This is a genomic window from Bacteroidota bacterium (assembly GCA_016699695.1).
Taxonomy (GTDB): domain Bacteria; phylum Bacteroidota; class Bacteroidia; order Bacteroidales; family UBA10428; genus UBA10428.
Genome location: CP065006.1, coordinates 3,460,283 through 3,690,968, shown reverse-complemented (window position 1 = coordinate 3,690,968; position 230,686 = coordinate 3,460,283). Strand labels below are relative to the sequence as shown.

Here is a 230,686-nt window from a genome sequence, read left to right as displayed (position 1 = left end):
TTAATCTTCCTGGCGGCTGCCATGGCTTTCTTTTTGCGTTTCGGATGAGTTCGAAAACGTTGATCTATCATTAATTGCTTAACTGTGCGTTTATAGGTTTGCCTAAGTGGTATGTCGGCAGTTTTAGCGATTGTATTGCACTTATCTATGATTTTCTTATGCAACTTGGTATCGGTCGGAAAGGTGATATTTTTTTCCTGTACAGTAGTATCAATCAGCACTTCTTTTTCTTTGGCTTCTTTGCCAAATATGTCAATGGATAACTTCAATAATCTTTCGGCTCCTTTTTCACCTATCCGCTTTCTGAAATGCACAAACTCACTGGGATCGAATGGTTTATCAGTCTGAAAATTAGTTTCTCCGGTAAAATATTGCCAATAAGGATTTTCAACCCATCTATCCACAATATTCTCATCACTAAGGTTATAGATGTACTTGAGAAGGACAAGCCCAATCATTCTTCGTAAAGGAACTGAGGGTCGTCCAAATTCCGTGTAATACCCTTTAAAATCATTCGTCACTGATTCCCAATCAATTCTGTCTGCCAAAACGCAGATTTCATGATCCAAATTAATAAACTGTTTCAACGGGGTTCTGAAGATGCTCAATTGAGGATGCCTTTCTGTTTTTGCCACCATTTTGCAAAGCTTTTCAGCAAATTATCAAATTTCTTGCAAATTATATCGCCTTTCTAGGGAAAATTATCAACATAACATGTTAATATACAATAACATAATGTCATTTTAAGGGGTGACTATTTAGTCGTCCCTTAAAAAGTCACTTTTTACGCTAAAGGATATTTTGAGATCAAAATAATATCAAAAGTTCTTTGAAAAATTGTTTCAATATATTGGCATAAAATATTCTTTAGATCTGCTTTAATTCTTAAGAGCATTTTCTTCAGATTAAAAGCAGTTCCTGCCATTATTGTGTTGACTTTGTCACCTAATTCACCCTTAAGGTAGTTGCGGATCATACGATGATCATGTTTCAAGTGGCCTATTACGGGTTCTATTCCGGCTCTGCTTCTAAAACGTTTTCTGGCCTGTTGTTTCTGATATTTTGTGGCAGAAGAAGGTAAATGTTTTGGAGTATGTATTTGTGTGTCTGCAACATATTTCCTTCCCCGATAACCCCTGTCAACAATGGCTACTTTTGGGCTATAAGCAGCAACCCGTTGAATTTGTGCTAATTGTGGATCCAGGGTATCTCCATCGTAAATGTTTTCATTAAATGCCAGGGCTCCAACTATTATCCCACTCTTACGGGTTTTTACAATACTACTTTTATTTCCGAATTCGTAAGGTTTTGCTTCCTTTCCTTTTGCTATGCATTTTACATGAGGTTCATGGATGCTGTATATCTTGTTCTTTGTATCTCTTTGTTGTTGTAGTATTTGTTGAAATAGTTCGAGCCTTGGACCATAAAAATTAAGTTGATCATCAGTCATTTTTCTTTGCAAATCTCGTACAAGCCGACCGGCTATGGTTTTAATCTTCCTGGCGGCTGCCATGGCTTTCTTTTTGCGTTTCGGATGAGTTCGAAAACGTTGATCTATCATTAATTGCTTAACTGTGCGTTTATAGGTTTGCCTAAGTGGTATGTCGGCAGTTTTAGCGATTGTATTGCACTTATCTATGATTTTCTTATGCAACTTGGTATCGGTCGGAAAGGTGATATTTTTTTCCTGTACAGTAGTATCAATCAGCACTTCTTTTTCTTTGGCTTCTTTGCCAAATATGTCAATGGATAACTTCAATAATCTTTCGGCTCCTTTTTCACCTATCCGCTTTCTGAAATGCACAAACTCACTGGGATCGAATGGTTTATCAGTCTGAAAATTAGTTTCTCCGGTAAAATATTGCCAATAAGGATTTTCAACCCATCTATCCACAATATTCTCATCACTAAGGTTATAGATGTACTTGAGAAGGACAAGCCCAATCATTCTTCGTAAAGGAACTGAGGGTCGTCCAAATTCCGTGTAATACCCTTTAAAATCATTCGTCACTGATTCCCAATCAATTCTGTCTGCCAAAACGCAGATTTCATGATCCAAATTAATAAACTGTTTCAACGGGGTTCTGAAGATGCTCAATTGAGGATGCCTTTCTGTTTTTGCCACCATTTTGCAAAGCTTTTCAGCAAATTATCAAATTTCTTGCAAATTATATCGCCTTTCTAGGGAAAATTATCAACATAACATGTTAATATACAATAACATAATGTCATTTTAAGGGGTGACTATTTAATAGAATTATAACCTTCTCAATGATTTTGTTGACAGCAAATTCATTTGGTCAACAATACTTTGATATTAAGAATCCTGGAAATGACTACTATAAAAAGTGTCAGGATTGTTTAGACCTAATAAACAATAAACCTAAAGAAATTCAATTTGGGATTCAAAGAGACGAATACGACAATCTATATTTTGTTGTAACCCGAAAAGAATGGTATGAGATGATGATAAAAAAGAGTGGTGATGGTATAGCTATCGACATAGTAAGTAAAGATAGTTATGATTGCTCTAAAGAAAAGATTGAACATAAACTACTTATAAAAGGAGATTTGCAGAATCCATTATATAAAAAAGAACTTGAACAAAATATGCTGCCTTCAAAAAACGGAGAAGTATCAATAAAGATGGGAAAAGTGCCTGATAAGTATTTAGATAAAGATGTAGAGTTTAACATAATCTTTCTTAAAAATAAATACCTATGCTATTACAATAGCTTCTTTGATTTAAAGACTTATCGCTGGGATTTATTAGATATGGGTTTCTATTTTGATACTCTCACCTACAAATCTACATTTGATACATCGCTTTCAGAGCAAGAAAAATATGTTTTACAAAATAAGGTATTAAAATTTGAAATTCCCTTTGAAAAGAATAAATCTGAATATTCAAGCTTAGATATCAAGCCATTATATGATTCATTAAATCTCACTGATTATAATATCAAGAAAATCACTATCCGCACTTATTCATCCATAGAAGGCAATGAAGTAAGGAACAACCAATTACAACAAGAGAGAGCGCAAAGTATTGTTTCTGCTTTACAATCATATCAAAAGCCATCAATTGTAACAGAAATTTTAGTTTCCGAAAATTGGGTTGATTTTTTGAAGGATATTTCCCTTACACAATATTCTTATTTAGCCGAATTAAGCAAAGATGAGATAAAGGAAAAGCTTAAAGACAAAAACCTTGTTTTGCAATTGGAGCCATATTTACAAAAGCATAGAAAAGCAATAATAATTCTGGATTTACAGAAAAAAGACAAATATAAAAGTATACCTGTAATCGAGTTAGTCGAATTATTTTCAAAATCTATTTCGGAGAAGAACCTTGTGCAGGCTATTGATATTCAAAACTCAATATTTGAAAAAGTTAGAAATCATGAAATCCCAACTAATTTCATCGATAAACTTGAAATTCCACAAAAATCAGAATTCAGCTTACTATTGAATAAAAATTCTATATTCAAATATCTAATGAATGAACTTGATGTATATAGTACCTATAAAGAACTAACAGAATTACAAGACTTAATCCCTAAAGATGGGCATATTAAATACAATATTTGTGCTCTTAAATTCAAGGTTTGGCTTCTAGGTGCTAGTGCTGTAAATCCGATTGATTTTAAAAAAGAAATTAGCGAATTAAAGAAGTTTGGTATTCCTGACAATTTGGTAAAACGAATGCTTATAAATTATGAGATAATCATGTGCGAATATTACATGATGCAAGGCGATTTTATTAATAAGGATAAATCATTGAAATATATTTATTCAAATTACAAATACATCACATTATCAGACAATGATTATTTAATTCTACTTTAACAGATTTACAATTTTGAATATGAGTAATTTATATCACGCTGTCGTTTTAAATGCCGGTCATAAATTCTATCAATCATTTGTTCTTCGGTCATCTGTTTATAAAGTTTAAAAGTGATAAATTCTTTAATATCACGAGCCGATAGTAAAGGTAAATCATCAAAGCAATGCAATTTTTCTTTTAAAATAAATGACGAGACCAAAAAGTTTAATGCAACCTGGTGTTGCCATGCAAGCCATTTTCGTGTCTGAAACTGGTCTAGCCCGAGTATCTGTTTTGATTCTTTTATGCAATGTTCTACAAAGTACCGTTGTGCTTGCATATAGGCTATAGCTTTCTTAGTGTATTGTTCAAGATTAGCATTGGTAAAAGAATATTTTATTTCGTCCTTGCCTTCTTTGGTTTTCGTTTTACGGATAACCAGTAACCTTTGCTCTACTTGCATTTTACTGTTATTGATTATCCAAAGCTTTATAAAATGATAGTCAGCTACAAGAACTCCTTTGGCTGTATTACGAACACTAATACGCTGCCAATTTTCGTCATTTAAAGTCTGTAAATATTTTGATACACTTAATTCGTCTGTAGTTGCTTTTAATTTCTTGGGTTCACGACCCTTATTGCTTTTTCGCTCGGGAATAGCCAAGTCAGGACGTTCCAAATATATTTTTGGTCTTTATGGATATCCAGCATGTACAGATAACCAAGCAAATCTATGCTGCTGGCAAAATCCACATCGTTACCATAATAACCATCGCCTCCAATAAAATCGAAGATGATGCCATTGGTTACTTGCTGGCGAATAATTTCTAATGCCAGTTCGAGCTTAGTTTTAAATGTTCGGTGCTTTACAGGAACGCCTGCTTTTTCGCATCTTGTCTTGTCGTCACACCAAGCCTTGGGAAGGTATAGTCGGGCATCAACCATTGATGCAAAATCCCCATTACTTAAACAAGCAAATACCGCAACCTGACTATTTGATAGTTTCCCTACATTCCCACAATATTGATGTCCAACGCCTACGCTATGGTCGCCTTTTTTTACCCAACCACTTTCATCAATAATCAATCCTGTAAGTTTTCTTTTGGGTAAAACCTGGCTTACTTCCTGGGCTACTTGATTTATCAAAACTCGATGATCCCAGTTAGACTCAGTTATAAAGTGCTGCATTTGATGGTAGTTAGCTCCCAAATCTTCGCTTATTCTTTCAATATTGCGCATCTGACTTTGTATTATTCCTAATGAATATTGCTGTGCTTTGTCAAAGAACTTCTTTGTTGAATTACAAAATACATGCTGATAATCATTAAGGTGAACACTAACTCGCTCTATTACAGAGGTCAGTGTTTTTCCATATCGATTATTATTTTTACGTTGTATTAAACATTTTTCGGAACGATAAGCCTGTTTTTCTGTGCATTGAAGATACTGAATTTCCTTGAAATATCAATGTTTACAAGGGTTTTGTTTAATCTGTTAAAGTAGAATTAAGTTTGGCCCAATACTTTGCTTCATATACCAAGTATGATTGGGCTACCAAACTTTTAGAGACAAAGGTTAAAAGTGTTGATGTTGACGAGGACTTATTGTTTTACTATCTAAACCTGACAATAATTGATGAGAAAATGACGAAGCGTGCTGACTATAGGACAATTCTACTAAATGCGTATAATATTAATTCTTCAAGATTTTGTGAGATATTTGATCCATTTGGTCAAGGTGGGGTAACTTTTCAATTATTAGAAAACGAATATTTAAGAAAAACATATTGCGAAAACTGTAATTAACTTAATCTAATCGCTACTATGCCCAACAAGCATTATACGCAATACGGGTTGTTTTGCTATATTTGAGCCATGTACAAACAATTAACATTCAGTAGTGCTGGCAGTCGGGCGTTCCAAATTCCCCGCACTGCGCATACTGCTGGGCGTTGCGTGCAATGGCATCAAAACCGTGACACCTGGAAATCGGATGAAAGTAAAGTACACCGATAGGTATCCTTCGGGATTGTATGAACCGATTCTAATCTGACTTTGTAGCCCGGCATAAGTTTCTACACTGTAGTTAACGTTCTGCATCAGGATTCCTATCGCTGCACTTTTATTTTGATTTGACCTGCAAGAAATCAATGATGCTGATACCATTTGAACTCAACGCTCGATAGGATTTGAGAAGTTTGTTATGATTTGCTATTGGATATGTATTTAACGTATGAAAACTCTATGATTTAATGATTTAAGAGTTATTGGGAGAGCCAATTCTGACAAGCCTCGCTACTACTCGTATTGTGATTTCCAGTGCAAGTAGATAAGTCAGACACAAATTGATTTCTGACTGCAAGTAGATTTTAATACACGGATTACAAAAAGCCTCTCTCCTACTTATATTATGACTTCCAGTGCAAGTAAATAAGTCAAACACAAATTGACTTCTGGCTGCAAGTAGATTTTTATGTGCTGATTTATAAAGGCTATCGTAAACGTGAGATTTCTAAAAATTAAGCTACAACGGGATTTTAAAATCCAATTGCGCTAAACTGTTTGGATATTTCGCTTTAGCTGTTTATTGGGATTGATAGAACAAAGAAATAAAACAAAAACCCATTGCACGCAACAAGCAGTATACGCAATACGGGTTGTTTTGCTATATTTGAGCCATGTACAAGCAATTAACATTCAGTAGTTCTGACAGTCGGGCTTTCCAAAACTCCCGCACTGCGCATACTGCTGGGCGTTGCCAACAATACTGACAAAAACTTGCAAATGATTCATATTTGGTGTAATTTTACATCAAAAAATTAAACTATGTCAAGACAAAGTATATCTTTCTCGAAACCAAATGATGAATGGTTGAAAGCTCAAATAGACAGTGAAGAATATTCTAGCAAAAGTGAGCTTGTCAACGATTTGATTAGACAGGCTCGGAAACAGCAGGCTCATATTGACTGGATTAGAGCAAAATTGGAAAATTCCGAAAGGAGTGGATTTACAAGTGATACCAAAGAGCAAATTTTAAAACAGTCAAAATCTCTGCTTAATGGCTGAGTATAGACTAAGCTATGCAGCCAAAGAGGACTTGATTCGCATTCATCATTTTGGAGTCAAAAAATTTGGTATTTCTCAAGCTGACAAATACTTTGATACTTTTTTTGACTATTTTGAAATTATTGCCGAGAGTCCATTTGCATTTGAATCTGTGGATTACATAAAAGCAGGATATAGAAGATGTCCTTGTGGCTCTGACACCATATATTACAGGATCAATGATAATATGGTTGAGATAATGGCAATTGTTGGAATGCAAGATTTGAAAAATATACTTTAAACTTTAAGGATTTGGATTATTCTGAGATGAAAACGTACTGTTGGCAACACATGGTAGAGTTCATGCGGGTTTCAGAGGTTTGCGAGCGGGATTGGCTCGTAAACAAAGCAGGTAGTAAACTGATAGGAAATTGCCTCGAAATCCCGCACGAAACCCTACTGAAAGCTTCCCCCAAAACAGTAGCGATTAAAAATATAGTTTAATCGTTAACTTTGGTAGAATGAAAACAACAAAATTTACAGAGAGTCAAATCATCAAGATTCTGAAAGAGCAGGACCAAGGCAAGAGTGTTTCGGATATCTGCCGGGAGCATGGTATAAGCCAACCAACTTTTTATCAGTGGAAATCAAAGTATTCAGGGATGGAGGTAACCCAGTTGAAAAGACTTAAGGAACTGGAACGAGAACTTTCGCAATACAAGAAGATTGTAGCTGAACAGGCGTTGCATATCACGGTTTTAAAAGATGTAATTGAAAAAAAAGCTCTAAGGCCTGCAGAGAAACGGGAATTGGTAACCTATGCTCAACAAAGGCACACGTTGAGCATTCGGCAGGCCTGTGTGCTATTTAATATATACCAGAGTGTATATTATTATCAACCCATTGCGGGGAATGATCAGGAAATTAAGGACAAGCTGGCAGAACTAGCAGAGGTTCATCGCCGGTGGGGATTTTGGATGATGCACTATCACCTGCGGCAATTAAATCATTTCTGGAACCATAAAAGAGTTTATCGGGTTTATACCGAGATGAAGCTTAACTTGAGAAGAAAATGTAAAAGAAGGCTGCCATTGCGCCCGCAGGAGTCCTTGTTACAGCCGCTATTACCTAACTTAACCTGGAGCATGGATTTTATGCATGATGTGCTTAATAACGGAGTTAAATTCAGGACATTTAATGTAATCGATGATTTTAACCGGGAAGCTTTGACTATCACCTTAGGTACAAGTATTACAAGTCTGCGGGTAATCAGGGAACTGGAACGATTAATCGACTGGAGAGGCAAACCCGAACACATAAGGGTTGATAATGGGCCGGAATTTATCGCCCAGGCTATGGAAGACTGGGCAAACGATAAGAATATAAAACTCAAGTTTATTCCCAAAGGAAAACCGCATAGAAATGGTTATGTAGAGCGATTCAACAGAAGCTATCGTGAAGAAGTTCTGGATAGTTACCTATTTGAAAACATCCGACAGGCACAACTAATCTCAAATGCATGGCTATGGTCTTACAATAATGAGCGACCCCATAGTTCGCTGATGTACCACACTCCGGTATCATTCCTATTGAAATATGGAAAACTTCACCGCCCACAAGGCCCAACAAAGTTTCCCACATTTCAACAGGACATAAACATTAATTTAAAAAGTTTAATTTTAAATGCTACTAATTAGGGGAAGCTTTCAACACAACGTCCGCTAACACGCGGTATAAAAAATTGCCAGTTTAGTAGGTTATTCAAGGGCTGTAGCCCGCTTCAACTTTTGTGTAAATTGATAGGAAATCGCCCGCAATTGGCAACTTTACATACCCCCACCGTTAGTGTTCATCAAAAGCAACCTTTTCTTTAACTTACTCATCATTCTTAAATATCTAACAAATCATGAAAGCAAAAAAGCTATTTGGACTAATAATTGGAATTATCAGTCTAATTCAAGTAAATGGCCAAGAATATTTTCCAATAATGGGTGGAACAACTCAATGGAATATTGTAACGCAAGTATTTGAAGGAGTGGGAACCTATAAATATTATGCTAATAGAGACACGTCCATTAATGAAATAAATTATAAAATACTTGAGGAATACGATACAGATCAAGGTGGCATCTATTTATATGATACATTGATTCATGGTTTTTTACGAGAAGATTCTTTGAACAAAAGAGTATTTATTCGGACAAACTTTGAAAAAACTGGAATAGATAAAGAATACGTTTATTTAGATTTTTCAATGAATGTTGGCGATAGCATAAAATTATTCAATGTCAATTGGACTGGAGTTGATTCTTTGGGTTTTTACAAATTGGATAGTATTAAAATTATTAATACAATTATTGGAGAAAGAAAAGCATTTTATTTATCAGGTCCTGAACATCAACAATATGAAGGTTTTCCTGAGCAATATTTCTTTAGTAATCCTATCTGGATTGAGGGAGTAGGTAGTTTAAGTAACCCAATATTACCGTATACTGAGCCATCTGCTGATTATGAACAATGTAAATTTTCAAATAATATACTATCTTGTTTTTGGAAAAATAGCGAGAAGGTTTATCAATCAGATTTTTCTCTCGAATGTGGGTGCGATATAAGTGATGGGTGGGGTGCCCTTGATGACAATAGTCTTTTAGGCAATATCTTGTTATATCCAGTTCCTTCAAACAATACTATTCAAGTATGTAATAATAACCCTAATAAGATTAATGTTAATATATTTGATGTCAATGGGAACCTAATATTTTCAACTTATTTAGAAATACTTGAAACAAAATATATAGACCTATCAAATTTTCCTAGTGGTATTTATTCTTTGCAATTCATTGGTGATAATCAAATGATTGGAATAAAGAAAACAATAAAATACTAGTTAACGAACACTAACAAATGGTCTGCGAGCATGCGGGCCTTGGTGGGTGGGCAAAGTAGGTGGCTCGTAAATGTAACTCATTGTACACTGATATATATGGTTAAAACTTGATCTGACAGTCGGACATTTTAAACACTTAGAATTTAGCTTGTCATAAAATGCTTTCCAAGAAGCATTGAATCTCAGAGTGTAATTTTTCTTACAATGGGGTTAAATGCTTTGGTAAAAACCATCACTTGATCGCCAATACTGAGGTTTTCCATGTCGCTGTCGAAGGCAATCACTTTAATTATTTGATTACTTCCCGATATTACAGTAAGAATGCTGATTGTATCCTGTTTATCGATACGTGCAAGCTGTCCGGTAATTTGGACTTTCCCGCTTATGCTACTGTCGCAAAAAACTTCGTCGGGCTTACCGCTACGCCCGATTAAACCATTATCAATGCAAAGTACATGACTTGATAAACGAAATACCTCGTTTAAATCGTGGCTCACCATAATGGTAGTAACGCCCAGCATTTGGTGCGCACGAGAAATTTCGTGCTGCAAAGCAATCCGCATGGTGGCATCGAGAGCCGATAGCGGTTCATCCAAAAGCATCAATTGTGGTTTGCGGGCCAATGCACGAGCGAGCGCAACGCGTTGCCTTTGTCCACCCGAAAGCCCGGTGGTTTTCCGTTTTCGGAATTCGGCCAAGCCAAAAATCGTAAGTAAATCATCAATGTCTTTGGGGTTTTGTTCGGGTTGGGCAAATTGAATGTTTTGTTCCACTGTCATGTTAGGAAAAAGTGCATAGTCCTGAAACATAAAGCTTATGTTGCGATACTGAGGGGCAATATTAAGGCGTTTCTCGGAATCGAACCAAACCGTATCGCCAAATTTTATAAGGCCCCTGTCAGGCTTTACAAGACCGGCCAAAATGCGCAAAAGCGTAGTTTTGCCTGCTCCCGAAGTACCAAACAAAGCCACCAATTCGCCTGACTTTATATCGGTTTTAACTGCAAGGTTCATTTTGCCATTGGCAGTATGCATCATTTTCTCTATATCGATTGATATTAGATTGTTTTCCATGGATCATGCTTTTTGTTTACGCTATAAATAATAGTCAACAAAATGAGCGAAATAGTGAAAAGAATTAAGGCGTATTTATTTGCTGTCGAGAAATTGAGTGCCTGAACCTCATCATAAATTGCAATGGAAGCCACACGGGTTATGCCTGGCATGTTGCCCCCAACCATTAGCACAATGCCAAACTCTCCAATACTGTGGGCAAAGGTAAGGGCCAGTGCCGTGATGATTGATGGTTTAATGTTGGGCATGAGTACCTTAAAAAAGGTTAACAATTTAGTTTTACCGAGGGTATACGATGCTTCGCGCAAACTATCGGGCAACGAACGCAATCCATTGTGCAGGGGTTGCACCATAAACGGCAAACTGAAAATAACCGATGCTATCAGCACCCCTTCGAAGGTAAAAGCCAGGCGTAGATCAAATGTTTGAACCAGCCATCCCCCAAACCAATTGCGTGGGCTGTATGCTACCAACATATAATAGCCAATTACCGATGGCGGCAACACCATAGGCATGCTCACCAATGCCTCAACAAATGGTTTGATCCAAAATTTGGAATAAGTGAACCAGTACGCAATAGGTAGGCCAATTGCTATTAATATAATTGTGGTTAAAAAGGCAAGTTTAAATGTTAACCAGAGGGTTTGTGCAAAAGCAGGATCCATATTTTAATGTGTTAATGTGTTAATAGTTTTATATGATAAAGTGATAAAGTGCTTATGGGAGTTTAATTAGCACATTAGCATATTATTAAATTAGCACATTAGTGATATTTCGTTTGATTTTACCAAGGCTTCAATGGCATCGCCTGCCTTTATTTTCAGCGAATCGACTGCCCGTGTAGTAATGGCTGAAACAAGGATGTGTTGCTGAAATTTCAGGCTTACCTTGCTCAACAATTCGCCACGCTCAACCTCTAACACCTCGCAATCCATGCGGTTACGCAGGCTTATTAAACCATTACGATTCTTAGCCAATGTCACTTCTGTTTCTTTAAAAACCAGCTCAACGGCTTTACCTTTTTGCATCCAATGTGGATTTAAAGCTGACTCGATTAGCAGGGCCGAAAAGACCTGCCCATTTACATCGACATCAACCAACAAAATGGCTCCGGCTTGTTGTATTTGGCTTATGATACCCGTTAGTTTGTTCATATAATTAATTTACCAATTTGTGAATGTGCTAATTTGCTGATTGAAAGATGAATTATTTAAAATTAACACATTAGCACATCAATTATTTCATATTCTCAAATTGTCTCATTGATTTATTGGCAAATTATTCAGGAACCGTAAAACCATGCTTTTCAAAAATAGGCATGCACTCAGCACTCAACACAAAGGCCATAAATTTTGCTGCCTCGGGGTTATTTTCCCAGGTTTTTAAAAGCACCATAGCCTGCTCCACAGGACTGTAGCTTTTAGGATCCACTTCGATGTAAGTTCCTTTCATATCGGGAGCCAGTGCCAAAGCCAAGGCTATAAATCCAATTTCGGCATTGCCAGTTTGGGCAAATTGAGCGGCCTGTGCGATGTTGTCGGCATACACTATTTTGTCCTTCACTTTATCAAACAGTTTGTAATAGTTTAAGGCTTCAACTGCACGTGACCCATAAGGTGCCACATCGGGTTTTGCAATAGCAATGCGATTTACCGAAATATCTGTTACCATGTTGATGCCCTTTGATACATCAATGGTGTTGCTCCAAATAACCAACTTCCCATAGGCATAGGTTTTAATTTCGCCTTTGGTAATTCCCTGGGCTTTAAGTTTTTCAGGATAGATTTTATCAGCAGCCATAAATACATCAAAGTTGGCACCATTGGTAATTTGCTGTGCCAATGCACCCGATGAACCCAGGGTCACTTCTAATTTTACATGAGGGTTCGCCACCGCATATTTTGCTTTGATCTCCTCTAGTATAAACCGAAGGTTTCCAGCAGCAGCCAATCTTACCGTTTGAGCTTGAAGGCTAATACTTATAAGTATTAAAAGAATAATAATTACTTTTTTCATCTTACCAATTTTAAAATTTGAACTCCTTTGTTTTACTTTTCTTCAACTACAGCTGGGGTTTTATAAAACTGTGGTTTTACGCTTACCATCATATATGCCCATTGCTGAGATCGGGTTTCAACGCCATCGTTTTTAAAATACTTTTTAGTTATGCCCGAATTAAAATATTTGCTGTACCCACCTTGCACTTGAAAAACCTTTGATACAACATATTTTAAGGTTAAATCCATTTCTGCACCTAAATATTTATTTTGTTCCATATTCTCATAATAAAATGCTTTGTCGAAATAAAACAGATGCCCTGTTATTTCGCATAAAACTTTCGAAATTGGTTTATAATTCTACTTTAACAGATTAAACAAAACCCTTGTAAACATTGATATTTCAAGGAAATTCAGTATCTTCAATGCACAGAAAAACAGGCTTATCGTTCCGAAAAATGTTTAATACAACGTAAAAATAATAATCGATATGGAAAAACACTGACCTCTGTAATAGAGCGAGTTAGTGTTCACCTTAATGATTATCAGCATGTATTTTGTAATTCAACAAAGAAGTTCTTTGACAAAGCACAGCAATATTCATTAGGAATAATACAAAGTCAGATGCGCAATATTGAAAGAATAAGCGAAGATTTGGGAGCTAACTACCATCAAATGCAGCACTTTATAACTGAGTCTAACTGGGATCATCGAGTTTTGATAAATCAAGTAGCCCAGGAAGTAAGCCAGGTTTTACCCAAAAGAAAACTTACAGGATTGATTATTGATGAAAGTGGTTGGGTAAAAAAAGGCGACCATAGCGTAGGCGTTGGACATCAATATTGTGGGAATGTAGGGAAACTATCAAATAGTCAGGTTGCGGTATTTGCTTGTTTAAGTAATGGGGATTTTGCATCAATGGTTGATGCCCGACTATACCTTCCCAAGGCTTGGTGTGACGACAAGACAAGATGCGAAAAAGCAGGCGTTCCTGTAAAGCACCGAACATTTAAAACTAAGCTCGAACTGGCATTAGAAATTATTCGCCAGCAAGTAACCAATGGCATCATCTTCGATTTTATTGGAGGCGATGGTTATTATGGTAACGATGTGGATTTTGCCAGCAGCATAGATTTGCTTGGTTATCTGTACATGCTGGATATCCATAAAGACCAAAAAATATATTTGGAACGTCCTGACTTGGCTATTCCCGAGCGAAAAAGCAATAAGGGTCGTGAACCCAAGAAATTAAAAGCAACTACAGACGAATTAAGTGTATCAAAATATTTACAGACTTTAAATGACGAAAATTGGCAGCGTATTAGTGTTCGTAATACAGCCAAAGGAGTTCTTGTAGCTGACTATCATTTTATAAAGCTTTGGATAATCAATAACAGTAAAATGCAAGTAGAGCAAAGGTTACTGGTTATCCGTAAAACGAAAACCAAAGAAGGCAAGGACGAAATAAAATATTCTTTTACCAATGCTAATCTTGAACAATACACTAAGAAAGCTATAGCCTATATGCAAGCACAACGGTACTTTGTAGAACATTGCATAAAAGAATCAAAACAGATACTCGGGCTAGACCAGTTTCAGACACGAAAATGGCTTGCATGGCAACACCAGGTTGCATTAAACTTTTTGGTCTCGTCATTTATTTTAAAAGAAAAATTGCATTGCTTTGATGATTTACCTTTACTATCGGCTCGTGATATTAAAGAATTTATCACTTTTAAACTTTATAAACAGATGACCGAAGAACAAATGATTGATAGAATTTATGACCGGCATTTAAAACGACAGCGTGATATAAATTACTCATATTCAAAATTGTAAATCTGTTAAAGTAGAAATAATTAAAGCTTCCATAATAGTTGACCAAACCCTGCGCGGGTAATTTTGTATAATATTCCATGTAACCGTTATAATTGTGCAAGGCACCATATAATCGGTTGTAAGTGTTCGATTTATTGGCATCGATGGTGGTTGCAGAACCTGAATAAAAATCGATGCCCAGCGTTGCCGTATACTTATATGCAAATTCGTATGATGCTTTTGATGCATAAAAATGAGCAATAAGTTTTGCATAGCCTCCTGATGAAACAGTTTTTATCATATCGTTGCCTTGTTGAAAATGGGCGGTGATCGAACCCGACAATGGAAATAAATCAGACTCATAATTCAAATAAGTCCCAAGCGTAAATCGACCATAATTAGTTTCATAGTTCGTGGGGTTCTCAAAACCCTCGGCGAGCAGCATAGTCGAAAAACTTGTATTTTTAAATGGCTGAACAGAAACCCATCCAAAGGCCATATATTTATATGTATTTATGTTGGCATAAGAATAGGCTATATCGACAAGGGTATCTTTCGCATTATTGTAGGCAAAACCAGAATGAACCTGAAGAAGGGTAGTTTTGTATTGAAGCAGAAGTAAATCGTGCACAATGCCCGTGGAACTCCAGTTGGGGGAGGCAAAAATACGGTTATCGTCGTATCTTAAAGGCTGGCGGCCAGCCTTTACCGATACACCAGAAGTTATCAAATACTCGAACCAAGCTTCATACAACGAAAGAAGCGATGCGTTGGTTTTTGTGTTACTGTTGCCCCACACATGGGCATCTTGTATGGACAGGCGTGCGTTTAAAAGGGCACTGCTGTATTCAAAGTTTAACCGGGTACGCTGCACGGTAACAAGCATAGGACTTAATGTATCGACCAATGGTTTTCGGAACCCTTCGCGATACTCCAATCGTGGCCTAAACTCGGCATCAATCAGCGTGGTTTGCCCAAAGACATCGAAAAAGGGAATCAGGGTTAAAAAAGACAGGCAAGAAATGAGGTAGTGTTTTCTCATTTTATTCAATTAAAGGTCAAAAATTCACCATTAATCACCCGGAACTTCCAAATCATTCGCACCTATTTAGTTTCGGGTTTTGCTGTATCGAACCTTCCGTCCGATTTCATTTTTGAAATTTCAATGTTACCCTTTTCCTCCAACCAGCCCCCTGATGCATTGTTCAGGCTATCGTATTTTGGAAAATAAGGTTTAATATCAATAAGTGGAGTGTCGTTGAGCATGTCGGCACCTTCGAAATAAACCTGGTTGTCCTCTACCTTTTTAAGTTTTACTATAGATATGCCAATGCTGTTGGAACGAACAGGCGCACGGGTGGCAAAAATGCCATGGGGCTTGTTGTCCATAAAAGGCACTACCGAAAGATTATACCCTTTAACCATATGGAAATGGTATAGTAAAATAATGTGCGAAAAGCCTTCAAGGTCTATAAGCCCTGGTGTAAACTCTTCTATAAGCTCCACAATTCCCTCTATGCCCTGTGCCCCTTTTGGTTGAATGGGCATATCGGCAATTCTTTTATAAGGTGTTTTTATTACACCTATGGATCGGTAAATAATCTCGGTTTGCATCTTTTCTATTTTTTCGATATACACAATAATAGATAACGAAGGGCAAAAAAAATCAAAGGTTTATTTCTGCATTAATCTGGCTTACCATTTTCATTATCATTGCTTCAATCTGTTTATATTCTTTGAGTATTCTTTGGCCATAAGCCGAAATTTCGGTACCACCACCTTTTAACCCACCACGATGCTTTATAATCATTGGCTCGGGGGCCACACGATTCATTTCATCAATCATATTCCAGGCATGTTGATATGAAATTTTAAGTTGAATGGCTGCAGCCCTCAAACTACCCGATTTTATAATTTCCTGAAGTAATTCTGTTTTAACAGGGTCTAAAAAACAACTACCGCTTTTATTGATGGATATTTGGCAATCGACTTCAATCATTGCTAATGGCAATTACAGTTATCGTTCTTGCAGTCGCAAGGCGTGCCAATTATCACCTCAGTCGATTTAATTACTGCAAAGGCTGTTTTTCCTGGTTTCAAATCCAGGTCGGCAATGGCATCTTTTGAAATAATAGCCGATATAATATTGTCGTTTCCCAAATCGAGTACCACCTTGGCTGTAATCAAACCCTCTTCTACTTTTAAAATTTTACCTTTTAGTTGATTGCGTGCGCTTAATTTCATTTTAAACAAAATTGAAGTGAATATTCTTTTTTTGGCAACCAAGCATTGTGCCACTGTTGTAACGTGCTGTATATAAGTAAATAGTGAAATATTTTATATTTCACTATTTACATTTTTGTAAAACCAAATATTTTACTTTACATAGATGTAAAATAAAATTAAAATATTTTAAGCTTAAGCAATTAAACTGGAGGTTATTTATTCTTCTTTCGGCATAATTTCACGAATTGTTTCCAAAGGGTTTTGCCTGTGTACGCGATCTTTTATTGCTAATGCCGTAACGGGCGATGCTGACTTGCTGTTAAACACCATGTCGTGCCCCACGCAGAGACCCATCGATAAATTCATTTCTGTTCCTGCTTCTTTCAGGTATTCAGCCTGGCCAGCTGGGTTACACATAATCCCACTGCCTTCTTTCCCTAAAATTTCTTCTTTGGTGTGACGTCCGTATTTGCAATCCACCTTTACAACCTTAAACTCGTCAGACAGAAACTGGCTAACAGCCTCGGCCTCTTTCGAAAACGATACACAATGGGCAATGCCAATGCATTTCATATTCGCCTTACGGGCAAAACTCTTTATTTCTTCCAGCCGGTTCTGGCCTTTTACGATGGTCTCTTCAGCAGTATGCATGATCGAGAGCGAATGGCTATCGTATAGCTTTTTTATATCCTTATTCTCCATGGATTAATGCTTGCATTCATGCCCCTCTTCATGATGATGGTGATGACCACAACCGGTTCCTGAATCCTTAATCTGATTGCTTAGAAAATCTTCTACTAACATGTTAACATCGCCAGAACAACCACGATAAACCTGAATGCCCTGGTTGTTAAGCACATTGAGCGCACCATTGCCCATATTTCCGGCCAGCATAATTTTCACTCCCTGCTCTCGCAACACTGTGGCAATATTACTCTTACAACCACAACCTTGTGGTGAGGGTAAAATTTCCGATTTTTCAACCTTGTTTTGTTCGTTAAGGGTGAATACGGTATAAGCTTCGCAATGACCAAAATGGTCGTCAACCAGATTTCCTCTGGTGGGTACTGCAATTTTCATTATCTGTTATTTTAATTGTTGAATAAAATTATTAATTGTTACAGGCTTATCAATAACAACCTGTTGTATGTTTTTGCTGCGAAAAATGCTGGTAACCTTCGATCCGAAACGCCCGGCCACGACCATCTCCACTCCCATCTCCATCAAAACTTCTGCAGCATCGCACCCTGCCCTGTCTGTTTGCAGATGACTTGTATTTTCTATAAATTGACCTGTCTGGTTGATAGTGTCGTACACATAAAACCATTTGCACCGTCCAAAATGCTGGTCAATTAATGAATTGATACGATTCTCTGCCGCAGCAATTACCACTTTCATGCTTTCAGGTGTTTAAAATAATTTGTTGGTTTTCGCACAGCGGACATTGTTTTTCAGACGGCACCCGAAGCGTAAACCTTATTTGACAATGGGAGCAGGTATACCATACAGCAAGCTCTACATTCCCTCCTTCGAAAGTAATCGGACAAGCCTCAATAAAAGCCTGGGCAATTTTTCGACGTACACGTTCGTAAATTCGCGTAAAAGTTGGGCGAGAGATCTTCATCAACTCGGCAGCCTCGGCCTGCGTAAGCAATTCATAGTCGCAGAGATTCAAAGCTTCGTATTCTTCAAAACTAATACGAACCTCATTTCCACTTTTTCGTTTTACATCAACAGGTTTGAACCCACTAAAACTTGGTGAGGCCTGTATGATTCTGTTTTTTGGAGTGCGCGACATTCAATAAAAAAAGATGAACGCAAAGATAATGAACATAAGTTCATATTTACAAATTTATTATGAACATATGTTAAGAATAATAGCAAAATAAGCAGAAAACAAATCGAGTGTTTTAATTGCCCATGGGGTAAAAAAGGGCAGAAATAACTACTGACTTTTAAAAATAAGCCCAAAAATTATAACTTTGAAACAAAAAAATGCTTCTTCTATTTTTCTATCTATCTCTTGCTCTTGTTATTTCCTTTTTGTGTTCAATTATGGAAGCTGTATTGCTTTCTACCCCCCACCCTTTTTTGGTTGTAAAACACGAAAAGGGACATACATGGGCAGGACAACTTATTAATCTGAAGAAAACCATCGATAAACCTCTGTCGGCCATCTTAACCCTGAATACCGTTGCCCATACGGTAGGTGCAGCGGGGGTAGGTGCCCAGGCTGTAAAAGTATTTGGCGAAGCCTATTTCGGTTTAATTTCTGCTATGCTAACCATATTGATTCTTGTTTTTACAGAAATAATTCCAAAGACAATAGGAGCACAATACTGGCGTGGGCTTGCACCGGCAGCTACCTATGCCATACGTATTATGATTTTTGTTGCCTATCCACTGGTAATGCTTTCGGCGATCATAACCAGAATGTTTTCGAAAAACAATAATGAACAATCGACCAGCCGGGAAGAGATATCAGCCCTGGCGAGCATTGGAGCCGACGAGGGAATTTTTACCGAAAAAGAACATAAAATAATACAAAACCTTCTTAAGCTGAAAAACCTGAAAGTATCGGAGATTATGACCCCCAGGGTGGTGGTGGCCATGGCCAACGAGGAAATGCTTTTACCCGATTTTCTCAAAAGCAAAGAATACCTGAAATACTCCCGTATCCCTATTTTTGCTGAAAATGATGAAAACATTACCGGATATGTGTTCCGTCAGACCGTATTTGAGAAGCTTGCCGAAGACCAGCACCAACTAAGACTAAAAGACATTAAGCGCGAAATTGTGGTGGTTCCCGATTCAATCGTACTGTTTAGTTTATGGGAGAAGCTGTTGGCCAAAAAAGAACACATCTCCCTGGTAGTTGATGAGTATGGAGGAATGGATGGAATCGTAACCATGGAAGACATTATCGAAACCTTGCTGGGACTTGAAATTATTGACGAAAAAGATACCATTACCGACATGCAAAAATATGCCCGCGAAAGGTGGAAAACCCGTCAGGCAAAATATGATATCCTCGACCAGATAAGTCAGAAAACAGAAACAAATAAAGCCGTTAGAAACATTGAAGACTGATATTAAGCCATTCGTATAGAGTTTTTTTTTCAAGAACAAGTCGTCGATTTGGCGAATATTAAGCTAAAACAGAAAAATACATTATTGACTAAGAATTAAATTAGCATATATTTTAAAGTTAGAGGTAATTCTATAGTTCATACTTTCAGCCAAATTTCAATTTAAAAAGCAAAATTACCACCAGTCATTATTATTGAATTACACTACTTCGCAAACCAAAATTCTTTTCTAGGGTACACTCATTCATACTAACCCATTTTTTTTTAATCAAGTACAAATTGATTTCAATTAATTCGTTTAAACCATTTTTTATGAAAATTAGTTAATTCTACTTTAACAGATTAAACAAAACCCTTGTAAACATTGATATTTCAAGGAAATTCAGTATCTTCAATGCACAGAAAAACAGGCTTATCGTTCCGAAAAATGTTTAATACAACGTAAAAATAATAATCGATATGGAAAAACACTGACCTCTGTAATAGAGCGAGTTAGTGTTCACCTTAATGATTATCAGCATGTATTTTGTAATTCAACAAAGAAGTTCTTTGACAAAGCACAGCAATATTCATTAGGAATAATACAAAGTCAGATGCGCAATATTGAAAGAATAAGCGAAGATTTGGGAGCTAACTACCATCAAATGCAGCACTTTATAACTGAGTCTAACTGGGATCATCGAGTTTTGATAAATCAAGTAGCCCAGGAAGTAAGCCAGGTTTTACCCAAAAGAAAACTTACAGGATTGATTATTGATGAAAGTGGTTGGGTAAAAAAAGGCGACCATAGCGTAGGCGTTGGACATCAATATTGTGGGAATGTAGGGAAACTATCAAATAGTCAGGTTGCGGTATTTGCTTGTTTAAGTAATGGGGATTTTGCATCAATGGTTGATGCCCGACTATACCTTCCCAAGGCTTGGTGTGACGACAAGACAAGATGCGAAAAAGCAGGCGTTCCTGTAAAGCACCGAACATTTAAAACTAAGCTCGAACTGGCATTAGAAATTATTCGCCAGCAAGTAACCAATGGCATCATCTTCGATTTTATTGGAGGCGATGGTTATTATGGTAACGATGTGGATTTTGCCAGCAGCATAGATTTGCTTGGTTATCTGTACATGCTGGATATCCATAAAGACCAAAAAATATATTTGGAACGTCCTGACTTGGCTATTCCCGAGCGAAAAAGCAATAAGGGTCGTGAACCCAAGAAATTAAAAGCAACTACAGACGAATTAAGTGTATCAAAATATTTACAGACTTTAAATGACGAAAATTGGCAGCGTATTAGTGTTCGTAATACAGCCAAAGGAGTTCTTGTAGCTGACTATCATTTTATAAAGCTTTGGATAATCAATAACAGTAAAATGCAAGTAGAGCAAAGGTTACTGGTTATCCGTAAAACGAAAACCAAAGAAGGCAAGGACGAAATAAAATATTCTTTTACCAATGCTAATCTTGAACAATACACTAAGAAAGCTATAGCCTATATGCAAGCACAACGGTACTTTGTAGAACATTGCATAAAAGAATCAAAACAGATACTCGGGCTAGACCAGTTTCAGACACGAAAATGGCTTGCATGGCAACACCAGGTTGCATTAAACTTTTTGGTCTCGTCATTTATTTTAAAAGAAAAATTGCATTGCTTTGATGATTTACCTTTACTATCGGCTCGTGATATTAAAGAATTTATCACTTTTAAACTTTATAAACAGATGACCGAAGAACAAATGATTGATAGAATTTATGACCGGCATTTAAAACGACAGCGTGATATAAATTACTCATATTCAAAATTGTAAATCTGTTAAAGTAGAATTAACTTGAACCTTTGGATTGAGAAAAAATAAGAAATTGAACACGGATGAGATCTCTTTTAAAACAAATAAAGTTTGAATACAAAATCCCGATAATATACCTTCTTTTAGGAGCCTCCTGGATTTTATTCTCTGACACTTTGGTTGATCAGATTGGATTAAGTAAGGAATTATTAGTAAAAGTGAACGTATCAAAAGGATTCTTCTATGTATTAATAACCACTATGCTGTTGTATTATCTATTGAAAATACATCAAAGAAAAAACCTCGTTGCAGAAAATATTATCAAACAGCGGAATGAATTACTCGAAGACCAGAACAGCGAACTAAAAAATCTCAAACAGAAGGCTGAAGAAAGCGAATTGCAATTTCGTTTATTAGTTGATAATGCCCCTGAAGCAATTCTTATACAAGTCGATTGGAAATTTGTCTATGTGAACAAAGCTGCCATAAAACTATATGGAGCTAAGAACGAACAAGAGCTAATAGGTAAAATGGTGTTTGACCGTATTCACCCCGATTTTAGAGAATCCGTTTCAGAAAAAATTGTTCAATTGAACCAAAAGCAAATGTCGGTTGAAAGTTCAGAATATAAACATCTGAGATTAGATGGCTTAGCAATAGATGTCGATGTATCAGCGGTACCAATAAAATTTGAAAACAAAAGCGGAGCATTAGTTTTTGTTCGTAATATTTCTGATCGGAAACAAATTGAAAAAGATCTGAACAAAAGTTTCAACCTGTTAAACAACCTTGCCAGACAAGTACCGGGTGTTATTTACCAATATCAATTATTTCCCAATGGTCGCTCTGCATTTCCTTTTTCAAGCCCTGGAATGTATAATATTTATGAGGTGACTTCCGATGAAGTAAGGGAAGATGCATCGCCTGTTTTTACCAGGATACACCCCGAAGATTTTAACTATATTGTAGAAACCATTAATGAATCGGCTAAAAATCAAACCGAATATCACTCCGAATTTCGTGTTATTTTGCCCAAACAAGGCGAAAGATGGAGACTTTGCAATGCCAAACCTGAACTTTTAGAAGATGGAAGTACACTTTGGCATGGAATAATTATGGATATTACCGACCGTAAAAATGCCGAAGAATTATACAAGCAAAAAAATGAAGAGGTAAATACTTTTTTTGAGTGCGCCATTGATTTGTTATGCATCTCGGACACGAATGGAGTTTTTGTACGTTTAAACAAAGAATGGGAAAATGTATTAAACTATACTCTTGAAGAATTAATCGGTCAAGAATTTATCAAATTTGTTCATCCCGACGACATTGAATCTACCCTTAATGCATCCAATCAGCTAGCCAACCAAGTTGAGATATACAACTTTACGAATCGTTACCGCTGTAAAGATGGCAGCTACAAATGGATCGAATGGAAAGCTTATCCTAAGGATAAATTTATCTATGCAGCTGCACGAGACATTACCGAAAGGGTAAACCAAAAGCAGGAACTAATTACAGCTAAAGAAAAAGCTGAAGAAAGCGATCGTCTAAAAACGGCCTTTCTTCAGAACATGAGCCACGAGATTCGCACTCCCATGAATGCCATCATGGGTTTTTCAGAATTTTTGGTTCCCAGTTTCCATGACAAAGCTAAACTCGAATACTTTACTAATATTATTACCCAGCGTTGCAACGACCTATTGGTAATTATTGATGATATTCTGGATATTTCGAAAATTGAATCCGGGCAGGTAAAAATAAATGCCGATAGCTGTAATTTAAGTTCACTATTCGAAGAATTAAAAGCATTCTTTACTGAACTGCAAAAAAAACAGAAAAAAAACCACATCAAATTTTTTCTGGAATTGAACAGAGATACCGAAAATCTGATTTTTTTAACCGACGCAATCAAACTCAAGCAAATCTTCATAAACCTTATTGGTAATGCCTTCAAATTTACCAACGAAGGATTAATCGAATGTGGGTGCAAATTTTTTAACTCTGATACCTTGTTGTTTTATGTTTTGGATACAGGGGTTGGAATTCCGCAGGAAAAGCAGGAATTAATTTTTGAGAGGTTTGTTCAAATTAATCCTTCCAATAGTCGGCTATATGGAGGTACTGGATTAGGACTTTCAATAGTGAAAGGGCTTGTAAATCTGCTTGGCGGAAAAATTTGGCTTGAATCGGAACCCGAAAAAGGGTCAGTTTTTTACTTTACCATTCCTTACAAAGCCCTCCCCCATATAGAATCGCAAAAAAAAATAATTAAAGAGCAAGCAAATTTTGGTTATTTCGCCGAAAACAAAACTTTATTAGTGGTCGAAGACGATACATACAATACAGCCTATTTAAAAGAGATTCTATCTAAAACTAAACTAAATGTAATGTATGTCCAAAATGGGAAAGATGCCATTGAGGTTGCCCGGGAGCAAAACATCGATTTGATACTAATGGATATTAGCCTACCTGATATTTCCGGTTATGATGCCATCGCACAAATTTTAAAATTTAAGCCTACAATAAAGATTGTTGCACAAACAGCTTATTCAATGCCTGCAGACAAACAAAAAGCCATCAATGCCGGTTGCATCGATTACATAAGCAAGCCACTTAAGGCTAATTTTCTTTTAGATATGGTATCTAAGCATTTAAACGACTAATATCCTTAGCTGAATATTTTATCAATTTGTAGTGATGGAAATGCAAAAAAATCTTTTAAACTACACAACTCTTTAAATTCTTCGTGCTCATAATCTGCGAAAGCAAGACACTTCTTTTTAGGATACCAAACTAAGAAGCCTCCATGGCTATAATTATCGACTTCACTTAACAAATCTAAAAACTTGTGCTTTTTCCAGTCAACCTCTTTTAAGTCTAACAAAGAATGGAAGATAATATACTTCACATAAGAATTTTCGGGTATTTCTATTCTTCGATTATTGCTACGCATAATAGCCAGCAATTCCATGGGAATTTTATATTTTTTTAAATCGTAGATTTTCTGTTCTTCATTGTGCCACTTTTCGGGCTCTAATGACTTAATAAAGGCCATCAACGCTTCATTTTTGTTCTCCACTGCGCAATTATACGGGCGTTCTCCATAGTTATCTTTTCGGGTAACATCGGCACCATGCTGCACTAATAGTTTGACAGTTTCTAAATCATTGTTCTTTGCTGCCACGTGTACAGGTGAAGAATTGTAAGGAAAAACCATATCGGGTTCACAGTAATTCACATCCACTCCATAATTCAGAAACATTTTAACAGCCTGGTGCTGTCTGCTATCAACCGCCTGTCGAAACGAAACCCCATCCTTTTTAATATCATAGCCATTTTCAATTAAAATTGAAATTGCCTCGAAATTATTTCCATACAAAGCTTCGTTCATTGCAGATTTTCCAATTTTATGTCTGGCGTTTACATCAGCACCCCGCCTGATTAATTCTTTAATAGTTTCTGCATTGCAGTTGGAACAAGCCATTAAGATAGCCGGATAATCTTTGTCGTTTAAGTCAACCTTTTTTGAGAGTAACCAGTCAACTACCTTCATTTTATTTTCGCAAAGTGCTATTATCAGCGGGGTTACTTCGGTATGGTCTGTGATTTTAACTTTTGCGTTTAGGTCTAAACCCATGGAAACTTTGTTTTCCAAAGCATCAATGTTTTCTGACATAATCAACTTGCCTATTTCTGTTAGTTCGGTTGTGGGTCCAAAAAATTTCATACGCTTGATGAATAAACAATTAAAACCTTAAATTTAAAAATATTAAACTGATCTCCAATTCAATGCAGAGTGCAGCAAATGGCCTCTACTATAAGCGATAAGCCATATATAGAATAGGCATGGAATACATTATCGAAACCTTTCGGGGACTTGAAATAATCGACGAAAAAGATACCAATACCGACATGCAAAAATTTGCCACCAAAAGGTGGAAAACCCGTCAGGCAAAATACGATATCCCCGACCAGATAAGTCAGAAAACAGGCGAAAGCAAACCTTTTAAAAACATCGAAAACTGATTGACTTAAAAGCCTTTTTGCGACTTGTCTCTTAGAAACTATATCTGTAACCCAAAGAAAAATAAAGTGGAGCTATTTCAAAATAATCGATGGTAATAAGCGTGAGGGTTTCGGATGAGTATTGCTGCTTATAGTCTTGCTTGCCATATTGATAAGCGCTACATACAAACAGACAATGTTTGTTCGCTTTTCCTAAAAACCGGTTATATCTCAGGCCAAAACTATAAACTGTAGTGAGAGCTTTGTAATAGTCATTGTTGGGTATGTAAAAACCAAGGCCTATATTGAAGCTTATCAGGTTTTTCTCGTTTGAAAATGCATTGTAGCCAATTCTTAGTCCTGATAAGAAATCATCGAAACGGGAGTTGACATCTCTGTTACCAAGCCCAACATACGCCTCACCCCAGAGAGAAGGAGAAATTAAAGAATGCTGATAGGCCAGTTCGAACTGGTTTACAGAAGATAGCAAAGAGAGTTGATTTTTGTTTTGTGCCTTTAAACTGCAATTAACCAATAGCAAAATCGCCAAACTTAAAATTGATTTCCTCATAAGTCTTTACTTCAATGTTACTTTAATACTACTTACAATGGATGTGGCACTGGTCAATACTTCAAAATTGGTTTCCAGAGTCCCACTGCTTCCATCGGGACTGCTATAACCAATCATTTCCAGCTCCGATTTGCTGGTTTCGGGATAGATAGTAGTGGCATAAACAATAGCCGGCTGTCCGCTTCCTTCTTTTCCGCCCGAATAATTATCTGCTCCTTCGAGTGCATTTTCAGGAAAGAAATCGTTAAAATCGACCGAGTGATTGAATTCAGCTTTTATTACAAACGGCTTTTGAAGGCTGATTGGCCTCACAAGAATCGTTTTGTCTTCTTTAGGTGTTGCTCCGGTTATTCCATCGGTAAGTGGTTGATCTTTTGTCGGCAATAAAAGGCCATCTTCATAAATCACACCTCGCTGATAGGACCAGTGCGGAAGGGATTCTTTTCGCCGGTTGCCTTTGTTTGCCTGCCATCCTTCGGTAGCAGTTTTATAGGTAACAAAAACGGTCGACAGGTAGTTTCCCCTTGTATCTTCAATCCAAATGGCAAACTGCGGAGCATTTTTTTTATTAAATCCAAAAAACAAAGGGAAGTCGTGCAACCAATATTCACCGGTTTCAATTTTTAGTTCAATATCCCCATTTATATAGATTAATTCTTCCTTTTCGCATGAATTAAAGCAACATACGCAGATGAATATCCAGAAGTGCAAGGCAATCATTTTCATTGAGTTTTACATTAGTACTTTCAGGCAAAGTACCTCAATCTGAAAATGATTTCGTTTGACAATTATCAAAAAAATCAGCTGAGACTTTTTCGCATCCGGCTTAAGGTTTCTTTTGTAATACCCAGGTAGGAGGCAATGTATTGCAAGGGGATAGTATTGACATATTGCGGGTATCTTTCCAGGAGTCGTTTGTACCGCGTTTCTGCTGTTTGATTCAATAGCAAAAACAAGTGTTCTTCGGAATTTATGGCAATGGATTCGGCTATTAATCTCCCCAGGCGTTCAATTTTTGGATATCGGTTATAGAGGTCCAGCAGGTCGTTTTTCGAAAACTCAAGCACCTCCATATCTTCCATTGCCTGCACATTTACAAAAGAAGGGCTTGCGGTAATAAAACTTGTGTAGGAGGTAATAAACGTAGGGGCAAAATAAAAATCACTGGTAATTTCGTTGCCGTTTGTATCGAAATGGTAAAAACGAAAATAGCCCTTGTCGATAAAAATAACCTTCGTGCACACCTTATTGATTTCGATAAAATGCTCTTTCTTACAAATTTTTCTTGAAGTCAAAATACTTTCAAGTGCACCAAATTCCTCTTCAGACAAATGGATAAACTTGTTAATATATTGATTCAAAGAAAAATAATTCGACATTGTGATAAAAGAATTAGTTTGAATTCCTCGATTGTAGTTAGGAAATCCGAAGATAACATTAAATCCGCTTGAGTATAATTATAATTCTATTAGTATAATTGCAGATCAATTATTGTACACTCATCTCCTATTCAATTAAAAATTCTAAAAAAATCAAAATAAGTCATCCATTCTGTAACGTAGTTTAAAAAAAATTTATACTTTTATTTCGTATTTAGACGAAATACTAAACAATGGAAATTATAAAAGAAAAGTATTACACCGACCAGCAGGAGAAAGTGTCCCGGTATGCAAAAGCCTTGTCGCACCCTGTGCGGGTTTTTATACTCGATTACCTCGCAAAAAACACCAATAAATGTTGCTATAGTGGCGATATGGCCGAAGAATTGCCCATTGCACGTTCGACACTCTCTGAACATTTAAAAGAATTAAAAAAAGCCGGGCTTATTCAGGGTGAAATAAACCCTCCCTACATTAAATACTGTATCAACCGCGAGAATTGGGAAGAAGCTAGAAGAATATTTGGTGAGTTTTTTAAATCTTAGAAACTATTTGAAAATGAATCAATTTGAAAATTTGAAAATTGAAAATAGAATGAATATTAAAATTCTGGGTACTGGTTGCCCTAAGTGCAAAACACTTGAAAAGTTGACCCGTGAGGTGGTAGAAGCGAATGGTATAAATGCTACGATTACCAAGGTAGAAGACATTGTAGACATTATGAAGTACAATATTATGAGCACTCCGGCTCTGGTAGTAAACGAAAAAGTAGAGATAAAAGGCCGTGTCCCTTCGACTGAGGAAATAAAACAGGTACTAATGAAATCAATTTGAAAATGTGACAATTTGAAAATGTGACAATTTGAAAATTTAAAATAGTCTTCAATATTTTCTAAATAACTAATCAATAAAATATTATGAAACAATTAATAAAAATTAGTTTTGCCCTCGCATTGATAATTGGCAGTTGGTCTTGCAACGCACAAACAACTAAAAACGAAACCAAAACCAATACTTCTGATAAAGTCGAAGCCTATTATTTCCATTTTACTTCAAGATGTGTTACCTGCAAAACAGTTGAAGCAGAAGCCAAAGCCGATATCGAAAGCCTTTACGGCGGAAAAGTAAGCTTTCAGGTAGTAAACCTTGATGATGCATCAAGTAAAACCCTTGCAGATAAACTGAAAGTTTCAGGACAGACATTGTTAATTGTAAAAGGTAATACCAAAATCGATATTACCAACGAAGGATTCCTTTATGCCCGTTCAAATCCAGAGAAATTCAAGGCAATTATTAAGGAAAAAGTTGACCCCTTAATGCAATAATTTTATAATGTGATAATGTGATAATGTGATAATGATAATAGAATGAGAACCTGATTTGTAAGGATATGGTATTAAAAGTTATTAAAGACTTTTTCAAAGCATATAATTTGGCATCATTAGCACCTTAAATAATTAAAACGAAAATACTTCGACTATTTCACTCATTAACCTATTAGCATATTATCACATTAGCACAATAAATTCTAATAATGAACGACTTTTTCCCATCTATTCTTGAAAGCAGCAACACTCCCTGGCTTTCAGCCCTGGTACTGGGTTTAATGACAGCTATCAGCCCATGTCCGCTGGCTACGAATATCACTGCGATTGGTTTTATCAGCAAGGATATTGAAAACCGTCACAGGGTTTTTATAAATGGTCTACTTTATACATTAGGCAGGGCAATTACCTATACTATTATACCCCTAATCATTTATCTGGGAGCCGACCAGTTCCAGTTCTCCGGTTTCTTTCAGCGATATGGCGAAAAATTCCTTGGGCCTCTGCTCATCATCATTGGCATTTTCATGTTGGGTATTATCAAAATCAATTTCCCCAGTATGGGTAAATTAACCTCACGCATGGAAAATAAAAGCTCATGGAACTATATCGATGCTATTTTATTGGGAATTGTTTTTGCACTGGCGTTTTGCCCGTATAGTGGTGTCTTATACTTCGGTATGCTTGTTCCGATGACAGTTGCCAGTGCTTCGGGTTTGTACCTTCCAGTGATTTTTGCGATAGCAACAGGTATTCCGGTAATCATTTTTGCCTGGGTGCTTGCTTATACAGTATCGGGCATTGGTCATGTTTACCATAAGGTAAAAACATTCGAAAAATGGTTCCGTCGTATGATAGCGGTGTTATTCGTTTTAGTAGGTATTTATTATATCATCAGAGTTTACTTTTAAAAAAATTTAATAAAACGTTTCGGGTTTAGACGAAATGAAAATCTTATTTATTATGAAATGGAATAAAAAAATTGTAATCCCTTTACTACTATTACCGGTTTGGTATTTAATTTATCACTATTTGCAACCACTTACCGATCGGATTATTGATACGGCGTTAGGCCTGGAAAAAGGGAAACACCTTACTGAAGCCTTGCGTTTCTTCGTTTTTGAATTCCCAAAAGTGATGCTTTTGATCACACTTATTATCTTTTTTGTAGGAATTATTCGCACCTATTTTACTCCCGAACGCACCCGAAAAGCACTGGAGGGTAAAAAAACATTTACAGGTAATGTAATGGCTGCCATGCTGGGAATTGTAACTCCCTTTTGTTCATGTTCAGCCATTCCATTGTTTTTAGGTTTTATTGAATCGGGCGTTCCATTGGGAGTAACTTTTTCTTTCCTGATAGCTGCACCCATGATTAACGAAGTTGCCATCATTCTTTTATATGGTATGTTTGGTTGGCAGGTTGCCGCTATTTATGTAGGAACCGGCTTAGCCATTGCTATTCTGGCGGGTTGGGTAATTGGCTTACTTAAACTTGAAAAATGGGTTGAACCATGGGTATATCAAACCCAGATGGGCGAGAGTGTGTCCGAAGAAGAAAAACTTAGTTTTAATAATCGAGTTAAACTCGGCTATGATGCTGTGAGAGAAATTGTTGGTAAAGTTTGGATTTATGTAGCATTGGGAATACTTGTAGGTGCTGGTGCCCACGGCTATGTTCCCGAAGATTTTATGGCATCGTTAATGGGAAAATCGGCTTGGTATTCTATTCCACTTTCCATTGTTATTGGCATTCCCTTGTATTCCAATGCTGCCGGTATTGTACCCATTGTTGCGGTGTTTATTGAAAAAGGCGCTTCACTCGGAACCGCACTGGCATTTATGATGTCGGTAATTGGACTCTCATTGCCTGAAATGGTTATCCTTCGCAAAGTGTTAAAACTCCCGTTAATATTCACTTTCATTGCGATTGTTGGTGCAGGAATAATGATGGTAGGTTATTTGTTCAACTTTATATTTTAACTTTTAATTACTTATTAAAATGGAAACAAAAGAAAATCAAAAGACTTGCCATTGTGGCAATGGTGAATATGTCGTAATAGCCTGTTCGGGAGCATGCGATTTAGGCCAACTATCTGATTTGGTTGCCCGTAAATTGCGCGATAACAAAATTCGCAAAATGAATTGCCTGGCTGCAGTTGCTGCCGATGTAAAACCCACCATTGAAATGTTTAAAGAAGCAAACCTGTTGCTTATTGATGGTTGTGCTGTTGACTGCGGTAAGAAAATACTCGACAAGGCCGGAATAGACAATTACAAATACCTTCGTATGACTGATCTGGGATATGTGAAAGGTCAGACCCCTGTTACCAGCAAGGTAATAGAGGCTGTTTATGAAAAAACTGCGGTTGATTTCTAATTCAAAGTAATGTTTGTAGGCCTTTAAATCATTATTTTCTGCGCTGATATTCTTTCAAAAGGATGACTATTCAATTCCTTTAAATCAAATTGCGTAATTGGAAATTCAAAATAGATTAAGCGTTTGTAATAAATTCTTTAAAACGGAATTGATTACAAACGCTAAATGGTAATTAAACCAACTCGTAAAGACAATTCGGCGAATCCTTCGCCTTAAGTAGATTATTTTGGGTTAAACACCCGCTTAAGACGCAACGATACATTCACCAAGGCAATCATCACCGGCACTTCCACCAGTGGACCAATTACTGCTGCAAAGGCCTCGCCTGAATTAATGCCAAACACCGCAATGGCCACTGCAATAGCTAGCTCAAAATTGTTGCTGGCAGCAGTAAAAGACAAGGTGGCTGTTTGCTCGTAATTGGCACCGAGTTTCTTACTCAAATAAAACGATGAAAGAAACATCAGCACAAAATAAATGACCAGCGGAATGGCAATTCGCACCACATCCAAAGGAAGACGCACAATGTATTCGCCCTTAAGCGAGAACATCACCACAATGGTAAATAACAGTGCAACAAGCGTAAGCGGACTTATTTTAGGAATAAACTTTCTATGATACCAGTCTTTGTTCTTAAGTCGAATGAGAAAAAATCGTGTAAGAAAACCTGCAATAAAAGGAATGCCCAGGTATATGAACACGCTCTTGGCGATTTCGCCAATGGTAATCTGACCAACCGAATCGTTTACAGGCAATCCAAACCAGCCGGGTAGCACTGCAATAAAAAAGTAGGCATAAAACGAAAAAAGTAAGACCTGAAAAATGGAATTAAAAGCAACCAAACCCGCAGCGTATTGCGTATCGCCTTTGGCCAGATCGTTCCAAACGATAACCATAGCAATGCAGCGTGCAAGGCCAATGAGAATTACCCCATACATATAATCGATGTTGAATTGCAGAAATACAATGGCCAGTATAAACATCAAAATGGGACCAATAATCCAGTTCTGTATCAACGAAAGTCCAAGAATTTTTGTGTTTTTAAATACATCGCCCAACTCTTCGTATTTCACTTTTGCCAATGGAGGATACATCATTACAATCAATCCAATGGCAATGGGTATATTGGTGGTTCCCGACGAAAGACTATCCCAGAAATTAACTATTCCCGGACTTATCCAGCCCATAAAAACACCAGCCAGCATGGCCAGAAAAATCCACAAAGTGAGGTAGCGGTCGAGAATTTTTAAACGTGCCTTCATTTTTAAAGATTTAGGAGTTAATTACATTTTTCGAATATTTTGCAAGAATGCCTTGGGTAATCTCCACTGCGTCCTGTACAAAAAATGGGCATTTGGTTTCAAAGGAGCCATCTTTTTCTGCCTTTTCCCATTCACTGGCGGTAGTATTGTTGAGCTGAAGAAGATTTCGGCAATTGATGCTCCCGTGCTTTTCAGAGAACTTCTTATTTAGTTCGTTGATGAGCATATAAGTCAAATCGCGTGCATCGGTGTCCTGTGCCTCCGTTCTTCCGGAAAATAGCCCTATGGCCATCATGCAACCTGTAATTGTGCCGCAAGTTTCGCCCCTGTAAACCATACCTGCACCAAACCCGGTTGCAAGGCTAAGAGCTGTTTCACGTTTCATTCCATTTCTCAATGCAAAGGGGAGCAGGCTCGATTGGGCACAATTAAAGCCACTGTCAAATAGTTTTTTCGCATATGCCGACAATAGATTTATTGTCATGCAGGTAGCCGATGCCGGACATAATTTCGAAAATTCCAATGAGTCTTTCACCTTATCAGGAATTTTTTCGCGATTAATCTCCTGCCAGCCTTTTCTCTCAAAATACTTGATTGCAGTCTGTGTCAATAGAAAGAGATGTTCAATTTTCTCATAAAAACAATACTCAACTAATTCATCATAAAGTGCACTGGCAATTTGATTACTCCGAAAAGAGTGATCGACAACCAGGGATCGAAGCAAGCCCGATTTTCCATATTTTTCAACACCTATGGCACCAATTAATTGCTTGTCGTTCAAAGCTCCAAAAAATGTTTGGTGTTCAGCACCCACATCGCTAAACGGCAAGTTATTCGATTCGAGTATAGCCTTTAGGGCTTTATAATCAGTGCTTTTCAGGGTGATGATAGAATAATTCATTTTTAATATGCTTACTTAAACGCCGAAACAGTAATACTGAAAATTCCGGTTTTTCCTATTTTGAAATCTTCCATTTCTTTGGCTGAAAGGTAGTTGATAAGAATTTCAGCTGGAATATCAATCCGTTTTTGCTTATGTAACGTAATATTGTTGAATTTGCTTTTCAAAATAATACCAAGGTATTCTTCGATATCGATAGCGCCCGATACACAACCGGCGTACATTTCAGCATCCTTCTGCAATTTTTCGGGAAGTGTTCCTTTAATAACCACGTCGGATATACAGAAATGACCGCCGGGTTTCAGCACACGCAGCATTTGTGCAAAAGCCTTATTCTTATCTGGTACTAGGTTCAATACACAATTTGAAACAATTACATCAAACGTGTTATCGGGCAAAGGCATTTCTTCAATATCGCCCTTCACGAATTCAACATTTTTAAACCCAAGTTTTTTGTTGTTTTCGATTGCTTTTACGAGCATGGCATCGGTGAAATCCAAGCCGGTTACCTTGCCCGTTTCTCCCACAATGGCACGGGCAACAAAGCAATCGTTTCCGGCCCCTGAACCTAAATCCAGAACTGCGTGCCCTTCTTTTATACCTGCAAATTCAGTGGGTATGCCACATCCAAGTCCTAGGTCAGCATCGGGATTATAGCCCTTGAGTGTATCGTAGTTTTCGCTGAACACAGCATAATCAACTGTGGAACAACAACCCGTTGCCCCGCAACATGACGATTCGTTCTGAGTTTTCGATTGTGTGGCTATTTCGCTGTACTTTTCCTGTACGATGATTTTTAGTTCTTCTGGTTTCATATTATTTAATGTGGTAATGGGATAATGTGGTAATGATGTGAAGCTCCTTTAGCCTTTTTTCGAGGATGAAATAATGCTCGACAATAATTTTTGTATCTCTTGAAGCATCAGTATCAATCGATCGTTCTTAGGGTAAGTATTGGATTTCTGACATAAAAGCAACCAATACTCTGTTTCTGAAGCCTCCTTGGCAGAAATTTTTAATTTATGAATAAAATCAGCACGACTTTCGCTATTCTGAGCCTCTCTTATGTTTGCTCCTATTGATGTTCCGGACCTTAAAAGTTGTTTTGCGATTACATACTTTTTATCGCCTTCCAGTTTTTCGCAATAGTCTATTATTTCTAATGCAAACACAAAACTCTTTTCCAGAATAACATTCTTTTTTTCCATAAAAATTTGTCCAATTAAGAATTAAATATTTCATACTTAACCTTCTCTCGCCAGTAAAATATACAATTAGCATATTGACTAATTAGCACATTAGCACATTAGCAAATCAACTAATCTTAATATTCTGATTATAAAACTTCCAAAACCCTTCTTTAATCTCATCCCTTACCCTGTGAAATTCGCTCCAGATATACTCATCGGTTCCGGTGGCATGCGAAGGGTCGTCGAACCCAATGTGGAGACGATGTTTTACCTTCCCCAGGAAAGCAGGGCACGATTCGTTAGCGCCACCACATACGGTAATTACATAGTCCCACTCATCATGCAGGTATTTTTCTACCGAATCGGAAGTATGGTGACTGATGTCGATGCCGATTTCTTTCATCACGGCAACCGCCTTTTCGTTTAGCCTGCCCGAAGCTTCTGTACCGGCTGAACATACCTGAATGTTTTTATCGAACGACTGGAGAAAACCATGTGCCATTTGACTCCGGCAACTATTGCCTGTGCAAAGAATAAGTACTTTCATTTTTTTAACAATTATTTGTATGACAACAATTTATTTGAATAAGAAAGCTGTTGAGCGTGTCTCTTAAATGCTGAATCCTTTCCGGGTTGAGACAGTAATTCTTTTTTACACCTTCTATTTCGCCCACAATCAATCCAGCTTTTTTTAATTCCTCCAGATGCTGATGTACGGTAGTGCGACTCAGTGGTAATTCGTCTGAAATGTCTCCTGAGATGCACACTTTGGCCTCTGCCAGGTATTTCAGTATGGCCAGCCTGGCTGGGTGCGACAAGGATTTAAACATACTTCCGGCTTCCTGCAACTCTTTATCGAATAATTCTACTTTTGCCATGGTGTAAATTTTATGTCGTAAATATACGACATTATTTATATTGACGTATTTTTACGACATATTTTTAACTTAAATTTATCAGGTGCGATAAATAGAGTAGAATTAATGGAGGCTAGCACTTATATACAAAACTTAGTAATGTATTAGAAAATAGTTATTTAGCCAATTGATCAATTGTAATATCTATCACACAAAAAAAAATGAAGCATTGAATGAATAGTGCAGTCAATATTGCAGCTTAATTATACTATATTTGAGATTATAACCATTTTTATTGAATGAATTTCGACCTACCCATTGCCGACCCGGTTATCAAGTTTCTGATTATTCTGCTCATAATACTGGTAGTACCGCTGGTATCGGAGCGGATTAAGATTCCTCACCTTTTGGGGATGATACTTGCCGGAGTGCTAATTGGTCCTTATGGTTTTAACCTTTTGGAACGCGATAGCGGCATTATTCTTTCCGGAACTGCTGGCCTGCTTTACATCATGTTTCTCGCCGGCCTCGAGATTGACCTCAATGACTTTAAGAAGAATGCCGGAAAAAGCACTCTACTAGGATTGTATGGCTTTATCATTCCCATGGTATTAGGAACCGTTACCGGAATGTATCTATTGCACTATTCGCTAATTACCTCGCTACTGCTGGCCAGTATGTTTGCTTCACACACCCTCATTACCTACCCGATTGCAAGAAAATTGGGCATAGTAAAAAACAGGGCGGTAAATATTTCAGTGGGAAGCACGCTTATTACCAATACCCTGGCTCTTTTAGTGCTAGCTGTAATAGTGGGCATGACCTCCGGAAAGCTAAGCAATAATTTCTGGCTCGAATTATCCATTTCGTTTCTGGTTTTTACACTAATTATAACCGTACTTTTTCCGATCGTTGCCCGTTGGTTTTTTAAGCGTTTCAGCGACAATATTTCGCAATACATTTTTGTGCTGGTCATGGTATTTTTAGGTGCCGTGCTATCTCAGGTAGCTGGCATAGAAGCCATTATTGGAGCCTTCCTGGCCGGCCTTGCACTCAACCGTTTAATACCAAGTACATCGGCGCTCATGAACCGCATCGATTTTGTTGGTAATGCCATCTTCATTCCCTTTTTCCTGATTGGAGTTGGGATGCTCATCGACTACCGGGTTTTTAGTCATTTCGATACTATTTTGGTGGCTGTAACGATGTCGGTTATTGCAACTTTAGGTAAACTGGCTGCAGCATGGCTCACCCAAAAAAATCTCAGATTTAGCAGAGATGAAAGGTTAATAATTTTTGGATTGACCAATTCGCAGGCTGCAGCAACCCTCGCAGCCGTTTTAGTCGGATACAATATTATTCTTGGTTACCAGAGCAATGGCGACCCGATCAGGTTGCTGGACGATAACATTCTGAACGGCACCATTATCATGATTCTTGTTACCTGCACCATTGCTTCCTTTGCCACGCAAAAAAGTGCCCGGAACATTGCATTCTCAGAGCAATCGGGAGACGAACCCCAAAACAATACCGAAAAAATACTGATACCACTGAGTAACCCGGGCCATATCGAAGAACTTGTAACCCTGAGTGCTATCATAAAATCTAAGCATAACAAAGACGGACTCTTTGCCCTTAATATCATCAATAGCGAAGAAGATTCGGCTGAAGCCGAAAAAAAAGCCGGAATGCTTTTGGAAAAAGCCAAAATCTCAGCTTCAGCTACCGATATCGATATTAAAACACTCTTGCGTTATGATTTCAACCTTGTAAATGGGATTACCAATGTAATTCGGGAGAATAGTATTACAGAGCTTATTTTAGGATTACATATTAATAAAAGTTTCACAGGCAGTTTTTTAGGCAAACTGGCCGAAGGACTGTTGTCGAAAGTTTCTGTCACAACATTTATTTATCACCCCTTTCAGCCAATTGCCACCATTAAGAGGCATCTTGTGATTGTGCCTGCCAACGCCGAGTATGAAATCGGCTTTTCGTTCTGGCTGGCCAAAGTGTGGAACATCGCTCTCAATACAGGGGCAAAGATTGTCTTTTATGGTTCGGTGCACAACCTGAAAATTATACGTGATATTTATGCTAAACACCCAATCGAAGCCGAATTTCATGCCTTTACCGAATGGGACGATTTTTTAGTTCTCACCAGAGAGATTAAAAGCAACGATAACCTTATTATAGTGCTCAGCAGGCAAGATGGGCTTTCATACCATCAGGGTATGCAAAAAGTACCTGTGTATATCAGCAGGTATTTCTCAGAGAACAACTTTCTGCTTATTTATCCTATTCAAAATAATTCCGATAAGCTGACCGACTTAAATGTGACCAATTCTTCCTTATTGGAAGCCATGAGCCGCATCGATATTATAGGTAAAACAGTCTCCCATATTTTTAGAAAAAAAACACCGCCAGAATTGCCTACCGGGCCATAGACACCAATTGAAAAATGGAAAGTGTTTTCCAAAAACAACCTATTCCCTTCGGAAATTTTTAATACTCAATCCTTTTTGTGTCGACCATCCTGTTATATCGGTGAGAGAATGGTAAAGGTTGAATGGTAAATGTATAGGACAATAACATTTTTTTAGACATTTTTTTGCAATAGCAATTATTTCAGGGAATAACCCTCGCCATCATCAGGCAGAACCATCAAAACAATTTCAACCCGGCAATAATGCTAGATGTTTCAGCAACAGATACTTCGAAATGATAGTTATAATATGATTGATGTTTTTATGTTTTTGCCTAACTTTAATGGAATTCAACAAAAACCACCATGAAAACCAAACTTAACCTGGCCGATTTTGTAAACGAGGTGCGCACCGGAACCGACGACCTTACCATTGCCCGCGCCTTTCTCGATAACCTCTATTACAATCAGGGTTGCACCCTGATGAATGCCAGTAAAAACGACCTGTACATGGCTCTTTCGTATACGGTGCGCGATCGTTTGTTTACCTCCTGGAACAGGCAGATTCAACAAATCATTAAATCGAAAATAAAGAAAGACTTTCGCATGGTGGGTTATCTTTCGGCGGAGTTTCTGCCGGGCCCTCACCTTGCAAACAATCTGGTTTGCCTCGGTATTATGGAGCAAACCAGGCAAGCCTTAAATCATTTAGCTATTGACCTGGACGAGCTGGTAGCTTTCGAAGAAGAACCAGGATTGGGCAATGGCGGCTTGGGCCGGCTGGCCTCCTGCTACCTCGATTCGATGGCTACCTTAGACATCAACGCCATGGGCTATGGTATCCGCTATGAGTTTGGCATTTTCGACCAGGAAATTCATCAGGGCTGGCAGGTAGAAATGACCGACAAATGGCTTAAAAATGGGAATCCCTGGGAACTATCGAAACCCGACCTGGCACAGGATGTTTCTTTTGGCGGTTATACCGAAGGATATTTCGATGAAAACAAAAGATACCACGAGATATGGATACCCTCGCGGGTAGTGCGCGGGGTGCCTTACGACACCCCTATTATCGGCTATGGCAACCATAAATGCATTATGATGCGGCTTTGGAAAGCCGAAGCCGTTGAGTCGTTCGACTTTCATGATTTTAACCTGGGCGATTATTATGCCGCAGTGGATGAAAAGGTAGCCTCCGAAACCATTTCGAAAGTGCTGTACCCAAACGACGAAAAAGATGTAGGGAAAAGATTGCGCTTAATGCAACAATATTTTTTTGTAAGCTGTTCGCTCAAAGACATGATTCGTATTCACTTCTTTCAGAACGAAGAACTTGAAAGCTTTCACAAGCGATTTGCAATTCAGCTCAACGATACCCATCCAGCCATAGCAGTAGCCGAACTTATGCGTCTGTTACTCGACGATTATCGCATGGAATGGGACAATGCCTGGGCAATTACTTCCCGAACCTTTGCCTATACCAACCATACTCTGCTTCCCGAAGCCCTCGAAAAATGGAGACTCGATTTGTTCCAAAGCCTATTGCCCCGGCACCTTGAAATCATTTATGAAATCAATAAGCGTTTCTTAAACTATGTAAGCGAGAAATTCCCCTATGACGATGGGAAGCTTTCGCGCATGTCGATCATCGACGAAAGTGGACCACGGTTTATCCGAATGGCTAACCTGGCATGTGTCGGCAGCAGCCGCATCAACGGGGTTGCACAGCTGCACTCCGATCTGCTCAAAAAGCATGTGCTGTTTGACTTTTACGAACTCTGGCCCGAAAAATTTACCAATGTTACCAACGGTGTAACACCCAGGCGATGGGTAGCAGTGAGTAATCCGAGCCTTACCAGTCTTGTCAGCAAACACATCGGAACTGACTGGGTAAAAAATTACACCTCTGAAATAGGTAAAATTGAAAAGCTGATAGACGATAAGCAATTTAGGATGGACTGGCAGCAAGTGAAAACAGATAATAAAAAAGTATTGGCCCAATGGGTGAAGAAAAACACTGGCATCGACATCGATTCAGCGGCACTTTTCGATATACAAGTTAAGCGAATTCACGAATACAAGCGGCAGCATTTGAACGTGCTCAACATTATCCATCAGTATAACCAACTCAAAGACAACCCATCGATTGCCATGCCTTCGAGGGTATTTCTATTTGGTGGAAAAGCGGCCCCAGGATATTTTATGGCCAAGCTGATTATCAAACTTATCAATTCGGTGGGCGATGTGGTAAATAACGATATAGAAATAAAAAACCGTTTAAAAGTAGTGTATTTGCCCAATTTCAATGTTCAAACCGGTCACCTCACCTACCCTGCAGCCGACCTGTCGGAACAAATTTCACTGGCAGGAAAAGAGGCCTCAGGAACGGGTAATATGAAATTTACCATGAACGGTGCACTCACCATCGGAACCCTCGATGGAGCTAATTTAGAGATACGCCAGGAAGTTGGCGCCGATAATTTTTTCCTGTTCGGTCTTACGGTAGATGAAGTACTGGCCCAAAAGTCGGGAGGGTATTACCCTTACCGCATTTATGAAGAAAACCAAGCTCTTAAACGAATATTAGACCAAATTTCGTCGGGTTATTTTTCCAATGGCGACAACCAGATATTCAAACCCCTGATCGACAATTTGCTCGGATGGGATGAATACATGCTGCTGGCCGATTTCCAGTCGTACATTTCTTGTCAGAACCGTGTTGGCCAGGCTTACCTTGATACAACGAACTGGACTCGCATGAGTATTAAGAATGTGTCCCGTTCCGGAAAATTTTCTTCAGACCGGTCGATAGGGGAATATGCCCGTAACATTTGGGAGGTTTAGACGATAAAAACTAAAGCGTTTCAATTATTCCCAACACCTGGTCTTTGGTAACCGGTTTGGTGAGGTAGTTATCGCAACCGGCTTCCATTGCTGCCAGTTTCTCTGCGCGATAAGCTTAGACCAATAAGAAAATCATAGGTTACAATTGACACATGGACTTTTTAAATCCTGCTTCTGCATTAGTATACTGTTTATAAAATATTTTAAAAGGCAAAATCAGGTTGATACTAGCCAACAGGGTATAAAGCCATTTAAAGAGTTTACGGTAAAATTGGCCATTGTCGATAAAATCGATATAGAGTTTAAAGAACGAAAAGAATTTTTGTTCCATGGCATGTTTGGGTTTACAAGATTTGCTGCCAATGATATTTTTTTTTCGAATCATTTACAAAACTTTCGGTGCGAAGACTTAAAAGTGAATCAGCTAGTCATCCGCTACAGAAAACTGCAAAAAAGGGAAGCTTTTGTGCTGCTTCCCTTTGTAAGAAATATCCAAAAGCTGATCATTTAATTTCGATGGTGCGCGCCGGTTTTGGTTTGGCTTCCTCTTTTTTGGGAATAATTACATTCAGAAGCCCGTTTTCGTAGCGCGCAGCAATCTTCTCGCTATCGGCGGTATTAGGCAGAGTAAAAGAACGACTAAACGATTGATAACTGAATTCCCGACGCGAAAATTGCTGACCATCCTTGGTTTCGTTTTCATTCTTTTTTTCAGAAGAAATGGTCAGTAGGTCATGGTTTAATTCGATTTTGAAATCGTCTTTTTTAAAACCTGGTGCGGCCATTTCTACTTCAAACGCATCGTTGCTTTCTTTGATATTCACCGATGGTAGTGTAGTATTAGTGTTAGAGAAGTTACGGTTCGACCAGTCGAATAAATCGCTATCCAGAAAACGGTCGAACAAAGACGGATAATTGGAAAGTTTAGCAAGTGTCATGGCTTGATCCTCCTATTAGTTTAGTGAAACATCTTTATTTGACATTGAGCTTTTTTCAAATCAAATACCAAAAATTGGAAATAATCTTTAAAATTATTATAAACACCTTTATATCTGATACTTAAAGTTTGTATCGTTGTTGTGTTTAGCTGTCATTTTTTCGAAACTACCGACATTTTTTACTGTCAGTTTGACAATAATTACGGTTTCGTTAAACAAAGCTTAAAGATTTTTTTAGTTCGAAAACAGCCAATTGGCAAGGAATTTAAAAAATATTTTTTCCGTTCGTCACCAAAAAACAACCTTTCGTGGAAAAGCCCGTATGATACATTGTAATTTAAGCAGTAACTTGCAGCGGATCCTTACCAAATCCGTTTTATCAAAGAATAAAAAAACACAAAATGAAAACTAACTTTTGGGCTTTAACCACAGCACTTTCTTTTCTTTTTGCTTCATTTGCCTATAGCCAGCAAATTCCTGCTGGTTATGAAGTAGCGACCTGGCTAGACTTTACCGAAGCTGCCATAACTTATACCTTCGACGATGGTACAAGTGGGCATACCGATGTAGCGGTACCTATGTTCAACGAATATGGTTATAAACTTACCCTCAATACCGTTACGGGTGAGGTTTCGGACTGGGATGCCTTAAGGAGTGCGGCAGCCGATGGACATGAAGTAGCCAGCCATTCGGTGACACATTCGAACTTTAACGACCTGAGCGATTCAGAAATCAGATGGGAGTTAAGCCAATCGCAAACTACCATCGAAGAAAATATTCCTGGCTACAAGTGTGAAACGCATGCCTATCCCTATTGCATTGCCAAAGACGAATCGATTTGCGAAGAGTTTTATATTGCAGGTAGAAGCTGCCAGGGTTACATCGAGAAAAAAGTACCCGATTCGTATTACTATATTAATTCAGTAAGTTGTGGAACCGATGGCGATATAAACGACCAGACCAGTTTTAGAAACTATGCCAACAATGCGGCTACACAAAACGGTTGGCTTGTTATGCTGATACACGGTGTAGACAACGACGGCGGTGGTTCTCAAGTTACATCGGCATGGATGCGGGGTACGCTTGACTTTTTAGATGCCAGAAGGGCAAAGTTTTGGGTGGGCACATTTGGACAGGTAGTAAAATATATACGCGAACGCGAAGCTGCAAGTATTTACGAAATTGCCTCCACAGATACTTCACGTGTAATACAAGTAACCGATGGTTTACCCGATGAGATGTACAACATGCCCATCACAATAAGCTATAAACTGCCCAGTGGCTGGGATACGCTCAATGTGTTTCAGGCGGGCAATTCGATTGACAACAGTATTGTGAGTGAAACAGATGGAGATTATCTCCATTTCAATGCTGTACCCGATGCAGGCAATGTTTACATATATAACTCCAGTAATGGAACCCCTCCTATTGATACAACACCTACCGATACTGTGCCAATTGATACCATACCCATCGATACAATTCCTATTGATACAATTCCTATTGATACTGTGCCTATTGATACAGTTCCAATTGATACAATTCCCATTGATACTGTGCCTATTGATACAGTTCCAATTGATACTGTGCCTATCGATACGATACCTATCGATACCGTTCCAATCGATACAATTCCCATTGATACCGTTCCTATCGATAGCAATGAAACATCGGTTAACTCACCTTCATTTTCCAACGACGATTTAAAGGCATATTCCGATGAGAGTTACCTCTATATTTTATTTAACCCGCTGGAAAACCAGGCTATACTTATGAGTCTGTTCGACACTTATGGCAGAAAAATCACCGAACAAAGGATTCTTTTCGACTTTGAAGGGAGAGCCTCCTGCGACATTAACAGGTATGGACTAAAACCGGGTATCTACATTGTACAGATTCGAGGCACACCTGGAACCTTTTCAAAAGTATTTCTATTGTAACCTCCAAATTACCCCTTTGACTTAATTTTTTTCAGGCAGGTAATACCAGTGATTACCTGCCTGAATTGTTATTGAATATCAACGAAAATAGGGATACACTCAATATTGTCCTTAGGTTGCGATTTAAATTTGCCCTAAATAGTTTATATTTAAGTAAGAAACGACCAGATATATTTTGGGTTCATGTTTTACGTTTCAGAAAACACAACAAAAAACCAAAGTTCCATGTCAAAAGGCAATATCAGGATCATTCACTGGAAGAGTTTTATTGTTGTATTTCTCCTGGTGCTGCTTGTTCTTGTTTCACTTTTACTTTTTCTAAATACAAGTCTTAAAACTCAGGCCCTCGAAGAATCGAGAAACAAAGCTCAACTGGTATCGTCACAGGCTGTGCACACCATCGAATTGTATTATAGAGATGCTTACACCATTAACCGGTTGTTTGCAGAAAGTTTTGTTCAATATAAAAAGAATAAAATTTCGCGCTATAAGGTTTATAACCTGATGAAAGAAGCTATAAAGGAGAACTCCAACTTTCTGGCTATCTGGACCATGTGGGAACCCAATGCCTATGATGCCATGGATAATGTGTATGCGGGCGATAGTTTACACGATCAAAAAGGCAATTTTGCCTTTGCCTATTATTTCGACGACCATATTTTGAAAAGCGAAATCAACGATACCCTCGATTACCTCGAAGATTTTTATACCATTCCGGCCCGAGTGAAAAAGCCAATCATTCTCGAGCCCTTTTATTATCAATACCACGGAAACGAGAAGATATACTTCGAAACTTCGCTGGTAAGTCCTATTATAGAAAACGAGCTTTTTCTGGGAGTAATTGGCATCGACATAGACCTTCATGCTCTTCAAGATAAGTTTGACAGGCTTAAGGTATATGAAAGCGGTTTTGTAAGCATTCTATCTAATTCTGGCCATGTAGTTACAGGTTACCATTCACTTGAGCGCAATTACGATTCAGATGGTTTTCAATATATCGAGGACAAGTCTATTGTTGATTCTTTTAAGACAGGCAGGGCATTTGTTTACAAGGGCATTTCGGAATTCAGTAAAACAAAGGTGCTTCGCTTTTTTTATCCTATCAACATCGAGTACATGGTATCGCCCTGGTACATTATGGTAGAAATACCCGAACAGGAAGTATACCAAAGTGTAAAAAGCATAAAAGCAACTATTGGGGTGGTAATGTTCCTAATACTGCTTATTGGCATTCTGGCAATGAATTACCTTCTTAACCGCCGTAGGCAGCAGAGTTTGAATCGCATACTTTTTCAGGACTCACGCACTCCACTAGTTGTAATGGATCCTGAAAACAGCCAGTTTATCGATTGTAACCCTGCGGCCGTAAAAATTTATGGGTATACAAACAAAGAAGAACTTTTAGGAAAAACCCCATTTGATGTTTTAGCACCAGAACAAGAAAATGGTGACACAAAAATGAGTGTAAACCAATTCATTAAAACAGCCCTCGAAAAAGAGTCGGTATTGTTCGAATGCATCAATTCGCGCCCCGATGGTACAATATGGTTTGCTGAAGTTCATCTTATGGCATTTAATTTTTGGGGTAAAAAGCTTTTGCAATTCAATATAATGGACATTACCGACAGGAGAAAAGCCTATCACGAATTGCTCCGGTACCAAAATCAACTTGAATTGATGGTGAAGGAGCGTACCGACGAACTCCAAACCGTAAATGAAGAATTGCAATCGACCAACGAAGATTTGTATGAAAAAAACGAGATTCTTTTTCAGCAAAAAGAACAGCTAAGCCAAACCCTCGAAACGCTTAAAAATACCCAGTCGCAACTTATTCAGGCCGAAAAAATGGCTTCCCTTAGTGTGCTTACCGCCGGGGTTGCCCACGAGATAAACAACCCGCTCAATTTTATTATGGGCTCCCTTGTTGGATTTGAAAATTACTTTGCCAAACACAAACCCGAAGATGAACAAAAAATTGAAGTGCTGCTAAGAGGCATGAAAACTGGCGTTGAACGTGCCACTTCTATTGTGAAAGGACTCAATCAGTTTAGCAGGGACACAGACAGCTATTCCGAAGAATATGAGATAAGGACTATTGTCGAAAACTGCCTGATAATTCTGCAAAACCAGATCAAAGACCGCATTGAAATTCAGAAAGATTACTTTTCCGAAACTATTGTAATGAAGGGCAGTGTAGGAAAGCTTCACCAGGTAGTAATCAACCTGCTTACCAATTCCATTCAGGCTATCGAAGGGAAGGGCACAATCTGGTTAAAAACACAGCAAGACACTAAGAATATAACACTCATTGTAAGCGATACGGGTTGTGGAATAAGTGCGGAAATATTGCCAAAAATTACCGATCCCTTTTTCACCACCAAAGCTCCCAACGAAGGGGTAGGTTTAGGGCTTTCCATTTCATATTCAATTGTGAAGGATCATAGAGGCAGTTTAACCTTCGAATCGGAACCAGGTAAAGGCACTAAAGCCATGCTTACACTAACAAGATAACTTTAGCAAATCCGAAATAGCTCCAGTACAAAACATACTTTTTACTTAATGCACTAAAAACAATTGCTTTAATGCTGCTTTAAACCCGCTGAAAAACATATCCTCTTTCTTATGACATTCCATTTTGAATTAAAAACAATACTTATCTTTAAGTTAAAATTAATTTAGAATTTTATTTCCAATCGAAATGACTGGTAACCAGAAGCCGAAAATTTTATATGTGGATGATGAAGCCATAAACCTCGAATTGTTTCAACTTGCTTTTGAAGATTTATTTGAGATAATTGTCGCTGAATCGGGAATGGAAGGACTGGATATGGTTTCACAAAGCGACGACATTGATTTGATAATAAGCGACATGAAAATGCCTGGAATAAGCGGCATGGAATTTATTTCCAGAACCAAACAACTTAAGCCTGAAATACCATGCATTATTTTATCGGGTTATGATAAATCGAAAGAAATTGACGAAGCCCTCGAAAAAAAACTCATTCTGGACTACATGATGAAGCCCTTTAATAGAAATAAGATACAGAAAACATTAAACGAAATCTTACTGACCAAACGGTCAAGTTGAGAAAGTATCATTGCCGCATGCAGCTGGTATGAAAAAAGTATTAATCATTAGCTATTATTGGCCACCCAGTGGTGGTAGCGGCGTACAACGCTGGTTAAAATTTGTAAAATACCTGCCTGCATTTGGTTTCGAACCACACGTTTTGATCCCTTCCAATCCCACCTACCCACAAGTGGATCCAAGCCTTCAAAAAGATATCCCGGCAAGTCTGAAACTTCTAAAAGTACCCATTATAGAGCCCTACGAATGGTTTGCACGCCTCACCGGCATTGAGAAAAAACAGGCAACCCAGGCCTCGGCCATACAAAATATCCGAAACAACACATGGAAATCGAAACTGGCACTCTGGATTCGCAGCAACCTGTTTATTCCCGATGCCCGTATGTTATGGATTCGTCCGGCTACCAGGGCACTGAAGAAGTATTTGCAAAAGAACAAGATCGATCGAATCATTTCCAGCGGCCCTCCCCACTCCACCCATCTGATTGCTTTGCGTGTAAAAAGAGTCATGCCGCATATTCAATGGTTTGCCGATTTCCGCGATCCCTGGACCAACATCGATTTCTACAGCGACTTGTCACTTACCCGCTTAGCCGATCGCCGACATAAAAAGTTAGAGAAAACCGTATTGCAAACGGCAGATCGGGTTATTGCCGTAGGAAATCAAATGGCTGCTGAAATGGCAGCTATTTCAGGAAGAAAAATTGATGTAATTACAAATGGATTTGATCCCGACGATTTTCCCAAAAACTCATTACCTGTTGATGAACAAATTTCGCTTACCCATTTAGGCTCATTGGGCAAATCGCGCAATCCGCAAGTATTATGGAAGGCCTTATCGAAACTGAAAATTGAAAATCCTGACAAGTTCTCACACATCAGAGTAAGGCTCATTGGCAATGTCGATGCGTCGGTTTTCGAAGCTGCTTCGAAGGAAGGAATACTTGATTGTGTAGAGCACCTTCCTTATGTCGATCACCATGAAATTGCCAGTTATTTAGGCCGTTCGAACCTGTTGCTGCTTATGGTGAATGATGCCCCCAATGCGAAAGGAATTGTAACAGGAAAGGCATTTGAATACCTGGCCTCTGGAAGGCCTATTATATGCCTTGGCCCAAAGGAAGGCGACCTTTCCAATATCCTGCAAACAGCGGGACAGACTGAGCCATTCGATGCCAACGATTCAGAAGCCTTGTACCGCTATCTTTTACACTACCAAACTCAATCTACCAGCATTTCGTCTGCCAGCCTGCAATACAGCAGGAAGGAATTAACCGGAAAATTGGTTGAAATCATCCAGGATAAAATCTAATTCTCCAACAAAGCATCGACTTTACCAAGCCAGCGCTGATTGAGCCAAGCCGCTAAGGTTAATACCAAAATCACTCCCATGGCTATATACACTCCATTGGGCACAGGCATTGGATCTCCGGCAGCATAAGAATGCAAGCCCGAAAGAAAATAATTCACCCCAAAATAGGTCATCATTACCGAAGCATAGGCTACCAAGCTTGAAAAGTTGAAAAGAAGAACACCTTTCGTAGCGGGTATCAGGCGTAAATGAAGTACCACTGCATAAACCAGCACGGTAATCAGTGCCCAGGTTTCTTTAGGGTCCCAGGCCCAGTAGCGGCCCCATGACACATTGGCCCAAATAGCACCTAAAAATGTACCAACAGTTAACAGGTACAAACCTATGGTTAAAGAAAGCTCAATAATGCGTGTGAGTTCATCGATATTCTTGTCGATACGCTCACGTGTTTGGCGACCTCGTATGGAAAGAAGTAAAATATTAATAAAAGCCATGATACTGCCCACACCCAAAAATCCATAGCTCGAAGTAATTACTGCTACGTGTATCACCAACCATTTCGATTTTAACACAGGAACAAGGTTGGTTATTTGTGGATCCATCCAGCTCATGTGGCCGGCAAATAAATAAACCCATGCCAACAGGGCAGCAACAGCCAGTATACCAGAATTTTTCCGGGCAAAGATAATTCCGGCAAACACCCCCGACCAGGCAATGAATACCATCGATTCGTAGGCATTGCTCCAGGGAGCATGACCCGAAATAGCCCATCGAAGAGCCAATCCGGCTGTATGTGCAAACAAGACTAAACCAATAAGAATAGTGATTCCTTTTTGAAGCCAGGTTGATCTGAAAGCCTGGATAAAAACTTTTATAAGTCCGACAATCAACAGCATCAATCCCAGCCATAGGTATAGACTTGCTATGCGTTTAAAAAGATAAGTCTTGTAATACCATTTTTCAAGTTGCACCAACCGGGCAGAAGGCAAATTTTTTCCCTTTGTAAGCTGAAACGTATTCAAGGAGCTTATCAGCTCATCGGCCAATTGCCAGTTGCCGGTTTGCATTGCGGTTCTTACTTCGGAAAAATAGAGCGGTAATAGTTTATGCAAATAAGCTGTATCTGATCCATAATCCGATTGATCGAGGTTAATCGGGTTATACCAAACCGAACTGCTATCGCTGTTGGAAGGAAAAACATTGAGCATTTGACCACCAAACCAGTAGTAAAGTATATTCAATCGCTCATCGAAGCGAATGAGGTCGTTTTGTGCCTTGCTTCGCTGTGCAGGTGGCAGCTGATAGGCTTTTAAAGCCTCCATGCTGGAAATGAAAAAACCATTTCCTGCATAGCACTCCGAAAGGGAAGCATATTTACCTTCCAATCCAATAAGGGAGGGTACATTTTTACCGGCATAAACCAGTTTGGCATGTTGCCATTGTTCGGGATATACATACATACCCAACAACACCTGCAAGGCACTCTGCCCCTGGTAGTTGGTTTTACGGTACACTTTTCTGAACACATCTTCGGCAAGGGTATTGACTGATTTGGTTCGACCCTGTTCATCACGCACCAGCAAATCGCCGAATTTTGAAGCATGCTCAGCAGGTATTACCGGAATGGAATCGACGTTGGCCCATACAGGGGAGCTTACTGCTAAAAATAGTATACAAGTCAGAGTAATTGTTTTCTTCTGAAATAAAAGCTGCAGAAAACGGCTCTGGCGGTTCAACAAACTCCAGGCCATGCCAAGAGCCAACAAAAAGTAACCCATATAGCTTATGGTTGAACCTATCGGATCGCGGCTCACCGACAACACAGTACCTTTAAAATCGGTATGGTACGACGACTGATAAAAACGATAACCACGGTGCTTTAAAATATGGTTCATATAAACTTCACGAGGCTCTTCAATTCCCTTCTCGGCATCCACCAACACAACTTTCGATTTGAATCCCGATGGATTTTGTGAGCCAGGATAGTAATCGATCACAAAATCATCGAGATAGAGGTAAAAAGGCAGTCGCAGGGTTTCTGATTTGCCTACCTGCAGTAAATCGGATTGCTGACCTTCGCGTATCTGGATTGTACCCTCAAGACCGGTATAGCGTGTAACTCCTGCACCCAGAATAATTACCACAAATGAAATATGAAATAAAAAGATACTGAATTTCGAAAGCCGGTAAAGTTTACGGGTAAACACCGAGAAACTCAGGTTCACAGCACCTAAAAGCATAATCAGCTCGAACCATTTGGCATTGTAAACCAGTTTCCAGGCAACTTCGGTGCTTTGCCGGCTCTCCACAAAAGTGGCTACGCCCATGGCAATTCCAAAAAACAACAACAATGTTACCATGAGTACCGGCGAAGCCAGCACAGTGATGAGTCTTTTCATTTTGTTCAAGCTTAGGCTGAAGGTAATAAAACAAAGAAATTATTTTAAATAAGCGCTAAATACCTTTTTAAACTTTTCTACCTTGGGGCGAACCACTACCGCACAATATTGCTGATTCGGATTGTTTTTAAAATAGTTAAAATGGTAATCCTCTGCAGGATAAAAAACCTCGAAATCTTCAATTACGGTCACCACAGGCTTATCCCACACTTTTTCGTCTTCCAACTTCTCTTTTATGGATTCGGCCAAATGTTTCTGTTCTGCATTATGGCAGAAGATAACCGAACGGTATTGTGTGCCAATATCACCCCCCTGGCGATTTAATGTTGTAGGATCGTGTACCTTCCAGAAAACTTCCAATAGTTTTTCGAAACCGATTGTTTCGGAATCGAATTCAATATGGCATACCTCGGCATGGTTAGTATTCCCGGTACACACTTCCTCGTAGGTCGGATTTACGGTATCGCCACCGCAATACCCGGGTTCAACCTTAATCACGCCTTTGAGCGATGCAAATACTGCCTCTACGCACCAGAAACAGCCTGCGCCAAATGTGGCATATTCTATCTTCATAACAATCTGTTGTTTTATTGTAATAATAGCTCTCTATTAAACAAAAACCGGAACAATTGTTCCGGCTTATGTTGATCTTTTTTATTTACTTCTTCATACTTTCCGGGTAAAGTACCACTTGCAGGTAGTTATCTGCTTTAATGTAAGTGTTGGCAACACGCTGCAATTCTTCACTGGTTATTAACTCCATGGGTTCAAAGGAGGGTATCTGATCGAAAGATTGATTGAATTGATAGCAATTTCGAATTGCACCAAGCCAAAAAGAATTCTCCTGTAAATTCCGCTCTTTTTCGCGTTTGTAAAGCTCGCGTGCTTTCTCAATATCTTTCTGCTCTACTCCCTGTGCCTGAATCTTTTTCAGTTCACCCAGTGCTGCATTGACAAGGCTATCGACGTTGTTTGGCGAACAAGGTATGGTAATGCTGAATGAGGCATATTCATATGGCACCTTGTTCAAGGAGGCATTGGTTCCAACACCATACACCCCACTCATTTCCTCGCGCAATATTTCGTAATAGCGGCGATTTAGCAACTGCGCCAACTGGTTCAGCAAAAAGGCATCTTTTTCGTTGTAGGCAATTTCTGAATGGAAAGAAAGTATGGTCATCGACTTCTGGTCGGCACCCTTGTAAACATTTTCTACCAGTTTATCTGCCGGAGGACGAATACCCAGATCGCGGTAGGTTTTCTTTCCGGATTGTACAGGCAATGCTCCCAGGTACTGTGCCAGAAGAGGTTTGAGGCTATCGGCGTTAAAAGCACCTACAAAGATAAAAGTGAACTCGGCTGCATTGCCAAACATATTCTTATAGAGGTCCATTGATGTCTTGTAGTCAATTTTATCCCAATCGCCTTCTTCGGGCAGATAATTGCCACGAGGGTGATTCTGCGCCCGTAAACGGTTAAACTGATCGTAGAAATAGTTAGTAGGTTCCTGTCCGAGGTTTTTGAACAAATCGCGGTTTTTGTTAATAAAAGCCTGGTAACCATTCTCGTCGTATCGAGGCGAGGTAAAATATAGGTAAATGAGCTGTAGCATGGTTTCAGCATCTTTCGGACTGCAATTTGCAGAAAGGTTCTGGCTATAGGTTCCCAGGCTGGTTCCGGCATATACATTTTTACCGGCAAGCAGTTTGGACAAATCTGTTTTCGAAAAATCGGAAAGACCCGTTTCGCTTACAATCGATGCAGCATGCATGGCCGAATAATGGTCTTTGTCTTCTGCCAGCGACTGTCCACCCCAGGCGAAAGCAGTTACCTGAATTTCGTCGTTTTTATACTGAGTTGGTTTAAGTAATACCACGGCCCCGTTGGATAGTGTGAGTTCGAGGGCACCAATTGATTCAATTTTCTTTTCGCTCACAATGGAACCTGCTTTTGGCAATTCCTTCATCAGGCTACTGCTTGCAAGCTTGTCGGTATAGGCAGGTAAATCGGACTTGTCTGCTGCGGCAGCAATGGCAAGAATTTGTGCATCGGTAAGCAGTGCAAGCGATTCTTTTTCAGGCCCATTCAACACAATTACGCGGTTTTGGGAATTGATAATTTCCGAAGCCAGTTGGTTGATATCAGCAAGGTTGATATTACCGATGTGCTGTTGCACAAACTGAAATTCGAACTCAATGCCGGGAATAGGTTCACTTTCGAGGTAGTTACGGATGTATTCATCCGCAAGTACCGATGATTCGGTTTTATCGCGCTCATTGAACGCCGTCTCCATTTGCTTCAGGTATTCGAGCTTATAACGATCAAATTCGCTCTGAGTAAATCCATGAAGAGCTACGCGGTTATTTTCTTCGAGCATCACTTTCAGCCCATTTTCAAGACCAGTTTCACCCACAAGTCCATAAGCCTGCAGGGCATTTTTATTACGCGACCATAAGCTTCCGTAATAATAGCCCACGTTAATAAAAGGTGGCGTTGCTTGTTCGTTAATTTCCATTAACCGACGGTTTAGCATTCCTGCCAGAAAGGATTCTTTAACCCTGTTCAGATAATCCTGGCCGGTTTTGTAGGGAGCCACATTTGTTTTATAGAGTACCCGAAATAAACTCACCGGAGCCTCGGCATCGGTAGCAATGCTCACCAGAGTCTGGTTTTGGTCGGGAACAGAAAACTCAACCCGTTCTTTGGGGTTCACAGCCTTGGTGTGTGATTCGAAATGCTGTTTGATCTTGCTTTCCATTTCGTCAACATCGATATCGCCAACCACAATCAGTGCCATCAGATCCGGACGGTACCAATCGGCATAAAAGTTTCTTAATTCCTGGTGATCAAAACTTTCGATTACTTCCTTTTTACCAATTGGAAGTCGCTCGGCATAGCGCGAATCTTTAAAAATTACCGGAAGATTTTTGTCGAGCATACGTTTCCAGGGGCCTTGTCCAAGCCTCCATTCTTCGATTATTACACCTCTCTCCTTGTCAATTTCTATTGGATCGAGGGTTAAATAAAAAGCCCAATCTTCCATCACCATAAAACCTTTGTCGACCAGGTTGGCCGAATCGGAAGGAATGGTGAGCATGTACACCGTCTCGTCGAAAGAAGTGTAGGCATTTAAGTCGGGTCCAAACTCCACACCAATGGATTGAAGGTATTGTATCAGGTCGTTTTTTGCAAAGTTTCGGGTACCGTTAAAAGCCATGTGCTCCAGAAAGTGAGCAAGGCCAAGCTGCGACTCAGTTTCGAGAATTGAACCTGCATTTACAACTAAACGCATTTCCAATCTGTTTTCCGGTTTGCTATTCTCGCGGATGTAATAGCTAAAGCCATTGTCAAACTTTCCAATACGCACTTTAGAGTCAACCGGAAGCGTTTGTTCGGTTAGACTTGTTTGTGCAAGCAGAAGTACTGAAAAGAAATAAAAAACCAAGGTTAAGGTGAAGGCAATCTTTTTCATGTAGGAGTAATTAACGTGTTATTATAAAATAGGCTTCATTTTTATCTTTTCCATGTGTTTCCAATTAATGGTGCACATGCATATCTTTTGTTCATTGGAAAGAGACATGCAAGGTAATTAATTCGTAACAAAAATCCTGAACCCTTTCTGGTGAAATTAAAATGTTGATAAGAGCTTTTGGCAATGGTTGTCAACAAGACAGGTTAATGGTATTTTTAAGCTAAATTAGTGTATTGGTTCTGGTTAACGGGCTAGAAATATAAAGTATCTGAATTTAAAAATATTATGCCATGAGCTATTTTGCCGGAGTTGTAACACAAGACGAACTGAAAAGCACTTATAGGAAACTGGTGAAGAAATACCATCCGGATAAGGGCGGAAGCAATGAAATCATGAAAATGATTAACTACGAATATGCACGCTACCTCAAAGCCTTTAATTATAAACCCGAAAACCTTCAGAAGGTTAAAGTAGGTTGTTTTGTGTATGTCAATAAAAGTAAGTGCATCGTAACAGGGGTTGAAGAAAAATGCTTCAGGGCGCGTTCGCTAAAAACTTTTCGCGAAGCATATTTTAGCAAGGAAACAGGCTTTGCCCTTTTAAACTTTAAATTTCAGGCCACCCTGTCGGAGGTTTAAAAAAGTGTACAAAACAATTCTACCCACCCTGGCAGGCCTATGAGCCAACTTTATTGGCCTATCATTTATACTGTGCTAAAAACTTATTAATAGCAGTCCAATATTCTGTATTTTCCGGAAAATCGCTCCACAAAGCCTTTGATCCATGTTTGCCCGTAGCATTGGGCACAAAACTTACTTTCGTAGCAACCGGAATGGCATCGTAAATACCCTGCCACTCGGCCACCTCTGTTTTGCTCGAAGTTATAAAAACCGGACATTTTACACGACTAGCCGACATTTTAACAATATCGCGACTCCAGCCATAGGCAGCAAAATATTCGCCGGGCGAAAAAGCTACCACTGCCGAAATTCCTGTGGGGTAATCGGCAGCCATTTTAATAGCCAGCGAGGCTGAATAGGAACTGCCCCAGATAATTACCTTCGCATTAGGGTATTTGCTTCGCACATAAGATACCGAAGCACGCATATCGTCGTATGCATCGATGTAACGGGTTTTCATTTGCAAGCTGTCGGCATAGGCAAAAGTTTCGTTTCGTACGTTATTTATGGCTTCGCCGCTCCGAAGATCCACTGCCAGACAGTTAAATCCCTGCTTGTTTAATTTAGGGGCAATTTCGAGGTATTCGCCTCTGCTGTACTTAGCCTGATGGAAGAGTATAATGAAAGTAGCCATTGGTGCGTTAGGAGCATACAAATCGGCAGTTATCGGTACTTTGTCAGGTGCCTTGTAAACTACCTTTTCCTGGGCCTGCATCAGGGTAGAAAGAAATGCAAGGGCTATTACCACCAAAAAAATACGTGCTGCTGTATACATGGCAATTCGATTTATTATTCAAGCCTTAAGTTAGTAAAAAAATACAAACAGAATATGCCTGAGTTTAATAAAAACCAATTGACAGCTCACAAGAAATGCAATCGATGATTTACAAAGCTTGGCTGCACTTAAGCAGCGCCCCTTTGCTGATGTAATTTGTAATGGAATACAATCCGCTCCAGCTTTTCCTCGAATAGCTGCCCGGTCTCGAGGTGCTCTTCATCGTCTTCTTCGTAATACCAATTCACCACAACTGAGCTTATGTTTGCATCGGCATCAAGTTTGCGGAGCAAAGAAAAAAGCTGCATCGATGCACTTGTGTTAATGTACTCCAGGTCAATGTTGAATTCGACATAAGGATTGTGAAAATCGCTAAGCCAGATGAAAATTGGTTCAAAGGTTACCATGGCATTTTCAGTAATTATTTTCCCTTCGATTCTGAGTTTTCCATCGCCTTGCAACACTATTTCAGGCGATACTTTGGTGGCGTGAATAATTAAGTTTTCCATAACCTACCTCCTCTTTCATTTTCTGGTTGAATACTCTCATTTACGCTTCAAAATAAAGGGACTTCTAAGCTATTGATTAATGCCCCTTTTTTGTTTATAAAAAGACATTTTGCAGTTAGAAGATTTTTTTAAGAAAGAGATAGTTATTTCAAGGACGGATCTACAAGAATTTTACCAGCCTGCAGAAACCTGCTGTCGGATTGTATTTGATAAAAGTAGAGTCCAACGGGAATATCGCCAAGTCCTATTTCAGTGGAACTTCCGGATGCGAGTGCCTGAGAAAGGACTAATTGACCACCAATACTGAATAGCCGGAACAAGGATTGTTTTTCAACAGGTGAAACTACTATTTTATTTAGTAGCGCATTGTAATGCACAACAAGGAAATCTTCGGTTTCATTGACAGAGGTGGAATAATCGAGTTGCCCGCGAAAGTCCTCTAAAAGTATTTTTACCCATTCGGTGTACATCGTGCCCGATGGATGAAGTCCATCGGAAGCCACGTATTCAGGTATTTGGAGGCCCAACCGGCTAATGGGGGTAATATCGTAATAGGCGATTCCATAGGCCTGGGTAATACTTTTGTTTACTGCATTAAAATTATCGATGTCTGCACTGATGGAAGCCTGACGGCTTTGTCCAAAGGGCGTGTATCCATAATCTGGAATAGACAACACGAAAACCGAAGATTTCTGCCATTGAACAAGATCGAGGGCTGCTCGAATTGCTTTGTCGAATTCAAGGCTGTAGCTCTGTGCACTAAGGCCTTGGTATTGGTCGTTGACGCCAATAAGCAGCGATACGAGGTTTAAGTCGTTGGATAAATTGGAATTTTTCATCTCAGCCAGCAGGTTGTCGGTGCGCCAACCGGTTCTGGCAATGACACGGAACGAATCAATTTCGACGCCATACTTTTCGAGTGAATCGACCAGCTGCCTGGGCCATCGTTCCAACGACGATACACTCTGGCCAATAGTATATGAATCGCCCAAAGCCAGGTAACGCAAGGGTTGTTTAATAATTACCTCCTGGGCGAACAAGGCTGGAACAAAAAACAGTAATATAAGCATGATTCTTACCATAGCCAATTAACAACTAGAATTGGCTATTGTTAAGGCAAAAAGGAGCCTAGAGGGGCTCTTTTTTGTTAATTCGTTGTTAAGGTTTTTTGCTAACCCTCTCTAAAATACTTTAGCTCTTTTTATGCCGGCATTACAAATGCCTTACTCATCGCTTTTTATCCTGCCCATCCGCGCATCAAACCCAGACGAGGCGTAGTTTTTTCAAGCCGATTTTAAAACCTATAATTACTAGTTGGTCCGAGCTTCAAGCTCGAACCAGCCTGCTACAAGCTTATACTAGCGAGGAAAGAAAGTAATTGCAAATTTGTAACTTATAAGTTAACTTTGACGAAAAATGGATTGAATGGAACGAATTCGGTCAGTCATTGCTTATAAGGGTTATTTCAAGGAATTTCTTATTGAACAGCCGCAAAAAGTTCAAGACAAAATTTTCAAAATCATTGAAATAATTGAATTTCAGCAACGAATTCCAGAAAAGTATCTCAAGCATATTGAAGGAACAAAAGGACTTTACGAAGCAAGAATAAATCTTGGTTCTGATATTTGGCGAGTCTTTTGCTTTTTTGACAAAGGAAAATTAGTGATTCTACTGAATGGATTTCAGAAAAAATCGCAAAAGACACCAAAATCTGAAATTGATAGGGCGGAAAAGTTAATGAATGAGTATTACAAAGAAAAAGGAGAATGAATATGAAAAATGCAAACACAACAACCTGGACAGACTTGAAAGACCAAGTATATGGAAAACAAGGAACCGAGCGAAGAGATCGTTTAGAGCGGGAATTTAAGTCTTTAAGGGTCGGATTAATGCTCAGAGAAGCAAGAGAAAAAAAACAAATGACCCAAGACCAATTAGGACAGGTTATAGATAAAAAACGGAGTTTTATATCAAGGATTGAAAATGACGCAAGTAATATGACTTTAAAAACTCTATATGATATAGTTGAGAAAGGACTTGGCGGAAAAATAAAAATACAGATTGAATTTTAAATCAAATAATGGTTAGGACTTGATCTGACAGTCGGCTCTCGCCACTGCCGCAAGTCTGTGACTTGTGGCCAATTCAATAAAACAACAACAATAAAAATGCCTGGCACTTATTCCAGGTAAAATTGTTATACGGTTATATGTTATTGTTTATAGCCACAAGTCTCAGACTTGCGGCAGTGAAGACCTTTTAGAATAAGTATATGACGAAAAAAAACAACGAACCCTTAGCACCACAAACCCAAACGATAAGCCAAAAACCTTTCTATTTCGAATTCGATTCATTAATTTAGAGAGATAAAAGCTAACTATATGCAAAGAATTCTATTTTACCTGACTTTATTAGGGCCTGCCTGTACCATGCTGAATGCCCAGATGCCCGATTTTACCTATGAGGTGATAGGAGAAACCGATAGCCCCATGCTCTGCCAATCGTCACTTGCAGATCTGGACAAGGATGGTGACCTTGATGTGGTGGTGGGGTCGAACGATGGCCAGATCTGGTATTTCGAAAATACCAGTGGGCAGGAATGGCCGCGCCATACTATTGGTTCAAATGCCCTCACAGACAAAGCCGGCCTTGTGGTTGATATCGATGGCGATGGATGGTCCGACCAGGTATCGGGTGGTACCTGGTACAAAAACCCCGGCACGAAGGGAGCAGAATGGACCAGGTACGAAAACGGTGCTATCATTGCGTATGACATGCAGGCTGCCGATATGAACAGAGATGGTAAACCCGAAATAATAGCTGTGAGTCAGCTCGAAGGAACCTACATTTATTTTCCGGGCAACACCCCCGAAAAGAAGTGGAAAAAAATAAGGATTGGTGATGGAGTGCCAGGAGGTATTGCACCCCTGGGCATTGCCGACATCGAAAATGATGGTGACCCTGATATTATAAGATCGAACATCTGGTTTGACAACCTCGAGGGCGATGCCACCAAATGGAGCGAACACAAAACACTCAGGTTTGTACATTACCAGGGAAAGTTTGCCCTGTCGTCGAGGGTTTATGCTGTGGATATGGATGGCGATGGCGATGCAGATATAGTACAAAGCGAAGCCAATAACCCCAGTGGCAGCATTGCCTGGCACGAAAACAAAGATGGAAAGGGAATTAACTGGTACCAGCACCCGGTAGCCACTGCCACCAACCAGGATTTACACTCTTTGTGTGTAGCCGATTTCGACAAGGATGGCGACCTTGATTTCTTTTCCGGTGGTGGTCCCATGACCAAAGACCTTTACAAAAGATGCTTTATTTGGGAAAATACCGATGGCACAGGCAATGCCTGGACTCAAAAAGAAATACTCTTTAAAACAGAGTGCATCGATGCCATGGCTGGTGATATCGATGGCGATGGTGATATCGACATTGTTGGAAAACCATGGAATGGCAAAACGGTGTATCTTTTAAGAAACAAACTCAAGTAGACAATCATATTAAAGAAAATGCCCGGTAGAGAATTTGAATTTTCTTTACCGGGCATTTATTGATAGACCATCCCTCTCTGGTTGTAGTTTGCAACTACAACCCTATATTTCATCTATTTCGATTAAACCTGTCATCTCAGAAAAATTCCTGGCACTACTATACAAGTAATCTTCTGGATTTTCAACCCAGCCTGCTCTTACTGGATTTTCATGAATATAATTAATTCTCGATTCAATCATCTCCCCCAACTGGCGCAAGCATCCGCTTGTGCCTTCAAAATTGCTCAACAGATTAATTCAATATCTATCAACCCTTTGATACCACAATAATCTCTGGCACTGCTATAAACATAATCTTCCGGATTATTAACTATCCCATCAACTACAGGATTATTATGCAGATAATCCAGTTTTTGATCCATTATTTTATTGTCTGACAGCTCTATTGGTTTATTATGTTGCTGCCAGAACTGAAAATTATTATTGTTGCTATTTTTCCTGCCAGCACGTTCCATCATCCATAACATCCATTCCCGCCTGCTTTCCTGTTTATTTTCTTTTATTGCGTCCTTTAATTTTCGTGATGTAAAACTTTTCATATCCCTTACAACATCTTCCAATTTATTGGTTTTACTTCCAATTATCATATGCACATGGCTTGTCATAATTATCCATGCATAAATATTCAAGCCTTTTTCTTTTTGGCAATATTTCCAGCTTTCAATAACTATCTCTTTGTATTCGTTACGAATAAACACATCTATCCAGTAAACTGTAGCAAAACTAATAAAATAAATACCTTCTGGGTTTTTAAATTTATATTTTCTGCTCATTGATGTTGGGAAAGATTGTATCAGTAAATTTAGAAAATAAGTTGAAAAGCACAAGCGGATGCTTGCGCCAGTGCCTTTTTCTTATTTACAAGCTTGCGCCAGTTGGGGGACCTTTACAAAAGATGCTTTATTTGGGAAAATTCCGATGGCACAGGCAATGCCTGGACTCAAAAAGAAATACTCTTTAAAACAGAGTGCATCGATGCCATGGCCGGCGATATCGATGGCGATGGTGATATCGACATTGTCGGAAAACCCTGGAATGGAAAAACGGTGTATCTTTTAAGAAACAAACTCAAGTAGACAATCATATTAAAGAAAATGCCCGGTAGAGAATTTGAATTTTCTTTACCGGGCATTTATTGATAGACCATCCCTCTCTGGTTGTAGTTTGCAACTACAACCCTATATTTCATCTATTTCGATTAAACCTGTCATCTCAGAAAAATTTCTGGCACTACTATACAAGTAATCTTCTGGATTTTCAACCCAGCCTGCTCTTACTGGATTTTCATGAATATAATTAATTCTGGTGCCTAAGTGTAGTTTTGATAACTACACTTAACTATTTGTTTTCAATACCCAAAAAAGATAAAAGGGCGTAGTTGCTGAAAACTACGCCCAGCGCTCTAATTAAGCTTAGTGCTATTTTTCTTGCATTCTACGCCCAGAAGGGTGTGTTAGACAGGGGTCGGATTAATAATGCAAATATTTATTTCAATTCCTTTTTCTCTATAAAATTGGAAATAGCGTTTCAAAATCGTGTATTTTTCTTTTGTTTCTATTAAAAAATTAGTGTTAATGCTAGTTTTATCTTTTTTTATAATTTGTATTTTATTGTTAGCACCATCGTTGAACCCAAAGATACCAATACCGAAGCCAGCTAAAGGATACATATCCCCTTTGACTCCAGAGTAGTATACAGTGATTCTTTCTATATCACTTAAAGCGATATTTTTATTATTTATTATTGTCTTTGTCTCTTCAATATTTAAAGAACCGGTAATTCTATATCTTTTGACAAATGCCTGAAATAATATGTTAAGCAAAACCATACCAAAAAACAACAAAAGAAATAGAATAAGTAGCTCTTTTGATTCATGTGGTTTAAAAAAATACCCAAGAACTGGAAAAACAAATAAAGATAAGATAAGTATTTTTCTTTGCCTTATGATATTTTGTCTGATTTCTAATGTATTAAATGATATCCTATTTGGTAGCTTCATCAACAATAATATTAAAAAGTATTAAGTCTCCTTCCTCTCTGGTTGTAGTTTGCAACTACAACCCTATATTTCATCTATTTCGATTAAACCTGTCATCTCAGAAAAATTCCTGGCACTGCTATACAAGTAATCTTCTGGATTTTCAACCCAGCCTGCTCTTACTGGATTTTCATGAATATAATTAATTCTCGATTCAATCATCTCACTGGTACTAAGCTCCACAGCATGATTCTCGTGTGTCCATAATTGCCTTTCACCAGCACGCTTATTGAATTTAGCGTGGTATTTAAAAATCATATCTAATCACTCACGTCTGCTTTCATTGTTTGTATTTACTGCCTCAAGTATTTGCTTTGATGTGTGTTTTTTAAAATCTCTAACTATATCAGACAATTGTCCCTCTTTGCTACGCAATATAGCGTGAACATGATTTGTCATGATAACATATGCAAATATTTCCAATCCTTTGTTTCGTCTACAATATTCAAAACTTTCAATTATGATATCGCGATATACTTTCCTGCAAAAGATATCTGCCCAACCTACAACTTGAAATGTCAAATAATATGTTGCTTCCTGGTCTTTTATCTGATATGCATTACCCATAAAACAAATATATTGAATTCTACATTTTTCTTTAATACGTAACAGCCAATCAACTACAAATATTATTTAGCACTTATGCTGGCAATGCTGCCTAAGTGTAGTTTTGATAACTACACTTAACTATTTGTTTTCAATACCTAAAAAAGATAAAAGGGATATCGATGGCGATGGTGATATCGACATAGTAGGAAAACCTTGGAATGGAAAAACGGTGTATCTTTTAAGAAACAAGCTCAAGTAGACAATCATTTTAAAAAAAATACCCGGTAGAGAATTTGAATTTTCTTTACCGGGCATTTATTGTTAGACCATCTTTTAACCGAAAGAACCTTATGATTTTTAAATCAGTTTTTGTTTAATTGTTGAGTTGAAAACTACTTTCCCGACAAGGTTTTTTGGTTCATTTTTTGAATTTCCAGGCTTGTTTTGTAATATTCCTTTAAAAGCTTATCCCGCTCTTTCTGCTGCTTTTTAATTTCTTTCTGGTTGGCTTTGAAGGTTTCGTAACTGCTGTCTAATTCCTTCATTTGCTTTTTGTACGATTCTATTTCCCTGCGGGCAATCATTTCCTGGTTGGTGGCATAAATCTCTGCCGAAAGTTTGAGTTCTTCCTCAGCCAGCTGTTCGTATTCTTTTTGCTGAGCCTTAAGAACTTTCTGGTTTTCCGTTTCTATCGCTTCACTCTGATTTTCTAATTCTTTCTGACGGATAAGCAGGTTCTTTTGCTGTTCTTTTAAAATATCCTCGTTCTGCTTACGCAGTTCTAGGCTGGCCTTATCTTCGCCATTGGCTGCGGCTTCCTGCATTGCAAGCTGGTAGGCCAGTAAACGTTGGTTTTCCTTGTCTATTTCGGCACTGATCTTTTCCGCCTCTTTTTGCTGAAGTTCTTTTTCGCGTGCCTGTTCACCAAGTATGGCTTCATTTTGTTTTTGTAAGTTGGCACTAGCCTTTTCCTTTTCGCGGCGTTTTAGTTCTTCATCGGCCTGTTGTTGTGCTAAAATTTTATCATTTTCCTTTTGCAGGCGAAGTCTTTCTGTCTCGGCCTCTTTCACCTGTTGAGCATAGGCACCCAATTCGTAGTTTAATACTTTCTCGTTATGGGCTGCCACTTCGCGGCTTATCTTTTCCTGTTCCTTCTGCATGGTGGCTATTTGCTTCTGGCGGTTGGCAGCCTCTTTTTCATTCTGCTTGCGCAGCTCTTCGCTGGCTTGCTCCTGCTCTGCCCTTATCTGCTGCTGCGCCTTGTCGAGCGAAGCTATTGTCTGCTGGTTTTCTTTTTTCAGTTCCTGTTGTGCCCTCTCCTGCTCTTTCAATTGCTGGGCATATAGACCCGTTTCGAGTGCCAATACCTTTTGATTGTAGGCATCTATTTTCTGACTGAGCTTTTGTTCTTCCTGTGCGATTTTTTCTTTTTGTTTTGCCTGACTAGCAAGGGCCTTATCGTTTTCCTTTTTAAGCTCACTGCTTAAAACCTGATTTTCTTTCTGGGCAGCCTCCATTCTTTTTTGTTGCGAAGAAAGAATTTGCTCGTTTTCTTTTTTAAGCTGATCGCTTTCAGCCTGCGTTATTTTTAACTGGTCGGCATAGACACCTTGTTCGTAGGACAATACTGCCAGGTTGTATTTTTCCAGCTCGCGACTTTCCTTTTCCCATTCTGCCCGCTGTACCTCCATCTTGTGGCGCTGCTCAGCCAGTTTTTTCTCATTCTCTTTGTTAATCTCGGCACTTATGCGCTGATTTTCTTTGAGTCGTTGTTCCTGCAGCGATTGTTGAGAAGCCAAGATTTCCTTATTCTCTCTTTGCAAAGCCTCCGATTCTGCTTCGGCTGCCTTCATCTGATCGGCATACATGCCGGTTTCGAAGGCCAGTACCGATTGGTTATATTTGTCGATTTCAGCACTAAGCGCTTCCTGTTCTTTCTTCAGCTTCTCCTCTTCCTTTAAACGTTTTTCTTTCGCCTTATCGTTTTCGCTACTTATCATGGCCTGATCCTTTTCCCGCTCGCGTTGCAGCTGAGAAGCATTTTTTTGTTGCTGTGCGATTATTTTTTCGTTTTCGCTTTGAGTTTCTTTGCTCAGCTGCTCCTGCTCCTTAAGCCTTACTGCATAATCGCCCTCTTCAAAGGCCAGCACTTTTTGATTATAGGCTGCCAATTCAGCACTTAACTTTTGTTGCTCTTTTTGCATTTTTGCCTGCTGTTTGGCAATTTCATCCATTCGTTTTTGGTTCTCGCGCTGAACCTGCTTGCTCTGCTCTGCATTTTCCTTTTGAGCCAGGGCCATTGCATTTTGCTGATCTTTGAGTATTTGTTCATTCTCTTTTTTCAGCGCTAGTTGCTCGGTTTCCGCTCTTTTCATGGCCTCGGCATAGGTCCCTTTCTCCAACGAAAGTACTTGAAGATTATGCTTGTCGATTTCTGCACTTTGCGCTGCAGCCTCTTTTTGTTGAAGTTCTTTTGCTTTTTGTTGTTCACGGAGCAAAGCCTCGTTTTCGCGACTTATCACTTCGCTTTGTTCCTGGCTTTCTCTCAATTGCTTCTCTTTCAACTTTTGCTGTTCACTAAGAATAGCCTCGTTTTCTTTTTTTACAAGTTCACTTTCGTCTTTGGTTTGTTCGGCTCTGGCTTGTTGTTCGGCAAGAATGCGCTCGTTTTCGCGTGCGATGGCTTCAGATTCCTGTGCAGTTTTGTTTTGCTTTTCCTGAACTTTTTGATCTTGCTGACGGGTAATTTTTTGATTCTCGGCTTGGGTGGCACGACTATCTTTACTGGCCGATTTGGCTAATAATTTTTGTTGTTTTTCCTTGGTTTTGGCTTCTTTCTTCTGAAGCTTCTTTGCAGCTGCCTGACTTTTTTTATTTGCCGATTTGCTTGAATGAGGCGCCTTGTAATTGTCGATACTATAATTCTGAGGCTTTTCTTTTTTCGCCTGATAGTCTTTTTTTGACTCCGTTTCGGGTTCCTGAGCTAACAAAGGGTTGATAAGGGCAATACTTACACAAATAAATAGAGTCAACAGGCGATTCATTCAGTGCTTATTAAATTTCAGGTGGTTTTACGGCGTAGTTGCAATTAGGTTTAAAAAGATACGAATTTTTTTTACTTATTCTTTAACTCTATTACTGCAATTTCTGGTCGAATACCCACCCTGCCAGGAAAGCCTATGTAACCTATCCCTACATTCACATACAAAAGCTGCTCCTTATGCTTGTACATTCCGCTCCAGCGAGGGTACTTAAATTTTACCATGCTCCACTTCCACCCCCCTAAGTCTATGCCGAATTGCATGCCATGCGTATGACCTGCAAGTGTAAGATCGATATCGGTTTGGTTTATCACCTCAGCATCCCAATGAGAGGGATCGTGTGAAAGCAATATTTTATAAGCATTTGTATCGATTCCCTGCATTGCTTCTGCAAGATTTCCATATTGCGGAAAAGGAGGCAATCCCCAGTTTTCTATACCAATAAGGTTTATTCTTTCCTTTTCTTTTTCAAGAAAAACAGAGGTATTGTTGAGCAATTTAAAATTTATTTTTTTATGAATTTCTTTCAGCTCTTCGAGGTTCTTCTCGGCTGCTTCGGGACTTGGCCAACGCACATAATCGCCATAATCGTGGTTTCCCAGAATGGAGTAAATCCCATAAGGTGCATGAAGTTGCGATAACTGTTCAATGAATTCTTCAGCTTCTCCGGCCACATTGTTAACCAAATCGCCGGTAAAAAGGATCAAATCGGGTTTAAGCGCATTGATGCGGTCTACAGCCTCCTGAACACGGTGAGGTTTTCCATAAAAGCTTCCAATATGCCAATCGGAAATTTGTACGATTCTAAACCCTTCAAATGCTTTTGGAATGCGGCTGCTTTCAACAAGCAGTTTATTTACCTTGTAATGATAGCGACCATGCACAATGCCAAAAAAAGTAAAGAAAAAAACCAGACCTGCCAATACCGCACCTGAATACCTAAACACTTGCAAGTTTGCAAATGAATCGCCGGGTTTTATCTTGTTCACTATAAAAACAACCATGTTCGAAAGGTCGTTACCTAATTCAAATACTGAAAAAATAAGCTTGGGCACATAAAACAAAACCATTACTCCCATGAAGGTATAGAAGGTTCGGTAATAGAGTTTACCCGAACTCAATTCCGGCATTTTCTGTATAATAATGATTGTCATCAACACAATAAATACAGGGATCAACCAATACGAAATATTGACAATAATTTTAGCGGTGGTACTCCATCCAGAGGTAAAAAACCGGAGTCCTCTGAAAGCGTAGAGGTCAATTAACAAGAGTATAAATAAAATGATGAAAACAAATTTGAGCGATCCTCCGTGCATAGTTTTAGATTAAATTAGTGTTATAAGAACATCAGATTCGGTTAGATGGTTTTAAAAAGCCAACATTTTTTTGTTGCTCGAAATTATCATGTGCCATTCGAAAATTAACTATAACTATAGGTAAACCACCATGCTCAATCGATAAAGGCTGTGTTTTTCACGCCGAATGGCCTTTAGAATTAGCGACTGGATTGAATTACAAAAAGATTATTCGTGTGTAACCCATTTTAAACATTCGCAGTATACAAACCAGAAAATCGATGAAATATTTACCCTGAAAAAGTAATCACATATGAAAAAAATCTTTCTCCTTGGAATTAGTGCAATTTTCAGTCATTTTTTGCTTGCCCAGACAGCAGGTTTAATGCTTCCTGCCCCTCAGGAGCGAGAACAGCTCATCCATCACAATGGTTTTTCTATGTCTTATAGTTCGGCTTATGTATTCAGCTCTTGGGTGGCTTACAATGTTACTCAATCCGAGGTAGATGAAGCTGCAAAGGTAAATCCTAAATATGTTCCGGATCCGGCCGTTCAGACACGCTCTGCCGAAAAAAAAGATTATAAAGACAGTGGCTATGAATTTGCCCAACTGTGCAATTACCTCGACGTAATGCACCTCGAAGGGGCCACGGCACAAAGCTTTTACATGAGCAACATTGTTCCCATGAAGTTTGCCTTCTATACACATATGTGGTTAAAAACCGAAGACCTGATTCGCATGTGGCTTGGCGACAAGCAGGTATTTCATATTGTAGCAGGCCCCATTGCCAAAGATGCTCCATTTACCACACTGGGAGAGAATAAAGTAGCTGTACCTAAGAATTATTATAAAGTGGTGTATGACCCACAAAGTCAGCAGGCCATTGCCTTCAAATTTAAGAACGGGGTTTCGTCGGGTTCGTTGAAATCGTACACCCTTAGCGTGGATAAGCTGGAAGAAGAAACAGGCATTGACTTTTTTCCTGAGTTGGAAGATGAACTGGAAAACAAAATAGAATCGACGGTGAATTATGATTTCTGGGATTTTGAACTCGAAAAAGAGTTAAAATAACATTACTGTCCGGTAAATAATAAAGATTTGGCTAAAGCCCAATAATGGAGCAGTTTAATAGCCCCTGGCTTAAGCCAGGGGTAATAGAATAGCAAAAAAAGAATTGGCATTAGACAGAAGTTTAATTCATTGAATTATAGAACTATTTTTATGACAATTAAGCATATTTAATGATTTTAATTCTTAACCGTACAGTAGTGTTAATTTAAATAAAACCCAAATTAACCAAAAGGAGATCAAATTGGTCCCCTTTTTTTATTCCATCACTTCCCTTATCAAAATATACCGGGTGCATGTTGAATGGAAGGAATTTTTCTATTTTAGCTCGAATAGGCAAAAGATATTTTTCTATGACTGAATGGATAAAGCATTCTATTATTTATCATGTGCTCATCGATCGTTTTGCAGGTTTTTCTGAAGAAGCCAATGCAGGAAAAGACACTTTTTGTGGCGGAAACCTCCAAGCCATTGAACAAAAACTCGATCACATCCAAAACCTGGGTGCCGGCACCTTGTGGTTATCGCCTTTTTATTCTACTACATCATACCACGGTTACCATATTACCGATTATTCGCAGGTAGAACCACAATTTGGCACCTTGGCCGACCTAAAAAACCTGATTGCTGCCTGCAAACTCAGAAACATGCGAATTATCGCTGATGTAGTGCCAAACCATTGCTCTGTGCAACATCCATGGTTTCAGCAAGCACAAGCATCAAAACAAAGCGAGTATTTTTCATGGTTCACTTTTAACGAATGGCCTTGTCGGTATCTTACATTTCTTGATTTTCCGGAGCTTGCCAAGTTCAATTTACAAAATCCTGCTACAGCAGAGTGGTTTATTGAAAATATGGTGCAATGGGCCCGCCTGGGCTTTGATGGTTTCAGAATCGACCATGTGGTTGGTCTTCCAGATGCATTTATCCAAAAACTTAGTGAAGCGCTCAAAGCCATCAATCCGGCCTTTGTGCTCATCGGCGAAGCCTGGACAGAAGGCATGCACTACAAACACCTGAAAACATTGCGATTGAGGGGACGTTACAATTATTGGAAACAGGGATTTAAGCAGACCGACATTCAGAAACATTACATAGGCCTGCTCGATGGAGTACTTGATTTTGGATGGCGACAGCTGGTGTTGGACCACATTCAGCTTGCAAACACAAATCCGGCAAAACTCGAAAAACTGATCGATTCGTATAATCATCTCTACCCTGCCGGATTTCTATTGCCAAGGTTTTTAGACAACCACGACACATCGCGCTTGATGTATGCTTGCAAACAGGATGAAACGCTATACCGCAAAATCCTGGCCTTGCTTTTCAAACAAAATCAGCCGGTAATTATTTACTATGGCACCGAGGCAGGCCTTACGCACCAAAAGCCAGTGAGAGCCGGTGAAGCCTTCTCAGACCTTCGTGCACGGTCCCTGATTAACTGGAATATCCCCACTCAACCCCACACTGAGTTTATCAAAAAAGTTGCATCGGAGCGAAAAATGGGCAAAAAACAATAACCCGTGCATATTTGATAAACTTGCTAAAAATTACCTTTTACCGATGATGTAATCTTCGAGCTGGCTAATGGTATTGTTTTGTGCCATTATTACTTTGTTTACCACATCGCCAATGGAGATAATACCCACAAGTTTCTGGTCTTTATCGACTACAGGAAGATGGCGCACACGGTTGTCGGTCATCAGCTTCATGCATTCGTTGATGGTGGTTTCCGGTTTCACTCCAAAAACCCGGTCGGTCATAAGGCTTTTTACCAGCGATTCGTGGGAAGTTTTGCCCATGAGTACCAGTTTGCGGGCATAATCGCGTTCAGAAAAGATGCCCATCACTTTTTGGTCTTTCACTACCGGCAGTGCGCCTACATTTTTACCGGCCATTTTCTTGAGTGCCTCATACACGGTCGCTTCCGGATCGATGGTGACACATTCATAGCCTTTGGTTTCGAGAATGTCTTTTACAGTGTACATAATTGCAAAGTTTAGGTGGAAAACAAACTATACCAAGGGTATAAGTTACCGAATAGTTGCTACTTTTCAAAGTATTGATCAAAACAATCTGTTTTAACTTCCGGTTTAGTCAATTAATAAAAGCTTCTATGATAAGACTATATTATACCCGTTACAACCTTATTTTATATTTTGCCCACGCTCACCCCTCTTTCCCATAAAGGGGATGAGCCACGCTCGAAGCATAATGTGAGAGTTGGCAATCATAGAATAAACGTTTTATTTTATGATTAATACAAACCAATATTTTATTTCCTGGTTCGATAACGAATATTCATAAAGCTTTTAAGCAGTTCAAATATTTTTGACACTGTATAAGATGAATACATGATCGAATGGCTTCAGAAAAATAAAAAGTCTATTTTTACACCCTAAACCAATGCATCAGGCAGCAATAACCAACGAATGAAAAATTACACCCACTTCGAAACCAACGCCATTCGCAACCAGCTTTCGCGCTCACAAAAGAAAGAACACAGTGTGCCTATCTTTGCCACCTCAAGTTTTGTGTTTGACAGTGCCGAAGAGGCCCGGGCTGTTTTTGCCGATGAAATTGAAGGTTATTATTATTCGCGCATTGCCAATCCGAACTCCGACGAGTTTGCACAGAAACTCTGTATGCTCGAAGGCACCGAAGATGGCATTGCTACAGCTACCGGAATGTCTGCAATTTTTTTAGCCATTGTAGCCAACCTACGCGCGGGCGATCACATTGTTTCGTCGCGCAGCCTGTTTGGTTCTTCGCACCAGATTATTACCCAATTGCTGCCCCGTTGGGGAATAACCCATACTTATGTCGATTATGATGACCCGGAAGGATGGGAAGAGGCCATTATGCCCAATACGCGCCTGCTATTTATCGAAACACCCTCGAACCCTGGCCTTGATTTGCTCGATATGGATTACCTTGGAAAGTTGGCTCACGAAAATCAATGTCTTTTTGTAGTGGACAATTGCTTTGCCACGCCCTACCTGCAAAATCCTGCCAAATACGGTTGCGACCTGATATGCCATTCGGCCACCAAGTACATCGATGGACAGGGTCGTGCCATGGGTGGTGCGGTGTTGGGTACCAAAGCAGCCATGGAACAAGTGCATCTTTTTGCCCGTCAGACAGGGCCCTCCCTTTCGCCCTTTAATGCCTGGATTTTATCGAAAAGCCTCGAGACATTGGCCGTGCGGATGGACAGGCATTGCAGCAATGCACTCAAGCTGGCAAATCATTTGTCGGGTAAAAAGGGAATAAAAACGGTAAAATATCCTTTTCTCCCCTCTCACCCACAATACGAACTTGCCAAAAAACAAATGCGCATGGGTGGCGGACTTGTTACTTTCGAATTAGAAGGGGGCTATGAACGCTGCATACGATTTATAGACCACATCGAAATGCTGTCGATAACCCCTAACCTGGGTGACACCCGCACCACCATCACACACCCAGCTTCCACCACCCACTCGAAATTGAGTACCGAAGAACAGGAAAGTGTGGGGATTTCGAAAGCCATGGTACGCTTGTCTGTTGGGCTTGAACACATCGACGATATTGTCGACGATCTGGAAAAAGCACTGGACAAATCGAAATAGGAAAAATCAATTTCTATAAAGCATATTGAATTGAAAGTCGCGAAGATTGGTTCATTTTCATTTGTTAATGTCTATTAGCAAATTATTGATTTAAGTTTATTGGGTGTAATAAGAAACTCGCAGTTGTCTATTTATAAGTTGCAGTGGCTTACTTGATAGTCGCAGTTGCCTACTTAAAAGTCGCAGTGACTTACTTGAATGTCGCAGTTGACAGTTTGAAAGTCGCAGTTGTCTATTTATAAGTTGCAGTGGCTTACTTGATAGTCGCAGTGGCCTATTTGAAAGTCGCAGTGACTTACTTGAAAGTCGCAGTTGACAGATTGAAAGTCGCAGTTGACAGTTTGAAAGTCGCAGTAGCTTACTTGAATGTCGCAGTTGTCTATTTGAAAATTGCAGTGACTTGTCCTAAAATAACTTGACGGATTATTATTAAAAAACTATTTCTTCTTATTTGCTTAATTCTTGTGCTTATCATTAAAGATATTCCCTATGCATTTCATCGGACCAAATATCGATTTTTCCTTTTAAAAACTCAAAGACTTTAAGCCGAACTTGATATGAATGAGCTTTTCAATTGAGAGTTTTTACATTTAAGCCAAGGGTAATTTAATAATTGCTGTTGTTCCTTCACCTAGTTGCGATTCATATTCCAGTGTTCCATTGTGCTCCAGAATAATTTTATAGGAAATCGACAAACCTAAACCAGTTCCTTTCCCTGGCTCTTTGGTTGTAAAGAAGGGTTCAAAAATTTTTCCCAAATTTTCCTTTTCAATACCACAACCTGTATCTGATATATAAGTAATAAAATAAATTGAATCAACTTCAGTTTTTATTCTTATCGAGCCTGTAATTGCAATAGCTTGTTCGGCATTTGACAATACATTTAAAAAAGCCTGATGTAATTTCCCTTCGTTACCCTCTATTGAATAATCTCCCTTGTAGTAATCTTTTTCAACTTCAACCCTATACTTTAAGCGATTATTCAACATAATAAGGCAATTATCGATAATTGAATGAACGTTGCAATTGGTTCTCAACAACTCATCTTTACGACTATAAGCACTTAAACTACTTACAATACTCGTAGCACGAACAATTCCAGTATCAATACTTTTTAAATATTGAGAAAAATTTTCTGCATGTTCAGGAAGATTTTCATTGATATATTCTTCAATACCAAAAAGACCGCCTTGGATAAAATTTAAAGGATTGTTTATTTCATGAGCTATACCAGCCGAAAGTATACCCAGAGAAGCCATTTTTTCTGATTGAATGATTTGATCCTGGGCAATCTTTAGGTTTTTCAGGGTGGCTTCCAATTCTTTGTGCTGTTTGTATAATTTTTCATTAGCAAAACCCAAGTCTTTATTGGTTATACACAATTCTTTATTAAGTAAGTTCTGTTCTTCATTTAGAGTTTTTAGTTCTTCGTTTTGATTAGAAATTTCGATTGTCTTCTCCCTTACAATTTGCTCAAGTTGTTGTTTTTGATTGGATAGTGCAGAAATCCTCCATTTGTATAGTCCAATAAATAATATAAGAATTAAAATAAAAGACAAAAGTCTAAACCAAACTGTTTCCCACCAGGGAGGGCGAATAGTAAAAGAATAAGAATACTCTCTGCTCCAAAAACCTTCGCCGTTCATAGCTTTTACTTTAAAGGTATATGAACCATGGGGAAGATTGCCATAAGGAGCTAAAGTTCTATTTGTGATAGCACTCCAGTTTTCGTCAATGCCTTCGAGTTTATATTGGTATTTTACATTTTTACTTTGCTTCAGTGTGATACCGGTATAATTGAAAGTAATGTAGTTATTCTGATAAGCTAAACTCAAATCTATAGGAAGGCCGTAATATGGAGTAATATCGCTAAACCTAAAATTATTCAACTTAACTCCATTACCGAGGACAATGCTTGTGTCTTTCGCAGAGCCAAAACTACCTTCTTGATTTTTACCGATCTTTTTATTCGACAGTTTTGACCAATGGATTAGCTCATTAAATACTTCAATGCTTGTCATCAGAATAGTTGGAGGTATGGTATCCGGGTTTTTGTTCTTTGGGTGATAAACTGTAAGCCTATCGCTAGCGCCAATCCATATACTACCATCTTTGGTTTCGCAAATCGTTTTACCCTCATTAACACCTATGCCTAAAAATCCATCGTCGTAGCCATAATTTTCAAATATTGGGGTTGAAGGGTCAATGGATTTTTTTATTAGTAAATCATTGTCTTTAAGTTTATCTGCATTTATTATGCTTAATCCGATTCCTGTACCGATAAAAAAGTTTCCGCTTTTATCAAAAAATATACTGAATACATTACTGCCCAATAAGCCTTGTTGCTCAGTTAATGAAAGAATTCTATAACCATCAAATTCAGTTTCCTGACTGTTACCTTGAGTTACCTTCTTGCTTAAAATAGTAATTCCTCCAAAAGTGCCAAACCAAATATTTCCATCTGGATCTTCCAATGAAGACCAAACAATATTGTTTATTAAACCTTCATTTTGGGTAAAATGCACAAAAGATTTTCCGTCGAATTTACTCACTCCACCTTCGGTTCCAAACCAAATATTTCCATCCCGATCCTCTAAAATCGACCATACAAAGTTGTTTGTCAGACCCTCTTTTACCGTAAATTGTGTAAAACTTATACCATTGTATCTATAGGCGCCGTCACCCCAAGTTCCAAACCAAAGGTTACCTTTGCGATCTTCAATGATTGATAAGAAACTGCTTTTCGATGTTCCATCTTTTAAGGTAAAATGCGTAAAATTCTTTCCATCGAACTTATTCAGACCGTTATTCGTACCAACCCAGAGATTTCCTTTATTGTCTTCGAAAATTGATCTGATATTATTATCCGATAAACCCTCATTCGTGGTATAATGTGTAAAACTTTTCCCATTGTATTTGCTTAAGCCTCTGAAGGTGCCTAACCATAAATTACCTTTTCGATCTTCGTAAATTGATCTGATAATACTATTGGGCAAGCCTTCTTTTTCGGTAAAATGAGTGAAGGTTTTACCATTGTATTTGGCTATTCCTGCACCATACATACCAAACCATAGGTTACCATTTCTATCCTCAAGTATTGATTTGATTGTTATCAGCAACAGACCCTCATTTTCAGAAAAACTGGTAAAATTTTCACCATCGAATTTGCAAATAGACAAATCTGTTCCAAACCAGATTTCTCTATTCTGGTCTTCAATAATTGCCCAAATGTTGTTATTTGTAAGACCTTCTTTTTCAGAATAAAGCATAAAATTATTGCCATCGTATTTCAATACACCTCCGCCAGAAGTCCCAAACCAAATGTTTCCATAAAAATCTTCTTCAATGACCCTAATTGTACTATTTGGAAATCCATATTCAGGAGTAAAATGCGTGAAGGATTTTCTGTCTGCATTAAGTCTGGAAATGCCACCTCCATAAGATCCTATCCATAAATTACCATTATGATCTTCAAAAATTGAACCTACCTGATTATCTAATAATCCTTGCTCTTTAGTATAATTTGTAAAAATTTTTCCGTCGAATTTGCTTAATCCTCCATCTGTAGCAAACCAAATATTACCATTGTGGTCTTCGATTATTGTTCTTACTTTATCATTCAACAATCCTTCTTGAACAGTAATATGGGTGAAAAATTTGCCATCGAATCTTGTAACACCGCCGCCATATGTACCGAACCATAAATTTCCACTTTGATCTTCAATGATTGATCTAATTGGGAAACCATTTAAACCTTCCTTAGCTGTATAAAAAGTAAACGTTATTCCATTAAATTTTGTCACACCAGAATACGAAGAAAACCAAAGGTTACCGCTTCGATCTTGCAACATCGACAATATAAAAGCATCGTTTAAACCTTGCTGTTTACCGAAGATGTTAAAATTTTGCGGATTCTGATCACGACTGACGGGATCTTTGGCTAATACAATCTCAGGAATACCAGCCAAAACTGGGTTTAAATTCGCATGTACTTGTTCTGGCAATTGAAATGAATCCTGACCAATAAAATAAATATGGCTTATATCTGCCAAAATAATCTTTGGCCTACCCGCCTTAACAATATTTGAATTTGTTTCTGTTATTTTTGGTGTTCCTGATTTAATAACTTTCGGATAAGGAACTCCATTTTTACCTGGAATAATGTTTATTAATGAATCTGGATTCAATTTGATAATTGTAAGGCTATCGGAATTTGCCTGTGAAGAATTATCAAATTCCACATCCTGGCTATTTTGCAAGCATGCACTAAGCAGAATAGAAGTTACAGCAATTATAAGAAGAAATGAATTTGTTGTGATATATCTGATAATGCTCATCCAGTGCCATTTTTTACTAAAACAAATATAACCATTTGAAATATTCATATGTGTTTAAGAGAATGTTATAAAAGAATTAAACTAGCGTTCGCCCCAACTACCGCAAGTCTTTGACTTGTGGCCATAAATAGCATGTAACATACAACAAAAAATTTCATTATTTCAATGGCGCGCGTTTAGCTTGCGTAACGCGTGCTAACAAATAGGTTGCTGTTTTAATATATAAGCAATTCGCAATTATGCCGGGCACGATGGTTTAATTACAGTTGAGATATTAGAATGAACACGCGTTACGCAAATGCTAAATGCGCGCTAGTGGACCCTGCATGGGCCGAACAAGCCGGATTTCGTGCGAGCCGTGGACGCCCGGCACACGGGGCTAAAATGAGGGTGTTATAAACCCACTGGGCTAACTTCAAACTATAAAAATCATATGACTGCCACATTGGGGGCATATTTCCAATTTATCGTCGCCCACACAACCTTCCACCGGTTCATAATCCAGTTTGTGCTCGTCGCCTTTCCAGCCACAGTCTTTGCATTCCCATTCCGTTGTCATGCTTTTCTTTTTATTGCAAATGTATTCATCGGTTTTTAAATATTAAGATTCACAACTTCAATTAAGGCCGAATTTCCAGTACACTTTGTAATTTCATTTTTCTGAAGCCAAGCATGAACCAACAGCACAATCTGTATATTTGTGACTCATTAAGCAACCATGCCACGAAAAGAGATTCAGGAAGAAATTACCCGTTTGCTCAACCTGCTGCGTCGCGAAAAAGAAGAGGACCTGAAGCATTACCTGCGAAAGATGAGCAGCAACTCCCTCACAGAACGCCGCAAGGAAGGGGTATGCTGGTACCCGGTGCGTATTGAAAAAACCAGTTATAGCCAGGCGGAATATCCAATCTTACGCCTGTCGAGAAATCCAAGTCATGGCGAGTCGCATTCGTTTCAGCCCGGAAAGCCGGTGCAGTTATTTTCGGCCCAGGCACAACAAGACGACGAGGAAGCCCAGGTGAAAGGGGTGGTTAACATGGCTGGCGATCATGAAATGGTAGTTACCCTGCACGCCAATGAGATTCCTGATTGGGCTTACGATGGAAAATTGGGCATTCAGCTGCTCTTCGACGAAACCAGCTATCGCGAAATGGAAGCAGGGCTGAAGAATCTGCTTACCACCACCGACAAGCGTATCGAAAGCCTTAAACAGATATTGCTTGGTGAACAAGAGGCTTACTTTTCAAACGAATCGGCCGCAAAAGTAAAAGAGTTGAACGAAAGCCAAAACCAGGCCCTTCAATTGGTACTCACTGCCTGCGATGTAGCCATAATCCATGGTCCGCCCGGCACCGGTAAAACAACCACACTGGTGCAAGCTATCCGTCAAACTCTTCAAAAAGAAACCCAAGTGCTGGTTTGCGCCCCCAGCAATGCAGCGGTGGATTTGCTGTGCGAAAAACTTCTTCAGGAAAATATATCTGTCGTGCGTGTAGGAAACCCCGCCCGCATCACCGACCAGATTATGAACTCCACGCTCGATGCCCAGATTACGCTTCATCCGCAATACAAGCAACTAAAAACACTGCGTCGCCAGGCTGAGGAATACAAAAACCTGGGCCACAAATACAAACGAACCTTCGGACCCGAAGAACGTGAACAAAGAAAATTGTTGTTGGCCGAGGCCAGACAGTTTAAAGCCGAAGCCGAAATGCTTTCGGGCTATATAAAAAATGATATTATCGAAAAAACAAGGGTGGTGGCCTGTACCCTTGTTGGCTCCACCAGTGCGGCATTGAAAGGAAAATATTTCGGTACGGTATTCATCGATGAAGCTGCCCAGGCCCTCGAACCTGCCTGCTGGTTGCCTATTCTAAAATCGCAGAGGGTAATCTTTGCCGGCGACCATTGTCAACTGCCTCCCACCATTAAATCGCTTTCGGCGGCCAAAGAAGGATTAGAAGTGACACTTTTCGAAAAAGCCATTGAGCGCAACAAGGCAGATACCATGCTCACCGAACAATACCGCATGCACGAAAGCATCATGCGCTTTTCCGGAAGGCACTTTTACAACGATAAGCTGGTGGCAAACAGGCAGGTTGCCAATTGGCTGATATTTCCCGACGACCAACCGCTGGAATTTATCGATACGGCCGGCTGTGGCTTTGCTGAACAAACAAACCCGGAAACTAAAAGTGCTTTCAACCCCGAAGAAATGGATCTGCTTTTTAGGCACCTATCGGGCTACCTTACCGATCTGGCACATCTGAGAATAGCCCCTCACATATATGGTGTCGGAATTATTTCTCCCTATAAAGCCCAGGTAAACCTGATGCAGGAAAGTTTTTCTGAACAGGTGAACCTGAGTCCGGAGCTGTGCAAACAAATCAGCATCAATACCATCGACTCGTTTCAGGGACAGGAGCGCGATGTCATCTACATCAGCCTGGTGCGTTCGAACGAAAAGAGCGAAATTGGGTTTCTGGCCGACATCAGGCGCATGAATGTAGCCATGACCCGTGCCCGGAAAAAGCTGGTAATTGTAGGCGACAGTGCTACCATCGGCAATCACCCTTTTTACAGCCAGTTAATTGATTATGTGAACGAAACAGGTGCGTATAAAAGCGCCTTTGAATACCTTTATCCATAGCAGAAATGCACTAACAGGTGTCAATGAAAACTCAGAGATAATAGAATTTATGTCTTCTATCAAAAAAGTGCATCAAACAATTAGTAGCTAAGCAGCCTAAATCAACTCATTGAGGTATGATTTTTGTAGCAACAGGCGCCAAAAAAGGATAAAATTGATATGTTTCTGAAAAGCCTTCAGCACCAACAAGCCCAAAATATTGAAAAGTCGAGCCTGCCAAAGATCCGTTGGTTTTTTGTGCTATTTCTGCTTGTATTTTCCTGTTTTCAAGTTTATTCACAACTATTTGTGGTTACAGATGCCGAAAGTAACGAGCCCCTCGAATTGGTAACGGTTACCAGTACACAACCACGGGCCACAACCCTTACCAATGCCAAGGGACAGGCAAATATCGCTGCCTTTAAGGGTGCTGAAATTATCGAAATACGTGTGATTGGATACCATACCCAAATACGCAGTTACCAGCAATTGCAGGAATCTTCGTTTAAGGTGCAGTTAACTCCCTCGCTGGTGAGCATTGACGAAGTGGTGGTGTCGGCCTCACGGTGGAACCAGAAAACCTCGGAGTTGCCTCAAAAAATAAGCTCTATCTCAACCCGTTCGGTAATCATACACAATCCACAAACTGCTGCAGACATGCTTGCGCTTTCAGGGAAAGTATTTATTCAGAAGAGCCAGCAGGGAGGCGGTAGCCCCATGATAAGGGGTTTTGCTACCAGCAGACTGTTGTATTCGGTAGATGGGGTACGCATGAATACCGCCATTTTTCGAAGTGGAAATATCCAGAATGTAATCTCGCTCGACCCTTTTGCTATGGAAAATACCGAAGTGCTTTTCGGTCCGGGATCGGTCATTTACGGCAGCGATGCCATTGGCGGAGTTATGAGCTTTCAGACCCTGACACCCCAATTCTCGTTGGAAGAAAAAACGCATGTAAAAGGCAACATTACAGCCCGGTATGCTACGGCCAACCAGGAAAAAACCGGTCACTTCGACATCAATTTAGGAGGAAAAAAATGGGCAGGACTTACCAGCATAAGTAGCAATTCTTTCGACCACCTGCGTATGGGTAGCTATGGCCCTGAAGAATACCTAAGGCCATTTTATGTAGAAAGACAAGACAGCATGGATGTGGTAAAGCAAAATTCCGACAACCGGATCCAGAATCCAACAGGCTATACCCAATTTAACCTGATGCAGAAGATTTCTTACAAGCCTTCGGATCAATGGCAGTTTCACTATGGGTTTCATTATTCGCAAACCTCGGATTATGGCCGCTACGACAGACATATACGTTACAAAAACGGCCAACCACGCTATGGAGAATGGAACTACGGTCCACAGATCTGGATGATGAACAACCTGAACGCTATACACCACGCCAACCGGGGCATTTACGACCAGTTATCGGTGCACCTGGCTCAGCAGTTTTTCGAAGAAAGCCGCATAAGCCGGAATATAAACGATCCTCTACGCGAAATACGCACCGAAAAAGTCGATGCTCTTTCGGCCAACTTCGATTTTACCAAATCCGCAGGCGGGCAACACCGGATTATATACGGAGCAGAATCCATTTACAACAAAGTGCGCTCAACAGGTGTGGATGAAGATATAGAGGAAGGTACTTCTGAAGAAGGCCCCTCACGCTACCCTCAATCGACCTGGGAGTCGTATGCCCTCTACCTGACAGATCAATACAAAATAAACAGCAAAGTTACCTTACACTTTGGAATCCGTTATACGCATTATCTTTTGAATGCCAAGTTTGATACCAGCTTTTATTCCTTTCCTTTTACAGAAGCCCATTTGAACAAAGGTTCGCTTAGTGGCAGTTTCGGAGTAGTTTACAGACCCAATAAAAACTGGGTATTAAATACGAATGCTTCTACCGCCTTCCGAGCCCCGAATGTAGACGACATGGGAAAAGTTTTTGATTCTGAGCAGGGTACCGTTACAGTTCCAAATCCATCTTTAGAGGCTGAATATGCCTATAACTTAGATGCAGGAATTGCCAGGATTATCAATGACTGGTTAAAAATTGACCTTACAATCTATGGCACATACTTGAACAATGCCATGGTAAGGCGCGATTATACCCTCAATGGTCAGGACAGTATAATGTATAGTGGCGTGATGAGTCAGGTACAGGCCATTCAAAATGCAGCTTTCGCCATTGTTTATGGACTTCAGGCCGGACTCGAAGTTAAACTACCGGCAGGATTTGGTATCTCATCTGATTTCAATTTGCAGAAAGGCGAAGAAGAACTTGACAACGGTGAAACCAGCCCCACGAGGCATGCTCCTCCCTGGTTCGGAAATACAAAACTCACCTTCGTGGCTGGCCGTTTTAATGTAAAGCTTTATGCTACTTACAGCGGAGAAAAAACCTTTGCCGAAATGCCCGAGGAAGAAATAGGAAAGCCTGAGATCTATGCCATTGACCCTGAAGGAAATCCCTGGTCGCCCGGTTGGTATACCCTCAACCTTAAAATGCGCTACCAGTTGAACAATTTGGTTACCCTCTCGGCCGGGGTCGAAAACATTACCGACCAGCGCTATAAACCCTATAGCTCGGGCATTGCTGCATCAGGATTAAACTTTATAGGGGCAGTAAGAGCCAATTTTTAAGCAATTGCAGTATACAATAGAACGGTTTACTTCACGTTAAAATAGTTAAACTGCCAAATTATTCATATGACTAGATGGATTAAACGTATTGTCCTAATTGGTTTGATCTTAAGTATTGGGTATTCATTAATCGGAGAATATTTTTTCAGAAAAGCCACCGAAACCAAATCGCTCCAAAAAACCAGCCGGCTTGACATAGAAATAGCTGCAGAAAGAATTGATACCAGCTGGTACAATCATCAGAAAAAAGAAAGGTTTACCATCTCTTCAGAATTTGGATATAAGCTTCAGGCTATACTCTTATATGCTTCCGATTCGAGCCAGAAAACCATTGTGGTGCACCACGGACTCGGAGCCGACAAGTACATCATGCACAAATTGGCTCCGATGTACCTGAATATGGGTTTTAATGTTCTTCTGTTCGACAGCAGGGCACACGGAGAAAGTGGCGGCGAAAGCTATAGTTATGGCTATTATGAAAAATTTGACCTCGACCGTGTATTGACCTATGTAAATAAGCGTTTTGCAAATGGCATTATTGGCGTGCATGGCGAGTCGATGGGGGCTGCTACCTGCCTATTGCATGCAGGAATGAAAGATAAACAGGCAGAGGCAGATTTCTACATTTCCGACTGCGGCTATTCCGACCTGAAGACCTTGTTTCGGCATCGACTAAAAGAGGATTTTAAATTACCCAACCTTTTTATTATTGAGGCAGCCAGCATGGCCACCAAATTGCACGAAGGATATTGGTTTTCGCAAGTAAGCCCGATCGAAAACCTGGATCAAGTCTCCACTCCAATCCTGTTTATTCATGGTACACAAGACGATTATGTCCCTACCTTTATGGCTCGCCAAATGTTTCAGAAAAAGGCAGGCACAAAAGACCTTTATCTTTCAGAAGAATCGGTGCATGCCACCTCTTTTGGCGATCATCCTGTAGAATATCAGAAAGCAGTGGAAGATTTTCTCCTATCCATTGCCTATATTTGGTAATGAAAAAATCTATATTGCTTATTTCATTACTCCTCATCAATTTAGCAGGCCTGCAGGCACAATACCAACCAATATACATCGAATCCTTTCAGCTGGGAACAGATTTGTCGCTGGTAAAGGCTATACTGGACAACAATGGCGTTTACAAATATGAGAATGCACCAGGCGATGTATTTTCTATTTTCAAAGAGGGTGGTTACAATTATGTGCGGTTGAGACTCTTTCATACACCCAACATGGATGAATCATACGGAACAGTCAACAGCCTGGAATATACCCTTGCACTGGCTGCACAGGTAAAAGCATCAGGTTTTAAACTTTTGCTCGATTTTCATTACAGCGATACCTGGGCCGATCCGGGAAACCAGGAAATACCTGCTGCCTGGAATGGACTAACCTTCAACACACTGCAAGATAGTCTGTATCAATATACCAAAAGGGTGCTGAATATCTTTGCTGCTGCGGGTTTAAGGCCCGACATGGTGCAAACAGGCAATGAAATTAACAACGGAATGTTATGGCCACATGGACAGGCATGGATCAATGGGAAACCAAACTACATTTCCCTAGCAAGCCTTTTAAAATCTGCATCAAAAGGCGTAAGGGAATCCTCGGGAGGTAATACAATTCCGATTATGATTCATGCAGCCACCGGAGGATCGAAGAACGATTCAAGAAATTTCTACGACAGCCTGCTCAAGTACGACCTTGAATTCGATGTCATTGGCCTTAGCTTTTATCCATGCTGGCATGGCACGCTGGTTGACCTTGAAGAAAATATCCAATTTCTGAATCAGCAATACAGTCAATCGATTATGGTAGTAGAAACCAGTTACCAGGCTGAAGGTACACCGCCTGACTATTGTGTGCTTTCAGAAGAAGAACTTCCATTTCCCTTTACCCAGCAGGGGCAAACAGATTATTTGCAGGCGATTTACAATTTACTTCAACCCTATGATAATGTAAAAGGCTTATACTATTGGGGAGGCGAATACATCTGGGCAGGAGACATCGGAGGATCGTGGTCGTCACTTTTTCATTGGCAGGGAAATGCCTATCAGGCCATTACTGCGTTAAAAGGTTTTATGCCTACTTCTGTAAACGAGCCATTTAACCAAAAGCATATTCAATTAAGTGTGATTGATCAAAGTGTCTATGTCAACCTAAACCCGACTATCAATGGGCAGGTGATAGCTGAATTATTTAACCTATCCGGCGTACTTTTGCAGCAGGAAAAAATGGGTAGAGGCCATTATTTACTGGAGATACCTAATGTGCCGAAAGGCTTGTATGTGATGCGGTTTACTTTTCAGCAGGGATTTACAGAGTCCCATCTGCTGGCTGTGCCCTGATTGATTCATCTGGTTTTATGCGAATGGTGAATGTTCGAAGATCTTAATTCCATGCCATCTCTGAAAAGCATTTCTTGAAAAGGGTCCTTTTTTCATTTAACCCGAATTGCGAATTAGAGCAATCGATATCAATCGAATTTATTTAGAAGCAATTTGGAATGAAAAGCCTCGGTCAGTTTCGAACAATTTTGTAACTTCTGCGACTAAACCATTCAAAAAACCCTTCATTATGAAAGCATTAAAAATTATAGGCATAGTGCTTCTGGTGCTGCTTGCCATTGTTTTGATTCCACCTGCGTTTGTAGATGGCAATTATGCTGTAGAACGTGAGGTTACCATAGAACAGCCAGTTGAGGTGGCATTTGATTATTTCAAACTATTAAAAAACCAGGAAGATTACAGCGTGTGGTCGAAAATGGACCCCGCCATGGAGAAAAGCTACTCAGGCACCGATGGAACTGTTGGTGCGGTCTACTATTGGTCGGGAAATAAAGATGTGGGAAAAGGCGAACAGGAGATAATTGCTGTGAAAGATGGCGAACGTATTGATTACGTGCTACGTTTTATGGAGCCATTCGAATCTACCGACTTTGCCTACATTACCACCGAAAGTAAAAGCGACAGTGTATGTGTGGTAAAATGGGGATTTACGGGCAAAATGACTTACCCCATGAAAGGCATGCTGCTGTTTATGGATATGGAAAATATGCTGGGCCAGCAACTGGGAGAAGGTCTTGAAAATGCTAAAAAAGTACTCGAATCGATTTAAGCTGCTAACTTGATTGACAAAACAGGGCATTTCTTAATTAAGATTGCCCTGTTCTTTTTAATAGCAATTTATGATTAGCCACTATTATGCCCTTTACAACTTTATTTTAACTCTTGCCCACGCTCACCCCTCTTTCCCCTAAAGGGATGACTCCCGCGCACGTAGCATAATATGGGTTTTGCCAAGAAAGGAACAAATGCTTGAAATTAATACTAATACACGCTTTATCTATCCTACTGGTCTGATAATGTCTATTCCATTGCAATTTTATCATAGAAGCTTTTCACTTTAAGAATCATCTTTCATTGTATTGATCAGAAAAACCAATATGCGCATACATTTCGAGTAGTTGTGCCTCGCTAAGAAAGGTTTTAGATCCTTGTGCCAGGCTTTTAATTTTTTGCAGCATAAGCAATGCTTCCTCTTCGTTTACAGACATACCTTGTGAAGAAAAGTAGTGCATAAGCCCTTTTTTCCCGGAGTGCTTTCCGAATACAAACCGGGTGCACCCCGCGCCATATTCCAGAGGATTAATTGCCTGGTAGGCTCCGGGGTTTTCGGCCATAGCTGCAGTATGTATGCCCGATTCGTGCCAGAAAGTTTTTTCGCCGGTAATGGGCTTGCTTTCTGAGTTGCGACGCCTTGATATTTGTGCCACATACCTGCTTAGATTCTGCACCATACGCGTATTAAAACCTTGCTGACCTTTGACCGTGCTAAGATAGGCCACAATTTCTTCCAGCACCGAGTTACCAGCCCGCTCACCCAGGCCGTTTACTGTAGCGCTTACGCACCTGGCACCCGATTGCAGCGCAGTAATGGCATTGGCCGTGGCCATGCCAAAATCGTTGTGACCATGAAATTCGAATTCAGTTTGACAAAACTGTCCGACAAGTCTTTCAAAAAGTGCCCGGGTAGCAAGCGGATCGAGAATGCCCACCGTATCGGTAATACGCAGCCGGTGAGCCCCCCAATTAACAGCCTGATGAATGTATTCCTCTAAAAAAATAAACTCTGCCCTCGAAGCATCCTGAGCACCTATAGTAACAAAATTAAAATGTTGCATGGCAAAATTCAGCACCCTTTTAAGCTCGGCAATAACCCAATCGCGGTTTTTGCCAATGGCGGCAATCTGGATATCGCTTACAGGAAGGGAAATATTCACTGCATCGGTGCCAAGCCTGGAGGCCACTTTTAATTCCGGAAGGTTTGCCCTACACCAGCACGATGTTTTAAAGCTGAAACCTGCCGATGCAACGGCAGCAATCGCTTTTTGTTCCTCTTTACCTATAGCCGGACTGCCCGCTTCTAACTCATGCACTCCCAGCTGATCGAGCAAAGAAGCCACTTTCAATTTTTCGATGATGTTGAACACAACCCCAGGGGCTTGTTCACCATCGCGCAATGTGGAATCGATAAGGTATGCATCCATAGTTACTGAGTTTAGAAATTCTGCGGATAATATTTATCCCGGCATGAACATCTCTGTAAAGAGACTAAGCAGTTAAAAATCTTTACAGTAATAAGCTTAATTGGCGATAATATATTTTTCAGCCGCTTCACCGTTTTCGAGAGCATCGAGAATTTCATCGATAGCCTCTTCGCTGTTCACTCCACCATACCAAAAATTACTTGGTTGAATTACCATCACAGGTCCCTGGGCGCATACATTGAGGCAGGCCGTTGTGGATACAGCCACATCTAAACCACGGTCAGCGGCCTCTTCCGAAACATACTGAAGTAAACTTGTAGCGCCTTTCTTGTTGCAGGCACCTTGTGCATCTCCGGCAACCCGGTATGAGTTGCACAGCAAAATCAAATAGTCTGGCTTTTTCATGTTGTATTATGTATTTTGAATTAAAGTTCGATTTTTTCACATTGGTGATTCTTTGTTGAAATCACCTGTTCTACTGCACAATAACAAAGTTTTACCTCTATACCCAGATTTTTAAGCCTGATTTTTGGCACCTCGCCAATTTGCTGCGTAATAAGCACCTGGCAATCCTTAATCAGGTCATAGGCAATGGCAAACTTTTCGGCCACAAAAGTGTGGTCAGAGGTGCTTTTAATACCTTCCTGCCGGCAATATGGTATTACACCACGTTTTTCGATGGTACGCAGGGCACCGTCAACTACCTCGTACACAAAAAATGTAGAGGCCTTACCAAAATGTGTATCGACATAATTGCCGTCGCTTGTTGTAATTGCTATTTTCATGTGCGTATTATTGATTTTCAAGCATTAGTGGGCACTTAAAACCCACTGATTTTTAATTGTTTAACTTGAAGTTCTTTGACATATTTGTAATCGCATTTTGTAAGTATCTCTCTTACAGGCGTTTTATCGAGTAGAGAAATGCTGAATATTTGTAATATTTCGTAGATTGGACGGTCAACTTTCAGTTTGTTTCCAATTATGGCGACTAAACAGTAAGCAATGATCCCACAATATATTTGGATCTTAACAGCATTCATTGAATTTCCCCAAAAGGATTTAATCTTTAAGTGTTGTTTCATCCATTTGAAAAATAGTTCAACTTCCCAGCGTTTCTTATACAACATGGCGATCTCTTTGGCTTCTAACTCGGTATTATTGGTTAAGAAAACAAGTTCATTTTTACTTTCCTGATCATAATACTTTATTCTGCGAAGTTTATCGGGATATTCCTTTTTCGAATAGTGTGTTTCTAGCTTTCCAACCTGATCATATTGTACTCCTTTTGTTTTGTCAACAACTCTGGAATATAGTCGCCTAAAACGCATATTTTCTTTGGCTCTTGTTACAAAATATGCGCCTTGAGAATGCAATCTATGCAAACGACGGAAGTCAATATATGCTTTATCAACCACATAAAAACTTCCAGCTTCAAATTGGATGAGATCAAGTATATTGACATCATGGACACTTGCTTTGGTGATATGTAAAAAGCTTGGGATGGATGTCTTCACATCATATAAGGTGTGAAGTTTTATGCCTCCCTTTGCCTTTCGGAACTCAGCCCACCAAAAACACTCAAACATAGATCAATAGTTGTGGAATCTAATGCATAAACGTTACCGTCTACCTTGACTTCGAAATCGGTTTTGTAGCAACTCCTTCTGGCCTGCTCAATTAAAACGTAAGCAAACTCTTCAAATATTCTATAACTGCGTTTTGCATTTGAAGTGCCTAGATTTCGTCGGGATACTGAAGGCCCAAATCCAAGGTGATAATATTTGGGTTGATGTGCTTCCAAACTAAGCATTAGATCACGCATACTGTCTCTTGAAGTTAGCTGTCCAAAGACCATGCAAAGCATCTGATTCCAACAAGTGAATGTTCTAACATACTTATTCCCTTCATGATTTTGAACAATCCGATCAAAAACCCTGCGGGGTAAAAAATCTGTAAGTTGTGCGAAGATAAATTACCTTGATTCATAGAATTTGCTTGTTTTGAAGCAAATATCTAACTATTCAATTCAAATCGTCACGCTATCAAAAAACGCTACAACTGCGATGTACAAAGAATTTCAAAGAACGTAACTTAATTTATAATGCCCACTAGTGATTTTCAAGTAGACATTATCCACACCCCTGGCCGTTTCCGCCGCAGCTATCGCCACATTTGCCTATATTGGTTTTCAGCACAGTTTTAAGTTTGGTGCCCTTGTACACTGCATCGAGTCCATTGTCAATGAGACCCGACATTTCCACAACGGCAATGCCAACTCTTTGCAATACCTCTACCGGTCTGGCTCCTACTCCATTTACCAGAATGTAAGAGCAGTCGTGCAGGGTTTTGGCCAGATGAATCCAGCGCAGGTCGCCATTGCCCTTGGCCGGGGTTTTGCGCTTTTCCACTAGAGTATACCCTGACACCTCTTGCGAATAGATAAGCATTTCGTCGGCCTCGCCTAAGTGTCGGTTTATAAGCAGGCCTTCGTAGCTTGCCACAGCCACATAAGGTTTCTTATCGGGCATAGCCACTGGCATGGCGGCACATTCGCTGATGAGTTTATAGGCTTCTGTATCGTCCTGGCCAAGCAATCCGGCCGCATCGGCCCTACAACGGGCGCAATGGGTCATAGGTTTGATGTAGGCGCTGATTTTTTTGGTAATCTCGTTCATAGCCTCGCGGGTGGGCGCAGGGAAGCCTTCCATGGCGCTGCCTTTAGCGGGAATCAGAGGAATACAGTTCATGGTAGAGGCTCCCAATTCGCCCAACTTTTCTGCTACTTCTTCTATTTCATGGTCATTCACACCCGGCACTACAATCGTATTCACCTTTACGGCAATACCTGCCTTTACCAGGGCAATTAATGCTTCAACTTGCTGCTCGAGCATAATAGCCGCAGCGGCTTCGCCACGGTACACTTTTTTCTTAAACTGTACCCATTGGTATATCTGAGTCAGGGTTTCTAACCTGAAACTGTTTATGGTGAGGGTTACATGAGTAACTCCCAGATCGGCAAGTTGATCGATATAAGGCAAAATATTAAGCCCGTTAGAGGAGAGACAGAAAATTTTATCAGGAAATTCCTTCCGTATCAGCTGAATGGCTTCGATGGTTCTTTCCGGCTCGGCAAATGCATCACCTGGACCGGCAATGCCAATGGTGGAGATATTGTTGATACGTGCCGATATCGAACGCAGGTAGTTCACCGATTGGTAGGGTGTAAGCACAGCACTGGTCACTCCAGGGCGGCTTTCGTTCACACAATCGTACTTGCGGTTACAATAGTTGCATTGCACATTGCATTTGGGCGCCACAGGAATATGTACACGTGCGTATTTGAGTTTGGCATCTTTGTTAAAGCAAGGATGCTTGGCGGTATTGCTTGTTTTAGTGTCCATGCTGTTCTGATTTTATCGGCATTGCTGCCTGTTTCGTTATCCCTTACATATATTTATATCCTACAGGAGAATGTGCCTGTGTATAATCAATTAAAGCATTGGCAATTGAATCGAAAAGCTGTTGTGTGCCTTCGTAACCCACATGCAAAAGTCGCTGACCTCCTACCCTGTCGTGAATGGGAAAACCAACCCTTACCAGAGGGATTTCCAACTCACGGGCTATGTAATAGGCTTTGCTGTTTCCAATCAGCAGGTCGGGACGAAGTTCCGCACATGCCGATTTAATATCTTCGAAGTCGTAATTCTCGTGCACATTTATTTCGTTGCGCAGCAGTATATTCTCAAGAAGCACTTTTTTTAAAATGCCGCTGTTGCCCCCGGTAGCACAAAGTACCGTTTCGATTCCTATTTCTTCGAGAAACGATACCATGGCCGCCACAAAGTCTTCTTCGCCATACACTACTGCCCGCTTTCCGAAGAGGTATTTGTGCCCATCGACATAGGCATCTACCAGACGGGCACGCTGCTTCTTGTATTTCTCAGGTGTTTTGCAGCCCGACAGATTCTCAAGAGCACTAAAAAAATAATCGGTTTCGTTTATGCCAATTGGTATTCCAAGATTCACCCTGGGTACAGAAAACTTCTGCTCGAGGTATTCTCCGGCTGAAACCGCCTTAAGATTGGTTTTATTCAAAATATACCCAAACTCTATTGTAGCCCTTGCTGAAGCAGTATTTCGAATCGATTCCAAGGGAGTACCACCCTTCGGAATTCGTTCGTACTCTCCTGTGTATCCATTGTCGAGTATTTCTGAATAATCGGAAAGCAGGTTCGTTTCAAAACCGAAAGAATCTGTAATTTCTTTGAGATGACGGATATCTGCCGGAGAAAGAAATCCTGGGAATAGGTTAATTCTGCTGTTTGTTTCGCTGCTGCAGGCAAAAGTTCTTACCAGGGCAAGAATGGCATTGTGAAAACCATCGGCATGAGTACCTGAATAGCTAGGTGTATTCACATACACTAGGCTGGGTAAATCCTTTGATGAGCTGTTTTCCAGTTTATACTTACCGATGAGTTTCTGCATGTCGTCGCCAATAGTTTCACTCAGGCAGGTTGTGGCTATGCCAATTATATCTGGTTTGTACTGACTTGTAATGTTTTTTAGGGCAGTAAACAAGTTATTTTCACCTCCAAAAATGGCCGACTCCTCAGTAAAATTTGTGGAGGCAATGTCAACCGGTTCTTTGTAATGGCTTATCAGGTAGCGGCGTATATAGGTAGAACAGCCTTGCGATCCGTGAATCAAGGGCACACAACCTTCGATTCCCTTAAAAGCAATGCTTGCACCAAGCGGGGTGCAAAGCTTGCATGCGTTGCGGGTGGCTGTATATGTTTTTTCTTTTACTTCGTTCATAACCTGGTTTTTTAGAGTGATTTGGTAGGGCGTGTAAATCTGAAAACAGGACTCATGGCCGTGGCATGTATTTCTTTGGCAAAATTCAGCATGCCTTCATAGCCTGCCAGAGCCAGTTTACGTTCGTGGTTGTGGTCGCAGAAGCCAAGGCCAAGTTTATAAGCAATGGGGCGTTCTTTTACGCCACCTATCAGGATATCTGCACCGGTTTGTTTTACCAATTGAGTTAATTCCAGCGGATTGGTATCATCGACGAGAATAGTCCCTTCGTCGCTTAATTCTTTCATTATTTTGTAATCTTCCTTGTTACCGGTTTGCGAACCTACCACTACGGTCTGCACCCCAATCATGCGTAAGGCCTTAATTAGCGAGATGGCCTTAAAGGCACCACCCACATATATAGCTGCCTTTTTGCCCTCCAGCTTTTTTCGGTATACTTCCAGCTGAGGAAGCAGATCGCCCACTTCGGAGCGTACAATTGAAGCCGCTTTTTCGAGCATGCTGTTGCTATTAAAGAAACGTGCAACTTCGTAAAGTGCATCCGACATATCTTCGATTCCGAAATACGAAACTTTGAGAGAGGGTATGCCATAGCGTTCTTTCATCTGAAGAGCCAGGTTACTCATCGAACCTGAACACTGCACCACATTAAGAGCCGCCTTATGAGCCTGACGTATATCGTCTACCCTTCCATCGCCGGTAATGCTGGCCACAATCTTAACACCCATGCGCTCGTAATAATCTTTCAATAAGTATAGCTCGCCGGCCAGGTTAAAATCGCCTATTATGTTGATACTTTCTGGCAATGTGCTTTCGTTGCCTTTGGTGCCAACGAGTTTCATTAGGGCATCGCAGGCCACCTTGTAGCCATCCTTTTTTGTTCCGGCAAAACCTGGTGCCTGCACGGGAATTACATCGATGCTTTTTTCCTGACTTACACGCCTGCAAATGGCTTCCACATCGTCACCAATAAGGCCTACAATGCAAGTGGAATAGACAAAAGCAGCCTTGGGTTGATAGGTATCAATTAACTCGACAAGCGACTTGTACAATACCTTTTCACCTCCAAAAATGACCTGATTCTCTTTCAGGTCGGTCGAAAAACTCATACGATGCAACTCAGGGCCCGAAGAGAGGGCACCACGAATATCCCAGGTGTAGGCTGCACAGCCCACTGGACCATGAATTAAGTGAAGTGCATCGGCAATGGGGTACAATACCACCCTCGAACCACAAAATACGCATGCCCTCTGACTTACCGATCCAGCCACACTGGCTTTGTTACAAGCAAGCTCCTTGTCATCCTTTCCCTTGGTTATAACCTGATCTTCGCGTGCTTTAAGTATTGCTTTCATGGCCTTCTGATTAAGTTTGCCTCTATATTATCTTTTCCATTTCTTCTCTTTAAAAATCTGCCCGGCAACTCGTGCCGGGCAGGGCACAGCTTGTGTGCATCTGGTCAATCAACCTAGATTGTTTCCCAGAATCTATCAGAGAACAGGGGGATTGCAATTGTTACATCGTAAGCTCAAAGGATGATTCCACTGATTCAGCATCCTGCTTATCCATAAAGAGACTCAGCATTTTTTCCACTATTCGCATACCGCCCAGATAACCAACAGTAGGAAAGTATGAATGACCTACCCTGTCCATTATCGGGAATCCCATACGCAAAAAGGGTAAATTCTCATCGCGTGCAATGTACTTTCCATAAGTGTTGCCGATCAGTAAATCAACCGGTTCGTTCTTTATCCACTGGTGCAGAAGAAAAGTATCAGCTACCTCACCATTTTTGAATTTAGCTTCTGGTAATTTTACAGAAAGTAGATTTTCAAGGCGCTGCGCCATCTTTTTTCCTGGAGTTCCGGATACAATATAAACCGGTTTCATGTCCATATCGAGCAAAAACTCAGTCAATGGAATCAATTGATCAGGATCGCCAAAAAGGGCAACACGTTTTCCGGCAAGATACTGATGCATGTCGGCAATCATATCTACCAGTCGACCGCGTTCTGCAGTAATACTGTCAGGTATGGTTACTTCAGCCAATTTCGAAAGCGTTGAAATAAAACGATCGGTAGCCCGTATTCCAATAGGCAGATCGGTTAGCTCGAAAGGCACTTTGCATTTATTTTCCATTTTAATGGCTGCAGCTTTGGTAGCAAACTCGCCAAAGGCTAAGGTAGCCTTGCTACTACCAGAGGCAATTAAATCGGTGATGCTGGTGCCTCCCTTGGGGTACATGTTAAACTTACCGGTCATGGGTGCATCCACCACATCCGATGTATCCGGGAAAAGAATGTATTTGGCTTTCATTGCTTCTGCAATCCTTTTCACCTCGCGCATATCAGAGGGTTCAACCCAACCAGAGATGAGGTTGATGCGATCGGCCTTTTTACCATTCGATTCGGCAAAATAATCCACCATTCCGGCCACCATATTGGAATATCCTGTTACATGCGAACCCACATAGCTGGGGGTATTACAATGAATTACATGTTTACCAAGGGGTACTTTCCCTTCATCTTTTGCTTTCTCAATAATCTGCTTCAGGTCGTCGCCAATGGTTTCGCTCAAACAGGTAGAATGAACAGCAATGACCTGTGGGTCGTAGATGCTAAAGATGTTATCGATAGCTTGTATCAGGTTTGCCTGGCCGCCAAACACCGACGATCCTTCGGTAAAGGAACTGGTAGCAGCCATTATTGGCTCTTTATAATGGCGGGTAAGTGCAGTTCGGTGGTAAGAGCAACAGCCTTGCGAACCATGACTATGCGGAAGACATCCGTGAATGCCAAGCGCCGCATACATGGCCCCTACCGGCTGGCAGGTCTTTGCCGGGTTGATGGTTAGAGCGCTACGCTCTATCATTTCAGCAGGTGTATGTCTGAGTAACATATTTTTAATTTTTAAGTGATGATTATGAAGGTGTGAATAGGGGCAGGAGCTTTTATTGCTTAACCTGCCCGAATCTGACCCTAATCTGTTTAATATTCCACATCAGCCATAGTGGCAACAATCTCGGGCTGGTTAATCCATGGTGGAAGGGCTAGTTTCCAAATGGTTTGATTTACCATGCGGTCTATCTCCTTGTAAAAATTCATGGCTCCTTTAAACCCGGCATAAGGTCCGCCATAATCGTAGCTGTGCAATTGCTTAAGCGGAATACCGTATTTTTGCACCACATATTTTTCTTTAATGCCGGCACCAACAATGTCGGGTTTATAGAACTCGATCAGCTTTTCGGTTTCGTAGTGCGAGATATCATCGATAATCAGGCTGTTTTTTTCCATATCGGTCATCATACCTTCGTAGTTTTCGAACTGATAGCCTTTGCTCATCAGCAACACTTTTTTGTTGGCGAGATCCTGACGCCATTTCTTGTCGTCTTTCACCACATCAAGTTCTTCGATGTTGCGGCTGTCGGCATCGACCTTGATGTCGGGGAGAACCTTACGGCCCTCATAGTCGTCGCGGTGTCCGAACTCATAACCAGCCGATACGGTGCGCATTCCAATTTCGTTGAATAACTCCTGGTAGTGATGAGCCCGCGAACCGCCCACAAACATCATGGCCAGTTTTCCTTCTGTGCGCGGTTTCACGTCGGCAATAATTTTTTTCACCTCTTTCATTTCGCGCTTGATGATCATTTCAGCTTTTTCCATCAGCTCCGGATCTTCGAAATATTCGGCTAATTTGCGCAGCGATTTGGCTGTGGCCTCTGCGCCAATGAAATTAACCTTCATCCAGGGTATACCGTATTTCTTTTCCATCATCTCGGCAATGTAGTTGATAGAGCGGTGGCACATTACCATGTTCAGGTCGGCAGTGTGGCTATTCTCGAATTGGTGTATCGAAGAGTTTCCGCTATAAGTTGAAACAAGCGTGATGCCCATTTCTTCGAAATACTTCTCGATGACAAAAGAATCGCCGCCAATGTTGTACTCGCCTAAAAGGTTCACTTTGTATTTGCCACCTTTATCCTCGTCGTTGAGGCCCACCACATGTTTAAATATTCCGTTGTTGGCAATGTGGTGTCCGGCCGATTGGCTTACTCCTTTATAGCCTTCGCAACTGAATCCAAACACATTGATACCTAATTCTTCTTTCATGGCCCGTGCTACCTGGTGCACGTCGTCACCGATGAGTCCCACAGGACAAGTAGAGAAAATGGCAATGGCGTGAGGCTTAAACAAGGCATAAGCCTCGCGAATAGCTTGTTCCAGTTTCTTTTCGCCACCGAACACAATGTTAGAGTCCTGCATATCGGTAGAAAAGCAGTAATTCATGTAGTTTTCGCCCTCGGGTCCCGGATCGGTTTGGTTGCGCCTGGTAAGCCATGCATAGAATGAACATCCTATTGGACCGTGCACAATGTTTACAATATCGCGGGTAGGGCCCAGTACCACACCCTTGCATCCTGCATAACAACAACCCCTTTGGGTAATAATACCGGGAATGGTTCGGATATTCGACTGAATTTCCTGCTCTTCCATAGGGTCGTTGATAACAATGGACTTGGATCTTTTCTTAGCCACCTTGTTCGGGTAGTGCGCCAGCATTTCGGCTTTTAGTTCCGAAGGATCTGGCAATGCTGTTTTATTGATAGTTTTCGACATAACAATTCGTTTTTAGTTAATCCAGAACACTGTCGCCACCTACACCTGTTCGCACACTGTATGCTTCGTTGGCAGGCATTACAAATATTTTTCCGTCTCCCGGCTGACCGGTACGATTGGAACTGATAATGGTATTGACCACCGTTTTTACTTTGGCATCGGGTACCACAATGGTTAGCAGACGCTGAGGACGCAGCCTGGGCTCGGGCCCCAGCAGAGCCAAAGCTTCGGGCTGATCTTTACGGGCACCCTCCATCACCTTGGCATCCCATTTTCCCTTACCCCGGCCAAAAACCCTTCCGGTAGCAGTAAAAGAGGGCACTCCGGCATCGGACAATGCCTGCTTGGTTTCGTTCATCGTGTCGATGCGCAAAATGGCTATAATGGTTTTCATAATTGTTTGTTTTTAAAGTGGTACATTATAGCTCCTTGGCAGCACGGCTAATGGTATAAGCCTCCTCTACCGGTGATACGAATATTTTTCCATCGCCAAAAGCACCCTTTTCACCGGTGCGGGCCGATTCTATGATGGTATTCACGGCAAAATCCTTGTCATCGTCATTAATTACCAGCATAAGCAGGTCTTTGGGAAGCTCGTCATAGGTAATATCGCCTACTTTAATTCCGCGTTGTTTTCCACGACCTACTACAGGAATCTTTGTTACCGCTACGTAACCTGCCTCGAAAAGGGCTTTCATTACTTTAGCTGACCTTTCCGGCCTTACAATGGCTCTAATCAATTGCATAGTTTATGTTTTTAAGTTGATTGATTGAATGAGTGAATGAGTGAATGAATGAATGAATGAATGAATGGTTTTGCACATTAGTTCAGAATACCAAAATCAAGTAACAACTTCTCCAGCTCATTAATCTCGAGCGGTTTGGGTATTACAAACATTTTATTTTCATCGATCTTCTTAGCCAGAGCCCTGTATTCATCAGCTTGTTTATGCGCCGGATCGTAATCGATCACAGTTTTACGGTTTATTTCTGCACGCTGTACCATGTTGTCGCGCGGAACAAAGTGTATCATCTGGGTGCCCAGTTTTTTAGCAAGCTCCTCAATCATAGCCTGTTCGTTATCGACCAAACGGCTATTGCAGATTAATCCTCCAAGACGCACACCTCCTGCTTCAGCGAATTTTACAATACCTTTGCAAATGTTGTTAGCCGCATACATGGCCATCATTTCGCCCGATACAACTATGTAAATTTCCTGTGCCTTGCCATCGCGAATGGGCATAGCGAAACCACCACAAACCACATCACCTAGTACATCGTAAAAAGCATAGTCGAGCTTTTTATCTGCTTCGTATGCACCCAATTGTTCAAGTAAGTTAATGGAGGTGATAATACCACGACCCGCGCAGCCTACTCCCGGTTCAGGACCACCTGATTCGGTACAACTTACATTTCCATAGCCTATCTTCATAATATCATCCAGCTCAACGTCTTCCCCTTCTTCTCGTAAAGTATCGAGTACCGTTTTTTGGGCCAGACCACCCAGCAGCAACCGGGTTGAATCGGCTTTCGGATCGCATCCTACAACCATTACTTTTTTTCCCATCTCGGCTAATCCTGCCACAGTATTTTGAGTGGTGGTCGACTTACCGATTCCTCCTTTTCCGTAAATAGCAATTTTTCTCATGACTTTATATTTATTGGTTACCTGACCTGCCACATTCAGTTATTATGCCACAACGCAAGCTGGCTATTATAATACAATCAGAAGATTCATTCTATACTTCTGATATTTAAACACTTGATAAATTATGTCTGAATCATTCAACTTTGGCACACCCAAAATTTGGTTTACATAAATGTAAAAATCAGGCAGTTTGCTTACAAAAGGGTAAAAAACTAAAAATGGAGCCAATGCATATTATTTGTAAAGACATAATCTATTCTATTTCTGCATGTTAATAAGAATTGACTTTTCTATATAACAATAATATTTTCAATTTGAAAGATTTTTTTATGTTTTTAGGGGTATTTTTACATTTTTTATTCTCTTTAATGTACAATTAACATTTTGTAAGGGGGTATTTGCATTTTTTTAATATTTTTGTGAAGTATTTTATACTTTTTAAAGGGGGATACCATTATGATTGGTCATTTTTGCGAGAGAACTGGAAAACCTTGTTACAGCGATTCGGAATTGCCTCTGCTTTTTGAGATTAGCCAGCTCATGAACAAAAGTCAATTCCTGAAAGATGCCATGAACCCCATTATGGAACTGATTGCCCGCTACCTGGGCGCTGAGCGTTCGCTCCTGTCGATTTTAAACCGTGAGGTTTCCAATATATTTATAGAGGCAGCTCATGGCATTACTCCTGAAGAAAAGAAAATGGGCCGCTACCTGATAGGCGAAGGAATTACAGGCGAAGTAGTGAAGACGGGAAAAGCGGTTTACATTGAAAAGATTACCGAAGCACGAGGATTTGTAAATAAAACAGGTATTAAACTTAAAACAAACAAAAAAGAGGATATCTCTTTTGTCTGCGTGCCCATCTGTGCCGACAACGAAATATTAGGTACCTTAAGCATTACCAGGGTTTATGACGACCGCATTTTAAAGGAAGAATTGATCCGTACGCTGAGCGTAATTGGTTCTATGATTGCACAGGCAGTGCAAACCCGTCAGGATCGAATGGAAGAAATTGAACGACTCAGGAACGAAAACAGGGAACTGCAGGATCAGCTTAAAAATCAATTTCTGGACGAAAACATTGTGGGCAATTCTTCCAAAATGCGTGAGTTGTTTCTGCAAATCCAACAAGTGGCAAAAACTCAAGCTACCGTGATGGTAAGGGGCGAAAGTGGAGTAGGAAAAGAACTTATTGCCCAGGCCATTCATTTTGGAAGCGAACGTAAACACAAACCCTTAATAAAAGTAAACTGTTCGGCACTGCCCGAAAGCCTAATCGAAAGCGAATTGTTTGGCTATGAGAAAGGAGCATTTACAGGAGCCGACAGCCAAAAAAAAGGACGTTTTGAACTGGCCGAAGGCGGATCGATTTTTCTTGACGAAATAGGAGAACTGCCCCAACAAATACAGGTAAAACTTTTACGGGTAATACAAGAAAGAGAATTTGAGCGACTTGGAGGTACGAAAACAATATCCAGTAATGTTCGGGTAATTGCAGCCACCAACCGCAACCTCGAAGAAGCCATCAAAGACGGAAGTTTCCGCGAAGACCTTTATTATCGTTTGAATGTTTTTCCTATTTATGTACCTGCACTGCGCGAGCGCTTAAATGATATACCATTATTGGTCGATCATTTTATTGCCAAAGCAAACAAAAAGAATGGAACCGATATTATCCGTATTTCCTCTTCAGCTATTGAAATGCTTATGATTTATCACTGGCCGGGCAATATACGTGAGCTGGAGAACTGCATCGAACGGGCTGCCATTCTTAGCACCGATAGAGTTATCCGCCCCATTAACCTTCCTCCAACCCTGCAAACTGCCCAATCGTCAGGCACACCCTATAGGGGTACTCTGCAAGCGATCGTAGAAAAAGTAGAAAAACAACTTATTATCGACACCCTTACCAACCTGCGGGGAAACGTATTTCAATCGGCCCAGGATTTGGGAATTTCTAACCGTAAACTTGGTCTGCGGATTGAAAAATACGGTATTGAAGTCGGTAAGTATAAGTTTAAGTAAGACGGTAAACATTTCAGACTTCCTTTTTTTTTGAGATTGATTCTATGCTTGTGGTATCAAGTATTAAACTTTTATGCTTACCGTATGTTTAATACTCAGTTTCATTTTTAAATCCATTAAAAAAACCACATTCTAAACCTTCAAAACATGAAACAAAAAATTCTAATGGTTCTATCCATTCTCTTTGGACTAATGTTTATAAATGCTGGATTAAACAAGTTTTTTAATTACAGTCCTATGCCGGAAACTATGCCGGAAGAGTTGATGAATCTAATGTCTGCTTTTATGACCATCGGATGGCTCATGCCGCTTGTGGCAGTAGCAGAAATTTCAGGCGGTATTCTTTTTATGTTCAGAAAATTCAGAGCTCTGGGAGCCGTAATTATTTTGCCGGTAACAATTGGAATACTTTTAACACATCTTCTTCAGGAACCATCGGGTTTGCCTATTGCCATTGTATTAATGGCCATTAACCTTTGGGTAATTTTTGAAAACTGGCAGAAGTATTTGCCAATGATAAAATAGAAACGGGCTGTAAATTTTGGGTACAATTCTTCCGTTCTAAAAGGCTTCCTATAATGATTTATTTTATTGCCAAGGTTGCTTCTTCTAGTTGCGCAAAATACAAATCCCAGAAAACAGGTACACTCTCAGAAGATAAGCGGTTGGGGGAGTTTTGCATAAAAACAATTCCTGTATTCAGTTCGGGACAAAACGATATTTCGGCCCTGTAACCTTTTACATACCCTCCGTGGTAAATAATATTGTATCCCTTGTATTTATAAATACGCCAGCCAAGGCTGTAATATTTTGCTTCAATGCCTTTCCATCTGGCAGTGTAATGGCGTTTTAAGGGGGTTTCGATGGCTGGGGTAGAAATTGCACGCTGTACATTTGAATCGATTACCGAAGGGTAGCACCCAAGCAGGGCTTTCAGCCAGATAGACATGTCGGAGATGCTGGCATTTACTCCTGCAGCCGGAACAGTATTGTAATAGCGGTTGTTTGGTTCCAGAGTTTTTACTGCCTTTCCTTCGCCCGAATGAGGCATGGCAAAATTTCCGCAATTGATCATGGTTTCAAAATCGGTAGAAGCATTGACCATTCCCAAAGGTTCAAATATTTTTTGGTCGAGCATTTCGGCATAAGTCTGATCGTAATTTACCCGCAAAATGGTATCGATCAGGCTGTAAATAGCATTTTGGTAACTATAGGTCTCACCGGGTTTTCCTGCTACTTCAACCTCACTGAACCTGCTGATAATTTCGTGCATGGAAGCGTCGGTTTCAATCAGATTATCGAAAGCATGCGAAGCAAGTCCGGTAGATTGATTCAATGTATGTTTAATTGTAAGCACGTTTGTAAAAGATGCTTGTCTGAAACGCAATCCAGGCAGGTAATTAGTTAACTTGGAGTCGAGGTCTATCATATGTTCATTTTCGAGCTTTGCAGCCAGTACCCCTGCAAAACCCTTTGATACAGATGCCAGCCTGAAAACAGTGTGAATATCCACCGAGTCGGTTGTTCCGGCTTGCTTCACTCCGTAGGTTTTCATAAAATCAACCTTGTCGCCAATCACAATGGCCAGGGCAGCACCCACATTGTTGGTGGTATCCATTTCAGCCTCGATAAAAGACAAATATTGTTCGAAAAGATTACTATGTGCTTCAGGAATCTCAAAGGGTGATGGTGGATCAATGATGTCTTCAGGTATCGGTTCTTTCCTAAATGAACCCGAAATCAGGGTAAGTGAAATAACAACCAGCACAAAAGTGAGTGTATATTTTAATGGCTTCATGAATATCCCTAAATCAGTGTACTTTTCGCAAAAATAATAAGCTTTTACTCTTATTACAGGAATTGGTTTCAAAGTTATTCACTATTTCTGCTCTGTTATAATTGATTTTTGAACACAGAATAACCTTAAATATTTGAATTTAAATTATTTACATGCTTTTCAATTGGGTAAGATTGAATAATAAAAAAACAAGTTTCCTGGCTTTTATTGTAAAATCACCATTTTGAATATTTTTCTTTGAAAGGTTCAACGAGAACACGAAGCATTATCTTTGCCGAAAATTATTGAATGAGTGCAACAAGAATTACATTGATACGTCATGGCGAAACAGAATGGAACCGGGCCATGCAATTGCAGGGGCATCAGGATAGCCCGCTAACCGAAAACGGTATCCGGCAGGCCGAACTCCTGGCCGAGACCCTAAAGGGTAAATCTTTCGATGCGCTTTTATCAAGCGACCTGGAAAGAGCCAGACGCACAGCACAAATAATCAATAAACACCTGCAATTAACTCATTCGGAAAATAAAAGTCTGCGCGAACGTTCATTTGGCAAGGTAGAAAGCCTTACCCTCGATGAAATAATGCTGAAGTACCCCGAAGTATTTCAGGCTTACTTAGACCGTAACCTTTATTTTGAAATACCGGGGGGAGAGAGTTTGTTTCAGTTTAATCAGCGGGTAATTGAAGGGATCCAGGAGCTTGCAAAGCAATTTCGGGGAAAGCATTTGCTGGTAGTGGCCCACGGCGGTGTGCTGGACTGTGTAATTCGTAAAATATTCCGGTTTCCGGTCGACAGCGAACGGTGCTTTTCGGTGTACAACACCTCTGTAAATACAATTTCTGTAAATGATGATCTCTGGAAACTCGAAGAATGGGGCAACACCTGCCATTTGAACCATACCCCTGTTTTAAACGAAATTCGATAGACAAAATTACTTTTCGGAGAAGCTGGATTCATTTATCCCGATACGCTCTGCTAACAGGATTAGTTCAACTTACAAATTCCAAGTTTTGCAGGCAAAACATGGAATTTGAGTTTCACTAAAAAAAAACAGCGGGCCTGTAAGCCGGATTCTGTATCCCGATAAATCGGGATTTCTGCCATTTATCTGCGCGATCTACCCCTCCCGGAGAATCCATCGCGGGCCGCAATGGTTCAGGAAACCTGAAACCGGGATATACATGATCTTGCAACCCATAAGGCGGACAGCTTGCAGTGTTGCCACCACAACTGGTGGGCTCTTACCCCACCTTCTCACCCTCACCGGCCTTTTTGCAGGTATCGGCTCGCGATCCCGTAAAAATATAGCCGGCAGTTATTTTCTTCTCCGCTTCTGTACCCTCACGAACACCTCTTTTTCAAGAGTATGGTGCCCTTTGTTGTCCGGACTTTCCTCCCCGGCATAACCATAGCCATGCCGAAGCGGCAGAACGGCCTGCTGCGGCTTCAAAGTTACGAGAATTCATGAATATACAAGAGAATGAAAACAGAAGAATGCAGAGTTTAAACTGAAGGCCGGTTACTGTTCAATTATATGTTTTCTTTGATTTTATTTACCAGACGAACTTGTCCAATCTCGATTTCTTTGTCGACTGCTTTACACATGTCATAAATGGTTAACAAGGCTATGTTTACTGCTACAAGTGCTTCCATTTCCACTCCGGTTTGACCCTTGCACACGACCATTGCATTAGCTTGCACACCATCTTTTTCCACCTTCAGGTTTACTTCAATATGGCTCAACAAAAGAGGATGACACAGAGGAATTAAAGCCGAAGTCTGCTTGGCAGCTTGTATGCCGGCTATTTGGGCAACAGTAAGCACATCGCCCTTTTTGATGGAATTTTCTGCAATCAGGCTAAGGGTTTCAGATTTTAAATTAATTTTTCCCTCGGCCCAGGCAGTGCGTTTCTGAACGTCTTTTTCCCCTACATCCACCATGTTGGCTTTTCCGGATGCATCGACATGACTTAGATTTTTATTCATACTCCTATAAGTAAATTCAGATTAAAAGCACAGATGTATAAGCACCAGGTTCAATCATTTCCTGTCCAATTGCAAAGGTTCCAAAGCCATCGGCATGAGCCAGGGCTACAATGTGTGCCGATCCATGAAATTCGAGCACTTGTGCCATACCCTCTGACAAACGAACCGGAAAAAACTGCAGACGCTCGGCTTTCTTTCTGCTTACAGCGGTATCCAACGTCATTTTTACCCAGGGCAACTCGTAGGCATGACCCATTAAACGATAAAGCAAAGGTTTTGCAAGTAGTTCGAATTGCAGAAATGATGAAACCGGGTTACCCGATAAACCAAAACAATATTTATGGTCTTTTTGTGCAAATACAATAGGTTTACCAGGTTGAATGGCGATTTTATTTACTAGAATACGAAAACCTAACTTTTCGAGAACCTGCGGCACATAGTCTTTATCGCCCATGGATACCCCTCCAGTTAAAAGAAGCACATCGCAAGTATTAAGTGCTTTAGAAATGGCCAACTCCAATGCCGTTTCCGTATCTCTCACAATACCTAAATACTCAGCCTGTATTTCAATTTTGAGCACTTGCGCCTGAATATTATAGGCATTGCTATTGCGAATCTGAGCCTTATCAGGCTGTTGATGCGCCTCCACCAACTCATCGCCAGTGGCAAGTATGGCTACGCGCGGCCTTTTTGCTACTTTAAGTGAAGTTAAACCCACAGAAGCAGCTGCTGCCAGCGATGCAGGATTCAGCCGATGACCACTTTCAAGTATTTTCTCTCCCGCTTTGATGTCTTCGCCCCGGTAACAGATATTCGATTTGGTATTTTTACCAGTAAATTCTATGGTTTGTGCATCAAGATTCCGGGTGTGTTCGACCATGAGTACACAATCGGCTCCGGCAGGCACAGGGGCACCTGTCATAATACGCACACATTGCCCTTTTTGAACCATGCTGGCATAAACCGTACCTGCAGGTACATAATCAATCACTTTCAGTGGCATGTGTATATCCTCGAGCCGACAGGCATAACCATCCATAGCCGATTTATCAAAAGCTGGCATATCGGCATCTGCATACACATCCTGTAGAAGAATACGGCCTAAAGCCTGATGAAGTCTTACCTTGTCAGTTGTGTCCAATGGAGGAAGCACATCTATTATCTTAAGCGCCTCTTCGAGTGATATCATAGAATCTTATCCAAAAAAATCTTCACTGTTTCATTTTACCATCGACCATTTACCTTCTTGGACCTGTAATTCATCCATGGACATGTCGAAACCATTGGTTGTAAAAGTAACAATTCTGTCAGCAAGAGCGAACATTTTCTCGTCGTCGAGCGAACAAATTCTGCAGCTAAGCTGACGAAGTACCAGAAATAAGCCCGGTTTTACGAATTCGCGCACCCCGGCCGATTCGCAAACTACCAAAGCCCCGGGTTCAATTCTCCCGAGGAAAGAATTTAGGCCTTTATGGAAACCGTTCTTTTGTGCTTGCAGGAAGAAAGCCTCGCTGGCACCTGCCATCAACATGCGGGCGGTATCTTTATTGCTGGCCGTTTCTGTTTCGCGAAACAACTGAAAACCAATTCCCTCTTCCAATAACTTGGCAGAACCAGTGTTGGTATGCATATGCGGACTGACTTTTAAAGCTACAAGCGAATGCCGACGGCTAAAACCGGAAATAATTTTACAGGCCAGGGTGGTTTTACCTACATTCTGTTGCTGCCCTGCCAGCATAAGAAAATTGGGCAAAGAAAACAACTCATTCGACATCGTCGGGTGTATTTACATTTTTAAAAAGGTACAATGGATTGGCATTCCAATTTTCGGGAACATTGAAATAATAGGTATTGCATGTTTTCAACAAATCCTGGAGTTTGTAATTTCCTTGTTCTATTTGCCTTACGAGACTGGGCAATACACTCCTCGAATACAGACCAAACAAGGGTTCGCAGCGATTTTGTGAATGAACAGGCACTATGATTTCAGCATTGTCTTGATGGAGAAGAATCTCCTTCGCAAGTGCCGAAGGCAGATGAGGCACATCGCACGAAAGAAAAAAATATCTTTTGGCAGGTAGGCTGTGCATCACAGAAAACATCCCTCCCATCGGGCCACAGGAAGGAACCAGGTCGGCAATTGTTTGGTAACCAAACTGGAGGTAATCAACATTAGTAGTGCTAATGACTATCTCTTCGCATAAGGGATGTAACAAATCAATAGCATATTTCACCAAAGGTTTCCCCCTGAATTCAACGAGTCCCTTGTCGGTGCCCATGCGTGAACTCTTGCCGCCGGCCAGTATTACACCCAAAATTTCCATAGCATGAAGTTAAGGTTTTTTGTGTGAAGTGGGCAGCCCCGGAAAAAGTGATAAAAAGACTGAAAAAGAAGAGTTGCTTCCTAGTTTTTTTGTACTTAGGTGCATTTCCATTATCTTTAGTTGCATGAGGTTTCACCTATCCATCGGACTACTACTTTTATTTTGCATTGCACCAAACCTGCAGGGCCAGATTATTCCATTTAAAAACTACACCGTGCGCGAGGGATTGCCCTCGAATTACCTGCGTGACATGGTAGAGGACCACAAAGGCTATATCTGGCTGGCAACAGCCAACGGACTGGCAAAATTCGATGGCTACCAATTTGTTAATTATACTACAGAAGATGGATTAATAGATAATTTTCCCCGATGCCTGGCAGTGGACCAACAAGGCAAAATTTGGGCAGGAAACAATAGCGGAGGTTTATCGATTATTAATGATTTTGGAATAAAAACAATCGATGAATCAGATGGCTTGGTTCCTGGTGCTATAGACCTGATTTTTGTGGACAACCAAAACCGAGTGTGGGCCTGTGGCTTTAATGGAGGCATATCGGTTATTCAGAATGATACCCTGGTAATAAATCCATTTGAAAGTCTGGTACAGACTGAAATAGTAATTTCTTATCTGATCGATAAGAAAGGAAATATATGGCTGGGTACCCGCTCCGGTGTTATTGTATTCGATAGAAATTTACATGCTAGTTTTCCATTTGGCCTAGAAAAAATGTTTGTACAAGATATTTATGCCGATAGTCAAGATCGTATCTGGATAGCCACAGAAGGCAAAGGAGTTTCTATGCTTGACAAGGAACATCTGGTACATTACAACACCTCCAACGGACTCACCAGCAACATTGCCCTTTGCCTTATGGAAACAGACTCAGGTGAAATGCTGGTCGGTACCTATGATGGCGGAATTAATGTCATTAAAAACAACAAAGTATATCCACGTTATGTCAGCCAAACCAAAAATTACCAGATCTGGCAGATGCTGAAAGATTCGCAGGGGAATATCTGGGCGAGAACGCTTGAAAACGGAGTAGTTAAGATCAGCCAAACCTTTCAAAATTACTCAATAGAGAACAATCTTGTAAACCCTTATGTATTTAAAATTAGCGAAGACAGCTATGGCAATATCTGGATTTTAACTGAAGGAGGCATTTCGAAATATTCCGAAGCATTTTTCGAAGTATTCCGAGATGATTTTGTTTACGACGATAAATACATACTCGCCCTGCATATCGCACCCGATGAATCAATTCTGGCAGGAACCGGCAGTGGTCTTACCCTGTTCCGCAATGCAGAATTAAGCCAGCAATTCTCTGACGAAAACGGACTTCCGGAAAAACCGGCAGTTCAATCCATCATCAGCCATCAGGACAAAGTCTATCTTGGAACCAATAATTTTCTTAGTCTGAAAAAAAGCCCATCCGGCTATTTCCCTGAAGAAGCAATCGATAAAACCAAAGCAAGAGATATATACGACCTTAAGGTTTACAAAGATTATGTGTATGGCGCAAGCACCGATGGTTTGCTGGCATACCATATACCTTCGGGCAAGCTAACCTACCTTAATTCCAACGATGGCCTGATATCGAACGACATGTACTCGGTCGAAATCGACAGTGCTGGTCGCATCTGGTGCGGTACCGCCTATGGCTTGTCGGTTTACAGCGGTTCTGTATTTTACAACTTCACTACCTTTCATGGACTACCGAATAACTTCTGTAACGACATTACTTTCGATCGCAAAGGGGTTGCCTGGATAGCCACCGACAAGGGAGTCTGTTCGGCCGTATTGAGCGAAAAACATGTGTTTTCTACACGGAATTATTCTACAAAGCACGGTTTAAAATCCAACTCAACCGTATCAATTATTTCTGATAAGGAGGGGAAAATATGGATAGGCCATAACCAAGGGGTAGACCGCCTCGATCCGGTTACCAAAGAAATTAAACACTTTGGCCTTAAAGAAGGCTTTCTTTCCATCGAAAACAACCTGGGAGCCATTGCTCGCGACAAACAGGGGAACATCTGGTTTGGCACCGCCGATGGCATCATCAAATATTCGCACGAACACGACCTAAAGAACGAAACACCGCCCAAGGTGTACATTCGAAGCATACAATTATACAACGACACTTCATCCATTGACCCCTACTATTCGCAAATAGACTCTGTTACACTTTTACCCGCTGACCTGCGCCTGCATCACCGAAAGAAAAATTTGTATTTCGAATATGTGGGTCTGCACTATACCCTTGTGGAGAAAAACAGCTATCGTTACAGACTCCTGGGCTACGACGAACAATGGTCGGAACCTACCACAGCCATTCAATCCATTCCTTACCAAAAGTTGCCTCATGGAAAATACACCTTTCAGGTGATGGCAGCCAATTGCGACGGAGTGTGGAACGAGACCCCTGCTGAGATCAGTTTCGAGATATTGGCACCCTTCTGGAAGAAGTGGTGGTTCCGGATCATAGAATTTAGCAGCCTTTTATCGCTTCTTTTTTTGATTATCTTCTTACGCGAAAGAAAGCTTCGCATCGACAAAAAAATACTTCAACAAAAAGTAAAGGAACGTACCCTCGAAATTGAAAAACAAAAGGACCAGATACAGGAGCAGCACAATAAAATTTCGCAGCAGAAGAAAGAAATTACCGATAGCATACATTATGCACAACATATACAATCGGCCATTCTGCCAAAGGATGAAACCATTGGACCCTTGCTGAAAGATTATTTTATTTTGTACAAACCACGCGACATTGTAAGTGGCGATTTTTACTGGATACAAGAAAAAGAACACAAAGCCATTGTAATTGCGGCAGATTGTACCGGACATGGGGTACCAGGGGCATTTATGAGTATGTTGGGGGTTTCTACCCTCAACGAAATTGCTACCCGGCAGGAAACCCTAAAAGCCGGAGAAATTCTCGACCAACTTCGAAACCACATCATCAGCACCCTGTCGCACACCCGCAAGGACGAAGAGGCGCGCGATGGAATGGATGTGGCTATGTGTATCATCGATTTTGAGAACAAAAAACTACAATATTCGGGTGCCTACAACCCGCTTATAATCGTGCGAAAGGGTGAAGCGGAAGTAGTAAAAGCCGATAAAATGCCCGTCGGGCTTCATTCAGGTGAAATGACTTCCTTTAGCACCACCATCCTCGATGTAGTTTCGGGCGATTGCCTTTACTTGTTCTCCGATGGCTATGCCGACCAGTTTGGAGGGCCCGAAGGAAAAAAATTTAAATCAGGGGCATTCCGCGATTTACTGGTTGAGATTAGTACCCATCCCATGGCAGAACAAAAACAAATACTGGAAGAAAAAATACAGGAATGGATGGGGGAATACGAACAAGTAGACGATATGCTTGTAATCGGTATTCGAATACCATAAGCTTACTCTAAACCTTACCATTTAAGTAGTATATTCAATAGGCAATCAGCAGAGTATGTGGAGCATAATCAATCTTAATAATATTTTAACGGTTATAAGTCGGAACCTTTTTATAACTGCAGGAGCTTTAACGAGCTGCATTGCTGTTGCCATTTGGCAGAAAGAAAGTCCTAGCCCATTTATTTATTCAACCTTAATTACTTCTTTGCTGGGATTGATATTATGGATTATTACAAAAAGAAAAATCAATGCCCATACTACCAGCCGAAAAGACGCATACCTAACAGTAGCAATCTCTTGGATTAGTATTTGTCTTTCTGGTACCCTGCCCTATTTGTTTTCACAATCTATACCCTCCTTTACGAATGCCTTTTTTGAGTCAGTTTCGGGTTTTACCACTACCGGATCATCTATACTTGCAGACATCGAAATAATTCCCAAATCTATCTTGTTCTGGCGAAGCCTTACCCATTGGATTGGAGGTATCGGAATCATTGTGCTGGTCATTGTTATCATGCCTACCTTGCGAATAGGAAGTTATCAGCTATTTACCATTGAATCTTCGCTGCAAGAGAAAATTCAACCTAAAATCAGGTCAGTAGGAATTCGACTATTTTTTATCTATTTAATCTTAACACTGACAGAGATCTTTCTTTTATTGTTTGGCGGAATGGATATTTTCGATAGCATTTGTCATGCTTTTGGTACCATCTCTACAGGTGGTTTTTCACCAAAAAACACAAGTATCGCAGGGTATTCGAATTACATACAGTATGTAATCATGATTTTTATGTTTCTTTCGGGAATAAACTTTGTAATGCATTATTATTTGTTAAGTCGAAACTTTCAAAAAGTAAAAGTGAACGAAGAGTTGCGCTTATACATTCTTGTAATAATACTGGTGGGTGGTATCATTACCCTGGGTTTGTTTTTTCAGATGCAGAAACCTTTTGAACTAGCTTTCCGGGAAAGTTTCTTCCAGGTAATTTCCATTATTACATGTACCGGGTTTGCAACAGCCGATTACCTGCTATGGCCGCAATATGCATGGGTAATTATATTTTTTTCTATGTTTCTGGGAGGGTGCATGGGATCAACTTCCGGAGGCATAAAAATTACACGTCATTTGATATTGCTTAAGAATCTCTATAGAATTTTCAAGCTACTTAGGTTTCCCAATGCCATAATACCTATAAAAGTCAATAACAAACCTATCTCTGATGAAAGTAATGCCTCGGTTTTATCATTCATAGCCCTTTATGTTATCCTATTTACATTTGGAGGTGTTATTTTAGTAACCCTGGGCATTGATATTAAAACATCTTTTAGCTCAGTTGCAACATGCATGGCAGGCATAGGCCCTGGTATTGGAACTATTGGCCCAGCAAGTAATTTTGCCCATTTACCTCAAAGTGCTAAGCTTATTTTATCTTTTTTTATGTTACTTGGAAGACTCGAGATTTATGCTTTTCTGATATTGTTTTCGAAAGATTTCTGGAGGAAATAGCTATATTACAAAATTGTTTTTGGCCATTTTCTTGAATTCCTTTTGTAACTTTAAATTGTTTACCACAAACCTTATCAACTATGAAAAATAATTTTACAATAGGTCTTGTTTTGATATTAGGGATTTTCTTTGCTCCTATTCAGGCCCAAATGCAGTACAAGTTTATTTACACTGGTTCGCCAGCTGAACTAAGCCTGAACCTTACCGATAGCGCAGGTTTCTCTTATTCAGCCGGCACTTTCATTTCCAGCAATTTCAGTTATTTCGACAAAGCAGTAAATGGTCCTGTACCTTCGGGTGGCTATGGAAATAGTTATTTTGTAATGAAAACCATGTCCAATGGTAAACCTGTGTGGTTGAATTCCATACGCAGCAACACCGACAGCACTTATATCAATTTTGCTTCAAGTTGTATCAACAACAAAGGGGAGATGGCCTTTGCCTTTACAGCCAGTTATGGGCAGAGTATTACCATCGATGCGATTAGTCTTCCGCTCGAGAAGCCCTATGATAACTGGTATATTGCGAAGATCAGTAAAACCGGATTCCTAATGTGGTTAAAGCCAGTCTATTTCGATGGCGTTTCGTCTTATGGAAGCATAAAAGACATGGCTATGGATGAGGATGGCAATGTTTACCTTGCAGGCGATTTTACGGGCGACATAGCCCGTTTTGACAACAGGGCGGTAGTAGGTGCTGTAACCGACGCACAGCTGTTTCTGGCAGCATATAACAGCAAAGGAGAAGCACTTTGGGCCTCCACCAACAAATACATTCCCGACCAGGACAATGGAAATATTAACCTTAGCAGCATGTGCCTTAGCCCTGAGGGTAACCTGCTCCTTTGCGGAAACACCGATGGATACAAGCATTTTCTTTTTAATACCGATACGCTTTTTCAATCAGGCACTTCCGACGGATTTCTTGCACAATATTCTGCCTCCGGCATTGCGCAATGGGCCATTCATTTCAGGGGCAACTATGCGGATGCGGTGAATGAAATTGTTTGCGATAACGATGGAAACATCAGTGTTTTGGGTTATTCGAGCAGTGAAGGAATGCTTGTTGGAGAGCAAAGTTTTTCTACTTCCGGACCTGGCAGCTACGATGCCTTTGTTGCCAGTTTCAACAGCCAAAAGGCATTCAGGTGGCTGCGTTCGATCGAAACTCAATACAACGAATCGATTCCTCAGCACAGAAAAAACAACCAAAAAATAGGGGCTGACTCCGAAGGAAATATTTATTTTATCGATGAGTTCACCGCTTCCATCGCCCTTGGCCAGGAAGTAAACCGAGGAACCAATGGAAGCAGCGACCTGCTTATGGCCAGTTTTAGCCCTGAAAGTGGAAATACCCGTTGGAGTTTTTCAGCCGGAGGGATAGCCAGCGATCAGTTTTCAATCTCCAACATCGGGAGTGATGGCAGCATACTATTTGGCGGATATTATTACGATCCTTTTGTCATTGGCGATTTCTACATGGGAACATCAAACAATAACAACAGCTATTACTTCTCCCGCCTTACACACGAGGGTATTCCCGAGTTCTCGCAAGCCATACAGGGTAACAATTCCGATTACATCTATTTAAACGACATCAGCCAGGATCTTTTTGGCAATGTAATGGTAGCTGGCACTTTTTATGGAGCCAACAACGAAATAGACGGTATTAGCCTAAGCAACGAATTCAACCAGGGAATTTATCTTGGCCGTTATACCCGCTATGCCAGCATAGCAGGAATGGTGACCGATGAAGATGGCGTACCTGCAGCCGGAGGATATGTGGTGGCTTATGGCAATACACAAAATAGCCGTTCTCCCATAATCGATAGCATACCCATTCAAGCCGATGGTAGCTTCGAAAGCACAGTTATTCCTTTTGGCAGCTATATATTAATGGCTCTGGCCACCGACAATGCAGGTACTGCATACCTTCCGGCATATTATCCTTCGCCCATACACTGGGATTATTGTGAACGAATCCTAATCAATGAACCCATTCGCTATGCGCCTAAAAACATTGTAGTTTCCTCCTATATTCCCTTGACCGGAGAAGGTGGTTTTCAGGGCCTGGTAACAGAAGCAGACGAATCCGACCTCTTCAAAGCAATAAATGCAAAACCAGCTAAGGGTGGACGAGCTTCGCTTGCATCTACAAGAACCACGAAAAGCACAGATTACGAAATTATCGAGGTAACAACTACCGACGAGAATGGCTATTTTAGTTTTAACAATGTACCAGATGGTACTTATACCATTTTTATCGAAATTGCCGGCATTCCGGTGGAACAATTGTATGACCTCGAAATAACCGGCAACCAGTTTATCAGCAATGTGGATTATTTTGTGGGCGAAGAAACAATCACACCCACTAACCCCGAAATACCTGTGATAACAGGCACCAGGCAGCCTTTAGAAAGCCTGACGAAGGTTTATCCTGTACCATCCAATGAGGGAGTGTGGGTTGAAACTAATGACAATTTGCTCATTCAAAGCGTCATGGTTACCGACCTGCAGGGCAGAACAATGCTCACCCTCAAACCGGAACAAACTTCAATCTATATTGATGAGCTTCCGGCCGGAGTCTATTTTGCCCGTGTGCGCACACAACAATCCTCCGAAACAATTCGATTTATCATCACACCTTCTGGAAAATAAGGAGAAATAAATATGACAGAGAATTTATCAATAGCCCCTGGGTTAAAATGGCCGTAGACAAATTGTACTAGTTTGAACCAGGCAACAAGATAAAAATATTAGAAACTAATAAACAAACATGAACATTTCACAAAACCTGCTGTTAATTGAGTGTTCGTTAAAAAACAGTTAAAAAAGTATCACTATTCTATGGCTACATTTGATATTGTAATGCCCAAAATGGGAGAAAGCATTCAGGAAGCTACCATCACCAAGTGGTTTAAAAAAGCGGGCGATAAAGTGGAAGAAGAAGACGTACTTCTTGAAATTGCCACCGACAAGGTCGATTCCGAAATACCCTCCCCGGTGGATGGTGTAATTGTTAAAATATTGTTCGAAGAAGGAGCACTGGTTCCGGTAGGTAAAGTAATTGCAGTGATTGACCTCGATGGCACTGCCTCTGTTACTGCTGAAGCTTCTACCGTAAAAGCTGAAAAAGCTCCTGAACCAGCCGCCAAAGCGAAAGCTGAACCCCTTGCTGTAAAAGGCGACTTTAGTAAAAACGACAAATTTTACTCACCACTTGTAAAAAGCATAGCCAGCAAAGAGAACATTCCGATAAACGAACTAGATCAGATACAAGGCTCAGGGCACCACGGAAGAGTGAAAAAAGAAGATGTGCTTCACTACATTAAAAATCGTGGTAATGAACCTGTGAAAGCCACAGCAACTGCTTCAACTTCAGGAACCGCTCCGGCAATAAAAGCTCCGGCAGTATCAGCAGGTCCCGGCGACACCATCGTACAAATGGACCGCATGCGTAAGCTTATTGCCGATCATATGGTGATGTCGAAACAGGTATCGCCTCATGTCACCAATTTTATTGAGGTGGATGTAACCCCGCTAGTTTTCTGGCGCAACCAGGTAAAAGACAGCTTTAAAAAACGAGAAGGGCAAAATATTACCTACATGCCGGTGTTTATTGAGGCTGTAGCCAAAGCCCTCAAGCAATATCCGGGTGTCAATGCCTCGGTAAGTGGCGACTCAGTGATCCTGCGTAAAAACATCAACATAGGTATTGCAGTTTCTTTGCCTTCCGGTAACCTAATTGTACCGGTAATTAAAAATGCCGACCAGAAAAGCCTTTTGGGTGTTACCATTGATATGAACTCATTAGCAGATAAGGCCCGCACCAACAGCCTGTCGCCCGACGATATTGCCGGCGGTACCTTTACCATTTCCAATTTTGGGTCTTTCCGTAACCTCACTGGCACACCCATCATAAATCAACCCCAGGTTGCCATTCTGGCTACAGGAAATATCGAAAAGAAACCAGCAGTACTTGAAACACCTACCGGCGATGTAATTGCCATCAGGCATAAGATGATTCTGGCCCTTACCTACGACCACCGTGTTATCGATGGGGCTCTGGCAGGAGGTTATCTGCGATACCTGGCCGATTTGCTTGAACAGTTTGATACCGCACGAACCATTTAAGTTTATAAACAAAATCCGGAGCCATGAACCGGAAAACATTTTTTTAATTAAGTTTAGAGCGATTCTAAATAAACAACAAAGCATGCATTATGGCATTTACCGAATTACCTGTTAAACAGAAATATACTATAAAAAATACCCCAAAGGAAATTCTCGAAAAGTGGTATTATCTTCTGGCCCTTGGCCGTGCCCTAGACGACAGGGCCCCTAATTACCTGAAACAAGCCATTGGCTGGTCTTATCATGCTGCGGCAGCCGGACACGATGCAATTCAGCTGGCCATTGGACAAGTATTCGATAAAAATACTGATCATTTGTTTCCATATTACCGCGACCTTGTGACCAATGTATCAGCCGGGCTTACTGCCGAAGAAATTATCTTCAATGGAATATCGAAAGATACGGATGTGGCTGGCGGAGGTCGGCATATGTCGAATCACTTTGCCAAACCCGAATGGAATATTCATAATGTTTCGTCCTGCACAGGCAACCATACCCTTCATGCTGCGGGTGTAGGAAGGGGCCTAAAAAAATACAAGAAAAAGGGCGTTGCTATCAGTTCACAGGGCGAATCATCTGTCTCTGAAGGCTATGTGTACGAAGCCATCAACGGCGCTTCGAACGAACAGCTACCAGTAATCTTTGTCTTCCAGGATAACGGTTATGGAATTTCGGTACCAAAAAAAGACCAGACAGCCAACAGAAAAGTAGCCAACAATTTCTCAGGACTTAAACACCTTCGTATCATTCATTGCAATGGAAAAGACGTATTCGATTCGATGAATGCCATGGTTGAAGCCAAGGAATGGGCTATTTCAAATCAAAATCCTGTAATCGTGCAAGCCAACTGCGTGCGCATTCATTCACACTCCAACAGCGACCGCCACGAGTTGTACCGCGATGATAACGAACTAAATTATGTGCGCGAATACGACCCACTTGGAAAATTTGCACGCCTGTTGGTGCGTTACAATCGTCTCACGACCGAAGAATTGGCTCAGATAGATGCCCGTATCAAAGAGGAAGTTAAAGCTGCCCATAAAAAAGCCCTTGCTGCTCCAGACCCTGATCCAGCTTCCATCTTCGATTTTGTAATCGGTAAAGAATATGTATCGGAAAAATATCCCGAAGGTCTCCACGATTATAAAGGTCCTGAGAAAAAACTTATTGAAGGTATTAACGAAACCCTTAAAGCCGAATTCAGGCATAACCCCGACACCTTTATCTGGGGGCAGGACATAGCCCATAAAGAAAAAGGCGGTATTTTTAATGTATCCAAAGGTATGCAGCAGGAGTTTGGCATCGAACGGGTTTTTAACGCCCCTATTGCCGAAGATTTTATCATGGGTACCGCCAATGGACTTTCCCGCTTCGATAAAAAAATACGCATCGTGGTTGAAGGTGCTGAGTTTGCCGACTATTTCTGGCCAGCCATGGAACAGTTTGTAGAAACAACGCACGAATACTGGAGGTCGAAAGGCCAGTTTTCTCCTAACATTGTAGTGCGTCTGGCCTCTGGTGGATACATTGGAGGCGGTTTGTACCACTCACAAAACATCGAAGGTTCACTCACTACCTTCCCGGGTACAAGGGTAGTTTATCCCTCCTATGCCGATGATGCCGCAGGATTGCTCCGTACCGCCATGCGCTCGGAAGGTATGACCGTTTTCATGGAACCGAAATTCTTATACAATGCCCCGGTGGCTTCAGCTCCGGTTCCGGACGATTTTGAGGTTCCTTTTGGAAAAGCCCGAGTACGCCTGGTAGGTTCTGATCTAAGTGTATTTACATACGGAAATACAACCCACATGTGTGTGCAGGCAGCCGAAAAAATTGCCAAAGATACAGGTGCGAGTATTGAGGTAATCGATTTACGTTCGCTCCTTCCCCTCGATGAGGAAGCCATTCTGGCATCGGTTCGTAAAACTGGCAAAGCCCTTGTTGTACACGAGGACAAAGTGTTTGGAGGTTTTGGTGGCGAAATTGCGGCACAAATCACCGAAAAAGCCTTTGAATACCTCGATGGCCCAGTACGCCGGATAGGCTCCACATTTACACCCGTAGGTTTTAACCGCATACTGGAAAAATCCATACTCCCCAGCATGGAAAAAATAGAAAAAGGAATGCTTGATATTTTGAAATACTAAATACACAGGCAGAACAAGAAGAAAGTTTAAAATATAACTACTTCTGCCTAAATTGATTAATGTAAGTATTATGAAGAAAATAGGTTTGATATATAGTTACAATACCAACAAAACAGCATTGGTAGCAAAAAAGATACTTGAGAATTTCGAAGACAAGGAAATTGAAGCGGTGAATGCCGAAGAAATTACCGGAAAGGTATTTGCCTCTTTCGATAACTTAATTCTTGGCTGTCCAACATGGTTCGATGGAGAACTTCCAAATTACTGGGATGAATTTGTTCCCGAACTCGAAGAGTTAAAATTAAAAGGAAAGAAGATTGCTATTTATGGCAACGGCGATCAAAAAGGCTATCCAGAAAACTTCTGCGACGCAGTAGGCATAATGGCAAATTTGGTAGAAAACTTAGGTGCCACTTTAGTCGGCTTCACTTCGCGCGAAGGCTATTCCTACGAGAGCTCAAAAGCCGAACGGGGTGAACATTTTAGTGGATTGGCCATTGATTTCGAAAACCAGGCTAAACTCAACAACCAGCGCATTACTAAGTGGTGCGAACAGTTAAAGAAAGAATTTCAGTAGAAAATTGTTACACCACACAATATAAGCTTTTCTAATTAATGCCCTAAAGCCTGTTATAAGCCATATGGTTTAAAACAGGTTTTTTTGCATAACCTTACCGGACAGATCCGAACCGGAATCATCAACCCGTTCTGCAAACAGTAAATCATCTTTAAGCGGCACTAAAAGTGAAAGGGCCCTCTCGGTGCTCAAATCCGGATCGATCCAGATCTTCTCAGTTTCTTTCGTAAAAATTACAGGCATGCGTTTTTTGGAATTGTGTATTTTCTCCATCAAAGCATTGGCCGCTGTAGTAACAATAGTAAAGCTTTCGACCACCTCGCCGGTATTGTTGTTGGTCCAGTAATCGTAAAGTCCGGCCATGGGCATGGCAATATCATCCTTTAAACTTATAAAATAGGGAATTTTTATTTTGCCCAAATGCTGCCATTCGTAAAATCCATTGGTCAATAAAAGGCATCGTTGACTTTTGAGTGTATGTCGGAAAGAGGGTTTTTCAAGCAGTGTTTCAGCCTTGGCATTCAGTGTTTTGGTGCGAATATCGGCAGCTTGCTGTGAATTTTTCACCCAAAAGGGAATTAAACCCCAGCTGATGGCATCGATGCTTTCGGGCGATTCAAGCTTGATCACGGGCACTTCGGGAAGGGAAAAACCCGACACCCTCTTGCCGGGCGAATAAGGCCTGTTATGCTTAAAAGCTGCTCCGAATCGCAGTTCCAGCTGCTCGCGGGTAAGATTTTTTTCGATGGTATAACACACCTTGTTTAAAATGAAGGTTCACTAAAAATTAAATTTCGAAAAAATCAGGCACAATTCAAGAATAAATCCTTACTCGTTCTATATTTCATGGTGCAACCAGAGCAACGAGCTGTCGCCATAGCTTAAAAACCTAAAATTGTGTGCAAGGGCATACCGGTATACTTCTTTCCATCGTTCACCAATAAATGCAGCAATTAACAAAAGTAAGGTACTTTTTGGCTGATGAAAATTTGTAATCAGCGCATCGGCCATTCTAAATCTGTATCCGGGCACCACCATAATTTGGGTAGTAGAAGTAAGGAAATCCTGTTTTTCTCTTTCAAGATATTCACTAATTGCCCGAATACTTTCCTGACGGCTAATATCAAACGAATTTTCGCGCCAGTACCATTGTTCGAGCGAAGCCGGATTTTGATTTTTTATAATTTTCACACCAAGCCAATATATGCTTTCGAGGCTGCGAAGGCTGGTGGTTCCGGTGGCAATAACCGGTCCGGAATGCCCTGCCAGGGAGTCCAGTATTTTTTTCGATACAATAATCTGTTCGCCGTGCATGGCATGGTCCAATGCATTGGTGGTTTTTACCGGCTGAAAGGTACCTGCTCCCACATGCAGAGTGAGCTCAGCCAAAGTAACCCCTTTGCGACTCAATTCATCAAGAATATCCTTTGTAAAATGCAATCCGGCGGTAGGTGCTGCAACCGACCCGCTGGCTTTACCATAGACTGTCTGATAGCGGATATGGTCGATTGTTTCTGTGTCGCGGCACAAATAGGGAGGTATTGGCATTTTTCCTGCCACTTCCAGAATTTCGCCAAATGTGATGTCTTTGTCCCAGCTAAATTGAACTATAGGGTTTCCCTGGTTATCAATGCCCTTTTGAAAGGCTACCAGCTTCACCGATAAATTAGATACTATCACACTTTGCTCCAGGCATCCTTCTTTCCATTTTTTCAAGTTACCAACCAGACAGCTCCAAATGCAGCATTTACGGGCACTAAAAGTCAACTGGTAATCGTCCGGGTCAACGGGACTCAGGCAAAATATTTCTATGGCAGCACCAGTTGGTTTGGTAAATGCAAGCCTGGCATGAATAACACGTGTATTATTGGTCACAACCAAACTACCTGGCGGAATTTCGGAAGAAATATCAGCAAAACCTTTCTCCTCCAGAACCAATCCAGGCTTAACGATTATTAACCTCGAACCCTCTCTGTTTTCCAAAGGATACCTAGCTATCCTATGTTCAAGCAGTTCGTAGTCGTATTCCGAAATAGCTAAAGGCTTCACACTAAGTTTTAATTTATGATGCGGCAAAAATAGTTAATTTTATACGCTACAAGTTCTCGGCACAAAAACCTTTGTTGCAAATTGGCAATTCAGATGGCTCGCTATAACTCAATACCTGCAATAGACTATTGAAAAAAAAACTTAGAACTTGCAATAAATTGTGTTTAGAGAAAAGAAATATAAAACATTAAAAAAATGGCACTAACAATTGGCAGCAAAGTTCGGTTTCTGAACGACATAGGTGGAGGAACGATCATATCGATGATCGATAGCCATACGGCAGAAGTTCAAACCGACGATGGTTTTGAAATTCCAGTTCCTTTGACCGAACTACTACCCGACCAGAATTCAACTTACGATGGAGTAGGAAGTGCAGAGGTTCGTCCCATTGAAACTCCAACGCCTGCAAACTTAAAACCGCAAATAAAACCTGAAGCCTATCGGCATCAAAGTTTCGATGGTCAGGCTTTTTTGGCAATCATTCCCGAAAATGAGCGTTTGCTGCATGTAAGTGACTTTTTACTGTACCTGGTGAACAACAGCACCTATAGTTTGCAATTTCAGGTAGCCCAAACCGAAGGCAGTGTTTTCGAGTTGATAAAAACCGGACGCATCGAAGCAGACAGCAAAGCACTGATTAAAAAATACAGTCAGACTGCCATTGGAAAAATAAAAAAACTACGCATCCAGGGCCATTTTTATAAAGAAGGCCTTTACAATCCACAACCTGCGCTGGATGCCACCCATTCGCTTGAGTCATTGAGTTTCTACAAAGCAGCAGAGTTCTCGGAGAACGACTATTTCAATGAAAAAGCAGTGCTTTTCATGAAAGAAAACCTCGATATGGCCGAGGCTGTTAAAAATCTGAGCAAAAATGACCTGCTCAAAGTAAAACAAGTGAAAGACCCTAAACCGGTGCCTGTCGAAAAGCCTTTACAATCAGAATTAATCGAAGTCGATTTACACATCGAAGAAATAACAGAAAGCCATGCCGGCCTTTCGAACAGTGAGATAATAGAAATTCAGCTTGCACGCTTTGAAACAGCCCTCGAAACTGCCGTGCGCTCGAATTCAAAACGTATTGTATTTATACACGGAGTAGGCAATGGAATACTCAAACTTGAACTTCGCAAAAAGCTCGACCGTAAATACCCTCAATTGAAATACCAGGATGCCTCCTTCAAAGAATATGGATATGGTGCCACGATGGTTAGTTTAAAATAAATATTTTATGTTATTGCTTATCAATTACTTAACACAAAAAACAATTTCAGGTGTTTGCCTGTAATTTATACTAATTCTATATAACAAATCTTTCTATCTGATTTACTGAATTTTAGAACTGGTTTTATTTCATATAACAATCTTCAAAAAGTATTTATTGTATTGATAATGTACTAGATAGTTACTATCTTCCTTTCTGACAAAAACCCATAACAAGCATTAATTCAAATACGTATATTTGACTAATTGTATATAGATATCTATATACTTCACTACAAAAATATTTTTACATGGCATCCAGGAGAGATTTTATAAGGATTTCCGGCCTCGGTCTAGGCGGTGTGGTGCTTGGCAGTAATGCAGCCTACCAGGCATTTTCTCAAACCTTTCTGAACAACGATCGTCTGGATCTGGGGAGCTTAAGACGCACACCTACCTATTGCGAAGTATGTTTCTGGAAATGTGCCGGCTGGGTATACAAAAATGATCAAGGGCAAATACAAAAAATAATAGGCAACGACGACGACCTGCATTGCAACGGAAGATTATGCCCCCGTGGAACCGGTGGAGTAGGAATGTATTACGATACCGACCGTTTAAAGAAACCATTATTACGAGTGGGTGAGCGGGGTCAGCAAACCTTCAAAGAAGTGAGTTGGGACGAGGCATTGCAATACATTGCCGATAAAATGCAGGCAATAGCCAAAGAGCATGGACCAGAATGCGTAGCACTTTTTAACCACGGATCGGGAGGCGCCTATTTTTCGCGTTTGCTGAAAGCCTTCGGATCACCAAACATCACAGCGCCTTCGTATGCACAATGCCGTGGACCCAGAGAGGTAGCCTTTTTAGCAACCTTTGGCGAAGGGGTGGAATCACCTGAACGTACTGATATCCGCGATACCCGCTGCCTGGTACTTATTGGTTCGCACATTGGCGAGAACATGCACAACGGGCAGGTTCAGGAAATGTCTGACGCCATTGATAAAGGCGCTTCGATTATTACTGTCGACCCGCGTTTTTCAACTGCTGCAAGTAAATCGAAATTCTGGTTACCCATTAAACCAGCTACCGACCTGGCTCTCCTACTTGCCTGGATTCATGTAATAATCGAAGAAGGTTGGTACGACAAAGCCTATGTCGAGAAATATACCTATGGTTTTGAACAGCTTCGCGAACACGTAAAAACCATGACACCCGAATGGGCACATGGCATTACCACCATTGAACCTGCCGTGATACGTGAAACCGCGAGGGAAATGGCCAATGCCTCACCGGCAGTTATCATTCATCCCGGCCGGCACGTTACCTGGTATGGCGACGACTCTCAGCGATTAAGAGCGGTGGCCATTTTAAATGCCATTCTGGGAAGTTGGGGCCGTCGTGGAGGCTTTTACAGGCCTGCAGAAAAAAAGTTACCCTCATACCCTTTCCCACCCTATCCAAAACCCACCAGAACATGGCAGGATGCTTACCCCGGTTTGTTTCCGCTGGCAGGTCTGGCACTTGCTTCGGGTATCTGCGATGCCACCATCCCGGCCCACGGACGCAGTTGTTCCTTTAAGGCCTGGATTGTGCTTGGCACCAACCTGATTGAAACCCTACCGAACCAGGCGAATACCATTCAAGCCATACAAAACCTCGACCTGCTGGTAGCCATCGATACCATGCCCATGGAAATTACAGGATGGGCCGATGTGGTGCTACCGGAATGCACATACCTCGAACGCTACGACTCCATCCGCGAAAACCCGCACCGGAAAGGACAATTGGCCTTGCGCATGCCCGCCATGGAACCACAATACGATTCGAAACCAGCCTATTGGATGGCACGCGAACTGGCCATTAAGCTGAACCTGGCTGCATGGTTTCCGTTCGAGAAAATGGAAGATGAACTCGATTGGCAACTCAAACAAGTAGGACTTTCGCTGGCCGAAATGCAGAAAGAAGGAATAAAAACATTTGAGCGAGAGTACGACGACCTCTATTTTGCCCCTGATGAAGAGATAGAATTTCCGACCAATACAGGAAAAATTGAGTTATACAGCACCGAATTCGAAAATGCAGGTTTTGATCCAATACCAAAATATACCCCACATCCCGAACCTCCTGAAGGTTATTACAGGTTAAATTATGGCAGGGGGCCGGCGCATACATTCAGCCGCACGGCCAACAACCCAAACCTCACCGATTTAATGGACGAAAACATGCTTTGGGTAAATCCCAGAGTAGCGCGGGAATGGGGCCTTTCGAACGAACAACCTGTATGGCTGCGAAACCAGGATGGGGCAACCTCCAGGTTTCCGATAAAAGTGAGAATTACCGAACGCATACGATGGGACTCAGTTTACATGGTGCATGGTTTCGGCCACGAAGACAAGCGACTTACACGCTGCTTTGGAAAAGGGGCCAGCGATTCGAAACTGATTACCCGTGTGCATGTCGATCCGGTAATGGGGGGCACCGGCATGAGAGGAAACTTTGTTACTTTTTTAACCAGCGAACCTAAAGCAGAGGAGGTACAACGATGAGGTATGCCATGGCCGTCGATACCAAAAAATGTGTAGGCTGCAGCGATTGCGTAGTGGCCTGCCAAACCGAAAACAATGTACCCATAGGATTTTGCCGCGACTGGGTGGTGGAGGTTACCGACGGTACCTATCCACAACTCGAAATTGAAATCAGAAGCGAACGGTGCAACCACTGCAACAATTCGCCCTGCGTGCGCTGTTGCCCAACAGGTGCAAGTCACTACAGCGATGGAGGTATTGTACTGGTCAATTCCGAAAAATGTATAGGCTGTGGAGCCTGTATTGCCTCATGTCCCTACGATGCACGCTATTCGCACCCCGATGGTTATGTCGATAAGTGTACTTTCTGCATACACCGTGTAAAAAAGGGCCAGGATCCGGCATGCGTAGCCGTGTGCCCCACTAAATGCATGTATTTTGGCGATCTGGATGATCCTAAAAGCCCGGTATCGGTAGTTCTGAAAAAAAGAAAATATAAAACACTGATTCCTGAGGCAGGAACGCAACCCGAACTGTATTTTCTGATTTAAAAGTATTGTAAGAAAGAAAGTAATGACAGATCAAAACTTTATCAGCCTATAAGCAATTACTATCATGAGAGAAGAATTAATCATAAGCGGCCGTAACAATTACCTGATCGATCCGGTGTTGCATATTTGGCATTGGCAAATACCCCTGTACCTCTTTCTTGGCGGATTGGCAGCAGGTGTGCTATTCTTTGCCGCACTCTTCAAAATTCTTGGTAAAGAAAACGAGTACCCAAGTGCTGTAAAAATAGCCCCCATGATAGTGCCTTTCCTGCTCATTCTTGGATTATTCGCGCTTTTTCTGGACCTGAAACACAAATTGTATTTCTGGCGATTGTATACCACCATCAAACTGCAATCGCCTATGTCCTGGGGAGCATGGACGCTGATGGCAGTGACCCCTCTTTCTTTTATTTGGGCAGCCTTGCATGTAAAGGAAGTGTTTCCGAAATGGAAATGGCCCCATAAAATGTTTGATGATCTGGAATCCATTCTGAAAAAATACATACTGGAAATTGCCTGGTTTATACTGGTGTTCTCAGTGATTTTAGGTGTATACACCGGTATCTTATTTTCTGCTTTTAATGCCAGGCCGCTATGGAATACTTCCATTCTCGGGCCACTCTTTCTGGCATCTGGATTATCCACAGGTGCTGCAGCCATTATGCTCCTTAGTAAAAGTGAAACAGAAAGAAAAAGATTTGCCAAAATTGACTTGATGCTAATTGCCGTGGAGCTCTTTTTAATTGTACACATGTTTATGGGTTTTCTGGCAAGCACACAAGTTCAGATCGATGCAGCCAGCCTTTTCCTTGGGGGTGAGTATACCGCTCCCTTCTGGATTTTTGTAGTAGGTTTTGGTTTGGTAATACCTGCTATTCTTGAAATATTGGAACTTAGAAAATACCATATACCTGTCTACATCTCCGGGTCGCTGGTACTTTTTGGTGGTATTATGCTCCGGTTTATAATTGCCAATGCCGGCCAAGCTAGTCGATGGTTGTATTAATAAATTGAATAAAACAGATAAAAACAGATATATTATGACAACAAAAACCAAGTACCTCAACCCCTATATCGGCGGTGTTTTGCTGGGGCTTATTCTGCTCGCGGCCAATTTCATTGCCGGGCGCGGACTGGGTGCCAGCGGTGCCATTAAAAGTACAGTGGTGGCTGCTGTTAAAGAAACTGCCCCAACACATTATGCAAATAGCACCTATTACCAGGAGTTTGAAGCCAGTCACGAAAAAGGAAAAAGCCCATTGAACAACTGGCTTGTTTTTGAAATGATGGGAGTAATAGTTGGAGGATTCTTCTCTGGCGCACTGGCCGGAAGGTTGAAATTAAAAACCGAACATTCTCCACGCATCACCTCTAAAAGAAGGCTGATTTTTGCTCTGGCCGGAGGCATTTTATTTGGTTTTGGTTCGCAGCTGGGAAGAGGATGCACCAGCGGCTCGGCATTGAGCGGCATGGCAGTGCTATCCATGGGCGGCATAATTACTATGGCGGGTATCTTTGGTACAGCCTTTCTGTTTGCCTATTTCTTCCGCAAAAACTGGATTCAATAATTAATAGGCTAGAAAACTTTAAGTAAACAAATAAAAAAATAAAAAAATGGGACCATTAGCACCATACGAAATAATTTCTGCCAATACCAACATGCTGCTTGCATTTGTAATCGGAATTGGATTTGGGTTTGTACTGGAAAGTTCCGGCTTTTCATCGAGCCGTAAACTTGCCGGTGTTTTTTACGGATACGATACCGTTGTGTTGAAAGTGTTTTTTACCGGAGCCATCACGGCTGCCTCCGGGCTTCTTTTCTTTAGCCTTTTCGGTTGGGTCGATTTAGCGATGGTGTATGTAAACCCTACCTACATGCATTCGGCCATATTAGGCGGTGTTGTAATGGGCCTTGGATTTATCATGGGGGGCTTTTGCCCGGGAACCAGCTTTTGCGGTGCTTCCATTGGAAAAATTGATGCCATGGTATTTATTGCCGGGCTGTTTATTGGGGTTTTTGTCTTTGGCGAAGGTTACCCTATGTGGGAAAAACTCTTTATGGATGGCTTTCAGGGATATCCAAAACTAAGCACCGTAATGGGTATATCCGATGGAGTGTTTACCCTGCTTATGATTGCAGCAGCACTCGGAATGTTTTACGTGGGCGAATGGGCAGAAAAAAAATTCCCTCAGCCGGAGTATTAGTACTGATAAAATCAAAATTTTATTGAAATAGAAGCTATTCATAATCTTGAAAAAAAATGAAAACACGCATCATAATATCCATCGTATTTTTGGGCTTAGGTTTTATATTGGCTGCTATACCACAAAATACAACCCTGAAATACAAACTCACCGCCGAGGAGTTATTAACTGAAGCCAACAACAGCGTAATGTTTTATTCGCCCGACGAGGTAGCACAACTGCTCATTCAGAAGGATCCGAACATTCGGTTAATTGATGTGCGCACACCTGACGATTATGACAAATATGCCTTGCCCAATGCCATCAACATACCTCTTAGCGATTTGCTATCGGAAACCTATCGCGATTTCCTCGACCAGGATGTCTATCAAAATATACTTTATTCCAATGGTACCACCGATGCAGTAAAAGCCTGGATGATACTTCGTCAGTTGGGTTGGGAAAATAATTTTGTTCTTCAGGGTGGGTTAAACTACTGGGCAGAAACCATCCTGAATCCTCAGGCTCCGCCAAGCACAGTGGCAAGTGATGAAATTGCCCGGTACGATTTCAGAAAAGGAGCCAGTCAATCGCTAGGAGGCGGATCGCTGGAATCGACAGAAGCTTCAGTTTCGTCGGCTGCTCCTAAACCAATGGTAAAAAGCACTCCGAAAAAGAAGAAAGCACAGGGAGGTTGCTAATTCACCTGAAAAAATAAATCGGGAAAGAAATTATTCTATTCGCACAAAAAAAAATGAACGAATTTGATAAGGTGTCGGAGAATAAATTACTTTTGAGCCGCCTTTTCAAGCTATAAATATGCAAACCAACAGACCATTCTTTGGGTCGAAAGTAGGTTCAAAATATGTTCTTCGGGTTGCCCGACCTATTCTTAATAGCCTTATGTTTATTCTGCTGGGCTTTCTCATCACAGCGGTAATTAATAAAATTGGCTATAACATCCAGTCGAACAAAATAATAATTTTTGCCCAGAATCAGTACCGCGTTTTGTTTACCCTCATTGGTATTATTTACCTTTTGAGGGTTTTAATGTGTATAGGATTTAAAAGTTATACAGTAGACCTGGTAACCTTTTTGTCTCTTGCACTTATTATTTTTATTACCATAACCCTCAATCTCGACAGAAATATCGTATGGTTGAACAATTTCTACTATTATGCTTTAATCGTATTCTTACTGTTTTTATTTGAACTCTCGCGTTATGATATCAAAAGCCTAAGCCTGGTGTTAAACCCTGCCCAGTTGCTTATGTTTAGTTTTGCCTTTATCATTTTACTCGGTTCTGCTCTTCTTATGCTTCCAAAAGCCACTATCCAACCCATAAGTTATGTCGATGCCTTGTTTACTTCTACCAGTGCCGTTTGTGTTACCGGACTGAATGTGTTGGATACTCCCCAGACTTTCACACTGCTTGGGAAAAGTGTAATTCTCTTACTTATTCAGGTTGGTGGAATTGGTATCATGACCTTCACCTTTTTCTTCGGTTACTTTTTTAAAGGCACAACCTCGTCATTCTCTGAGAAGTTTGTGTTAAGCGACTTTTTAAGCGATGAGAACGTATCGGATATTGCCAAAACCCTGCTGAAGGTGGTAGTGATGACAATGTCTATAGAATTAATCGGAAGTATCATTTTGTTTTTTAGTTTCGACCCAACATACTTTCCCACCATTGATAAACGTATACACCTTTCCGTTTTTCATTCCATTTCGGCTTTTTGTAATGCAGGTTTCTCTACGATCGAGGGTGGCTTTTACCACATTAGCACAAGAAACTCAGCCTTTCTACTTTACACGATTTCGGGTTTAATTGTTCTGGGGGGAATTGGATTTCCCATTTTGCTGAATGTGTATACTTTTCTGAAAATAAAAATCAACCGCATTAGTCTTTTCTTTGGTCGTAAAAGTAACGCAGTGATAGTACCTCAAATAATTAACCTTAACACACGGATTGTAGTTCTAACTACTATCTTTTTAATCTTAGTTGGGGCTGTTTTATTCTATTTATTCGAACAAAATAACAGCCTTGCAGATTATAGTATTCCATTAAAAATAGCGCATTCGGTATTTGGAAGCGTAACTCCCCGTACTGCCGGTTTTAATGCGATCGATTATGGTGGAATTACCAGTGTCACCATAGCCCTCACCATATTTTTAATGTGGGTGGGTGCTTCACCGGTATCAACCGGAGGTGGTATAAAAACAACCACTTTTGCAATAGCGATAATGAATACATTTCGAATTGCACGCATGAAAAACCATATCGAAATGCATCAGCGCGAAATACATGAGCGTTCGGTAGACCGCTCGTTTGCTATAGTTATCTTATCGATTATAATTTTAGGCTGTTCATCGGTGGTTATGGTTTTTCTGGAACCCCATCTTGGTGTTCGCCAAATACTTTTTGAGTGCGTATCGGCTTTTGGAACTGTTGGTTTATCGATGGGCATTACACCAATTTTAAGCGATGCCTCGAAATTACTATTGGTCGGATTAATGTATGGCGGAAGGATGGGGATTTTGACATTGCTCTTTGCAGTATTCCGCAGAAAAAGCACTTCGGTGTATCGCTATCCGAAGGAGAACGTTGTTATTATTTAAAATAATTCACATGAACTTTGTAATCATTGGTCTTGGAAATTTTGGTGCTTCGCTGGGTAAAAAACTTACCTCTTTAGGGCACGATGTAATTGGTGTGGATAAAGATATGGCTAAGGTTGACTATTTTAAAACCACCATCAAAAACACCATTTCTATGGATATTACCGATATCCACGCACTAAAAACCCTGCCTCTGAAAGATGCAGACATGGTAGTAGTGTGCATTGGCGATGACTTTGGTTCGTCCGTAATGACAACTGCATTGTTAAAAAAGCTTGGGGTAAATAACATCTATAGCCGCGAAAGTTCGCTGGTGCACAAAACAGTGTTAAATTCTCTGGGCGTTTCCAACACAATCAACCCCGAATACGAAACTGCCAGTGTATTTGCCGAGCAGCTTACCATGAAAGGGGTTTACAGCATCTACAACGTATCGGACGATATTAAAATTGCAGAAGTAGGAATCCCTATGGAATACATTGGACAAACCATTATGGACATTGATTTTAAGAATCACCATAAAATTATCCTGTTGGCATTGAAACAACTCGACAAAAAATTATCGACCCCTACCCTTGTGAAATGGAATGCCATCGAAAAGAAAAACCTCGAAACAGATGTAGTGCTTGAGAGCGATATGCGTTTTATTGTAAAAGGAAAGAAGAAAGATATTATGGACTTTATCAATTTATAAGGAACTTGTTTAACGGAAGAGCCCCTGCTAAAAGTGAAAATCATTTAAGCAGGGGCTTTTTTCTTTTAAAGCACTAGGCTTTGTCGTATTTATGGAGGTCTTTCTCGTCGTATTCCAGGGTAATTTTTGTACCATAGGCCTTATCTTCCAGTTTTTTCGACTCCGTGATAATGCTTTTATCTCCTCCTCGCTCGATAAACTGAATGGCAGCCTTGATTTTCGGTGCCATGCTTCCTTCGCCAAAGGCTCCTGCTTCTAATAATTCGCGGGTATCGGCCAGGTTTAAAAACTCGAGTACTTCCTGGTTAGGCTGACCAAAGTTTTTATACACAAAAGGCACATCGGTAAGAATGTAAAACTCATTGGCACCAATCTGGTTTGCCAGCATAGAAGAGGCAAGGTCTTTATCGATTACGGCTTCCGATGGGCGCACATTTTGTTCTTCGTCTATATACACAGGCACTCCACCACCGCCTACGGCAATAATAATGGTACCTTCCTTGGCATTGCGAGCTATCACTTCCCAGTTCATAATGTGCTTGGGCATTGGCGAAGGTACTACCCTTCTGTATCCGGCTGTTTGTTTCTTTTCTTCCTTGTAAACCCAGCCTTTCACCTCGGTCATTTTGTTGGCTTCTTCCAGACTGATGGCTTTACCAATACGCTTGGAGGGGTTTTTAAATGCTTCGTCATTGGGGTCTACTTCCACCATGGTCATTAGGGTGAGTACGTTTCTTTTAATTCCATGGCGGGTAAGTACATTTTTTAAAGCTCTCTCTATCATATACCCGATACCACCCTGCGAATCGGCTACACACACATCCAGCGGCATTTGTGGTATATTATACATGTGCTCTCCTGCATCGTTCCGCATCACTATATTACCTACCTGTGGTCCGTTGCCGTGGGTAATAACAAGGTTGTATCCTTGTTTTAGAAGAAAAACAATGTTCTCGAGGGTATCCGTTGTATTTTGCTCTTGCTGGTCGATGGTTCCATCCTGGTTGTCGCGCAAAAGGGCATTACCACCCAATGCAATCACTGCCAATTTACTCATAGCTTTTTGAATTAAACATATTGCGATTTATCAAATTCTCATCCGACAGCAAATGATACTTATCGTACTTTCTGTATACCTTGGTTAGTGTCTGAATCCTTAATTGCTCTGTAGAAAAAATCATTTCACCTGCCACTTTTTGTGATAAATAGCAAGTAAATCATTATCTTAAAAATGATATCTTTGAGAACCTAACTAAAAGCCCAGTATATGATATTATTTGGGAACCTCGATTTAAGCTTTCCATTGACAGACCCGGTGCTCAAATTTCTGGTAATTCTCGCAATAATACTTGCTTCTCCCATCATTCTGAATAGAATAAAAATACCTCATATTCTCGGTTTAATCATTGCAGGGGCATTTATTGGGCCCAATGGGTTTAACCTCCTGCAGCGCGATAGCGGTATAATACTTTCCGGCACAGCGGGATTGCTTTATATTATGTTTCTGGCCGGCCTTGAAATCGACCGCAACGAATTCAAAAAAAACAGCGGAAAAAGCTTACTTTTTGGAATGTACACCTTTATCATCCCAATGGTTCTTGGCACCTTGCTGGGTTTGTATGTATTACACTTCAGCATATATACTTCTGTGCTGCTGGCGAGTATGTTTGCCTCACACACCCTAATTGCTTACCCAATACTCAGCAATCTTGGGGTAACAAAAACCAGATCGGTGAACATAGCCGTCGGGGGTACCATGATTACAGACACATTGGCTCTTCTGGTTCTGGCAATTATTGTGGGCATGGTGCATGGTGAAGTGAACACCCGTTTTTGGGTTGAAATGTCAGTGTCGATTCTGGTTTTTGGGCTTTTTGTGATGATTTTCTTCCCCATTATTGGCCGTTGGTTTTTTAAAACCTTCAGCGATAAAATAATGCAATACATATTTGTGCTGGCAATGGTCTTTCTATCGGCATCATTAGCACTTGCTGCCGGTATTGAGTCCATCATTGGTGCCTTTTTAGCCGGATTAGCCCTAAACAAGCTTATACCATCGACCTCGCCACTGATGAACCGTATTGAGTTCGTGGGAAACGCTGTATTTATTCCATTCTTTCTCATTAGTGTAGGCATGTTGGTTGACTACAAAGTGTTTTTTACTAACCTCGAAACAATTAAAGTAGCCATTTGGATGACCGTGCTGGCTACAGTGGCAAAGTACCTTGCAGCCTGGGCCACTCAAAAATCATTAGGGTACAACTTCGACGAAAGAAGAATTATTTTTGGCTTAAGCAATGCCCAAGCTGCTGCTACCCTGGCAGCGGTGTTAGTGGGCTATAACATTATATTAGGCGAAACTGCAACTGGTGAACCCATTCGATTATTGAACGATAGCGTGTTAAACGGAACAATTGTTATGATACTGGTAACGTGCACCATTGCAACCTTTGCTGCCCAAAAGGGGGGGAAAAATCTTTCATTGGCAAGTTCAGTTCCAAACGAAGGTGACGATTCTGAGTTTCCGGAGAACATACTTATTCCCATTAATAATCCGGAAAATATTGAAGAACTGATTGGTTTGAGTACAATTATAAAATCGAAAAACAAAAACAGTAACCTTTATGCGCTGAACATCATAAACCACAACACCTCTGATCCGGATGCCGAAATCAAGGCACGAAAATTTCTTGAAAAAGCTACCATTACTGCCTCGGCAAGCGACACACATTTGCATAGCCTGTTGCGCTACGACATAGACACGATAAATGGCATTACCAGCATTATTAAGGAACAAAACATTACCGACCTGGTCTTGGGACTACATAAAAAGAAAGCCCTTACCGAATCATTTCTGGGTAAACTCACCGAAGGAGTATTGTCGCAAAGCAATGCTACAACACTGGTTTACAAACCGGCTCAACCCATTTCAACTATTAAAAGACACGTTGTTGTTATTCCTGCCCATGCCGAACGCGAACCAGGTTTCCCCTTCTGGATAGCAAAAATTTACAATATTTCGAAAAACACAGGGGCAAAATTCGTATTTTATGGCAACGCCAGAACCAACAGAACTATCAAAGATATTTTTGATAAATATAAAATTGAAGCTAGTTTTGTTTTGTTTGATAATTGGGATGATTTTCTAATTCTTTCGCGCAATGTGCGGCAAGATGATAACCTGATTTTAATACTCAGCCGTGCCCATAAGCTTTCGTACCACGAAAGCATGCGTAAAATTCCACACTACCTGAATAAGTATTTTAATAAGTATAATTTTATTCTGATCTATCCTAGGCAATATGGTGTTTCAGAAAACAATGAACTGGATTTAAACAATCCATCACTGATGGAACCCGTAGAACGCCTGGATGAATTAGGTAAAACCATTGCCCGGTTGTTCAAGGCTAAATAAACCTAAGGCCACGTTTTATTACCACCAGCCTGGCACGCCAGACTGCTGATAAGGATTCCGCACGGGACTATACGAATCGGAAAATCCGGGTTGTTCCATTCTAATTTGTGCACTGAAACTTACCGATGGTGTAATCTTGTAATTAAACCCCATGGATATGCCATGAGAATTATACTGACTTTGAGTTTGTCCGGGAGTTCGGTTGGGAACATACTGTACTTGCTGATATACTCCGCCATTCACATCCAGTCTTTCGTTCACTTTATAATTTCCGGAAGCATAGAGGAACATGCGGGTCATGGGTAGCATGGCCGATTCTCCTGGTGCGGCATAGTGGGGGTAATAAAACTGACTATACTCCATCGAAACCCCGGCCCTTAAACTGAGGCGGTTGTTGATGGGATAACTGGCATAAGGCGAAAGCAAAAATGATGGGCCACTGTAACCTGCAGAAGAAACCGTATAAGCCATTCCGGCATCGGCACCAAATTTTATTTTTTTTGCAGGAACTACTGAAACCGGTGTTGGTTGTTCCGTAACTTCTATGATCGCTTCATCGGTAAAATCGACTACCTGATCTGTTTCCTGTGCTCGTATAAAAGTCATTGGAAGGAGAAGCAAAAGGAATAGAAATGACTTTTTCATAATCTGCTGGTTTCTGTAAAGATAAAACTAAAATGTTTTTTTTCAGGCATTACTTTCCAACCTGTTCACAGAATAAACACCTTTGATAGCTGTAAGTTTTTGTAAAAGACTGTCGAGATGAGTCAGGTCGCGCACTGCCAGACCAATTATGCCATGAAACGCCCCTTCGACCGTATTGATATTGATCGAACGAACGGTAACAGCATTGTCTTTTGCAAATACCTCTGATATGCTGTGCAGAATCCCTTTCTGATCTTCGCCTTTTACATGAATGTTCACAGGGAATACCGAATCGGGGCTCTTACGTGTCCATTTGGCTGGCACCACACGGTAACCATACTTGCCTATTAGCTGGGCCGCATTGGGGCAGTTTGTACGATGAATTTTAATACCCTCGCTAATGGCTACAAATCCAAAAATACTATCGCCCATAATGGGGTTACAGCATTTGGCCAGTTTGTAATCGATATTGGCCAGTTGCTCGGCGATGATAAGCATTTGATTGGTGCTTTTCTCAGGGGAACTGCTTTTTGGTTCCTGTGCAATGTCATCAAGGCCCTTTAATATTGCTTCTTCTTTTTCTTCTTCGTTGATAAAGTCTTTCAGATCGGACAAATCAATCTTTTGGGTACTCACCTGGTAATAAAACTCCTGGGCATTTGGCAATTTGTAGCGCTTCATAATACGCCGGATAATCTCATCGTTGTATTCGATTTTCCAGTTTTTGAAGCGCCTTTTCACCATTTCCTTTCCTTCAGCTGCCCCTTTGGCCTGTTCCTCGTTTAATGCTTGTCGAATTTTCTTTTGGGCCCTGGTTGTGGTCACAATGTTGAGCCAGTCGATTTTGGGCTTCTGTAATTTGGAAGTAAGAATCTCTACTTTGTCACCATTTTGCAGTTTGTGCCTGATGGGAACCACTTTACCGTTAATTTTACCCCCTGTGCAGGTACCACCAACGCCCGTGTGTATGTCATAGGCAAAATCGAGCACGGTAGCGCCCTCAGGAAACTTGCGCAAGTCGCCCTTAGGGGTGAAAACAAATATCTCCTTGCTGTATAAACTTAATTTAAAATCGTCGATAAAATTATCGGCATCAGGCTCCGGAGTTTCAAGAATTTCGCGGATCTTGGCCAACCAATTATCAACACCACCCTGTGTGTCACCACTTTTGTATTTCCAGTGGGCAGCAACCCCTTTTTCTGCAATCTCATTCATGCGCGAGGTGCGAATTTGTACCTCTACCCACTTCCCATCGGGACCGATAACCGTAGTATGCAATGATTCGTAGCCATTCGATTTAGGCACCGAAATCCAGTCGCGCATACGCAATGGATTGGGCTGATAAATGTCGGTTACAGCCGAGTACACCTGCCAGCAATCTGACTTTTCATTTTTAAGTTCTGTATTCAGTATAATGCGGATGGCAAACAGGTCGTAAATATCTTCGAAGCTTACTTCCTTTTTGCGCATCTTGTTCCAGATTGAAAAAATTGACTTGGGACGGCCTTTTACTTCAAAATCAAAACCTTGTTTCTTTAATTCTGATTCGATGGGCGTAATAAATTTTTCAATAAACTCCTGACGCTCACGCATGGTTTCGTCGAGCTTGTGCGCAATCATGTTATAAGTCTTGCGGTCGGTATATTTCAGGGAGATATCTTCCATCTCGGTTTTTACAAGGTACAAACCAAGCCTATGGGCAAGGGGGGCATACAAATATGCTGCTTCACTCGCCGCTCTGATCTGTTCTTCCTGGCTCATGTGCTTCAGTTCGCGCATGTATTCAAGCCTTTCAGCAAGAATAATGAGTATTACCCGCACATCCTTTGCAAGATTGAGAAGCAAGCGTCTAAAGTTTTCTGCCTGCGACGAAACCGTTATCTCTTCAATGCTCATTACCTTCGAAAGACCATCGACAATGAGTGCTACCGCTTCGCCATATTTTTTTTCAATGGCCGTAATATCGATTTGCTTTTTTTCAATGGCATGGTAAACAAAAAGACTAATAAGCGAAGTGCGGCCCAGACCAATATCATTCACTCCGATGCGTGCCGCTTCCACCATGCTAAGCACATAATCTTTCCCTCCCGATCGCTTTTCATTTTGGCGCGTTTGCACGAGATCAAGAAAAGCCTGCTCAAGGTTTTCGGTACTATCTACCTCCTTGCGCTTTTTAATATCGGCAAGCAATACCTTAAAGGCTTTCTTGTATTTTTCTTCGATATGGCTTAATTCATCGATCATATCAGTAGTTCTGGCAACAAAGGTAGTAAATTGAAGGCTGAGGTTTTGCTATTCTATTTTGAAATTCGCATCCAGCAAACGGATAATTTCTTTAGGTGGGCGTATGGGTTTACGGGTGCTTCGGTCGACAAAGACAAGAGGTGTAATGCCTTCGGCCAGTAATTCATTGGCCGAATTATAAAGAAAATATTTGAACACAAGACGCACTCCTGCAGGTGGTTCAAGCTTGGTGACCAGAATAAGTTCATCGTCATACAAAGCTGGTTTGTAATAGTTTACACTGAATTCAGAGAGCGGAAGTATGATGCCCTGATCTTCCAACTCTTTGTAAACCACCCCGGCCTTTCGCATCAGTTCGGTGCGCCCCATTTCAAAATAAGCCGCATAATTGCCATGGTGTGCATAACCCATACGGTCGACTTCGGCATAACGAACGCGAAAAGTAATTTTATCTTCGGGCATTATTTGATGGGTGAATTCGGTTCATTTTTAAACTTTTTGTAAATCGTAACATCAACCAGACGGGGAATAATCCGCTGAAGAAAAACCATAAGTTGCCCTTCGGTGGTCATAATACGGTTACGCTTACGCTTGCGTATGGAGCGCATCACATTTTCCGCCACTTTTTCAGGTGGAGTCAAGCGCTCTTCGGGGCGTGGTGTTTCACCCTGCGGATTCCCATGTGCATCGAGGGCACTTTTACGAATATTTGAAGCCGTAAATCCGGCGGCAAGAATTAATACCTGAATTCCCGCCTTTAAGTTTTCGATGCGTACGCTCTCTAAAAAGCCATGCATAGCAGCCTTCGAAGCAGAATAAGCGGTACGGCCAGGCAGTCCGTGAAATCCGGCAATACTGGATATTCCGACAATGCTGCCTTTCGTTTGGACAATATGCGGCAAAGCATATTTGGTGCAATACACCGTTCCCCAGAAATTCACATCCATTACCTTGCGCAACACATCCATTTCTACCTCTTCGAATAAGGCCCGCATGGAAATACCCGCATTGTTGATCAGAATATCGATTTTCCCAAATTTCTCAAGGGTTTTTTCTACCATATTCATGCAGTCGTCCTCCACAGTCACATCAGTTTTTATGGCCAGGCATGATTGACCGTTGCAGGATAATTCTGCCGAAACCTCTTGCAGTTTTTCATGAGAGCGGGCAGCAAGCACTACTTTGGCACCTGCCTGTGAAAAAGCCCGGGCGCAGGCCAGACCAATTCCAGAGGAGGCCCCTGTTATTATTACAACTTTATCTTTAAAAGTCATTGCTGGATTTTTTAGGTGGAACAAATATAGTTTAATTCATGGGCATACCGAAAAGCACATTGTTCATTTTAAGCTTTTTTAAGAAGGCAGAATAAACCGTTTTCTTAGCGATATTTTTAATAAATTGCCAGCCACAAAGAACAGCAATGACAGCAGACATAGCAAGCAATCAACCCCTGGCCGACCGCATGCGCCCCATGACACTGGACGATTACATCGGGCAGCAGCACCTGGCTGGTCCGGGAGCCATGTTGCGTAAAAGCATCGAATCGGGCAACATACCCTCTTTTATTCTATGGGGTCCTCCAGGGGTGGGTAAAACCACCCTTGCACGGATCATTGCCAATACCTTAAAACGTCCGTTTTATGCATTAAATGCCGTGCATGCCGGAGTTAAAGATGTGCGCGAATTGCTCGAAAAAGCTAAAAAACAGCAATTCTTCCATTCTCCCAACCCGGTTTTGTTTATCGACGAAATTCACCGCTTTAACAAAGCCCAGCAAGATTCTCTGCTGGGTGCTGTAGAGGCAGGAACCATAACCCTCATTGGTGCCACCACCGAAAACCCCTCGTTCGAAGTTATCTCTCCTCTGCTCTCCCGCTGCCAGGTGTATATCTTAAAAAACCTCGAAAAAGAGGATTTACTTACCATACTGAACAGGGCCATTGAAAAGGATGTACTTCTTAAAAAACTACCCATCAGGGTAGATGAATACGAAGCCCTTTTTCGCTATTCGGGGGGCGATGCACGAAAACTGTTAAACCTGCTCGAGATAATTGTGAATGCCTTGCTACAGGAAGATCCGGATGAACTGGCTATCGACAACGATACCGTAAAAAAGCACCTGCAGGCCAACATGGCCGTGTACGACAAAAATGGCGAACAGCATTACGACATTATTTCTGCCTTTATCAAATCAATGCGCGGCAGCGATCCGAATGCCGCGATATATTGGCTGGCCCGCATGATTGAAGGGGGAGAAGACGTGCGTTTTATAGCCCGCCGTATGCTGATACTGGCAGCCGAAGATGTCGGGCTTGCCAATCCCAATGCCCTGCTCATAGCCAAAACCTGTTTCGAAGCAGTGAACATGATTGGTTGGCCCGAGTCGCGCATTATACTTTCTCAAACAGCCATCTACCTGGCTACCTCGCCCAAAAGCAATTCGGCCTACCAGGCCATTAACGATGCGCAAGCCCTGGTGAGCAAGACCGGCGACTTGTCGGTTCCCTTGCACCTTCGCAACGCCCCCACCAAACTCATGAAAGACCTCGGATATGGTAAAGAATACCAATATGCCCACGAATACGAAGGAAATTTTGTGAAAGAAAACTACTTGCCCGACGAAGTAAAAGGCACCATTTTTTATAAACCCCAGGCAAATGCCCGTGAGAATGAACTCACAGAAAAGTTCAGGAAACAGTGGGGTGATATTTATAATTATTAAGATGGTGGCGATCTTTGCAACATGACAAAATATAACATAGTCAGACATTATAATAAGCCGAATAAATGAGCAAAATGCTAATTACTATATGCAAGGTTTTGGCAAGTGTAAAAAAACCGCACAGCAGACAGATACGTGCATAATTGACAAGATTGAAATATCAAAAGGCTGAATTGTTGGATGATGAAATTAAAAGTATCTAAAAATAATTGGATATGAATTATAATCCTGAAATCCACAAACGACAATCAATACGTTTGAAAGGATATGATTATTCACAAGAAGGGGTGTATTTTATTACCATCTGTGTGAAAGACAGGAAATGTTTATTTGGCAATATTGAAAATGGAAAAATGGAATTAAATCCATTGGGTACCATTACAAATAAATATTGGATGGAAATCCCACACCATTACCCACAGGTTAAATTACATGAACATATTGTAATGCCCAATCATTTGCATGGTATCATTGAAATTGTAGGGATTTGCCATGGCAAATCCCTACATCATGGCAAATCCCTACATCATGGCAAATCCCTGCATCATGGCAAATCCCTACATCATGGCATGTCCCAACAATCACAACCACACGAACGACATTTTGCCAAACCCATTTCCGGTTCTGTTTCAACCATCATAAACCAATTCAAATCTTCGTTAAAACGGTGGTGTAACAAAAACAATTACGAATATTTTCAATGGCAATCGCGTTTTCACGACCACATTATCCGTAACGAACAATCTTTTGAAACCATATCAGATTATATATTGAATAACCCAACCAAATGGCAGGAGGATAAATTTTATAACACACAAGCGAACCACAAATGATGGATATAGCCAAAATCGTGTTAGAAGACACTATTGATATTGAAAACCAAACCACGCCATTTGGAAAACGATATGGCATAACCCTTATTGGCCTTTAATAATGAAAGAAGAAAAGGGGTGTGAGGATGTTAATTTTAAGCATGCAAAATGAGTGTGATGTTATAAATCAGTCATTCATAAATAAATACAGCAAATTTTATTTTCCATTTTAAAATATTTTTGTATTTTCCCCTCTGTAACACAACGTTACACCTCTATTCCTTAATCAAAATTCTTAATTATCATGGCAAAAAACCGCAATTACAATTGTAAAGATGTCGACATGCTTATGGCATCTAAAACCATCGCCGAAAGTTTCAAAACTAACATTTCAGAACTTTCAACAACTCGCACCGATTGGTCAGAGCAGTATGCAAACAGCCTCATTGCCCGCATCGACCAGGCTATCGAAACCCATTTGGGTGTAGATGCAAAAAAAGACCTGCGAAATGCATCAGCTACCCTTGCTACCATTCAGCTTCCTGCCAAACGAGATGTATCCTATTTCAAAACACAAATCGACGAAGACTTTAAAAAGGAAACAACAAAACGCGATGAGATTTTGAAAAACCTTGGCTTTGCAAAACATCTTCGTGGTGCACAAAAAGGCAACCAGGAATCATTGGTACAGTTGCTTTATCAGTTCAAAACCAACATGAACGAAACCTTACACCAGGAAATTACTGCCAAAGGTTTAAACCCCACTCTCATCGACAACATCATCGGCTATGCCGATACATTCCGGCAAGCCAATGTTACCCAGGAGGCTTTTAAAGGTTCTACCAAAGAAATCACCCAGGAGGTAACCGAGGTTTTCAACGCAATTTATGATTTGATAATCGGTATCTGCAAAATAGCATCGAATTATTATCAGTACGAACCTTTAAAGAAAGAACAATTCACCTTTGCTAAAGCACTTTCCAATCTGGGAACAGCATCGAAGATATCCGGTAAAATGCCAGCAATGGCTTAAACCCTGTTCCACAGGGTTGGAACTTAATTCTCGGAGCAGGTAGTAATCCCAACAAACATGGGAAGCAATCTGACAGACATAGAAGCCCGCTTGACAAAGATGATAGCCGACCTGATAAAGTGGGGACTTAATTCTCAGAGAAGGAAATAAGTCCTACATAGATGAGACACATTCTGTCAGACATAGAATCCTGCTTGACAGAGATAGGAGCCAACCCGACAGAGAAGGGACACAATTCTCAAAGTAGGGAGTAAGCCCGACAAAAAAAGGAAGCCCATCATGCAAAGTGGGGAGTCTATCAAACCTCTCTAAGTGATCATACCATGCCCAGGTACCAGGTATTTTTACCCTTACCTTTTCTCCCCGCATTTATCATCTGCCTTAAAAAGTAAAACCCGACTCTTAAGCCGGGTTTTGCTTTTTAGGTGTCAATCAATCAAACAACCTATATTTGGATAAAGGCCTAAAAACTCTCAAAATCATTATCCTTGCCCGACGAATGCAATTGAATGTTTGTACCCTTCCAGTTTGTTGCACTCGCTTTAATTTGGGGAGCAGCTACTTTTTTTGAACCAGCTCTTTTATCCTGCTTGAAGCTGTCTTCATCGCCGGTTTGAAAGAATGAGATAATCTGGTTCAGGTTGTCGGCCTGGCCCGATAGTTCTTCGGCATTGGTAGCCAGTTCTTCGCTCGATGCAGCATTCTGCTGGGTTACGGTATTCAACTGTTGAATGGCATTGTTCACCTGACTGGCCCCGTTATTTTGCTCGAGGCTGGCAGCTGTAATTTCCTGCACCAGTTTGGTGGTGTTTTGTATTTTAGGCAATACCTCCTCCATAACCTTTCCGGCACCCTGCGATAAGTCGAGTCCTTTTTGGGCCAGAGTAACAATTTCATCGGCAGCCAGTTTGCTTCTTTCAGCCAGTTTGCGGACCTCCGCCGCTACCACGGCAAAACCTTTTCCATGTTCACCTGCCCGGGCAGCCTCAACGGCAGCATTCAGCGCTAAAATATTGGTTTGAAAAGCAATGTCGGTAATTATTGATATTTTATTGGCAATATCCTTGTTGGCATCTACAGCCAGCACGGTGCGCTCCGCAACCTGCTTGATTCCCTGGTTGGCTTCTGTGGATATTTTTTCGGTTTGCTGCGAATTCTCTGTATTTTGTTGAATATTCGAAGCAATCTCTTCCATAGTCGAAGAAACCTCTTCTACCGACGATGCCTGCTCGCTGGCACCCTGCGAAAGGTGCTGCGAAGTATCGGTTAGTTGCTTACCTGCTATAGAAAGCTCGTACGAACTATGTCTCACCTGGCCAATTACCGATTTTAATTTTTCAATCATCAAGGAAAAAGAAGAAGCCAATTGCCCAATCTCATCCTGTCTTTTAATATTGATTTGGTGCACAAGGTTGCCGGCAGCTATTTGCTCAGCTACTTTCGAAAGGTTTCTGAGTGGGTTTAGGGATTGCCCGATTAGCACAAAAAGCAAAATAACAATAAGCACCAGCATCACTATACCAATTACCAATTGCCTTATCAACTGCGCTTTTGTGCTGGCATTAATTACCTTCAGTGGTACCTCTGCCCTCACCTGCCAGAAGGTACTGGTACCCTCGAACTGCATGGGTACCACGCTGCAATAATCGTCACGGAAATTAAAGTTAGTTTCAGCTCCGCTCTCAATCATTTGCATAAAATTGTCTGCCTCCTCAGGTTCCAAATCCTTAATTTTCTTTCCAATGTTTTCAGGATTACGGGTGTCGGCTGCAACGGAACCATCTTGCGAATAGATGATTACACGGCTATTTCCTTCAAAGAGTTTAGCCTGCGCCTTCAGGGCTTCGGTTTGCATAAAATCGCTTATAAAATCGACGCAGATAACCCCTACAAAACTGTTGTTTCGTTTCAATGGTTTAGCCACTGAAAGCATTAAAACAAATACCTCATTTATTTTATACAAATCCATGTACACGTAATTCTGCATGCTTGTTTTAGGGATCTCCCACCAGTCAGAACCACTTTCTTCCAGATCCTGCTCGAAAGGAATGGTAAGGTCGGAGCGTAAAATTTCTCCTTCTTCCCGGTACCAATACTCCGAAAACCTGCCATCGGCATAATATCCCGGGTATCCAATGTAGCTGGCTTCTTTTCCGTCGAATTTACCCGGCTCCACCGATACTGTATACCCAATCATATTCGGATCTTCTTGCATCATGTTCCGGTAGACATCCTGCAGATCGGTACGCACAAAGCTGGGTTTCTCCGAAAGCACCAGTAAATCCTTCCAATGCATATCAAGCTCCGACAAGGTAATGTTTATCTGCGACTCAATGGCCTGGCTGGTACTTTGAAGTATGGCATTCATTTCGTTTTGAGCATTCTTCCTGGCAAGGCGCGAGGCATTGATGGTATTCACCAGCGTAAGCACTGAAATGGCCAATAAAATAACTAAGCCAAGAATTACCGACAAACGGGTACTGATTGATGATGTTTTCATTTTAAAAAATTTAAAAACTTATTTTAAACACAGTGTAAACATTTTCCAGTTCAGGATTCACGGTGAGTGCAAAAGATATAGGCAGGCTAAAAAGCTCAGTAAATTTAATTTCTTTGGAAACTGCTATTCCCAGGTTAATAAGGGCAGCCCCTTCGGTCATGTAAAAAGCGCTTTCCTGAAGCACTCCGCCAGCAACCAGGCTAAGCTCAGTCTCGCCCACAGAAAAAGGGTACATCATTTCGAGGTAAGTAGAATAGTTGTTTTGGCTTGAAAAGGTAGTATCTGTATCGAGTTTCTTGTCGGCACCATAAAACAAGGTACCCAGCGTAAAAGTAAGCGGAATATTTTCGCTGATAGTATAACTTGCAATCAGCTCACCCACATGCCCGGTCTGGTCGTGTATGAAATTAAAATAGTCCTCCCAGCCAATAAAATAATCGGTGACAGACAAAGTGAAATTTCCTATGCCATAGCCGGCATAAAGGTCAGTCTCCTGGTAAGTACCTGTAAAATTCACCGAAGCCCATGCCCCGGCGAAGAAACCACCCAGTCCAATTTCGCCAGAACCTTGTATGTTGGCGGCATTGTCCAATGCCAGGCCCCTCCACACATAACTACTCACAAGGTCAGCACCCAGGTCGGCCGAAAAAGCCGAAGCAGTACCTTCTTCTTCTGTCTGGCCGGCAAGAGGCAAAAAGAGGAGAGCAAGCAACGCCACAAGGAAAATTTTGGAAGTTCTCATAATTTGATTTTTTTAATGCAATAATTGAAAGCACTTCTATTTCAATTTAATTAGATACTTCTTGTGAAGAAATTCCTTCAAATGAATTCCTATCTTCAAGTTAAGACTAATAGTTTATTTTTCCATCACAATCCTCTTTTTTTTGGGAAAGGACTCCGTAAACAAATCGGAGATTCATTGAATCAATTGAAATCATCTATTTTGTGGCTTTGCATTGCCATTTACCTCTTTACAATTTGATGAAATGCTTTCCAATCAATTTCATTAACTTTAGCAGCTCGTAAAGAAAATGTATGATACAAGAAAACATTTATTCCCGGCTTCAACAATCAGAGAATTTTTTCCTGTTGGCCGGCCCTTGTGTAGTTGAAAGTAAAGACCTCTGCTTTGAAGTAGCCGAAAGGGTTAAAGAAATTACAACACGCCTCCACATTCCTTATGTATTTAAAGCTTCGTACCGTAAGGCAAACCGATCGAAAATCGATTCTTTTTCAGGTATTGGTGACGAAAAGGCCCTTCAGATTTTAAAAGAGGTAAAAGAAAAATACCAGCTCCCCATCGTGACCGACATTCATTCCGCCGAAGAAGCTGCCCTGGCAGCCACGGTGGCTGATGTATTGCAGATTCCGGCCTTTTTGTGCCGCCAAACCGACTTGTTGATAGCAGCCGCGCAAACAGGCAAAATTGTAAACATAAAAAAAGGTCAGTTTTTGGCACCTTCGTCCATGAAGCATGTGGCACAAAAAGTAGTTGATTCGAACAATTCGCAGGTAATGCTTACCGACCGCGGTACCATGTTTGGATATGGTGATCTGATTGTAGATTACCGAGGTATACCCGAAATGAAACAATTCGGGTTCCCTGTCATTCTCGACATTACCCATTCGCTCCAGCAACCCAATCAGGAATCGGGTGTATCGGGCGGAAGGCCAGACATGATTGAGACCATTGCCAAAGCAGGAATTGCAGTTGGAGTCGACGGGCTCTTTATCGAAACGCATCCAAATCCGGGTTTGGCGAAATCAGATGGTGCAAACATGCTCCGGCTCGACCTTTTAGAAGACTTATTGCAAAAGTTGACAAAAATCAGAAGCACAGTTAATTCTCTGTAAATCTGAATAATGGATCACTTTTAAAAGAATCGTTTCCCAAGTATTTTAAATTTTTTTATGAAATAGCTTGGAATTTTAAGTATTCTTAGTACTTTAGTTCCGTTAGCCCTAACGATTTGACCCATATTAGCAGAAAGCTTGCATTCGACCCAATGCAGGCTTTCTTGTTTTAGGTCTTCTCTATATCGAAACGCAAACCATAATAAATTCTGAATTTGCCAAAAGAATAAGTTAACTCTGTTTCGTTTGGGTTTTTCAGCAGAAAAGAATCGGAAAAGAAACTTAAGCCATAGTAACTACCAGGCTTATTCACACCCAATGAAAAGCGAAAAGTAGCATGGCTCGAAACTGAGGACGCACTGCCTAGAGGCTCGTCGTCCAGATCATAGGCAGCCAGACTTTGTAAATTCAACCCAATCATCAGTAAACCATTTACAAAAAAATAGTTGCCCCACACAAAAGTATGGGTGTAGCCAAACGACCCACCCATACTTAGCGAGCCAAGACCACCCATTTTCGATAAATTGGGATAAAATCCATAAAGCGGCTCCGGAACGATGGAAGAATCTGCCACCATGCTGTAAACCGAAAAGCGCCATCCGGCAAGCCAGCTACCGCAGCTCTTAAGCTGTCGTTCGGTGAATTGATAGGGGGCTCGTATAGAAAATTTATCGTGCTTAAACACATAAATGCCATTGAACCCTAAAGATAAAGTTGTGATATCAGGCCTTACCAGCAGCGAATCCTGCTTATTCCATTCGGGATAAAATACTTCCGGGTTGTACCAATAAAAACCCTTATAAGCCTGCAAATTGGCATTCATTAAAAAGCGCCGCGTAAAAATGTCGAGCTGTAGGTCCAAACTCGATGTTTTACCTTTTAAACTATTATCATTATTAATAAAGCCCAGGTTAAAGGCCAGACTAAATCCCATCCATTTGTAACTAAACCCGGCCCCCAGGTTAAAATTGCTGTTCGGTCTGTATTTAATTATAGAGTCGTTTGGTTGTCCCGCTTCGCGAAGTTCGAAATTGCTGTATTTCGAAATTCCATAAAGGTAAATTCCCAGTTGATCTGAATAAGATATCTTGTAGACTGGCGCTTGTACAGCCAATACCGAATCTTTCTCCCGGGCGGGGATAGTATCATTGCTAAAAAGAGGCAATGATAATACACAAAAAGATGCCGCAAGCCATACTATTCTTTGCTGCGAAAATGGTTTCAAAATTTGTAGGTTATAGTATTTCTGAAATTGGCAATATCTGTTTCTTCTGGCGAACATTTAATTCAATGTTTGGTTATAAGTAGAAAGTAAAAAATAGTAAGAAAATGGCAACAATTACATTAAAAGGAAATCCGGTGCAAACCCTTGGCAATTTACCCAAGACAGGCGAGAAAGCAAAAGATTTTAACCTGATAAAAAACGATTTGTCGGTTTCAAGTCTGAAAGATTTTAAAGGAAACAGACTTGTGCTGAATATTTTTCCAAGCCTCGATACCGGCACTTGTGCAGCCTCGGTACGCCAATTTAACAAACTGGCCTCGGAATTGCCTAATACCAAAGTATTGTGCATTTCGCGCGACCTGCCTTTTGCTCAGGCTCGTTTTTGTGGTGCCGAAGGCCTGACCAATGTAATAACCCTTTCGGACTTTGCAACTGGTGAATTTGGTAAAAACTATGGATTGGAAATAATCGATGGACCACTCAAACATTTACATTCGAGGGTTGTGATTGTACTCAACGAAGAGGCCAAGGTGGTATATACCGAACAGGTGCCTGAAATTGTAAACGAACCCAATTACGACGAGGCGATTAAACATTTGAAATAGTTTTGATTAGCCTCTATTATGCCAGTTACAAGCTTATTTAATATCATGCCCACGCTCACCCCTCTTTCCCCTAAAGGGGCTGACCCCCGCGCTGTTTCCACTAAGGAAGTAGAAAGAGTCTGTTAGCAAAAAGGAACAAATGCTTGAACATTAATATTAATACAAGCATTATCTATCTTTCTGGTATAATAATGCATATTCAAAAATAGTTTTAAGCAAAATACATAAAATGCACCCCTAAGTATAATTTAAGGGTGCATTTTTAGTTTTTACGCTTTTCGAATTGCTCGTTTTGCTTTTCCTCTATTCTTCGCACAATTAATACAATTAGCAAAACCAGAAAAGCGAAAAGAGCCAGTGTATATAGAATTAAACCCAGCATCATTATTTTAATTTTACAGCCGTGCCATAAGCCAGAATTTCAGCGGCACCCTGCATCACTGCCGAAGTGGTTAACCGCACGTTGATAACGGCATCAGCTCCCATTTTTACTGCATCAAACCACATACGTTGCAAGGCTTCTTCGCGCGAATCGGCAAGTAGCTGGGTGTATTCTGAAATTTCGCCGCCCACAATGTTTTTTAATCCCGCAAAAATGTCTCGGCCAATGTTTCTGGCGCGCACAGTGCTGCCCCTGGCAATACCAAGTATTTGGGTAATTTCACGGCCCGGATAATCGGGTGTACTGGTTAAGTTCATACTTAATTGTTTTTTGTGTTATATAAATTATTTCGCTTCAAGAACAGGGTCAAAAATGGCAGCCATCGATCCACGGAAAAAGAAATATGCGCTAACTGTCATCAGGCAGTGACTGATGTCGAAATGGTTAAACCACTGGTGCAGGCCCCATTCGTTCATAAAAATAAGTGCAGAGAGGGCCGAGATACCCACAGCAATAATATAGTTTCGGCTACCTACACTGCGGGTACGATAAAACACATAGGTATTGAAACTGGCTACCACCACCAGCAAACCATAAGCCGAATGCACCTCTACAAAGAAAAAGTTGAGGGTAGAAAATGTGATTACAATAAAGGTAATCAGCTCTATGATATTGAGCCAGGCAAAGAAAGTCCCTACCCTGGGCTTTATTAATTTACGTGCATACTCAATCGAGGCCCTTTCGACCATGGCAATAGAAATCATACTGGTAAGCCAGCCCGGAAGTTTCCAGGGCGAAACCGGTAATTCCAGGTTGTAACTGAACAAGTATAAAAACCCATGCCCCACCAGTCCGCCAATGGTAGTAGCAATGCCCATGCTCATAAAATACACCTTCAGGTAGGTGTGCATTTTGTTTCGGGTGGGTATAGAGCTAAGCCGGTAAAAAGCATAAAAGCACATGGCCGACACAAACAAATCGGTGAGGGTTGTAACCGGCTCGTCAATGCGTATTCCCAGCAGCTCTACAGAGGGTTGTGGCAGGTACATGATCTTCTTGTTTGATTGAGTTAGTCAATGTACTTAGGCCATCAAAGTTAGTACTTTTTCCTTAAAAATATTTTTGATTTTTATGAATATGTATTATATTATAATCGAATATTTGATTGTATTATAATCATTTCATAAGATGAAAACACGAATCTTTATTTCGAAAGCAAACCGGGGTTGGGAAGAGGTGCAGTTACCCGAAAGATTCAACCGCTACTCCTACGATGCGCTGATTAGCATTATGCATCAGTTTATCGATATCAATCAATACAAAGGTGTGCTGATAACCGAAAACCCCAACCCCACCCTCACACCCAACTAACAAAGTTCCGGATTTTCACCGATGCAAGTCGCAGCTTCAACCCAAACCCTGGGAAGCTGCCTGGCCGTAAAGCAAACAATCGGATACAGAAGAAATAGCATCGATATACCTTAACAAGAAGTAATGTACCTTAACTGTCATAGTTATTACAGTTTGCGTTACGGCACCCTTTCGCCGCGTGAATTGGTGGAGCAAGCCAGAAAGAACCAAGCAGAAGTGCTAACGCTCACCGACATCAACAACACCAGCGGCATGCCCGATTTTGTGATGGAATGCCATCGGGCAGGCATCAAACCGGTAGGGGGCATCGAGTTTCGCGACAACAGGCATCAACTGCTGTACATCGGTATTGCTGCCAATAACGAAGGATACAAAGAACTGAACGATTTTCTCACCTGGCATAACCTGAACCATGCCCCACTGCCTCCCTGCCCGGGAGTATGGCAAAATGCACTGGTAATCTACCCTTTCAGCAATAAGCTGCCTCGCAGGCTAAAAGTCAATGAATTTATTGGTATACGCCCCCACGAGCTTCGAAAACTGGTTACCTCGCCCCTGTTGGGCATGCCTCATAAGCTGGTAGCCCTGTACCCGGTAAATTTTTCCGGTTCCGACAGTTATAAGCTTCACACCTATCTGCGTGCCATCGACAAAAACATCCTTCTCACTCGGCTCAAACCAGACGACCTGGCCCGCGAGGACGAGTACTTTCTGCCTCCCGACCTGTTTAAAATAGCTTATGACGATTTTCCGTTCATCGTAAAAAACACACGAAGCCTGCTCGATGCCTGCAGCCTTTCGTTCGAGTTTAAAACACCAAAGAACAAACAGATTTTTTCGGGTAGCCGTTACGACGATAAACAGCTACTCGAAAAACTGGCGCACGAGGGCATGCTTTATCGCTATGGCCCTTCGAACCCGGAAGCCCGGAAGCGTATCAGGCACGAGCTGGAGGTAATCGATAAACTAGGGTTTTCGTCCTATTTCCTTATCACCTGGGACATTATACGCTACACCCTTCACAGGGGATTTTACCATGTAGGGCGGGGTAGCGGGGCCAACAGCATTGTAGCCTACTGCCTGCGCATTACCGATGTAGACCCCATTGAGCTGGATTTGTATTTCGAACGCTTCATAAACCCCAAGCGGAGCAGTCCGCCTGACTTCGACATCGACTACTCGTGGAGGGACCGCGACGAAGTACAGGATTATATCTTTAAACGCTATGGCCGCGAGCACACGGCCCTTCTGGGTACCATCAGCACGTTTAAAGATAAGTCGATTGTACGCGAACTGGCCAAAGTACGAGGGCTTCCGAAAGAAGAAATAGACCAGTTGGCAGACAACCCGGGTGATCCGCAAAACCAAAACAGCATCAGTGATGAGTTGTTTCAGTTAGGGGTAAAGCTGGTCGATTTTCCGAATTTACGCAGTGTGCATGCAGGAGGTATCATTATTTCAGAAAAACCCCTGGGGTATTATACGGCCTTAGACCTACCTCCGAAAGGACTGCCAACCACACAATGGGACATGTACGTGGCCGAAGATCTGGGTTTCGAAAAATTAGATATTCTTAGTCAGCGCGGCATTGGTCACATTCACGATTGCGCTGAGCTGGTCTTGCATAACAAAGGAAAAAAAATTGATGTGCACCGGGTGCAGGAATTTAAGACAGACAAAGAGGTGAACCAAAGGCTTTACAATGGCGAAGCCATCGGATGCTTTTACATCGAAAGTCCGGCCATGCGTGGCCTGCTCAGTAAATTGCACTGCGATAACTACCTCACCCTGGTGGCAGCCAGTTCCATCATTCGGCCGGGAGTAGCCCGCTCGGGCATGATGAAAGAATACATCCGTCGCTACCATGCCCCCACAAGTTTTGAGTACCTGCACCCCGTAATGAAAGAGCAGCTGCAGGAAACCTTTGGCGTAATGGTGTACCAAGAAGATGTGATTAAGGTATGCCACCATTTTGCAGGGCTCGATCTTTCCGATGCCGATATTCTTCGCCGTGCCATGGCCGGTAAATTTCGCTCACGGGTGGAGTTCAGTCGCATTCAGGATAAGTTCTTCAGTAATTGCACTCAGAAAGGCTACACCGAAGCGTTTGCTGCAGAGGTGTGGCGCCAGGTAGCTTCGTTTGCAGGTTATGCCTTCTCCAAAGCCCACTCGGCTTCGTATGCTGTTGAAAGTTACCAGAGCCTGTATTTAAAAACCTACTTTCCGCACGAATTTATCGTGGCTGTCATCAATAATTTTGGAGGTTTTTATCAGCGGTGGGTTTATTTTAACGAAGCCAGGCGCCTGGGAGCCAAGGTGCACCTGCCTTGCGTAAACCAGAGCGAATACCTCACCTGTTTGTACGGAAGCGATATCTACATAGGCTTTGTTCACATTCAAAACCTCGAAACAGAACTGGCCCACAGGCTCACCGACGAACGCAGACAAAATGGCCCCTACTCCAGTCTGGGCGATTTGATCAGACGCACCGGCATTGCACGGGAACAGCTTATTTTGCTGATACGACTCAGTGCACTTCGGGTTACCGGAAAAACCAAAAAAGAACTGCTCTGGGAAGCCCACATGCTGCTCTCGGCCGAACGAAAAACAATACGGACAAAAAAACTTTTCGAGGAAAAAACCATCGAATACAAATTGCCTGCCCTGGCACAGGAGCCGGTTGAAGACGCCTATGACGAAATGGAATTGCTTGGATTTACGGTGAGCATGAGTACCTTCGATCTGTTAAAAACAAAATTCAGGGGCACTGTCTGCGCCCGGCACCTGAGGCAACAAGTTGGGAAAACAGTGCGCATGCTGGGCAACCTGGTAACCATTAAATATGTGCGAACTGTAAAAAACGAGTGGATGCACTTTGGATGCTTTCTCGATACCGAGGGAGAATTTTTTGATACCGTTCATTTTCCGGCCTCTTTAAAAAACTATCCCTTTAAAGGAAATGGCGTTTACCTGGTGCTGGGAAAAGTGGTGGAAGAATTTGGTTTTCCGAGCATTGAAGTACAAAAAATGGCCCGCCTGCCTTTTATTCCCGATCCACGGTATTAATTGCAACAAAAATCAATCCTGGCTCGTTACAAAGCCATAGTTAGAATAGATAGAATGATTAAATCAATTTCACAAATAATACTGTTATCGTTATTCTCTGTGATCGTTGCCGGACAGTGGGAAACCGAAGTAGATAGCTTGAAAAAAAAGCTAAACCCCGATATGTCCGACTCAAGTAAAATAGAACTACATAAGGAGATTGTTAATCTTTACTTCCGAAACAATCCGTCAGAGGTTTACAGTCACCTTGAAGAACTGAGAACCCTTGCAAAAAATACCAGCGATACTACCTTACTGTTTAATACCTATTGCAGCTTAAGCGACTATTATTCAATTATGAATGATTACCTGGCCTCTCTCGAAATACTTTCTGATGCACTCGAACTGGCGGGAAGCGATAAAAGCAAACAGGCATTCTGCCATAGTAAATTGTCAGAAACCTACTATTTCAGCTACGACCTGGAACAATCAATTTACCACGCCCGAAAAGCCCTCTCGCTTAATACCGACACTAAAGATACTATGCAGATTACTTACGACTACCACAATATTGCGATGTGGCATGTCGAAAACAATTTATTTGACTCGGCACTTTATTACCTGCGAAAAGCGCAAGTTTTATATGCTTTTATGAAGCAGGAACCTGCTCCAATAATATACAGCCACCTGGGGGAGACCTTTTCGCAAATGAACCAGTTCGACTCTGCCATTTATTACCACAACAAAGCCTATCGGATTGATTCCTTAAACCAATCGGAATACGAAATGGCCATCGATAAGAACTACCTGGCCGACACCTACTTCCGAAGTAAAGATTACAACAAAGCCATTGAATATGCCGGGAAATCGCTGAAAATGGCCATAGAGTTAAATTTACTCGATGTTGTAATCTATAATTACGAACTACTTTTTAAAACCTACCAGGAAATAGGAAATTACAAACAAGCCCTCGAATATTCCATTCTGCGAAACGACTATGCCGACTCGCTGCGCGAAAAAAACAAGGAGTCCTTTATCCAGGCATACAAAGCCCAGTACAGATACAATGAGCAGCAACAAACATTAGAGACTCAAGCTGCAGAAAACAAACTACTCAGAAAGCAGCGCACCTTATTGGTAATATTATCGGTAGTTGGTCTGCTACTTATAATTAGTCTGCTGATAATGGCCTGGCAAAGAGCCAATCGAAACAAGGCAAATGCTTTTTTATTGGAAGAAATTCAGAAAGCCAATGCCGCAAAAGACAAAATTATATCGGTAATCAGTCACGATTTGCGCAGTTCAATAGGCAACCTGCGTAATTCCCTTTGGCTCCTTCACGACGATAAAATTAGTTGCAATGAACTCGAAAAACTATTGAAAAGCTATTATCCTGTGGCCGAATCCAGCTATGATCTTTTAGAAAACCTATTAACCTGGGCAAGTTATAACAAGGATAAAATAGAAGCCCGCATAAAAAATCTAAAAATTACTCCCCTGGTTGATCTGGCAATTAAACATACCCAGCACCTTTCTGATAGCAAAAATATAGAAATCAAAAAACTAATAGATGACATACAAGTTGCTGGTGATGCGAATCTTCTGTCGTCTGTATTGAGAAACCTGTTGTCAAATGCCATCAAATTCTCTGAACCCAATTCGACGGTGATCATTGCAAGTGAACAGCAAAGTAAAATGCTACAGATAAGCGTTACGGACAGTGGAGTTGGGATAAAACCTGAAATACTCTCACGCCTGTTTATACATTCGGCCGATTACCACTCGAAAGGTACACGGGGTGAGCACGGTTCGGGACTTGGTTTGTGGCTCTGCAAAAGCTTTATCGAGAAGCAATATGGCACCATTAAAGTAGAAAGCAAAGTTGGAGAAGGAAGCCGGTTTATTATTACCATTCCCTTGGCAAGCAAACCGAATTAACATTTCAATTTTTATGCTGTTTTTATTTAGAGTGAGCAACTCTAACAACGAATCATTGACAATACTCCTTTAACTTTTGTACCTTTACTACCGTTGCAACAATTGCAAAAAGTAATGGACCCATCGCGCAAACCACTTATCGACAGATCGCCCGTGGCTGCTGGCAGATTTTATTCAGCTCATGCAAACAAACTGGAGATTGAGATTGCCAACATGCTTAACGAAGCTGAAAAGTTAAGTGGTTTTCAACATAAGAAAGATGAAAAACTTCTTGCCCTGATAGCCCCGCATGCAGGTTATGTTTTTTCGGGTGTGGTTGCAGCCTCGGCTTTTATGTTATTAAGAAATGTGACTCCGCGTAAAAGAGTGTTTTTACTCGGCTCCAGTCATCATACCGATTTCAACGGTGCCTCGATCTATAATGTGGGTCATTACCTCACTCCATTCGGAAAAGTTAAAGTAGATCTTGAACTGGCCAATAAGCTGATTGAAAATTCACCTGTAATAAACTATGTGTCTGCAGCGCATGCCCACGAACACAGTATTGAAGTAATGCTGCCTTTTATACAATACTTTTGGCAAAACAATTTCGAAATTGTTCCGATAGTACTGGCAACCCATTCCGAAGCAATATGCCGGCAAATTGCCGAAGAATTGAAACCATATTTTACCTCAGAGAACCTTTTTGTGGTCAGCACCGATTTATCGCACTATCCGGTATACGCAGATGCCATGAAAATAGACAAAGAAACCATTGAAGCTGTAACAACAGGTAAACCTGAGCAACTTCTGGAACAAATACGACACAATAAGTCACTGAATATTCCCAATCTTTCTACCTCTATGTGTGGATGGACCTCTGTACTCAGCCTTATGTACCTATGCACAAACATTGATGGCATTCAATACTACCCGATTTTATACCAGAACAGCGGAGATGCACACATGTATGGCGATACCGACCGGGTGGTAGGATACCAATCTATGGTCGTTACCAAATTACCCCGCGAAAATAATTTCGACTTAAACGATAAAGAAAAGGAACTTTTACTCAACATAGCTAAATCAGCGATATTCCGCTATAAATCGAAAGATAATTCCCCTATAAATGACCCACAAAACCTTCCTTCCAATCTTAACAAACAAGCAGGAGCCTTTGTAAGCATTTATGTTCAGAATAAGTTGAGAGGGTGTATAGGCCAATTGCAAGCCGGAAATAAACCCCTGGCCGAAATAGTATCTGATGTGGCCGTATCGGCTGCCTTTCGCGATAGCCGCTTTGCACCTGTCACTGAAGAGGAAATGAAGAATTTACACATTGAAATATCTGTACTTACCCCTCTTAAACGTATTGCTTCAGCCAATGAAATAATACTGGGTAAACATGGGATATACATTAAAAAGGAAAATCGTTCCGGCACTTTTTTACCTCAAGTAGCAAATGACACCCACTGGAGTGTGGAAGAATTTCTGGGTAATTGTTCGAAAAACAAAGCCGGATTGGGATGGGATGGCTGGAAAGATGCCGAACTTTATACTTATGAAGCCATTGTGTTTAGTACCCCGAAATAGAAGCGCGAAATTGCTTTCAAGCCAAATGAATTAACCTTCACTTTGAATGATAACATTAGAGAACCAATTGGTTGAGTCATCTCGTGCGCTTACCGACCTGATTGTAAACAATATATACCAGCATCAGGAACGCTTTGATGAAATAATGGAGCTGGTTTACCGCGATGCCTATCCTGTTTCGATGCGAGCCGCCTGGGCAGCCTACCTTGCATTCGAAAAAAATCCGGATCTAACGCTTTCGCACTTAAGTCTAATCAGTGAAAAATTACCACATTTTAAAGTCGATGGGGTGAAAAGAAGTGCGCTAAAAATCTTACACGATCAAATGCACCTGTTGGATGAAGATGAATTTGGATTGCTGGCCGATACCGCTTTTGAATGGGCACAATCGCCCCGGCAACCCATTGCAGTAAGGGCTTTTTCGATCGATATACTTGTAAGAACCTCAGAAAGATACCCCGAAATAATACCTGAATTAAAAGCCCTGCTCGAAACCATTTTACCTGATGGCTCGGCCGGACTTAAAAATAAATGCCAGAAACTAATTCAAAAAATAAAAGTTCAGAATTCGAAGTCAGAAAGCTAAAAAGTTAAAATCCAAAATATTACTTTTTGTTCATGCTGCCCATGCGGTAGCCTTCCATATCAATGGAAACCTCCAGAAAACCCAATTCTTTCATTTTCTGAATCACTTGTTGCCGGATCGAATCCTCATAAAAACGGGCAACTTCATTTGGGTTCACTTCTATGCGCAGGCTGTTTTGCTGAATGCGTGCCCTTACCTGGGTAAATCCATGACTTCGAAGGAAGGCTTCAGCCAATTCAATCATACGAAGTTTCTGAAGCGTAATCGGGTCATTGTGGGCAATGCGGGTAGCCAGGCACGCCATAGCTTCCTTATTCCAGGTCGATAAACCCAGCGCCTTCGATAATTCCCTGATATCTTTTTTGGTAAACCCAAGATCGCGCAGTGGGCTTAGCACATCAAACTGTTCAAGTGCCTTATTTCCTGGTCGGTAATCCTTCAAATCGTCAGAGTTAGAACCATCCACAAGATGCAACAATTTATGGCTTTGCATAAATTCAGTAAAGGTGCCAAAAATATGCTTTTTGCAATGGTAACACCTCTCGACCGGGTTATTGCAATAGTCCGGCGATTCGGTCTCCTTGGTCTGGATTACAACCGGCTCTATTCCCATCATCCGTGCAGTTAAAAGCGCATCCTCAAATTCGCGCTCAGGCATTGTATCGGATTTTCCGATAATTGCGATTACCTCATGGCCAAGAACATCTTTAGCCACCTTTAAAAGCAGGGTGCTATCGACTCCCCCGCTATAGGCGATAACAGCCTCTTCCAGATCAATAAATAAGGCCTGTAATTGCTCGTATTTTAGTTTTAATGAAGCATCCATTTGTTTAAATTGTAGAAATGTTTTGGTAGGGTTCGAAATTTACTCTCAATTACGCATGAGTTCAAACAATTGTTGTCGTATTCATCAATAAATGGAGACCATTCGTAAAACAATTATTGTCAACAGGCAAGCACTTTTTATCGCATCGAAGTATAAAAAAGATTAATTTTAGGCATCAGTAAAACCATTCTATGACAATCAGCCTTTCCGACAGCAGTCAGTTTTTTCAATCCGATTCAAAGGCCCTGGTGCTGCTTTCAGGAGGGCAGGATTCTACCACCGTGCTCTATTGGGCTAAAAGGTGCTTTAAGGCTATTGAGGCTATTGGCTTTCAATATGGGCAAAGGCATAGACTCGAATTAAAGGTAGCAGCGGACATTGCCTATCAGGCTGAAGTACCCTATTTCCTGGTCGATATAAACATGCTATCGGGTATTTCGCGCAACGCGCTGACTTCGGAAGATATTGCAGTAGAAACAGGCCTCAAGTCTGATGGGCCACCCAACACACTTGTAGAGGGGCGCAACCTCTTGTTTCTAACTTATGCAGCCATTTATGCCAAACACAAGGGCATAACGAACCTAGTAATGGGAGTCGGGCAAACCGATTACAGCGGATATCCTGATTGCCGGCATGAGTTTATCCAGTCGGCTCAACTTACCCTTAGTCTGGCTATGGATTATTCTTTTACAATACATACCCCCCTCATGTGGAAAGACAAGGCAAAAACATGGCAATTGGCTGACGAATTGGGCATTATCGACCTGATTAGAAAAAAAACCCTTACCTGTTATAATGGTATTATTGCTGAAGGATGCGGAAACTGCCCGGCCTGCTTGTTACGAAAAAAAGGCTGGGACGAATACATGCACCATAAATTGAACAAAGAATGAGCACACTCACACACCTAGGAAACCAAACTTCATACGAAAACGAATACAATCCGGCTTTGCTGGAATGTTTCGATAATAAGCATGCGCAAAGAGACTACTGGGTTAAGTTTAATTGTCCGGAGTTTACCAGTTTATGTCCGATAACCAAGCAGCCCGATTTTGCATCAGTATATATCAGTTATATTCCCGATATTAAGATGGTGGAGAGTAAAAGTTTAAAACTATACCTTTTTAGTTTTCGAAACCACGGAGCTTTTCACGAAGATTGCATCAACATCATCATGAATGATTTAATTGCACTACTTAATCCCCGCTACATCGAAGTGCTAGGCAAGTTCATGCCCCGGGGTGGAATTTCAATCGACCCCTATTGTAATTATGGGAAACCAGGTACCGGGTTTGTGGAGATGGCCCATTTCAGAATGCTACGGCACGATTTAAATCCCGAAAAAATTGATAACAGGTAATTTCCCTTCTGTCAGATTTCGTTGAACACCTTCGAAGTTTCCCGGTACAAAAAAGGGGTCAACCTTCTCGGTTCACCCCATTTTAATTGAGTGCAGTTTGCAGCGGAATAATTTTTAAACCTGTAAAATCATCGAACTTCAAACCAACTCTTTCGAACATGTTGAATAACATTCTAAAACTGATTTAGTTCTTTAAAAATCAAAAAATAGGGTAAATCGTTGCGACCTACCCTATCTATTATCTTTGTCTTATAAACTATTGATTAAATACCCCAACAAAGTTTAAATCGTAGCCCGTAAATGACCATGGATGCGAATCATCAATAATTCTTATCCATTGAAATCCATTAGCTTCGGCAGGTAATTCAAGATAATTGGCATTGGCATAGGCATCGCCAATATAGGTCCAGTTGCTTTCTGCATCCACCCATGATCCAATGTACCTTTCGCCAATAGCAGACACATAAACTTTAGCCCTTTCCTGGGTAGCAGCATAAGCCTCGGCCTTGTCTTCGTAATATGGCAGTGTATGTTGATTGTTGGTGCCAATTACATACCACGAGCTTTCGGCCACATACAAACGTGTCGATTCTGTTACTGTAACCGGATCTGGAAAACGCATTACCACCATTCCATTGGGTACACCTAAACACATGAATTTATGCGGAGTAACTCTGATATCTGCTAAATCGGCATTGGACGAATTCCGTTCGGCCTTTAACCAGATCGAAGGATCTTCGGTTTCGTCGACTTCATAATTATCGCTTACATTATACCCCGGACGGAATAACTTCATCTCGGCAAGCACTGTACCCGGAAACCAGGGGTAAAATGAATTGAGTGTATCGCCAATGATGCGACTAGCAGGATTACTGAGTAAATCGAAAGTTTGAGTAGAGGCCATGTCTCCGTTGGATGTAGTGAAGGGCGAGCCATTAAGAATAAGATTTGGTTCGGCTACAATATCGCCATGCATGCTATAGATAACAAGATTGTTGGTTCCAAAGCTCGAAGCCATTAAGAAATTATCACCAACTAGCGCTGCTCCTGTAACCTTTTGGTACTTCAGATTAAAAAGCTTTCTTCCGGCAATATTGTAATCGTTTACAGTAACCAAAACCGCCGCACCTCCATAAGCCCTTGTAAAACTTATCAGATATTCCTGCTCAATTCCTCCGGTTTCAGTTGCATTCTGAGTAAACAAAATATCGCCACCATTGAATTTCACTTTTTTGCCCACTAATTCTAAGTTGTCGTTGAAATAGTCCTCATTGCTGTCTTCTCCGTAGGCTTCAACAAAGTCGTGAATATTCTGCGGAGCAACGTATTTGGATATTCCTAAAACAGCACCATCTGCCAGTTCCCAAATATTAGAACTTAAGTCAGCGCCTGTGCCATGTACATAGAGGAAACCTGAATTACCGGCAATAAATAGCCTTTGTGCCTGATCAAAATCAACTTGTGTAATAAGGGGTCTTGCACCATTCGCGTAGGTAAAAACCTTGACCAATGAAGGATTCTCGATGTTAACCAGAGTTACTTTCCCATTTCCGTTGCCCACAACCGTGAGCCATTTTTTATCTGGCGAAACAGCCATATGACTTTGACCGCTAACCACAGCAAATGGAGAGATAACAGCATCGCCACGAAGTCCCTGAAAATCGTATTCTACTTCGTAAATATTCGCATTTCCCGAAAGGTTATCAAGTAAAAAGGTACGTTGAAAGTAAGGCATTCTTTTTAACTGAAGATCATCATTTCCAGAGTTAATTAACTCATCCTGCTGAGAACAGGATGAAAATAAAAGCGCTATTGCACCAATAGCATAAAGAATTTGTTTCATTGCAATAAAGTTTGATTAGGATTATGTGATGCAAATATATTGTTCACAATGTATTCTGCTTTTTTATTATTACAAAGGGTAAGAAAAACTTGATAAAAGCATCAAAAAGATTCTTCCAAATTAAAAAAAGAAGTTTCAAAACACATGAAAAAACGGTGTTCTTCATCTGGTCGATTTTAATCTACTAACATTAAATACGTTAGAATCTTTCCTTCACTTGAAGGTATATTTAAATTCAAGCATCGCACTGTTTTAAGAAAAGTCCTTAACTGAATTATAAACCTTGAACCGGTTTACTTGTTAATACAGAAAAAGAAAAATCTGCTATGCAAAAAAATGTTTTCGGTTTACCTCTCGAGTCATGCAGTAAGAAGCCTCTCACGGGCTTTTACCGCGATGGTTGTTGCAACACCGGCAAAGACGATGCCGGCATGCATACTGTGTGTGTGATAGTAACCAAAGAATTTCTTGAATTCTCTGCCATGGCTGGCAACGACCTCAGCACCCCCATGCCTCAATACAATTTTGAAGGAATAAAACCCGGCGATCACTGGTGTTTGTGTGCCTTGCGCTGGAAACAAGCACTTGAACACAATATGGCTCCCGAAATAGTGCTGGAGGCGACCAATGAAAAAACACTCGAAGTAATTCCTTTAAAATTGATGCTTCCCTTTGCGCACAAGAAGGAGTTAAACACAAATAAAACTTAAAATCCTTTCCATAAAATATGAATGGTCCCATTAACATATTTTGGCTCAGGCGCGATTTGCGTTTTTACGACAATACAGCACTAATAAAGGCTTCAGCTCAACCATACCCCGTACTTTTTCTTTTTATTTTCGACAACGCAATTACAGACGAACTCCCCATACAGGATGCAAGGATTAGTTTTATTTACAAGCGACTTAAGGAACTGCACCTTCACTTGCAGCAACGAGGAGGGGGTTTACTGTTAAAAAAAGGCAATGTACTTTCGGTTTGGGAGTCCCTTCTGAAGGAGTATTCAATTCATAATGTATTTGTCAATACCGATTTTGAGCCTTATGGAATACAGCGCGATAGAAATGTAAAAGAACTGCTCGAAAAAGAAGGAATAATTTTTAAATCATTTCCCGACCACCTGATTTTCGTTCCGGGTGAGGTTGTAAAGGCCGATGGCTTGCCCTATACCATCTTCACACCCTTTAAAAACAAATGGCTCGAGCGTTACCGTCAGGAAAAATACAGCATACAAATGAAGGAACCTGAGTTTCAGGTTACAGATACAGAGTTTTTGTTTCCGGAATTGGCTGATTTGGGTTTCGATTATTCGCCAATTAAGCCAAAGCCGCTTGAATTTGTAAATATCAAAGAATACGACCTTAAGCGCGATTACCCTGCATTAGAAGCCACAACCCATTCTGGAATATATTTAAGGTTTGGCACTGTTAGTATTCGGGAGCTTGTAATGAAGGCAGAAGAGAATCCGGTTTTTTTAAGCGAACTTATCTGGAGAGAATTTTTCATTCAAATACTCTATTTTTTTCCGCATGTAGTTACAAGCAGTTTTAAACCCCGTTACGACCGCATTCGTTGGAACAATAACCCTGACCTATTCAATCTATGGTGCCAGGGAAAAACCGGTTATCCTTTGGTAGATGCTGGCATGCGTCAATTAAACCAGACCGGAACCATGCACAATAGGGTTCGAATGGTTACCGCCAGTTTTTTGTGCAAGCACCTGCTTATCGACTGGCGATGGGGCGAAGCCTATTTTGCACAAAAATTACTCGATTTCGAACTTGCCTCCAACAACGGTAACTGGCAGTGGGCCGCAGGAACAGGCTGCGATGCGGCACCTTATTTCAGAATTTTTAATCCTGCTGCCCAAGCCAAAAAGTTCGACCCCAAAGATCATTATATTTTAAAATGGGTGCCTGAGCTAAATAAGAAAGACTACCCCAAACCCATTGTCAATCACCAATCGGCTACCCAACTTACATTGGAACGATATCGTGAAGGTTTAAATGATAAGTGATTTTTTCTTGAGTTAAACATCCATAAATAATAATTGTTGTTATATTGCAGCACGATAACCGATGATAAAGAATCTCACATACCACCAACACAGCGACCTTGAGGATATTCTTGAGTTAGTAGGGAAGCCTTTTGGTTTTTGGTACCGTATTAAAAATATCGGAAAAATTCGTTCCCCCCGTATGTTGATTGTGAATTCCAGTCCGCGTATCAACCAGCATCTAATTAAAGCTCACAACGTGAATCAAAGCGAAATTGAGCGCCGTCCTAAGGGCATCCTCATACACTTTTTCTCGGTACTGAATCATTATGTATGGGTGATCCCTTATGAGAATCTTAATATAGAAAGGCTGGGAACTACTTACAGGGTATTTACAAGTACCGATTACATTCGTTTCAGTAACAAATTCATTTCAGCTCAGCATCAGTCCTTTATAGAATTAATAAGACTTGAATGTGAAAATGTGAAAAAGAATATGCCTCAGCCAGCTTATTCTGATGCGCCAGAGCAAAAAGCAATATAATTTTTTCCCTATCCGCCGTTCTGGCTTAGTTCGATAAAACCATGAATCCCCAGGCTGGCAAATCAATGTTTGCCGATTGCTCAATTACCATTTTCCGGCCGGTGGAAAAATCTTCAAAAACACCTTCCTGAATCTTGCTTTGCATGACAAACGAGACTGGGCTTGAAGAGAAATTAATTGCCACAATTACTTTCCGCTTTTCTTTTACACGTGCAAAACTTAAAACCTTCTCAGCAGTATTTCCGATAGGAATCATTTCGCCACCCCAGTTTCCATTCCAAAGTGCGGGATTAGCTTTTTTAAAAGCGAAAAGCTTTTTATAAAAATCAAACAGATAATGTTCCTTCCAGCTGATGGTGTCTTTCTCGAAAAACAACAATTGCCGGTCATTCCCTGCTTCCTGTCCGCTGTATATAAGCGGCATGCCAGGTGCCGTAACAGTTAATACAATACAGGCATCGAGCGCCTCGCCAAATTGGGTAAACTGAGTTCCTGCCCAGGAATTTTTATCGTGATTTTCCACAAAATTCATCCAATATGCATTCGATGGGAAAGTGTTTACCGTATGGGCAAAGTGCTCATAAAGCCTACCAAATTTACCCGTTTCAATGGTCAATTCGTGCATGGCATCGTACATCTCCCAGTTGTATGACATGTCGAAGGCATGCTTGTGCAAATCGCGGGCATTCCATTCAGCCAGCATAAATACTGGTTTAATTTCGTCCAGTTCGCGGCGCACATTGTCCCAGAAATCGGTTGGAATAAAACCCGCTACATCGCAGCGATAGCCATCAATATCCGTCTCTTTCACCCAATACTTCAAAGCTTCGGTCATGTATTGTCTTATTCCGGGCTGGTTATAGTCGAAATCAATCACATCCGACCAGTCGTACCAGGGAGTAGGTTGAAAATTACCTTCGTAATTTCTCGTATACCATTCGGGGTGTTCACTTACCAGATTGCAGTCCCATGCTGAATGGTTCGCCACCCAATCGAGAATCACATACATGCCTAAACTATGAATGGTGTCGACAAGATGTTTAAAATCGTCGAGTGAGCCAAAGTCAGGGTTAACAGCAAGGTAATCCCTTACCGAATAATAACTTCCTAGCTGTCCTTTGCGATTCTTTTCACCTACAGGATGAATGGGCATTAGCCAGAGGATATCTACCCCAAGGTCTTTCAGACGGTGCAAATGAGATTCGAAGGCTTTGAATGTACCCTCGTGAGTATATTGCCTGATGTTTACCTCATAAATGCATGCATCTTTGGTCCACTCCGGATGTGTGATCTCTACATAATCTCTGGGTTGATAAGCTTTTTCTGAAGTTTTGGAAGTTCCGGATTTACAGCCAGAAAACAACAATACAAAAACACCAAAACTGATAATTAGGTAAAATTTTAGATACTTCATAAACAGTCATTTTTTTAAGAAGTAGAAAACCATCAACTTAAAAGAAGAAAGCAAAATAAAAATTATAATGCCACATTAGTGTCCACTATAAATTAAAATACGTTCTTTGAAATCGTTGTAGAATCTATATTTCAGGACTTTTTTGTTACGTGTCGATTTGAAATACTTAATTCGTGAAAATGTTATTTCATGAATCAAGGTAAGTATGTTTTTGCACAGATTATAGAGTTTCTGCCTAAGAGAGTTTTCGATTGTATTGTAGATCGTTTTTCCGCAGATAAAAATGTTCGTCATTTCAGTTGCTGGAATCAAATGTTATGCATGATCTTTGGGCAACTTACCAATCGAGATAGCCTCAGGGATTTGATTGTTGCTATTGAAGCCCATAGCAGGAAAACCTACCATTTGGGTTTTGGGAAAAGTGTTACCCGCAGTAATCTTTCAAAAGCCAATGAAAATCGAAACAGCAAGGTATTTGAAGAATTTGCGTATTATCTTATTGATGTCGCCCGAAATAAACGCAAGAATGAAAATTTTGAAATTAAAGGAAAAGTTTATGCCTTTGATTCTTCCACCATTGATTTATGTTTAAATGTGTTTTGGTGGGCGAAATTCCGCAAAGCAAAAGGAGGTATCAAACTGCATACACTCTACGATATCACTACTCAAATTCCGGCCTTCATTCATATTACTGCTGCAACGGTAAACGATGTCAATGTTATGGATTATATTCCTTATGAGGGTGGTGCATACTACATTTTCGACCGTGGTTATGTCGACTACAGCCGGTTATATAAGATAACGCTGCTTTCTGCCTTTTTCGTAGTCCGTGCAAAGTCAAACCTTCAATTTAAAAGAATTTATTCTCAAAAGATTGACAAGACCACCGGGGTGCAAAGCGACCAAATTGGTAAACTGACAGGGTTTTATGTCTCAAAAGATTACCCTGCTAAATTGCGAAAAGTGAAATACTACGATAGCGAAATGAATCGCACCTTTGTATTCCTAACCAACAATATGACGCTTACCGCTCAGGAAATCGCACTTCTTTACAAGAATCGTTGGCAGGTAGAACTATTTTTCAAATGGATAAAACAGCATCTTAAGCTAAAATCCTTTTGGGGTAACTCTGAAAATGCTGTCCGTATCCAAATTTATACCGCAATCATCACATATTGTTTGATTGCAATTGTAGGCAATGATCTCAAAATAGACCGTTCAACCTACGAAATATTACAAGTTTTAGGAATCTCTCTACTGGACAAAACTCCTGTAAAAGAGCTATTTACAAATATAGATTACAATGATGTCAAAGAACTTGATTATAAACAACTGTCACTCAGCTTATTTTAAGTGGACAGTCATGATAATGCCAACGAAAAAAAATTCGAGGCAAAAAAGCTTTTTACCGCCGAAAAATCATTTCATCATGAAATTTAATAAAAATGTGTCGATAAGCAAATAAATGGTAAAAGAAGTAGGAACCGACATCAGGGGTTTCGGCTTTATTCCTCCAAGGACAATAAATCGTTGTTAATTTCCTGTTCCGGACTGAATAAATCCGTTTCGGGCCATGCATATACCGTTCTCAGTGCAGTAAACATGGTTTTGGAAATGTCGTTGTGAATGTGCGAATCTTTTTTAGTGCTGGTATTCACCATTAAAACCCAGTTTGTTTCATTGGGGTGTCGCATGATTAGGGCAGCTGACCCGGCTATGGTACCAGTGCGCCACCAGGTTCCTCTCCCATCGGTAGCTCTCCAGCCTATCAGCCTGCGTTTTGGCCCTTGTGGGGTGGTCATCACCTTTATCGAATGCGTGCTAAGAATATCAGGGCTGCTATCAAAGCCATCGAGAGCCACTAAAAGTTTTGCCAGCTCAGGTGCCGAGGCTATCCATCCGCCTGCAGCGCCCAGCAAGGCCATGTTATTACCGCCATACACCAGTGGAACTAAGTTTTTAGAACCATTATAGGCCCACACTTCGGGCATGCCAGAATAATGGTAGTATCTCACTTCGTTTAAATACAGGTCAGGCTCGAAACTATTACCAATGTGCATGTCGTAAATGCCTAACGGATGAAGAATTGCAAATTGAACATATTCTTCGTATTCCATTCCGCTTAGCTTTTCAATTATTCTTCCGAGTATCACATACCCCAGGTTCGAATATAGATATTTAGTTCCGGGTTTATCTGCAAGTTTATTCCCTAAAGCATAGCGTATGAGGTCATCGGCCTTTGCCGGTGGATCGATTTTAAGTTTTCGCGCCACATAAAGCGAATTAAACACCGGATCGCCCATGCGTGGACTCCACCCGGCAGTGTGGTTCAATAAATGCCGCACAGTAATCTCTTCCAATCGTTTATCGATTGTGCCTGTATCGGAAAATTCATGCAGAATGCCCTCTGCACCAAAAACTTTGTCATCAATCTTTAATTTCTGTTCTTCAAGCAATTTCATGATAGTTACAGCAGTAATCAGCTTCGAAACACTGGCCACACGAAACAAATGCTGGGGGGATACTGGAATACTGTCTTCGAGCTGAGCATAGCCATAACCTTTTGCATACACCAATCTTCCCTTTTTGGTAACAGCCAACGAAGCTCCTGAAATCTTATTCCGAAGCAGAAAATCATTGATAAGGCTATCGAACTGAATGGTATTGCTATCGGCAAACTGTAAATCAGCAACCTTATAAGATAAAGGCACTACTTCCGATGATGGAATGCTGACTTTATTGTCGCTTTTAAAAGAGAAAGAAACTGCGATTTCGCCTAAAAAGAAAAGAAAAACCAATCCTATGATCAATAGAATTTTAACTTTCATACCCTAAACTTAACCACCAGGTCTAACCCAAACCTGGATCCGATTTGACGCTGCAAAGCTATGACATTTTTATTACCAACGCAAATAACTATGTTTTTGAGACTTTGATTATGAACATCTTATAAGCCTTTAAACCATGCTGAAAACTAGGAGCAGAAGCAAAAAAAACAGAATCAAACTAAAACTCACTTTTACCCTTTTAGTCATGGCAGAATAGTTTTTTAAAAGATTTGAACAGTTGTTTACCCTCGCTTGAAGGCTATTAATCAAACACGCAATTTATAGAGCTATTCATATGCCTTAAAAGATAATTATCTGCACCAAAAGAAAAGCATAATAGTGTATTTCTAAAATGTAAAAACAGCAGTACATTCGCATTCATAACAATTTATTTTTCAGTATTCGGATTGAAACTCACACAAGAATAAACTATTTAACATGAAGCGAGGTTTTGCTAGCGATAACAATTCGGGCGTTTCGGCCGAAGTACTCGAGCTGATTCAATCAGTGAACCAGGGACACGAGGTCGGATATGGCAACGACAAGTATACCGAGAAAGCCCTCTTGTTGTTTAAAGAGCATTTCGGTCCCGAATCGGAAGCATTTTTTGTTTTTACCGGAACCGCAGCCAATGTGCTTGGAATTACTGCCACTGTGCAATCGTTCCAATCGGTCATATGCGCTGCTACGGCACATATAAATGTAGACGAATGTGGTGCTCCTGAGAAATTCAGCGGATGCAAACTGGTTCCTATCGAAACCCCGAATGGTAAACTTACCCCCGAACTCATACTTCCCAGGCTCGAAGGCTTTGGTTTTGAGCATCACACCCAACCTGGAATTATTAGCATTACTCAGAGCACAGAAATGGGTACCGTATATAAACCTGAAGAGATCAGGCAGATTTCTGAACTGGCTAAGAAATACCAGATGTTGTTGCACATGGATGGGGCACGGCTGGCCAACGCAGCTGTTAGCCTTAATATGCCATTTAAAAGCTTTACAGCAGATGCCGGTGTTGACATACTTTCGTTTGGTGGCACTAAAAATGGGTTGATGGCTGCCGAGTCGGTGGTATTTTTCAATCGGGAACTTTGCCGTAATTTTAAGTACATTCGCAAACAAGGTATGCAGCTCACCTCGAAAATGCGTTTCGTTTCGGCCCAGTTTATTGCCTATTTGCAGAACGATTTATGGAAACGCAATGCCCAGCATGCCAATCAAATGGCCCAAATTCTTTATGAAAAAGTAAAGCATCTGCCAGGAATTAAGCTTTCCCAAAAAGTAGAAGCAAACGGTGTGTTTGCCATCGTGCCCAAGCCCTTGATACCCCTTTTACAAAAGGAATTCTTTTTTTATACCTGGAACGAGCATACCGGCGAAGTGCGTTGGATGACCTCCTATGATACCACCGAAGGAGACATTGATACCTTTGTGCTATTGCTAAAAAAATTGTTAGCAGAGCAGGTCGCATAAAAAACCCCGGTAAAAACCGGGGTTCACCCTAAACTTTAACGGGACAAACTATTGTTTACTGCTAAAAAATGCCCGCTTATTCTTGTGCTTAACATATTGACCTTAAAAATAATATGCCATCGAAACAATAAACTGGTTGCCTCTCTGGTCGAATTCGTAAGTAGAACCTGCAAATTTAACACCTGCACCATAGCGGCTTAAATTACCCTCGTAACGGGCTTCGAGGTTGAATTTTTTCCAATCGAAACCAGCTACCATCTGGTACCCTACGGTAGCCTGTTTTCTTTCCTCTTCATCGAGAATGTCTGATTTCGAACTCACAACCCTAGTAAATACAGGGCCAATACCTAGTTTCAGATTATTGTCGAATTTAAGACCAGCAATGATAGGCAAATCAACCTTATTAAACTTTTGTTTTCCTATTTCCGGTACGCCATTGTTTATTATGTCTTCAACAGTGACATCATGGGTAACGGTAGAAAAAAGCAAATCGGGTTGAATGAACAGCTTTGAAATCTTCAATTGCGAAGTAAGCCCAAAATGAAAACCAAGTCCGCTTTCGTAACTGACCTGATAGCGGTCGCTGGAGTTTTGATCTACCTTGATGTTATCGATGTTAAAACCACCTCTAAGGCCCAGTTTAAACTGAGAAAAAGCATTCGTCGCCACAAACAGGCTAATGAATGTATATAAAACTAGTTTTTTCATAATGATTAAGATTTAGATGTTTTTTAATTATTGACAATTCTTTGTGATTTGCGTTGCATGATTTTTTTCAATAATTGTACCATTCTTTAAAAAAGTGTTAAACTTCTTTGTCTTATTTTCGTTATAGAGTGAATTAAACTAATTTTGTGAGCAATTTAAACCATAAGTAAAATGATAATTACAAAAGACAAGGTTGTTTCGTTGGTATACGAGTTAAGGCTCGACTCGAAAGATGGAGAAGTAATAGAGGCTCTCAATCAAAATAATCCACTTACATTTTTGTTTGGCACAGGCAATTTACTGCCCAGTTTTGAACAAAATATCGATGGTTTAGCCGTTGGCGATTCTTTTGATTTTAACCTGAATGCCAAAGATGCCTATGGCGAAGTAAACGAATCGGCAATAGTGGACGTGCCCCTTTCGGCATTTACCCACAATGGCGAAGTGGATGAAGACCTGCTTCGTATTGGCAGCACCATTCCTATGCGCGACAACGCAGGCAACCGTTTAAACGGTATTGTAAAAGAAGTTGGTAAAGAGAGTGTTACCATGGATTTTAATCACCCCTTGGCTGGCAACCAATTGTTCTTTAAAGGACAAGTAACTGATATTCGCGAGGCTACCGAAGAGGAAATGGCCCATGGGCACATTCATGCGGGCGGTGGATGCGGTTGCGACAGTGGATGCGGATGTGGTGATGAAGAAATGGCTAGTGGATGTGGCTCTGGAAGCTGCGGATGCTAGTCGACAAAAGAAAATTATTATTCTGACATAGAAAAATCCTGGTTAATTGCCGGGATTTTTTATTTCAAATAAATCAGCATCCAGGTAAAAGGGATAACGACGACGAAAATCGTAAAGATTGGAAAGAGAAACCTCCTGTTCTGCATAAGCTTCAGCGCTACCCATACTTAAAAGATTCGATCCATCGGGGAAAATAATAGCAGAACCGCCTTCATAGGTTATACCATTGTGGTCGGTTCCCACCCGGTTGACACCCACAACAATGCATTGATTTTCAATGGCTCTGGCACGAAGCAAAGTTTCCCATACAATTTGTCTGGCAGAGGGCCAGTTGGCCATGTACACCAACACGTCGTACCCTAAGTTATTACGCGACCATACCGGAAACCGCAAGTCATAACAAATCAGCGGCATCAACTTTAAATCTCTATAATGAAAGATTTTTCGTTCGGTACCCTGCTCAAAAAAACCACAGGCTTTTTCGTTGGTAAATAAATGACGTTTATCGTAAAATTCAACTTTTCCATCCGGCGAAGTATAGAGACACCTGTTAGAATAAACATCCTCGTCTAAAATAATTACAGACCCCATAAAACTGCAATTATATTGAAAAGATAGTTGAATTTGCCAGTCGATTTGGGCAGAAAGCAAACTCTTTCGAAGCTGATGGGGAGTGGTTGTAAAACCAGTAGTAAAAGTTTCGGGCAGAATAATTAAATGAGGAATGTCAGTAAGTGCAGCAAGTCTGGATTCGATCTTATGTTGATTAGCTTCAATATCCTGCCAGGCAATATCGAGTTGTAAAATTCCAATTTTAATTGATTCCATTGTGGTAAACTCATTAACCAGCGGCGACACCTGTATATTTTTTCAACTCAAGCAAAAGCATATCCGGCTCAATGGGCTTGGAAAGATAATCGTTTACTCCTATCTGCAATGCTTCCTGACGTATCATATCGGTATTGTTGCGGCTAAGCATCACAATGGGTATATCGAGCTTCATTTCATCGCGAATGAATTTTGCCACTTCAAGTCCACTAACGATAGGCATAAAAACATCCAGAATAACAAAACCAAAATCTTCTGTTTGCAATGCCTCTATAGCCTCCTTTCCATTGTCGACTGTAGTAACCTCATGCCCCATTTTTATCAGGGAATAAACGACCATTTTTTGCATCATCCGATCGTCTTCGGCATATAATATTTTCATAACAGCCTGTGTTTAGCTTAATCCAAATTCCTTATCAAAACTTATTATTATCTCATTTATCTTGGCAATAGCCGAACTTAACAGTGGTTCCAGCTTATCGAGGTTTTCGCGCTTTTTCGCATACTCTTCGATAAGGGCCACTTCGGGCTCCAGCTCGCGGATACCCAAAAAGGAAACTCCCGGCAGGAACTTATGCGCCTCACGACTTAGAGATTCGTAGTTTTTCTCACCCAGGTAACGTTGAGAATTTTGAATAAACTCCGGCACCTGCTCTTTAAAGGTATTGATCATTTCAACGATAAATTCACGATCACCGCCTGAAATTTTATTCAGAAAGCTTAAATCAAATTTTAATTCTGAATTCTCCATTCCTGTATTGTTTACTCAAGCAAAGTTGAAAAAAAAAAGCTTTCAATTCTGTCCGAAATGATCTAATTACACGAAAACTACATTTTTTCTGGTAAAATGTGGCTAATCGGATGATCGTAAAAAATTTATATGGTTCGATTTTTGTAATTGTCTGTCACTTCCTGTATTTTCGCGGTCTAATTTTTTGAAAAAAGAATCACAATGAAAACATTACGTAAGGGCTATTTTATTTTTATTCTGATATTGGTATCTACCTTAGGGTTAAAAGCCCAGAAACCGCATGAAAATCCAAAATATGGAGTCGACAGTGCATCGAGGGTTACCTGTGCCAGCAACATTTCGGCAATGGCTGAGTTTGTTAAGATTAATGTGATGGAATATGCCTATCAACCCTGGTCACAATCGTTCAGAGATTGCCCTGCGGCTAGTAAAAACATTTACATTAATGGTAAAAAAATTCTCGATTACAAAATTGAAAATACTACTGATGAGATAACCCGCGAAGCCTTTGTCGACACCCTTATGATGCTTTATGATCAGCGTATACTTTATTTTGGAGAGGAATCGTTCGTTCTTGGCCGAAAAGGGATTGACCTTTTAAAATACAGACGAAACGAAGTAGAAGAGGCTTACGGTTACCTTCTGAGGGCCTTGGAAACTGGTGGAAACAAGACAGAACCTGCAGTACTTGCCACCCTGATTACCACTTCGAGCATTATGTTTCAGACGAATAAAATTGAAGCTGATCAGATGATCGACAATTACCTCAAAGCATCTGCTGTGCTTGATTCACAAAAGGAGAGTGCCAACACAGCGCAGGTAAAAGAAAGTATCGAGAAAACCTTTGCCGAATCGGGTGCCGCCGATTGTGATAAGCTTATTGAGATTTTTACTCCTCGTTACGAAAGTGCTCAAACCGATCTTGCGAATCTTAAAAACATTACCGACATACTCAATCAGTCGAAATGCCAGGAAACTGATTTATTTGCCCGTGCCTCCGAGTCGCTTTATGCCATTGAACCTTCTGCCGAGGCAGGTGCGAACCTGGCCATGATTTTCTCTACCCGCGGAGAATATGCCAAAGCCACCGAATATTACCTGAAAGCGGTTGAGCAGGAAGAAAATACTGAAGTAAAAGCAGGATATTATTATCAGCTGGCAGCCATCTCACTGAAGCAAAAACAATTAGCCACTACAAAAAAATATGCCTATGAGGCCATTAACCTTAAACCCGATTACGGAAAGGCCTATATTTTACTAGCAAATACCTATGCCTCATCGAGTGCAGAATGTGGCGGCACAAACTTCGAACGGGCTGCTGTGTATCTTGTAGCGGTAGATAAATTGGTAAAAGCCCGCACAGTAGATCCATCAGTTTCAGAAGAAGCCTCTGAACTTATCGGTCGCTATTCGCAATATTTTCCAAACAACGAAGATGCATTTTTCGAAGGATTTACCGATGGCAATAGTTATACTGTGGGTTGCTACATTAGCGAAACAACAACTATACGCACTTTAAAGCGATAGACTTTAAATTGAATGTAAGAAAAAAGGCTGTTTACCTGAAAAGTAGACAGCCCTTTTTCGTTGCTAATAGCAAGCAGGCCGAAAAGTAAAAATGGTGAATGAAAATGAAGTTTGGTTTTATGCTTCGAACTTATACCCTACCCCTTTGATTGTAACAATGCGTTCATCGCCAATACGTTCTCTGAGTTTGCGGATATAGACATCGATGGTGCGTTCGCCCACAAAGATATCGGTACCCCATAGTTGATCGAATATTTCGTCTCGCGTAAATACCCTCGAGGGTTTGGAAGTAAGAAGCTGAAGCAGCTTAAATTCTTTTCGTGGAAGAAGTAGCTCCTTTTCGCCCACATATACCATGTGTTTTTCAGCATCGATCACCAGGCCGTTAAATTTTAATACAGCACTCGGATTATCTCCATTCACGTTTCGGTGACCATACCGACGCAACAAGGCGTTGATGCGCGAAACCAATATTTTAGGTTTAATGGGTTTATTGACATAATCGTCGCCACCTGCCCTGAAACCTGCAATCTGCGAGTAATCCTCGGCCCTGGCTGTAAGAAATACAATTAGAACATTGGCATTGACAGGATTCTCGCGGATTTTTTCGCAGGTTTCAATGCCATCCATTTCCGGCATCATAATATCCAGAAGAATCAGATGAGGATTTACTTTCTGCGCCATTTTAATGGCTTCGCGGCCATTGTTGGTAGTGTAGATGCTATAGCCTTCCTTTTTAAGGTTGTAAGAAAGAAACTCGACAATATCAGGATCATCGTCGACAACCAGAATTTTAATCCCTTTGGCATCAAGCATGCGCTTATCGGAGTTAGTGCGCGTCAAAAGTAGATGGATACACACGTAAAGAGGTTAATTTATTATTATGTATTTTAGTGCTTACATTAATTCTTTTTTAATAAGCTTAACAATAAATTTATTTACAATAGATATATTTTAAAATTCAATGTTACTTTTAGCCTTAAAATTATTGGATTGATATGGAAAGTATATTTCTCATTATTGTAGTTGTGCTTATTCTTTTAGCCATTTCCGATTTAGTCGTAGGAGTTACTAACGATGCCGTGAATTTTTTAAATGGTGCCATTGGATCGAGAGCAGCCAGCCTGCGGATAATCATGATTGTAGCCACCGCAGGAATTATTGCAGGTGCTACCTTTTCAAATGGTATGATGGAGGTAGCCAGAAAAGGACTATTTTACCCTTCGGCCTTTTCGTTTCAGGATGTGATGATTATTTTTCTTGCCGTGATGTTGACCGACGTTATCCTGCTCGATCTTTTCAACACCTTTGGGTTGCCAACTTCAACAACAGTATCGATGGTGTTTGAGCTGCTGGGTGCTGCATTTGGTATTGCTATCATTAAAATACAACACACAACTGGTGATTTTACTGAACTGATTACATACATTAATTCAGCCAAAGCCTTAGCCATCATTTCGGGTATCTTAATCTCTGTAGTAATTGCATTTAGTTTTGGCGCTCTTATACAATGGTTAGCCAGGTTACTGTTTAGCTTTAATTTTGAAAAAAACATTAAATACTTCGGTGGCCTTTTTGGCGGTTTGGCCATTACATGTATTGTGTACTTTATACTAATCAAAGGTCTTAAAGATTCAATTTATGCCCAACATGTTGTTTCAAATATATCTTTGGGAGAATGGGTGAATTTTTTAAAACAACAGGATTATGATGGTTTTAAATCGCTTATACATACACTACAAAACTTTAGTAGTAATGCAGAACTTACCAACTGGGGAAATACCCTGGCTTCTCTTGATAAAAACAGCTTTAAAACGGGAGTTAACGGTTTTGCCGAGTGGGTTGGCGCTTCAGGGCAGCAGCAAATTGGTATGCCTTTACACCTGACTCAATGGGTTAACTATTACAGTTGGCAGATTTTGCTTTTTGGATTTTTGGGCAGTGTAATTCTTCTGCATTTTTTATACTGGTTATTCCGCATTAACATTCTTAAAATTGTAGTATTACTGGGAACTTTTGCTCTTGCAATGGCTTTTGCCGGCAATGACCTGGTAAACTTTATTGGTGTACCCCTTGCTGGATTAGCCTCTTATCAGGACTTTGCTGCCAATCCGGGAAATAGCGCCTCTGACTATTTAATGAATAGCCTCAACCAACCTGTTTCAAGTCCAACCATTCTTTTATTAATTGCTGGCTTAATTATGGCCATTACGCTATGGCTTAGTAAAAAAGCCCGCACTGTAATCAGAACCTCGCTTGATCTTGGAGATCAGGATACTGTAAACGAAAGGTTTAACTCCAACGTTTTGTCAAGAACCATTGTAAGAGGATCACTGAAGCTGGGAAATAATTTGGGTAGGTTTATACCTGAAAGAATTAAGCAAAGCGTAGCGAAAAGATTCGACTCGAGTGTATTTACAAAGAAAGCAAAAAAAGAAAAGGGTACTTCCTTTGACCTGGTAAGAGGTGCTGTTACCCTTGTGGTTTCCAGTGCCCTTATTGCTTTTGGCACTTCGCTAAAATTACCCCTGTCAACCACCTATGTTACCTTTATGGTTGCTATGGGTGCATCGCTTGCCGATGGAGCCTGGGATCGGGAAAGTGCAGTGTACAGGGTCACAGGTGTTATTACAGTAATTGGTGGTTGGTTTTTTACCGCCATCAGTGCGTTTACAATTACAATGCTTGTAGCCCTTTTCATATATTTTACCTGGTTTTGGGGAATTTTCATATTAATTGGTATTGCTGCATTTTTGTTAATTCGAGCACATTTCATGCATAAAAAGAGAACCATGAACGAGGAGAACTCTCAAAAGGCAGAACAATTGTCGGAACTGGATAATCTCTTTGAAAAATGCAAGGTAAATACTAGTACAAATCTTTCAATAATTGTACGCACTTATGTCGATTTTGTGGATGGTTTGAAAAACGAAAAAAGAAAGAAACTTAAAGAATCATTGGCAAAATCGAACAACCTGAACAACGATGCAAAAAAATTAAAAAAGCGTATTCCGAATGTATTTAAAAACCTAAGCGATGAGGATTTTGAGTCGGGTCACAATTATGCTGAGGTAGTCGACTATTTCAAGGAATCTATGGCTAACCTTAACACTATGGTAACAGCCGCTTATAAACATGTGGATAATAACCATAAGCCACTTTCAGCCTTTCAAATTGAAGCGCTTCAAACCATTGCGCCTGAAATAAGAGCATTTATTGTAAAGATAAACAAAAGCATAGATGACACTGATTTTAAAAATTATGAACAAACCACAGAAGAATGCAATGCAATTTGCGAACGACTCTTTAAAATAAGAAGCAAACAGCTCAAGCTTATTAAGAAAGAACAAGGTAGTGCACGTACCAATATTCTTTTTCTCGAAATGCTCAATGAGTCAAAGAACTTTATCGTAAACATGAACCTTATGTACAAATCTTTTAAAGATTATTCGAAGCAGAACAATGCTTCGCTTGATAAAACCTTCAGGATATAATAGAAAAGGCCTTGATTTAAAGCAAATCAAGGCCTTTTTATTTTGGTATTCAATAAGTTATATTTTTATCTCTACATAAAGAGAAACATTACTAATAAACTTCTTTCCTTCTTCTTTTGGATCCACACCTATAAAGGTTGGGGCTAACTTAATACCTTTGACGGGATAAAATTCCACACCAGCTACGTATCTATTACCATTCTTTTTGATATTCCAGGGATTGGCTTCAGCTGGAAGTGTATTTGAGGTTAAATAATCAAATCGAACAAATCCGCCCATTTTTTTGGTGATAGCTCCGTGTGCAAACAGCGAAAAACCATAAAGATCTTTTCCATCTGTGCGCTTATTGTTTAGCTGATAGTTGAAGTCAGCACCAAAAGTATACTTTTTTAATGTGTAGCCTGCCAGTATACCAAATGTTTGTTGATCTGCCGAATCGTTCTCAAAATCATAATACAGCCTAACAAGAGCAGATTCACCCGGAGTAATAGTGGTACCAAGAGCCAGTTTAAGAGTGCTGTCAATATTGTCGGCTAATTTGTAGCCTTCTCCATTGAACAAGGCTGCATCAGCCGAAATAAGCTTGTTGAACTTGTATTTTGTAATTACACCAAAGTCAGCGCTGGAATTAAAACCATATAAATCCTGAAATGACTTTGAAACATAGCGATGTCCCCAAAGTTTATCCGTTTCATTAAAAGCAGTAGTGCTTAAAAGTCCAAAATTTAAACTGAATTTGTCGTTTGCATAGTCTAATGAGGCAATTTTAAGGTAAGCTATCCGATCAAAGGTTTCAAGCTTAACGTCACCTACATCGAGAATAAGGGTAGAAGAAAAATTAGGGCTAAAGTTGTATTTATATCCCAGATAAGCCCTGGTAATATTAAACTTTTTCGAAACTTTATCATCGTTAATGATCAGGCTCCCGTCTTGGATGTTGATTGAATCTATAGTTGCAGAACTGACTGTAAAATCGCTAAAAATTGTAACAATAGGCTTGCCAGAGGGTTTGAACTCTTCTGTCTCGCTGCTCTGTGCCCATAGCCCAGCTAAGGGAAACAGGCTTACTGCCAATAACAATAGTGCACGAATGATTCTTTTCATAATTTTACGATTTGTGATTTTTAATATAATGTCTGCTTTTTATGAATAATTTTAAAGTAACAAGCTCATGGACACGCTATTTTTATTCTGGGCCAAATTACAGACTTTTCTAACTTGAATAACCTTCTCTTAAAACAATTAATATTTAATTAATTTTAATTATACGTTTACTTAAGATTAATTTAACCATAATATTGAAGCTGAAAACACTTCTATACTATTGTATTCATGAATGTTAGCGTTTATGTAAACTGATTTAGAAAAATAGTATCCTATTCTTTGCACCCCTATTGCAAGAACAACGGTTGCATTTTTGTTAACATTAAATTTAGATAAGCTTAATCCAGCGGTAACTTCCATCTGATAAGGAATCGATATTTTTGTGGCTAAATTTAAATCTGATTCAATGAAAATGAAATGGTTATCAATTATCGCAATAGTCTTATTAGCCTCCTGCGGTAGCAATGCTTCGAAGAAAAGCACAAAATTATCGGGCGATATTCGCATCGATGGATCGAGTACCGTATACCCTATTACTGAAGCAGTAGCCGAAGAATTTAGGGTCGAACAACCGGATGTAAATGTTACCATTGGTGTATCAGGTACAGGAGGTGGTTTTAAAAAGTTTGGCCGCAACGAAACCCAGATATCCAATGCTTCTCGTCCGATAAAGGAATCAGAGATTAAAATTTGCGAAGAAAACAACATACATTACCTCGAACTGATGGTTGCCTATGATGGGCTGGCAGTAATCATAAACCCTGCAAACGATTGGGTAGACCATTTTACCGTCGAGGAATTGAAAAAGATTTGGGAACCTGCTGCACAGGGTGTAGTAATGAAATGGAACCAAATACGCCCGGAATGGCCCGATCAGGAAATTCACCTCTTTGGCCCTGGTGTAGCTTCTGGTACTTTCGATTATTTTACCGAAGCCATTGTAGGCGAAAGTGGCTCGAGCCGTGGAGATTTTACAGCAAGCGAAGACGACAATGTGCTAGTACAAGGTGTTGCTGGTGACAAATATGGCTTAGGATTTTTTGGCCTCGCTTACTACGAAGAAAACCAGGACAAACTAAAACTTATTTCGGTAGATGGTGGCAATGGACCAGTATTTCCAAGTCTGGAAACCGTAAGAAACGGAAGCTATTCTCCACTTTCCCGCCCCCTCTTTATTTATGTAAACAGTGTAGCTGCTGCTTTACCAGAAGTGCAGGCTTTTGTTCAGTTTTATCTCGACAATGCACCAAGCCTTACACAGGATGTAGGGTATGTGCCACTGCCAGTGGAAGAATATAAAAATCAAACCGACAAGTTTAACGCCTTTAAGGAGAGTTTATAAAAATCATTGTACCGCCAGCCAGTCTGGCGGTACATTATACATTTCTGATGAAAAAAAGCCGCGAAAAGCTTATTGAAAAATTTTTGCTTTTTAGTGCCTTAGTCACTATTCTTACAACCATTGGCATTATACTGGTTCTTAGCATTGAAGCAGTGAAATTTTTTCGCGAAGTGCCAATTTTTACCTTTTTTACCGATACAGAATGGACGCCACTTTTTACCAATAAAAGGTATGGCATTCTGCCTCTTTTGTCCGGCACCTTCCTTACTGCATTTATTGCCATTGCCTTTGCCCTTCCGCTAGGTTTGGTAATAGCAATTTACCTGAGCGAATATGCCCCAAAAAAATTCAGGGAATATGTGAAGCCATCGCTTGAATTACTTGCTGCTGTGCCAACCGTAGTATATGGTTTTTTTGCGCTTACCGTAGTAACCCCTTTTTTACAAAGCTTCATTCCGGGTTTATCCGGCTTCAATTCGCTCTCTGCAGGCATTGTAATGGGTATCATGATTATCCCCATTATTTCATCTTTAAGCGAAGATGCCTTGCGGGCAGTGCCAAAATCTTTGCGCGAAGCTGCCTACGGAATGGGTTCCACACGTCTTCAAACAGCCTTGAAAGTAGCCGTTCCTGCTGCCTCTTCAGGAATCCTTGTTTCAATCATATTAGCCATTTCAAGGGCAGTGGGAGAAACTATGATTGTTGCCATTGCAGCAGGCCAGCAACCTCGATTAACTATGAATCCACTGGTACCTATCGAAACCTTAACTGCTTACATTGTGCAGGTTAGCCTGGGCGATGTACCCCACAATTCGATTGAATACCGCACCATATTTGCAGCGGGAATAACACTGTTTGCATTTACATTTATACTGAACAACATTAGCCAGTGGATACGCAACAAATACAGAGAGAAATATGAATAGCATCAGAAAAAATCGCTGGAAGGATAAGGTCTTTTCTGGGACGGCTATTTTTAGTACTTTTTTTAGCCTTCTTCTGCTTGTTATCTTTTTAGGTGATATTATTTTTGAAGGAATTCATCGAATCGATTGGGATTTTATCACAGGCTTGCCTTCGCGCCGACCTGAGAATGCAGGGATTTATACTGCCATGATCGGTTCTGTATGGGTTCTTACCCTTACTGCACTTATTGCTTTTCCAATAGGAGTGGCAGCAGGCATTTACCTCGAAGAATATTCAAAAAAGGGAAGGTTATCTAATTTGCTGGAAATTAACATCGCCAACCTGGCTGGGGTACCTTCGATTATTTATGGTTTACTTGGCCTCGAAATATTTGCACGGGTTATGGGATTTGGAAGTTCTATCCTGGCTGGAAGTTTGACCTTATCCTTGCTTATTTTGCCAATTATTATCGTAGCTACACGCGAAAGTGTAAAGGCTGTGCCTCAATCTATCCGTGATGCCTCCTATGCCATGGGAGCAAGCAAATGGCAAACTATATCTCTTCAGGTATTGCCTGCTTCATCAGGCGGCATACTCACCGGAATTATCCTTGCGCTTTCAAGAGCAGTTGGCGAAGCAGCCCCACTCATTGTGGTAGGTGCCCTTGCTTATGTGCCCTTTGCTCCTAAAACACCGATGGACGAATTTTCTGTATTGCCTATTCAAATCTTTAACTGGATTTCCCGACCCCAACAAGGTTTTGTGACCAATGCAGCAGCAGCTATTATTGTGCTGCTTGCTATTACTTTTGCAATGAATGGAATTGCCATGTACCTCCGAAGCAGATGGCAACGAAAACTTAAATGGTAAAAACTATGGAGTATTTTACTGATACCACCGAAATAATCATGGAGAAAAAACAAATAAACGACGCTCTTGAGTATTCGAAAATTGTACAAAGCAATGAACCAGAGTACATCATAACTACAAAGGATTTAAACGTGTATTATGGGGATTTTCAGGCACTGAAAAATATCAATACCAAAATATTACCCTACACCGTAACTGCTCTCATTGGACCTTCGGGTTGTGGAAAATCGACCTACCTGCGACTTTTTAACCGCATGAACGATTACATAGATACCTTTAGGGTTGAAGGTACTGTAATGGTCGATGAAAGAGATATTTACAACGACCGTATTGTGATTGAAAAATTGCGCAAGGATGTGGGTATGGTTTTTCAAAAGCCTAATCCATTTCCTAAAACCATCTTCGAAAATGTAGCTTATGGTTTACGTATTCAAGGTATAAAAGACAAAAACTTTATCGAAGAACGTGTCGAGCGCAGTCTTAAACAGGTAGTGTTATGGGAGGAAGTAAAAGACAACCTTAAACGCAACGCCCTGGCGCTTTCCGGTGGCCAGCAACAAAGACTTTGTATAGCCCGTACACTGGCCGTAGAGCCCGAAATCATTCTTATGGATGAGCCAACTTCGGCTCTTGATCCTATTTCTACCAGCAAAATTGAAGAGTTGATTTTCGAACTAAAAAACGAATATACCATCGTAATTGTTACCCACAACATGCAACAGGCTGCGCGGGTGAGCGATAACACTGCATTCTTCTATTTAGGAGATTTAATCGAATCAGGACCTACCAAACAGATTTTCACTTCGCCAAAAAATAACCGAACAGAGAATTACATTACAGGAAGATTTGGTTGATTTTATTCGTATATTTTCAGAAGTAGAATTTGATGTAAATCGCTAAGCAAACTTGTTATGAAACCATTCGAATACGAATTAGAAAATATCCGTACCCTGCTTCTTGAAATGCTCGATCTGGTAAAAGACCAGATACATCTTACAAAAGAAGCCCTTTTAACCAACGATCATGATCTTTCGGGCGAAATCATGCGTAAAGAAACACGCGTAAACGCCTACGAACTTTCTGTTGACCGCGAAGTAGAAGATTTTCTAGCGCTTCAAGCCCCTGTAGCCACCGACCTGCGCTTTGCCATTGCCTCACTTAAAATATCGTCGAACCTTGAACGTATTGGCGACCATGCCTACCAGATTTCGGGTCTGGTATATGAAGAAAAAATGAAGCTAAACAAAGAACTGGTTGAACTGCTGCATATTCCAACTCTATTCGATGAAATAGATGATATGATGATCAATGTTACCGACGCACTCGTGAATAGCGATATTCAGTTAGCTAAAAAAGTTTTTAAACAAGACAAGACTCTCGATAAAATCAACAAAAAGCTTCCCGGGTTATTGCAAGAATATCACCTAAAGAAAAAAGAGAGCATCGAAAACCTTTTGTTGCTAGCCCGAACCATAGGAAAACTTGAAAGGGTAGGTGATCTGATAAAGAATATTGCCGAAGAAATTATTTTCTACTACGAGTCGAAAGTTCTACGTCACCGCAAGAAAAACAAAAAAATAGCCCGTAAGTTTGGTGATATTCCGTCATTAGAGGATGAGCAGCTCAGTGAATAAACTTGTCTGCTAAATCAGTTAGTCAATCTCATTTTAAATTTTTTGTGGGGTTTAATACATTTGCAATTATCCTATCACAAGTGCGCTATAATTCTGAGGTATAAGTCTATTGTACCCAAGGCTCATGATTCATTAGTAATTTCTCATATTATTGAATTTGTCTGGGAAAATGAATGCTAATAGCCATTTATTTTACTCATTTTCTTAAAAAAAACTCCTTACCATTGAAATATCATGAAGTATTTGTAACTTTTTGTATAAATACTTATGATATGCAAAATATTAGTCTAAAAACCCGGTTCGCAATATTAATTGCTGCTATTCTTTCTATTTTAATATTAATTGGAGCCTTTACTTTTTTTTCATTTCAAAGAATAAAAAGCTACAATCAACTGGCAGATCACCTGCAGGAGATGGAGCGTAATATACTGGATTTGCGTAAGAACGAGAAAGATTTCCTTGCCCGATCGGTTATAGACGAAGAGTTCTTCACAGGTAGTACGAATAAATACATCGATAACTTTAATCTGCTTATCGAAGAAACTAAAGCCCTCATTACCGAATTACATGAATCAAAAGCAATACATAATTCAGAAGTGGAAGTTACATTTACTTCCATTGAAGATCAATTATTAAGCTACCAGAATGTTTTTAGTGAACTTACCCGGACAATAAAAGAGAAAGGTTATAAAGACTGGGGTCTGGAAGGAAACATGAGAAAAGCTGTCCATGGAATTGAAGCCCAGATTAAAAGTTCAAATCTGATGCAGGCTCAGATACATATGCTTACCTTGCGCCGGCACGAAAAAGACTTTCTAATCAGAAAAGATCTTGATTACCAAAAAAAGTTCACCGAAGAATTTTTAGTCTTTAAAAAAGAGATTTCGACCTATTCGCTTAACAGTGCGCAAAAAAATCTGATGATAGCCAGTCTTGAAAACTATGCCAATAGTTTTAATCAGCTGGTAGAAATTTCGAGTTTAGCAGGACTTAACGAAAAAGAAGGATTAATGGGCGACATGCGCACCATAGTGCAACAAATTGAACCAAACATTCAAAAGGTACATGACTTTGTGATGCTTATGGTAAGCCAAACAGAAAAAAGAGCAATTCTTTATCTTATTATTTTTATTATAATCGGAACTTTGTTAGGTCTTCTTATCAGCATTTATATTGCTCGAAATGTTTTTAAAATGGTAGGTGGAGAACCAGCCCTAGTAGGGCACATAGTTGCTGAAATAGCCAATGGAAATCTGGATTCGACCGACTTAAATAGCCAGCAAAAATCGGGTATTTTAGGTTCAGTATTAGTAATGAATAATATGCTAAAAGATATTGTACAAACTATACATTTGTCGGCCGACGAGATTGTATCGGCCAGTGAACAACTTAGTAGCACATCGGAGCAACTCTCGCAAGGAGCCAATGAGCAGGCAGCCTCTGCGGAAGAAGTTTCATCTACAGTGGAAGAAATAAATGCCAATATCCAGCAGAACAACGAAAATGCCCAACAAACTGAAAAAATTGCCCGAAGTGCACACAAAGGAATTTTAGCAGTCGCTAATCAATCGACCCTATCGCTGGAAGCCAACAGAACCATTGCAGCTAAAATTCAGATTATAAACGACATTGCCTTTCAAACGAATATTCTTGCTTTAAATGCCGCAGTTGAAGCTGCGCGTGCTGGTGAACACGGCAGAGGTTTTGCAGTAGTAGCAGCCGAAGTAAGAAAGTTGGCAGAGCGCAGCCGTTCAGCTGCTGAAGAGATTATACAACTCGCACAAAATAGTCTTACCCTTTCAGAAGAAGCTGGAAAGCAATTGCAAGACATGTTGCCTGATATGGAAAAAACAACTCAGCTAATTCAGGAGATTTCTGCAGCCAGCCTGGAGCAAAATAATGGTGTAAGCCAAGTTAATACAGCAATACAGCAGCTAAGTTCAGTTACTCAGGAAAATGCCTCTGCATCTGAAGAGGTAGCTTCAAGTTCGAAAGAATTGGAAAGCCAGGCAGTCTCATTAAAGGATACCATTTCGTTTTTCAGAGTTAAAGCCTCTGGTGGAAATAGTGAAACAAAATATGAAAGGCAAAAGAACCTAAGGCATTCCGGTTTATCTCCAGTAGCGAAAGATTTAGGTAAGAAAATTGTTAAACCTGCTAAAACCTTTTCTATATCTGCAGAAGGCGATCAGGATTTTGAAACCTTTTAGAAATTAATTTTCTGAAGCGAATTGGGATATCCTACTCCATAAACTTGTAGCCAACTCCTTTTACAGTGCAAATGTACTTGTCTCCAATTTTTTCGCGAAGTTTGCGAATGTGCACATCAATGGTCCGGTCGCCCACCACCACATTGTCGCCCCATATCTGTTCGAAAATCTCTTCACGTGTGAATACCTTTCCTGGCTTTGAGGTGAGTAGAATCAGGAGTTCAAATTCTTTTTTTGGCAAAATCACTTCTTTTTTGCCTTTGTAAATCATGAATTTTTCCCGGTCAATTACAATATCTCCCTTCACTATTTTAGCTGGCATAGATGGGGCATTGTTTTCCTGCCAGTTAACACGTCTCAGTAATGCTCTGATGCGACTAACCAGGAGTCGGGGTTTTATTGGTTTATTTATATAATCATCACCACCTGCATCGAAGCCCGCAACCTGGCTATAATCTTCGCCACGAGCTGTAAGAAAGGCTATAATGGTTTTATCAAGTGTTTTAATTTCACGCAAACGCTCACAGGTTTCAATGCCGTCCATTTCAGGCATCATTACATCCAGTAAAATTAAATGAGGTATATGATTACTCGCCAACCGGATAGCATCCCTTCCATTAGTGGCTATCTGAATCTTGAAGCCTTCCCGCTTAAGATTATAGCTCAGAAATTCGACAATATCCGGTTCGTCGTCTACAATTAATACTTCGTATTCCTGATTCTCCATAAGTTAATAATAATTTAACAAGGTGCTTAGCTGCGAATATACCATTTATTGCCTAATGTAATACATTATGAAGCAGTTAAATATGCACTTTTTATAATTACCCTCAATCAGAGAGTTTAAATTATTGTTAGCAATTCCAAACAATTCTCTTAAAATTAATAGAAGAATAATTTTAATCTAATATCCTTTAATGCGGGTATGTATTTCTTTGTGGTGTTAAAAAACTAACACAACAAAAAATCTAAAATGATGAAAAAAATCTCTTTCAATTATTTATTAGCCCTTATGGCTGTTGTTTCCCTAAGCATGTTTTCGGCATGTAACGACGACGATAACAACGACGGAGGCGATGACCAGGATGAAAACATTGTATCTGCAAACATTACAGAAAACACTACCTGGGAAACAGGTAAAGTGTATATTCTGGGTGGTCGTATATCAGTAGTCAACGGTGTTACCCTTACCATTCAACCAGGCGTAATTGTTAAAGGACAAGCCGGAACAGGCTCTAATGCCACTGCTCTTCTTATAGCCCGTGGTGGAAAACTGATGGCCGAAGGAACCGCTACTCAACCAATTATTTTTACATCAGTAGCTGACGAAATCGAACCAGGTCAGATAGCAAGTCCTAACCTCGATCCAACACTTAACGGTCTTTGGGGTGGTCTTCTGATTATGGGTAAAGCCCCAATTTCTGCCGATGCTGAAAGCATTCAGATCGAAGGTATTCCAGCATCAGATCAAAATGGTCTGTATGGTGGAACTGATGCAGCCGACAACTCAGGTGTGATTAAATATGTATCTATCCGTCACGGCGGTGCCAACATTGGCGAAGGAAACGAAATTAACGGTTTAACTCTTGGTGGTGTTGGTTCAGGAACTGTGATTGAAAATATCGAAGTTGTTGCCAACCAGGACGATGGTATTGAATGGTTTGGTGGTGCAGTTTCGGTAAAAAATGTGATTGTATTAAACACAGGCGACGACGCAATTGACACTGATCAGGGTTGGTCTGGTACCCTCGACAACTTTGTGGTTATCAACCCAGGTGACGAAGGTCTTGAGCTTGATGGTGGCGAAGGTTCATTTAACAACCTGTGCACCATTAAAAACGGACATGTTTCAGCCGTTGACGCAGAAGGAATTGCTGACCTTGACAGCAAAGGAGCAGGAATTGAAGACGTAAGCAATACCTGGGCCAACATGAGCAACATTTATTTCTTCAACCTTACTTATGGTCAGGATTTCGATGACAATCCTGCCGAATTGGTTGCTGCCAGCTTTGAAGTAACTCTTCCGTCGGATACTCTAACTGTAGGCGATTTCTTCAAAAAAGGTTCAGCTGACTATGTTACAGTAGTAGCTGCTGGTGCCAACACAGTTGGTGCCGATTTAAGCAAATTTGCCGGTTGGTCATGGGCCGACGAAGCTGGCTTACTAGAATTCTAAAAATTCAAGTTTAACAAATTAAGCACGCAGGTTTTTGAACTTGCGTGCTTTCCATTTAAAAAAAATAGCTAATAAAAATTTAAAATGCGATTAAAACTTTATATGAGCCTGTTAGGGCTTTTCTTTGTGATGATAGCAGCAGCCCAAAACGGCTCGGTGAGGGGAATGGTATTTGAAGAGGCCACAGGTGAATATTTACCAGGAGTAGCTGTGTATGCCGATGGCACATCCATAGGTACTATTACTGACCTTGATGGAGCGTTTAACCTGTCACTACAACCTGGAATTTACACCATTAAAATTTCATTTATTTCCTTTGAAACCATAGAAATAAGTGGAGTGGAAATAAAAGCCGGACAACCTACACAGCTGGGTGAGATTCAACTAAAAGAAGTAACTTTTGCTATTAATGCGGTGACTGTTACTGCAAAATCGGTGCGAAATACCGAGACAGCCATGTTATCGGTAAAAAGTAAATCGCCCAATCTGATTGATGGCATCTCTGCAGGTAGCCTAAAACGAACCGGAGATTCAGATGCTGCCGGAGCTATGAAAAGAATACCCGGGGTATCGGTGTCTGGTGGCAAGTACGCCTATGTAAGAGGCTTAGGCGACCGTTATACTAAAACAATTCTGAACGGAGTAGAAATTCCAGGACTCGACCCTGACCGTAACAGTCTGCAAATTGATATCTTCCCCACCAACATTATCGACAATATTATAGTTTACAAATCATTCAGCGCCGAACTTCCTGCCGATTTTACCGGCGGTTTAATTGACATCTCCATTAAAGACTTTCCGGAAGGAGAAGAAGGTAAACTATCGCTAAGTGCCGGCTACAACAACCTGGCACATTTTAATTCTGAATACCTGACCTACACTGGTGGTAAAACCGATTTTCTGGGCTTCGACGATGGCACACGCGCTATTCCGGCTACTGAAAATATACCTCAGTTTGCAGAGGTAGTTGGAAACCCCAACGGAACCAAAGGACAACGATACCAGGAAATACTTCGCAGTTTTAATCCGGAAATGTCGGCTAACCAGCAAACCAGTTTTATGGATTACTCCTTTGGAGTTACATATGGCAACCAGGTTGCCCGCGAAAAGGTAACTTTAGGTTATAACTTCGCCTTATCTTATAAAAACATTACCGAATTCTACAAAGATGCCATTGATGCAAGGTATGGACTTTCAGGCGATCCAGGGGTTTATGAGATGAACCGACGGGAATACCAGAAAGGAGACATCGGTGAGAACAATGTTCTTCTGAGTGGACTAGGAGGCTTCGCTATAAAGACTTCCAACTCAAAGGTAGGTTTGAACATATTACACCTTCAGAATGGAGAAAAGAAAAGTGGTATATTTGATTTTATAGGCTCAGACCAGGGCTCTGATTTTATTTCTTTTCAGCATGGCCTCGATTACAGTCAGCGTTCGATGACGAACTTGCTTTTTGATGGAAAGCACAAGCTCTCAGACAATAAATGGAGTATTGATTGGAAGATTTCTCCTACATTCTCTAAAATATCCGATCCCGACATTCGATTTTCGCGCTACGAAATTAACGATGATGGTACCTTCCGGATAGGAACAGAAGTGGGCTTTCCAGAACGCATATGGCGCGAGTTGGACGAATTGAATGTGGCGGGTCTTTTTCATATCACCAAAGAATTTACGCTTAATACCCAGAAATCGAAACTATTGTTTGGCGGAGGATATACCTATAAAAACAGAAGTTACATTATCCGTAACTTTGCCATTAACCCTCGTGGAGGTTTTCCGCTTTCCGGTAACCCCGATGAGCTTTTTTACGAAGAAAATCTCTGGCCAAAAGACGATAACACAAACATTGGTACAACTTACGAAACTCCCTTTATTCCCACCAACCCAAATCAGTACGATGCTATTGCGAATAACCTCTCCGGCTATGTATCCACTGAGTTAGGCCTTACCAGTAAATTCAAGGCTATTGTTGGGGTTCGGGTAGAAAATTTTACGCAATATTATACGGGTTCCGATCAACAACGCATCTATGTGTTGAATAATGAAAAAGTGCTGGACGATTTCAATATCTTTCCCGCAATTAATTTACTCTACAAGCTTAATGCAAAACAAAACCTTCGCGCTTCTTTTACCCAAACCATAGCAAGGCCTTCATTCAAAGAGCTTTCTTATGCTGAAATCTATGACCCTATCAGTGGTGTCACTTTCATTGGTGGATTCCATCGCGATGGAGATGATGTAGCCGGTGTGGAATATTGGGACGGGAATCTGGTAAGCACCCATATTCAGAATTTTGACCTTCGATGGGAACTCTTTCAGGAAATGGGACAAATGTTTTCAGTGAGTGCCTTTTATAAAACTTTTGATAACCCCATTGAGATTGTTCAATATACTAAACAGATTGGAGCTTTTCAACCTCGAAATGTAGGTGACGGTTCTTTAGTAGGAGCTGAATTTGAATTACGACAAAATTTTGGCTTTATCAGTCCCGAAATTTCGATGGTTCAGGTAAATGCTAATTTAACATTTACCCAATCGCAAATTGAATTAAGTAACACAGAGTTTGATTCAAGAGAAGACAATGCACGTACCGGACAAAGCATCAGCCAATACCGCGAAATGGCTGGACAAGCACCCTACATATTTAACGGAGGCATTAGTTATTCCGGTGCAGAAGAGGGCTTCTGGAAGCGAGTGGAAGTGGGCCTTTTTTATAATTTGCAAGGTAAAACCTTAGAATATGTGGGAGCCGCGGACCGCCCCGATATTTATTCCAAGCCTTTTCATAGTTTAAATTTTAATTCCGAAATTAAAATCGGTAAAAACAACAGAACCCAAATAGGTTTTAAAATTGATAATATGCTGGGTTCAAAAAAAGAATCGGTTTACCAGTCATACGAGGCAGCGGACCAACTTTTTAAAAGCAGAACCCCAGGCACTGTATATACAATCCGTTTAGGTTATAACTTTTTGTAATATAACAACAACTTAGTTAAGAAAGGCTGCTCAATTGGGCAGCTTTTTTTGTTTCTGGAAAATTTGTATTTTAACCTTTCCCTGGCCCTCTGCCAAAAGGAGAGGGAAATGCAGCCCAAATCTATCCTTTCGCATAAACCTTTTTTCATTGCACCTTTTCTCCTCCAACATGGAGGAGATGTCACGATTAAAAATCGGGACAGAGGAGGCAAAAAGCCCCAAAAATTCACTATCTTTTCAAAACCAAAAATGCAATTTATGCCTACAATTGATAACCTGCATTATGGTGCTAAACCAACTACCTTTTCAAACGCAAAAAGTTTAAGACAACGAATTACTCCAGCAGAAAAAGTCTTATGGTATTTCCTGAGAAGCAGTAAAACTGGGTATAAGTTTCGTCGACAACATCCCATTGATATTTACATTGCCGATTTTTATTGCCATGAAAAGAAAGTGGTAATAGAGATCGATGGTGAAATTCACAACAGCAGAAAGCAAAAAGAATATGATAGGGGAAGAGCAATTGAGATTGAGAAATTTGACATTAAAATTCTAAGGTATACCAATAATGAAGTAATAACTTTCCCCGAAGCGGTTGTTGAAGATATTCTTAAAGTTTTGAATGAACGGTAGTTTTTACCTCTCCCTGACCCTCTTCTAAAAGGAGAGGGAAATGCAGCCCTAATCTTTCCTCTCGCATAAACTTTATTTCATTGCTCCTCTTCTCCTTAAGCATGGAGGAGATGTCGCGATTGAAAATCGGGACAGAGGAGGTTTAAGGGTAAACTGCCTAAAAATGATATAATTATTATTGCCTGGCTAAATCAGAACCAGGGAAATTTAATTCCTCTAATGGAAGTTAAACTTCATTGATCAAGCTTTAAAAGAAAAGGAGACGAATAATACCATTTTTGAAAATAAGTACATTACTTTTGCAAAAAAAATAAAACAACTTAAATTACTATGACAAGTCAGGATTACATCAAAAAAGAAGACCGGTACGGAGCGCACAATTACCACCCGCTGCCGGTAGTGCTGGATAAAGGTAAAGGCGTTTTTGTATGGGATGTGGAAGGAAAGAAATACTTCGATTTTCTTTCGGCCTATTCGGCAGTGAATCAGGGTCACTGTCACCCTAAAATTGTAAAAGCACTCAGCAAGCAAGCCAAAAAACTGGCCCTCACTTCAAGAGCCTTCTACAGCAGCTGCCTGGGCGAATACGAAGAGTATGTGACCAAATTCTTTGGTTACGACAAAATTCTTCCGATGAATACCGGCGCCGAAGGCGATGAAACAGCCTTAAAACTATGCCGTAAATGGGCATATGAGAAAAAAGGTGTGCCCGAAAATCAGGCCAAAATAGTAGTGTGCGAAGGCAACTTTCATGGACGTACAATCACTATTATTTCCATGAGTACCGATCCGGATTCGTACAAAGGTTTTGGCCCCTATACTCCTGGATTTGTTGTGGTTCCCTACAACGACATCGAAGCCCTTAAAAAAGCGTTTGAAGACCCTAATGTAGCCGGCTTCCTGGTAGAACCTATACAAGGTGAGGCGGGTGTATATGTACCTGAAGATGGTTACCTGAAAAAAGCCTATGACCTCTGCAAAGAGAAAAACATTCTCTTTATTGCCGACGAAGTACAGACCGGACTGGCTCGTACCGGTAAAATGCTTGCCTGCGACCATGAAGGTGTACGCCCTGATATTTTAATCTTAGGAAAAGCCCTCTCTGGTGGTATGTATCCTGTTTCGGCTGTGTTGGCAGATGACCCGATTATGCTTTGCATCAAACCAGGCGAGCATGGATCGACCTATGGCGGCAACCCGCTGGCGGCACAGGTAGCCACAGCTGCCCTGAAAGTTTTACGCAACGAGAAACTGGCAGAAAATGCAGAAAAACTCGGAAATATCTTCCGTGCAGAAATGCAGAAACTGGTAGAAAAATACGAAATGGTAGAACTGGTACGCGGAAAAGGTTTACTAAATGCCGTGGTAATTAAACCTACCAATGGAGTAAAAGCCTGGGATGTATGTCTGAAAATGAAAGATAATGGACTCATCGCCAAACCTACCCACGAACATATCATTCGGTTTGCACCGCCTTTGGTAATTAACGAAAAACAACTGCGACAAGCCATTGCCATTATAGCAAAAACAATCGACGAGATGAGCAAATAAATAAAAGCCGGGTACTTTCCCGGCTTTTTTTACACCCTCTATGCCCCCTCCTACCTCCAATTGGAGTGCATCGATCAATAAAACATATACCTTCTTCCGAAATATCCCGTTAAAGTGCGTAGGTATATGCTTGTTTTTTTCTATTTTTAATTGTTGCAGTATTCATCAGGTATGAGTTATAAAGTATTAATCGTCGACGACAACACCAATAACAGCAGGTTAATAGAAGGGATTCTAAGTGCTGACGAAAGGCAATTTGAATGTTCCTTTGCCGAAAACGGAGCGCAGGCCTTTGAAAAGGCACGCCAGATTAACCCCGACCTGATATTGATGGATCTATACATGCCCGAGATGGACGGCATGGAATCATTGCGTTTGATACAAGCCCACCCCGAACTGAAGGAAACGCCGGTTATCTTTATCACTGCCTTTAAAACTACCGAAAACTTCAAGCAAGCCTTTGACGAAGGCGCTTTTGATTTTATTTCCAAACCCATCGACATCAACGAACTGCGTTCGCGTATTAACCGCGCTCTTGGAGTAGGTGAAACTTTGCGCCGGATTAAACTCAAAATCAACAAATACAAACAACAACGAAAAGAACTTGAGAAAAAAGCCGCACTGGCACAAAATGTTCAAAACGCATTTATTGTCACAAACTACAAGGGAAATATCGAATGGGCTAACGATGGTTTTGCCAAATTGCATGGTATATCAATAGAAGAACACATAGCCCGATTTGGGCGCAGCATTCTGGATGTATACAGAAATACAGAAATAAACGAACTCATTGAACATGCACTCGATGATCATACCCCAGCCAGCTTTACCCAGCGAATCGACCATACCGATGGAGTGCAGGTGTGGATACAGGCATTTGTATCGCCACAGCTTACCAAGGGTGGTAATGTAGAGAAGCTCATTATCGTAGAATCGGATATTACCGATTTGAAGAATAAAGAAAAAGAGCTTTATGAGCATAACATGAAGATGCTCCTGATTACTGAGAATCTCGAACTTGCCAATTCGCAGCTCGAACAGCAAAAAGCTGAAATCAACGAGCAAAAACAACTCATCGAGGCTGAACAGGAAAAATCGGAACGCTTGCTGCTTAATATTTTACCCTTCGAAGTAGCGCGCCAGTTAAAATCGAAAGGCAGGGCGGGAACAAGGTTCTATAAGCATGTTTCGGTATTGTTTACCGACTTTAAAGGCTTTTCGAAAATAAGCAAAGAACTCGAACCAAAAGAGCTGGTCGATTATCTGGATACCTATTTTATCCGTTTCGATGAAATTATTGGCACCCATTATCTGGAAAAAATAAAAACCATTGGCGATGCCTACATGTGTGCCGGAGGATTACCCTTGCGTAACAATTCCAACCCCGTAGACGCAGTCTTGGCCGGTTTGGAAATTCAACACTACATGGCAGAGGTGAATCAGGAAAATATCAGCCGGGGTGAACCACTTTGGGAGCTGCGTATTGGTGTGCATACCGGTCCGGTAGTAGCTGGGGTGGTAGGAAAAAAGAAATTTGCCTATGACATCTGGGGTGATACAGTGAATATTGCTGCCCGCATGCAGGAACGAGGTGAGATACAGAAAGTAAATATCTCCGGCGATACCTATGAGTGCATCAAAGATTGGTTCGATTGCGAATACAGAGGAAAAATTGAGGCAAAAAACGTAGGTAAAATCGACATGTATTATGTGAACCGCTTAAAACCGGAATACTCCGAAGATAACCTGGGCCTTATTCCAAACGAAGAATTTAAAACCCTGGTAAACAAGCTTTAGCCCTTTAAAACGGTTATTAATCCAGGCCAAAATCCTACTTATGTCTTTCGGCTAAAATCTTCTCTACATCTTCAATGCGGTAACCTTTTGCGGTTAACAAAACCAAAAGGTGATAAACCAGGTCTGCTGCTTCGTTCAGGAACAACTCATCATTCTGGTCTTTTGCTTCTATAATCAATTCTACCGCCTCTTCTCCAACTTTTTGGGCAATTTTATTAATACCTTTTTCGAATAAACGGGTAGTATAGCTGCCTTCGGGCATTTGAGTTTGCCTTGTATCAATCAGTGTCTGTAACTCGGAAATAAAATTTAGTGCCATTTTTTGAATTTGAAAGATTAAGTTAAAAATATTGGTGAAAGGATGGGTTATTATAACCTTATTGCAATACCCTTTTCATGCAGATAATGCTTGAGCTGAGGTACCGAAATCTCTTTAAAATGAAATATACTGGCTGCAAGACCGGCATCGGCCTTTCCAGTGGTAAATACATCGGCAAAATGATCCATTTCCCCAGCTCCACCTGAGGCAATTATGGGTATAGAAAGGCTGTCGGAGAGTTTGGCTAATGCGGCATTGGCAAAACCAGCTTTGGTGCCATCGTGATTCATTGATGTAAACAAGATTTCTCCTGCCCCCCTGTTTTCAGCCTCCTTTGCCCAGGCAAAGAGTTCTTTGTCTGTGGCAATCCGGCCACCGTTCACATAAGCCAGCCATTGGTTGTTTTCTTCTTTGGCATCGATTGCCACTACCACAAACTGGCTGCCGTAGTTTCGGGCTATCTGGTCGATAAGCGAAGGATTGCGAATGGCTGCCGAGTTGATCGAAACCTTATCGGCGCCAGCGCTCAATAATTTATCAATGTCGCGTATATCGCTAATGCCGCCTCCCACCGTAAAGGGAATGTTAATTTGTTGGGCCACGCGCTGAACCAAATCGACAAAGGTTTTTCGGCCTTCGTGTGTAGCGGTTATGTCGAGAAAAACCAACTCATCTGCACCCTGGCGGGCATATTCAGCACCCAGTTCCACGGCATCGCCGACTTCGCGAATATTCACAAAATTAACCCCTTTTACGGTCATGCCATCGCGAACATCGAGGCAGGGTATAATGCGTTTAGCGAGCATCGTTTTGTTTGTTAAATTCAGTAATCTGTTTTAGCGTAATTTTCCCTTCATAAATCGCTTTACCGGTAATCACTGCCGGCACTCCCTTTTCAGCCAATTTCACAATGTCGTCCATCTTACTCACTCCACCGCTGGCAATAAGGAATAAGCCATTAAATTGCAGGAGCAGGCTTTGGTAAAGATCAAACGAGGGGCCTTCGAGCATTCCGTCTTTGCTGATATCGGTTGAAATTACTTTTGTAATGCCCATTTCAGTATAACTCCGGATAAAATCTGTGATATCAATGCCTGAATCTTCTGCCCACCCGGCCACGGCAATTTTATTGTCCTTTACATCGGCACCTAGGATTATCCGCTCTGGCCCGAATTTTTGTATCCAGCCTGCAAAAACATCTTTATTCTTTACGGCCACAGAACCTCCGGTAACCATGGTGGCACCACATTCAAAGGCAGTCTGCAGATCGTTGTCACTTTTAAGCCCTCCTCCAAAATCAATAACCAGCCGGGTTTTTGTGGCTATGGTTTCCAATACTTTCCAGTTGACTATATGATGAGCTTTGGCCCCATCGAGGTCTACCAGGTGCAGCCTGCTGATGCCAGCATCTTCGAACGATTTGGCCACTTCCAGCGAATTAGCATTGTAAAGGGTTTTCCTTTGGTAGTCGCCCTGGCTCAGACGTACACATTTTCCGTCCAGTATATCGATGGCAGGTATTATTTCTATCATTTCGAAAACGTAATAAAATTTTCAAGAATTTTCGCTCCTACCGGTCCGCTTTTTTCTGGGTGAAACTGGGTAGCATAAAAATTACTTTTTTGCAATGCTGCGCTAAAGGGATTTCCATAGTTGCATACTGCTGCTGTATCTTGTCCGATTGCTGCATAATAACTGTGCACGAAATACACAAAATCACCCTCGCCTATTCCTTTCATCAAATCTGTTTTCAGGTTATATAGGCTATTCCAGCCCATGTGAGGTACTTTTAGAGTGTTTATTTCAGAATTTTCGGCAGAAAACTTAACTACCTTTTCACTGAATATTCCCAAACATGTAGCATCGTTTTCCTCTGAATGACTGCACATAAGCTGCATACCCAAACAGATGCCCAACACAGGTTGACGAAGACCCACGATAAGCTGATCGAGTTTTTCAGCCCGCAGATACTCCATCGTGGTACTCGCCTCTCCTACCCCCGGAAAAATTACTTTGTCGGCCGTGGCAATTTTCTCCTTATCTCCGGTAACTTCAGCCTGAATACCAATTCTTTGCAAGGCATAATCGACTGACATGATATTTCCGGCATTGTATTTTATAATGGCTATTTTCATTCTTCCCGATTCGTCAATTCTTTAAATTCACCAACCATGTTAAAACCCCTCAGCTAAAAATGATGGTGCGGTTATTATACACCAGCGTGCGTCGTTGAATATGTTCATGAACCCCCGAAGACAAAACAATCTTTTCCAGGTTACGACCCTTGCGTATCAAATCGTTAACAGAATCTTTATGCGTAATGTGGGCCACGCTCTGCTGAATGATAGGCCCTGCATCGAGTTCGTCGGTTACATAATGGCAGGTGGCTCCAATAATCTTTACCCCTCTTTTGTGGGCCGAATGGTAAGGCTTGGCTCCAGGAAAAGCAGGCAAAAACGAATGATGTATGTTGATAATCTTATTCGGAAACTCTTTGATAAAATCGGCCGACAGCACCTGCATATATCGGGCCAGCACCACAAAGGTCACCTTGTATTTTTTCAGAATTGCCAATTCCTGTTTCTCCTGTTCAGTTTTATTTTCTGCGGTTACCGGGAAACAATAAAAAGGAATACCAAACGACTCTGAGACCTGCTGCAAATCGGCATGATTGCTTATTATTAATGGCACTTCTACATCCCATTCGCCTGATTGCACCCTCGACAAAAGATCGTAAAGGCAATGCGACATCCTAGATACAAAAATAGCCATGCGGGGCTTTTGGTCGCTGAAATAAATGTTATACTTCATGTTGTACTTAGCAGCAATCTGGGTTTGAAAAAAATCGCCTATTTTATCGCGGGGAATCAGGAAATTCTCCAGTTCCCATTGTACACGCATAAAAAACACACTTTCTTCACGGTCAACATGTTCGTCGATGTCGAGAATATTGCCATTGTTGTTATCGATAAACTCTGTAACCTTGGCCACAATGCCCTTGGCATCGGGGCAGTGCATTAAAAGAATGGCTGTTTGTTTCGATAGATTCTTCATTATAACACACCTTTTGTTGAGGGTAACTGATATTCGAACACATCGCGCTTTTTAGCTGCTTTTATTGCGCGGGCAAAGGCCTTAAAGATTCCTTCTATTTTGTGGTGTTCGTTACTACCTTCTGCTTTTATATTAAGATTACAGGCTGCTGCATCGGAAAAAGATTTGAAAAAATGAAAGAACATTTCTGTGGGCATTTCACCAACCTTCTCGCGCTTGAATTCCGCTTCCCAAACCAACCAGGGCCTGCCACCAAAATCAATAAGCACTTGTGCTGAGGATTCGTCCATGGGCAGAGAAAAACCATAGCGTTCGAGTCCGCGCTTATCGCCTAGGGCTTTCTTAAAAGCCTCGCCTAAAGCCAGGGCAGTATCTTCGATAGTATGGTGTTCATCTACCTGCAAATCGCCCTTTACATTAATCTGTAAATCAACCTGGGCGTGCCGCGCAATTTGTTCGAGCATGTGATCGAAAAAACCAAGACCTGTGCTAATCTTCGACTTTCCATTACCATCCAAATCCAATTCAATTGCAATGCGAGTTTCGGCGGTATTCCGCTCCACCTTCACAGTTCGGGAACCGGCACGCAGAAAGCTATAAATTTCTATCCAGCTCGAAGTGTTAAGCACAATACATTCCCTAAAACCAGACACTTCAATTTCTTCCGAGGAATTAAAGGCATTGTAAAGAATTCCTTTGGCACCAAGGTTGGCAGCCAGTTTTATATCTGTAAGCCTGTCACCTATCACAAAGGAATTTTCAAGATCGTAATCACCTCCGAGGTATTTGCCAAGCATAGCAGTACCTGGTTTTCTTGTAGGTGCATTATCTGCCGGCATCGATTTATCAATAAACACTTCATCGAATACAATTCCTTCGTTTCGGAAGGTTTCGGTCATTTTATTCTGCGTAGGCCAGAAATCTGCCTCAGGAAAACTGGAAGTGCCTAGTCCATCCTGGTTGGTCACCATAGCTAATTCAAAATCGAGCTGTGAGCAAATCGCATACATAGCCCGAAATACTTCTGGCATAAAAACGAGTTTTTCCAACGAATCGACCTGGAAGTCGATGGCTGGCTCGCGAATCAGGGTGCCATCGCGATCGATAAACAATACACGCTTTTTCATTGACCTTTGTATAAAAATATTTTCTCTTTCTTCATTTTCTATTTATTTCCTGCCCTGCACAAAGGAGGTAAGAGCTTTTATAAGTGCTTTGTTTTCTGTCTTGGTTCCAACTGTAATGCGCAGGCAACCTTCGCACAAGGCTACTTTCGAGCGGTCGCGTACAATTATTTTTTGTTCGAGTAACCAGTTATATACAGCTTTGCTGTTTTCGAACCTCACCAGCACAAAGTTTGCATCGGTAGGAAATACTTGTTGAATTATTTCGAGTTTATTCAGTTCCAACAGTAATTGCGTGCGCTCGGCGATTACCATTTTCACATTTTTATTTTTCCGGTCGACACCTTTTAGCATGTCCAGTGCTTTGCGTTGTGTAAGGATGTTTATGTTATAAGGATACTTAATCTGATTAAACACCCTTATAATTTCTTTCGATGCAAAGGCCATCCCGAGGCGTATGCCAGCCATTCCCCAGGCTTTACTGAATGTTTGCAATACAATTAGATTGGGATAATGATCCAACAAGGATAGAAAACTTTCCTGCTCAGAGAAATCGGCATAAGCCTCGTCTAAAACCACTATGCCGTTAAAATTATCGAGCAAGTGAATAACATCATCGCGCACAAGGTTATTGGCCGTTGGATTATTGGGCGAGCAAAGAAATATGGCTTTCGTTTGTGCATCGGTGCTTTGAAGCATTTTTTTACTATCGAGCATAAAATACTCATTCAGCAACACCTCACGGTATTCAACCCCATTGATATCGGCAGCGACCTTGTACATTCCATAAGTTGGTTTCATGGCCACTACATTGTCTATACCCGGATTGCAAAATGCCCTGTAAACTAAATCAATGGCTTCGTCGCTTCCATTGCCGAAGAAGATCTGGTCAGGATGCACATTCTTCAACCTGCTTACCTTTACTTTTAGTTCTTGTTGAAGGGGATCGGGATAACGGTTAATTTCATTATTGAACGGACTCTCATTGGCATCTAGGAATACTGAAGCTACTCCCTGAAATTCGTCTCTGGCAGTAGAATATGGTGTGAGGTTGCGGATATTCTCACGTATGAGTGAAACTAAATTAAAATTCATTTTTTCAATTTCTTTTTTAAGCGCAGGCTAACTGCATTTTTATGAGCCATTAATTCTTCGGCCTCGGCCATGTGTTCAATGGCTGGCCCAATTCCTTCAAGTCCCTTTTTGCTGATATGCTGAAAAGTTATCTTCTTAAAATAACTATCAAGATTTACCCCGCTGTAAGCTTTTGCCCAGCCATGCGTAGGCAGCGTATGGTTGGTACCGGAAGCATAGTCGCCTGCACTTTCGGGGGTATAGTGCCCGATAAACACCGAACCTGCATTGATTACCTGGTTAGCCAGCTTTTCTGCATCGTCGGTAGACAATATCAGGTGCTCGGGAGCATAGGCATTAACCATATCCATGATTTCCTTTTTGTCTTCCAACAAAAAAGCCTTGCCATGTTGAAGCGATTCGGTAGCAATTTCTCTTTTGGGTAATTGTGCAAGCTGAAGCTTCAATTCATTCAACACCTCATCAATCATACTCTTATCGTCGCAAAATAGCACCGACTGACTATCGGTTCCATGTTCTGCTTGCGAAAGTAAATCGCTCGCCACAAAAGCAGGATTGGAGGTTTTATCGGCCACCACTGCTACTTCGCTGGGACCAGCAGGCATATCAATTGCTACCGCATCTCGCGCTACCAATTGTTTTGCTGCAGTGACATATTGGTTACCCGGACCGAATATTTTATACACTGCCGGAATGCTTTCTGTTCCATAGGCCATCGCTGCAATGGCTTGAACACCGCCAGCTTTAAAAATGCGCTTTACCCCAACCTGCGATGCCGCATACAAAATGGCTGGATGAATACTACCATTGGGAGAGGGAGGTGTACACAATAAAATTTCGCTGCAACCTGCTATTTTGGCGGGTATAGCCAGCATCAACAAAGTCGAAAACAAAGGTGCCTGTCCGCCGGGAATGTATAAGCCCACCTTAAAGATAGGTACTGGTTTTTGCCAACAGCTCACTCCTTTGCTAACCTTTAGCTTTATCTCACGTGGCATTTGCTTTTTGTGAAAGGCTGTGATGTTCCTGATGGCAAGCGCAATAGACCTTTTTAAATCTGAATCTATGTACTTCGCTGCATCGATAATCTCCTGTTCGGATACTGAAAGCGAACTGAGGTCTGCTTTATCAAATTTCTTGGTATACTTCATTACAGCAGCATCTCCCTGTTCTCTTACTTCAGTGAGAATGGCATGCACTACCCTGTCAAGTTCGTTGGTTTCAAAGGCTGGTCGGGCAAGCAGATCAGGCCAGTTTTCTTTATTGGGATATGCAATTATTTTCATCACAGTTAAATCGGAATTAAATGGGTTTGAAGCGAAAGTAACGAAGTTTGTTGTGTTTTTATACAATCATCTTTTCAATAGGGATAACCAATATTCCTTCGGCTCCCAGACCTTTCAGTTTGTCGTGCAGACTCCAGAATTCTTTTTCGTTCACCACCGAATGAATGGAACTCCACCCTTCTTCGTAAAGAGGCAATACGGTGGGGCTTTTCATTCCGGGGAGTATTTTAATAATCTCGGCCAGACGGTTATTGGGTGCGTTCAGCAGAATGTATTTGTTACCTTTCGATTGCTGCACAGTTTTAATGCGAAAGAGCAGTCCATCGAGCAGGGCTCTTTTCTCCATGGGCAGCTTTCTGCTGGCAATAATTACAGCTTCGCTTTGCATCAAAACTTCTACTTCTTTAAGCTGATTGCTGAGAAGCGTACCTCCACTGCTCACAATGTCGAAAATAGAATCTGCCAATCCTATACTGGGGGCAATCTCCACAGAACCACTGATCTCTTCAATTCTGGCACTGATTTTTTTCTCTTTCAAATAAGTGCTTAGAATATACGGATAGGAAGTGGCAATGCGCTTTCCGTTAAACCATTCTACTCCTGTATAATCCACATCATGAGGAATAGCAAGAGAAAGGCGACACCTGGAAAATCCCAGACGCTTGATAAGCTCCACATCTTTGTTTTTTTCGCGTACTTCATTTTCACCAACAATACCGATGTCGGCTACGCCATCTGCTACATATTGAGGAATATCGTCGTCGCGAAGAAAAAGTACTTCTACCGGATAATCGTTTGAATATCCGATAAGTTTCCGTTTACCCTGAACGATATTAATATCGCATCCCGATATTAACTCCAGCGATTTCTCGCTTAACCGACCCGCCTTTTGAATGGCAATTTTTAGAGGTTTCATGTAATTGAGGTTTAAAAAAAAAGGTTTGCAGTAGTTGCAAACCTTTTATTGAATATTTTGGTTATTTCACATACCACACCGCCCCAGGCTTATCCTGCATGATGATGGTGATGATGTGTGTTGATAAATTTCATTGTTATGTGTTTCGGGTGCAATAATATTAATAATTTTCTGAACTGACAAATATCATGGGTAGAATTCACAAAAAGTTAATTCTATAAATCAATCAGGAGTTTATTCTTAGGCGACTTTTCTATTTCGTTGTAGAAGCTATCTACCAATTGCAAAATTTGCTTTACTTCTTTATGTTCGGGAGAAATTAAATGGTCGTTACCCCGGCGATTAATGGCATTCATTACATAGCTTACACTTAGTCTATCGGTATCGGTAGAAGGCTGATAGGCATTTTGTTTTACATTTTTGGTAATTGTTTCCGAAACAATACCCACTTCGTTCAGTTCGTATAAAACATCCCGCACCAAACGAACAGGCAAATCTAGTTTATGCGCAATCTCATCGGAGGTTAAAGGGGGTTGCGATTGACGGAAATTAAGAGCGATGGCACGAACAACAAGCATTGTGATGGTAATTTTCAAATGGTTGCTAATTTTTAGCGATTCCGACTCGGTTTCGTAATGTTCAACATTCTGATTGGCAAAAGCCAATTCGGCACCAAAAAGAACAATGAGCCAACTCACTTGCATCCAGATCAGAAACAAAGGTAGAGCTGCAAAACTACCATATACTTCGCCATAGTTGAACAACTTCGATTGGAAACTGATATACAAAAGCTGAAAGAGTTGGAAAAGCGAACCACCCAGCACGCCTGCAATTAATGCTGAACTCAATTTCACCTTGGTATTGGGCATTACGATGTATACCAGCATAAACACCACCCAAATAAAAACAAAGGGCACCAAAGAAAGAAAAAAACCCAAAATAGGACCTATATAACCAATAAGAGGAAAAGCCTCAGAGCTGCTTGCAACTTGCTGCTCTAGAAAAATATTGATGGAAAAAGATGCCACAACCAACACAGGGCCAATAATAACCAGCGAAATGTAATCGCTCATTTTGCGTGCCATGGCACGCGATTTCTTAATCCTCCAGATATCGTTAAAAGACAGTTCAATGCTGCTCAACAAACGCATTACGGTCCAAAGCAATACCAGCACACCCACACCGGCCAATACTCCTCCACTGATATTGGAAAGGTACTTATCGGCAAAATTTAAAATATAATTCGACACTTCCTGCTGACTCTTAAAGCTATCCATCACCGTTTGCCTTAAAGTTTCTTCGAAACCAAAAGCCTGGGCAATGCCAAATACCATGGCGGCAATAGGCACAATAGACAGCAAAGTATAATAGGTAAGAGCCGATGCCCGTACTTGCACCCGATCTTCGGTGAAACCTTTTATGGCCAACAACATAATGCGTATCTGTTTTAACAAAAAACGCTTGTGTACAGGAGCATCGTTTCGGTTAAGCAGCCAATATTCCTTGTTAAATATTTCGAGGTATTTCGTTAGCATAGCGGTTCTGATTTCTGTTTATAAATATATAATTTTAAACAGAATCAAGCGAAAATAAGTTTTACTTTCGTCATTATCGAATTGAAATGATAAACCTCGCTGGAAAAAATGTACTTGTGGTGGAAGATGAACAAATGAATTTCATCTACATTAAACAAATATTTAACCTTACCGGAGGTAACATAACCCGCGTAATGACAGGCCAGGCTGCTATTGATATTTGTCGGGAAAAAACTTTCGATCTGGTTTTGATGGATATTCAGTTGCCCGATATCTCGGGCATTCAGGCTACCAAAGCAATCCGTCTTTTTCTTCCTGACATACCAATTATTGCACAAACTGCCTGTCGAAGTCAAACCGAACTCGATGAAGTTTTGGTTGCCGGTTGCAACAGCATCTTATTAAAACCTTTTAAAATAGACGAATTCAGCCGAATCGTAGGAGAACTTCTATAATTCATCTTATAAATTCCCTCCCACCTCATTTTTCAATGTAAATTTGTAAAACCCGTTTTACAAAAAATATCTTTACACATGAATATAATCGAATACAAACCCTCAGCGAATCGCTATCAAACGATGCAATACCGCAAATGCGGACAAAGTGGCCTCATGCTTCCCTCACTTTCGTTGGGCTTATGGCATAACTTCGGAGACATCGATAATTTTACGGTAGCCCGCAGTGTTATAGAAGCTGCCTTTGATGCAGGTATTACCCATTTCGACCTGGCAAACAATTATGGCACCCCTTTTGGCTCAGCCGAAGAAAATTTCGGTCGTATTCTTAATAAAGATTTTTCAGCCTACCGCGATGAGCTGATTGTAAGCACAAAAGCGGGTTACCTCATGTGGCAAGGACCTTATGGCGAAGGCAGTTCGAGAAAGTACCTCACTGCCAGTTGCAATCAGAGTTTGAAAAGGCTTGGTTTGGAGTATGTTGACATTTTTTATTCGCACCGTTATCATCCTGATACTCCTCTTGAAGAAACCATGATGGCTCTTGACCAATTGGTGCGTCAGGGGAAAGCCCTATATGTAGGTCTGTCGAACTATGGTCCGGAAGAAACCCGCAAAGCATCAGAAATATTGAATTCTCTTGGAACTCCTTGTCTTATTCATCAGCCCAGATATTCTATGTTCGACAGGACTCCCGAAAGTCAACTCCTCGATGTGCTTCATGACAAAGGTATAGGAGCAATAGTGTATTCACCACTTGCTCAAGGTTTGCTCACCGACAGGTATTTGCACGAGATTCCCCAGAATTCGCGCATGGCCAAAGACATCCCTTTTCTAACAAAAAACCATCTGAGCGATGAGGTATTGGACAAAATACGAACTCTGAATCAGATGGCTGCTCACCGAAATCAATCGCTGGCACAGATGGCGCTGGCCTGGCTGCTTAAAGATAGCCGTGTTAGCTCTGTGCTGATTGGTGCCAGCAGTGTCGATCAACTCAAAAACAATCTTGGAGCCTTACATAATTTGAATTTTTCTAACGAAGAGTTGGAATCAATTGAACAAATTTTACAAGCCTGATGAAAAAAATTCGTTGGGGCATCATGGCCCCGGGAAAAATTGCAGCAAAATTTGCATCAGACATAAAACTTATCAAAGATGCTGAACTAATAGCAGTGGCCTCACGTGACCCGGAAAGAAGCCGGAAATTTGCCAAAAGATTTGGAATAAAGAACTTCTATTCGAACTACAGCGATCTGGCCCTTGATCCGGAAATTGATGTGGTTTACATTGCATCGCCACACAGCTTTCATTTCGAACAAACCATGTTGTGCCTCGAAAATAATAAACATGTGTTATGCGAAAAACCTATGGGACTGAATGCTGCGGAGGTAATTCAAATGGCTGAAACTGCAAAGGCCAAAAATCTTTTTCTGATGGAGGCACTCTGGACAAGGTTTTTACCTTCTTATCTCAAATGCAGGGAATTAACAGACAAGAAAAAGATTGGTGAAATACGTTCCATCCATTCCGATTTTGGATTTAAAGTCGAGGCCTCAACAGAAAGCAGGTTACTCAACAAAAACCTGGCTGGAGGTTGCCTGCTCGACATCGGAATTTATCCGGTCTTTATGGCACTTTCACTTGCAGGAGAACCGGAAGAAATGATTGCAAGCAGCATTATAGGCCCCACTGGAGTTGATATGGCTACTTCGGTTATTTTTCAGTATCCATCGAAACAGATTTCCGCCCTGCTTTCGGCCTCTTTTTTAGCAGGCACTAGTCTTGAAACAATCATTACCGGTACAAAAGGAAGGATAATAATGCATAGACCGTGGCACGCTACTACCTTAATAGAGTTAGTGAAGGGTGAAAGATCGACACACTTCAAATTTGATGAACCCGGTTTTGGCTACCAATATGAAATAGCTGAAGTAAACAAATGCATTTTAAAAGGAAAAGTTGAATCGGATCTGTTTCCCCAATCACACAGCATTCTTTTGCATCGCACACTTGAAAGGATAAGAAAAGGCGTTGGATTATTATACCCTGGAGAGGTTAACCTTTAAAAATTGAATTGTTTTAATTAAAAAGGATTTTAGAGAATATTAGCTGAAGGTAATTAAGGCAAACCAGAAACTAAAAGCCTAACCTATTGTCTGTATGACAAAAGAAAGGTGCCTTGGGCTTTTCAATGAAGCTCCCCGCAGTAAGCTAACAGGGTATCTGCAAAGGATTTTATTTTATTCGCCTCAAGAAGCGTGGTATTTACCTGCGCACCCGCTTTCAGTCCCGATGTAAATCGGGATTCGACTATAAAATTTCATTTCGTGAACTCATGAAATTGGTAATGGTGCCAAAAATAGTTGGTGATTATTTGTTTTAAATTTTGTAAAATACAAGAGTAAATCTAAAGAGGACTTAGGCTCTGCTGGAGAGCAACCTGATAGCAATAAGATTTACCACGGGAATTGGGCCCTGACTAACAATCAGGGCCTTTTTATTCAATTTCTGTGATTATGGCTTAGAAAACTCTTTGGTTTTTATAGTATAAATACCATCTTATAAAGCTTTTACGATGTTCTTTGGATAGTCCTCGGTGTAGAGTTATGTGACTTTTAAGATGTCCAAAAATGACTCTAATCCATTTGTGGATTTTGGAATTCTGTCATTGTCCAGATAATGGAACATATCAGGCAAAGCCTTCTTAATAACTGTAAATGAACGCCTAACCATTTTATGAGTGTACCAATACCTTCCAGTATCAAAGTTGTAGCTTTTTTGATCTAAGAATTCCTTATGTTTTTCATGCCAGTTGTATAAGTTGACAACCCAATTCCCCCATTGCTCTTTATTCTCAATTTTATGTAACTGGTTTATAATAGTTCTAAGTTCCATACCTGCAATACTCTTGGGGTTCATTGTAAGCCAGATACGACACATTCTTTGAACATGAATAATACACCGTTGAACGGTTACATGTTTACATACTTTACGAATCGCTTTAAGCAGTGATTTATGTCCATCGCATGTTATACTTTCTATTTGGACTCCAAGCTTTAATAGATTTTCCAGGTCTTCTTTCATTTCGTCATACCATTCCCCATCAGTTAATCGATACAACTGTGTGAATTTTATCGTGTTATCTCTGTAAAGAACCAAACAAAGATCTTTACTGAAGTAGGTTCCATCTATCAATAAATTAACCTTCTCTGATGGCTTAACTGCATATACAGGGGATTGTGAGAGATAATAAGAAAACATTCGCTTAAGCGTCCGCTCAGAGTATCCACTGGATTTGCTTATCTGTGGTATCGTTTGTCGTCCAATAACCCAATGCTGAAACCAAACTTTTTGATTTGTTTTCTTTGTAAATAGACTAGCATTAGTGAATAATATACCGCAAAATTGACATTTAAAACGTTGTTTTCCTTGCTGGGTTCCCCATTTGATTAAATTCAAACTTTGACATGCCCAACAACGCTTTTTTTTGATGTTTTCATAAATATAAAAGAGTTAACTGAAACAACTTTCAATTAACTCTTTTGTATCTCAATAGTGACAAGGAATAAAAAACTTTTTACCAACTATTTTTGGCCTCTATATCATGAAATTTAAGTCTCACGAATAAAAAAAGAGGCTGTCTCTTGAGAGACAGCCTCTTTTGCTTACGCAATGTTTTTGTCGCTTACTCAGCAACTTCTTCAGTAACAGCAGCAGCAGCAGAGTCAACTACAGCAGGAGCAGCTTCTTCAACTACAGTTTCTTCAACTACAGTTTCTTCAACGGCTTCTTCAGGTTTGGCTGCAGATTTGCAAGCGCTTAAAGATACGAAAGATACAAGTGCAATAGCAACGAGGAGAAAGCTAACTTTTTTCATTTTCCTAGGTTTTTGAAGTTTGATAATTATTTACAGGTTTTGATGACAAAAGTAATAATTATTTGATAAAATCAAATATCGATATTACCAAAACACTGTAATTCTTTAAATTCTTTCGAATAATTATTAACAATTTCGTCTTTAATACCTTCAAGACCTGAAAAACAGACCACAATGACATAATTCATGCTTTTTACTATTTTTACCTACTAAAAATTTTAATATAATGAATCAATCGAATACAAAACTCTCGCAACTAATCTGCTTTAAGAAATACAGTAGAAAAAAGTATGCTGCATTTAATTCCATAGGTCGAATAATTAAAATATCAACCTTAAGTGTTACCTGCAGTTTAATTGTGGGTGAGGTACAGGCGCAATCGAAAACCGAATCCGATAGCATTTCTACCCGAATCGACCTCGACGAAGTGGAAGTGGTGGGTCAGAAATCGACAGTGCTTCTTGATGAACTGCCCCGCATGGTAGAAATAATCGATGCCCGTTCCATACAGTATGCACCTGTGCAGTCTTTTCAGGAAATATTGCAATTCAACTCCAACATCGACATCAGCCAGCGCGGCCAGCCCGGCATACAATCGGACATCAGCATCCGGGGCAGCTCTTTCGACCAGGTTCTGGTCCTCCAAAATGGCATCAATCTTACCGATCCGCAAACAGGACATCACAGCCTAAACCTTTCTTCCGACCCGGAATCTGTTCACAGCATCGAAATCTTAAATGGCCCTGCTGCCAGGGCTTTAGGAGCCAATGCCTTTGCAGGAGCCATCAATGTCAACATTAAACCTTACGACAAATCGCAGATAACAGCTTCAGCCAGCATGGGCGAATATGGATATTTTCGTACTTACCTTGGATTAAACCATGCCGCAAAGAATGTAAAGCAGCTTTTGGCTGGAAGCTACAGTAAAAGCGATGGTTACATGTTTAATACCGATTTCGAAATCCTTAACCTGAACTATTCAGGCGAATACATCCTGCCTGGCAACACAAAAATGCTCACCCAATTTGGCTTTAATAACAAAGCCTTTGGGGCCAATTCGTTTTATTCGCCCAAATACCCCGATCAGTTCGAAGAAATATCCAGCCTGTTTTTTAGCATAGGGTTACGCTCGGGTTCACTCATAAAATTTAAGCCCGAAATATACTGGCGCCGTCATAGTGATCGATTTGAGCTTTTTCGAGAAGATGACTCATACTATTCTTTTTTTGAAGGTGGTATCACAAGCAATGATACAAACAACACTGCTTACCAGTCGATGCCCTGGTACACTCAACACAACCACCACCTTACCGATATTTTTGGGGCAAATCTGCAGGCCAGTTTCACTGGGATCGTTGGAACTACCACCATTGGGAGTTCAGTGAGATCAGAAAACATTGTTAGCAATGCGCTTGGCAAAGATATGGCGGTGCCTTTACCAGTTGAAAAATACGACTCAGTATTCTATACCAAGCAGGATTTCCGGAACAGTTTCGATCTGTTCCTGGAACAAACCTACCAGCATAAAAAGCTATTTGTTTCGGCAGGAGCTCTGGTGCACTGGAATAGCTTCGATGCCCAAAAGATTAACCTGGTGCCTGGGGTGGATGTAAGTTACAACCTGGTAAAAAACTGGTTAATCACAGGAAGTTACAACTATACCATTGGACACCCTACTTTTACCGATATCTGGTATAAAGGTCCCAACAACATTGGTAATGCAGATCTAAGGCCCTACTTTCAAAACTCTTACGAAATGGGCACTAAATTCAGTCGTGTCAAGGTAAACCTTGCATTGGCAGCCTTCTATTCACAGGGTAAAAATAACATAGACTGGCTGCTTAATGCCTCCGATAGCCTGAATCCCTTCTACAAAGCTACCAACATAACACTTTCTGAGAATTATGGCTTCGAAGCCAGCTTTCGCTATTCGCCTTTCGCTGAAGGTTTAATGGGAGCCCTTGTTCATGATTTCTATTTTGGATACACCTACATTCAATCTTATCGCAGTGTGCCGGTTTCGGTATCGAAATATGGCCCGTTGAACCATAAGATTTCGGCTCGTCTTGAGCAAAAGTTCAACCAATGGCTCCTGCTATCGTGGAATTTTCTTTACAAACAACGAAGCGGAACATATCTTTCCTACTCATTTGAGAACAATAGCTATTTGTACAACGTATACCCGGAAGTGTTTTTACTGGATGCCCGCATCAGTGCCCAACTTTCGAAAGTATTGTTGTACCTCGAAATTACAAACTTGCTGAACTCGAAGTATGTCGAATCGGGCAGCATAACTCAGCCAGGTGCATGGTTAAAAGCAGGGGTCATGCTTAGGATAAATGACTAACAAAACCAAGTTGATGAGGAATATCATCTATACACATATTATTGATCTACTGTATTTTAATAGGCCAATGTTAATATTATATTAATTTTATGTATCTTAAATATTAATTAGTGTATTTTAATTCATTATCTTTACAGCACACTCTCAAATTAAGGGCCATGAAAAAAACAGCATTCACACTCCTAATTGCCACCCTAGGAATAGTGGCATGGGGCCAAAAAATCTATCAAAGTGAAGACGGACTACTCTACGACTCTCTGGAAAATCTCTATACGGGCACGTATTCTGAATACTACGAGACTGGAAGCATAAAGGCCGAATACAGCATTACCAATGGCTTAAAAGAGGGAATGACAAAGCTGTATTACGAAAACGGAGCCATCAGCGAAATACGTTCGTACAAAAAAGATATGAAACATGGTGTTTGGATAAGCTACAACGATCAGGGCGTAAAAACAGGAGAAGCCAACTACTCATCCAATAAAAAGAACGGCCGATGGTTTGTGTGGGATGAAAATGGCACCTTGCGCTGTGAGATGACTTATATCGATGGGGAAAAGGTAGGAAAATGGGTTATTTACGATGAAAACGGGAAACTGGAAAGCGAAAAGGATTACAATCAATAAAAAACGAACCGGCTTAAAGAGCCGGTTTTTTTTTGCTTGCCTGCTCTATTGCATACCATAGGGCTTCGGCCGATTTTTCCCAGTTAAATCGTTCACGTTGATTCCGGGATTTGTCAATAAGTTCCTTACGCAATTCGTTATTGCAGAACAACTGGTTCATTCCTGCGGCAATCGAATTTACTGAGTAAGGATCGACATAAAGTACAGCCTCTCCTCCCACTTCGGGCATCGAGGAAGTATTGGAGGCAATCACAGGAACTTCGCAATGCATGGCTTCGAGAATGGGAATTCCAAAACCCTCGAATAACGAAGCATAGACTAATCCTATTGATGAAGCCATTATCTTTTGCAACTCCAGGTCGTTCATGCGACCTGTAAAAACAATATCGTTCACAAACTGTGATTCCTTTAGCACTTTCTGTACTTCCCTTGTCATATAACGCAGCGAACCTACCACCAGCAGCTTCACATTTGCCCCACTGATTTGCTTAAAGACTGAGAATGCCTGGATTACTCGGACTAGATTCTTTCGTGGGTGCACAAGTCCTAACACTAAATAATAGTCTTCGCTATTGGAATAAACAGTTCTGGTTTCCTGTTTCTGCTGCTCAGTTAGGGGAACAAAACCGCTAGAGCAGCCATTGCAAGCAAGCTCTATATTTTCCTTTGGAATAGAAAACCGGCTGGATATATCACTACGGGTGAATTCGGAAACGGTAACCAATTGGGCAGCCTTTCGGATAAAACGGAAAAAAAAATGTCTGTAATAACAGCGCGAAAGGGGTTCCACCCATTGAGGATTGTGTAAAAAATTTAGGTCATGAATTACGGCAATTTGTGGTATTTCTGTACGCAAAGATAGCCAGCCATCGGGCGAAAGAAATAAGTCGGGCTTGTATTTTCGTAAAACACGAGGTATGCCCCAATCGAAGAATAAATACCACAACAAAGGATGCCTTGCAGGAGGAAAAGCCACTACAGGAATGACATTGCTGCCATAAATAAAATCTTGAGAAAACGGCCGGTCGAAGATAAACAAGAAGCGGTGCTCAGGATGGCTCTGTGTGATACGCCTGAGTGTTTCATGAGTAAAACGCCCAAGGCCTTCCAGTTTTCCAGAGATTAAAAGACGTGTATTTACAGCAATGAGCATAAAGTTTATAAGTCTTAATATGACAGTGAAGATAAAAATAATATCGCCGACTGGAATAAAAAAAGCCGCATGCAGGGCATGCGGCTCTGACAATATTGCAAAAAATCAATTATTTTACTTTAATATCTATAGTTACTGAACCATCTGCAGAAACAGTAAGTTGGTCGACTAAAAAGATTCCTTTTTCGTTGTCATGAGTTTTAAAAACTACTACATCATTCAGCTCAACAGTAATGTTGTCAGCTGTTGGGTTTATAGCTTCTATCTCTGATGCGCCAGCAGTTTCAAAATCAAGATCTACTTTCTGGAAAGTAGTGGTTCTGCCTGTAGAACTAATTTCAGTGGCTGAAGCATCTTTAGGGGATTTGAAAGTAGCTGCACTGGCAGTTGATGTAAATATAATGTCAATTTTGCTAGCATTTGTTTTGGCATCAGCAAGGTTATAAACCAGGTTGGTCGAAACTGAATAATAACTACCAAGTGAAGATCCACCTGCGCCAAGCTGTTTAGCACCAAGACTTTCAAGCGGTGCCAGACAAGTAATGGTAATGTCTACTTTTGCTTCTAGTCCATCTTTATCGGTTGCAATAAAAGACAATACATAAGTACCTGCACTACCTACTATATAAGAAAGGCTAGCTTCATATTGATCATTATCAATATCAGAAGTTGGAAAACCATCAATATCTTCATTTCCCTCACGAATGGTGAATTCTTCAAGGTTGGCATCTCCCTTTACTACTTCCCAGGAGAAATGTACTGTATCACCAGCATCAACTGTAGCATCGCCAGTGGTTAATCCAGCTCCGGCTTTAAAAGTAATGGTGGGACCAACAGGGTCGGTATCATCTTCGCAAGAAGCAAACACAAGGCCTAACACGGCCAGACCTAAAAACCATTTGTTAAATTTCATAATTGTTTGTTTTAGTTATTAAATAATGTCCTTTTTCGATTGTCAATTTCCAGCTTCTTAAACGTATTAAAGCACGATTTGTTTTAAAAGCTATTTAAATTTACAATTAATTCTACTTTAACAGATTTACAATTTTGAATATGAGTAATTTATATCACGCTGTCGTTTTAAATGCCGGTCATAAATTCTATCAATCATTTGTTCTTCGGTCATCTGTTTATAAAGTTTAAAAGTGATAAATTCTTTAATATCACGAGCCGATAGTAAAGGTAAATCATCAAAGCAATGCAATTTTTCTTTTAAAATAAATGACGAGACCAAAAAGTTTAATGCAACCTGGTGTTGCCATGCAAGCCATTTTCGTGTCTGAAACTGGTCTAGCCCGAGTATCTGTTTTGATTCTTTTATGCAATGTTCTACAAAGTACCGTTGTGCTTGCATATAGGCTATAGCTTTCTTAGTGTATTGTTCAAGATTAGCATTGGTAAAAGAATATTTTATTTCGTCCTTGCCTTCTTTGGTTTTCGTTTTACGGATAACCAGTAACCTTTGCTCTACTTGCATTTTACTGTTATTGATTATCCAAAGCTTTATAAAATGATAGTCAGCTACAAGAACTCCTTTGGCTGTATTACGAACACTAATACGCTGCCAATTTTCGTCATTTAAAGTCTGTAAATATTTTGATACACTTAATTCGTCTGTAGTTGCTTTTAATTTCTTGGGTTCACGACCCTTATTGCTTTTTCGCTCGGGAATAGCCAAGTCAGGACGTTCCAAATATATTTTTTGGTCTTTATGGATATCCAGCATGTACAGATAACCAAGCAAATCTATGCTGCTGGCAAAATCCACATCGTTACCATAATAACCATCGCCTCCAATAAAATCGAAGATGATGCCATTGGTTACTTGCTGGCGAATAATTTCTAATGCCAGTTCGAGCTTAGTTTTAAATGTTCGGTGCTTTACAGGAACGCCTGCTTTTTCGCATCTTGTCTTGTCGTCACACCAAGCCTTGGGAAGGTATAGTCGGGCATCAACCATTGATGCAAAATCCCCATTACTTAAACAAGCAAATACCGCAACCTGACTATTTGATAGTTTCCCTACATTCCCACAATATTGATGTCCAACGCCTACGCTATGGTCGCCTTTTTTTACCCAACCACTTTCATCAATAATCAATCCTGTAAGTTTTCTTTTGGGTAAAACCTGGCTTACTTCCTGGGCTACTTGATTTATCAAAACTCGATGATCCCAGTTAGACTCAGTTATAAAGTGCTGCATTTGATGGTAGTTAGCTCCCAAATCTTCGCTTATTCTTTCAATATTGCGCATCTGACTTTGTATTATTCCTAATGAATATTGCTGTGCTTTGTCAAAGAACTTCTTTGTTGAATTACAAAATACATGCTGATAATCATTAAGGTGAACACTAACTCGCTCTATTACAGAGGTCAGTGTTTTTCCATATCGATTATTATTTTTACGTTGTATTAAACATTTTTCGGAACGATAAGCCTGTTTTTCTGTGCATTGAAGATACTGAATTTCCTTGAAATATCAATGTTTACAAGGGTTTTGTTTAATCTGTTAAAGTAGAATTAAAACCGGCAATTTTACAAACCCTGTGCCAATTTTTTATCAAGAAAAATCCCTTAAAGGATATTCATTCTGACAAATATCCTTTAAGGGTTATAAAAATCTCTTTGCAAAGCTGAGATTAAGCTTACTCTTACAACAAAAAGCTCATCAGAATACCAGCGGCCACTGCCGAACCAATTACACCTGCCACATTGGGTGCCATGGCATGCATAAGCAGGTGGTTGGTGGGGTCTTCTTTCAGACCCATCATTTGCGATACACGTGCGCTATCGGGTACAGCAGATACACCTGCTGAACCAATAAGCGGATTTACCTTATTATCAGCTTTCAGGAACCAGTTCATGACATGGGCAAAGAGTATTCCGCCTGCTGATGCCACCATAAACGAAAGTGCACCCAGTACAAAGATCATAACTGATTGTGGAGTAAGGAACACATCGGCCTGAGTCGATGCCCCCACAGTGATACCCAGGAGAATGGTAACAATATCGATCATGGAGGTACGGGCAGTTTCTGCCAGACGATTCGTAACAGTAGATTCCTTAAGAAGATTGCCAAAGAACAAGAAACCCAACAATGGAAGTGCACTCGGAGAAATAAGTGTGGTAAGCAATAATCCGAAAATTGGGAATAATATTTTTTCGGTTTTACTCACTGCCCTGGATGGCCGCATGCGTATCAGTCTTTGTTTGCGGGTAGTGAGCAATTTCATAATTGGGGGTTGAATAACCGGTACAAGTGCCATGTAAGAATAAGCAGCAATAGCAATGGGGCCAATCAGGTGAGGAGCTAGTTTAGAGGAAAGGAAAATAGCCGTAGGGCCATCGGCACCACCGATGATGCCGATGGATCCGGCTTCGGCAATATTGAAACCAAGAGCCACAGCGCCTAAAAAGGTTGCAAAAATACCAAGTTGAGCAGCAGCACCCAATAATAGCAATTTTGGGTTTGAAATAAGAGAAGAAAAATCTGTCATGGCCCCAATACCGAGAAATATTAAGGGCGGATAAATACCCTTTGTTACGCCAAAATATAAGTAATTAAGCACGCTTCCCTGTTCGTAGATTCCCACTGATAATCCGCTTGCAGCATCAGGAGCGAACAACCCCAGGTTCTTTCCAAGTTCGAGAGTTATAAAAGGAATGTTTCCGATTAAAATACCTGTGCCAATAGGAACTAATAGAAGAGGCTCGTAATCGTATTTGATGGCCAAATAGATAAAAACAAGGCCCACCAACATCATGAGAAGGTGTTTGAGCGTGAGGTTGTAAAAACCAGTATAAATCCAAAAGCGCTGAAGGCCAGCAAATACCGAGGTGGTATGGTCATTGGGTGCTGCAGATGCCACTTGAATTGTTTCACCTGCTTGCGTGACATGTTGGGCAAAAACATCGTGACTTCCCAGGAGGGTATGCAGAATGGCCATGAAGGCAAGTATCCCTATTACCAGAAAAAATCTTTTCATTTTTTTAAACTGTTTCAAGTAATACATCTCCTTCCAGAACTGCATCGCCTGGCTTCACCTTGATGGTTTCCACTACACCGTCTTTCGAAGCCAATACATTGTTAATCATTTTCATGGCTTCCATGGTCATCAGCACCTGGCCTTTTTTCACAATGTCGCCTGTACGCACAAAAACTTCCACGATCTTTCCCGGAAGTGGAGCTTTTACCGGAAATGCCGAGCCACCAGGTTTTTTTTCAATGTCTTCGGGTTTCTGCGGAACTACTTTGCGCACAATGGTAGGAGTTTTGCTTGCTTTTACCTCGCGTTCAACCAAAACCTCGTATTCCGTTCCATTTACTTCGATGTGGGCAATGTTTTCCTCGAAAGACTTTATTTCGACTCCATAGGAATTGCCATTTATTTTAAAACTAAATTTTTTCATACTATTAAAAATTACACTCGGTTAAAACGATGACGCACCTGATAAATTTTAGAACTCCATGGCGAGTACAACCTCGACTCACGTTTAATGGTCATCAGGTTACTTTCTTCGTCGTGATATTGGTTAAAATGCAAATACAAAGCCATGCTGATGGCAGCATTTTCTTCTGCACTTATTTCAACTGTAGCCTGTGTATCAATACTACCATCGGCCTTTCTGCGCGGCTTGAACCGCAGGTTAAGCAATTTGGGAAGGTAAAAAAACACGACAAACAGTAGACCCAGGGAAATAAAAACTACCGCGTATCCAACCACAGTAAGAATTATGGAATCGCTACCAATTGCCGAAGCATCAAATTTTATTGCATCTATTAACATGATGGTCGTGTTTAGAGTGGAATATTGGAATGTTTCTTGGGTGGAAGTAAATCCTTTTTATTCGAAAGTGTTCGCAACGCCCTGATAACCCTAAAACGAGTATTTCTGGGTTCAATTACATCGTCGATGTACCCATAGCGCGCAGCTTCGTATGGATTGGCAAACTTTTGGTTATACTCAGAGGTTTTTTCTTCGATAAATTTCGACTTTTCAGTTTCGTCCGTAAGTTCACCCAATTTTCGCCCTTCGAGCACTTCCACTGCACCGGCAGCCCCCATCACCGCAATTTCGGCGGTAGGCCATGCATAGTTCATATCGCCACGTAATTGTTTCGAACTCATTACATCGTGGGCACCACCGTACGATTTGCGCAAAGTAACCGTAACTTTTGGCACGGTAGCCTCGCCATAGGCAAAAAGCAGTTTGGCACCATGTATTATGATTCCGCCATACTCCTGAGCCGAACCGGGTAAAAATCCGGGCACATCGACCAAGGTCACCAGTGGAATGTTAAACACATCGCAGGTGCGCACAAAACGGGCTGCTTTGCGCGAAGCATTGATATCGAGCACACCAGCCAGGTAGTTGGGCTGGTTGGCCACAATGCCTACAGAAATACCGCCCATACGGGCAAAACCGGTAATAATGTTTTTAGCATATTTCGAATGCACTTCGATAAACTCTCCTTCGTCCACGATAAGGTGAATTACATCGAGCATATCGTAAGGCTGATTGGCATCCACCGGAATAATCTCATTGAGGCTATCCTCTTTTCGCTCTATCGGATCCGATGTTTCCACAAAAGGAGCTTCTTCTACATTGTTTTGGGGAAGGTAAGACAAGAGTTTACGAATCATCAGCAATCCCTCTTCTTCGTCCTCGGCTACAAAATGTGCTACTCCCGATTTTGAAGCATGCACTTCTGCGCCTCCCAATTCTTCGGTTGTAATCACTTCGCCGGTAACTGCCTTAGTTACTTTGGGGCCTGTAACAAACATGTAGCTTTGCTCCTCGGTCATGAGTATAAAATCGGTTAAAGCAGGACTATACACGGCTCCACCGGCACAAGGTCCAAATACAGCAGATATCTGGGGAATTACACCAGAGGCCAGAATGTTACGCTCGAATATTTCGGCATACCCGGCCAGGCTTCGCACACCTTCCTGAATACGGGCACCACCACTGTCGTTGATACCAATTACCGGGGCACCCACCTTCATAGCCTGATCCATTATTTTGCATATTTTCTGTGCAAAAGTTTCGGATAGCGATCCTCCAAAAACTGTAAAATCCTGAGAAAAAACAAACACAATACGTCCATCGATGGTACCATGCCCTGTAACAACTCCGTCGGAAAGGTATTGCTGCGATTCGAGACCAAAATCGGTTGACCGATGGGTCACAAACATATCGTATTCTTCGAAAGAGCCTTCGTCGAGCAGAATTTCAAGCCGCTCGCGGGCAGTAAGTTTACCCTTGTTGTGTTGCGATTCAACGCGGGCTGCTCCACCACCCCGTTTGGCAAGCTCTCGCTTGTCGATTAATTCTTTGATTTTTTGTTGGCTGTTCATGGCAAGTAATTATTTCAAAAATGCTCCCCACCTACCCTTTATTATCAGTTAATATAAATGCAGGTAAAGCTTACTAAAACGAGTGTTATTCTGATAACAAAAAATACGGGCTGTTTATTATACTATAAAATAAATGCTTTTAAGCGAAAGAAGGAAAATAAAAGGAATGATTTATTTCAGTGAATACAGAATTTAATGCAGGCTTAATAAATAGCCTTACATGCTAAATTTCAGCATATTACAGATACGGAATAATTAATGGGAATTTTGCTGCAATTAATTGGTGGTAAAAATGTATAAGAATTGCTTAAACAATTAGTTTAATATAACTAAAAAGCGGAAAAGGATTAAATCTTAATTCAAGGCTGCCTTATAGATGGCTTCATGAACCTTTGATCGGATTTCGAGCTTAACGAGTTTATTGTCCACCGGATCGGGATAAATACGGTTCGAAAGAAAAATAAATACAATTCCGGTGGACGGATCGGCCCATGCAAGAGTGCCTGTAAAGCCGGCATGCCCGTAGCTTTCAAGCGATATGCCTTTAAAAACAGGTCCATTTAAGTTTGTATCGGGTTCGGGTTTATCAAATCCCAACCCCCTGCGATTTCCATTCTCGCAGGCTAGGCAGCTGGTAAAGCTTCGAACCTGGCGTTTGCTCAGCAATTCAAGTTCGCCATAAGCCCCTTCGTTTAAATACATCTGCATGATTTTAGCCAGATCGTTGGCATTCGAAAAGAGACCTGCATGACCCGATACGCCACCCAACAATGCAGCACCCTGGTCGTGCACATAACCATGAATTATTTGTTTGCGAAATACCAGGTCGTTTTCAGTAGGTATAATCTGGTCTTTTTGATATTTATTCAATGGTTTAAAGCTAAGCAAATAGGCCCCCATAGGAGCAAAAAAAACAGAATCAATGTATTGTTCAAATGTACAACCCGATAGTCTTTGAATTATTTGAGGGAACAAATAAAAACCCAAATCACTGTACAGATAAGTGCCTGGCGGATCGAGCCTACTGGCAGCAATCTTTTGCCAGATACTATCGGTAAAAGACCTGTTCAGATACAAGGCTTCTGCAACATTTACTGAATAAATGCTATCAGGAGTAGTCTGATAATAATGTTCTTTGTATTTCAAATGTTTATTCGCAAAAACATTCGGTCCCACTTGCAAGGGATAGTTTTCGGAATAACGTGTTTTAAAAAGATCCTGCCCCGGATAAATAGGTTCGAGGGTTTGCCAATAAAAGGGGATCCATGGCGCCAGACCTGCCTGGTGCAATAAAATATCGGAAATAATAAGATTACCCTTTGCACAAGTATCCAGTTCTGGCAGGTAATAACCAAGTCGTTCGCTTACATCGAATAGTTTTTCGTCCTGTAAACGCATGAGAGCCGGCATGGTAGCTGCAATTTTGGTAATTGAAGCAATATCATACAGGTCGGTTAGCTCAACTTCGTTTTTTTTTTGATACGAATGATGCCCAAAGGCTTTGAAAAAAAAAACCTTTCCGTTCTTTGCAGCCAATACCTGACAACCCGGAATGGCGCCTTGGGCAATGGCATCGTTCACAATCGAATCGATGGTTGCAAGTTTCTTCTCGTCAAACCCGGCTTCATATGGGGTTACATAACTTAAGCGGTTCAGCGTTTTGCTTTGCATTCCAAAACCTGCCGGATAGGCCGGGTAAACGGTAACTGGCAAGGCGCCAACCACCTCTGCGGCACCAAACAGCGCCTCTGATGCTAATTGTTGAATTTCGGGACTGTTTTCATAGCCTAACAGCACTGCTTTAAACCGATGTAGTTCGTCAATGCGTGAAATTATGTAAGGATTAGCCAGGTGAATAAGTACACAATTGTTTGCCTGTGCAAGTTTCTCCACGAGTTGAATCTCTTCGTCCGAAACACCAAACTTCTTGCCGGCATTCAGACTATTGCTGTGCAAACTGATTAAAACAAGGTTATACGATTGTAATTTGGAAACCAGCTTATTTACTTGAACGCTATCGGTGGCTATAATGCCTGAAAAGGATTGTATTTTCGAATATAGTTTCAGTGATTGTGTAAAACTCTCTGAATTCCCTTCGCCAAGGGTTAAACTGGCTATCCGAAGGGTGTCCAGCGCTTTGAAGGGTAGCAGGTCATTTTGGTTTTGAATAAGGGTAAGAGCAGCGGCATAAAGTTGGTTGCGTTGTGCTACAAATTTTGGCTTATTGAGACTGTCGGCTGAATAGGTTTCGCTTTTAGCATGCGTAAAAGCCCATTTTTTTGCCTTAAGAATCTTCTGGCAGCTTTGATTAACCTGCTCTTTTATTTTTGCATCCGATTCCATTTCCTTAAGAATAGCCTCTATGCTTTCCTCAATCTGGTGTGGCATCAGAAGGATGTTGTTACCGGCTTTTATAGCCATTAGATTAGCCTCAATGGCTGGAAAATAATCGGCCACTCCCTTCATATTCATGGCATCGGTCACTACCAGTCCCTCGAAGCACATTTCTTTTTGCAATAAATCATTGGCAATAGCCGATGATAAAGTCGAAGGCAGGTTGGGTGTGTTGTCGAGTGCAGGAATGTGCATGTGGGCCAGCATCACACCCGAAACTCCGGCATTGATTAAGGCTCGGAAGGGATATAGCTCCAGGCTGTCTAGTCTTTCGGCCGAATGCATCACAACAGGTAAATCGTGGTGCGAATCGGTGTCGGTATCGCCATGGCCCGGAAAATGCTTGGCAAAAGCCATCACACCGGCGTCCTGCATACCTTTCATATATAAAATTCCCTTACGGGCCACATTGTTTTTTTGTTCACCAAACGACCGTGCATTGATAACTGGGTTAGCCGGGTTGTTGTTGACATCAACAACAGGTGCAAAATTGATGTGTATACCCAGGTGTTTCATCTGACTGGCGATATCGTACCCCATTTGGTAAATCAGCATGTCGGAGCTTATAGCTCCAAGGGTCATTTGCTTGGGATACTGAATGGTGTTGGACAGCCGCATCGCTAATCCCCATTCACCATCGATGGCAATAAGAAGTGGTATTTTCGAGATCGATTGGTAATACCGGGCAAGACCATGCACTTCTTCCGGACTTCCCTGGAAAAAGATAATCCCTCCTACCTGGTGTTTGCGAATAAGGTCCGCTATGCGTGCTGTGTCTTCTGCTCCTTTTTTCGGATAGGCCGGAACCATGAGCATCTGGCCCAATTTCTCGCGGTCCGACAAAGTTTTATTTAGCGAATCGGCCCAACCAGAGTCCTTTTCGAGAAATGGAGGAATGTTACGATTTACTGCAGCCGCCGGTTCGCTGTATTCTGTATGGCGAATGGTAAACTGAAGCAAAGCACCAACTGCAATCGCCGAAATTGCGATAATGGATATTTTTTTGATTGACCTTTTCATGCAAAATGCCTCATTATTGAATCTTAATTCCTGTTATCGAAATTACGGCCAAATCAGTTTTATTTTCAGTACAAGTAAAGCTTAGTTATTAACAAATATTCGAAGAATTAAGGGGGTTGGATGTTTTGCAAATACACATTAGGGTAGCGAAATCAAATGAGAAATCTAATGTTTTCACATTTTAATCCCCGAACTGCATCATCCTACAAAGCAAATTACAATCCCAACTTGATTTTTACTGGCTCCGGAATGGCATTCCGATGAACCATTACCGAAATGGTTTTGTATTGAAAATAAGGCATCGAAACAAATAGATAACCCTTGTAGGGATTCTGGGTACCCCATGAATTTTTTACATAGTAATACTTATTTCCGTTCTCGTCAGATGCCTTTCCTACAATGTGCATTCCGTGGTCGTCGGTGGTGGCATAATTGTCAAATGCCTGCTGCCTAAGTTCAGGGGTAACCTGAATTTCTTCTTTCAGAAAGCCCTTGGAACCCCATTGCTCGGTTGTTATTCCCGGTTCCTTTAATGTCGAATCCGTTTCCTGATAATAAACCAATGGCGCAATAGCAAGGCCATTGTTGTACAGAAAACCTTTTTCGGAATAATCCATTGCCCACACCACCGAGTAACCATTTTCGAGGGAATAATCTGTTACCTGGGTCAACTCTTCGAGAGGCAAATTGTAATAGCTACTCCACATCCAGTTATCAGGCACCTCGAGTGGAAAACTCGAATAAAAAGGATGATGCAGAAAACTGGTAAGCATGATGAAATCGTCTGGATTGAATGGAAGCGATTTGGCATAGGTTTTTGGTGTATAGCTTTCCGATTGTCCCGGAAACTGCTCAGGTATCAAACCTAAATTTACATCCAGTAATTTTTCAAAGTCATTTTTCCATGAAAAATCTGAGTTAGCGGATAAATTCGTTACGGTATTCTCCACTACTTCGATGAGTGTTGCTTCCAATTCAACATGGTTAAACCTTTCGTTATTATTTTTGCGCCCCGGATACACCGAATCTGGCACAATACCTTCTTCTTTAAAAATATACATGACATCGGTGGGTTCACCACCTTCTGAAAAATTGTTTTTTCCATGCATGCGTATATACTTTGCGGCTTTGAGCAGATACACATGCCGCACAATGAACATTTCAGATAAATCGGTCTCCGCATGGCCGGCCTTCAATAATTCCGATTCTATAAACGAAACTGTGGCAAAACTCCAGCAGGTGCCTGTACGTCCCTGATCCTTTACCGAAGTATGTGGCACTAGATGTGTAATACTAAAATTGCTCGAATCTGACTCTTTTACAAAAGAAGCAGTAGCCGAAGCCTGCAGCACCACAGCCATCAACAAACCAGGAATCACTCCTGTCCACCGACTTTTCATTCTTTTATCTCTTGATTTTGAAAGCAGGCGGAAAAATAATCTTTTTAAGGGAAAATTAAGCTTTAGTTAAGACAAATTAAATGTCGAACAGTTCTGTTTTCTTTATTCGAGTATTTTTAACTCTGTTCGCCGGTTATTGGCTCTGCCTTCGGGAGTATCGTTTGAATCGACAGGCTGCGAAAAACCATATCCATGCACACTGAGCCGTATTTGGGAAATACCTTTCGATACCAGGTAATCGCGCACCGAAGAAGCACGCTTCTCAGATAACTGTTGATTGTATGTTTCCGAACCCTGGTTATCGGTATGTCCGCTTATTTCGATGCGTAGCGTTGGGTTTTCTACCAACATCTGTAATACCTTGTTCAATTCAAATGCGGAGGCTGGTTTTAGCTGATAAGAATCGGTGTCGAAAAAAACATTGCGCAGGATCATGGTACTTCCAACTGATATTTTTCGCAATGGAATATCTTTGTGATAGGGTTGCTGAAGCTGAAAAACACCTTCGAGGCTAAAATTCTCTGAATAAAACAGGTAACCGTTTTTCGAAACATTAAGCATATAATTGCGGTTAGAGGGAATGCAAATTAGAAATTCTCCACTCCTGCTATCGGAAAATGATTTAGTAACGAGCTTTCCATCAGACAAATCGAACAATTCGAAACTAGCCTTAAGGCGTTGCAGAGTTTGCGCATCGAACACTTTTCCTTTGAGGTAAGAAACTTCAAGAGGCCGGGCTTTTTCGTACAACTCAAATTCATAGATATCCCGGCCACTGAGGCTATCGCGGTTCGAAGAATAATAGGCTTTGTTGCCCCGGGCATTGACTATGAAACCTATCTCCTCTCCATAGGTATTGATCGGATAGCCCAGGTTTACAGCAGACGACCATGCGCCTGATTCGTGTTTTACCGACCTGAATACATCCGAACCTCCAAGTCCTAAATGGTGGGTCGATGAAAAATAGAGCGTACGATTGTCGTGATGGATAAAGGGAGATGACTCATTGCCGGAGGTATTAATCGAATCGCCCAGGTTAACTGGTTCACTCCATTGTCCTGAAGCATTTTGCTCACTCATCCAGATATCCTGACTACCAAAACCACCCGGGCGGTCACTGACAAAATAAACGGTACGGCCATCGGCCGACAGGCTTGGCTGGGTTTCTTTGCTGGCAGTATTTATAGGCTTGCCCATGTTAAGTGGTTCACTCCATATATCGCCGGTTTTTTCTGAAAAAAATAAATCGCAACGTCCAAAAATACCTGGTCGGTTACAAACGGTATAAACCATATACCTTCCGTTGGCAGAAATAGACTGAGCTCCTTCGTTATCTGGCGTATTGAGGGGAGCCCCGGCATCCTGGGCTGGTAACCAGCTGTTGTTCTCTGCTGTGCTAAAATAAAAATCCTCTTGAAATTTTTCCGTTCCTGGAACCTCTAATAGGCGGGTAATTATCAAAGTCTGCTCATCGGCCGAGAGTGCAGGCCAATATTCGTCAGCTGAAGAATTGACATTCTCCGATAATTTTATAGGCTCAAAGGGAACTGGATTGGCGATTGCATGGAGAGCAAATTGAACTTGTTCGATACCCCTTTTTGCCTCGGTAATTTTCTTTGTATTCTTTATTTCAAGACTTAGGTATTTTTGAAAGCTTTCCAGGGCAGTTTCGTAATTTCCAGTTTTAATTTCCAGTTTTCCTTTGTTCACAAAACCCGAAGGAAAATACATTGGGTTAATTCCAAGGCCACGGTTATACATAGATATGGCCAGTGGAAGCTTTCCCTGATCCCAATAGAGCTCTGCAAGTACCAGGTATGGTTCCTGAAACAAAGAATCTGCTTCGATGGCTTTCAGAAAATAGTCTTCAGCAAGCACGAGGTTTTTCAAACGGTACTCGCTGCTACCCGCTTCGTATAGTTTGATGGCTTTGGTCGATTGGCTTGTGTAGGTAGTTTGAGCTTCGGTATCGAATGCGATGAAAGAAATAAGAAATGTAGCTATAAAGAAAAAATGGCGCATCATAGCAGAAGTGTTTGAAAATACGAATTCCTCGGCGAAAGGGTAAATTTAGCAAAAAAGAGCAAATAGAATGCCGAAAGACTAGAGTACACGAGCCATTAATTCCAAGCCATTTTTTGGATACAAATTACCTATAAAGAATAATCGAACTTCTTCGCAGGCGCAATGAGGAAGTAAAAATCAGGTAGACTAAGACTTGGTCTTATGGCTGCAGACCGAAAGCTGCCATCATTTTATAAAACAAATCGGTATTTTCCATGATTCCGGTGAAATTATTTGCCCCAGTACCGTAAGCAAACACAGGAACCATTACACCGGTGTGATTGGAAGTAGAAAAATTATAAATAAGCTTTTTAGTTTCGTCATCGAAATCAATCAAGGTTAGCCCACCAGTTTCATGGTCTGCTGTAACGATTACGAGGGTACCAGGGTTGGCATCGGCAAAATCAAATGCAGCCCCCACGCATTGGTCAAAATCGAGTAATTCCGAAATCACATAATCGATGTCATTGGCATGCCCGCCCCAATCAATTTGAGAACCCTCGATCATAAGTAAAAATCCCTTCTCGTGGCGATTAAGCTTTTCCAAAGCAAAACGAGTAGCATCTGGAAGATAACTGCCGCGTCCTTCACTCATTTTAGGAGCATGTTCCTCAAAGGGCTGAACAAGCACTGGCCGGTCAGTTGAAGCGTTTAGAGCCTCCAAAGATTTTTCTACCATGTATCCTTTTTTACGAAAGGCTGCGGTTAAACCAAGTGAGTCAAAAAGCCGGGAACCTCCACCAATGAGCACATCAGCATTGGATAAGAGATAAGACTGAGCAATTTCGCCATAATTACTTCGCCGCGCATTCTGTGTATTAAAAGCAGCCGGGGTGGCATGGACAAGGTCACAACTTACGACAGTACCTGTAACATGTCCTGCTTCGTGGGCATATTGCGAAATTGATTTCAAAGAATTAAAGTTAATATCGACTGAAATAGCTGTATTGTATGTTTTTTTTCCTGTAAAAATAGCAGTGGCTCCTGCACCTGAATCGGTAGTATAATCATCGGCCGAGTATGTTTTTGAGAAACCTGTAAACTGCGCCCGCTCGATATTTAGCTTATCTTTTGATACACTCATGGCAGCTTGCACCTGTGCAATTCCCATTCCGTCACCAACAAGAATTATTATGTTGCGCACTTCAGTGGTGCCTGAAACTGCAGCCATTTGAGCCTGCAGAGTGCCGAAGAATAAAATAAGAACCGATAAGTTGAATATTTTTTTCATGCTATTGAACTATTAGAATATTTTCGAACGAAACAACTTGTAAATCGATTTGTTTATAGTTTTTTATAGATGCGAACAAAATTAGCGAATTAGCAGCAGCAAACATTAATTCAATGTAAAGAAAGGGTTATAATTATATGCTTTAAAAACCTTTTGAGGCAAAATGAATGTAATCGACTATTTCCTTGGTAATTCAAAGATTTTAAAGCGTGCAATTTTCATCTTTTGCAAAAAATAAGAAAAGGAAACCCATAACACGCCCATTCCATATTTGGCACTTCGCTGTATGTTGATCGACGAGGCATCATCGAAATACTTAGTAGGACAAGTAATCTCGGCTATTTCGAAACCCGCATAAAAAATCTGTGCAAGCATCTGGTTATCAAAAACAAAATCGTCCGAATTAAGGTTATAATCGATACTCCTCAGTACCTTGCCTGAAAAAGCCCTGTAACCCGTGTGATATTCCGAAAGTTTTTGGTTCATGAGCACATTTTGACTTAAGGTAAGAATACGGTTTGCAATGTATTTATAGATGGGCATTCCTCCTTTAAGGGCACCTTTACCAAGAATTCGTGAACCTAAAACCACCTCATATACTTCGTTGGCAATCAGGTAACACATGGAATGAATAAGTTTGGGAGTATACTGGTAATCGGGGTGCAGCATCACCACAATGTCTGAATTAAGCTCCAGGGCTCTGTTATAGCACGATTTCTGGTTACCGCCATATCCTTTATTCTGACTATGTTCCACAATGTGTTTGATACCTAATTGACGAGCCTTTTCGATGGTATTGTCACGGCTTTTATCATCAACAAGAATCACTTCGTCGACAATGTCAAAAGGGATTTCGTTGTAGGTTACCTCAAGCGTTTTTTCGGCATTATAAGCCGGCAAGACAACCGTAACACGTTTATTATTAATCATAGTTTATTGATTTTCATTAACTTTTGCCCGCCGTAGCAGGAATACATATCCATTTTTTTCTTCTACAATACTAAGTTCGGGATAGGCTTTTAGATTTTCCTCGAGCTTATCTTTGCGCACAATAAAATAAGCATCTTTGTCAATCGGCCCTCTGAGCAACCAGCCAATTCTATAAATATCTTTGTTCTCAACGGGCTTGGCGTTGGTATAAAACAACATGGCATAACTCTTATACAAAGTGCCTACATACACATCCTCCACACTTTTCGACTTCATAAATTCGATGGCTGCATTCTGAGAATACTTTTCGATTTTAGGAACCACGAATAAAAGGGCAAAAAACATAAAAAACGCACACGATGCTGCCATCAGGTATAAGCCTTTCTGTACCCTGCCTTTGCGCATCCATAAAAGCGCGAATAGTATTCCCGCAAGCAACATTAAACCTATTGTCCACTCCCATCCCATCCATCCGGGATTGGCCTGCAGGTTGCCAACTGTAAAAGAGTGAGTTATTTTGCCTGTATCGATAAACCATTGTTTATAGCGATCAAAAAGTGGTAACAGCATTACTGCCAACGATATAAGTAGCCCAGTAATTTGTTGTATCAGAAAAATCCATATTGGAAGTCGTTTGGCTGAAGTAATAAGATAATATAAGGCATAAGCAGCAAGAAACGAGATGGGGAAATAGGCTAAAGACGAATAATGTACAATTTTGGTTTTAACAATTGTAAATAGTATCAGCACCACCCAGAGTAGAATAAGCATTCCGGTTCTGAAATAAGCAGTGGGTGCATTAAAACCCTCCCTCTTTTTATGGGCATAAATGGCAAAAGCAGAAGCAGGAAAAACGCCAAAAAATAAAATCACAAAATGGTATAGTAAAAACCCTCCATGCCCGGCATCTTCGGTTTTAAACAAACGCACCTGGTAAACAAAAAAATCAACCACCGTTTGCCAGTTACCGGTGAATATCTGCAAGAGAAACCAGAAGCCACCTACAAAAGTGAGCATAAGTACAAACACAATCACTTGACTGCTCCTAAGATGAAGCTTAAATTTCTCTTTGAACAACAAGATGATGGCAACCAGTCCGAAGATAAGGATAGCCACCGGCCCCTTGGTTAGAACAGCTAAACCAATAAATAAAGCAGATAAGATAATTGGCAGATACTTCTCCTTCGAAGTCTGGATTATTTGTGCCTTTATATAGAAATAAATTCCCAGAAAGATGAAAAGGTTAAACCAGGGATCGATAATGCCTGATTTGAAGTAAAAAAACGGCAACAGAGCACTACCATAAACCAGGGCCCATATCATACCAAAGCGCGCATTGATAAGCTGTTTACCAATCAGGTATAAGCTAATCAGGGTAAAAAAACCAGCAATTGCATTCGGAAAGCGTGCTGCAAACTCGTTAATACCAAACAGATGCATGCTATAGGCTTGCAGCCAGATAAACAAGGGTGGCTTCTCCCAAAAAGGTTCAAAAAAAATCTGCACCCTCAGATAATCGCCTGTAAGAAGCATCTCGCGCGCCGATTCGGCAAAATTGATCTCATCCCAGTCGAACAAATGCACATGACCAATAAAGGGAACAAAAAACAACAATGAAAGCACGGCTAAAGAAGCTACATTCTTAATGTCTTTGTTCATGGTTTTCTTATCAGTGATAGAATAGATTGATCGAGCCATGGCCATTTGGCCTTGTTTAAAATACTTATACCTAAAAAAGCTGTAATTAAGCCAGTAAGTGCCCCAAAATAAATATCAACCAAAAAATGTTGCGAAAGGTATACCCGCGAATAGGCTACCAGAATAAAAGTGAGGAAAAGAAGGACTTGGGCACTTTTGTGCGAAATAAAAACAGCAAGCAGAAAAAACAAACAAAAAGCAGTAGCAGTATGGCCCGAAGGGAAACTATAATACTCATGCACCTCTACTCCGGGCACAAGATAAAGCGAAGATAAACCTTCGAAGTAGGCTTTTGGTCTAAGTGCCTGGTCATAAACTCCTCGCTTTAGCATTTGAATAAAAAGGGCGGTAAGAATACCTGCAAGGCCCAGAGTTAAAGCCCTTCGGAATGAGATAAATAAATAAAATACTGCAACAAAAGTTAAAAATAAACCATCGCCAAGATGGGTTATGAGCCGAAAAAACCAATCGAAAAATTCGGAATGAAATTGATTAAGGAATAAATGAATTTCAGATTTCGTAAACAATACCAGAATCAAAGCCAATGCGCTCCAAAGAAGCACAAAAGGTATAATAAAAGCGCTGTTTTTGCGGATAATAGTATTCATTTTGCGGTACAAAAATGCAAAATCTTTTTTATTCAATCCGATTCTTCACAATTTTTAACCATTTTAAGGACTCCTTTTCTAAGAAACAAATCACAGCTTACTCATAGAAATTAGCTCAGTAAAATGATAATGACGCAACTTACTAATCATCGTTGCAAGGTTTCTGGTTTATTCTGTCAGTCTGAATTAAATAATTATTCTCCGGATCGGGCATGATTTCGTGCACAGATTGCTTCAGGTTAATCTCAAATTCTGATTCAACAGCATACAATTCAAGGTAAACCAAAGTATCGCCAATCTCTGTTGTAACAAGACAAGGGAGTGAAAATTGAAAAAAATCACTGCTTGAACCTTTTATGGGGCTTTGCTGAACCCGGATTTTCAATATTTCGCCGCATTGCTGCCATTCTGCTTCGATAATGGGATACCCCGAACCGTAATACCATTGCCGAAAAAACATTTCGAATGATCGACCGGTGATGGTTTCGGCAAGCATTTTAAAATCGTCGGCTGATGCTACCCGGTAGGCATATTCTTGCAAAAATGCCTTTAGTAAATCAAAAAAGAGGGTGTCGTTGTTTATCTCGCATCTTAACATGTGAACCAGCACTGCCCCTTTTTTATAGGAAAGCTGATGACTGAAAATACGCGATACATCATTTACAAGGCTATCCGGAATATACACGCTGCCATAATGGGCCTGGCTCGCTCTTTCCATTGCATCTTCAAGCCATAGGGCAGCTTCATCGGGGTATCCGGAAAATTCCAGCGCAAGGTATTCGCAATAGGAGGCAAAGCCTTCATGAATCCAGATATGGTTCCAGTGCGAACAACTTACCATATTGCCAAACCATTGGTGGGCCAGTTCATGCGCAACCAAATCAAAACCAAAATTACCAAGTGTAGTCATAGTTTGGTGCTCCATACCACCTCCCATAGGAGCCACGCAATGTCCGTATTTCTCTTTAATGAATGGATAAGGGCCGAATAATTCTGAAAAAAGACGAATCAGATGAGCTGTAGTATCAATGTCTGGTTTATTGGTTCGAAGGTAAATGCTATCGTTATAAATATAGTTCACCACAGGAAGCGAAGTCTCAGCATAAGGCAATTCAACCTCAAAAGAGTAGTCAATGTAATTACCCACAGATACCGACACCAGAAAATAGGATGTCGGATAAAGCGACTTCCATTGAAATTGATGAAAACCCGAATCAATATCTACCACATCGATTAGTACACCATTCGAACCAACTTTCAAATGCTTTGGAACACTGATATTCAAAAAAACAGAATCGGCTTTATCAGCAATATTCTGCTTGCATGGGAACCAGTATTTAGTCGAATAGGGTTCGGTGAGCGAATAGGTAAAGCCACCCAATGTAGCATAAGAGTAATTAAAGAGAGCACCAAACTGGTCTTTGCTGTTACCATCGCCATGGTAAAATACTTTAATTGTATCGAACATACCTGGCAGAAAAATCCCTTTCACTTCCAGCAAATCATTGGCATGCGAAAAAAATACATCTTTACCATTGTGCATCACACTTTCCACCTTAAGCTGATTGCCCAATTCTAAACAAATCAAGTCGGATGGAGACACAATTTCCATCCCAATAGATGCAGAGCCGTGCAGGTTTGTATTTGTATCAGATAAAGTCAGGTCGAGAGCATAAAATTTTACATCGTAATTATCCATGCTGCATTCCATTTGAGCATGAAGACTTCTCGATGCAGGAAGAAATAAAACACAGATAAATATAATTGAACGGAATAGTTTCATCTGTAAATATTTTTTTAATAAGGTCTGATGGAACTCGCATGATGAATTTTGACTACGTCGATTTTCAATTCATCCTTGTTTGTGTTTAATGAACCATGTTCGTTTCAAAGTGTATAAAAATAGAAAAAGCCTCCTAAAAAAGGAGGCTCGTTACCCTAAAACTAAACCTTTTTTTGAAAAATGAAAAACAAACCTGTAAAGTAAACTTGAAAACGAAAAACCTATGTGTAAATTTACGCCAAAATGGTTTAAAAGTTCTTTCTTTCAACAATGATTTAGGTTGGTTGGTCAAATGATTTGTCTCATCCAATTGATTTTACCTTTCTTATTAAAAAGCAAAGCCCTGGTAGTAAAACTGCCAGGACTGCCTACACCTAAATTTAAACCCAACTAAAACTTTTTTAAAAACTAACCCAAATTCTAACTATCCCAACTAATTAAGAAGAATTTCATTTTTTTATCTGATATAAATTTAAAGCAGGAAACCCTTAAATCCATCTTTTTATCGGTGAGTCTTATTGCTGGATAAGGATGAGATACATCATCTATAGGGAATTTAATGCCTGTACTGAGCAAAACCTTACAGGCTAAGATATAATGAAAAATAATTTAGGGTTGCAGGAGTTTTTTGTAATTTAAGCCTCGATAAAAACTATTATTCCTTGACTAAATCAGCAAACCATATTCTTTTCTCCCTAGCTCATCAGCATGCACTTGAGTTATTGATTGAGTTGCTTGCAAACCATAAAAAAACAACTGCATCGAAACCCTTTCTGGAGCAAATTGTTGCATATTTAGATTCATACTTTGGTATGAGAACTTTCGCAAATTTATATGCTGAAAAACTTCTTTATTACGAACACAACGTTGCCGGTGATGACGACTCGCTTTTTTTGCAAAGCTTTCATAAACCATTCCTCTTGCGCGAGCAGATACTTATTGAACTAAGCGACAAACTTCAAGCCTACCTCATTATACTAGGCTGGACGAATCAATTTAAAATTCCATTCCAGGACATTGTATTAAAACTGGCTGCGCAACTCGAATTGCCTTCGATGCTGGCAGATAAGACAAAAGATTTTGTTTTCAGCCCAAGTACATTGTTTCAGAATAATTTTTATCTAAAACTAGTACCCGAAGGTAACGATGCAACTGAACAGCTAGAAGGTGACTGGGTAGATAGCAATAAACCAGAAGAGATAAAAACGGAAGAAAAGCTGATTATAAAAGACATAAAATATCCGATTGAGGCCTTTTATCTGGTGGAGCTAAATGCCTTTCTCCTTTCGGCAGAGAATGTTTCTGGAACTTTGCGTAAAAACAATTCGGTTTTTCCGGGGCCATATTTCCTGCTTCAGCTGGAAGATTCACTCCATACCCCTGAAAACATCGAGATAAACTTTTCTATTCTAAAAGAAAAACTGATAGAAAAGATTTTTGAGAACCGTTTTTTTCTATTTGCCGACAATGTAGCCATTCACATTAAGGAAAATTACAGCATCAAAGCCTTCTCCATGCTGGCCTGTCCGGGGCAACTTATTGGTGTTGTAGGTAAAGAAGGTTCGGGAAAAACAACCCTGTTACGAATGCTGGCCGGCTATCAAAAACCGGGCTTTGGTGCAATCTACCTCAATGCCTTCAATATTTTTAAAAACAAATACCAATTGGCAGGCATCATGGGGTATGTGCCGGAAGAAGATTTTCTTTTCGAGGAACTTACCGTAATTGAGAATATTGAACTCACAGC

General features: G+C 40.8%; 198 protein-coding genes, 1 other RNA gene and 4 pseudogenes (2 of these 203 cut by a window edge). 91 read left to right on the top strand and 112 right to left on the bottom strand.

The genetic code is table 11. The annotated features are described in order from the left end of the window. Both IPM71_15415 and IPM71_15410 read right to left on the bottom strand, forming a co-directional pair. Positions 1-638, bottom strand: the start of a protein-coding gene (locus IPM71_15415) for an IS5 family transposase (GenBank protein ID QQS50949.1). Its footprint begins 706 nt before the window's first position; the window shows 638 of its 1,344 coding nt (coding positions 1-638); the start codon lies at positions 636-638; the stop codon falls past the left edge of the window. Between the two features lie 146 nt (positions 639-784). Beyond that, complete coding sequence (locus IPM71_15410; GenBank protein ID QQS50948.1) at positions 785-2,128, bottom strand: IS5 family transposase; 1,344 nt, start codon at positions 2,126-2,128, stop codon at positions 785-787. Between the two features lie 143 nt (positions 2,129-2,271). Here IPM71_15410 and IPM71_15405 point away from each other — a divergent pair, with 143 nt between their 5' ends. After that, positions 2,272-3,849, top strand: coding sequence for a hypothetical protein (locus IPM71_15405; GenBank protein ID QQS50947.1), 1,578 nt, complete (start codon positions 2,272-2,274; stop codon positions 3,847-3,849). A 5-nt stretch (positions 3,850-3,854) separates the two neighbouring features. On the opposite strand, the gene IPM71_15400 is transcribed toward IPM71_15405, so the two are convergent. Both IPM71_15400 and IPM71_15395 read right to left on the bottom strand, forming a co-directional pair. Continuing rightward, complete coding sequence (locus tag IPM71_15400) at positions 3,855-4,508, bottom strand: transposase (protein ID QQS50946.1); 654 nt, start codon at positions 4,506-4,508, stop codon at positions 3,855-3,857. Continuing rightward, positions 4,442-5,068 carry a transposase gene (locus tag IPM71_15395; GenBank protein QQS50945.1) on the bottom strand — a complete coding sequence of 209 codons (627 nt, stop codon included), beginning with the start codon at positions 5,066-5,068 and terminating at the stop codon, positions 4,442-4,444. Before IPM71_15395 ends, IPM71_15400 begins: the two co-directional genes overlap by 67 nt. 1,586 nt (positions 5,069-6,654) lie before the next feature. Between IPM71_15395 and IPM71_15390 the strand changes: the two genes are divergently transcribed. The 4 genes and pseudogenes from IPM71_15390 to IPM71_15375 all read left to right on the top strand — a co-directional run bounded on the left by IPM71_15390 (position 6,655) and on the right by IPM71_15375 (position 9,760). Next, a complete protein-coding gene (locus IPM71_15390; GenBank protein ID QQS50944.1) occupies positions 6,655-6,894 on the top strand; it encodes a type II toxin-antitoxin system ParD family antitoxin in 240 nt (79 codons plus the stop codon). Then, positions 6,887-7,174: a type II toxin-antitoxin system RelE/ParE family toxin gene (locus tag IPM71_15385; GenBank protein ID QQS50943.1), complete on the top strand. Its 288-nt coding sequence runs from the start codon at positions 6,887-6,889 to the stop codon at positions 7,172-7,174. The genes IPM71_15390 and IPM71_15385 overlap by 8 nt, the downstream gene beginning before the upstream one ends. 220 nt (positions 7,175-7,394) lie before the next feature. Then, positions 7,395-8,468, top strand: a pseudogene (locus IPM71_15380) (IS3 family transposase). Positions 8,469-8,779: 311 nt separating this feature from the next. Further along, entirely contained in the window at positions 8,780-9,760 is a 981-nt protein-coding gene (locus IPM71_15375) for a T9SS type A sorting domain-containing protein (protein QQS50942.1), read from the top strand. A 182-nt stretch (positions 9,761-9,942) separates the two neighbouring features. Here IPM71_15375 and IPM71_15370 read toward each other — a convergent pair whose 3' ends face one another. The 5 genes from IPM71_15370 to IPM71_15350 all read right to left on the bottom strand — a co-directional run bounded on the left by IPM71_15370 (position 9,943) and on the right by IPM71_15350 (position 13,109). Continuing rightward, a complete protein-coding gene (locus tag IPM71_15370) occupies positions 9,943-10,833 on the bottom strand; it encodes an ATP-binding cassette domain-containing protein (protein ID QQS50941.1) in 891 nt (296 codons plus the stop codon). Further along, on the bottom strand, positions 10,818-11,498 hold the full coding sequence (gene modB / locus IPM71_15365; protein QQS50940.1) for a molybdate ABC transporter permease subunit: 681 nt from the start codon (positions 11,496-11,498) through the stop codon (positions 10,818-10,820). The genes IPM71_15370 and modB overlap by 16 nt, the downstream gene beginning before the upstream one ends. A 90-nt stretch (positions 11,499-11,588) precedes the next feature. Next, the gene (locus tag IPM71_15360; protein ID QQS50939.1) at positions 11,589-11,987 is read right to left on the bottom strand and encodes a TOBE domain-containing protein; all 399 of its coding nucleotides are present in this window, start codon (positions 11,985-11,987) and stop codon (positions 11,589-11,591) included. 124 nt (positions 11,988-12,111) lie between these two features. Next, positions 12,112-12,849 carry a molybdate ABC transporter substrate-binding protein gene (modA, locus tag IPM71_15355; GenBank protein QQS50938.1) on the bottom strand — a complete coding sequence of 246 codons (738 nt, stop codon included), beginning with the start codon at positions 12,847-12,849 and terminating at the stop codon, positions 12,112-12,114. A 32-nt stretch (positions 12,850-12,881) separates the two neighbouring features. After that, entirely contained in the window at positions 12,882-13,109 is a 228-nt protein-coding gene (locus tag IPM71_15350) for a hypothetical protein (protein ID QQS50937.1), read from the bottom strand. Between the two features lie 345 nt (positions 13,110-13,454). Here IPM71_15350 and IPM71_15345 point away from each other — a divergent pair, with 345 nt between their 5' ends. Next, a complete protein-coding gene (locus IPM71_15345; GenBank protein QQS52855.1) occupies positions 13,455-14,669 on the top strand; it encodes an IS701 family transposase in 1,215 nt (404 codons plus the stop codon). Here IPM71_15345 and IPM71_15340 read toward each other — a convergent pair. From IPM71_15340 to IPM71_15305, 8 genes are all read right to left on the bottom strand, one after another. Continuing rightward, positions 14,566-15,690 (bottom strand): alginate export family protein, encoded by a 1,125-nt coding sequence (locus tag IPM71_15340; GenBank protein QQS50936.1) that lies wholly within the window; start codon positions 15,688-15,690, stop codon positions 14,566-14,568. The two genes, IPM71_15345 and IPM71_15340, sit on opposite strands and share 104 nt — an antisense overlap. Positions 15,691-15,752: 62 nt before the next feature. Next, the gene (tsaA, locus tag IPM71_15335; GenBank protein ID QQS50935.1) at positions 15,753-16,262 is read right to left on the bottom strand and encodes a tRNA (N6-threonylcarbamoyladenosine(37)-N6)-methyltransferase TrmO; all 510 of its coding nucleotides are present in this window, start codon (positions 16,260-16,262) and stop codon (positions 15,753-15,755) included. 52 nt (positions 16,263-16,314) lie between these two features. Beyond that, positions 16,315-16,647: a LysR family transcriptional regulator gene (locus IPM71_15330; protein ID QQS50934.1), complete on the bottom strand. Its 333-nt coding sequence runs from the start codon at positions 16,645-16,647 to the stop codon at positions 16,315-16,317. Between the two features lie 2 nt (positions 16,648-16,649). Beyond that, positions 16,650-16,892 carry a TOBE domain-containing protein gene (locus IPM71_15325; GenBank protein QQS50933.1) on the bottom strand — a complete coding sequence of 81 codons (243 nt, stop codon included), beginning with the start codon at positions 16,890-16,892 and terminating at the stop codon, positions 16,650-16,652. A gap of 198 nt (positions 16,893-17,090) precedes the next feature. Next, complete coding sequence (locus IPM71_15320) at positions 17,091-17,576, bottom strand: DUF1847 domain-containing protein (GenBank protein QQS50932.1); 486 nt, start codon at positions 17,574-17,576, stop codon at positions 17,091-17,093. 3 nt (positions 17,577-17,579) lie between these two features. Continuing rightward, positions 17,580-17,954, bottom strand: coding sequence for a NifB/NifX family molybdenum-iron cluster-binding protein (locus IPM71_15315; GenBank protein ID QQS50931.1), 375 nt, complete (start codon positions 17,952-17,954; stop codon positions 17,580-17,582). A gap of 6 nt (positions 17,955-17,960) precedes the next feature. After that, positions 17,961-18,272, bottom strand: coding sequence for a hypothetical protein (locus tag IPM71_15310; GenBank protein QQS50930.1), 312 nt, complete (start codon positions 18,270-18,272; stop codon positions 17,961-17,963). A gap of 4 nt (positions 18,273-18,276) precedes the next feature. Further along, complete coding sequence (locus IPM71_15305) at positions 18,277-18,672, bottom strand: DUF134 domain-containing protein (GenBank protein QQS50929.1); 396 nt, start codon at positions 18,670-18,672, stop codon at positions 18,277-18,279. A gap of 197 nt (positions 18,673-18,869) precedes the next feature. Between IPM71_15305 and IPM71_15300 the strand changes: the two genes are divergently transcribed. The 3 genes from IPM71_15300 (at position 18,870) to IPM71_15290 (ending at position 24,416) form a co-directional block, all read left to right on the top strand. After that, positions 18,870-19,964, top strand: a complete 1,095-nt coding sequence (locus IPM71_15300) for an HlyC/CorC family transporter (protein ID QQS50928.1) — start codon at positions 18,870-18,872, stop codon at positions 19,962-19,964. Positions 19,965-20,556: 592 nt separating this feature from the next. Next, complete coding sequence (locus IPM71_15295; protein ID QQS52854.1) at positions 20,557-21,771, top strand: IS701 family transposase; 1,215 nt, start codon at positions 20,557-20,559, stop codon at positions 21,769-21,771. Between the two features lie 62 nt (positions 21,772-21,833). Beyond that, complete coding sequence (locus tag IPM71_15290; protein QQS50927.1) at positions 21,834-24,416, top strand: PAS domain S-box protein; 2,583 nt, start codon at positions 21,834-21,836, stop codon at positions 24,414-24,416. A 5-nt stretch (positions 24,417-24,421) separates the two neighbouring features. Here IPM71_15290 and IPM71_15285 read toward each other — a convergent pair whose 3' ends face one another. Beyond that, on the bottom strand, positions 24,422-25,480 hold the full coding sequence (locus IPM71_15285; GenBank protein QQS50926.1) for an ankyrin repeat domain-containing protein: 1,059 nt from the start codon (positions 25,478-25,480) through the stop codon (positions 24,422-24,424). A 119-nt stretch (positions 25,481-25,599) separates the two neighbouring features. On the opposite strand from IPM71_15285, the gene IPM71_15280 reads away from it, so the two are divergent. Then, positions 25,600-25,779, top strand: a complete 180-nt coding sequence (locus IPM71_15280; protein ID QQS50925.1) for a hypothetical protein — start codon at positions 25,600-25,602, stop codon at positions 25,777-25,779. A 31-nt stretch (positions 25,780-25,810) separates the two neighbouring features. Here the strand turns inward: IPM71_15280 and IPM71_15275 are convergent, their stop codons facing one another. The 3 genes from IPM71_15275 to IPM71_15265 form a co-directional block, all read right to left on the bottom strand. After that, positions 25,811-26,248 (bottom strand): hypothetical protein, encoded by a 438-nt coding sequence (locus IPM71_15275; GenBank protein QQS50924.1) that lies wholly within the window; start codon positions 26,246-26,248, stop codon positions 25,811-25,813. Positions 26,249-26,335: 87 nt separating this feature from the next. Beyond that, a complete protein-coding gene (locus IPM71_15270; protein QQS50923.1) occupies positions 26,336-27,055 on the bottom strand; it encodes a hypothetical protein in 720 nt (239 codons plus the stop codon). Between the two features lie 74 nt (positions 27,056-27,129). Next, the gene (locus IPM71_15265; protein QQS50922.1) at positions 27,130-27,708 is read right to left on the bottom strand and encodes a Crp/Fnr family transcriptional regulator; all 579 of its coding nucleotides are present in this window, start codon (positions 27,706-27,708) and stop codon (positions 27,130-27,132) included. Between the two features lie 233 nt (positions 27,709-27,941). Here IPM71_15265 and IPM71_15260 point away from each other — a divergent pair, with 233 nt between their 5' ends. From IPM71_15260 to IPM71_15235, 6 genes are all read left to right on the top strand, one after another. Further along, on the top strand, positions 27,942-28,253 hold the full coding sequence (locus IPM71_15260) for a winged helix-turn-helix transcriptional regulator (protein QQS50921.1): 312 nt from the start codon (positions 27,942-27,944) through the stop codon (positions 28,251-28,253). Between the two features lie 49 nt (positions 28,254-28,302). Beyond that, the gene (locus IPM71_15255) at positions 28,303-28,542 is read left to right on the top strand and encodes a TM0996/MTH895 family glutaredoxin-like protein (GenBank protein ID QQS50920.1); all 240 of its coding nucleotides are present in this window, start codon (positions 28,303-28,305) and stop codon (positions 28,540-28,542) included. 83 nt (positions 28,543-28,625) lie between these two features. Beyond that, positions 28,626-29,033, top strand: coding sequence for a hypothetical protein (locus tag IPM71_15250; protein ID QQS50919.1), 408 nt, complete (start codon positions 28,626-28,628; stop codon positions 29,031-29,033). Positions 29,034-29,242: 209 nt separating this feature from the next. Next, positions 29,243-29,944 (top strand): sulfite exporter TauE/SafE family protein, encoded by a 702-nt coding sequence (locus IPM71_15245; protein ID QQS50918.1) that lies wholly within the window; start codon positions 29,243-29,245, stop codon positions 29,942-29,944. A gap of 52 nt (positions 29,945-29,996) precedes the next feature. Further along, positions 29,997-31,016: a permease gene (locus IPM71_15240; protein QQS50917.1), complete on the top strand. Its 1,020-nt coding sequence runs from the start codon at positions 29,997-29,999 to the stop codon at positions 31,014-31,016. A 19-nt stretch (positions 31,017-31,035) separates the two neighbouring features. After that, positions 31,036-31,413 carry a putative zinc-binding protein gene (locus tag IPM71_15235; GenBank protein ID QQS50916.1) on the top strand — a complete coding sequence of 126 codons (378 nt, stop codon included), beginning with the start codon at positions 31,036-31,038 and terminating at the stop codon, positions 31,411-31,413. A gap of 221 nt (positions 31,414-31,634) precedes the next feature. On the opposite strand, the gene arsB is transcribed toward IPM71_15235, so the two are convergent. The 6 genes from arsB to IPM71_15205 all read right to left on the bottom strand — a co-directional run bounded on the left by arsB (position 31,635) and on the right by IPM71_15205 (position 35,644). Then, the gene (arsB, locus tag IPM71_15230) at positions 31,635-32,675 is read right to left on the bottom strand and encodes an ACR3 family arsenite efflux transporter (GenBank protein ID QQS50915.1); all 1,041 of its coding nucleotides are present in this window, start codon (positions 32,673-32,675) and stop codon (positions 31,635-31,637) included. A 10-nt stretch (positions 32,676-32,685) separates the two neighbouring features. Next, positions 32,686-33,576 carry a GNAT family N-acetyltransferase gene (locus IPM71_15225; protein ID QQS50914.1) on the bottom strand — a complete coding sequence of 297 codons (891 nt, stop codon included), beginning with the start codon at positions 33,574-33,576 and terminating at the stop codon, positions 32,686-32,688. A gap of 11 nt (positions 33,577-33,587) precedes the next feature. Further along, positions 33,588-34,391, bottom strand: a complete 804-nt coding sequence (arsM, locus tag IPM71_15220; protein ID QQS50913.1) for an arsenite methyltransferase — start codon at positions 34,389-34,391, stop codon at positions 33,588-33,590. A 48-nt stretch (positions 34,392-34,439) separates the two neighbouring features. Beyond that, the gene (locus IPM71_15215) at positions 34,440-34,784 is read right to left on the bottom strand and encodes a four helix bundle protein (protein ID QQS50912.1); all 345 of its coding nucleotides are present in this window, start codon (positions 34,782-34,784) and stop codon (positions 34,440-34,442) included. Positions 34,785-34,890: 106 nt separating this feature from the next. Continuing rightward, positions 34,891-35,313, bottom strand: coding sequence for an arsenate reductase ArsC (locus IPM71_15210; GenBank protein QQS50911.1), 423 nt, complete (start codon positions 35,311-35,313; stop codon positions 34,891-34,893). 4 nt (positions 35,314-35,317) lie between these two features. Beyond that, positions 35,318-35,644: a winged helix-turn-helix transcriptional regulator gene (locus tag IPM71_15205; GenBank protein ID QQS50910.1), complete on the bottom strand. Its 327-nt coding sequence runs from the start codon at positions 35,642-35,644 to the stop codon at positions 35,318-35,320. A gap of 278 nt (positions 35,645-35,922) precedes the next feature. On the opposite strand from IPM71_15205, the gene IPM71_15200 reads away from it, so the two are divergent. Together IPM71_15200 and IPM71_15195 are read left to right on the top strand one after the other, a co-directional pair. Continuing rightward, positions 35,923-38,070, top strand: coding sequence for a cation:proton antiporter (locus IPM71_15200; protein ID QQS50909.1), 2,148 nt, complete (start codon positions 35,923-35,925; stop codon positions 38,068-38,070). A 344-nt stretch (positions 38,071-38,414) separates the two neighbouring features. Beyond that, positions 38,415-40,892, top strand: coding sequence for a glycogen/starch/alpha-glucan phosphorylase (locus IPM71_15195; protein QQS50908.1), 2,478 nt, complete (start codon positions 38,415-38,417; stop codon positions 40,890-40,892). Between the two features lie 139 nt (positions 40,893-41,031). On the opposite strand, the gene IPM71_15190 is transcribed toward IPM71_15195, so the two are convergent. Together IPM71_15190 and IPM71_15185 are read right to left on the bottom strand one after the other, a co-directional pair. After that, the gene (locus IPM71_15190) at positions 41,032-41,223 is read right to left on the bottom strand and encodes a hypothetical protein (protein QQS50907.1); all 192 of its coding nucleotides are present in this window, start codon (positions 41,221-41,223) and stop codon (positions 41,032-41,034) included. Positions 41,224-41,395: 172 nt separating this feature from the next. Next, positions 41,396-41,830 (bottom strand): Hsp20/alpha crystallin family protein, encoded by a 435-nt coding sequence (locus IPM71_15185; protein ID QQS50906.1) that lies wholly within the window; start codon positions 41,828-41,830, stop codon positions 41,396-41,398. 401 nt (positions 41,831-42,231) lie between these two features. On the opposite strand from IPM71_15185, the gene IPM71_15180 reads away from it, so the two are divergent. The 4 genes from IPM71_15180 to IPM71_15165 all read left to right on the top strand — a co-directional run bounded on the left by IPM71_15180 (position 42,232) and on the right by IPM71_15165 (position 48,170). Continuing rightward, positions 42,232-43,770 (top strand): polysaccharide deacetylase family protein, encoded by a 1,539-nt coding sequence (locus IPM71_15180; GenBank protein ID QQS50905.1) that lies wholly within the window; start codon positions 42,232-42,234, stop codon positions 43,768-43,770. Positions 43,771-43,995: 225 nt separating this feature from the next. Then, positions 43,996-46,281, top strand: a complete 2,286-nt coding sequence (locus IPM71_15175; GenBank protein QQS50904.1) for a PAS domain S-box protein — start codon at positions 43,996-43,998, stop codon at positions 46,279-46,281. Positions 46,282-46,468: 187 nt separating this feature from the next. Next, positions 46,469-46,858 carry a response regulator gene (locus tag IPM71_15170; protein QQS50903.1) on the top strand — a complete coding sequence of 130 codons (390 nt, stop codon included), beginning with the start codon at positions 46,469-46,471 and terminating at the stop codon, positions 46,856-46,858. 28 nt (positions 46,859-46,886) lie between these two features. Next, the gene (locus IPM71_15165; protein ID QQS50902.1) at positions 46,887-48,170 is read left to right on the top strand and encodes a glycosyltransferase family 4 protein; all 1,284 of its coding nucleotides are present in this window, start codon (positions 46,887-46,889) and stop codon (positions 48,168-48,170) included. Here IPM71_15165 and ccsA read toward each other — a convergent pair. The 3 genes from ccsA to IPM71_15150 form a co-directional block, all read right to left on the bottom strand. Continuing rightward, the gene (gene ccsA / locus IPM71_15160) at positions 48,167-50,569 is read right to left on the bottom strand and encodes a cytochrome c biogenesis protein CcsA (protein QQS50901.1); all 2,403 of its coding nucleotides are present in this window, start codon (positions 50,567-50,569) and stop codon (positions 48,167-48,169) included. The two genes, IPM71_15165 and ccsA, sit on opposite strands and share 4 nt — an antisense overlap. A gap of 39 nt (positions 50,570-50,608) precedes the next feature. Then, positions 50,609-51,142, bottom strand: coding sequence for a peptide-methionine (S)-S-oxide reductase MsrA (gene msrA, locus IPM71_15155; GenBank protein ID QQS50900.1), 534 nt, complete (start codon positions 51,140-51,142; stop codon positions 50,609-50,611). An 85-nt stretch (positions 51,143-51,227) separates the two neighbouring features. Continuing rightward, positions 51,228-54,041 carry an insulinase family protein gene (locus IPM71_15150; GenBank protein ID QQS50899.1) on the bottom strand — a complete coding sequence of 938 codons (2,814 nt, stop codon included), beginning with the start codon at positions 54,039-54,041 and terminating at the stop codon, positions 51,228-51,230. Between the two features lie 290 nt (positions 54,042-54,331). Between IPM71_15150 and IPM71_15145 the strand changes: the two genes are divergently transcribed. Further along, entirely contained in the window at positions 54,332-54,679 is a 348-nt protein-coding gene (locus IPM71_15145; GenBank protein QQS50898.1) for a J domain-containing protein, read from the top strand. 61 nt (positions 54,680-54,740) lie between these two features. Here the strand turns inward: IPM71_15145 and IPM71_15140 are convergent, their stop codons facing one another. The 3 genes from IPM71_15140 to IPM71_15130 form a co-directional block, all read right to left on the bottom strand. Next, positions 54,741-55,496, bottom strand: coding sequence for an alpha/beta fold hydrolase (locus IPM71_15140; protein ID QQS50897.1), 756 nt, complete (start codon positions 55,494-55,496; stop codon positions 54,741-54,743). Positions 55,497-55,624: 128 nt separating this feature from the next. Beyond that, positions 55,625-56,005 carry a DUF1987 domain-containing protein gene (locus tag IPM71_15135; GenBank protein ID QQS50896.1) on the bottom strand — a complete coding sequence of 127 codons (381 nt, stop codon included), beginning with the start codon at positions 56,003-56,005 and terminating at the stop codon, positions 55,625-55,627. 143 nt (positions 56,006-56,148) lie between these two features. Next, complete coding sequence (locus tag IPM71_15130; GenBank protein QQS50895.1) at positions 56,149-57,075, bottom strand: SGNH/GDSL hydrolase family protein; 927 nt, start codon at positions 57,073-57,075, stop codon at positions 56,149-56,151. Between the two features lie 355 nt (positions 57,076-57,430). Here IPM71_15130 and IPM71_15125 point away from each other — a divergent pair, with 355 nt between their 5' ends. The 3 genes from IPM71_15125 (at position 57,431) to IPM71_15115 (ending at position 59,511) form a co-directional block, all read left to right on the top strand. Next, the gene (locus IPM71_15125) at positions 57,431-57,775 is read left to right on the top strand and encodes a type II toxin-antitoxin system RelE/ParE family toxin (protein ID QQS50894.1); all 345 of its coding nucleotides are present in this window, start codon (positions 57,431-57,433) and stop codon (positions 57,773-57,775) included. Positions 57,776-57,777: 2 nt separating this feature from the next. Next, complete coding sequence (locus tag IPM71_15120) at positions 57,778-58,077, top strand: helix-turn-helix transcriptional regulator (GenBank protein ID QQS50893.1); 300 nt, start codon at positions 57,778-57,780, stop codon at positions 58,075-58,077. A gap of 309 nt (positions 58,078-58,386) precedes the next feature. After that, positions 58,387-59,511 (top strand): VCBS repeat-containing protein, encoded by a 1,125-nt coding sequence (locus IPM71_15115; protein ID QQS50892.1) that lies wholly within the window; start codon positions 58,387-58,389, stop codon positions 59,509-59,511. A 284-nt stretch (positions 59,512-59,795) separates the two neighbouring features. Here IPM71_15115 and IPM71_15110 read toward each other — a convergent pair whose 3' ends face one another. Further along, positions 59,796-60,344, bottom strand: a complete 549-nt coding sequence (locus IPM71_15110; protein ID QQS50891.1) for a transposase — start codon at positions 60,342-60,344, stop codon at positions 59,796-59,798. Between the two features lie 102 nt (positions 60,345-60,446). Between IPM71_15110 and IPM71_15105 the strand changes: the two genes are divergently transcribed. Continuing rightward, entirely contained in the window at positions 60,447-60,647 is a 201-nt protein-coding gene (locus IPM71_15105; GenBank protein ID QQS50890.1) for a hypothetical protein, read from the top strand. A gap of 377 nt (positions 60,648-61,024) precedes the next feature. Here the strand turns inward: IPM71_15105 and IPM71_15100 are convergent, their stop codons facing one another. The 4 genes and pseudogenes from IPM71_15100 to IPM71_15085 form a co-directional block, all read right to left on the bottom strand. After that, a complete protein-coding gene (locus IPM71_15100; GenBank protein ID QQS50889.1) occupies positions 61,025-61,570 on the bottom strand; it encodes a hypothetical protein in 546 nt (181 codons plus the stop codon). A gap of 63 nt (positions 61,571-61,633) precedes the next feature. Beyond that, a pseudogene (locus IPM71_15095) lies at positions 61,634-62,176 on the bottom strand (transposase). A gap of 374 nt (positions 62,177-62,550) precedes the next feature. Then, a complete protein-coding gene (locus tag IPM71_15090; GenBank protein ID QQS50888.1) occupies positions 62,551-65,202 on the bottom strand; it encodes a hypothetical protein in 2,652 nt (883 codons plus the stop codon). A 71-nt stretch (positions 65,203-65,273) separates the two neighbouring features. Next, a complete protein-coding gene (locus IPM71_15085) occupies positions 65,274-66,518 on the bottom strand; it encodes a metallophosphoesterase (protein QQS50887.1) in 1,245 nt (414 codons plus the stop codon). Between the two features lie 292 nt (positions 66,519-66,810). On the opposite strand from IPM71_15085, the gene IPM71_15080 reads away from it, so the two are divergent. Further along, on the top strand, positions 66,811-67,569 hold the full coding sequence (locus IPM71_15080; protein QQS50886.1) for a DNA/RNA non-specific endonuclease: 759 nt from the start codon (positions 66,811-66,813) through the stop codon (positions 67,567-67,569). 350 nt (positions 67,570-67,919) lie between these two features. Further along, positions 67,920-69,086 carry a hypothetical protein gene (locus tag IPM71_15075; GenBank protein ID QQS50885.1) on the top strand — a complete coding sequence of 389 codons (1,167 nt, stop codon included), beginning with the start codon at positions 67,920-67,922 and terminating at the stop codon, positions 69,084-69,086. 30 nt (positions 69,087-69,116) lie between these two features. Here the strand turns inward: IPM71_15075 and IPM71_15070 are convergent, their stop codons facing one another. After that, positions 69,117-69,554, bottom strand: coding sequence for a CBS domain-containing protein (locus IPM71_15070; protein ID QQS50884.1), 438 nt, complete (start codon positions 69,552-69,554; stop codon positions 69,117-69,119). A gap of 444 nt (positions 69,555-69,998) precedes the next feature. On the opposite strand from IPM71_15070, the gene IPM71_15065 reads away from it, so the two are divergent. Further along, complete coding sequence (locus IPM71_15065; GenBank protein QQS50883.1) at positions 69,999-71,177, top strand: O-succinylhomoserine sulfhydrylase; 1,179 nt, start codon at positions 69,999-70,001, stop codon at positions 71,175-71,177. Between the two features lie 590 nt (positions 71,178-71,767). Here IPM71_15065 and IPM71_15060 read toward each other — a convergent pair. After that, positions 71,768-75,562, bottom strand: a complete 3,795-nt coding sequence (locus IPM71_15060; GenBank protein ID QQS50882.1) for a hypothetical protein — start codon at positions 75,560-75,562, stop codon at positions 71,768-71,770. Positions 75,563-75,929: 367 nt separating this feature from the next. Then, positions 75,930-76,073 carry a hypothetical protein gene (locus tag IPM71_15055; GenBank protein QQS50881.1) on the bottom strand — a complete coding sequence of 48 codons (144 nt, stop codon included), beginning with the start codon at positions 76,071-76,073 and terminating at the stop codon, positions 75,930-75,932. 159 nt (positions 76,074-76,232) lie between these two features. Between IPM71_15055 and IPM71_15050 the strand changes: the two genes are divergently transcribed. The 5 genes from IPM71_15050 to IPM71_15030 all read left to right on the top strand — a co-directional run bounded on the left by IPM71_15050 (position 76,233) and on the right by IPM71_15030 (position 83,909). Further along, on the top strand, positions 76,233-78,164 hold the full coding sequence (locus IPM71_15050) for an AAA family ATPase (GenBank protein QQS50880.1): 1,932 nt from the start codon (positions 76,233-76,235) through the stop codon (positions 78,162-78,164). A 159-nt stretch (positions 78,165-78,323) separates the two neighbouring features. Next, positions 78,324-80,792 (top strand): TonB-dependent receptor, encoded by a 2,469-nt coding sequence (locus IPM71_15045; GenBank protein QQS50879.1) that lies wholly within the window; start codon positions 78,324-78,326, stop codon positions 80,790-80,792. Positions 80,793-80,858: 66 nt separating this feature from the next. After that, positions 80,859-81,788: an alpha/beta hydrolase gene (locus IPM71_15040; protein ID QQS50878.1), complete on the top strand. Its 930-nt coding sequence runs from the start codon at positions 80,859-80,861 to the stop codon at positions 81,786-81,788. Then, entirely contained in the window at positions 81,788-83,140 is a 1,353-nt protein-coding gene (locus IPM71_15035) for a glycosyl hydrolase 53 family protein (GenBank protein QQS50877.1), read from the top strand. Before IPM71_15040 ends, IPM71_15035 begins: the two co-directional genes overlap by 1 nt. 229 nt (positions 83,141-83,369) lie before the next feature. Further along, positions 83,370-83,909 (top strand): SRPBCC family protein, encoded by a 540-nt coding sequence (locus IPM71_15030; GenBank protein ID QQS50876.1) that lies wholly within the window; start codon positions 83,370-83,372, stop codon positions 83,907-83,909. Positions 83,910-84,204: 295 nt separating this feature from the next. Here the strand turns inward: IPM71_15030 and IPM71_15025 are convergent, their stop codons facing one another. The 12 genes and pseudogenes from IPM71_15025 to nifH form a co-directional block, all read right to left on the bottom strand. Continuing rightward, positions 84,205-85,341: a pyruvate carboxyltransferase gene (locus IPM71_15025; protein ID QQS50875.1), complete on the bottom strand. Its 1,137-nt coding sequence runs from the start codon at positions 85,339-85,341 to the stop codon at positions 84,205-84,207. Positions 85,342-85,437: 96 nt separating this feature from the next. Next, entirely contained in the window at positions 85,438-85,746 is a 309-nt protein-coding gene (locus IPM71_15020) for a (2Fe-2S) ferredoxin domain-containing protein (GenBank protein ID QQS50874.1), read from the bottom strand. Positions 85,747-85,766: 20 nt separating this feature from the next. Then, on the bottom strand, positions 85,767-86,126 hold the full coding sequence (locus IPM71_15015) for a hypothetical protein (protein ID QQS50873.1): 360 nt from the start codon (positions 86,124-86,126) through the stop codon (positions 85,767-85,769). A gap of 35 nt (positions 86,127-86,161) precedes the next feature. Continuing rightward, positions 86,162-87,312, bottom strand: a pseudogene (locus tag IPM71_15010) (IS4 family transposase). Positions 87,313-87,472: 160 nt separating this feature from the next. Further along, positions 87,473-88,744: a radical SAM protein gene (locus IPM71_15005; GenBank protein QQS50872.1), complete on the bottom strand. Its 1,272-nt coding sequence runs from the start codon at positions 88,742-88,744 to the stop codon at positions 87,473-87,475. 43 nt (positions 88,745-88,787) lie between these two features. Continuing rightward, positions 88,788-90,158, bottom strand: coding sequence for a nitrogenase (locus tag IPM71_15000; GenBank protein QQS50871.1), 1,371 nt, complete (start codon positions 90,156-90,158; stop codon positions 88,788-88,790). 11 nt (positions 90,159-90,169) lie between these two features. Further along, a complete protein-coding gene (gene nifE / locus IPM71_14995; GenBank protein QQS50870.1) occupies positions 90,170-91,513 on the bottom strand; it encodes a nitrogenase iron-molybdenum cofactor biosynthesis protein NifE in 1,344 nt (447 codons plus the stop codon). Between the two features lie 160 nt (positions 91,514-91,673). Next, positions 91,674-93,056 carry a nitrogenase molybdenum-iron protein subunit beta gene (nifK, locus tag IPM71_14990; GenBank protein ID QQS50869.1) on the bottom strand — a complete coding sequence of 461 codons (1,383 nt, stop codon included), beginning with the start codon at positions 93,054-93,056 and terminating at the stop codon, positions 91,674-91,676. An 89-nt stretch (positions 93,057-93,145) separates the two neighbouring features. After that, complete coding sequence (gene nifD, locus IPM71_14985; protein QQS50868.1) at positions 93,146-94,777, bottom strand: nitrogenase molybdenum-iron protein alpha chain; 1,632 nt, start codon at positions 94,775-94,777, stop codon at positions 93,146-93,148. A 16-nt stretch (positions 94,778-94,793) separates the two neighbouring features. Continuing rightward, positions 94,794-95,171 (bottom strand): P-II family nitrogen regulator, encoded by a 378-nt coding sequence (locus IPM71_14980; GenBank protein QQS50867.1) that lies wholly within the window; start codon positions 95,169-95,171, stop codon positions 94,794-94,796. A gap of 25 nt (positions 95,172-95,196) precedes the next feature. Next, positions 95,197-95,523, bottom strand: a complete 327-nt coding sequence (locus tag IPM71_14975; protein ID QQS50866.1) for a P-II family nitrogen regulator — start codon at positions 95,521-95,523, stop codon at positions 95,197-95,199. Positions 95,524-95,600: 77 nt separating this feature from the next. Continuing rightward, a complete protein-coding gene (nifH, locus tag IPM71_14970) occupies positions 95,601-96,425 on the bottom strand; it encodes a nitrogenase iron protein (protein QQS50865.1) in 825 nt (274 codons plus the stop codon). Between the two features lie 456 nt (positions 96,426-96,881). Here nifH and IPM71_14965 point away from each other — a divergent pair, with 456 nt between their 5' ends. After that, on the top strand, positions 96,882-98,450 hold the full coding sequence (locus tag IPM71_14965; protein QQS50864.1) for a sigma 54-interacting transcriptional regulator: 1,569 nt from the start codon (positions 96,882-96,884) through the stop codon (positions 98,448-98,450). Positions 98,451-98,597: 147 nt separating this feature from the next. Further along, positions 98,598-98,975, top strand: coding sequence for a DoxX family protein (locus IPM71_14960; protein QQS50863.1), 378 nt, complete (start codon positions 98,598-98,600; stop codon positions 98,973-98,975). A gap of 58 nt (positions 98,976-99,033) precedes the next feature. Here the strand turns inward: IPM71_14960 and IPM71_14955 are convergent, their stop codons facing one another. Then, entirely contained in the window at positions 99,034-100,248 is a 1,215-nt protein-coding gene (locus IPM71_14955) for a beta-lactamase family protein (GenBank protein ID QQS50862.1), read from the bottom strand. A 288-nt stretch (positions 100,249-100,536) separates the two neighbouring features. Between IPM71_14955 and IPM71_14950 the strand changes: the two genes are divergently transcribed. Next, on the top strand, positions 100,537-101,175 hold the full coding sequence (locus tag IPM71_14950) for a histidine phosphatase family protein (protein ID QQS50861.1): 639 nt from the start codon (positions 100,537-100,539) through the stop codon (positions 101,173-101,175). Between the two features lie 121 nt (positions 101,176-101,296). On the opposite strand, the gene rnpB is transcribed toward IPM71_14950, so the two are convergent. From rnpB to IPM71_14925, 5 genes are all read right to left on the bottom strand, one after another. Further along, an RNA gene (gene rnpB / locus IPM71_14945) (RNase P RNA component class A) lies at positions 101,297-101,692 on the bottom strand. An 88-nt stretch (positions 101,693-101,780) separates the two neighbouring features. Beyond that, the gene (moaC, locus tag IPM71_14940; protein ID QQS50860.1) at positions 101,781-102,236 is read right to left on the bottom strand and encodes a cyclic pyranopterin monophosphate synthase MoaC; all 456 of its coding nucleotides are present in this window, start codon (positions 102,234-102,236) and stop codon (positions 101,781-101,783) included. 16 nt (positions 102,237-102,252) lie between these two features. After that, positions 102,253-103,425, bottom strand: coding sequence for a molybdopterin molybdotransferase MoeA (locus IPM71_14935; protein ID QQS50859.1), 1,173 nt, complete (start codon positions 103,423-103,425; stop codon positions 102,253-102,255). 30 nt (positions 103,426-103,455) lie between these two features. Continuing rightward, on the bottom strand, positions 103,456-104,010 hold the full coding sequence (locus IPM71_14930; protein ID QQS50858.1) for a hypothetical protein: 555 nt from the start codon (positions 104,008-104,010) through the stop codon (positions 103,456-103,458). After that, the gene (locus IPM71_14925; GenBank protein ID QQS50857.1) at positions 104,000-104,560 is read right to left on the bottom strand and encodes a molybdenum cofactor guanylyltransferase; all 561 of its coding nucleotides are present in this window, start codon (positions 104,558-104,560) and stop codon (positions 104,000-104,002) included. Before IPM71_14925 ends, IPM71_14930 begins: the two co-directional genes overlap by 11 nt. A 124-nt stretch (positions 104,561-104,684) precedes the next feature. On the opposite strand from IPM71_14925, the gene IPM71_14920 reads away from it, so the two are divergent. The 6 genes from IPM71_14920 (at position 104,685) to IPM71_14895 (ending at position 116,339) form a co-directional block, all read left to right on the top strand. Next, the gene (locus tag IPM71_14920) at positions 104,685-107,975 is read left to right on the top strand and encodes a SpoIIE family protein phosphatase (protein ID QQS50856.1); all 3,291 of its coding nucleotides are present in this window, start codon (positions 104,685-104,687) and stop codon (positions 107,973-107,975) included. Positions 107,976-108,042: 67 nt separating this feature from the next. Next, the gene (locus tag IPM71_14915) at positions 108,043-109,482 is read left to right on the top strand and encodes a TrkH family potassium uptake protein (protein QQS52853.1); all 1,440 of its coding nucleotides are present in this window, start codon (positions 108,043-108,045) and stop codon (positions 109,480-109,482) included. A gap of 80 nt (positions 109,483-109,562) precedes the next feature. Beyond that, positions 109,563-112,139, top strand: a complete 2,577-nt coding sequence (locus IPM71_14910; protein QQS50855.1) for a T9SS type A sorting domain-containing protein — start codon at positions 109,563-109,565, stop codon at positions 112,137-112,139. 189 nt (positions 112,140-112,328) lie between these two features. Next, the gene (locus IPM71_14905) at positions 112,329-113,615 is read left to right on the top strand and encodes a 2-oxo acid dehydrogenase subunit E2 (protein QQS50854.1); all 1,287 of its coding nucleotides are present in this window, start codon (positions 112,329-112,331) and stop codon (positions 113,613-113,615) included. Between the two features lie 89 nt (positions 113,616-113,704). After that, positions 113,705-115,762, top strand: coding sequence for a 2-oxoisovalerate dehydrogenase (locus tag IPM71_14900; protein ID QQS50853.1), 2,058 nt, complete (start codon positions 113,705-113,707; stop codon positions 115,760-115,762). A 70-nt stretch (positions 115,763-115,832) separates the two neighbouring features. After that, entirely contained in the window at positions 115,833-116,339 is a 507-nt protein-coding gene (locus IPM71_14895) for a flavodoxin (protein QQS50852.1), read from the top strand. Between the two features lie 69 nt (positions 116,340-116,408). Here IPM71_14895 and IPM71_14890 read toward each other — a convergent pair whose 3' ends face one another. Both IPM71_14890 and IPM71_14885 read right to left on the bottom strand, forming a co-directional pair. Continuing rightward, positions 116,409-117,098 (bottom strand): SOS response-associated peptidase, encoded by a 690-nt coding sequence (locus tag IPM71_14890; protein QQS50851.1) that lies wholly within the window; start codon positions 117,096-117,098, stop codon positions 116,409-116,411. Between the two features lie 78 nt (positions 117,099-117,176). Continuing rightward, positions 117,177-118,415, bottom strand: coding sequence for an S-adenosylmethionine:tRNA ribosyltransferase-isomerase (locus IPM71_14885; GenBank protein QQS50850.1), 1,239 nt, complete (start codon positions 118,413-118,415; stop codon positions 117,177-117,179). Positions 118,416-118,583: 168 nt separating this feature from the next. On the opposite strand from IPM71_14885, the gene IPM71_14880 reads away from it, so the two are divergent. From IPM71_14880 to IPM71_14840, 9 genes are all read left to right on the top strand, one after another. Continuing rightward, a complete protein-coding gene (locus tag IPM71_14880) occupies positions 118,584-119,612 on the top strand; it encodes a DUF2027 domain-containing protein (protein ID QQS50849.1) in 1,029 nt (342 codons plus the stop codon). 290 nt (positions 119,613-119,902) lie between these two features. Beyond that, positions 119,903-122,143, top strand: coding sequence for a molybdopterin-dependent oxidoreductase (locus tag IPM71_14875; protein QQS50848.1), 2,241 nt, complete (start codon positions 119,903-119,905; stop codon positions 122,141-122,143). Next, on the top strand, positions 122,140-122,673 hold the full coding sequence (locus tag IPM71_14870; protein ID QQS50847.1) for a 4Fe-4S dicluster domain-containing protein: 534 nt from the start codon (positions 122,140-122,142) through the stop codon (positions 122,671-122,673). The genes IPM71_14875 and IPM71_14870 overlap by 4 nt, the downstream gene beginning before the upstream one ends. A gap of 64 nt (positions 122,674-122,737) precedes the next feature. Next, complete coding sequence (nrfD, locus tag IPM71_14865; GenBank protein QQS50846.1) at positions 122,738-123,679, top strand: polysulfide reductase NrfD; 942 nt, start codon at positions 122,738-122,740, stop codon at positions 123,677-123,679. 34 nt (positions 123,680-123,713) lie between these two features. Next, complete coding sequence (locus tag IPM71_14860; GenBank protein QQS50845.1) at positions 123,714-124,241, top strand: YeeE/YedE family protein; 528 nt, start codon at positions 123,714-123,716, stop codon at positions 124,239-124,241. Positions 124,242-124,287: 46 nt separating this feature from the next. After that, positions 124,288-124,878, top strand: coding sequence for a YeeE/YedE family protein (locus IPM71_14855; GenBank protein QQS50844.1), 591 nt, complete (start codon positions 124,288-124,290; stop codon positions 124,876-124,878). Between the two features lie 56 nt (positions 124,879-124,934). Continuing rightward, on the top strand, positions 124,935-125,558 hold the full coding sequence (locus IPM71_14850) for a rhodanese-like domain-containing protein (protein ID QQS50843.1): 624 nt from the start codon (positions 124,935-124,937) through the stop codon (positions 125,556-125,558). Between the two features lie 118 nt (positions 125,559-125,676). Then, positions 125,677-127,476: an ATPase gene (locus tag IPM71_14845; GenBank protein QQS50842.1), complete on the top strand. Its 1,800-nt coding sequence runs from the start codon at positions 125,677-125,679 to the stop codon at positions 127,474-127,476. Between the two features lie 10 nt (positions 127,477-127,486). Next, a complete protein-coding gene (locus IPM71_14840; GenBank protein ID QQS50841.1) occupies positions 127,487-128,170 on the top strand; it encodes a TrkA family potassium uptake protein in 684 nt (227 codons plus the stop codon). Positions 128,171-128,243: 73 nt separating this feature from the next. Here the strand turns inward: IPM71_14840 and IPM71_14835 are convergent, their stop codons facing one another. Then, positions 128,244-129,227, bottom strand: coding sequence for a carbamate kinase (locus IPM71_14835; GenBank protein QQS50840.1), 984 nt, complete (start codon positions 129,225-129,227; stop codon positions 128,244-128,246). A gap of 210 nt (positions 129,228-129,437) precedes the next feature. Here IPM71_14835 and IPM71_14830 point away from each other — a divergent pair, with 210 nt between their 5' ends. Beyond that, entirely contained in the window at positions 129,438-131,585 is a 2,148-nt protein-coding gene (locus IPM71_14830) for a cation:proton antiporter (protein ID QQS50839.1), read from the top strand. 18 nt (positions 131,586-131,603) lie between these two features. On the opposite strand, the gene IPM71_14825 is transcribed toward IPM71_14830, so the two are convergent. Genes IPM71_14825 through IPM71_14810 form a run of 4 tightly spaced genes read right to left on the bottom strand, consistent with a single transcriptional unit; the run spans position 131,604 to position 135,748 of the window. After that, a complete protein-coding gene (locus IPM71_14825) occupies positions 131,604-132,230 on the bottom strand; it encodes a hypothetical protein (protein QQS50838.1) in 627 nt (208 codons plus the stop codon). A 42-nt stretch (positions 132,231-132,272) separates the two neighbouring features. After that, a complete protein-coding gene (locus IPM71_14820; GenBank protein ID QQS50837.1) occupies positions 132,273-134,474 on the bottom strand; it encodes a bifunctional (p)ppGpp synthetase/guanosine-3',5'-bis(diphosphate) 3'-pyrophosphohydrolase in 2,202 nt (733 codons plus the stop codon). A gap of 48 nt (positions 134,475-134,522) precedes the next feature. Continuing rightward, complete coding sequence (locus IPM71_14815; GenBank protein ID QQS50836.1) at positions 134,523-134,936, bottom strand: acyl-CoA thioesterase; 414 nt, start codon at positions 134,934-134,936, stop codon at positions 134,523-134,525. Then, complete coding sequence (locus IPM71_14810; protein ID QQS50835.1) at positions 134,936-135,748, bottom strand: SDR family oxidoreductase; 813 nt, start codon at positions 135,746-135,748, stop codon at positions 134,936-134,938. The genes IPM71_14815 and IPM71_14810 overlap by 1 nt, the downstream gene beginning before the upstream one ends. A gap of 146 nt (positions 135,749-135,894) precedes the next feature. Here IPM71_14810 and IPM71_14805 point away from each other — a divergent pair, with 146 nt between their 5' ends. From IPM71_14805 to IPM71_14795, 3 genes are all read left to right on the top strand, one after another. Next, positions 135,895-137,196 carry a replication-associated recombination protein A gene (locus IPM71_14805; protein QQS50834.1) on the top strand — a complete coding sequence of 434 codons (1,302 nt, stop codon included), beginning with the start codon at positions 135,895-135,897 and terminating at the stop codon, positions 137,194-137,196. Positions 137,197-137,411: 215 nt separating this feature from the next. Next, positions 137,412-138,029, top strand: a complete 618-nt coding sequence (locus tag IPM71_14800; GenBank protein QQS50833.1) for a transposase — start codon at positions 137,412-137,414, stop codon at positions 138,027-138,029. 283 nt (positions 138,030-138,312) lie between these two features. Further along, positions 138,313-139,041: a hypothetical protein gene (locus IPM71_14795; GenBank protein ID QQS50832.1), complete on the top strand. Its 729-nt coding sequence runs from the start codon at positions 138,313-138,315 to the stop codon at positions 139,039-139,041. 463 nt (positions 139,042-139,504) lie between these two features. Here the strand turns inward: IPM71_14795 and IPM71_14790 are convergent, their stop codons facing one another. Both IPM71_14790 and IPM71_14785 read right to left on the bottom strand, forming a co-directional pair. After that, the gene (locus tag IPM71_14790; protein QQS50831.1) at positions 139,505-141,541 is read right to left on the bottom strand and encodes a methyl-accepting chemotaxis protein; all 2,037 of its coding nucleotides are present in this window, start codon (positions 141,539-141,541) and stop codon (positions 139,505-139,507) included. Positions 141,542-141,551: 10 nt separating this feature from the next. Then, positions 141,552-142,283, bottom strand: coding sequence for a hypothetical protein (locus IPM71_14785; protein QQS50830.1), 732 nt, complete (start codon positions 142,281-142,283; stop codon positions 141,552-141,554). A 293-nt stretch (positions 142,284-142,576) separates the two neighbouring features. On the opposite strand from IPM71_14785, the gene kdsA reads away from it, so the two are divergent. After that, positions 142,577-143,395 (top strand): 3-deoxy-8-phosphooctulonate synthase, encoded by an 819-nt coding sequence (gene kdsA / locus IPM71_14780; protein ID QQS50829.1) that lies wholly within the window; start codon positions 142,577-142,579, stop codon positions 143,393-143,395. A gap of 169 nt (positions 143,396-143,564) precedes the next feature. On the opposite strand, the gene IPM71_14775 is transcribed toward kdsA, so the two are convergent. Continuing rightward, positions 143,565-144,620, bottom strand: a complete 1,056-nt coding sequence (locus IPM71_14775) for a DUF4421 family protein (protein ID QQS50828.1) — start codon at positions 144,618-144,620, stop codon at positions 143,565-143,567. A 104-nt stretch (positions 144,621-144,724) separates the two neighbouring features. Here IPM71_14775 and tpx point away from each other — a divergent pair, with 104 nt between their 5' ends. Further along, positions 144,725-145,225: a thiol peroxidase gene (gene tpx / locus IPM71_14770; protein ID QQS50827.1), complete on the top strand. Its 501-nt coding sequence runs from the start codon at positions 144,725-144,727 to the stop codon at positions 145,223-145,225. Between the two features lie 384 nt (positions 145,226-145,609). Here tpx and IPM71_14765 read toward each other — a convergent pair whose 3' ends face one another. After that, positions 145,610-145,924, bottom strand: coding sequence for a YbjQ family protein (locus IPM71_14765; protein ID QQS50826.1), 315 nt, complete (start codon positions 145,922-145,924; stop codon positions 145,610-145,612). Between the two features lie 27 nt (positions 145,925-145,951). Beyond that, positions 145,952-146,656: a hypothetical protein gene (locus IPM71_14760; GenBank protein QQS50825.1), complete on the bottom strand. Its 705-nt coding sequence runs from the start codon at positions 146,654-146,656 to the stop codon at positions 145,952-145,954. 139 nt (positions 146,657-146,795) lie between these two features. Here IPM71_14760 and IPM71_14755 point away from each other — a divergent pair, with 139 nt between their 5' ends. The 5 genes from IPM71_14755 (at position 146,796) to IPM71_14735 (ending at position 154,119) form a co-directional block, all read left to right on the top strand. Beyond that, positions 146,796-146,978 (top strand): hypothetical protein, encoded by a 183-nt coding sequence (locus IPM71_14755; protein QQS50824.1) that lies wholly within the window; start codon positions 146,796-146,798, stop codon positions 146,976-146,978. Positions 146,979-147,101: 123 nt separating this feature from the next. Further along, positions 147,102-150,044, top strand: a complete 2,943-nt coding sequence (locus IPM71_14750) for a DNA polymerase III subunit alpha (protein ID QQS50823.1) — start codon at positions 147,102-147,104, stop codon at positions 150,042-150,044. A gap of 54 nt (positions 150,045-150,098) precedes the next feature. Then, positions 150,099-151,961 (top strand): hypothetical protein, encoded by a 1,863-nt coding sequence (locus IPM71_14745; GenBank protein QQS50822.1) that lies wholly within the window; start codon positions 150,099-150,101, stop codon positions 151,959-151,961. Between the two features lie 114 nt (positions 151,962-152,075). Next, a complete protein-coding gene (gene amrB / locus IPM71_14740; protein QQS50821.1) occupies positions 152,076-153,533 on the top strand; it encodes an AmmeMemoRadiSam system protein B in 1,458 nt (485 codons plus the stop codon). Between the two features lie 46 nt (positions 153,534-153,579). Beyond that, on the top strand, positions 153,580-154,119 hold the full coding sequence (locus tag IPM71_14735) for a hypothetical protein (protein ID QQS50820.1): 540 nt from the start codon (positions 153,580-153,582) through the stop codon (positions 154,117-154,119). A gap of 19 nt (positions 154,120-154,138) precedes the next feature. Here the strand turns inward: IPM71_14735 and larE are convergent, their stop codons facing one another. Further along, on the bottom strand, positions 154,139-154,945 hold the full coding sequence (gene larE / locus IPM71_14730; protein QQS50819.1) for an ATP-dependent sacrificial sulfur transferase LarE: 807 nt from the start codon (positions 154,943-154,945) through the stop codon (positions 154,139-154,141). 191 nt (positions 154,946-155,136) lie between these two features. On the opposite strand from larE, the gene queC reads away from it, so the two are divergent. Both queC and queF read left to right on the top strand, forming a co-directional pair. Beyond that, on the top strand, positions 155,137-155,838 hold the full coding sequence (gene queC, locus IPM71_14725) for a 7-cyano-7-deazaguanine synthase QueC (GenBank protein QQS50818.1): 702 nt from the start codon (positions 155,137-155,139) through the stop codon (positions 155,836-155,838). After that, positions 155,835-156,305 (top strand): NADPH-dependent 7-cyano-7-deazaguanine reductase QueF, encoded by a 471-nt coding sequence (gene queF / locus IPM71_14720; protein ID QQS50817.1) that lies wholly within the window; start codon positions 155,835-155,837, stop codon positions 156,303-156,305. The genes queC and queF overlap by 4 nt, the downstream gene beginning before the upstream one ends. A 256-nt stretch (positions 156,306-156,561) precedes the next feature. Here queF and IPM71_14715 read toward each other — a convergent pair whose 3' ends face one another. Then, complete coding sequence (locus IPM71_14715; protein QQS50816.1) at positions 156,562-158,148, bottom strand: hypothetical protein; 1,587 nt, start codon at positions 158,146-158,148, stop codon at positions 156,562-156,564. Between the two features lie 326 nt (positions 158,149-158,474). On the opposite strand from IPM71_14715, the gene IPM71_14710 reads away from it, so the two are divergent. The 3 genes from IPM71_14710 to IPM71_14700 all read left to right on the top strand — a co-directional run bounded on the left by IPM71_14710 (position 158,475) and on the right by IPM71_14700 (position 160,688). Next, positions 158,475-158,858 (top strand): DUF2237 domain-containing protein, encoded by a 384-nt coding sequence (locus IPM71_14710; GenBank protein ID QQS50815.1) that lies wholly within the window; start codon positions 158,475-158,477, stop codon positions 158,856-158,858. Between the two features lie 17 nt (positions 158,859-158,875). Next, complete coding sequence (locus tag IPM71_14705; GenBank protein ID QQS50814.1) at positions 158,876-160,165, top strand: deoxyribodipyrimidine photo-lyase; 1,290 nt, start codon at positions 158,876-158,878, stop codon at positions 160,163-160,165. Positions 160,166-160,226: 61 nt separating this feature from the next. Continuing rightward, entirely contained in the window at positions 160,227-160,688 is a 462-nt protein-coding gene (locus tag IPM71_14700) for a hypothetical protein (protein QQS50813.1), read from the top strand. Positions 160,689-160,713: 25 nt separating this feature from the next. Here IPM71_14700 and IPM71_14695 read toward each other — a convergent pair whose 3' ends face one another. Further along, a complete protein-coding gene (locus IPM71_14695; GenBank protein ID QQS50812.1) occupies positions 160,714-162,102 on the bottom strand; it encodes an alpha-glucosidase C-terminal domain-containing protein in 1,389 nt (462 codons plus the stop codon). Positions 162,103-162,291: 189 nt separating this feature from the next. On the opposite strand from IPM71_14695, the gene IPM71_14690 reads away from it, so the two are divergent. Beyond that, the gene (locus IPM71_14690; GenBank protein ID QQS50811.1) at positions 162,292-163,455 is read left to right on the top strand and encodes an IS4 family transposase; all 1,164 of its coding nucleotides are present in this window, start codon (positions 162,292-162,294) and stop codon (positions 163,453-163,455) included. Positions 163,456-163,607: 152 nt separating this feature from the next. On the opposite strand, the gene IPM71_14685 is transcribed toward IPM71_14690, so the two are convergent. Further along, positions 163,608-164,930 carry a beta-lactamase family protein gene (locus tag IPM71_14685; protein ID QQS50810.1) on the bottom strand — a complete coding sequence of 441 codons (1,323 nt, stop codon included), beginning with the start codon at positions 164,928-164,930 and terminating at the stop codon, positions 163,608-163,610. A 438-nt stretch (positions 164,931-165,368) separates the two neighbouring features. Between IPM71_14685 and IPM71_14680 the strand changes: the two genes are divergently transcribed. Continuing rightward, positions 165,369-166,406 (top strand): low specificity L-threonine aldolase, encoded by a 1,038-nt coding sequence (locus IPM71_14680; GenBank protein ID QQS50809.1) that lies wholly within the window; start codon positions 165,369-165,371, stop codon positions 166,404-166,406. A gap of 102 nt (positions 166,407-166,508) precedes the next feature. On the opposite strand, the gene IPM71_14675 is transcribed toward IPM71_14680, so the two are convergent. Further along, a complete protein-coding gene (locus IPM71_14675; protein QQS50808.1) occupies positions 166,509-167,114 on the bottom strand; it encodes a PorT family protein in 606 nt (201 codons plus the stop codon). Between the two features lie 171 nt (positions 167,115-167,285). On the opposite strand from IPM71_14675, the gene IPM71_14670 reads away from it, so the two are divergent. Further along, a complete protein-coding gene (locus tag IPM71_14670; GenBank protein QQS50807.1) occupies positions 167,286-167,858 on the top strand; it encodes a peptidylprolyl isomerase in 573 nt (190 codons plus the stop codon). Positions 167,859-167,900: 42 nt separating this feature from the next. Here IPM71_14670 and IPM71_14665 read toward each other — a convergent pair whose 3' ends face one another. The 3 genes from IPM71_14665 to IPM71_14655 are packed head-to-tail and all read right to left on the bottom strand — an operon-like array spanning position 167,901 to position 169,437. Beyond that, a complete protein-coding gene (locus IPM71_14665) occupies positions 167,901-168,686 on the bottom strand; it encodes a hypothetical protein (GenBank protein ID QQS50806.1) in 786 nt (261 codons plus the stop codon). 13 nt (positions 168,687-168,699) lie between these two features. Beyond that, a complete protein-coding gene (locus IPM71_14660; GenBank protein QQS50805.1) occupies positions 168,700-169,068 on the bottom strand; it encodes a response regulator in 369 nt (122 codons plus the stop codon). A 12-nt stretch (positions 169,069-169,080) separates the two neighbouring features. Further along, positions 169,081-169,437, bottom strand: coding sequence for an Hpt domain-containing protein (locus IPM71_14655; GenBank protein ID QQS50804.1), 357 nt, complete (start codon positions 169,435-169,437; stop codon positions 169,081-169,083). 201 nt (positions 169,438-169,638) lie between these two features. Here IPM71_14655 and IPM71_14650 point away from each other — a divergent pair, with 201 nt between their 5' ends. Continuing rightward, positions 169,639-170,964 (top strand): hypothetical protein, encoded by a 1,326-nt coding sequence (locus IPM71_14650; GenBank protein ID QQS50803.1) that lies wholly within the window; start codon positions 169,639-169,641, stop codon positions 170,962-170,964. 117 nt (positions 170,965-171,081) lie between these two features. On the opposite strand, the gene IPM71_14645 is transcribed toward IPM71_14650, so the two are convergent. Beyond that, positions 171,082-171,780 carry a response regulator transcription factor gene (locus IPM71_14645; protein QQS52852.1) on the bottom strand — a complete coding sequence of 233 codons (699 nt, stop codon included), beginning with the start codon at positions 171,778-171,780 and terminating at the stop codon, positions 171,082-171,084. Positions 171,781-171,962: 182 nt separating this feature from the next. On the opposite strand from IPM71_14645, the gene IPM71_14640 reads away from it, so the two are divergent. After that, complete coding sequence (locus IPM71_14640) at positions 171,963-174,458, top strand: inorganic phosphate transporter (protein QQS50802.1); 2,496 nt, start codon at positions 171,963-171,965, stop codon at positions 174,456-174,458. Between the two features lie 57 nt (positions 174,459-174,515). Here the strand turns inward: IPM71_14640 and IPM71_14635 are convergent, their stop codons facing one another. Together IPM71_14635 and IPM71_14630 are read right to left on the bottom strand one after the other, a co-directional pair. Further along, positions 174,516-175,562 (bottom strand): hypothetical protein, encoded by a 1,047-nt coding sequence (locus IPM71_14635; protein ID QQS50801.1) that lies wholly within the window; start codon positions 175,560-175,562, stop codon positions 174,516-174,518. Between the two features lie 177 nt (positions 175,563-175,739). Beyond that, positions 175,740-175,922 (bottom strand): hypothetical protein, encoded by a 183-nt coding sequence (locus tag IPM71_14630; GenBank protein QQS50800.1) that lies wholly within the window; start codon positions 175,920-175,922, stop codon positions 175,740-175,742. A 52-nt stretch (positions 175,923-175,974) separates the two neighbouring features. On the opposite strand from IPM71_14630, the gene IPM71_14625 reads away from it, so the two are divergent. From IPM71_14625 to IPM71_14600, 6 genes are all read left to right on the top strand, one after another. After that, positions 175,975-176,904, top strand: a complete 930-nt coding sequence (locus IPM71_14625; protein ID QQS52851.1) for a PstS family phosphate ABC transporter substrate-binding protein — start codon at positions 175,975-175,977, stop codon at positions 176,902-176,904. A 47-nt stretch (positions 176,905-176,951) separates the two neighbouring features. Next, positions 176,952-177,830 carry a phosphate ABC transporter permease subunit PstC gene (gene pstC / locus IPM71_14620; GenBank protein QQS50799.1) on the top strand — a complete coding sequence of 293 codons (879 nt, stop codon included), beginning with the start codon at positions 176,952-176,954 and terminating at the stop codon, positions 177,828-177,830. After that, a complete protein-coding gene (gene pstA, locus IPM71_14615) occupies positions 177,823-178,680 on the top strand; it encodes a phosphate ABC transporter permease PstA (protein QQS50798.1) in 858 nt (285 codons plus the stop codon). The genes pstC and pstA overlap by 8 nt, the downstream gene beginning before the upstream one ends. A gap of 38 nt (positions 178,681-178,718) precedes the next feature. Then, positions 178,719-179,534, top strand: coding sequence for a phosphate ABC transporter ATP-binding protein (pstB, locus tag IPM71_14610; protein ID QQS52850.1), 816 nt, complete (start codon positions 178,719-178,721; stop codon positions 179,532-179,534). Between the two features lie 57 nt (positions 179,535-179,591). After that, entirely contained in the window at positions 179,592-180,314 is a 723-nt protein-coding gene (phoU, locus tag IPM71_14605; GenBank protein ID QQS50797.1) for a phosphate signaling complex protein PhoU, read from the top strand. 173 nt (positions 180,315-180,487) lie between these two features. Next, entirely contained in the window at positions 180,488-182,524 is a 2,037-nt protein-coding gene (locus tag IPM71_14600; GenBank protein QQS50796.1) for a methyl-accepting chemotaxis protein, read from the top strand. A 31-nt stretch (positions 182,525-182,555) separates the two neighbouring features. Here IPM71_14600 and IPM71_14595 read toward each other — a convergent pair whose 3' ends face one another. Further along, on the bottom strand, positions 182,556-183,251 hold the full coding sequence (locus IPM71_14595) for a response regulator transcription factor (GenBank protein ID QQS50795.1): 696 nt from the start codon (positions 183,249-183,251) through the stop codon (positions 182,556-182,558). 285 nt (positions 183,252-183,536) lie between these two features. On the opposite strand from IPM71_14595, the gene IPM71_14590 reads away from it, so the two are divergent. From IPM71_14590 to IPM71_14570, 5 genes are all read left to right on the top strand, one after another. After that, positions 183,537-184,700: a hypothetical protein gene (locus tag IPM71_14590; GenBank protein QQS52849.1), complete on the top strand. Its 1,164-nt coding sequence runs from the start codon at positions 183,537-183,539 to the stop codon at positions 184,698-184,700. Between the two features lie 84 nt (positions 184,701-184,784). Beyond that, entirely contained in the window at positions 184,785-187,682 is a 2,898-nt protein-coding gene (locus IPM71_14585) for a TonB-dependent receptor (protein ID QQS50794.1), read from the top strand. Positions 187,683-187,940: 258 nt separating this feature from the next. Continuing rightward, positions 187,941-188,315, top strand: coding sequence for an endonuclease domain-containing protein (locus tag IPM71_14580; GenBank protein QQS52848.1), 375 nt, complete (start codon positions 187,941-187,943; stop codon positions 188,313-188,315). Positions 188,316-188,645: 330 nt separating this feature from the next. Continuing rightward, positions 188,646-189,866, top strand: coding sequence for an ornithine--oxo-acid transaminase (gene rocD / locus IPM71_14575; protein QQS50793.1), 1,221 nt, complete (start codon positions 188,646-188,648; stop codon positions 189,864-189,866). A gap of 171 nt (positions 189,867-190,037) precedes the next feature. Next, positions 190,038-191,663 (top strand): response regulator, encoded by a 1,626-nt coding sequence (locus IPM71_14570; protein ID QQS50792.1) that lies wholly within the window; start codon positions 190,038-190,040, stop codon positions 191,661-191,663. A gap of 34 nt (positions 191,664-191,697) precedes the next feature. Here IPM71_14570 and hisE read toward each other — a convergent pair whose 3' ends face one another. The 10 genes from hisE to IPM71_14520 form a co-directional block, all read right to left on the bottom strand. Further along, complete coding sequence (hisE, locus tag IPM71_14565; GenBank protein ID QQS50791.1) at positions 191,698-191,982, bottom strand: phosphoribosyl-ATP diphosphatase; 285 nt, start codon at positions 191,980-191,982, stop codon at positions 191,698-191,700. A 50-nt stretch (positions 191,983-192,032) separates the two neighbouring features. Beyond that, positions 192,033-192,788, bottom strand: coding sequence for an imidazole glycerol phosphate synthase subunit HisF (hisF, locus tag IPM71_14560; protein QQS50790.1), 756 nt, complete (start codon positions 192,786-192,788; stop codon positions 192,033-192,035). Continuing rightward, positions 192,778-193,515, bottom strand: coding sequence for a 1-(5-phosphoribosyl)-5-[(5-phosphoribosylamino)methylideneamino]imidazole-4-carboxamide isomerase (hisA, locus tag IPM71_14555; protein QQS50789.1), 738 nt, complete (start codon positions 193,513-193,515; stop codon positions 192,778-192,780). Before hisA ends, hisF begins: the two co-directional genes overlap by 11 nt. Next, the gene (hisH, locus tag IPM71_14550) at positions 193,512-194,117 is read right to left on the bottom strand and encodes an imidazole glycerol phosphate synthase subunit HisH (protein QQS50788.1); all 606 of its coding nucleotides are present in this window, start codon (positions 194,115-194,117) and stop codon (positions 193,512-193,514) included. Before hisH ends, hisA begins: the two co-directional genes overlap by 4 nt. Positions 194,118-194,166: 49 nt before the next feature. Beyond that, positions 194,167-195,036 carry a formyltetrahydrofolate deformylase gene (gene purU, locus IPM71_14545; GenBank protein ID QQS50787.1) on the bottom strand — a complete coding sequence of 290 codons (870 nt, stop codon included), beginning with the start codon at positions 195,034-195,036 and terminating at the stop codon, positions 194,167-194,169. After that, the gene (gene hisB / locus IPM71_14540; GenBank protein ID QQS50786.1) at positions 195,036-196,163 is read right to left on the bottom strand and encodes a bifunctional histidinol-phosphatase/imidazoleglycerol-phosphate dehydratase HisB; all 1,128 of its coding nucleotides are present in this window, start codon (positions 196,161-196,163) and stop codon (positions 195,036-195,038) included. The genes purU and hisB overlap by 1 nt, the downstream gene beginning before the upstream one ends. 42 nt (positions 196,164-196,205) lie before the next feature. Further along, a complete protein-coding gene (gene hisC / locus IPM71_14535) occupies positions 196,206-197,255 on the bottom strand; it encodes a histidinol-phosphate transaminase (GenBank protein ID QQS50785.1) in 1,050 nt (349 codons plus the stop codon). After that, the gene (gene hisD, locus IPM71_14530; protein QQS50784.1) at positions 197,252-198,541 is read right to left on the bottom strand and encodes a histidinol dehydrogenase; all 1,290 of its coding nucleotides are present in this window, start codon (positions 198,539-198,541) and stop codon (positions 197,252-197,254) included. Before hisD ends, hisC begins: the two co-directional genes overlap by 4 nt. 58 nt (positions 198,542-198,599) lie before the next feature. Beyond that, positions 198,600-199,457, bottom strand: a complete 858-nt coding sequence (locus tag IPM71_14525) for an ATP phosphoribosyltransferase (GenBank protein QQS50783.1) — start codon at positions 199,455-199,457, stop codon at positions 198,600-198,602. A gap of 215 nt (positions 199,458-199,672) precedes the next feature. Further along, the gene (locus IPM71_14520) at positions 199,673-200,992 is read right to left on the bottom strand and encodes a YihY/virulence factor BrkB family protein (protein QQS50782.1); all 1,320 of its coding nucleotides are present in this window, start codon (positions 200,990-200,992) and stop codon (positions 199,673-199,675) included. Positions 200,993-201,078: 86 nt separating this feature from the next. On the opposite strand from IPM71_14520, the gene IPM71_14515 reads away from it, so the two are divergent. The 3 genes from IPM71_14515 to IPM71_14505 all read left to right on the top strand — a co-directional run bounded on the left by IPM71_14515 (position 201,079) and on the right by IPM71_14505 (position 203,516). Beyond that, positions 201,079-201,447: a response regulator gene (locus IPM71_14515; protein ID QQS50781.1), complete on the top strand. Its 369-nt coding sequence runs from the start codon at positions 201,079-201,081 to the stop codon at positions 201,445-201,447. A 78-nt stretch (positions 201,448-201,525) separates the two neighbouring features. Then, positions 201,526-202,527: an L-glyceraldehyde 3-phosphate reductase gene (mgrA, locus tag IPM71_14510; GenBank protein QQS50780.1), complete on the top strand. Its 1,002-nt coding sequence runs from the start codon at positions 201,526-201,528 to the stop codon at positions 202,525-202,527. After that, positions 202,527-203,516: a Gfo/Idh/MocA family oxidoreductase gene (locus IPM71_14505; GenBank protein ID QQS50779.1), complete on the top strand. Its 990-nt coding sequence runs from the start codon at positions 202,527-202,529 to the stop codon at positions 203,514-203,516. The genes mgrA and IPM71_14505 overlap by 1 nt, the downstream gene beginning before the upstream one ends. Before the next feature lie 455 nt (positions 203,517-203,971). Here the strand turns inward: IPM71_14505 and IPM71_14500 are convergent. Together IPM71_14500 and IPM71_14495 are read right to left on the bottom strand one after the other, a co-directional pair. Further along, positions 203,972-204,909, bottom strand: a pseudogene (locus tag IPM71_14500) (transposase). Positions 204,910-205,135: 226 nt separating this feature from the next. Continuing rightward, positions 205,136-205,327, bottom strand: coding sequence for a hypothetical protein (locus tag IPM71_14495; protein ID QQS50778.1), 192 nt, complete (start codon positions 205,325-205,327; stop codon positions 205,136-205,138). A 226-nt stretch (positions 205,328-205,553) separates the two neighbouring features. On the opposite strand from IPM71_14495, the gene IPM71_14490 reads away from it, so the two are divergent. Next, entirely contained in the window at positions 205,554-207,674 is a 2,121-nt protein-coding gene (locus tag IPM71_14490; GenBank protein ID QQS50777.1) for a TonB-dependent receptor, read from the top strand. A 158-nt stretch (positions 207,675-207,832) separates the two neighbouring features. Further along, the gene (locus tag IPM71_14485; GenBank protein ID QQS50776.1) at positions 207,833-208,300 is read left to right on the top strand and encodes a toxin-antitoxin system YwqK family antitoxin; all 468 of its coding nucleotides are present in this window, start codon (positions 207,833-207,835) and stop codon (positions 208,298-208,300) included. A gap of 13 nt (positions 208,301-208,313) precedes the next feature. Here the strand turns inward: IPM71_14485 and IPM71_14480 are convergent, their stop codons facing one another. From IPM71_14480 to IPM71_14410, 15 genes are all read right to left on the bottom strand, one after another. Further along, positions 208,314-209,453 (bottom strand): glycosyltransferase family 4 protein, encoded by a 1,140-nt coding sequence (locus tag IPM71_14480; GenBank protein ID QQS50775.1) that lies wholly within the window; start codon positions 209,451-209,453, stop codon positions 208,314-208,316. A gap of 109 nt (positions 209,454-209,562) precedes the next feature. Next, positions 209,563-210,366 (bottom strand): hypothetical protein, encoded by an 804-nt coding sequence (locus tag IPM71_14475; protein ID QQS50774.1) that lies wholly within the window; start codon positions 210,364-210,366, stop codon positions 209,563-209,565. 126 nt (positions 210,367-210,492) lie between these two features. Beyond that, positions 210,493-211,707, bottom strand: coding sequence for an IS701 family transposase (locus tag IPM71_14470; GenBank protein ID QQS52847.1), 1,215 nt, complete (start codon positions 211,705-211,707; stop codon positions 210,493-210,495). A gap of 397 nt (positions 211,708-212,104) precedes the next feature. After that, complete coding sequence (locus IPM71_14465) at positions 212,105-213,439, bottom strand: sodium ion-translocating decarboxylase subunit beta (GenBank protein ID QQS50773.1); 1,335 nt, start codon at positions 213,437-213,439, stop codon at positions 212,105-212,107. 4 nt (positions 213,440-213,443) lie between these two features. After that, a complete protein-coding gene (locus IPM71_14460; protein ID QQS50772.1) occupies positions 213,444-213,863 on the bottom strand; it encodes a biotin/lipoyl-binding protein in 420 nt (139 codons plus the stop codon). Positions 213,864-213,874: 11 nt separating this feature from the next. Beyond that, entirely contained in the window at positions 213,875-214,240 is a 366-nt protein-coding gene (locus IPM71_14455; protein QQS50771.1) for an OadG family protein, read from the bottom strand. Between the two features lie 11 nt (positions 214,241-214,251). Further along, positions 214,252-215,811 carry an acyl-CoA carboxylase subunit beta gene (locus IPM71_14450; protein QQS50770.1) on the bottom strand — a complete coding sequence of 520 codons (1,560 nt, stop codon included), beginning with the start codon at positions 215,809-215,811 and terminating at the stop codon, positions 214,252-214,254. A 354-nt stretch (positions 215,812-216,165) separates the two neighbouring features. Beyond that, positions 216,166-219,225 carry a serine hydrolase gene (locus IPM71_14445; GenBank protein ID QQS50769.1) on the bottom strand — a complete coding sequence of 1,020 codons (3,060 nt, stop codon included), beginning with the start codon at positions 219,223-219,225 and terminating at the stop codon, positions 216,166-216,168. Between the two features lie 215 nt (positions 219,226-219,440). Continuing rightward, positions 219,441-220,625: an aminopeptidase gene (locus tag IPM71_14440; GenBank protein QQS50768.1), complete on the bottom strand. Its 1,185-nt coding sequence runs from the start codon at positions 220,623-220,625 to the stop codon at positions 219,441-219,443. Between the two features lie 102 nt (positions 220,626-220,727). Continuing rightward, the gene (locus IPM71_14435) at positions 220,728-222,650 is read right to left on the bottom strand and encodes a PD40 domain-containing protein (GenBank protein ID QQS50767.1); all 1,923 of its coding nucleotides are present in this window, start codon (positions 222,648-222,650) and stop codon (positions 220,728-220,730) included. A 199-nt stretch (positions 222,651-222,849) separates the two neighbouring features. Next, a complete protein-coding gene (locus IPM71_14430; GenBank protein QQS50766.1) occupies positions 222,850-223,920 on the bottom strand; it encodes an alkaline phosphatase in 1,071 nt (356 codons plus the stop codon). 177 nt (positions 223,921-224,097) lie between these two features. Further along, positions 224,098-224,850 (bottom strand): glycosyltransferase family 2 protein, encoded by a 753-nt coding sequence (locus IPM71_14425; protein ID QQS50765.1) that lies wholly within the window; start codon positions 224,848-224,850, stop codon positions 224,098-224,100. A gap of 3 nt (positions 224,851-224,853) precedes the next feature. After that, on the bottom strand, positions 224,854-226,548 hold the full coding sequence (locus IPM71_14420) for a glycosyltransferase family 39 protein (protein ID QQS50764.1): 1,695 nt from the start codon (positions 226,546-226,548) through the stop codon (positions 224,854-224,856). Next, the gene (locus IPM71_14415; GenBank protein ID QQS50763.1) at positions 226,506-227,156 is read right to left on the bottom strand and encodes a phosphatase PAP2 family protein; all 651 of its coding nucleotides are present in this window, start codon (positions 227,154-227,156) and stop codon (positions 226,506-226,508) included. Before IPM71_14415 ends, IPM71_14420 begins: the two co-directional genes overlap by 43 nt. A 142-nt stretch (positions 227,157-227,298) precedes the next feature. Next, positions 227,299-228,939: a M1 family metallopeptidase gene (locus IPM71_14410; protein ID QQS50762.1), complete on the bottom strand. Its 1,641-nt coding sequence runs from the start codon at positions 228,937-228,939 to the stop codon at positions 227,299-227,301. 812 nt (positions 228,940-229,751) lie between these two features. Between IPM71_14410 and IPM71_14405 the strand changes: the two genes are divergently transcribed. Then, positions 229,752-230,686, top strand: partial view of an ATP-binding cassette domain-containing protein gene (locus tag IPM71_14405; protein ID QQS50761.1) — the beginning only. It continues 1,969 nt past the right edge of the window; only the first 935 of its 2,904 coding nucleotides appear in the window; its start codon is at positions 229,752-229,754; its stop codon lies off the right edge, out of view.

Excerpts from the sequence above, each read along its gene's own strand:
- IPM71_15410 (QQS50948.1), bottom strand. The coding sequence starts at position 2,128 with ATGGTGGCAAAAACAGAAAGGCATCCTCAATTGAGCATCTTCAGAACC.
- IPM71_15405 (QQS50947.1), top strand. The coding sequence starts at position 2,272 with ATGATTTTGTTGACAGCAAATTCATTTGGTCAACAATACTTTGATATT.
- IPM71_15395 (QQS50945.1), bottom strand. The coding sequence starts at position 5,068 with ATGCGCAATATTGAAAGAATAAGCGAAGATTTGGGAGCTAACTACCAT.
- IPM71_15390 (QQS50944.1), top strand. The coding sequence starts at position 6,655 with ATGTCAAGACAAAGTATATCTTTCTCGAAACCAAATGATGAATGGTTG.
- IPM71_15385 (QQS50943.1), top strand. The coding sequence starts at position 6,887 with ATGGCTGAGTATAGACTAAGCTATGCAGCCAAAGAGGACTTGATTCGC.
- IPM71_15375 (QQS50942.1), top strand. The coding sequence starts at position 8,780 with ATGAAAGCAAAAAAGCTATTTGGACTAATAATTGGAATTATCAGTCTA.
- IPM71_15370 (QQS50941.1), bottom strand. The coding sequence starts at position 10,833 with ATGGAAAACAATCTAATATCAATCGATATAGAGAAAATGATGCATACT.
- modB (QQS50940.1), bottom strand. The coding sequence starts at position 11,498 with ATGGATCCTGCTTTTGCACAAACCCTCTGGTTAACATTTAAACTTGCC.
- IPM71_15360 (QQS50939.1), bottom strand. The coding sequence starts at position 11,987 with ATGAACAAACTAACGGGTATCATAAGCCAAATACAACAAGCCGGAGCC.
- modA (QQS50938.1), bottom strand. The coding sequence starts at position 12,849 with ATGAAAAAAGTAATTATTATTCTTTTAATACTTATAAGTATTAGCCTT.
- IPM71_15350 (QQS50937.1), bottom strand. The coding sequence starts at position 13,109 with ATGGAACAAAATAAATATTTAGGTGCAGAAATGGATTTAACCTTAAAA.
- IPM71_15345 (QQS52855.1), top strand. The coding sequence starts at position 13,455 with ATGCGCAATATTGAAAGAATAAGCGAAGATTTGGGAGCTAACTACCAT.
- IPM71_15340 (QQS50936.1), bottom strand. The coding sequence starts at position 15,690 with ATGAGAAAACACTACCTCATTTCTTGCCTGTCTTTTTTAACCCTGATT.
- tsaA (QQS50935.1), bottom strand. The coding sequence starts at position 16,262 with ATGCAAACCGAGATTATTTACCGATCCATAGGTGTAATAAAAACACCT.
- IPM71_15330 (QQS50934.1), bottom strand. The coding sequence starts at position 16,647 with ATGATTGAAGTCGATTGCCAAATATCCATCAATAAAAGCGGTAGTTGT.
- IPM71_15325 (QQS50933.1), bottom strand. The coding sequence starts at position 16,892 with ATGAAATTAAGCGCACGCAATCAACTAAAAGGTAAAATTTTAAAAGTA.
- IPM71_15320 (QQS50932.1), bottom strand. The coding sequence starts at position 17,576 with ATGGAGAATAAGGATATAAAAAAGCTATACGATAGCCATTCGCTCTCG.
- IPM71_15315 (QQS50931.1), bottom strand. The coding sequence starts at position 17,954 with ATGAAAATTGCAGTACCCACCAGAGGAAATCTGGTTGACGACCATTTT.
- IPM71_15310 (QQS50930.1), bottom strand. The coding sequence starts at position 18,272 with ATGAAAGTGGTAATTGCTGCGGCAGAGAATCGTATCAATTCATTAATT.
- IPM71_15305 (QQS50929.1), bottom strand. The coding sequence starts at position 18,672 with ATGTCGCGCACTCCAAAAAACAGAATCATACAGGCCTCACCAAGTTTT.
- IPM71_15300 (QQS50928.1), top strand. The coding sequence starts at position 18,870 with ATGCTTCTTCTATTTTTCTATCTATCTCTTGCTCTTGTTATTTCCTTT.
- IPM71_15295 (QQS52854.1), top strand. The coding sequence starts at position 20,557 with ATGCGCAATATTGAAAGAATAAGCGAAGATTTGGGAGCTAACTACCAT.
- IPM71_15290 (QQS50927.1), top strand. The coding sequence starts at position 21,834 with ATGAGATCTCTTTTAAAACAAATAAAGTTTGAATACAAAATCCCGATA.
- IPM71_15285 (QQS50926.1), bottom strand. The coding sequence starts at position 25,480 with ATGAAATTTTTTGGACCCACAACCGAACTAACAGAAATAGGCAAGTTG.
- IPM71_15280 (QQS50925.1), top strand. The coding sequence starts at position 25,600 with ATGGAATACATTATCGAAACCTTTCGGGGACTTGAAATAATCGACGAA.
- IPM71_15270 (QQS50923.1), bottom strand. The coding sequence starts at position 27,055 with ATGAAAATGATTGCCTTGCACTTCTGGATATTCATCTGCGTATGTTGC.
- IPM71_15265 (QQS50922.1), bottom strand. The coding sequence starts at position 27,708 with ATGTCGAATTATTTTTCTTTGAATCAATATATTAACAAGTTTATCCAT.
- IPM71_15260 (QQS50921.1), top strand. The coding sequence starts at position 27,942 with ATGGAAATTATAAAAGAAAAGTATTACACCGACCAGCAGGAGAAAGTG.
- IPM71_15255 (QQS50920.1), top strand. The coding sequence starts at position 28,303 with ATGAATATTAAAATTCTGGGTACTGGTTGCCCTAAGTGCAAAACACTT.
- IPM71_15250 (QQS50919.1), top strand. The coding sequence starts at position 28,626 with ATGAAACAATTAATAAAAATTAGTTTTGCCCTCGCATTGATAATTGGC.
- IPM71_15245 (QQS50918.1), top strand. The coding sequence starts at position 29,243 with ATGAACGACTTTTTCCCATCTATTCTTGAAAGCAGCAACACTCCCTGG.
- IPM71_15240 (QQS50917.1), top strand. The coding sequence starts at position 29,997 with ATGAAATGGAATAAAAAAATTGTAATCCCTTTACTACTATTACCGGTT.
- IPM71_15235 (QQS50916.1), top strand. The coding sequence starts at position 31,036 with ATGGAAACAAAAGAAAATCAAAAGACTTGCCATTGTGGCAATGGTGAA.
- arsB (QQS50915.1), bottom strand. The coding sequence starts at position 32,675 with ATGAAGGCACGTTTAAAAATTCTCGACCGCTACCTCACTTTGTGGATT.
- IPM71_15225 (QQS50914.1), bottom strand. The coding sequence starts at position 33,576 with ATGAATTATTCTATCATCACCCTGAAAAGCACTGATTATAAAGCCCTA.
- arsM (QQS50913.1), bottom strand. The coding sequence starts at position 34,391 with ATGAAACCAGAAGAACTAAAAATCATCGTACAGGAAAAGTACAGCGAA.
- IPM71_15215 (QQS50912.1), bottom strand. The coding sequence starts at position 34,784 with ATGGAAAAAAAGAATGTTATTCTGGAAAAGAGTTTTGTGTTTGCATTA.
- IPM71_15210 (QQS50911.1), bottom strand. The coding sequence starts at position 35,313 with ATGAAAGTACTTATTCTTTGCACAGGCAATAGTTGCCGGAGTCAAATG.
- IPM71_15205 (QQS50910.1), bottom strand. The coding sequence starts at position 35,644 with ATGGCAAAAGTAGAATTATTCGATAAAGAGTTGCAGGAAGCCGGAAGT.
- IPM71_15200 (QQS50909.1), top strand. The coding sequence starts at position 35,923 with ATGAATTTCGACCTACCCATTGCCGACCCGGTTATCAAGTTTCTGATT.
- IPM71_15195 (QQS50908.1), top strand. The coding sequence starts at position 38,415 with ATGAAAACCAAACTTAACCTGGCCGATTTTGTAAACGAGGTGCGCACC.
- IPM71_15190 (QQS50907.1), bottom strand. The coding sequence starts at position 41,223 with ATGGAACAAAAATTCTTTTCGTTCTTTAAACTCTATATCGATTTTATC.
- IPM71_15185 (QQS50906.1), bottom strand. The coding sequence starts at position 41,830 with ATGACACTTGCTAAACTTTCCAATTATCCGTCTTTGTTCGACCGTTTT.
- IPM71_15180 (QQS50905.1), top strand. The coding sequence starts at position 42,232 with ATGAAAACTAACTTTTGGGCTTTAACCACAGCACTTTCTTTTCTTTTT.
- IPM71_15175 (QQS50904.1), top strand. The coding sequence starts at position 43,996 with ATGTCAAAAGGCAATATCAGGATCATTCACTGGAAGAGTTTTATTGTT.
- IPM71_15170 (QQS50903.1), top strand. The coding sequence starts at position 46,469 with ATGACTGGTAACCAGAAGCCGAAAATTTTATATGTGGATGATGAAGCC.
- IPM71_15165 (QQS50902.1), top strand. The coding sequence starts at position 46,887 with ATGAAAAAAGTATTAATCATTAGCTATTATTGGCCACCCAGTGGTGGT.
- ccsA (QQS50901.1), bottom strand. The coding sequence starts at position 50,569 with ATGAAAAGACTCATCACTGTGCTGGCTTCGCCGGTACTCATGGTAACA.
- msrA (QQS50900.1), bottom strand. The coding sequence starts at position 51,142 with ATGAAGATAGAATATGCCACATTTGGCGCAGGCTGTTTCTGGTGCGTA.
- IPM71_15150 (QQS50899.1), bottom strand. The coding sequence starts at position 54,041 with ATGAAAAAGATTGCCTTCACCTTAACCTTGGTTTTTTATTTCTTTTCA.
- IPM71_15145 (QQS50898.1), top strand. The coding sequence starts at position 54,332 with ATGAGCTATTTTGCCGGAGTTGTAACACAAGACGAACTGAAAAGCACT.
- IPM71_15140 (QQS50897.1), bottom strand. The coding sequence starts at position 55,496 with ATGTATACAGCAGCACGTATTTTTTTGGTGGTAATAGCCCTTGCATTT.
- IPM71_15135 (QQS50896.1), bottom strand. The coding sequence starts at position 56,005 with ATGGAAAACTTAATTATTCACGCCACCAAAGTATCGCCTGAAATAGTG.
- IPM71_15130 (QQS50895.1), bottom strand. The coding sequence starts at position 57,075 with ATGCTTATATTACTGTTTTTTGTTCCAGCCTTGTTCGCCCAGGAGGTA.
- IPM71_15125 (QQS50894.1), top strand. The coding sequence starts at position 57,431 with ATGGAACGAATTCGGTCAGTCATTGCTTATAAGGGTTATTTCAAGGAA.
- IPM71_15120 (QQS50893.1), top strand. The coding sequence starts at position 57,778 with ATGAAAAATGCAAACACAACAACCTGGACAGACTTGAAAGACCAAGTA.
- IPM71_15115 (QQS50892.1), top strand. The coding sequence starts at position 58,387 with ATGCAAAGAATTCTATTTTACCTGACTTTATTAGGGCCTGCCTGTACC.
- IPM71_15110 (QQS50891.1), bottom strand. The coding sequence starts at position 60,344 with ATGAGCAGAAAATATAAATTTAAAAACCCAGAAGGTATTTATTTTATT.
- IPM71_15100 (QQS50889.1), bottom strand. The coding sequence starts at position 61,570 with ATGAAGCTACCAAATAGGATATCATTTAATACATTAGAAATCAGACAA.
- IPM71_15090 (QQS50888.1), bottom strand. The coding sequence starts at position 65,202 with ATGAATCGCCTGTTGACTCTATTTATTTGTGTAAGTATTGCCCTTATC.
- IPM71_15085 (QQS50887.1), bottom strand. The coding sequence starts at position 66,518 with ATGCACGGAGGATCGCTCAAATTTGTTTTCATCATTTTATTTATACTC.
- IPM71_15080 (QQS50886.1), top strand. The coding sequence starts at position 66,811 with ATGAAAAAAATCTTTCTCCTTGGAATTAGTGCAATTTTCAGTCATTTT.
- IPM71_15075 (QQS50885.1), top strand. The coding sequence starts at position 67,920 with ATGACTGAATGGATAAAGCATTCTATTATTTATCATGTGCTCATCGAT.
- IPM71_15070 (QQS50884.1), bottom strand. The coding sequence starts at position 69,554 with ATGTACACTGTAAAAGACATTCTCGAAACCAAAGGCTATGAATGTGTC.
- IPM71_15065 (QQS50883.1), top strand. The coding sequence starts at position 69,999 with ATGAAAAATTACACCCACTTCGAAACCAACGCCATTCGCAACCAGCTT.
- IPM71_15060 (QQS50882.1), bottom strand. The coding sequence starts at position 75,562 with ATGAATATTTCAAATGGTTATATTTGTTTTAGTAAAAAATGGCACTGG.
- IPM71_15055 (QQS50881.1), bottom strand. The coding sequence starts at position 76,073 with ATGACAACGGAATGGGAATGCAAAGACTGTGGCTGGAAAGGCGACGAG.
- IPM71_15050 (QQS50880.1), top strand. The coding sequence starts at position 76,233 with ATGCCACGAAAAGAGATTCAGGAAGAAATTACCCGTTTGCTCAACCTG.
- IPM71_15045 (QQS50879.1), top strand. The coding sequence starts at position 78,324 with ATGTTTCTGAAAAGCCTTCAGCACCAACAAGCCCAAAATATTGAAAAG.
- IPM71_15040 (QQS50878.1), top strand. The coding sequence starts at position 80,859 with ATGACTAGATGGATTAAACGTATTGTCCTAATTGGTTTGATCTTAAGT.
- IPM71_15035 (QQS50877.1), top strand. The coding sequence starts at position 81,788 with ATGAAAAAATCTATATTGCTTATTTCATTACTCCTCATCAATTTAGCA.
- IPM71_15030 (QQS50876.1), top strand. The coding sequence starts at position 83,370 with ATGAAAGCATTAAAAATTATAGGCATAGTGCTTCTGGTGCTGCTTGCC.
- IPM71_15025 (QQS50875.1), bottom strand. The coding sequence starts at position 85,341 with ATGGATGCATACCTTATCGATTCCACATTGCGCGATGGTGAACAAGCC.
- IPM71_15020 (QQS50874.1), bottom strand. The coding sequence starts at position 85,746 with ATGAAAAAGCCAGACTATTTGATTTTGCTGTGCAACTCATACCGGGTT.
- IPM71_15015 (QQS50873.1), bottom strand. The coding sequence starts at position 86,126 with ATGAAAATAGCAATTACAACAAGCGACGGCAATTATGTCGATACACAT.
- IPM71_15005 (QQS50872.1), bottom strand. The coding sequence starts at position 88,744 with ATGGACACTAAAACAAGCAATACCGCCAAGCATCCTTGCTTTAACAAA.
- IPM71_15000 (QQS50871.1), bottom strand. The coding sequence starts at position 90,158 with ATGAACGAAGTAAAAGAAAAAACATATACAGCCACCCGCAACGCATGC.
- nifE (QQS50870.1), bottom strand. The coding sequence starts at position 91,513 with ATGAAAGCAATACTTAAAGCACGCGAAGATCAGGTTATAACCAAGGGA.
- nifK (QQS50869.1), bottom strand. The coding sequence starts at position 93,056 with ATGTTACTCAGACATACACCTGCTGAAATGATAGAGCGTAGCGCTCTA.
- nifD (QQS50868.1), bottom strand. The coding sequence starts at position 94,777 with ATGTCGAAAACTATCAATAAAACAGCATTGCCAGATCCTTCGGAACTA.
- IPM71_14980 (QQS50867.1), bottom strand. The coding sequence starts at position 95,171 with ATGAAAACCATTATAGCCATTTTGCGCATCGACACGATGAACGAAACC.
- IPM71_14975 (QQS50866.1), bottom strand. The coding sequence starts at position 95,523 with ATGCAATTGATTAGAGCCATTGTAAGGCCGGAAAGGTCAGCTAAAGTA.
- nifH (QQS50865.1), bottom strand. The coding sequence starts at position 96,425 with ATGAGAAAAATTGCTATTTACGGAAAAGGAGGAATCGGTAAGTCGACC.
- IPM71_14965 (QQS50864.1), top strand. The coding sequence starts at position 96,882 with ATGATTGGTCATTTTTGCGAGAGAACTGGAAAACCTTGTTACAGCGAT.
- IPM71_14960 (QQS50863.1), top strand. The coding sequence starts at position 98,598 with ATGAAACAAAAAATTCTAATGGTTCTATCCATTCTCTTTGGACTAATG.
- IPM71_14955 (QQS50862.1), bottom strand. The coding sequence starts at position 100,248 with ATGAAGCCATTAAAATATACACTCACTTTTGTGCTGGTTGTTATTTCA.
- IPM71_14950 (QQS50861.1), top strand. The coding sequence starts at position 100,537 with ATGAGTGCAACAAGAATTACATTGATACGTCATGGCGAAACAGAATGG.
- moaC (QQS50860.1), bottom strand. The coding sequence starts at position 102,236 with ATGAATAAAAATCTAAGTCATGTCGATGCATCCGGAAAAGCCAACATG.
- IPM71_14935 (QQS50859.1), bottom strand. The coding sequence starts at position 103,425 with ATGATATCACTCGAAGAGGCGCTTAAGATAATAGATGTGCTTCCTCCA.
- IPM71_14930 (QQS50858.1), bottom strand. The coding sequence starts at position 104,010 with ATGTCGAATGAGTTGTTTTCTTTGCCCAATTTTCTTATGCTGGCAGGG.
- IPM71_14925 (QQS50857.1), bottom strand. The coding sequence starts at position 104,560 with ATGGAAATTTTGGGTGTAATACTGGCCGGCGGCAAGAGTTCACGCATG.
- IPM71_14920 (QQS50856.1), top strand. The coding sequence starts at position 104,685 with ATGAGGTTTCACCTATCCATCGGACTACTACTTTTATTTTGCATTGCA.
- IPM71_14910 (QQS50855.1), top strand. The coding sequence starts at position 109,563 with ATGAAAAATAATTTTACAATAGGTCTTGTTTTGATATTAGGGATTTTC.
- IPM71_14905 (QQS50854.1), top strand. The coding sequence starts at position 112,329 with ATGGCTACATTTGATATTGTAATGCCCAAAATGGGAGAAAGCATTCAG.
- IPM71_14900 (QQS50853.1), top strand. The coding sequence starts at position 113,705 with ATGGCATTTACCGAATTACCTGTTAAACAGAAATATACTATAAAAAAT.
- IPM71_14895 (QQS50852.1), top strand. The coding sequence starts at position 115,833 with ATGAAGAAAATAGGTTTGATATATAGTTACAATACCAACAAAACAGCA.
- IPM71_14880 (QQS50849.1), top strand. The coding sequence starts at position 118,584 with ATGGCACTAACAATTGGCAGCAAAGTTCGGTTTCTGAACGACATAGGT.
- IPM71_14875 (QQS50848.1), top strand. The coding sequence starts at position 119,903 with ATGGCATCCAGGAGAGATTTTATAAGGATTTCCGGCCTCGGTCTAGGC.
- IPM71_14870 (QQS50847.1), top strand. The coding sequence starts at position 122,140 with ATGAGGTATGCCATGGCCGTCGATACCAAAAAATGTGTAGGCTGCAGC.
- nrfD (QQS50846.1), top strand. The coding sequence starts at position 122,738 with ATGAGAGAAGAATTAATCATAAGCGGCCGTAACAATTACCTGATCGAT.
- IPM71_14860 (QQS50845.1), top strand. The coding sequence starts at position 123,714 with ATGACAACAAAAACCAAGTACCTCAACCCCTATATCGGCGGTGTTTTG.
- IPM71_14855 (QQS50844.1), top strand. The coding sequence starts at position 124,288 with ATGGGACCATTAGCACCATACGAAATAATTTCTGCCAATACCAACATG.
- IPM71_14850 (QQS50843.1), top strand. The coding sequence starts at position 124,935 with ATGAAAACACGCATCATAATATCCATCGTATTTTTGGGCTTAGGTTTT.
- IPM71_14845 (QQS50842.1), top strand. The coding sequence starts at position 125,677 with ATGCAAACCAACAGACCATTCTTTGGGTCGAAAGTAGGTTCAAAATAT.
- IPM71_14840 (QQS50841.1), top strand. The coding sequence starts at position 127,487 with ATGAACTTTGTAATCATTGGTCTTGGAAATTTTGGTGCTTCGCTGGGT.
- IPM71_14835 (QQS50840.1), bottom strand. The coding sequence starts at position 129,227 with ATGAGTAAATTGGCAGTGATTGCATTGGGTGGTAATGCCCTTTTGCGC.
- IPM71_14830 (QQS50839.1), top strand. The coding sequence starts at position 129,438 with ATGATATTATTTGGGAACCTCGATTTAAGCTTTCCATTGACAGACCCG.
- IPM71_14825 (QQS50838.1), bottom strand. The coding sequence starts at position 132,230 with ATGAAAAAGTCATTTCTATTCCTTTTGCTTCTCCTTCCAATGACTTTT.
- IPM71_14820 (QQS50837.1), bottom strand. The coding sequence starts at position 134,474 with ATGATCGATGAATTAAGCCATATCGAAGAAAAATACAAGAAAGCCTTT.
- IPM71_14815 (QQS50836.1), bottom strand. The coding sequence starts at position 134,936 with ATGCCCGAAGATAAAATTACTTTTCGCGTTCGTTATGCCGAAGTCGAC.
- IPM71_14810 (QQS50835.1), bottom strand. The coding sequence starts at position 135,748 with ATGACTTTTAAAGATAAAGTTGTAATAATAACAGGGGCCTCCTCTGGA.
- IPM71_14805 (QQS50834.1), top strand. The coding sequence starts at position 135,895 with ATGACAGCAGACATAGCAAGCAATCAACCCCTGGCCGACCGCATGCGC.
- IPM71_14800 (QQS50833.1), top strand. The coding sequence starts at position 137,412 with ATGAATTATAATCCTGAAATCCACAAACGACAATCAATACGTTTGAAA.
- IPM71_14795 (QQS50832.1), top strand. The coding sequence starts at position 138,313 with ATGGCAAAAAACCGCAATTACAATTGTAAAGATGTCGACATGCTTATG.
- IPM71_14790 (QQS50831.1), bottom strand. The coding sequence starts at position 141,541 with ATGAAAACATCATCAATCAGTACCCGTTTGTCGGTAATTCTTGGCTTA.
- IPM71_14785 (QQS50830.1), bottom strand. The coding sequence starts at position 142,283 with ATGAGAACTTCCAAAATTTTCCTTGTGGCGTTGCTTGCTCTCCTCTTT.
- kdsA (QQS50829.1), top strand. The coding sequence starts at position 142,577 with ATGATACAAGAAAACATTTATTCCCGGCTTCAACAATCAGAGAATTTT.
- tpx (QQS50827.1), top strand. The coding sequence starts at position 144,725 with ATGGCAACAATTACATTAAAAGGAAATCCGGTGCAAACCCTTGGCAAT.
- IPM71_14765 (QQS50826.1), bottom strand. The coding sequence starts at position 145,924 with ATGAACTTAACCAGTACACCCGATTATCCGGGCCGTGAAATTACCCAA.
- IPM71_14760 (QQS50825.1), bottom strand. The coding sequence starts at position 146,656 with ATGTACCTGCCACAACCCTCTGTAGAGCTGCTGGGAATACGCATTGAC.
- IPM71_14755 (QQS50824.1), top strand. The coding sequence starts at position 146,796 with ATGAAAACACGAATCTTTATTTCGAAAGCAAACCGGGGTTGGGAAGAG.
- IPM71_14750 (QQS50823.1), top strand. The coding sequence starts at position 147,102 with ATGTACCTTAACTGTCATAGTTATTACAGTTTGCGTTACGGCACCCTT.
- IPM71_14745 (QQS50822.1), top strand. The coding sequence starts at position 150,099 with ATGATTAAATCAATTTCACAAATAATACTGTTATCGTTATTCTCTGTG.
- amrB (QQS50821.1), top strand. The coding sequence starts at position 152,076 with ATGGACCCATCGCGCAAACCACTTATCGACAGATCGCCCGTGGCTGCT.
- IPM71_14735 (QQS50820.1), top strand. The coding sequence starts at position 153,580 with ATGATAACATTAGAGAACCAATTGGTTGAGTCATCTCGTGCGCTTACC.
- larE (QQS50819.1), bottom strand. The coding sequence starts at position 154,945 with ATGGATGCTTCATTAAAACTAAAATACGAGCAATTACAGGCCTTATTT.
- queC (QQS50818.1), top strand. The coding sequence starts at position 155,137 with ATGACAATCAGCCTTTCCGACAGCAGTCAGTTTTTTCAATCCGATTCA.
- queF (QQS50817.1), top strand. The coding sequence starts at position 155,835 with ATGAGCACACTCACACACCTAGGAAACCAAACTTCATACGAAAACGAA.
- IPM71_14715 (QQS50816.1), bottom strand. The coding sequence starts at position 158,148 with ATGAAACAAATTCTTTATGCTATTGGTGCAATAGCGCTTTTATTTTCA.
- IPM71_14710 (QQS50815.1), top strand. The coding sequence starts at position 158,475 with ATGCAAAAAAATGTTTTCGGTTTACCTCTCGAGTCATGCAGTAAGAAG.
- IPM71_14705 (QQS50814.1), top strand. The coding sequence starts at position 158,876 with ATGAATGGTCCCATTAACATATTTTGGCTCAGGCGCGATTTGCGTTTT.
- IPM71_14700 (QQS50813.1), top strand. The coding sequence starts at position 160,227 with ATGATAAAGAATCTCACATACCACCAACACAGCGACCTTGAGGATATT.
- IPM71_14695 (QQS50812.1), bottom strand. The coding sequence starts at position 162,102 with ATGAAGTATCTAAAATTTTACCTAATTATCAGTTTTGGTGTTTTTGTA.
- IPM71_14690 (QQS50811.1), top strand. The coding sequence starts at position 162,292 with ATGAATCAAGGTAAGTATGTTTTTGCACAGATTATAGAGTTTCTGCCT.
- IPM71_14685 (QQS50810.1), bottom strand. The coding sequence starts at position 164,930 with ATGAAAGTTAAAATTCTATTGATCATAGGATTGGTTTTTCTTTTCTTT.
- IPM71_14680 (QQS50809.1), top strand. The coding sequence starts at position 165,369 with ATGAAGCGAGGTTTTGCTAGCGATAACAATTCGGGCGTTTCGGCCGAA.
- IPM71_14675 (QQS50808.1), bottom strand. The coding sequence starts at position 167,114 with ATGAAAAAACTAGTTTTATATACATTCATTAGCCTGTTTGTGGCGACG.
- IPM71_14670 (QQS50807.1), top strand. The coding sequence starts at position 167,286 with ATGATAATTACAAAAGACAAGGTTGTTTCGTTGGTATACGAGTTAAGG.
- IPM71_14665 (QQS50806.1), bottom strand. The coding sequence starts at position 168,686 with ATGGAATCAATTAAAATTGGAATTTTACAACTCGATATTGCCTGGCAG.
- IPM71_14660 (QQS50805.1), bottom strand. The coding sequence starts at position 169,068 with ATGAAAATATTATATGCCGAAGACGATCGGATGATGCAAAAAATGGTC.
- IPM71_14655 (QQS50804.1), bottom strand. The coding sequence starts at position 169,437 with ATGGAGAATTCAGAATTAAAATTTGATTTAAGCTTTCTGAATAAAATT.
- IPM71_14650 (QQS50803.1), top strand. The coding sequence starts at position 169,639 with ATGAAAACATTACGTAAGGGCTATTTTATTTTTATTCTGATATTGGTA.
- IPM71_14645 (QQS52852.1), bottom strand. The coding sequence starts at position 171,780 with ATGCTTGATGCCAAAGGGATTAAAATTCTGGTTGTCGACGATGATCCT.
- IPM71_14640 (QQS50802.1), top strand. The coding sequence starts at position 171,963 with ATGGAAAGTATATTTCTCATTATTGTAGTTGTGCTTATTCTTTTAGCC.
- IPM71_14635 (QQS50801.1), bottom strand. The coding sequence starts at position 175,562 with ATGAAAAGAATCATTCGTGCACTATTGTTATTGGCAGTAAGCCTGTTT.
- IPM71_14630 (QQS50800.1), bottom strand. The coding sequence starts at position 175,922 with ATGGAAGTTACCGCTGGATTAAGCTTATCTAAATTTAATGTTAACAAA.
- IPM71_14625 (QQS52851.1), top strand. The coding sequence starts at position 175,975 with ATGAAATGGTTATCAATTATCGCAATAGTCTTATTAGCCTCCTGCGGT.
- pstC (QQS50799.1), top strand. The coding sequence starts at position 176,952 with ATGAAAAAAAGCCGCGAAAAGCTTATTGAAAAATTTTTGCTTTTTAGT.
- pstA (QQS50798.1), top strand. The coding sequence starts at position 177,823 with ATGAATAGCATCAGAAAAAATCGCTGGAAGGATAAGGTCTTTTCTGGG.
- pstB (QQS52850.1), top strand. The coding sequence starts at position 178,719 with ATGGAGAAAAAACAAATAAACGACGCTCTTGAGTATTCGAAAATTGTA.
- phoU (QQS50797.1), top strand. The coding sequence starts at position 179,592 with ATGAAACCATTCGAATACGAATTAGAAAATATCCGTACCCTGCTTCTT.
- IPM71_14600 (QQS50796.1), top strand. The coding sequence starts at position 180,488 with ATGCTAATAGCCATTTATTTTACTCATTTTCTTAAAAAAAACTCCTTA.
- IPM71_14595 (QQS50795.1), bottom strand. The coding sequence starts at position 183,251 with ATGGAGAATCAGGAATACGAAGTATTAATTGTAGACGACGAACCGGAT.
- IPM71_14590 (QQS52849.1), top strand. The coding sequence starts at position 183,537 with ATGGCTGTTGTTTCCCTAAGCATGTTTTCGGCATGTAACGACGACGAT.
- IPM71_14585 (QQS50794.1), top strand. The coding sequence starts at position 184,785 with ATGCGATTAAAACTTTATATGAGCCTGTTAGGGCTTTTCTTTGTGATG.
- IPM71_14580 (QQS52848.1), top strand. The coding sequence starts at position 187,941 with ATGCCTACAATTGATAACCTGCATTATGGTGCTAAACCAACTACCTTT.
- rocD (QQS50793.1), top strand. The coding sequence starts at position 188,646 with ATGACAAGTCAGGATTACATCAAAAAAGAAGACCGGTACGGAGCGCAC.
- IPM71_14570 (QQS50792.1), top strand. The coding sequence starts at position 190,038 with ATGAGTTATAAAGTATTAATCGTCGACGACAACACCAATAACAGCAGG.
- hisE (QQS50791.1), bottom strand. The coding sequence starts at position 191,982 with ATGGCACTAAATTTTATTTCCGAGTTACAGACACTGATTGATACAAGG.
- hisF (QQS50790.1), bottom strand. The coding sequence starts at position 192,788 with ATGCTCGCTAAACGCATTATACCCTGCCTCGATGTTCGCGATGGCATG.
- hisA (QQS50789.1), bottom strand. The coding sequence starts at position 193,515 with ATGATAGAAATAATACCTGCCATCGATATACTGGACGGAAAATGTGTA.
- hisH (QQS50788.1), bottom strand. The coding sequence starts at position 194,117 with ATGAAAATAGCCATTATAAAATACAATGCCGGAAATATCATGTCAGTC.
- purU (QQS50787.1), bottom strand. The coding sequence starts at position 195,036 with ATGAAGAATCTATCGAAACAAACAGCCATTCTTTTAATGCACTGCCCC.
- hisB (QQS50786.1), bottom strand. The coding sequence starts at position 196,163 with ATGAAAAAGCGTGTATTGTTTATCGATCGCGATGGCACCCTGATTCGC.
- hisC (QQS50785.1), bottom strand. The coding sequence starts at position 197,255 with ATGAATTTTAATTTAGTTTCACTCATACGTGAGAATATCCGCAACCTC.
- hisD (QQS50784.1), bottom strand. The coding sequence starts at position 198,541 with ATGAAAATAATTGCATATCCCAATAAAGAAAACTGGCCTGATCTGCTT.
- IPM71_14525 (QQS50783.1), bottom strand. The coding sequence starts at position 199,457 with ATGAAACCTCTAAAAATTGCCATTCAAAAGGCGGGTCGGTTAAGCGAG.
- IPM71_14520 (QQS50782.1), bottom strand. The coding sequence starts at position 200,992 with ATGCTAACGAAATACCTCGAAATATTTAACAAGGAATATTGGCTGCTT.
- IPM71_14515 (QQS50781.1), top strand. The coding sequence starts at position 201,079 with ATGATAAACCTCGCTGGAAAAAATGTACTTGTGGTGGAAGATGAACAA.
- mgrA (QQS50780.1), top strand. The coding sequence starts at position 201,526 with ATGAATATAATCGAATACAAACCCTCAGCGAATCGCTATCAAACGATG.
- IPM71_14505 (QQS50779.1), top strand. The coding sequence starts at position 202,527 with ATGAAAAAAATTCGTTGGGGCATCATGGCCCCGGGAAAAATTGCAGCA.
- IPM71_14495 (QQS50778.1), bottom strand. The coding sequence starts at position 205,327 with ATGAAAAAAGTTAGCTTTCTCCTCGTTGCTATTGCACTTGTATCTTTC.
- IPM71_14490 (QQS50777.1), top strand. The coding sequence starts at position 205,554 with ATGAATCAATCGAATACAAAACTCTCGCAACTAATCTGCTTTAAGAAA.
- IPM71_14485 (QQS50776.1), top strand. The coding sequence starts at position 207,833 with ATGAAAAAAACAGCATTCACACTCCTAATTGCCACCCTAGGAATAGTG.
- IPM71_14480 (QQS50775.1), bottom strand. The coding sequence starts at position 209,453 with ATGCTCATTGCTGTAAATACACGTCTTTTAATCTCTGGAAAACTGGAA.
- IPM71_14475 (QQS50774.1), bottom strand. The coding sequence starts at position 210,366 with ATGAAATTTAACAAATGGTTTTTAGGTCTGGCCGTGTTAGGCCTTGTG.
- IPM71_14470 (QQS52847.1), bottom strand. The coding sequence starts at position 211,707 with ATGCGCAATATTGAAAGAATAAGCGAAGATTTGGGAGCTAACTACCAT.
- IPM71_14465 (QQS50773.1), bottom strand. The coding sequence starts at position 213,439 with ATGAAAAGATTTTTTCTGGTAATAGGGATACTTGCCTTCATGGCCATT.
- IPM71_14460 (QQS50772.1), bottom strand. The coding sequence starts at position 213,863 with ATGAAAAAATTTAGTTTTAAAATAAATGGCAATTCCTATGGAGTCGAA.
- IPM71_14455 (QQS50771.1), bottom strand. The coding sequence starts at position 214,240 with ATGTTAATAGATGCAATAAAATTTGATGCTTCGGCAATTGGTAGCGAT.
- IPM71_14450 (QQS50770.1), bottom strand. The coding sequence starts at position 215,811 with ATGAACAGCCAACAAAAAATCAAAGAATTAATCGACAAGCGAGAGCTT.
- IPM71_14445 (QQS50769.1), bottom strand. The coding sequence starts at position 219,225 with ATGAAAAGGTCAATCAAAAAAATATCCATTATCGCAATTTCGGCGATT.
- IPM71_14440 (QQS50768.1), bottom strand. The coding sequence starts at position 220,625 with ATGAAAAGTCGGTGGACAGGAGTGATTCCTGGTTTGTTGATGGCTGTG.
- IPM71_14435 (QQS50767.1), bottom strand. The coding sequence starts at position 222,650 with ATGATGCGCCATTTTTTCTTTATAGCTACATTTCTTATTTCTTTCATC.
- IPM71_14430 (QQS50766.1), bottom strand. The coding sequence starts at position 223,920 with ATGAAAAAAATATTCAACTTATCGGTTCTTATTTTATTCTTCGGCACT.
- IPM71_14425 (QQS50765.1), bottom strand. The coding sequence starts at position 224,850 with ATGATTAATAATAAACGTGTTACGGTTGTCTTGCCGGCTTATAATGCC.
- IPM71_14420 (QQS50764.1), bottom strand. The coding sequence starts at position 226,548 with ATGGCTCGATCAATCTATTCTATCACTGATAAGAAAACCATGAACAAA.
- IPM71_14415 (QQS50763.1), bottom strand. The coding sequence starts at position 227,156 with ATGAATACTATTATCCGCAAAAACAGCGCTTTTATTATACCTTTTGTG.
- IPM71_14410 (QQS50762.1), bottom strand. The coding sequence starts at position 228,939 with ATGAAACTATTCCGTTCAATTATATTTATCTGTGTTTTATTTCTTCCT.